General features: G+C 74.5%; 147 protein-coding genes, 3 pseudogenes and 5 riboswitches (1 of these 155 running past the window's edge). Of the genes and pseudogenes, 81 read left to right on the forward strand and 69 right to left on the reverse strand.

Annotation, left to right across the window (positions count from 1 at the left end):
- Positions 1 to 609 precede the first annotated feature (609 nt).
- Entirely contained in the window at positions 610 to 2079 is a 1470-nt protein-coding gene (locus ACFC0B_RS06490) for a sensor histidine kinase (RefSeq protein ID WP_376083080.1), read from the reverse strand.
- Positions 2072 to 2749, reverse strand: a complete 678-nt coding sequence (locus ACFC0B_RS06495) for a response regulator transcription factor (protein WP_376083082.1) — start codon at positions 2747 to 2749, stop codon at positions 2072 to 2074. Before ACFC0B_RS06495 ends, ACFC0B_RS06490 begins: the two co-directional genes overlap by 8 nt.
- A gap of 340 nt (positions 2750 to 3089) precedes the next feature.
- On the opposite strand from ACFC0B_RS06495, the gene ACFC0B_RS06500 reads away from it, so the two are divergent.
- The 4 genes from ACFC0B_RS06500 (at position 3090) to ACFC0B_RS06515 (ending at position 6073) form a co-directional block, all read left to right on the forward strand.
- Entirely contained in the window at positions 3090 to 3932 is an 843-nt protein-coding gene (locus tag ACFC0B_RS06500; RefSeq protein WP_376083596.1) for an undecaprenyl-diphosphate phosphatase, read from the forward strand.
- 184 nt (positions 3933 to 4116) lie between these two features.
- The gene (locus ACFC0B_RS06505) at positions 4117 to 4764 is read left to right on the forward strand and encodes a DedA family protein (RefSeq protein WP_376083085.1); all 648 of its coding nucleotides are present in this window, start codon (positions 4117 to 4119) and stop codon (positions 4762 to 4764) included.
- Positions 4761 to 5378, forward strand: coding sequence for a phosphatase PAP2 family protein (locus ACFC0B_RS06510; RefSeq protein ID WP_376083088.1), 618 nt, complete (start codon positions 4761 to 4763; stop codon positions 5376 to 5378). Before ACFC0B_RS06505 ends, ACFC0B_RS06510 begins: the two co-directional genes overlap by 4 nt.
- On the forward strand, positions 5363 to 6073 hold the full coding sequence (locus ACFC0B_RS06515; protein ID WP_376083091.1) for a phosphatase PAP2 family protein: 711 nt from the start codon (positions 5363 to 5365) through the stop codon (positions 6071 to 6073). The genes ACFC0B_RS06510 and ACFC0B_RS06515 overlap by 16 nt, the downstream gene beginning before the upstream one ends.
- A gap of 5 nt (positions 6074 to 6078) precedes the next feature.
- Here ACFC0B_RS06515 and ACFC0B_RS06520 read toward each other — a convergent pair whose 3' ends face one another.
- The gene (locus tag ACFC0B_RS06520; protein ID WP_376083094.1) at positions 6079 to 6447 is read right to left on the reverse strand and encodes an NUDIX domain-containing protein; all 369 of its coding nucleotides are present in this window, start codon (positions 6445 to 6447) and stop codon (positions 6079 to 6081) included.
- Between the two features lie 331 nt (positions 6448 to 6778).
- A riboswitch (cobalamin riboswitch) is annotated at positions 6779 to 7015 on the forward strand.
- Between the two features lie 148 nt (positions 7016 to 7163).
- On the opposite strand from ACFC0B_RS06520, the gene metE reads away from it, so the two are divergent.
- Together metE and folP are read left to right on the forward strand one after the other, a co-directional pair.
- Positions 7164 to 9479, forward strand: coding sequence for a 5-methyltetrahydropteroyltriglutamate--homocysteine S-methyltransferase (gene metE / locus ACFC0B_RS06525; RefSeq protein ID WP_376083096.1), 2316 nt, complete (start codon positions 7164 to 7166; stop codon positions 9477 to 9479).
- A 123-nt stretch (positions 9480 to 9602) separates the two neighbouring features.
- The gene (folP, locus tag ACFC0B_RS06530) at positions 9603 to 10478 is read left to right on the forward strand and encodes a dihydropteroate synthase (RefSeq protein ID WP_376083098.1); all 876 of its coding nucleotides are present in this window, start codon (positions 9603 to 9605) and stop codon (positions 10476 to 10478) included.
- Here the strand turns inward: folP and cobF are convergent.
- Positions 10451 to 11212 (reverse strand): precorrin-6A synthase (deacetylating), encoded by a 762-nt coding sequence (cobF, locus tag ACFC0B_RS06535; protein WP_376083101.1) that lies wholly within the window; start codon positions 11210 to 11212, stop codon positions 10451 to 10453. The two genes, folP and cobF, sit on opposite strands and share 28 nt — an antisense overlap.
- 276 nt (positions 11213 to 11488) lie before the next feature.
- Here cobF and ACFC0B_RS06540 point away from each other — a divergent pair, with 276 nt between their 5' ends.
- The 4 genes from ACFC0B_RS06540 to ACFC0B_RS06555 all read left to right on the forward strand — a co-directional run bounded on the left by ACFC0B_RS06540 (position 11489) and on the right by ACFC0B_RS06555 (position 14399).
- Positions 11489 to 12283, forward strand: a complete 795-nt coding sequence (locus tag ACFC0B_RS06540; RefSeq protein WP_376083104.1) for an adenosylcobinamide amidohydrolase — start codon at positions 11489 to 11491, stop codon at positions 12281 to 12283.
- A gap of 5 nt (positions 12284 to 12288) precedes the next feature.
- Positions 12289 to 12450 (forward strand): hypothetical protein, encoded by a 162-nt coding sequence (locus ACFC0B_RS06545; protein WP_376083107.1) that lies wholly within the window; start codon positions 12289 to 12291, stop codon positions 12448 to 12450.
- 163 nt (positions 12451 to 12613) lie between these two features.
- Positions 12614 to 12743: riboswitch (cobalamin riboswitch) on the forward strand.
- Positions 12744 to 12843: 100 nt separating this feature from the next.
- On the forward strand, positions 12844 to 13905 hold the full coding sequence (locus tag ACFC0B_RS06550; protein ID WP_376083110.1) for a prenyltransferase/squalene oxidase repeat-containing protein: 1062 nt from the start codon (positions 12844 to 12846) through the stop codon (positions 13903 to 13905).
- 29 nt (positions 13906 to 13934) lie between these two features.
- Complete coding sequence (locus ACFC0B_RS06555; RefSeq protein WP_376083113.1) at positions 13935 to 14399, forward strand: flagellar hook-length control protein FliK; 465 nt, start codon at positions 13935 to 13937, stop codon at positions 14397 to 14399.
- Positions 14400 to 14511: 112 nt separating this feature from the next.
- Here ACFC0B_RS06555 and ACFC0B_RS06560 read toward each other — a convergent pair whose 3' ends face one another.
- Positions 14512 to 15939, reverse strand: a complete 1428-nt coding sequence (locus tag ACFC0B_RS06560; protein ID WP_376083116.1) for a hypothetical protein — start codon at positions 15937 to 15939, stop codon at positions 14512 to 14514.
- Positions 15940 to 16067: 128 nt separating this feature from the next.
- Positions 16068 to 16145, reverse strand: a riboswitch (cobalamin riboswitch).
- Positions 16146 to 16226: 81 nt separating this feature from the next.
- Positions 16227 to 16366: riboswitch (cobalamin riboswitch) on the forward strand.
- Between the two features lie 102 nt (positions 16367 to 16468).
- On the opposite strand from ACFC0B_RS06560, the gene ACFC0B_RS06565 reads away from it, so the two are divergent.
- Genes ACFC0B_RS06565 through ACFC0B_RS06590 form a run of 6 tightly spaced genes read left to right on the forward strand, consistent with a single transcriptional unit; the run spans position 16469 to position 24391 of the window.
- On the forward strand, positions 16469 to 19348 hold the full coding sequence (locus ACFC0B_RS06565; protein WP_376083119.1) for a prenyltransferase/squalene oxidase repeat-containing protein: 2880 nt from the start codon (positions 16469 to 16471) through the stop codon (positions 19346 to 19348).
- Positions 19345 to 20481: a hypothetical protein gene (locus ACFC0B_RS06570; RefSeq protein WP_376083122.1), complete on the forward strand. Its 1137-nt coding sequence runs from the start codon at positions 19345 to 19347 to the stop codon at positions 20479 to 20481. The genes ACFC0B_RS06565 and ACFC0B_RS06570 overlap by 4 nt, the downstream gene beginning before the upstream one ends.
- 10 nt (positions 20482 to 20491) lie before the next feature.
- The gene (locus ACFC0B_RS06575; protein WP_376083125.1) at positions 20492 to 21721 is read left to right on the forward strand and encodes a CbiQ family ECF transporter T component; all 1230 of its coding nucleotides are present in this window, start codon (positions 20492 to 20494) and stop codon (positions 21719 to 21721) included.
- Complete coding sequence (locus ACFC0B_RS06580) at positions 21718 to 23361, forward strand: ABC transporter ATP-binding protein (RefSeq protein WP_376083128.1); 1644 nt, start codon at positions 21718 to 21720, stop codon at positions 23359 to 23361. The genes ACFC0B_RS06575 and ACFC0B_RS06580 overlap by 4 nt, the downstream gene beginning before the upstream one ends.
- Positions 23358 to 24179: an ECF transporter S component gene (locus tag ACFC0B_RS06585; protein WP_376083130.1), complete on the forward strand. Its 822-nt coding sequence runs from the start codon at positions 23358 to 23360 to the stop codon at positions 24177 to 24179. The genes ACFC0B_RS06580 and ACFC0B_RS06585 overlap by 4 nt, the downstream gene beginning before the upstream one ends.
- 17 nt (positions 24180 to 24196) lie before the next feature.
- Positions 24197 to 24391 carry a hypothetical protein gene (locus tag ACFC0B_RS06590; RefSeq protein WP_376083132.1) on the forward strand — a complete coding sequence of 65 codons (195 nt, stop codon included), beginning with the start codon at positions 24197 to 24199 and terminating at the stop codon, positions 24389 to 24391.
- Between the two features lie 103 nt (positions 24392 to 24494).
- Here ACFC0B_RS06590 and ACFC0B_RS06595 read toward each other — a convergent pair whose 3' ends face one another.
- A complete protein-coding gene (locus ACFC0B_RS06595) occupies positions 24495 to 26684 on the reverse strand; it encodes a beta-propeller fold lactonase family protein (protein WP_376083135.1) in 2190 nt (729 codons plus the stop codon).
- 245 nt (positions 26685 to 26929) lie between these two features.
- Positions 26930 to 27307, reverse strand: a complete 378-nt coding sequence (locus tag ACFC0B_RS06600; RefSeq protein ID WP_376083598.1) for an alpha/beta fold hydrolase — start codon at positions 27305 to 27307, stop codon at positions 26930 to 26932.
- Here ACFC0B_RS06600 and ACFC0B_RS06605 point away from each other — a divergent pair.
- Entirely contained in the window at positions 27279 to 27776 is a 498-nt protein-coding gene (locus ACFC0B_RS06605; protein ID WP_376083138.1) for a glycosyl hydrolase family 18 protein, read from the forward strand. The two genes, ACFC0B_RS06600 and ACFC0B_RS06605, sit on opposite strands and share 29 nt — an antisense overlap.
- 87 nt (positions 27777 to 27863) lie before the next feature.
- On the opposite strand, the pseudogene ACFC0B_RS06610 reads toward ACFC0B_RS06605, so the two are convergent.
- Together ACFC0B_RS06610 and ACFC0B_RS06615 are read right to left on the reverse strand one after the other, a co-directional pair.
- Positions 27864 to 28055: pseudogene (locus tag ACFC0B_RS06610) on the reverse strand (transposase domain-containing protein); the annotation flags it as partial.
- 55 nt (positions 28056 to 28110) lie between these two features.
- Positions 28111 to 29229 carry an RICIN domain-containing protein gene (locus tag ACFC0B_RS06615; RefSeq protein ID WP_376083140.1) on the reverse strand — a complete coding sequence of 373 codons (1119 nt, stop codon included), beginning with the start codon at positions 29227 to 29229 and terminating at the stop codon, positions 28111 to 28113.
- A 44-nt stretch (positions 29230 to 29273) separates the two neighbouring features.
- Here ACFC0B_RS06615 and ACFC0B_RS06620 point away from each other — a divergent pair, with 44 nt between their 5' ends.
- Entirely contained in the window at positions 29274 to 29447 is a 174-nt protein-coding gene (locus ACFC0B_RS06620) for a hypothetical protein (protein WP_376083143.1), read from the forward strand.
- Between the two features lie 131 nt (positions 29448 to 29578).
- Here the strand turns inward: ACFC0B_RS06620 and ACFC0B_RS06625 are convergent, their stop codons facing one another.
- On the reverse strand, positions 29579 to 29737 hold the full coding sequence (locus tag ACFC0B_RS06625) for a hypothetical protein (RefSeq protein ID WP_376083146.1): 159 nt from the start codon (positions 29735 to 29737) through the stop codon (positions 29579 to 29581).
- Between the two features lie 396 nt (positions 29738 to 30133).
- Between ACFC0B_RS06625 and gap the strand changes: the two genes are divergently transcribed.
- The 11 genes from gap to ACFC0B_RS06680 all read left to right on the forward strand — a co-directional run bounded on the left by gap (position 30134) and on the right by ACFC0B_RS06680 (position 42843).
- On the forward strand, positions 30134 to 31144 hold the full coding sequence (gene gap, locus ACFC0B_RS06630) for a type I glyceraldehyde-3-phosphate dehydrogenase (RefSeq protein ID WP_376083149.1): 1011 nt from the start codon (positions 30134 to 30136) through the stop codon (positions 31142 to 31144).
- Positions 31145 to 31437: 293 nt separating this feature from the next.
- Positions 31438 to 32637 (forward strand): pentalenolactone synthase, encoded by a 1200-nt coding sequence (gene penM / locus ACFC0B_RS06635; protein ID WP_376083152.1) that lies wholly within the window; start codon positions 31438 to 31440, stop codon positions 32635 to 32637.
- Positions 32638 to 32765: 128 nt separating this feature from the next.
- A complete protein-coding gene (ptlH, locus tag ACFC0B_RS06640; RefSeq protein WP_376083154.1) occupies positions 32766 to 33617 on the forward strand; it encodes a 1-deoxypentalenic acid 11-beta-hydroxylase in 852 nt (283 codons plus the stop codon).
- Positions 33618 to 33676: 59 nt separating this feature from the next.
- Positions 33677 to 35131: an MFS transporter gene (locus tag ACFC0B_RS06645; protein WP_376083156.1), complete on the forward strand. Its 1455-nt coding sequence runs from the start codon at positions 33677 to 33679 to the stop codon at positions 35129 to 35131.
- 131 nt (positions 35132 to 35262) lie between these two features.
- On the forward strand, positions 35263 to 36090 hold the full coding sequence (ptlF, locus tag ACFC0B_RS06650; RefSeq protein ID WP_376083158.1) for a 1-deoxy-11-beta-hydroxypentalenate dehydrogenase: 828 nt from the start codon (positions 35263 to 35265) through the stop codon (positions 36088 to 36090).
- 41 nt (positions 36091 to 36131) lie between these two features.
- The gene (ptlE, locus tag ACFC0B_RS06655) at positions 36132 to 37937 is read left to right on the forward strand and encodes a neopentalenolactone/pentalenolactone D synthase (protein WP_376083162.1); all 1806 of its coding nucleotides are present in this window, start codon (positions 36132 to 36134) and stop codon (positions 37935 to 37937) included.
- 34 nt (positions 37938 to 37971) lie between these two features.
- Positions 37972 to 38871, forward strand: a complete 900-nt coding sequence (gene ptlD, locus ACFC0B_RS06660) for a neopentalenolactone/pentalenolactone F synthase (protein WP_376083165.1) — start codon at positions 37972 to 37974, stop codon at positions 38869 to 38871.
- A complete protein-coding gene (locus ACFC0B_RS06665; RefSeq protein ID WP_376083168.1) occupies positions 38868 to 39881 on the forward strand; it encodes a polyprenyl synthetase family protein in 1014 nt (337 codons plus the stop codon). The genes ptlD and ACFC0B_RS06665 overlap by 4 nt, the downstream gene beginning before the upstream one ends.
- 121 nt (positions 39882 to 40002) lie before the next feature.
- Positions 40003 to 41016 carry a pentalenene synthase gene (ptlA, locus tag ACFC0B_RS06670; protein WP_376083171.1) on the forward strand — a complete coding sequence of 338 codons (1014 nt, stop codon included), beginning with the start codon at positions 40003 to 40005 and terminating at the stop codon, positions 41014 to 41016.
- Positions 41017 to 41149: 133 nt separating this feature from the next.
- Positions 41150 to 42544: a pentalenene oxygenase gene (gene ptlI / locus ACFC0B_RS06675; protein ID WP_376083174.1), complete on the forward strand. Its 1395-nt coding sequence runs from the start codon at positions 41150 to 41152 to the stop codon at positions 42542 to 42544.
- Complete coding sequence (locus ACFC0B_RS06680) at positions 42541 to 42843, forward strand: hypothetical protein (protein ID WP_376083177.1); 303 nt, start codon at positions 42541 to 42543, stop codon at positions 42841 to 42843. Before ptlI ends, ACFC0B_RS06680 begins: the two co-directional genes overlap by 4 nt.
- Here the strand turns inward: ACFC0B_RS06680 and ACFC0B_RS06685 are convergent.
- The 12 genes from ACFC0B_RS06685 to ACFC0B_RS06740 all read right to left on the reverse strand — a co-directional run bounded on the left by ACFC0B_RS06685 (position 42840) and on the right by ACFC0B_RS06740 (position 58052).
- Positions 42840 to 44234, reverse strand: coding sequence for a class II 3-deoxy-7-phosphoheptulonate synthase (locus ACFC0B_RS06685; protein ID WP_376083179.1), 1395 nt, complete (start codon positions 44232 to 44234; stop codon positions 42840 to 42842). The genes ACFC0B_RS06680 and ACFC0B_RS06685 overlap by 4 nt on opposite strands.
- Positions 44231 to 46510 carry an anthranilate synthase component I gene (locus ACFC0B_RS06690; protein ID WP_376083182.1) on the reverse strand — a complete coding sequence of 760 codons (2280 nt, stop codon included), beginning with the start codon at positions 46508 to 46510 and terminating at the stop codon, positions 44231 to 44233. Before ACFC0B_RS06690 ends, ACFC0B_RS06685 begins: the two co-directional genes overlap by 4 nt.
- A 153-nt stretch (positions 46511 to 46663) precedes the next feature.
- Positions 46664 to 48682, reverse strand: coding sequence for an FAD/NAD(P)-binding protein (locus ACFC0B_RS06695; protein ID WP_376083185.1), 2019 nt, complete (start codon positions 48680 to 48682; stop codon positions 46664 to 46666).
- Positions 48683 to 48742: 60 nt separating this feature from the next.
- On the reverse strand, positions 48743 to 49915 hold the full coding sequence (locus tag ACFC0B_RS06700) for an acyl-CoA dehydrogenase family protein (RefSeq protein ID WP_376083188.1): 1173 nt from the start codon (positions 49913 to 49915) through the stop codon (positions 48743 to 48745).
- Positions 49908 to 50465 (reverse strand): PaaI family thioesterase, encoded by a 558-nt coding sequence (locus ACFC0B_RS06705; protein ID WP_376083190.1) that lies wholly within the window; start codon positions 50463 to 50465, stop codon positions 49908 to 49910. Before ACFC0B_RS06705 ends, ACFC0B_RS06700 begins: the two co-directional genes overlap by 8 nt.
- 70 nt (positions 50466 to 50535) lie before the next feature.
- Positions 50536 to 51648, reverse strand: coding sequence for a ferritin-like domain-containing protein (locus ACFC0B_RS06710; protein ID WP_376083191.1), 1113 nt, complete (start codon positions 51646 to 51648; stop codon positions 50536 to 50538).
- Entirely contained in the window at positions 51645 to 53168 is a 1524-nt protein-coding gene (locus tag ACFC0B_RS06715; protein ID WP_376083194.1) for a class I adenylate-forming enzyme family protein, read from the reverse strand. Before ACFC0B_RS06715 ends, ACFC0B_RS06710 begins: the two co-directional genes overlap by 4 nt.
- Before the next feature lies 1 nt (position 53169).
- Positions 53170 to 53403: a phosphopantetheine-binding protein gene (locus ACFC0B_RS06720; protein WP_376083197.1), complete on the reverse strand. Its 234-nt coding sequence runs from the start codon at positions 53401 to 53403 to the stop codon at positions 53170 to 53172.
- Positions 53400 to 54416: a transglutaminase domain-containing protein gene (locus ACFC0B_RS06725; RefSeq protein WP_376083200.1), complete on the reverse strand. Its 1017-nt coding sequence runs from the start codon at positions 54414 to 54416 to the stop codon at positions 53400 to 53402. The genes ACFC0B_RS06720 and ACFC0B_RS06725 overlap by 4 nt, the downstream gene beginning before the upstream one ends.
- The gene (locus ACFC0B_RS06730; protein WP_376083202.1) at positions 54413 to 54700 is read right to left on the reverse strand and encodes an acyl carrier protein; all 288 of its coding nucleotides are present in this window, start codon (positions 54698 to 54700) and stop codon (positions 54413 to 54415) included. Before ACFC0B_RS06730 ends, ACFC0B_RS06725 begins: the two co-directional genes overlap by 4 nt.
- Positions 54697 to 56442: an AMP-binding protein gene (locus ACFC0B_RS06735; RefSeq protein ID WP_376083204.1), complete on the reverse strand. Its 1746-nt coding sequence runs from the start codon at positions 56440 to 56442 to the stop codon at positions 54697 to 54699. The genes ACFC0B_RS06730 and ACFC0B_RS06735 overlap by 4 nt, the downstream gene beginning before the upstream one ends.
- Positions 56443 to 56447: 5 nt before the next feature.
- A complete protein-coding gene (locus ACFC0B_RS06740) occupies positions 56448 to 58052 on the reverse strand; it encodes a class I adenylate-forming enzyme family protein (protein ID WP_376083207.1) in 1605 nt (534 codons plus the stop codon).
- Between the two features lie 244 nt (positions 58053 to 58296).
- On the opposite strand from ACFC0B_RS06740, the gene ACFC0B_RS06745 reads away from it, so the two are divergent.
- The gene (locus ACFC0B_RS06745) at positions 58297 to 58848 is read left to right on the forward strand and encodes an RNA polymerase sigma factor (protein ID WP_376083209.1); all 552 of its coding nucleotides are present in this window, start codon (positions 58297 to 58299) and stop codon (positions 58846 to 58848) included.
- A gap of 70 nt (positions 58849 to 58918) precedes the next feature.
- Here ACFC0B_RS06745 and ACFC0B_RS06750 read toward each other — a convergent pair whose 3' ends face one another.
- The gene (locus tag ACFC0B_RS06750) at positions 58919 to 59821 is read right to left on the reverse strand and encodes an alpha/beta fold hydrolase (RefSeq protein WP_376083212.1); all 903 of its coding nucleotides are present in this window, start codon (positions 59819 to 59821) and stop codon (positions 58919 to 58921) included.
- 206 nt (positions 59822 to 60027) lie between these two features.
- Here ACFC0B_RS06750 and ACFC0B_RS06755 point away from each other — a divergent pair, with 206 nt between their 5' ends.
- Positions 60028 to 62277 carry an MMPL family transporter gene (locus ACFC0B_RS06755; RefSeq protein ID WP_376083215.1) on the forward strand — a complete coding sequence of 750 codons (2250 nt, stop codon included), beginning with the start codon at positions 60028 to 60030 and terminating at the stop codon, positions 62275 to 62277.
- Between the two features lie 107 nt (positions 62278 to 62384).
- On the opposite strand, the gene ACFC0B_RS06760 is transcribed toward ACFC0B_RS06755, so the two are convergent.
- A complete protein-coding gene (locus ACFC0B_RS06760) occupies positions 62385 to 63101 on the reverse strand; it encodes a 4'-phosphopantetheinyl transferase superfamily protein (protein ID WP_376083218.1) in 717 nt (238 codons plus the stop codon).
- A gap of 344 nt (positions 63102 to 63445) precedes the next feature.
- Between ACFC0B_RS06760 and ACFC0B_RS06765 the strand changes: the two genes are divergently transcribed.
- Complete coding sequence (locus ACFC0B_RS06765; RefSeq protein ID WP_376083221.1) at positions 63446 to 63958, forward strand: RNA polymerase sigma factor; 513 nt, start codon at positions 63446 to 63448, stop codon at positions 63956 to 63958.
- A gap of 303 nt (positions 63959 to 64261) precedes the next feature.
- On the opposite strand, the gene ACFC0B_RS06770 is transcribed toward ACFC0B_RS06765, so the two are convergent.
- Positions 64262 to 64780 (reverse strand): hypothetical protein, encoded by a 519-nt coding sequence (locus ACFC0B_RS06770; protein ID WP_376083222.1) that lies wholly within the window; start codon positions 64778 to 64780, stop codon positions 64262 to 64264.
- A gap of 351 nt (positions 64781 to 65131) precedes the next feature.
- Here ACFC0B_RS06770 and ACFC0B_RS06775 point away from each other — a divergent pair, with 351 nt between their 5' ends.
- Complete coding sequence (locus ACFC0B_RS06775) at positions 65132 to 66508, forward strand: ABC1 kinase family protein (RefSeq protein ID WP_376083225.1); 1377 nt, start codon at positions 65132 to 65134, stop codon at positions 66506 to 66508.
- A gap of 222 nt (positions 66509 to 66730) precedes the next feature.
- On the opposite strand, the gene ACFC0B_RS06780 is transcribed toward ACFC0B_RS06775, so the two are convergent.
- Positions 66731 to 67900, reverse strand: coding sequence for a cytochrome P450 (locus ACFC0B_RS06780; protein ID WP_376083227.1), 1170 nt, complete (start codon positions 67898 to 67900; stop codon positions 66731 to 66733).
- An 852-nt stretch (positions 67901 to 68752) separates the two neighbouring features.
- Between ACFC0B_RS06780 and ACFC0B_RS06785 the strand changes: the two genes are divergently transcribed.
- From ACFC0B_RS06785 to ACFC0B_RS06800, 4 genes are read left to right on the forward strand one after another with little or no spacing between them, the layout of a single operon-like run.
- A complete protein-coding gene (locus tag ACFC0B_RS06785; protein ID WP_376083228.1) occupies positions 68753 to 91597 on the forward strand; it encodes an SDR family NAD(P)-dependent oxidoreductase in 22845 nt (7614 codons plus the stop codon).
- 2 nt (positions 91598 to 91599) lie between these two features.
- Positions 91600 to 109011 carry an SDR family NAD(P)-dependent oxidoreductase gene (locus ACFC0B_RS06790; RefSeq protein WP_376083230.1) on the forward strand — a complete coding sequence of 5804 codons (17412 nt, stop codon included), beginning with the start codon at positions 91600 to 91602 and terminating at the stop codon, positions 109009 to 109011.
- Positions 109008 to 111260, forward strand: coding sequence for a cytochrome P450 (locus tag ACFC0B_RS06795; protein WP_376083233.1), 2253 nt, complete (start codon positions 109008 to 109010; stop codon positions 111258 to 111260). The genes ACFC0B_RS06790 and ACFC0B_RS06795 overlap by 4 nt, the downstream gene beginning before the upstream one ends.
- Complete coding sequence (locus ACFC0B_RS06800; RefSeq protein ID WP_376083235.1) at positions 111260 to 112423, forward strand: macrolide family glycosyltransferase; 1164 nt, start codon at positions 111260 to 111262, stop codon at positions 112421 to 112423. Before ACFC0B_RS06795 ends, ACFC0B_RS06800 begins: the two co-directional genes overlap by 1 nt.
- 170 nt (positions 112424 to 112593) lie before the next feature.
- Here ACFC0B_RS06800 and ACFC0B_RS06805 read toward each other — a convergent pair whose 3' ends face one another.
- The 5 genes from ACFC0B_RS06805 to ACFC0B_RS06825 all read right to left on the reverse strand — a co-directional run bounded on the left by ACFC0B_RS06805 (position 112594) and on the right by ACFC0B_RS06825 (position 117500).
- Entirely contained in the window at positions 112594 to 113349 is a 756-nt protein-coding gene (locus ACFC0B_RS06805; protein ID WP_376083238.1) for a ferredoxin, read from the reverse strand.
- The gene (locus ACFC0B_RS06810; RefSeq protein ID WP_376083240.1) at positions 113346 to 114158 is read right to left on the reverse strand and encodes an ABC transporter ATP-binding protein; all 813 of its coding nucleotides are present in this window, start codon (positions 114156 to 114158) and stop codon (positions 113346 to 113348) included. The genes ACFC0B_RS06805 and ACFC0B_RS06810 overlap by 4 nt, the downstream gene beginning before the upstream one ends.
- 2 nt (positions 114159 to 114160) lie before the next feature.
- Complete coding sequence (locus ACFC0B_RS06815; RefSeq protein WP_376083243.1) at positions 114161 to 115240, reverse strand: FecCD family ABC transporter permease; 1080 nt, start codon at positions 115238 to 115240, stop codon at positions 114161 to 114163.
- Positions 115237 to 116250, reverse strand: coding sequence for an ABC transporter substrate-binding protein (locus ACFC0B_RS06820; RefSeq protein WP_376083244.1), 1014 nt, complete (start codon positions 116248 to 116250; stop codon positions 115237 to 115239). Before ACFC0B_RS06820 ends, ACFC0B_RS06815 begins: the two co-directional genes overlap by 4 nt.
- Positions 116251 to 116302: 52 nt before the next feature.
- Positions 116303 to 116508: riboswitch (cobalamin riboswitch) on the reverse strand.
- 200 nt (positions 116509 to 116708) lie between these two features.
- Complete coding sequence (locus ACFC0B_RS06825; protein ID WP_376083247.1) at positions 116709 to 117500, reverse strand: trypsin-like peptidase domain-containing protein; 792 nt, start codon at positions 117498 to 117500, stop codon at positions 116709 to 116711.
- A gap of 494 nt (positions 117501 to 117994) precedes the next feature.
- Here ACFC0B_RS06825 and ACFC0B_RS06830 point away from each other — a divergent pair, with 494 nt between their 5' ends.
- The 9 genes from ACFC0B_RS06830 (at position 117995) to ACFC0B_RS06870 (ending at position 128479) form a co-directional block, all read left to right on the forward strand.
- The gene (locus tag ACFC0B_RS06830; protein WP_376083250.1) at positions 117995 to 118795 is read left to right on the forward strand and encodes a ferritin-like domain-containing protein; all 801 of its coding nucleotides are present in this window, start codon (positions 117995 to 117997) and stop codon (positions 118793 to 118795) included.
- Positions 118792 to 119598: a ferritin-like domain-containing protein gene (locus ACFC0B_RS06835; RefSeq protein WP_376083252.1), complete on the forward strand. Its 807-nt coding sequence runs from the start codon at positions 118792 to 118794 to the stop codon at positions 119596 to 119598. Before ACFC0B_RS06830 ends, ACFC0B_RS06835 begins: the two co-directional genes overlap by 4 nt.
- A gap of 301 nt (positions 119599 to 119899) precedes the next feature.
- On the forward strand, positions 119900 to 120484 hold the full coding sequence (gene sigK / locus ACFC0B_RS06840) for an ECF RNA polymerase sigma factor SigK (protein ID WP_376083255.1): 585 nt from the start codon (positions 119900 to 119902) through the stop codon (positions 120482 to 120484).
- Positions 120481 to 121224, forward strand: coding sequence for an anti-sigma factor domain-containing protein (locus ACFC0B_RS06845; protein WP_376083257.1), 744 nt, complete (start codon positions 120481 to 120483; stop codon positions 121222 to 121224). The genes sigK and ACFC0B_RS06845 overlap by 4 nt, the downstream gene beginning before the upstream one ends.
- Before the next feature lie 300 nt (positions 121225 to 121524).
- The gene (locus ACFC0B_RS06850; protein ID WP_376083259.1) at positions 121525 to 122679 is read left to right on the forward strand and encodes an anion permease; all 1155 of its coding nucleotides are present in this window, start codon (positions 121525 to 121527) and stop codon (positions 122677 to 122679) included.
- Positions 122676 to 122921: a hypothetical protein gene (locus ACFC0B_RS06855; RefSeq protein ID WP_376083261.1), complete on the forward strand. Its 246-nt coding sequence runs from the start codon at positions 122676 to 122678 to the stop codon at positions 122919 to 122921. Before ACFC0B_RS06850 ends, ACFC0B_RS06855 begins: the two co-directional genes overlap by 4 nt.
- A 364-nt stretch (positions 122922 to 123285) precedes the next feature.
- Positions 123286 to 125289 carry an alkyl/aryl-sulfatase gene (locus ACFC0B_RS06860; protein ID WP_376083263.1) on the forward strand — a complete coding sequence of 668 codons (2004 nt, stop codon included), beginning with the start codon at positions 123286 to 123288 and terminating at the stop codon, positions 125287 to 125289.
- Between the two features lie 383 nt (positions 125290 to 125672).
- Positions 125673 to 126590, forward strand: coding sequence for a hypothetical protein (locus ACFC0B_RS06865; RefSeq protein WP_376083265.1), 918 nt, complete (start codon positions 125673 to 125675; stop codon positions 126588 to 126590).
- 386 nt (positions 126591 to 126976) lie between these two features.
- The gene (locus tag ACFC0B_RS06870) at positions 126977 to 128479 is read left to right on the forward strand and encodes an FAD-binding oxidoreductase (protein WP_376083268.1); all 1503 of its coding nucleotides are present in this window, start codon (positions 126977 to 126979) and stop codon (positions 128477 to 128479) included.
- A gap of 156 nt (positions 128480 to 128635) precedes the next feature.
- On the opposite strand, the gene ACFC0B_RS06875 is transcribed toward ACFC0B_RS06870, so the two are convergent.
- The 3 genes from ACFC0B_RS06875 to ACFC0B_RS06885 form a co-directional block, all read right to left on the reverse strand.
- The gene (locus ACFC0B_RS06875) at positions 128636 to 129496 is read right to left on the reverse strand and encodes a PIG-L family deacetylase (RefSeq protein WP_376083271.1); all 861 of its coding nucleotides are present in this window, start codon (positions 129494 to 129496) and stop codon (positions 128636 to 128638) included.
- A gap of 208 nt (positions 129497 to 129704) precedes the next feature.
- On the reverse strand, positions 129705 to 130085 hold the full coding sequence (locus ACFC0B_RS06880; RefSeq protein WP_376083274.1) for a DUF4259 domain-containing protein: 381 nt from the start codon (positions 130083 to 130085) through the stop codon (positions 129705 to 129707).
- Positions 130086 to 130219: 134 nt separating this feature from the next.
- Entirely contained in the window at positions 130220 to 130615 is a 396-nt protein-coding gene (locus ACFC0B_RS06885) for a VOC family protein (RefSeq protein WP_376083276.1), read from the reverse strand.
- 487 nt (positions 130616 to 131102) lie between these two features.
- On the opposite strand from ACFC0B_RS06885, the gene ACFC0B_RS06890 reads away from it, so the two are divergent.
- A complete protein-coding gene (locus tag ACFC0B_RS06890; protein ID WP_376083279.1) occupies positions 131103 to 132494 on the forward strand; it encodes an alpha/beta fold hydrolase in 1392 nt (463 codons plus the stop codon).
- A gap of 355 nt (positions 132495 to 132849) precedes the next feature.
- Here the strand turns inward: ACFC0B_RS06890 and ACFC0B_RS06895 are convergent, their stop codons facing one another.
- Entirely contained in the window at positions 132850 to 134238 is a 1389-nt protein-coding gene (locus tag ACFC0B_RS06895; protein WP_376083281.1) for an NAD(P)-binding domain-containing protein, read from the reverse strand.
- A gap of 224 nt (positions 134239 to 134462) precedes the next feature.
- On the opposite strand from ACFC0B_RS06895, the gene ACFC0B_RS06900 reads away from it, so the two are divergent.
- The 3 genes from ACFC0B_RS06900 to ACFC0B_RS06910 all read left to right on the forward strand — a co-directional run bounded on the left by ACFC0B_RS06900 (position 134463) and on the right by ACFC0B_RS06910 (position 137075).
- Entirely contained in the window at positions 134463 to 134825 is a 363-nt protein-coding gene (locus tag ACFC0B_RS06900) for a metalloregulator ArsR/SmtB family transcription factor (RefSeq protein WP_376083283.1), read from the forward strand.
- A gap of 26 nt (positions 134826 to 134851) precedes the next feature.
- Entirely contained in the window at positions 134852 to 135091 is a 240-nt protein-coding gene (locus tag ACFC0B_RS06905; RefSeq protein WP_376083286.1) for a hypothetical protein, read from the forward strand.
- Between the two features lie 178 nt (positions 135092 to 135269).
- Positions 135270 to 137075 (forward strand): alpha/beta fold hydrolase, encoded by a 1806-nt coding sequence (locus tag ACFC0B_RS06910; RefSeq protein WP_376083289.1) that lies wholly within the window; start codon positions 135270 to 135272, stop codon positions 137073 to 137075.
- Between the two features lie 379 nt (positions 137076 to 137454).
- On the opposite strand, the gene ACFC0B_RS06915 is transcribed toward ACFC0B_RS06910, so the two are convergent.
- From ACFC0B_RS06915 to ACFC0B_RS06930, 4 genes are all read right to left on the reverse strand, one after another.
- Positions 137455 to 138540 carry an ArsO family NAD(P)H-dependent flavin-containing monooxygenase gene (locus tag ACFC0B_RS06915; protein ID WP_376083292.1) on the reverse strand — a complete coding sequence of 362 codons (1086 nt, stop codon included), beginning with the start codon at positions 138538 to 138540 and terminating at the stop codon, positions 137455 to 137457.
- Between the two features lie 109 nt (positions 138541 to 138649).
- On the reverse strand, positions 138650 to 139759 hold the full coding sequence (gene arsB / locus ACFC0B_RS06920; protein WP_376083295.1) for an ACR3 family arsenite efflux transporter: 1110 nt from the start codon (positions 139757 to 139759) through the stop codon (positions 138650 to 138652).
- A complete protein-coding gene (locus tag ACFC0B_RS06925) occupies positions 139756 to 140088 on the reverse strand; it encodes an ArsR/SmtB family transcription factor (RefSeq protein ID WP_376083297.1) in 333 nt (110 codons plus the stop codon). Before ACFC0B_RS06925 ends, arsB begins: the two co-directional genes overlap by 4 nt.
- A gap of 84 nt (positions 140089 to 140172) precedes the next feature.
- The gene (locus tag ACFC0B_RS06930) at positions 140173 to 140829 is read right to left on the reverse strand and encodes a class I SAM-dependent methyltransferase (RefSeq protein ID WP_376083300.1); all 657 of its coding nucleotides are present in this window, start codon (positions 140827 to 140829) and stop codon (positions 140173 to 140175) included.
- A 292-nt stretch (positions 140830 to 141121) separates the two neighbouring features.
- Here ACFC0B_RS06930 and ACFC0B_RS06935 point away from each other — a divergent pair, with 292 nt between their 5' ends.
- The 3 genes from ACFC0B_RS06935 (at position 141122) to ACFC0B_RS06945 (ending at position 143124) form a co-directional block, all read left to right on the forward strand.
- Positions 141122 to 141544, forward strand: a complete 423-nt coding sequence (locus ACFC0B_RS06935; protein WP_376083302.1) for an arsenate reductase ArsC — start codon at positions 141122 to 141124, stop codon at positions 141542 to 141544.
- Positions 141545 to 141571: 27 nt separating this feature from the next.
- On the forward strand, positions 141572 to 141913 hold the full coding sequence (locus ACFC0B_RS06940) for a hypothetical protein (protein ID WP_376083305.1): 342 nt from the start codon (positions 141572 to 141574) through the stop codon (positions 141911 to 141913).
- Between the two features lie 257 nt (positions 141914 to 142170).
- Positions 142171 to 143124 (forward strand): hypothetical protein, encoded by a 954-nt coding sequence (locus tag ACFC0B_RS06945; protein ID WP_376083306.1) that lies wholly within the window; start codon positions 142171 to 142173, stop codon positions 143122 to 143124.
- 219 nt (positions 143125 to 143343) lie between these two features.
- Here ACFC0B_RS06945 and ACFC0B_RS06950 read toward each other — a convergent pair whose 3' ends face one another.
- From ACFC0B_RS06950 to ACFC0B_RS06970, 5 genes are all read right to left on the reverse strand, one after another.
- The gene (locus tag ACFC0B_RS06950; RefSeq protein WP_376083308.1) at positions 143344 to 144723 is read right to left on the reverse strand and encodes a hypothetical protein; all 1380 of its coding nucleotides are present in this window, start codon (positions 144721 to 144723) and stop codon (positions 143344 to 143346) included.
- An 80-nt stretch (positions 144724 to 144803) separates the two neighbouring features.
- A complete protein-coding gene (locus ACFC0B_RS06955) occupies positions 144804 to 148316 on the reverse strand; it encodes a hypothetical protein (protein WP_376083311.1) in 3513 nt (1170 codons plus the stop codon).
- A gap of 32 nt (positions 148317 to 148348) precedes the next feature.
- Entirely contained in the window at positions 148349 to 150628 is a 2280-nt protein-coding gene (locus ACFC0B_RS06960) for a hypothetical protein (RefSeq protein ID WP_376083313.1), read from the reverse strand.
- 7 nt (positions 150629 to 150635) lie between these two features.
- On the reverse strand, positions 150636 to 153824 hold the full coding sequence (locus tag ACFC0B_RS06965) for a DUF6603 domain-containing protein (protein WP_376083315.1): 3189 nt from the start codon (positions 153822 to 153824) through the stop codon (positions 150636 to 150638).
- 606 nt (positions 153825 to 154430) lie between these two features.
- Positions 154431 to 154658: a hypothetical protein gene (locus tag ACFC0B_RS06970; protein WP_376083318.1), complete on the reverse strand. Its 228-nt coding sequence runs from the start codon at positions 154656 to 154658 to the stop codon at positions 154431 to 154433.
- A 465-nt stretch (positions 154659 to 155123) separates the two neighbouring features.
- On the opposite strand from ACFC0B_RS06970, the gene ACFC0B_RS06975 reads away from it, so the two are divergent.
- The 4 genes from ACFC0B_RS06975 to ACFC0B_RS06990 all read left to right on the forward strand — a co-directional run bounded on the left by ACFC0B_RS06975 (position 155124) and on the right by ACFC0B_RS06990 (position 161421).
- A complete protein-coding gene (locus tag ACFC0B_RS06975) occupies positions 155124 to 155327 on the forward strand; it encodes a cold-shock protein (RefSeq protein ID WP_344640564.1) in 204 nt (67 codons plus the stop codon).
- Positions 155328 to 155699: 372 nt separating this feature from the next.
- Positions 155700 to 157217, forward strand: coding sequence for a DEAD/DEAH box helicase (locus ACFC0B_RS06980; RefSeq protein WP_376083321.1), 1518 nt, complete (start codon positions 155700 to 155702; stop codon positions 157215 to 157217).
- Between the two features lie 305 nt (positions 157218 to 157522).
- Positions 157523 to 158596 (forward strand): peptidase, encoded by a 1074-nt coding sequence (locus ACFC0B_RS06985; protein WP_376083324.1) that lies wholly within the window; start codon positions 157523 to 157525, stop codon positions 158594 to 158596.
- Between the two features lie 476 nt (positions 158597 to 159072).
- Positions 159073 to 161421, forward strand: coding sequence for an FdhF/YdeP family oxidoreductase (locus ACFC0B_RS06990; RefSeq protein WP_376083327.1), 2349 nt, complete (start codon positions 159073 to 159075; stop codon positions 161419 to 161421).
- A gap of 7 nt (positions 161422 to 161428) precedes the next feature.
- Here the strand turns inward: ACFC0B_RS06990 and ACFC0B_RS06995 are convergent, their stop codons facing one another.
- The 4 genes from ACFC0B_RS06995 to ACFC0B_RS07010 form a co-directional block, all read right to left on the reverse strand.
- Entirely contained in the window at positions 161429 to 163192 is a 1764-nt protein-coding gene (locus tag ACFC0B_RS06995) for an FUSC family protein (protein WP_376083330.1), read from the reverse strand.
- Between the two features lie 103 nt (positions 163193 to 163295).
- Positions 163296 to 163466 (reverse strand): hypothetical protein, encoded by a 171-nt coding sequence (locus ACFC0B_RS07000; protein WP_376083332.1) that lies wholly within the window; start codon positions 163464 to 163466, stop codon positions 163296 to 163298.
- 504 nt (positions 163467 to 163970) lie between these two features.
- Positions 163971 to 164651 carry an ABC transporter ATP-binding protein gene (locus ACFC0B_RS07005; protein WP_376083335.1) on the reverse strand — a complete coding sequence of 227 codons (681 nt, stop codon included), beginning with the start codon at positions 164649 to 164651 and terminating at the stop codon, positions 163971 to 163973.
- The gene (locus ACFC0B_RS07010) at positions 164648 to 165748 is read right to left on the reverse strand and encodes an ABC transporter permease (protein WP_376083338.1); all 1101 of its coding nucleotides are present in this window, start codon (positions 165746 to 165748) and stop codon (positions 164648 to 164650) included. Before ACFC0B_RS07010 ends, ACFC0B_RS07005 begins: the two co-directional genes overlap by 4 nt.
- 161 nt (positions 165749 to 165909) lie before the next feature.
- Between ACFC0B_RS07010 and ACFC0B_RS07015 the strand changes: the two genes are divergently transcribed.
- A complete protein-coding gene (locus tag ACFC0B_RS07015) occupies positions 165910 to 166500 on the forward strand; it encodes a TetR/AcrR family transcriptional regulator (RefSeq protein ID WP_376083340.1) in 591 nt (196 codons plus the stop codon).
- A 255-nt stretch (positions 166501 to 166755) separates the two neighbouring features.
- Here the strand turns inward: ACFC0B_RS07015 and ACFC0B_RS07020 are convergent.
- Positions 166756 to 167109, reverse strand: a pseudogene (locus ACFC0B_RS07020) (acyl carrier protein); the annotation flags it as partial.
- A gap of 396 nt (positions 167110 to 167505) precedes the next feature.
- Here ACFC0B_RS07020 and ACFC0B_RS07025 point away from each other — a divergent pair.
- On the forward strand, positions 167506 to 168876 hold the full coding sequence (locus ACFC0B_RS07025; RefSeq protein ID WP_376083343.1) for an MATE family efflux transporter: 1371 nt from the start codon (positions 167506 to 167508) through the stop codon (positions 168874 to 168876).
- Positions 168877 to 168946: 70 nt separating this feature from the next.
- Here ACFC0B_RS07025 and ACFC0B_RS07030 read toward each other — a convergent pair whose 3' ends face one another.
- Both ACFC0B_RS07030 and ACFC0B_RS07035 read right to left on the reverse strand, forming a co-directional pair.
- Positions 168947 to 169342: a condensation domain-containing protein gene (locus ACFC0B_RS07030; RefSeq protein WP_376083346.1), complete on the reverse strand. Its 396-nt coding sequence runs from the start codon at positions 169340 to 169342 to the stop codon at positions 168947 to 168949.
- A gap of 136 nt (positions 169343 to 169478) precedes the next feature.
- Positions 169479 to 169757 carry a hypothetical protein gene (locus ACFC0B_RS07035; RefSeq protein ID WP_376083348.1) on the reverse strand — a complete coding sequence of 93 codons (279 nt, stop codon included), beginning with the start codon at positions 169755 to 169757 and terminating at the stop codon, positions 169479 to 169481.
- 332 nt (positions 169758 to 170089) lie between these two features.
- Here ACFC0B_RS07035 and ACFC0B_RS07040 point away from each other — a divergent pair, with 332 nt between their 5' ends.
- Entirely contained in the window at positions 170090 to 170629 is a 540-nt protein-coding gene (locus tag ACFC0B_RS07040; RefSeq protein WP_376083350.1) for a hypothetical protein, read from the forward strand.
- A 91-nt stretch (positions 170630 to 170720) separates the two neighbouring features.
- Here ACFC0B_RS07040 and ACFC0B_RS07045 read toward each other — a convergent pair whose 3' ends face one another.
- Both ACFC0B_RS07045 and tsaD read right to left on the reverse strand, forming a co-directional pair.
- Positions 170721 to 171773, reverse strand: coding sequence for a LuxR C-terminal-related transcriptional regulator (locus ACFC0B_RS07045; protein ID WP_376083352.1), 1053 nt, complete (start codon positions 171771 to 171773; stop codon positions 170721 to 170723).
- Between the two features lie 323 nt (positions 171774 to 172096).
- Positions 172097 to 173164, reverse strand: a complete 1068-nt coding sequence (tsaD, locus tag ACFC0B_RS07050; RefSeq protein ID WP_376083355.1) for a tRNA (adenosine(37)-N6)-threonylcarbamoyltransferase complex transferase subunit TsaD — start codon at positions 173162 to 173164, stop codon at positions 172097 to 172099.
- A 187-nt stretch (positions 173165 to 173351) separates the two neighbouring features.
- On the opposite strand from tsaD, the gene ACFC0B_RS07055 reads away from it, so the two are divergent.
- Positions 173352 to 173564 carry a hypothetical protein gene (locus ACFC0B_RS07055; RefSeq protein ID WP_376083358.1) on the forward strand — a complete coding sequence of 71 codons (213 nt, stop codon included), beginning with the start codon at positions 173352 to 173354 and terminating at the stop codon, positions 173562 to 173564.
- A 125-nt stretch (positions 173565 to 173689) separates the two neighbouring features.
- Here the strand turns inward: ACFC0B_RS07055 and ACFC0B_RS07060 are convergent, their stop codons facing one another.
- From ACFC0B_RS07060 to ACFC0B_RS07080, 5 genes are read right to left on the reverse strand one after another with little or no spacing between them, the layout of a single operon-like run.
- Positions 173690 to 175114, reverse strand: coding sequence for an MATE family efflux transporter (locus ACFC0B_RS07060; protein WP_376083361.1), 1425 nt, complete (start codon positions 175112 to 175114; stop codon positions 173690 to 173692).
- Between the two features lie 24 nt (positions 175115 to 175138).
- Entirely contained in the window at positions 175139 to 176170 is a 1032-nt protein-coding gene (locus ACFC0B_RS07065; protein WP_376083363.1) for a cysteine synthase family protein, read from the reverse strand.
- Between the two features lie 32 nt (positions 176171 to 176202).
- Positions 176203 to 177570, reverse strand: a complete 1368-nt coding sequence (locus ACFC0B_RS07070; RefSeq protein WP_376083364.1) for a Y4yA family PLP-dependent enzyme — start codon at positions 177568 to 177570, stop codon at positions 176203 to 176205.
- Positions 177561 to 178550 (reverse strand): ornithine cyclodeaminase family protein, encoded by a 990-nt coding sequence (locus ACFC0B_RS07075; protein ID WP_376083366.1) that lies wholly within the window; start codon positions 178548 to 178550, stop codon positions 177561 to 177563. The genes ACFC0B_RS07070 and ACFC0B_RS07075 overlap by 10 nt, the downstream gene beginning before the upstream one ends.
- Positions 178551 to 178595: 45 nt before the next feature.
- Entirely contained in the window at positions 178596 to 179585 is a 990-nt protein-coding gene (locus tag ACFC0B_RS07080) for a TauD/TfdA family dioxygenase (protein WP_376083368.1), read from the reverse strand.
- A 376-nt stretch (positions 179586 to 179961) separates the two neighbouring features.
- On the opposite strand from ACFC0B_RS07080, the gene ACFC0B_RS07085 reads away from it, so the two are divergent.
- From ACFC0B_RS07085 to ACFC0B_RS07100, 4 genes are read left to right on the forward strand one after another with little or no spacing between them, the layout of a single operon-like run.
- Entirely contained in the window at positions 179962 to 181521 is a 1560-nt protein-coding gene (locus tag ACFC0B_RS07085) for an ABC transporter substrate-binding protein (protein ID WP_376083370.1), read from the forward strand.
- Between the two features lie 14 nt (positions 181522 to 181535).
- Positions 181536 to 182516, forward strand: coding sequence for an ABC transporter permease (locus ACFC0B_RS07090; RefSeq protein ID WP_376083371.1), 981 nt, complete (start codon positions 181536 to 181538; stop codon positions 182514 to 182516).
- Entirely contained in the window at positions 182513 to 183361 is an 849-nt protein-coding gene (locus tag ACFC0B_RS07095) for an ABC transporter permease subunit (RefSeq protein WP_376083373.1), read from the forward strand. Before ACFC0B_RS07090 ends, ACFC0B_RS07095 begins: the two co-directional genes overlap by 4 nt.
- Positions 183358 to 184821: an ABC transporter ATP-binding protein gene (locus tag ACFC0B_RS07100; RefSeq protein ID WP_376083375.1), complete on the forward strand. Its 1464-nt coding sequence runs from the start codon at positions 183358 to 183360 to the stop codon at positions 184819 to 184821. Before ACFC0B_RS07095 ends, ACFC0B_RS07100 begins: the two co-directional genes overlap by 4 nt.
- Before the next feature lie 29 nt (positions 184822 to 184850).
- Here ACFC0B_RS07100 and ACFC0B_RS07105 read toward each other — a convergent pair whose 3' ends face one another.
- The 5 genes from ACFC0B_RS07105 to ACFC0B_RS07125 form a co-directional block, all read right to left on the reverse strand.
- Complete coding sequence (locus tag ACFC0B_RS07105; protein WP_376083376.1) at positions 184851 to 185426, reverse strand: MarR family winged helix-turn-helix transcriptional regulator; 576 nt, start codon at positions 185424 to 185426, stop codon at positions 184851 to 184853.
- 112 nt (positions 185427 to 185538) lie between these two features.
- Positions 185539 to 186480: a M48 family metalloprotease gene (locus tag ACFC0B_RS07110; protein ID WP_376083377.1), complete on the reverse strand. Its 942-nt coding sequence runs from the start codon at positions 186478 to 186480 to the stop codon at positions 185539 to 185541.
- Positions 186477 to 186905, reverse strand: a complete 429-nt coding sequence (locus ACFC0B_RS07115; RefSeq protein ID WP_376083379.1) for a BlaI/MecI/CopY family transcriptional regulator — start codon at positions 186903 to 186905, stop codon at positions 186477 to 186479. Before ACFC0B_RS07115 ends, ACFC0B_RS07110 begins: the two co-directional genes overlap by 4 nt.
- Positions 186906 to 187152: 247 nt before the next feature.
- A complete protein-coding gene (locus ACFC0B_RS07120; RefSeq protein ID WP_376083381.1) occupies positions 187153 to 187485 on the reverse strand; it encodes a hypothetical protein in 333 nt (110 codons plus the stop codon).
- Positions 187486 to 187808: 323 nt separating this feature from the next.
- Positions 187809 to 188693, reverse strand: a complete 885-nt coding sequence (locus tag ACFC0B_RS07125) for an NAD(P)H-binding protein (protein ID WP_376083382.1) — start codon at positions 188691 to 188693, stop codon at positions 187809 to 187811.
- A gap of 48 nt (positions 188694 to 188741) precedes the next feature.
- Here ACFC0B_RS07125 and ACFC0B_RS07130 point away from each other — a divergent pair, with 48 nt between their 5' ends.
- The 3 genes from ACFC0B_RS07130 (at position 188742) to ACFC0B_RS07140 (ending at position 200062) form a co-directional block, all read left to right on the forward strand.
- The gene (locus tag ACFC0B_RS07130; RefSeq protein ID WP_376083384.1) at positions 188742 to 189113 is read left to right on the forward strand and encodes a MerR family transcriptional regulator; all 372 of its coding nucleotides are present in this window, start codon (positions 188742 to 188744) and stop codon (positions 189111 to 189113) included.
- Positions 189114 to 189377: 264 nt separating this feature from the next.
- A complete protein-coding gene (locus ACFC0B_RS07135; protein WP_376083385.1) occupies positions 189378 to 194501 on the forward strand; it encodes an amino acid adenylation domain-containing protein in 5124 nt (1707 codons plus the stop codon).
- The gene (locus ACFC0B_RS07140) at positions 194498 to 200062 is read left to right on the forward strand and encodes an amino acid adenylation domain-containing protein (protein WP_376083387.1); all 5565 of its coding nucleotides are present in this window, start codon (positions 194498 to 194500) and stop codon (positions 200060 to 200062) included. Before ACFC0B_RS07135 ends, ACFC0B_RS07140 begins: the two co-directional genes overlap by 4 nt.
- A gap of 59 nt (positions 200063 to 200121) precedes the next feature.
- On the opposite strand, the gene ACFC0B_RS07145 is transcribed toward ACFC0B_RS07140, so the two are convergent.
- The gene (locus ACFC0B_RS07145) at positions 200122 to 200979 is read right to left on the reverse strand and encodes a thermonuclease family protein (RefSeq protein ID WP_376083389.1); all 858 of its coding nucleotides are present in this window, start codon (positions 200977 to 200979) and stop codon (positions 200122 to 200124) included.
- Between the two features lie 528 nt (positions 200980 to 201507).
- Here ACFC0B_RS07145 and ACFC0B_RS07150 point away from each other — a divergent pair.
- Entirely contained in the window at positions 201508 to 201882 is a 375-nt protein-coding gene (locus ACFC0B_RS07150) for a thioredoxin family protein (protein ID WP_376083391.1), read from the forward strand.
- Here ACFC0B_RS07150 and ACFC0B_RS07155 read toward each other — a convergent pair.
- The 5 genes and pseudogenes from ACFC0B_RS07155 to ACFC0B_RS07175 all read right to left on the reverse strand — a co-directional run.
- Positions 201875 to 202093, reverse strand: a pseudogene (locus ACFC0B_RS07155) (helix-turn-helix domain-containing protein); the annotation flags it as partial. The gene ACFC0B_RS07150 and the pseudogene ACFC0B_RS07155 overlap by 8 nt on opposite strands.
- 30 nt (positions 202094 to 202123) lie before the next feature.
- Positions 202124 to 204292, reverse strand: a complete 2169-nt coding sequence (locus ACFC0B_RS07160) for an Hsp70 family protein (protein ID WP_376083393.1) — start codon at positions 204290 to 204292, stop codon at positions 202124 to 202126.
- Complete coding sequence (locus tag ACFC0B_RS07165; RefSeq protein ID WP_376083394.1) at positions 204289 to 205209, reverse strand: hypothetical protein; 921 nt, start codon at positions 205207 to 205209, stop codon at positions 204289 to 204291. The genes ACFC0B_RS07160 and ACFC0B_RS07165 overlap by 4 nt, the downstream gene beginning before the upstream one ends.
- Positions 205199 to 209191, reverse strand: coding sequence for an Hsp70 family protein (locus ACFC0B_RS07170; protein WP_376083396.1), 3993 nt, complete (start codon positions 209189 to 209191; stop codon positions 205199 to 205201). The genes ACFC0B_RS07165 and ACFC0B_RS07170 overlap by 11 nt, the downstream gene beginning before the upstream one ends.
- 7 nt (positions 209192 to 209198) lie before the next feature.
- Complete coding sequence (locus ACFC0B_RS07175; protein WP_376083398.1) at positions 209199 to 211235, reverse strand: dynamin family protein; 2037 nt, start codon at positions 211233 to 211235, stop codon at positions 209199 to 209201.
- A 430-nt stretch (positions 211236 to 211665) separates the two neighbouring features.
- On the opposite strand from ACFC0B_RS07175, the gene ACFC0B_RS07180 reads away from it, so the two are divergent.
- From ACFC0B_RS07180 to ACFC0B_RS07235, 12 genes are all read left to right on the forward strand, one after another.
- Positions 211666 to 215181, forward strand: a complete 3516-nt coding sequence (locus ACFC0B_RS07180; RefSeq protein WP_376083400.1) for a CHAT domain-containing protein — start codon at positions 211666 to 211668, stop codon at positions 215179 to 215181.
- Entirely contained in the window at positions 215178 to 216002 is an 825-nt protein-coding gene (locus tag ACFC0B_RS07185) for a hypothetical protein (RefSeq protein WP_376083402.1), read from the forward strand. Before ACFC0B_RS07180 ends, ACFC0B_RS07185 begins: the two co-directional genes overlap by 4 nt.
- Entirely contained in the window at positions 216002 to 216802 is an 801-nt protein-coding gene (locus tag ACFC0B_RS07190) for an RES family NAD+ phosphorylase (protein WP_376083404.1), read from the forward strand. The genes ACFC0B_RS07185 and ACFC0B_RS07190 overlap by 1 nt, the downstream gene beginning before the upstream one ends.
- The gene (locus ACFC0B_RS07195; protein WP_376083406.1) at positions 216799 to 217584 is read left to right on the forward strand and encodes a hypothetical protein; all 786 of its coding nucleotides are present in this window, start codon (positions 216799 to 216801) and stop codon (positions 217582 to 217584) included. Before ACFC0B_RS07190 ends, ACFC0B_RS07195 begins: the two co-directional genes overlap by 4 nt.
- A gap of 76 nt (positions 217585 to 217660) precedes the next feature.
- A complete protein-coding gene (locus tag ACFC0B_RS07200) occupies positions 217661 to 218761 on the forward strand; it encodes a hypothetical protein (RefSeq protein WP_376083407.1) in 1101 nt (366 codons plus the stop codon).
- A complete protein-coding gene (locus tag ACFC0B_RS07205; protein ID WP_376083409.1) occupies positions 218758 to 219462 on the forward strand; it encodes a 4Fe-4S single cluster domain-containing protein in 705 nt (234 codons plus the stop codon). The genes ACFC0B_RS07200 and ACFC0B_RS07205 overlap by 4 nt, the downstream gene beginning before the upstream one ends.
- A gap of 152 nt (positions 219463 to 219614) precedes the next feature.
- Positions 219615 to 221216 (forward strand): hypothetical protein, encoded by a 1602-nt coding sequence (locus ACFC0B_RS07210; RefSeq protein ID WP_376083411.1) that lies wholly within the window; start codon positions 219615 to 219617, stop codon positions 221214 to 221216.
- Positions 221213 to 223333: an AAA family ATPase gene (locus tag ACFC0B_RS07215; protein WP_376083413.1), complete on the forward strand. Its 2121-nt coding sequence runs from the start codon at positions 221213 to 221215 to the stop codon at positions 223331 to 223333. The genes ACFC0B_RS07210 and ACFC0B_RS07215 overlap by 4 nt, the downstream gene beginning before the upstream one ends.
- Positions 223333 to 225363 (forward strand): Hsp70 family protein, encoded by a 2031-nt coding sequence (locus tag ACFC0B_RS07220; protein ID WP_376083414.1) that lies wholly within the window; start codon positions 223333 to 223335, stop codon positions 225361 to 225363. The genes ACFC0B_RS07215 and ACFC0B_RS07220 overlap by 1 nt, the downstream gene beginning before the upstream one ends.
- The gene (locus ACFC0B_RS07225; protein WP_376083415.1) at positions 225364 to 226545 is read left to right on the forward strand and encodes a hypothetical protein; all 1182 of its coding nucleotides are present in this window, start codon (positions 225364 to 225366) and stop codon (positions 226543 to 226545) included.
- Position 226546: 1 nt separating this feature from the next.
- A complete protein-coding gene (locus tag ACFC0B_RS07230; protein WP_376083417.1) occupies positions 226547 to 229057 on the forward strand; it encodes a GTPase-associated protein 1-related protein in 2511 nt (836 codons plus the stop codon).
- Positions 229054 to 230686: the 5' portion of a hypothetical protein gene (locus ACFC0B_RS07235; protein ID WP_376083419.1), read on the forward strand. The gene runs 26 nt beyond the window's last position; 1633 of the gene's 1659 nt are visible here — the first part of the coding sequence; its start codon is at positions 229054 to 229056; its stop codon lies beyond the right edge, outside the window. Before ACFC0B_RS07230 ends, ACFC0B_RS07235 begins: the two co-directional genes overlap by 4 nt.

The following is a 230686-nucleotide window of genomic DNA, read 5'->3' on the forward strand; positions in this document are numbered from 1 at the left end:
CTTCATATGACTTTGACGGTCGACCTAATGGTCAAGCTTGCGGATGCTGATCTTGTCGAAATGCCTTGGATTCGAAGTAGTTTATATGGAGTTCCAGGTCTAGTACGGCTGTCGTCCCAGCCCGGTCTCCATGGCGCGCGGCTACCGGCCCGCCCCGACGCCGGAAGGGACGGGTCAGGGCCGGGCTCGGAGTGGGCCAGCCCAGCTCACGCGGGCACCACAGATCGGTTGTTCCACCCCGACCCCGCGCCTCCGCCTCACCGTGAGCCACGTGGAGCGGCACGGCCCCTCCACCCCCGGAGCCTGGGCCGTCCTCCTGATCACTCCCTTCGCCCTGCTCGCGGTGGCGGCGGCAGTGGTCGACCGCAGGGACGTCTGACCCGGCCGGGTTGAACGTCGAGTGTCACGACCGCACCGCGTGGGCCGACGCGTCGCGCAGCGCCGAAACGCCGCGGTAGAGCGTGACCCTGCCCCGGCCCGCCTCTTCTCGAACGCGGTGGCCCTGGCCCAAGGCGAACCGTTCGCCGAGCGTGCGGAGCAGCGCGCCCCCGGCCCGTTGCTTCCCGCGGGCTGACGTGTCGGGTGGGGCAGGGGTCGGCCCCGCCCGGGTCAGCGGCCGGTGCTGGAGCGGGGTGCTTCGCGGGTGGGCAGGCGGACGCGGAAGGTGCAACCGGCGGGTGCGTCCTCGATGGTGAGGGTGCCGCCGTGGAGGGCGGCGATGTCGCGGGCGATGGACAGGCCGAGGCCGGTGCCCCCGTCGTCGCGGCTGCGGGCGTCGTCGAGACGGGTGAACCGTTCGAAGACCTTCTCGCGGTCTCCGGCGTCGATCGCGGGCCCGTCGTTGGTGACGTCGATGACCGCCTGCCCGGCGGCGACGTCGAAGGCGAGGCGGACGGCGACAGTACTGCGGGCGTGGCGCTGGGCGTTGTCCAGGAGGTTGGTGAGCAGGCGGCCCAGCCACATCGGGTTGCCGGTGGCGGTGCAGCCGGCGGCGAGGTCGAGGTCCACGGGGTGCGGTCGGGAGTCGCGGCCCTCGGCGGTGGTGCGGACGAGCTCGGCGAGGTCGATGTCCTCCATCGGCCCGCTGTGGCCGGTGGCATCGAGGCGGGCGAGCAGCAGCAGGTCGGCGGCGAGGGACTGGAGCCGGCCGGTGTCCTGGAGCGCTCCGGCGACCATCTCGGCGCGGATGGCGGGGTCGGGGTGGGTGTGGGCGACTTCGAGCTGGGTGCGCAGGACGGCGAGCGGGCTGCGCAGTTCGTGGGAGGCGTCGGCGATGAACCGGCGCTGGCGGACGCCGGCGGATTCGAGCCGGTCGAGCATGGCGTTCATGGTGTGGGCGAGGCGGGCGATCTCGTCGTCGCTGCCGGGGTCGGGCACGCGGCGGCCGAGGTCGCGGTCGCCGATGGCGGCGACTTCGGAGCGGATCACCTCGACGGGTCGCAGGGCGCGGCCGGTGGCCTTCCAGGTGACGACGCCGACGGTGGCGACGAGGAGGCCGCTGAGGACGGCGAGGGCTGCGGTGGTCACGTCCTCGGCGGTGTCGGCGGTGTGCAGGGAGGCACCGACGCGGATGGTGACCGGGCCGTTCGGGGTGTCGGTGGTGAGGGTGGTGACGCGTTGGTGGTGCTCGTCGCCGAGCGCGTCGAGGTTGAAGGTGCCGTGTCCGTCGGAGGTGCCCGCGGGGGTGAGCGCGGGCCGGCCGGCGAGGTTCTGGCTGGCCGCCACGACGGTGCCGTGGGCATCGGTGACCTGGACGAAGTCGCTGCCGTGGTCGAGGGGGACCGGGTTCGGCAGCCGGCCGTCGGCCGCGAGACGGCTCACCACCTGGGCCTGCTCGCGGCCGCTGGCCTCGACGCTGCGCACCAGGTTGGCCCGAAGGAGCAACAGCACGGCCGCGGACGCCACCAGCAGGACCGCGGCGACGCTGACGCAGGCCGCCAGCGTCGTGCGGGTGCGGACCGATCGGGGTGCCAGCCGGGTGATCAGCGCCGCCACCCGGGGTCTGGCCGCGAACCGCCGGGCCACGGCCGTGGCCCGGCGGCGGGCGGATCGGATCGGTCCGGCGTGCTGGTCAGCCACCGTCCGCCGCCAGCCGGTAGCCGGAACCGCGGACGGTTTGTACCGCGGTGCGCCCGAACGGGGCGTCGATCTTGCGCCGCAGCGAGCTGATGTGGACCTCGACGGTGTTGGGGTCGCTGTCCGGGCCGCTGTCCCAGACCTCCTCAAGGATGTCGCGCTTGGAGACGGCCTCGCCGGCGCGGCGGGCGAGGTGGTCCAGGAGCGCGAACTCCCGCGGGGTGAGCGCGATCGGCGTGCCGGCCCGGGTGCATGTCCGGGCGGCGGAGTCGACCACCAGGTCGCCGAGGGCGGTGCGCTGCGGGGCGCGGGAGCCGATCCGGCGGGCGAGCGCCTTGAGGCGGGCCACGAGGACGACGAAGGAGAACGGCTTGGAGAGGTAGTCGTCGGCGCCGGTGTCGAGCGCCTCGGCCTCGTCCCATTCGCCGTCCTTGGCGGTGAGCATCAGGATGCCCGTGTCGCTGCCGGCGGCGCGCAGGCGGGAGCAGACCCGGTAGCCGTTGAGTCCGGGCAGCATGATGTCGAGGATGATCACGTCGTATGAGTGGTCGGTGGCGCGGGCAAGGCCGGACAGGCCGTCGTGGACGATGTCGACGCTGAATCCCTCGACCTCCAGTCCGTGCTTGATCGCCAGGGCGAGCCGCTGTTCGTCCTCCACCACCAGTACGCGCATACCCCCAGCGTCGCAGGTCGCCGACTCGGACAGCTGAAGACGTCTTCAGGTTCTCGGCAACCCTTCAGCGCCCACTCGCCACCGGTCGCCACCCGTCTCGGCCTCGGTCTTCAGGAAACGTTCAGCCCGCCTCGGCCATGCTGGCCGCGCCGCCCGCTCGCGCGGGAGCACGAACACCGACAGCCGCCGGGCCGACAGCCCACCCGCCCCGGGCCGCCACCCGGGTCCGCGGCGGCGCGACACCCGCGGCCGGCAGGCGGCGCCCAGGCCCTTCCCCCGAGCGGAGGCAGGAAGACACGATGCGAAGCGACCGACGAGCCGGCAGGGCGGGTGTGCGGTGATCTCCTGGTTCCACGCGGCCGTACTCGGTCTGATCCAGGGGCTCACCGAGTTCCTGCCGGTCTCCTCCAGCGCCCACCTGCGGGTCTTCTCCGCCCTGTTCGGCTGGGAGGATCCGGGTGCCGCGTTCACCGCGGTCACCCAGCTCGGCACCGAGTCGGCGGTGCTGATCTACTTCCGCAAGGACATCGCCGCGATCGTCTCCACCTGGGTGCGCTCACTGTTCAAGCCCGCGCTGCGCAGCGACCCGAACGCCCGGCTGGGCTGGTTCGTGATCGTCGGCACCCTCCCGATCGCGATCCTCGGCAAGCTCTTCCAGGACACCATCGAGACCCAGCTGCGCGACCTGCGGATCATCGGCACCACCCTGATCGTCTTCGGCCTGATCCTCGCCGCCGCCGACCGCACCCGCGCGGTCCGGGACGCCCGCCGGATCAACGACCTGACCTTCCCGCATGCGCTGATCCACGGTGCGGCCCAGTCCCTGGCCCTGATCCCGGGTGTCTCCCGCTCCGGCGGCACGATCAGCGCCGGCCTCTTCCTCGGCTACAGCCGTGAGGCCGCCGCCCGCTACTCGTTCCTGCTGGCGATCCCGGCGGTTCTCGCCTCGGGCGCGCTCGAGCTGTTCAAGATCGGAGAAGGTCCGGCCCCGGCCTGGGGTCCGACCGTCCTCGCCACGTCGATCGCCTTCGCGGTGGGCTACGCGGCGATCGCCTGGTTCCTGAAGTACATCTCGCACCACAGCTTCATGCCGTTCGTGATCTACCGCATCCTGCTCGGCATCCTGATCATCGGCCTGGTCGCCGGCGGGATCCTCGCCCCCACGGCCGGCGCGGTCCATTAGCGCTCGCACAGGACCGCCTACCAGGTTCCTGATGACTCCCTCGGGTCTTCAGGAACCCTTCAGCGTCGCTCGGCCATGCTGGACCCGACTGTTCGGACACGACGCCGGCCACCGCCAGTACAGGCCGTCCCGGCCGACGGACGAGCCGTCGCCGGCCGACAACCCCCCGGAAAGGCGCCAACCGATGCTCTCCTCCTCGGCCCTGCTCGCCGTCAACCCGTTGGACGCCGGCTCGCTGCTGGCGGCGTTCGGCGCGCTGGGCATCGCCGTGATCATGTTCGCGGAGACCGGCCTGCTCGTCGGGTTCTTCCTTCCCGGCGACTCGCTGCTGTTCACCGCCGGTCTGCTGTGCACCACCGGCGCGCACAGCGGCCCCCACCTGAACCTCGGCGAGGTCCTCGCAGCCGCCGCGGTCGGCGCCCTGGCCGGCGCCCAGGTCGGCTACCTGATCGGACGCCGAGGCGGACGCGCGCTGCTCGCCCGTTCCCGCAGCAAGCACCTGCACGAGGGCGCGGTACGGGCGGAGGAGATCCTCACCCGTTACGGCCACGGCAAGGCCGTCGTCCTCGCCCGCTTCGTGCCCGTCGTGCGCACCGTCCTCAACCCGCTGGCCGGCGCGCTCGGCGTGAACGCCCGGACCTTCACCCTCTGGCAGGTCGTCGGCGGGCTGGTGTGGACGGCCGGCCTGGTCATGGCCGGGTACGCGCTGGGCTCCTCGATCCCGAACGTCGACCGCTACCTGCTGCCGATCGTCGCCGTCGTGGTCGCGGTCTCGCTGGCACCGCTGGTGCTGGAGGTACTGCGCTCCCGCCGTCAGGCCAAGGCCCGATGACCAGCCCCGCGCGCATGTTCGCCCTCGACGGCCGCGGCCTCGACGGCGGGCTCTATCAGCGTATCGACCAGTGGGCCCAGCACCTGCCGACGTCGGTGCAGCACGGCGTCGCAGCGTTCTCCGCCTACGGGCTGGGCCTGGTCGCCGTGCTGATGCTCCTCGCCTGGTGGCGTGCGCGGCGGGCCGACAGTGTGACACTGGCCCGGGCACTGGCCGCACCAGTGGTCGTGATCGCCGCCTTCGTCGCCGACACCCTGCTCAAGTCCGTGCTGCGCGAGCCCCGCCCCTGTCAGGCCCTGGACGTGGGGCGGACCCTCGAAGCCTGCCCCGCTGCCGGCGACTGGTCGCTGCCCAGCAACCACACGGTCATCGTCTTCGCCGCCGCGGCCGTCCTGTGGCGGGTCGACCGCCGCCTCGGCGCGCTCGGGCTGCTGCTCGCCGTTGCGATGGGCGTCTCCCGGGTACTGGTCGGCGTCCACTACCCTCACGACGTGGCCCTCGGCGCGGCGGTCGGCCTCGCTGCCGGCCACGGACTCGGCATGCTCGCCGGCCGCGCCGCGCCCCTGGTCGAGCGGGCCCGCGAAGGAAGGCTGCGGCGATGGCTGACCGCATGACCCCACGGCGGTCGTCGCCCTGGATCGCTGTCTGCGTGGTGGCGTTCGCGATCATCGCCATGGTGCTGGGGTCCAACGACTGGGCCCCGCTCGGCTTCGAGCGGACGGCTGTCGACTGGGCCGCCGCGCACCGGCCGTCCGCCGCCGTCACCACCGCCATGGCCGTCACCGCGCTCGGCACGGACGTCTTCCCCTACCTTGTCGCCCTCGCCGCAGGCGCCGTCCTGGTCCGGGCGGGCCGACCGCACCGCTCCGGGCGGGCCGCCGCCGGTCTCCTGCTCGCCCCCGTGCTGTGGCTGGTCGCCGGCCAACTCCTGCGCCAAGGCCTGATGCACGGTTTCGGCCGCCCCCGCCCGCCCGCCGCCGACTGGGCGTTCACCCCCGACGGGTTCGCGTTCCCCTCCGGCCACGCCTTCACCGCCGCCACCTGCGCCGGACTGCTCGCCGTCGCCGTCGCCCGCACCCACCGCCGTGCCCGCCGCAGGGCCACGGCACTCGCGCTGGCCTTCGCCGTCGTCATCGGCGCCACCCGCGTCTACCTCGGCGTCCACTGGCCCCTGGACGTCCTCGCCGGCTGGCTCCTCGCCACCGCCTGGCTGCTCCTCGGCGCCACTCTCCTGCCGACACCTGCCCGCCCGGTGCCCGAGCCCGGCGCAGGCCCGCAGTCCGACGGCCGAGCGACAGGATTGATGTAGGCAGGTCAGGTGCGCTTGGGTGGGGCGGGCCTGTCCTTGCGGGGGTTTCTCGCCGGTCGCGCCGATCCGGGTGACCTACCCGCCTGGGCGCTTGTGCCCACGGCCCTGCTGTCCACCGAACCCGCCGATGCGGGGCGGGAACGCGAGCTGTGCCTCGCCAACGCCGGGACCGGCCCCGACCTGCGCGGGCAGGGAACCGGTACGGGCTGATGTCGTACTCGGTCTCGCCGAGCTTGCGCACGACCTTCCGCGAACCCGGTCTCCTCCCGGGCCTCCCGCAGCGCGGCGGCCTCCGGGGTCTCGCCCGGCCGGATGCTGCCGGCCGGGACCTGGATGCCGACCTCCTCGCAGCTGTAGTCGGTGTGCCGGAACACCAGCAGCCGCCCGCTACCTCGGCCCCCAGCTCTCTGCGCACCAGCGCCTCGAACTCGTGTCGGTGCGCTGCCGGCCGGACGAGGTAGGACATCGTCTGAGTGACCAGCCCTGCGTCCCGGCTCCGCTTGAATTCGATCACCGCCGGGGCGTTGTTCGGATCGGCCACCCGTGCCCCATTCGTTCGGTAGTGCGGAGAGGCCGAGCGAGAAGAGGAGTGTGCTGTTCCTCTCCTCTGCTCATTCCTTCGGCCGGGCTGGAACGAAGCTCCGATGTTGTCTCAACATATGGACGATCGGGTGATTCTCCGGCCGGATACCGAGCAGATGGCCTTAGGCTGGCCGTGCAGCTGGTTCGCCCTGCCCGCCAGGCAGGCGCGTCGTAAGAGGGAACCCGGTGAAGCCTTTTGACTGGCCAGTCCGGGACTGCCCCGCAGCGGTGAGCGGGAACGACCGCCGTCATACGCACTGGGCCCGGGAGGGTCTGGGAAGCGACGGCCAGTAGGTGACCGCCCTTCACGGGCGGACGTGCCCGCGAGTCCGAAGACCTGCCCGTTGCCCGCGTGCGACCGATCGCGCGCGGATCCCGGTGACCTCGTGGGCGGGTCGGCGTGCACACCTGGCGGAGCCATGACGGCCGTCCGTCCGGTTCGTCACCCCTTCGCGCCCTCGTCCCGTCACCGGGCACTTGAGGAGCAAGACTCGCGAAGGAGAGTCCCTTGACCACGAAGTCCGCAGCCGCGGCGACCCTCGCCACCGCGTACGGCTACCCCCGGCAGGGCCGGAACCGGGAGCTGAAGAAGGCCGTCGAGGGGTACTGGAAGGGCACGGTCACCGCCGACGCACTGCTGGCCGCAGCCGCCGACCTGCGCCGCGGGAACTGGCAGCAGCTGATCGAGGCGGGCGTCCAGGAGGTGCCCACGGGCGACTTCTCGCTCTACGACCACGTGCTGGACACCACCGTCGCCGTCGGCGCGATCCCGGCCCGCCACCGGGCGGCCGTCGAGGCCGACCCGCTGGACGGGTACTTCGCGATGGCGCGCGGGACCCAGGATGTCGCACCGCTGGAGATGACCAAGTGGTTCGACACCAACTACCACTACCTCGTGCCCGAGTTGGGGCCGGACACGGTCTTCGTCGCGAACCCGGCGAAGGCGGTCGGCGAGCTGCGCGAGGCGCTCGCGCTCGGCCATGACGCACGGCCGGTGCTGGTCGGCCCGGTCACCTACCTGCTGCTGGCCAAGCCCGCCCCCGGCGTGGCCGCCGACTTCCAGCCGATCACGCTGCTCGACCGGCTGCTGCCGGTCTACGCGCAGCTGCTCGCCGACCTGCGGGCGGCCGGGGCGGACTGGGTGCAGCTGGACGAGCCGGCTCTGGTCCAGGACCGCACGCCGGCCGAGCTGAACGCCGCCGCCCGCGCCTACCGGGACCTGGGCGCGCTCGCCGACCGGCCGAAGCTGCTGGTGGCGAGCTACTTCGACCGCCTGGGCGAGGCCCTGCCGGTGCTCGCCAAGGCCCCGGTCGAGGGCCTGGCGCTGGACTTCACCGGACCGGCCGCCGCGAACCTGGAGGACCTCGCCGGCGTCGGCGGGCTGCCGGGCAAGCGCCTGGTCGCCGGGGTCGTCGACGGCCGGAACATCTGGATCAACGACCTGGAGAGGTCGCTGGCCACCCTGGCGACCCTGCTCGGTCTCGCCGACCGGGTGGACGTGGCGCCGTCCTGCTCGCTGCTTCACGTGCCGGTCGATGCCGCCCTGGAGCGGGAGGTCGAGCCGCAGATCGCCCGCTGGCTGGCCTTCGCCCGGCAGAAGGCCGAGGAGGTCGCGCTGCTCGCCCGCGGCCTGCGCGAGGGTACTGGCGCGATCACCGCCGAACTCGCCGCCAACCGCGCCGACCTGGCCTCCCGGGCCACGTCGCCGATCACCCGCGACCCGGCCGTCCGGGCCCGCGCAGCCGCCGTCACCGCCGCCGACGCCCGGCGGGCCCAGGCCTACCCCGAGCGGGCCGTGGCTCAGCGGGCCCGCCTCGGGTTGCCGCTGCTGCCCACCACCACGATCGGCTCCTTCCCGCAGACCACTGAACTCCGGGTTGCTCGTGCCGACCTGACGGCCGGGCGGATCGGCGCCGCCGTCTACCGGGAGCGGATGGAAGCCGAGGTGCGCGAGGTGATCGCGTACCAGGAGAAGGCGGGCCTGGACGTCCTCGTGCACGGCGAGCCCGAGCGCAACGACATGGTCCAGTACTTCGCCGAGCAGCTGACCGGGTACCTGGCCACCCGGCACGGCTGGGTGCAGTCCTACGGCACCCGCTACGTGCGGCCTCCGGTCCTCGCGGGCGACATCTCCCGCCCGTACCCGATGACCGTCGGCTGGTTCTCCTACGCCCAGGGGCTGACGGACCGCCCGGTCAAGGGCATGCTCACCGGGCCGGTCACCATGCTCGCCTGGTCCTTCGTCCGCGACGACCAGCCGCTCGCCGACACCGCCCGCCAGGTCGCCCTGGCCCTGCGCGACGAGGTCGTCGACCTGGAGGCCGCCGGCGCGGCCGTCGTCCAGGTCGACGAGCCCGCCCTGCGCGAGACCCTGCCGCTGCGCGCCGCCGACCGCCCGGCCTACCTGGCGTGGGCCACCGAGGCGTTCCGGCTCGCCACCTCCGGCGTCCGTGCCGACACCCAGATCCACACCCACATGTGCTACGCCGAGTTCGGCGCCATCATGACCGCGATCGACGAGCTCGACGCGGACGTCATCTCGCTGGAGGCCGCCCGCTCGCACATGGAGGTCGCCGGCGAACTCGCCGCCGCCGGCTACCCGCGTGAGGTCGGACCAGGGGTGTGGGACATCCACTCGCCCCGCGTGCCGAGCACGGAGGAAGCCGTGAGGCTGCTGCGCGCCGGCCTGGCCGCGATTCCCGCCGAGCGGCTCTGGGTCAACCCCGACTGCGGTCTGAAGACCCGCGGTTGGGCGGAGACCCGCGCCTCCCTGGAGAGCCTGGTCACCGCCGCCCGCCGCCTGCGGGAGGAAGTCGCCGGCTGACAGACCGGCGTGAGCGCGAGAGGGCGGGCGCGGTACGAGTACCGTGCCCGCCCCAGGGGCCTCCCATCTCCTCATGGACGATCGCGGGGAGGCGCCCTTCCGCCGCGAGGAAGGGGATCCGGTATGAGCAGGAGACCAGTAGCGCGCCGTGTCCGTGGCCGCGGGCAGGTCCTCGACGTCACGCCCGACTCGTTCTCGGACGGCGGCAGTTGGCTGGACCCCGGCCGTGCGGTGGAACACGGGCTGGCGATGGCAGCCCGGGATGCGGACATCGTGGACGTGGGAGGGGAGTCGACGCGTCCTGGCGCTCGCAGGGTGCCGGTCGACGAGGAACTCGCCCGTGTCCTGCCCGTGGTGCGTGGCCTCGCTCGGGAAGGTGTCCTGGTGAGCATCGACACGATGCGGGCCGAGGAGGCGGAGTCGGCGGTGGACGCCGGGGCGGGGATCGTGAACGACGTCAGAGGAGGCCTGGCCGACGAGCGGATGGCGAAGGCCGTCGGCCGGTCCGGGATGCCCTTCGTCGTCATGCACTGGCGGGGGCAGTCCTACGTGATGGACGACCTGGCCGACTACGGGGATGTCGTGGCGGAGGCGGCCGCGGAGGTTGCACGTCAGATGGACGCCGTGGTGTCGGCCGGAGCCGATCCGGCCCAGGTGATCGTCGATCCCGGTCTCGGCTTCGCGAAGGGCCGCGAGGACGACGGGGAACTGTTCGCCGCGCTGGACTCCTGGCATGCGCTGGGACGACCGCTCCTGGTGGGACCGTCCCGCAAGCGGTTCCTCGGCGAACTACTGGCCGACCGGGCCACCGGCGAGCCGCGTCCGGCCCGGGAGCGGGACGACGCCACCGCGGCGGCGGCCGTCCTGGCCGCTGCCCAGGGAGCCTGGGCGGTGCGTGTCCACGAGGTGCGGGCCACCGCGGACGCCGTCCGCGTCGAGGCGGCCCCGCGTGCTCGCCGGGCGCCGGCCGGTCAGTCCTCGGTGCGGCGGAGCAGGTAGGTGTCCATGATCCAGCCCTTGCGCTCGCGGGCTTCGCGGCGCTGCCGGGTGATCTCCGGCGCCGTCTCATCGAGTGGCCCGGAGAGCAGGATCTCGTCCGGGGCGCCGAGGTAGGCGCCGTAGTGGATGTGCACGCCCTCGGGGTCGATCCCGGCGAAGGCGGCCCGGCCGTCGAGCATCACCACGGTGTCCTCGCTGCCCGGGCCGAAGCCGTCCTCGGCCAGGCGGCGGGCCGGGGTGATCCGCAGCGGGCGGCCCACCCGGGTGAGGGTGGTGCGGTGCTGTGCGGCGAGTACCGAGACGCTGCTGATCCCGGGCACCACCTCGTAGCGGAACGCGCCCGGGTCGGCGGTCAGGACCTCGTCGAGGACGGCGGTCACGCTGTCGTACAGGCTGGGGTCGCCCCAGACCAGGAGCGCGCCCGTGCCGTCCGGGCCGAGTTCCTCGGCGACGAGCCGGCCGACCAGCTCGGCCCGACGACGGCGCCAGTCCTCGACGGCCTCGGTGTACGCCGGGGTGCTCCGGTCGCGCTCGGCGTCCGGCACCTCGACCACCCGGTGACCGGGGCGGGCGTGCTCCTCGATCATCCGCCGCCGCAGGCGCATGAGGTCCTGGCGCTGCTCGTTCTTGTCGAGGAGGAGAAAGACGTCCGTGCGGGCGATGGCCTTGACCGCCTGCAGGGTGAGGTGGTCCGGGTCGCCCGCACCGATGCCGATGACGATGATCTGCCGCATGACTGCGATTCTGCCGGATCCCGGACCCGGCGGCCGTCGCTGCGGGCCGCGACCGGACACCTCCCCGTAGGCCTCGCCACCTGCGGATTCCTCGTGGGGAGCGGGTGGGTTCCGGTGGGTTCGGCGAACCGGAGGCAGTGATACGTTCGCGGATGCGGGCGGGGAGAGGAGCGGCTGCGGATGCTGCGCATCGCTGGAATCCCCGGCCGCCCCGGCCGGCGGCCACCGAGAGCCCGGGAGCCGGGGGAGGGCTGGACGGATCCCGATGGCCGAGAGGTGAGTACCACGGACAGCTTCGTGCCGGAGCAGCGGCCACCCGTCGTCCTGCGGCGTGCCCGGACGGAGGACGGCTCGTGCCGCCACCAGCTGGTGTGGAAGGCCGGCCCGGGGTGGCGGATGGTCAGCAGTGCCGTCCTGGGCGGCGGGCTCGGCGAGCGCGGCTGGGTGCTGAACGCCCAGGTCAGGCCGGGCTACTCCCGGATGGACCCCGATCGGCACCTGGCGGAGCTCGCGGCGGCCGAGGGCCTGAACGGGCCGGGCGTCGGCCTGATGACCGCCGCCGAGGTCGACGACTGCACCTGGAGCGAGGACGGTGGCGCCGTCGCCCTCGTCACGACCGGCATCGGAGTCCCGACGTGGGCCGCCGACCCCGGTGCCTCGGTGCCCGTCCCGTTCGCGCCGGCCCCGTCCAGGCCAGCCCCGTTCGTGCCCGGAACGATCAACATCCTCGCGGTGGTGCCGGCCCCGGTGACCGACGGCGGGCTGGTCAATCTGCTCGCGACGGCCACCGAGGCCAAGGTGCAGGCCCTTCTGGAGGCCGGGTACGACTGTTCCGGGACGCCGTCCGACGCGGTGTGCGTGGCGGTCCGCACACCGGGTACGCCCGCGGCGGCCGACCCGTTCGGTGGCCCGCGCTCCGTGTGGGGGTCCCGGCTGGCCCGTGCCGTGCACCGAGCCGTGCTCGACGGGGCGGAACGGGACCGAGTGCGGAGGGACCGTGGAGCTTCCGTACCCCACCAGGGGCCGAGCCCCGAGTGCTGCCGCGAGAACGTCCTGCACGCCGGCCGGTGAGCGGGGTGGGTGACGAGCCGTCCGCCGGAGCCGCAGGACGACCGGCCGGGGTACGCCGCTCAGGAGCCGTCGAAACCGTCTCCCACGCCACGTTCGCCACCGCCGACCAGCAGGAGGGCATGGCCGCCTTCGCCGAGAAGCGCCCCGCGCGGTTCGAGCACCGCTGACGCGGGCGGTGGCGCGGCAGCCCGGTTCCGGGGTACCGCGCCCCGCCGTCCGTGATCCGCCGCAGACACCTGCACGGTCCCCGCGGCCGGTCGCCGACGACCCGGCCGGCAGCCCGACGATGTGACGCACGGGACCTTGACCCGCCCTTCCGCGCGTCGCCATGATGGGCCGTCAAGTTCTGACTCCGCCGTCGGGGGAAGCCGGTCCGAATCCGGCGCTGACCCGCAACGGTAGGCCGTCGACCCGGTGTCGGCGGCGAGCCCGAGTACCCGTCGGCGGAGGTGTGTCGTTCCCTCCTCCCGTCGTGGTCTGCGGGCCGGAGCTCCGAGGGCTGCCCGGGTCCGTACCGGCGCCCCTCCGGGCCCCTGCGTCCAGGCCCGGAAAGGACCCTCGTGACCGCCCTCCGCCGCACCCTCGGCCTCCTCGCGATACCGACCCTCGCCTTCGCCGGCGCCCTCCCGGCGGCCGCCGCACCGGTCGGCGTGGACTCGCCCACGATCCGTCCGGACGCCGCCGCGGCCGGCTGGCTGGCCCGCCAGCTCGTCGACGGCGACCACTTCGAGTCCGTCTTCGACGGCACCGCCTACCCCGACCAGGGCCTGACCATCGACGCGGTACTGGCCTTCGCCGCCGCCCGCAGCTCGGACACCGCCGCCGCCAAGGCGACCGCCTGGCTCGCCCAGCCCGCCATCCTCACCGGCTACCTCGGCGACGGCACCACCGAGGCCTACGCGGGGGCCACCGCCAAGCTGCTGCTCGCCGCCGAGGTCCGCGGCGCGGACCCGGCCTCCTTCGGCGGCGTCGACCTGCCCGCCCGGCTGCGCTCGCTCCAGGCCCCGAGCGGCCGCTTCTCCGACCGCTCCCAGTGGGGCGACTACAGCAACGCCTTCGGCCAGTCGCTCGCCCTGATCGCCCTGCACCGGACCCCCGGCGGCGCCCCGGCCGCCGCCGTCGACTTCCTGGCCGACAGCCAGTGCGCGGACGGCGGCTTCCCGGTCTCCTTCGGCCAGACCACCTGCACCGCCGACACGGACGCCACCGCCCTCGCCGTCCAGGCCCTCGCCGCCACCGGCCGCGCGGCCAAGGCGGCCGCCGGACTCGGCTGGCTGACCGCCCAGCAGAACGCCGACGGCGGCTTCGCGGCCGCCGGGGCCACTACGTCCAACGCCAACTCCACCGGTCTCGCGACCCAGGCGCTGCTCTCCAACGCCCGCTTCGGCGCGGGACTCAAGGGCTGGAGCCGGCTGGTCAAGTTCCAGCAGCGCTGCGACGCCGACCCGGCCGTGCGCGGCGCGATCGCCTACGACGCCTCCGGCTTCAACCCCGGCAACGCCGCCCGGGCGACCGGCCAGGCCGTCCTCGGCCTGGCCGGCACCCCGCTGGCCACCCTCTCCGCCGCCGGAGCGCGCCCGGACGCGCCCACCCTGGCCTGCCCCGCGCCCGCCACCCCCTGACCACCCGCGACCGCACGAGGAGAGTCCTGATGACCGAGCACCTGACCCGCCGCACCCTTGGCTCGCTCGCCGCCGTCGCGGCGCTGACCGCGAGCCTCCTCGGTGCCGGCGCCGTGCACGCCCCCGAGGCCCGGGCCGCCGCCTGCACCGGCACCACCGGCGTCACCGTCGTGGTCGACTTCACCGCGGTCGGCGGCGGCATCCAGACCGGCTGCGCCCTCGGCGACCCGGCCAGCGGCCTCGCCGCGCTCACCGGCGCCGGCTTCTCGTACACCTTCCACCCGCGCTACCCCGGCTTCGTCTGCACCGTCAATGCCCTGCCGACGACCTGCACCAACCCCACCGGCAGCGCGTACTGGTCGTACTGGCACGCCCAGCACGGCGGACCCTGGTCATACAGCAGCCTCGGCGCCGGCAGCTACAACCCGGCCCCCGGCGATGTCGAGGGCTGGGCCTTCGGCGCCGGCGGCCAGCCGGGCATCACGGCGCCCTGAGCGGCCTGAGCGCCCTGACGACGACGCACCGGTGCCCCGGTCCTCCGCGACGGAGACCGGGGCACCGGCGGTTCCGGGGGCGTTCAGGCCGTCCGGCGCGGCCGCTGCCGGATCAGCTGCCGTAGCGCAGCGAGACGGTGTCGCCCAGGTGGACGGTGGTGGCCCGGGTGGCGGCGGTGGCGGTGGCGCCGTCCAGGCTCACCTTCCAGGTGGCGGAGCCGCTGTTGGCGGTGCCGTTGAGTGCGGTGATCGTCCCGCCGCCGGTGGCGGGGGTGACGGAGGTGACGCAGCCGCCCGGGGTGGCGGTGCCGGCCGCGTCGAGGACGTCGCCGAGCGTCGCGGTGGTGCCGGTCGGGTTGACGGTGACGGCGCAGACCTTGAGCGCGCCGGTGCCGTCGTCGACGACCAGGGCGAGCCTGGCGGCGGTGCCGGAGGTGAACGCGGTGGTGGCCGACCAGGTCGGCTCCCCGGCCGTGGTCGGGGCGGGCGGGGCGGCGGTGAAGCCGGCACCGGCGACGGCGCGCAGGCCGTCGACGGAGGCGTAGGGGGAGGAGGCGGTGTCGCTCGGCTGGTACTTGAAGCCGCCGCCGGGCTTGAACTGCTGGGCGATCAGGAAGTCGACCGGGGTCTTGCCGGTGCCGCTGGTGAAGTCGGCGCCCTGGGGGTTGATGCCGCAGGCGTTGAGACCGGAGACGGCCCAGCCGTTGGAGTCGGTGTTGACGCCCCACAGGGCGTTGAACGCCCCGGAGGCCAGCAGCTTGCCCTTGAGGAAGTTCTTGGCGGCGACGACCGCCGGGTCGGTGTTGGGGACGCCGCCGACGCACAGGGAAGCCATCGCGGCCCCGGTCATGTCGATGTCGCTGCCCGTGCCGAGCTCGGTGGGGTCACCGGCGGCCTTGGTGTAGTTCCAGCCGCCGTCCGTGTGCTGGTTGGCCCGCACAGCCGTGACGGAGGCGTCCAGCAGGGCCTGCGGAACGCGCTTGGCGCCGCTCTGGGTCTTGGCGCCGCCGAGGGCGAGGAGGCCGAACACGGTGCCGTTGAAGTTGGCGGACGGACCCCAGTAGCCGGGTTCGGCGGTCTGCCAGGAGGAGACCGCGTCGGCGATCAGGTTGCGGCCGGGGCCGACGCGCGCGGGATCGACGCCGGCGGCGTAGGCGTTCAGGATGCCCCGCTGGTAGTCGGTGACGACCGGCGAGGCGCCCGGCCAGCCGGCGGCGGCGAGCTGGTTGCGGTAGACGAGGCGGGCGTTCTTGGTGACGTCACCGCCGGGCGTCACGTCGGCCGCCGCGGTGCCGGCCGCGGCCAGCGCGCTGAAGGCCCACTCGTTGGACAGCCCGCCGCCGGTGACGTAGCTGCCGTCGGCGGCCTGGAGGGACTTCAGGTAGGTGACGCCGGTGCTCTTGGAAGTGGCGATCTGGGCCGGGGTGGCGGTGGCGTGGGCGGGGACGGCCGACAGCAGCAGCGCCCCGGCCGCCAGTGACACGGTCACGGCGGAGGCGAGGCGGGAGGAGGTGGTGCGGGGCGTCGTGAGGAAGGTCACGGAACGGCTCCTTGGGGTGGCGGGCGCCGACCCGGCCCCGGCCCCGGCGCTCCCGGGGGAGCGCGACGGCCGGAGCGGCCGCCGCCCGGATCGCGTGGGCAGGCTTTCGCCGTGGTACTCGGCCGGGCGGGCATTCGGGCTAGGGGTGCCGCAGGACACCACCCCACACCGTTGCGCGTCAGCCCCGGAATCGCACCGGGTTCCCCCGCTCGGCCACCGCGGACGCTACCGCACCGCGGGGCGGTCCACGAGGTGGGGAAGGCGACATGACGCACCGTTGACTCCGACTCGCCGGCGTGGTCAGATGAACCGGTTTTTCATCCTCGGTATCAGGGGAAGCCGGTCCGATTCCGGCGCTGACCCGCAACCGTAGATCCGCCCCAGCGGCGGATGAGCCGGAATGCCTGCACCGAGGCCTTGTCACAGAAGTGCTTGCGTCGTCGTGGACTACGACGCGGTCGGGGCGGTTCCTCCTGGGGGAGCCGTCGGCTGCGCCGTGCGGACCCGATGACCGATCGGGGAGTCGCCAGTGAGAGCCAGGAACAGCCGTTCGAGCCGCGGATTCCGAGGGCTCACGTCCCTTCTCGCCACCGGTGCCGTCGCGGTTGCCGCGGGCGGCACCGTCCTGCTCGCCCACCCCGGCCGGGCCGCCGCCGACCCGATCGAGGAGTGCACGGCCGCCACCGGCGCGATCGTCGCCGTCGACTTCGGCCACTGGGGCGGCGGAGTCGTCCGCGGCTGCGACGCCCGGCCCACGACCGGGATGAACCTGCTGCACAACGCGGGCTTCAGCACCGCCGGCACCGAGCACGACGGACCGGCCTTCATCTGCAGGCTCGGCAACGGGAGCTTCAACGGCGGCACCCAGTACCCGACCGCCGCCGAGGAGCCCTGCACCAACACCCCGCAGGCGACGGCCTACTGGTCCTACTGGATCGCCGAACCCGGTCAGGACACCTGGTCCTACAGCCGGTTCGGCGCCGCCACCCAGAAGCCCAGGCCCGGCGAGGTCGAGGCCTGGGTGTACGGCGGCACCGACATCGGCGGCACCAGCGGGAAGCCCGCCTTCACCCCGGACTCCGTCCGCGCCAAGAACGGCGGACCGTCGCCCACCGCGACCCCGACCGCCTCCCCGAGCCCGACCGCCCCGACGTCCTCCGAGGGCGACCCGAAGGCCGCGGCGTCCTGGCTGGCCGGCCGACTGGTCGGCGGCGAGTACATGGGGAACTGGGCCTTCGAAGGCCCCGACTTCCCCCGGACCTCCCTCACCGCGATCGCCCTGGCGGCCGCCGGCACCCAGGACCCGGCCCTGCGCAAGGTCGTCGGCTACCTCGCGGCGCACACCGACGCGTTCCTGTACCCGGACGGACCCGCCGGGAAGCCCGACGCCAGGGCCGCCGCGCTGCTGGCGCTGGTCGCCGAGAGCACCGACGGCAACCCCCGGGACTTCGGCGGCCGCGACCTGATCGCCGCCCTCACCGACCACCTGTGCACCGGGCAGGGCGAGAACGGGAAGTGCACGGCCGCCGGGGACTTCCACGGCGCCGCCTCGCCCTGGGTCCAGGCCTGGGCCGTGATCGCCCTGCGGCGCGCCGGTGTCACGCCGCCGCCCCAGGCGCTCGCCCGCTTCACCGCCCTCCAGTGCGCCGACGGCGGGACCGCCGGTTCGATGATCGCGGCCGGGGGCTCCTGCGAGTCCGACCCGGTGGCCACCGGCCTCACCGTCCTCGCGCTCCGCGGAACGGCCGGGGGCGAAGCCGTCGCGAAGAAGGCCTCGGACTGGCTCACGGCGAGCCAGCAGGCCGACGGCTCCTACGCCCCGTACGTCGGTGCCGCCGGGGACACGGTGAGCACCGCCGCCGCGGCCCAGGTCCTGCGGGCCACCGGCCAGGGGTCCAAGGAGGCGGCTGCCAAGGCGTGGGTGAGCGCGCGGCAGAACACGGACGGCGGCTTCGGCCCCGACGAGTCGACCACCGACGGCGACGCCGCCGCCACCGAGCAGGCGATCCTGGCCCTGACCGGAACCGACCCGACCGCGGTCCGCCACGATCCGAACGGCGCCACCACCCCGCCGACCACGCCCGCGGGCCGGACCCCCGACCTCGCCAAGGGCGGTGCCTACCTCACCGCCCCCGCGAACCTGGTCGGCGGCCACTACTACGAGGGCTTCCCGGACTTCGCGGACTTCGGCCTCACCATCGACGGAGCCTTCGCGCTCGCCGCCACGGGCACGGACGACGCGGCCCTGCGCCGGATCGTGGACTTCCTCGACCAGCAGGGCAAGGACGGCGGCGAGCGCACCGTCAACGACTGGACCGCGATCGGCACCGAGTTCGCCGGAGGCGGCTCCATCGCCAAGGAGGCGCTGCTCGCCGAGGCCGTCGGCCGCGACCCGCGCGCCTTCGGCGGACACGACCTGATCGCCGCCCTCGCCGCAGCCGTCTGCGCCAAGGCCGACGCGGCCACCGGCTGCGCCGGCCCCGGCAACTACACCTACGCCACCTCGGTGTTCTCCCAGGCACTCGGCGTCATGGCGCAACTGCGCGCCGGTGACACCGTGCACGCGGACTCCGCGGTCGCCTACCTGAAGAGCCTCCAGCACGCCGACGGCTCCTGGCCGAGCCTGATCCCCGTCACCGGCGACTCCGACGTGGACAGCACCGCGATGGCGGCCATGGCGCTCGCGCTCGTCCCCGGCACCGAGGCCGCTCAGGCGGTCGACAAGGGAATCTCCTGGCTGGCGGGTCGGCAACTGCCGGACGGGGGCTTCCCCGGCGCGGCCGGCAACTCCACCAACTCGGCCGCGCTCGCCGTCCAGGGCATGGGTCTGCGCCAGTCCGCGTACGCCCCCCGGATCGCGAAGGCGCTCGACTTCCTCGCCGGACAGCAGAACGGCGACGGCGGCTTCAACGTCGCCTCCGAGGGCCAGCGGGGCTCGGACCTGCGGGCCTCCGCCCAGGCGGTGGGAGGCGCCACCGGGACCTCCTTCGGCACCCTGCGCCGGGACCTCGGAGGCTCTCCGACCCCCACCCCGACCCCCACCGTCACCCCCACGCCGACCGGTTCTCCGACCCCCACGGCGACCTCGACCCCGACCGCGAGCGGCAGCCCTTCGGCTTCCCCGACAGCCACTGCCTCCCCGGCGCCGACCGGAACGCCCGCGGCCGCCACCGCACCCGGGGACGTGCCCACCGGTGCTCCGGTCCCGGGTGACGGAGGCGGCGCAGGACGCGGCGGCGGCGCGCCGATCGATGCCACGCGGGCCGGGACCGACACCGGAAGCCTGGCACGCACCGGAGCCGAGACGCTGGGCCTGGCGACCGCCGCGGCCCTGCTGGCCGCCGTCGGAGCGGGCGCGGTCCTGATCGCCCGCCGCCGCGCGGGATCGACCCCGGGGCGTCACCGGTGATCCGGCGGCTCGGCCGGCTGCTCGGAGCCGCCGGCGTGACGCTCGCCCTCGCGTCCGGCGGGCTCGGCACGGCCGCGACCCAGGCGACGGCGGCGCCGCTGCCCATCGAGCAGTGCACCACCAGCTCGGGTGTGGTGCTGGCCGTGGACCTCGGCAAGTGGGGAGGTCCGCTGCTGCGCTCCTGCGGCACGACCCCCACCACCGGATACGCATTGCTCAACCAGGGCGGCTGGAAGACCACCGGCACCGGGCACGACGGTCCGGCGTTCATCTGCCGGATCGGCTACAGCGGGTTCCAGGGCGGCAAGCAGTTCCCCGCCCCGGACCAGGAGAAGTGCGTGCTGACGCCCCCGGCCACGGCCTACTGGTCGTACTGGCACGCGGACCCGGGCCAGAACGAGTGGTCGTACAGCCAACTGGGCGCGATGAGCTACCAGCCGAAACCGGGCAGCGTCGACCTGTGGATCTTCGGCGGCACGAACATCGAGGGCACGGAGGGGCGGCCCACCATCTCGCCGGACACCGTGCGCGCCCACAACACGGTGCCCGGCGCTGGAACGGCCACCACCCCCGCCCAGCCCTCGCCACCGACCGACCCCGGAAACGGCAGCACCGGCGGCTCCACCGGCGGTGCGGCGGCCGGTGGCGGCAACTCGTCCGGAGGTAACGTATCCACCGGCGGCACCGGCTCCACCGGCGGCTCGACATCCTCCGGCGGCGGCAGTGCAAGCGGTGGAGGCACGGCGCCGAAGCGGCCGACCGAGGCCCCGAGCGCCACCTCCGGCGCGGCTCCTCCCCGGCCGACGACCCCGCCGGCCGAGGTGCCGACAGCGGTGGTGCCGGTACCGGAGCCCTCGGCCCCGAGCGGCGAGAGCACCGAGCCGCCCGCTCCGGCGCCGTCGGAGACGCCTGCGGCCGTCGAGACCGCTCCCACGCAGGAGTCCCCGACCGGGACACCGGACCCGTCGGCGTCCGTGAACGCCGCAGGTCCGCTGGTGGTGGACGCGGCCCCGGCGGCCGAGGCTCCGCACGACGCCGGGTCGATGGTCCCCGCCGTCGTCGGCGGTGCCCTCCTGGTGCTCCTGGGGCTGGTCACCTTCGGCGTCGCGCGCCGACGCCGCCGGGCCGAGTGACCGGGTGACCATGCCCGGCACACCCGACACCGACCTCCCCCGGCCCGCTTCCGGGCGCACCGGGGGAGGCCGGCGCAGCCCGCGCGACCTCCACCCCCTGGCCTGGTGGACCTGGGCCCTGGCCCTGGCGACCGCCGCGAGCCGCACCACCAACCCGCTGCTGCTCCTGCTCGTCCTCGCCGTCCTCGGCTACGTCGTCACCGCCCGCCGCACCGAGGCCCCATGGGCCCGGGGCTTCAAGTACTACCTGGTGCTGGCGCTCACGGTGGTGGCGATCCGGGTGGTGTTCCGCTGCGTCTTCGCCACCGGCATCACGCCGCACGACCACCTGCTCTTCTCGCTGCCCCACATTCCGACCCCCGCCTGGTACGCGGGCATCCGGATCGGCGGCCCGGTCTCGCTGGAGGCCACCCTCTCGGCGGCCTTCGACGGACTGCGCCTCGCCTGTCTGATCTGCTGCATCGGCGCCGCCAATACCCTGGCCAACCCCAAGCGCGCCCTGCGCGTCCTGCCCGGCGCGCTCTACGAGCTCGGCGTCGCCGTGACGGTCTCGCTCAGCGTCGCCCCGCAGCTGGTCCAGAGCGTCCAACGGGTCGCGCGGGCACGGCGGTTGCGGGCGGGCCGGGCCAAGGGCGTCCGTGCCCTGCGCGGCATCGTCGTCCCGGTCCTGGAGGACGCCCTGGAGCGCTCACTGCATCTGGCCGCCGCGATGGACTCGCGCGGCTACGGACGCTCGGGTACCGCCACCCGCCGCTCCCGCCGGACCACCGGTGCCCTGATGCTGCTCGGCATGTGCGGCCTGTGCGCCGGGGTGTACGGGTTGCTGGACGGAACCGCCCCCGCCGCGCTCGGACTGCCCGCCTTCCTCATCGGTGCCGGGCTGTGCGTGGCCGGGCTGCTGCTCGGAGGGCGCCGGGTACGGCGCACCACCTACCGCCCGGACCGCTGGCGGGCGGCCGAGTTCGGGGTCGCCGGCTGCGGGGTGGCCGCCGCCGTCCTGCTGTTCGCCACGGTCGGGTACGACGCCACCGACCTCAACCCCTCTCTCTACCCGATGAGTTGGCCGACGCTGCCGCCGGTCCCGGTGTTCGCCCTGCTACTGGCCGGCGCCGCCGGCGTCATCGCACCGCCGCCCGGCCGCCCGCCGGTGCCCGGCGCCGTGCCCCGTCCGCGGGGCGGGACGGCCGCGCCCACGCGTACCCACAGTGCCGACCGCCCCTCCACCGAGGTGACCAAGTGATCCGATTCGACCAGGTCGACGTGGTGTACGACGGCGAGACCACTCCGGTCCTGCACGACGTCGACCTGCACATCCCGGAGGGTGAACTCTGCCTGGTGGTCGGCCGCACCGGCGTCGGCAAGTCCACCCTGCTCGGCGCCGTCAACGGCCTGGTCCCGCACTTCACCGGCGGCACCCTGCGCGGCCGGGTGACCGTCGACGGCCGGGACACCGCGCACCATCCGCCGCGCGAACTGGCCGACGTGGTCGGCGTGGTGGGCCAGGACCCGCTGGCCGGCTTCGTCACCGACACGGTGGAGGAGGAGCTCGCCTACGTCATGGAGCAGCTGGCCGTCCCGCCGGAGGTGATGCGCAAGCGCGTGGAGGAGACCCTCGACCTGCTCGGCCTGGCCGACCTGCGCCACCGCGCGCTCCACGAGCTCTCCGGCGGCCAGCAGCAGCGCGTCGCGATCGGCTCCGTGCTGACGGCGCACCCCCGGGTCCTGGTCCTGGACGAGCCGACCTCCGCCCTGGACCCGACCGCCGCCGAGGAGGTGCTCGCCGCCGTCACCCGGCTGGTCCACGACCTCGGCGTCACCGTCCTGCTCGCCGAACACCGCCTGGAGCGCGTCGTCCAGTACGCCGACCGGGTCGCCTACCTGCCCGGTGACGGCACCGTCGTGCACGGCCCGCCCGCCGAGGTCTTCCGGGGCACGACGGTTGCGCCGCCCGTCGTCGGCCTCGGACGCCTGGCCGGCTGGGAGCCGCTGCCGCTCTCCGTCCGCGACGCCCGCCGCGCCGCCGCGCCGCTGCGCGAGCGGCTCGCCGAGGTGCGCGTCCCCCCGCCGCGCCCGGCGGCCACGGCGGGGGAGACCGTGCTGGAGGCCCGCAAGGTGGTCGTCCGCCACGGTCCGGTGACCGCCGTCCGGGAGGCCGGACTGGAGCTGCGGGCCGGCGAGGTCACCGCCCTGATGGGGCGCAACGGCTCCGGCAAGTCGTCCCTCCTCTGGGCCCTCCAGGGCTCCGGGCCCCGGCAGGGCGGCAGCGTGCGGGTCACGGGAACCGACGGAGAACAGCCCAAGGACCCCAAACGGGGTTCCGCGGCGGAGGCCCGCCGACTGGTGGGACTCGTACCGCAAACCCCCACCGACCTGCTGTACCTGGAGACCGTCGCCGAGGAACTCGGGCAGGGCGACCGCGAGTCCGGCCGTGCCGCCGGGGCGACCGCACGGCAGATCCTCGACCGTCTCGCCCCTGGGATCCCCGACGACAGCCATCCCCGCGACCTCTCCGAAGGCCAGAAACTCGCCCTCGTCCTGGCGATCCAGCTGGCCGCGGCACCCCGGGTGGTCCTGCTGGACGAACCCACCCGAGGGCTCGACCACCACGCCAAGGAGGCGCTCGTCGGCATTGTCGACGCCCTGGCCGCCGAGGGACGCACGGTCATGGTCTCCACCCACGACGTCGAGTTCGTCGCCTCCGCCGCCGACCGCGTGGTGGTGATGGCCGAGGGCGAGATCGTCGCCGACGGCCCCACCGCCGACGTCATCGTCGCCTCACCCACCTTCGCCCCGCAGACCGCCAAGGTCCTGGCACCACTGCCCTACCTGACGGTCGCCCAGGTGGCGCAGGCCCTGGAGCCCGCGGAGGCCGCCCGATGACCGCCGTCCGGATCCCCGGCCGGGCCCGCGTCGTCGTCGCCCTCGCCGCCTTCGTCGGCCTGGTCGCCTTCACCTGGCCGTTCGTCGTCGCCCCCGGGAAGTTCGGCTCCAACTACGCCCCACCGCTGATCTTCGGCGCCCTGCTGGTCCTGGTCCTCGCCGTCGTGATCGCCGAGATCGCCTCCGGCGGCATCGACGCCAAGGCCCTCGCCATGCTCGGCGTCCTCTCCGCCGTCAACGCCGCACTCCGGCCGCTCGGCGCCGGCACCGCCGGGGTCGAGACGGTCTTCTTCGTCCTCGTCCTCGCCGGACGCGTCTTCGGCCCCGGCTTCGGCTTCACCCTCGGCTGCACCTCCCTGTTCGCCTCGGCCCTCCTCACCGGGGGCGTCGGGCCGTGGATGCCCTACCAGATGTTCGGCTGCGCCTTCGTCGGCCTGCTCGCCGGGCTGCTCCCGCGAACCGGGCGGCGCTGGGAGGTTCCGATGCTGGCCGCCTACGGGGCCTTCTCCGGCTACCTCTTCGGCTTCCTGCTGAACCTCTCCTTCTGGCCCTTCTCCACCGACCCGAACAGCTCCATCGCCTACCTGCCCGGCCTCCCCTTCACCGAGCAGTGGCACCGCTACCTGCTCTTCGACCTCGCCACCTCCCTCGGCTGGGACACCGGCCGCGCCGTCACCACCTTCACCGCCGTCCTCGTCGTCGGCCCCGCCGTCCTCACCGTCTTCCGCCGCGCCGCCCGCCGCGCCAACTTCGAACCCACCGTGCGCTTCGAGAAGCCGGAGGCCACCGGCCGGCCGGCCGCGGAACCAGTCCGATAGTCGGAAGGGTCATCACCATGCCGAAGGCCGGGAAGCCCCGGACGGCGACCGTGGACGGGGTGCAGGTCGTCGTCCTGTCCCCGGAGCAGTACGACGGGCTGGAGGCCAACCGGCGCCGGGTCGGAGGCCTGCAGACCCTGGTCGCCCGGATGAAACAGGAGGGCCTGTCTCCCTGGTGTGGCGATTCACTGGCCAGCGCCTCTGAATGCTGACTGGATTCGGAAAAGGGATCTGACCCCGCGCACACCGCAGGGGCCGCAGGCGAATGCCTGCGGCCCCCTCGCCGTGTAGCTGGCGGCATGTGCTGACGGGGTGTCAGCAGCTGCTGGTGGTGTCGCCCGGGTCGACGGTGCAGGTGTCGGTGCCGAGGCCGCCGTTGGCGGTGTCGCCGCCGGTGCCGTCCTGGACGTCGATGGAGTCGTTGCCGAGCCCGCCGCTCATGATGTCGGTGCCCTCGGTGTCGAGGAGGACGTCGTTGCCGTTCTGGCCGTCGAGGTCGTCGTTGCCGGGGCCGCCGTAGATGTGGTCGTTGCCGTTGTCGAACAGGTAGAGGAGCGAGCCGAGCAGGGTCTCGCCGTAGTTGGTGTCGTCGCCGGCCTCGCCGTAGAGGTAGTCGGCGCCGTTGCCGCCGCCCATCGCGTCGTCGCCGTCGCCGCCGTAGAGGGTGTCGTCGCCGTTGCCGCCGTCCACGGTGTCGTCGCCGGCCCCGGCGTAGATGACGTCGTTGCCGTTGCCGCCGTTGATGGTGTCGTTGCCGCCCAGGCCGCAGATCACGTCGGCGCCGTTGGTGCCGTTGAGGGTGTCGTTGCCGGCCGTGCCGGTGATGGTGCAGCCGTGGCCGTTGCCCACGGTGGTGGACTGGGCGGCGGTGTTGTTGGCGGGGGTGGTGTCACCGGTGGCCGAGGTGGTGGTGCCGGTGGCGGTCACCGTGCCGGTGGCCTGCGGCTCCACGGTGACGGTGACCGTGGCGGAGGCGGCGTCGGCCAGGGTGCCGAGCGCGCAGGACACCGTCGGGGCGGACACGGTGCAGGACCCCTGCGAGGTGGTGGCGGAGACGATCGCCGCCGAGGCGCCGGACAGGGTCAGCGTCGAGGTGGCGCCGGTCGCGGTGTCGGCGCCGTTGTTGGTGACGGTCTGGGTGTAGGTGTAGGTGTCGCCGAGGGCGGCCGGGTCCACCGAGTCCGTGACCGCGGTGGCCAGGTCCGCGTTCGGGGGCGGGAGGAAGGTGTACTGGTCGGCGGCGCTGGTGGCGCTGGCGCCTGCGGTCTTGCCCACCGTGACGTCCACCGTCGCGGCGGCGTGGGCCGGGGCGGTGGCGGTGATCCGGGTGTCGCTGTTCACCGTGAACGAGGCGGCCGGGACCGCACCGAAGGACACGGAGGAGACGCCGGTGAAGCCGGTTCCGGTGATCGTCACCACGGTGCCGCCGGCGTCGGGACCCGAGGCCGGGCTCAGGGCGCCGACCACGGGCAGGGCCACGTCCACCACCGTGACGCCGCGCGGTGCGGAGTAGCCGGTCAGGGTCGCCGTGACGGTGTTGGTCGCCGTGTCGACCACCGAGACGGTGTTGCCGTTGAGGTTGGTGACGTAGGCCGTCGCACCGGACGAGTCGATCGCGGCGCTCGCGGGGCCCGCGCCGGTGGAAACCGTGGCGGCCACCGTGTTGGTCGCCGTCGCGATGACGCTGGCCGTGCCCGAGCCGAAGTTCGGGACGTAGGCGGTGGCGCCGTTCGGGGTGATGGCCACGGCGTTGGGGACGTTGCCCACCGTGATGGTCGCGGTGACCGTGTTCGTGCTGGTGGAGATCACCGAGACGGACGCCGCGAGGCCGTTGCCGACGTAGACGGTCGAGCCGTTCGGGGTGATCGCCAGGCCGACCGGGCTGCTGCCGACCGGGACGGTCGTGGTGATGGTGTTCGTGGCGGTGTCGATCACATCGACCAGGTTGGCGGTGCGGTTGGCGGCGTAGAGGGTGGCGCCGTTCGGGGTGACCGCCAGGTCGCGCGGTGAGGAGCCGACCGTGATGGTGCCGGTCACGGTGTGGCTGGCCGTGTCGATCACGGAGATGGTCCCGGAGGCGGCGTTCGACACGTAGGCGGTGGCGCCGCTCGGGGTGAACGCGGTCGCGGCCGGATTGGCGCCGACCGTGATGGTGTGCGTCACCGTGACGGTCGCGGTGTCGATCACCGAGACCGTCCCGGAGTTGAAGTTGGTGACGTACACCTCGGTGCCCTGAGGGTTGGCGGCCACTTCGAAGGGGCCGCTGCCCACCGCGGCCGTGGCCACGCTCGCGTGGGTGACCGTGTCGTAGACGCTGACGGTGTTGTTGCCGCCGTTGGCGACATACACCTGCGCGTGGGTCACGGGTGTCACGGCCTGGGCCGGGGCTGCGGCCCCGACGACGGTCAGGGCGCCGACCAGTGTGCCGGCGGCCAGTGCCGCGATGCCGCGGCGCAACCGGCGGCCGGCTGTCCGTGAAGTGGCGGATGCGGTGCTCAAGAGCATGGGACGTTTCCCCTCCTGGTAGCACGAACCGTTCCGGCGGCCCGCCGGAACGCAGCGCACAACACACCGGTCCACGCGGGACTGGGGATCAACGCCCAATCACTGCAGAACAGTTCGCCTTCCCCGCGCAGGGGAAGGTCGTGCGTGCGGCCGTCCCCCGTAGTCTCCGGGCACGTGGGCGATCCCGTGCCGGGAACCGGTGGACATGGCGCGTTCACGACCGGCGCACCCGGCGCACACCGTACCTACTCCAGAACTCCACCCACGCGCCCTACCGGCCGCCGCTTTCCGCCCGCCGCCTCCCGGTGTGGTCCGTGATCGCCGAGAATCACCCCGCGACGCGCCCCGGACCCTCCCCTTACCGTCCGCGGTGCTGCGGAGGGCCCGTGCGGGCGTGGTCGTGCACCACGAACTCGCGCGGTGCCGGCAGGCGCAAAAATCGCCCCCTGACGCGGGAGGTGGCCGGCGACGGCTGCGGCCTGGTGTTCGACGGTGACCCGGCCGTCGGGCGGGGGAGCAGAGCGGCCGAAACCCGGGAGGTCGAGGGCCGGGCAGTGCACCGACGGCCGGAGGCGATCGATCAGTGCGGCCCAGTTGTGGGTCCAGCCGCCCAGTCCGTGCAGGAACGCGGCGGTCTCGGCGTACCTCTACACCGACCCGGCCGACCCCTCCGGCACCGGGAGCAGCTACAGCGCGGACCGGGTGGTGCGGCACTACCTGGCCGGCGGCCTGCCGGCCCGCAAGGCGGTGCTCGGGGTGCCGTCCTGGGGCTACGGCTGGACGGGAGTGCCCGCCGGGGCGAGGAACGGCCTCTACCAGCCCGCCACCGGCATGTCCCCGCGCGGCGGCGGCCAGCTGCCCTACAAGGCCATCAAGGACCTGCCGGGCGCCGTGTACACCGACCGCGAGTACGGTGCGGCCTGGAAGTACGACGGCACCGAGTTCTGGACGTACGACAACCCGGCCACCGCCGCCCAGAAGGCCCGCTACACCCGGCGGAACGGTCTCGGCGGCGTGATGGTCTGGTCCCTGGACGGGGACGACGCCCAGGGCTCGCTGATCGCCGCGCTGGACCGCGGTCTGCGGCGCTGACCTGCGGCTATGACCCGGCGGCGGGCGGGGTGACCCGGCCGCCGCCAGGTGAGGCGGCCGAATGTGCAGGCTCCCCACCACCCGCGCGGGCAGCAGCCGGTGGCGCTGCTCGACCCGCCCGCACTCCGCGACCACCTCGTCGATCAACTCCGGTGGGAAAGTCCGCGTCAGCACCCCCAACGCAATCAGCCAGGCACCGGGTCGCCCGGTGATGCCGGACACCCCGGCATCACCGGGCGACCGTGGCCGGTGGTCGGCACGAAGTCGGCCGCCGGCCACGGCCGCATTGGCGCTCCTGCGGTCGGCGCTCGGTCCGCCGTGGCGAGGTCCTGCTTCAGCTCTTCTCGTCCTCGGCCCAGGTGATGTCCATCTGGTCGATGAAGTAGCGGCCGTCGAAGCAGAGGAAGACCTTGTAGGTGGTGTCGTTGTCCGCGATCCAGGTCTTGTTCCACTGCACGACGGTGCCGGCGCCGTCGCGCTTGGGGAAGTAGAGGCCCTCGCGGCGCTGTGGCTGGTTGTAGAAGCCGTGCCCGTTGGCCAGCCGGTACGGCGTCCGGACGAGGGAGCCGCTGTAGTCGTCGAAGAGTGCGGCGGGGAAGTTGGTGCGGGCGACGAGCTTCGGCGGGACGTAGTGGACGTCGACCTCGGCGGAGTCCAGGTAGCGGGCGGGTTCCCCCGGCAGCCGGTGGAAGGCCCTGCGCACGGCGCCCGCCGTGTCGTAGCTGTCGGTGAAGGTCACGAGGCCGCCCGCCTGGCCCTCCTTGTACCAGTCGCCCTGGGAATGCTGGTCGAAGTCGAAGGTCTCGATGCGGGTGCCCGGGGTGAGGAGCTCGCCGGGGACCTCCCGGAAGGTGGTCTCGTCGAAGATCTGCTCGATGGTCCGCACGTCCTTCTCGAAGCGGCGGGCCGGCACCCGGACCCGGCCCGTTCCCACCGGGAGGTCGGTGGCCTTCGGCGCCGGAGCGGGTTCCGGCTTCGGCGGTGCGACGGGCGCGGGCGCCCAGGCGGTGCAGGACCGGTCCTCCGCGCCGGCGCCCTTCTCCAGGATCAGCGGTCCGCCCGGCCGCTCGGCGCCCGGGTCGGCCAGGCCGAGGAGGCAGTTGGAGGAGTCGTGGAGGGCCATCAGCCGGCCGGTGTCGCGCTGGACGAAGGCCCGCCAGGCCTGCCGCCAGTACGAGGAATCGCTGCCGGTGTCGGGGAACTTGGGCCGCAGGGTGACCGCTGCGCCCCGGCTCGACACCTCGGCGGTCAGGTAGAGGCCGGTGGCGGCGTGCCGGATCCGGTGGTTGATCACCCGGAACCGCTCCGCCACCCACCGCTCGCCGTCGCCGCCGGTCTCGGGCCCGAGCACCACGGGGGTACCCTCCGGGCTCCCCGGCGCGACACTCGCCACCAGGCCGGGAATGAGGTGCAGACGGAGCACGAACGTCTCGGCGGGCCAGTCGACCAGCATGATGAACACCTTCTCTGCAGGGGAACATGACATGGCGTCATCTCATGATCACCCACTCCGGCGCGGTCGCGCCAGACGCACCGGAAGCGCCGACGCCCGAGACCCACGACCCGTTCTTCGCCCCCGCCAACGCCATCACCCCGGTGTTCACCATCGACCTCTCCTCCCCGAAGAGCGCCGAGTCCTACCTCGACATCCCCCTCCGGCCCGTCGACTGACCCCGTTCCCGGAGTATCCCGGTGGGGGGTCTGCCCGAACACGAACGGGCCGGCCGCGTCGGGCAGCGGCCCGGGGCGCGGAACAGATCCGCGACCCGGGCCGGCGCGCTTGACCGCAGGGCTCCAGCAGGTCAGACGAAGGAGTTCTCGGTCGGCCGGTCGGCGTCGACGGCGGCTTCCAGGAGCTCCTCCAGGTCGGCGGGTTCGGAGGACCGCTGGTCGATCCACCAGCCTGCGCGGGTGACGGTGCGGGCCCGGTCCTCGACCTGTTCCCAGTCGGCCTCCGACATTCGGCCCTCCTACGCCCGCCGCGGCATCCCCGGCGCCGCCGACCTCGCTCGCCGCGCCGCGCGCATCCACACGACCTGAGCCGCAGCCCACGTACCGGAGCACCGTGCCAGGGCCACGCCGCTAGAGCGGCATTCGCCGCAAGAAGACAGCCGGCCCGTCCGGGTCACTCCGGACGGGCCGGCCGTGTTGTCGTCGGCGTCGTCGAGGTCTCTGGTCTGACGCACCGTCACCATCGGCCCGTCCGCGGGGACTCGATGTCCAACTGGGGCCGGGCCCGCTGTGCGAGTCGGCGTAATCGGGGATATCCTTTGCGTGAGGGGTAGTTCACCGCTTGCGATGCGTGTCGCCCCGGCGCAGCCAGTGCTGCGAGGCTCCCAACAATCAGGACGGGAATCATGACAATCACTGTGGGGATCAACGGCTTCGGCCGCATCGGCCGTAGCTACCTGCGCGCCCTGCTCGCGTCCGGCGCGGACGTCCGGGTTGCCGCGGTCAACGACCTGACCAACGCGCAGGCGCTGGCGGGTCTGCTGAAGTACGACAGCGTGTACGGGCCGCTGGCGCAGCAGGTCGTGGCGGAGGGCTCCTCGATCAGGATCGGGGACACCGTGGTCGAGGTCCTCAGCGAGCGCGACCCGGCGCAACTGCCCTGGGAGCGACTCGGAGTCGACGTCGTCATCGAGTCGACGGGCGTGTTCAACGACGCCGCCAAGGCCCGGGCGCACATCGACGCCGGGGCCAGGAAGGTGGTCGTCTCGGCCGCGGCGAAGAACGCGGACCTCACCCTGGTCATGGGGATCAACGACCACCTGTACGACGCCGAGCAGCACGTGATCGTCTCCAACGCCTCGTGCACGACGAACTGTCTGGCCCCCATGGCCCGGGTGCTCGACGACGGGCTCGGCATCGAGCACGGCACCATGACCACGATCCACGCCTACACCCAGGACCAGAACCTCCAGGACGGCCCGCACCCCGACCCCCGGCGTGCCCGCGCGGCCAACCTCAGCACCATCCCGACCACCACCAACGCCGCCAGCGCGATCGGCCTGGTGCTCCCGAGCCTGCAGGGCAAGCTCGACGGGTACTCGGTGCGGGTTCCCGTCCCCGTCGGCTCGCTGACCGACCTGACCGTCCGGGTGGCCCGCGAGACGACGGCGGAGGAGGTCAACTCGCTGTTCCGCAAGGCGGCGGACGGCGAGCTCGCGCGGATCCTGCGCTACACCGCGGACCCGGTCGTCTCGGCGGACATCGTCCGGGACCCGGCGTCCTGCATCTTCGACTCCCTGCTCACCCAGGTCATCGACGGGCGCCACGTGCACGTCTTCGGCTGGTACGACAACGAGTGGGGCTTCTCCAACCGCCTCATCGACACGACCCTGCTGGTCGGGGGCGCGACCGCCTGACGGACTCCGCCGAGACCGGTCGGTCGGCCGCCGCGGCCGCCGCGGCCGACCGACCGGCCGTCCACGGCTCCGGCCTTCCCGCGCGCTCGACGACGTTCCGCGGCTCGCGTTCCACGGAAACTCCCCGCCGCTTCGGCTTCGGCGCCGAATCGCCACCGGGGGCGGATATCGGGCCGGTTCCGGTCGCGCTGAAAACTCCTGTCACACCCATCCGTACTGACCCGAACAAACCTGCCGTCTCACCCGTCAGGCCGGACTTGACGGCCCATCACAATCCACGTGAACATGACTACATGGCGACACTTCCGCGATTGCCTTTCGATAACCCCGACATACTCGGCATCGCCCCCCGAATGCGTGCGCTGCAACAGGAAGGGCCGATCACCAAGGTGCGGACCGCTGGTGAAGAGGCCTGGCTGGTCACCCACTACGAAGAAGTGAAGGCGCTGCTCTCCGACCGCAGACTGGGCCTCAGCGATCCCAAGCCGGAGCAGACGGCCAAGAGCACGGCCAGGAGCACCATGATGGCGCTGATGGCCGGGGACGACTATGACACCGAGGCCGCCCTGCACCCGCAGATGCGCGACCTGCTCGTCCCCCGGTTCTCCACCCGCCGGATGCGTCTGATGAAGGCCCGGATCGAGCGCCACGTGGACGAACTGCTCGACCAGTTGGCCGCCAGCGCCCCGCCGGTCGACCTGCACCGCGTGCTGTCGTTCCCGTTGCCGACCATGGTCGTCTGCGATCTGCTCGGCGTTCCCCTGGCCGACCGGGAACGGTTCGGGCTCTGGGCGAGAGGCACATTCGACCAGAGTGATGACGGCCAACACTCCGCGAACACATTTCAGCAGGTTATCGATTACATGACGGAACTGGTGATCCGCAAGCGAACCGAACCGGGCGACGACATCCTGTCCGAGCTCATCGCCGAGAACGACGGCACACTGACCGACGAGTACATCGCCCACCTGGGCTGCGCCGTGCTGCTGTTCGGTTACGAGACCACCATTGTCCGCATCGACCTGGGCACCTTGCTGCTGCTGCGCAATCCGGAGCAGCGCGCCAAGCTCGCCGGGAATCCCGAACTCGCGCCGGCCGCGGTTGAGGAGATCCTGCGCCTGGCCGTCGGCGGCAAGGGATCCAACGCGCTGATACCCCGCTACGCGCACAGCGACATCACCGTCGGCGACACCCTGATCCGGACCGGGGACGCGGTGCTGCTGGCCATCGGCGCGGCCAACTACGACGACCGGGCGTTCCCCGACAGCGACCTGTTCGACCTGGCCCGGGTCAAACCCAAGTCGCACATGGCGTTCGGACACGGCACCCGGCACTGCATCGGCCGCGTACTGGCCCGGATCGAGCTGACCGCGGTGTTCGAGCGGCTGTTCCGCAGACTGCCCGAGCTGCGGCTCGCGGTTCCCGAGGAGTCGCTGCACTGGCAGGAGCACCGGATCACCGGCGGGTTCGACGAGATCCCCGTCACCTTCTGAGCGGTACCGCCCGTGAGTGGCGCCGCACGATTCCGGGTCGCACCGCACGCGCGACGACATCGGCCGGCCGTTCCGCGGTGACCTGACGCTCCCTCCCGCACGCCCAGACGTCACGAGGACAAGGAACCATGACGGAAACTTTCAGCGACTACGTCGACTGCACGCCCCTGCTCGGCGACCGCGCGGCCCTCGACCGGTTCTACGACGAGCACGGCTACGTCTACCTGCGCGGCGCGCTGGACCGCGACCTCGTGCGGACCGCCGCCGAGCAGATGCTCGAAGGCCTGATCGCCCTCGGCCACGCCGCCCCCGGCACCACGCTCGACACCCTCGCCATAGCGTCCTACGAGGCGGTCGACGAGGTGGCGATGCACGACTACGTCAAGTACGACGAGCTGTGGAACCACCCCTCGACCCTCAAGGTCTGGGAGCAGGTCTTCGGCGAGCCCGTGTTCGTCTTCAAGTCGACGACGATCCGCTACTACCCCTCCGCCGCCGGCGCCGCGGAGCCGAGCTTTCTGACGCCGCTGCACCAGGACGGCTTCTACATCGGCCCGAACAAGGACTTCCGCACCGCCTGGATCCCGCTGCTCCCGACCACCCGCGAGATCGGCGGCGTCGCCCTCGCCGACGGCAGCCACACGCAGGGCCCGCGCGAGCACGTCGTCACCGAGCGGTTCCGCCGCTTCGGCCACCCGGTGCGCGGCATCCCGGCGGAGCGGTTCGGCCCGGACGAGCAGCTGCTGATCTCGCCGATGGAGCCGGGCGACGTGCTCCTCTTCCACGCCTTCACCTGCCACAAGTCCATCCCGAACGTCTCGGTGGCCCCGGCCGGCATGCGGATGTCGATGGACACCCGCATCCAGCCGGCCTCCTCGCACCGCGGGTTCAACGCCCTGACCCCCTGGCCGGAGTCCGCGAAGGACGCCTCCAAGGGAATCCTGTCGAAGATCACCGGAACACCGACCACCGTCGAGTGACGCGGGTACCCCGGTACCCGTCTCCACCGTCCCCCAACGAACGCCTGGGTAGGCAGCACATGACGAAACGCGAGGGTCTCCCCTCCCTGACGGAGCCCAACGCGACCGCGGAGCCCTCGGCCGGCGGCAAACCGGCCGCCGCGGGGCTCAGCGGCATTGCCCTCGTGGTGGTCCTCACCGGATACGCCCTGTCCATCGTGGACGCCTCCATCGTCAATGTGGCGCTGACCCCGATCAGTGACGACCTCCACGGCGGCCCGGCCGCGCTGGAGCTGGTGGTGTCCGGCTACGGCCTCACCTACGCCCTCGGCCTGGTGCTGGGCGGACGCCTGGGCGACGCCTTCGGCAGGAGGCGCCTGTACGCCTACGGGCTCGCGGCGTTCACCCTCACCTCGGCGCTGTGCGGACTCGCCCCGACCATCGAGTTCCTGGTCGGGGCCCGGCTGCTGCAGGGCGCCGCCGCCGCCATGCTCGTACCCCAGGTGCTGGCGACGATCCAGGCGTCCACCGAGGGCGCGGCCCGCGCCCGGGCGATCGGCATGTACGGCGTGACCGCGGCGCTCGGCATGGTCGTCGGGCAGATCCTGGGCGGGCTGCTGGTCTCGCTGGACGTCGGCGGGATCGGCTGGCGATCGGTCTTCGCGATCAACGTGCCGATCGGCGTGGCCGCGCTGCTGGCCGTCCGGCGGGTCCCCGCGACCAGGGCCGACACCAAGCCGGGCTTCGACCCGGCGGGCACCGTGCTGTTCGGCCTCACCATGGTCTGCGTCCTGGCCGTGGTCGTGGCGGGCCCCGACCTGGGCTGGCCGCTGTGGCTGTGGTCGCTGCTCGTGGTCGCTGCGGCGGGCGCGCTGGCGCTGGTGCGGACCGAATCCGGGCTGGAGGCGCGCGGCGGCTCACCGCTGCTGTCCCCGTCGGTGCTGTCCCGTCCGGGGACGCGCCGGGGGCTGGCGGCCGTGGTGCCGTTCTCGGCCGGCTTCGGCGCCTTCCTGTTCGTCTACGCGCTGCTCGCCCAGGGGCACTTCGGCTTCGACGGGCTCGCCTCCGGCGCGGTGCTGACGCCGTTCGCCGTGGGGTTCTTCGCGGTGGCGATGTTCACCCCGAAGATCGCGGCGGCCCTGGGCGGCCGGATCGTCACCCTGGGTGCCGGCGTCCAGGGCCTGGGCCTGGTGGAGCTGGCCCTGGTGATCCGACTGGGCTGGCCGCACCCTTCCCTGCCGCTGGTGCTCCTCGGTATCGCCCTGTTCGGCGTGGGCGCGGCGCTGATCGGCCCGACGCTGTTCCGGATGGTCCTCGCGGACGTACCCCCCGCCCAGGCCGGCATGGGCAGCGGCGTGCTGGTGACCAGCCAGCAGATGGCGACCGCACTGGGCGCGACCATCGGCGGAACCCTGTACGTCTCGCTGGCCGACTGGCTGTCGACGTCCGCGGCGGCCGTGCTCGTCCTCGCCGTGCTGACCTGCCTCTCGGTGATCGTCCTCGTGATCAGCCTGAAGCTCCCCGACCCCCGCTGACCCCCACTCCCTGATCCGGCCGTTCCCTGTCACGGCCGCTCCCCGGTACGGCGCGACCCGATCCACACCTTCTCGTTGGCAACGGCGCGCCGTACTTCGGCGTACCCGCGCGTAGAAGCGGAGACAGCCGAGTGAAGTTCCAGGCAAGGACAGCAGTGGTGACCGGCGCGGCCAGCGGCATCGGCCTCGCCCTCAGCGCCCTCCTCGCGCGGGCCGGCGCCGCCGTCGTCATGGCGGACGTCGAAGGCGACGCCCTGCACCGCCGGGCCGCCGAACTCACCGCACAGGGCGCCGAGGTCACCGCGGTGACCGCCGACCTGACCGACCCGGACGCCGTCGCCCGCCTCGCGGCCACGGCGTTCGACCGGCACGGCGACATCGACGTGGTGTGCAACAACGCCGGGGCCCTCGGCCCGGTGGGACAGCCCCTGTGGGAGGTGCCGCTGGAGCGGATGCGGCGGGTCTTCGAGGTGAACCACTGGGCGCACGTCCTGGTCGCCCGCGCCTTCGTCCCCCGGCTGCTGGAGCGCGGCCGACCCGCCCATCTGGTCCACACCGCCTCGATGTCCGCGTTCGTCGTCGGCGCGGGCAGCGCCGGCTACGCCGCCTCCAAGCATGCCGACCTCGCCGTCGCCCGCAGTCTGCGCGCCGATCTGCGCGGCACCGCGGTCCGGGTGTCGGTGCTGTGCCCCGGCCGGGTGGACACCCCCATGGTGCACGGCCTGACGGCCCCGCGCGGCGCGGGCGGCGACACCTCGGTGAGCGCCGAGCACGTCGCCGGAATCGTCTGGGAGGCCCTCGGCTCCGACCGCTTCTACCTCTTCAGCAACGCCGACACCGCCGTACGGCTGCGCGACCAGTTCGACGACGTCTGGCGTCATCTTTCCCTTCCGCCCCCGTCCCCTGAGGAGGAGTTATGGCCCGCGCCGAAAGCGACGACCGCGGCGTCGAAGCACTGACCGTTGAAGCACCGACCGATGAAGCGCTGACCGATGGATCCGTGGCCGATGGAGCACCGACCGCTGAGACCCTGACCATCGACCTGGAAGCGGTACGGGAGAAGTACCGGCAGGAGCGCGACAAGCGCGGCGTCGGCCGCACCTACCAGTTCGCGCGCGGCGACTTCAGCCGCTACGCGCGGGACCCGTACACCGAGCGGCGGGAGCGCGAGCCGCTCACCGACGAGGTGGACGTCGCCGTCGTCGGCGCCGGCATCGGCGGCCTGCTGACCGGCGCCCGGCTGCGCGAGGAGACCGGCCTGGAACGCATCCGCCTGATCGACGAGGCCGGCGACGTCGGCGGCACCTGGTACTGGAACCGCTTCCCCGGCGTCCGGTGCGACGTCGAGAGCTACATCTACATGCCGCTGCTCGAAGAGATCGGCACGACACCCACCGAGAAGTACGCCACTGGGCCCGAGATCCACGCCCACCTCCAGAAGATCGCCCACCGGTACGACCTCTACCGCGACGCCCTCTTCCAGACCTCCGTCACCGAGCTGCGCTGGGACGAGGCCACCGGGAGGTGGCTGGTGAGCACCGACCGCGGGGACCTGTTCCGGGCCCGGTACGTGGCCATGTCGATCGGTCTGATGCACCGCCCCAAGCTCCCCGGGCTGCCCGGCCTGGAGACCTTCGCCGGGCACGCCTTCCACGCCAGCCGCTGGGACTTCGACTACACCGGCGGCGACGCCACCGGCGGCCTGACCGGGCTGAAGGGCAGGACGGTCGGCGTCATCGGCACCGGCTCGACCACCATCCAGCTCGCCCCGCACCTCGCCGAGTGGGCCGAGCGGCTCGTCCTCTTCCAGCGCACCCCGGCCACGGTCGACGTCCGCGGAAACCGGCCCACCCCGCCCGACTGGGCGGACGGCCTCGAACCCGGCTGGCAGCAGCGCCGGATGGAGAACTTCCACGCGCTGACCTCCGGCATCCCGCAGGACGAGGACCTGGTCCAGGACCGCTGGACCCAGACCACGGCCAAGCTCGCCGCCGCGATCCTGCCCACGGGCGACACCGGGGGTGACCCGAAGGAGCGGGCCCTCGCGGCCGAACGGGCGGACTTCCTCAAGATGGAGGAGCTGCGCGCCCGCATCGACAGCGTCGTCACCGACCCCGCCACCGCGGCCGCCCTCAAGCCGTACTACCGGGTGTACTGCAAGCGTCCCTGCTTCCACGACGGCTACCTCCAGACCTTCAACCGGCCCAACGTGACCCTGGTCGACACCCAGGGGCAGGGCGTGGAGCGGCTCACCCCGGCCGGGGTGGTCGCGAACGGCCGGGAGTACCCGCTCGACTGCCTGGTCTTCGCCACCGGCTACGAGCACGAGTTCGCCGTCCCGTACACCGAGCGCGCCGGCTACGACATCGTCGGGCGCGACGGCCTGCGGCTCTCGGAGAAGTGGGCGGACGGCGCGCACACGCTGCACGGGCTCCAGGTGAACGGCTTCCCCAACTGCTTCATCCTGTCCAAGGTCCAGGCCGGTCGGCACGTCAACATCGCCTACATGCTGGGGGAGCAGACCCGGCACCTCGCCCACATCGTCAAGTGCGTCGAGGAGCGCGGCCACCGGGTCGTGGAGGCCTCCGAGGCCGGTGAGAAGGAATGGGTCGCCGAGATCCTCCGGCTCGCCACCAACGGCATCGACTTCCTGGAGAACTGCACGCCCGGGCTCTACAACAACGAGGGCGACCCGGCCGGCATGCCGCTGCTCAACTCCAGCTACGGCGGCGGTTCGGTGGAGTTCGTGAACATCCTCCGGCGCTGGCGCGCGGCGGGCGACCTGGCCGGCCTCGACCTGCGCTGACCCACCACCCCCTCTGTGAAAGGCGGCAACGCCCATGCACGTCACACCGATACCAGGCGCCGCGCTCGGCGCCGTCGTGGACGGCGCCCAGGTCACCGGAGATCTGGACGAACGCCAGTCCGAGCAGCTCTGGGCGGCGCTCGACGCGCATCTCGTCCTCGTCCTGCGCGGCCACGAGACCCCCTCCCACGAGGAGTTCCTGGCCTTCGGCCGCCGCTTCGGGCACATCCCGAAGACCGGTCTGACCAGCGGCGCCCACCCCGACCACAACGAGATCCTGATCGTCTCCAACCTGGTGGAGAACGGCCGCAGGATCGGCGTCGGCGACGCCGAGTGGATGGACTGGCACACCGACTACTCGTTCCGCCCCCGGGTCTCCCAGGTCGGCTTCCTGGAGGCCATGGAGGTGCCGGCCTCCGGCGGCGGGCAGACCCTCTTCACCGACATGTACGCCCTGTACGAGTCGCTGTCACCCGAGGAGCGCCGGCGCCTGCACCCCCACCGGGTCCGCCACGCGCTGCGCACCGGGTACGAGGAGACCATCGAGGAGGAGCTCCAGCGCGAGGTGTCCCTCGGCGAGGGCACCGAACGGATCCAGCCCGAGGACGGCACCTCCACCATCCACCCGCTGATCGCCCGCAACCCGCGCACCGGCCGCCAGTCGGTCTACGTCAGCAGCCTGAACACCAAGCGGATCGTGGACCTCGCCCCCGACGACAGCCGCAAGCTGCTCGACGAACTGCTGTCGCACGCCGGCCGACCCGGGTACACCTACGCCCACACCTGGCAGCCCGGGGACATCGTCATGTGGGACCAGCTCGGCACCGTCCACGCCAAGCGGGCCTTCGACCCGGCGGAACGGCGCAGGATGCGCCAGGTCGTCAGCATCTTCGACGACCCGACCGCCCCCTGGCGCGCAGAGCTCACCCCATGAGCGCCGCGCCCGCCTTCCTCGGCCAGAGCCGGGTCACGATCACCCCGGCGCTGCGCGCGGCCGTCGACCGGCTCGACCACCGTTCACGCCACCAGGCGGCCTACCACTTCGGCTGGATCACCGCCGACGGCGAACCCGCCGGCGCCGACGCCGGCAAGGCCGTACGGCCGGCGCTCGCGCTGCTGTCGGCCGAGGCGGTCGGTGTGCCGCGGGAGACCGCCCTGCCCGGCGCCGTCGCGGTGGAGCTGGTGCACAACTTCTCCCTGGTGCACGACGACCTGATCGACGGCGACGAGGAGCGCCGCCACCGGCGCACGGTGTGGTCGCTGTGGGGCTCCTCCAGCGCTGTCCTGACCGGTGACGCGATGCTGGCGCTCGCCCTGGAGGTGCTGCTGGACTCCGGGCTGCCGACGGCGGCGCCGGCCGCCCGGCTGCTGGCGCGCACCATCCGGCACCTGATCCGCGGCCAGGTCCAGGACCTGGCCTTCGAACAGCGCCCGCACGTCACGGTCGAGGAGTGTATCGACATGGCGGCCGGCAAGACCGGCGCGCTGCTGTCGGCGAGCGCCGCGATCGGCGCCGTCCTCGCCGGGGCACCGGAGCCGACGGTGGAGGCGCTGGCGCTCTTCGGCGACCAGCTCGGCGTCGCCTTCCAGCTCGTCGACGACGTGCTCGGCATCTGGGGCGACCCGGCCGTCACCGGCAAGTCGGTCCACTCCGATCTGCGCTCCCGCAAGAAGTCCCTGCCGGTGAGTCACGTGCTGAACCAGGACGGCCCGCTCAGCGCCGAGCTGGCCGCCTGGCTCACCGCCCCCGGCGAACCCGACGAGGAGGAACTGCGGCGGGTGGCCGGCCTGATCGAGGGCGGCGGCGGCCGGGACTGGGCGCTGGCCGAGTCCGCCCGGCGGATGGCACTGGCCGAGGACGCGCTGCGCGGTGTCGAGCTGGACGCCGGCGCGCGGGCCGAACTCCTCGCGCTCGGCCGGTTCGTCGTCGACCGCAAGGCCTGAGCCGACCCCCTCACCCACCCGCATGCCCCCTGACGACCTCCGCCCCTCGGATCAGCGCAGCGCCCCCTCCAGGGCACCGCCATGCCCGCTGCCCGTCGCAACCCACTCCAAGGATTCCCCCATGCCCCAGGACGTCGACTTCCACATACCCCTGCCGGGCCGGCAGAGCCCGGACCACGCCCGGGCCGACGCCGAGCAGCTCGCCTGGCCCCGCGCACTCGGACTGATCAAGTCCGACGAGGCGGCGGCGCGCCATCTGCGCGGCGGCTATGCCGACCTGGCCTCCCGCTTCTATCCGCACGCCACCGGCGCCGACCTGGACCTGGGCGTCGATCTGATGTCGTGGTTCTTCCTCTTCGACGACCTCTTCGACGGCCCGCGCGGCGAGAACCCGCAGGAGGCCAAGCAGCTCACCGACGCCGTCGCGGCGGCGCTGGACGGCCCACTGCCCACCACCGCGCCCCCCATCGCCCACGGCTTCGCCGACCTCTGGCGGCGCACCCGCGAGGGCATGACACCCGCCTGGTGCGCGCGCAGCGCCCGGCACTGGCGCAACTACTTCACCGGCTACGTGGACGAGGCGGAGAGCCGCTTCTGGGACGCGCCGTACGACTCCGCGGCCCAGTACCTGGCCGTGCGCCGGCAGACCATCGGGGTGCAGCCCACGGTCGACCTCGCCGAGCGCGCGGGCCGCTTCGAGGTGCCGCAGCGGGTCTTCGACAGCGCCGTGCTCTCGGCGATGCTCCAGATCGCCGTCGACGTCAACCTGCTGCTCAACGACATCGCCTCGCTGGAGAAGGAGGAGGCCCGCGGCGAGCAGAACAACATGGTCATGATCCTGCGCCGGGAGCACGGCTGGTCCACGGACCGCAGCGTCGTCCACATCCAGGGCGAGGTGCGCGCCCGCCTGGAGCAGTACCTCCTGCTGGAGCACTGCCTGCCGCGGGTCTGCGACATCTACCGGCTCGACGAGGCCGAGCGCGCGGTCCTGGAGCGGTACCGCAACGACGCCGTGCGCACCGTGATCCGCGGCTCCTACGACTGGCACCGCTCCTCGGGCCGCTACGACGCCGAGTTCGCGCTCGCCGCCGGCGCCCAGGGCTACCCGGAGGAGCTCGGCAGCACCGCCCACTAGCAGCACGCACCACGCACCGGCATCACGCACCGCACACGAGTACCACGCACCCGCGCCCGGCCGTCGCGGCGGCACAGCTGTCAACGGACCGGAACCGCTGTCGGACCAGTAGAGACGGGACGTCGAGAATCGAATGACCGAGCAGACCACCTTCTCCGCGGGAGCGGCGCCGGGGGCGCTCCCCGTCGTCGGACACGCCCTCCAGATCATGCGTCACCCCGTGCACTTCATGGCCTCACTGTCCGCCCACGGCGACCTGGTCGAGATCAGGATCGGCCCGACCAAGGCCTACGTCCCGACCCACCCCGACCTGCTGCGGCACGTCCTGACCAACGACCGGGTCTTCGACAAGGGCGGCGTCTTCTACGACCGCGCCCGGGACATCGCCGGCAACGGCCTGGTCACCTGCCCGTTCGCCGACCACCGCCGCCAGCGCCGGCTGATGCAGTCGGCCTTCACCCGCGGCCAGCTCAAGCGGTACTCCGAGGCCATGCACGCCGAGATCGAGGACACCACCTCGCGCTGGCAGGACGGCATGGTCGTCGACGCCTTCCAGGAGATGTACGGCATGGCCCTGCGCACCGTCGGGCGCACCCTGTACTCCACACCCGTCAGCCCCGCGCTGGCGGCGAGGGTGGAGCGCTCCTTCGACGTCGTGCTCAACGGCCTGTTCCGGCAGATGTTCCTGCCGGCCGCGATCCGCCGGCTGCCGCTGCCCTCCCAACGCCGCTACCGGAGCAACCTGGAGTTCCTGCACCGGACCACCCAGCAGCTCATCGACGAGTACCGCAGCTCCGACACCGAGCACGACGACCTGCTCGCCGCCCTGCTCGCCTCCCGCGACGACGACGGCGGCCGGCTCGCCGACAAGGAGATCCACGACCAGGTCATCACCGTCATGGCGGCCGGCACCGAGACCGTCGCCGGCACCCTCACCTGGGTCTTCTACCTGCTCTCCCAGCACCCGGAGATCGAGGCCGCGCTCTACGAGGAGATCGACACCGTCCTCGACGGCCGCGCCCCGCAGTGGGACGACCTGCCGAGCCTCTCGCTGGTCGACCGGATCATCTCCGAGACGCTGCGACTGCACCCGCCGGCCTGGCTGTTCACCCGCCTCACCGCCGCCCCGACCGAACTCGCGGGCCGCCGGCTGCCCGCCGGCTCCACCGTCGTCTTCAGCCCCGCCGCCGTCTCCCAGTACGAGGAGGCCTTCGACGACCCGAGGAGGTTCGACCCCGACCGCTGGCTCCCGGACCGCATCGCACCGGCCGCCCGCCACGCCTACGTGCCGTTCGGCACCGGCGCCCGCAAGTGCATCGGCGACCTCTACGCGCGCACCGAGGCCGCCCTGGGGCTCGCCACCGTCCTCGGCCGCTGGCGGGTCACCTGCGAGCCCGGCATGGACATCCGGCCGGTCCCGCTGGCCACCGTCTACCACCCGCGCCGACTGCACCTGCGGCTGGACGCCCGCACCCCGCGCCAGCCGGCCGCCGCCGTCCCCGCACCGGTCGGGGGTGACACGACATGAGCGCGGGGAACGTCGTCCCGGCCCGGCCGCGCGGGTTCTGCTCGGGCGTACACCGTGCCATCGGCATCGTCGAACGGGCGCCGGACCTGCACGGGGCGCCGGTGCCCGTGCGCAAGGAGATCGTGCGCAACCACTGTTCGGCGGCGAACCGGCCGACCTCGCCGCCGACCGGCCGGACCTGGTCGCCGTCACCGCGGCCGTTCCCCGTTCGTCCGGGCCGCGCGTCCGAGGTCCAGGAGCTGCGCGGCGCGGCCGGTGGGGCCGGGCATACCGCACCAAGACCTTCACCGGTCTTCTAGGGCGTGCGCCGGGCGCGGACGGTGGAGAAGCGCTCGGCGAGGAGGAAGGCGAGGTCGAGGGACTGGTCGCGGTTGAGGCGCGGGTCGCAGGCGGTCTCGTAGCGGTCGGGCAGGTCGTGGGCCGCGACCTCGTCCGCACCGCCGAGGCACTCGGTGACCCGCTCACCCGTCAGCTCCAGGTGGATGCCGCCGGGGACGGTGCCGAGGGTGCGGTGGACCTCGAAGAAGCCCTCCACCTCGTCGAGGACGTCCGCCAGGCGGCGGGTCTTGTGGCCGCTCGGCGCCTCGAAGGTGTTGCCGTGCATCGGGTCGCAGACCCAGAGCGGGAGGGCTCCCGCCTCGGTGACCCGCCGTACGAGGTCGGGGAGCACCTCGCGGACGCGGTCCGCGCCCATCCGGGTGATCAGGGTCAGCCGGCCGGGCTCGCGCGCCGGATCCAGCCGGTCGACCAGGGCCAGCGCCTCCTCGGCGGTGACGGTCGGGCCCAGTTTGACGCCGATCGGGTTGCGCATCCGGGCGGCGAACTCCACGTGCGCGCCGTCGAGTCGGCGGGTGCGCTCGCCGATCCAGAGCATGTGCGCGGAGGTGGCGTAGCGGGCGCCGGGCCGGCGGCCGGGGCGGGCGTCGGGGCGGACCAGCGCGCCCTCGTAGTCCAGCAGCAGGGCCTCGTGGCTGGTGAAGAAGTCCACCGTGCGCAGGCGTTCGGAGTCCGCTCCGCAGGCCGCGAGGAAGCGCAGGGCCCGGTCGATCTCGTCGGCGAGCCGGGAGTAGCGCTCGCCGGCCGGCGAGAGGTCGACGAAGTCCCGGTTCCACGACTGGACTTCGGTGAGGCTCGCGCCGCCGCCGAGGGCGTGCGAGCGAATCACGTTGAGGGTGGCCGCCGAGGCGTGGTACACCCGCTTGAGGCGCTCCGGATCGGGGATCCGGGCCTCCGGGGTGAACGCGGTACCGTTCACCGCGTCCCCCCGGTAGACCGGCAGGCTGACGCCGTCGCGCGCCTCGGTCGGGCGGGACCGCGGCTTGGCGTACTGGCCGGCCATCCGGCCGACCTTGACCACCGGGACGGCCGCCGCGTAGGTGAGCACGGTGGCCATCTGGAGCAGCACCCGGAGCTTGTCGTGGATCCGCTGCTCCGTGACGCCGTCGAGGGTCTCGGCGCAGTCGCCGCCCTGGAGCAGGAACGCCTCTCCCCGTGCGGCGGCGGCGAGTCGCGCGCGCAGCCGGTCGCACTCCTCGGGGGTCACCAGGGGCGGGTAGCAGGCGAGTTCGTCGGTGACCGCGTGCAGGGCGGCCCGGTCGGGCCAGGTCGGCTGCTGGTCGGCGGGGAGCCCGCGCCAGGAGTCCTCCGGCGTGGTGGGGGCGGGGGCGGAGGTGAGGTCGATGGTGGTCATGAGGTCCGGTTCGCGGTGGCGAGTCTGCCGCCGCACTCCTTTCGGTCGGTCGCGGTCAGCGGGCGGCGGGCGAGGGCGGCGACGGCGTTGTCGACGATCAGTCGGCCGGCCCGCCCTCCGGCGGTCATGATCGACTCGGGGTGGAACTGCACGGCGGCCAGCGGCCTGGTGCGGTGCTCCAGTGCCATCACCACGCCGTCCCCGGTCGTCGCCGTCACCCTCAACTCATCGGGGAGCGAGGTGGGTTCGGCGTGCAGCGAGTGATAGCGGCCGACCTCGAAGCCGTCCGGGAGCCCGGCCAGCAGTCGGGAGTCCGGCGAGGTGACGCGCACCCGCGAGCTCTTCCCGTGCACCGGGCTGTCCAGCACGCCGAGCCGGCCGCCGAAGTGCTCGGCGAGGCCCTGGAGTCCGAGGCAGACGCCGAAGACCGGCAGGTCGAGCCGGTCGGCCTCCGCCAGGGTCGCGGCGAGGTCGAAGTCCTCCGGGCGCCCCGGCCCGGGTGAGAGCACCAGGAGGTCCGGCGCCTCCCGCTCCAGCATCGGCAGGTGCCGGCCGCTCCGGTAGGTGACCACCTCGGCGCCGGTCTGCCGCAGGTAGTCGGCGAGGCAGTGGACGAAGGAGTCCCGGTGGTCGACCAGCAGGATCCGCCGGCCCAGGCCGGGGCGGCCGCTCCTGTCGCTCCGGTCGCCCTCCGCCGCGACCGGGGCGGACCGGGCCGGCCTCGGCTCCAGCGCGCGCAGCAGTGCGGCGGCCTTCAGCTCCGTCTCGGCCTCCTCCGCCTCGGGCGTGGAGTCCCAGAGCAGGGTGGCCCCGGCGCGGACGGTGGCGACGCCGTCGCGGATCTGGACGGTGCGCAGCGTCAGGACGGTGTCCAGCCCGCCGTCGAGGCCGATCCGCCCGACGGCCCCGCCGTACCAGCGGCGCGCGGAGCGTTCGGTGCGCTCGATGAAGCGCAGGGCCGGGAGCTTGGGCGCGCCGGTGACGGTGACGGCCCACAGGTGGGTCAGGAAGGCGTCCAGGGCGTCGCGGTCGGGGCGGAGTTCGCCCTCGACGTGGTCGACGGTGTGGATCAGCGCCGAGTACAGCTCGATCCGGCGGCGGGCCGTCACCCGGACGGTTCCGGGGACGCAGACCCGGGCCTTGTCGTTGCGGTCGACGTCGGTGCACATGGTCAGCTCGGACTCCTCCTTGGGCGAGCCGAGCAGTTCCCGGATCCGGGCGGCGTCCTCCAGGGCGTCCCGCCCGCGAGCGATGGTGCCGCTGATCGGCGCGGTCTCGACCAGCCGTCGTCCGGCGGTGCCGGACGCGCGGGGGGCCTCGGCCGAGCGGACCCGGACGAACATCTCCGGCGAGGCGCCGACCAGGTACTCCCCGTCGCCGAGGTTCGCCAGCAGGCTGTGCGGGGCCGGGTTCTGCTCGTACAGGCGGCGGAACAGGACGGACGGGGGCTGTGCGCAGCCGCGCCGGAACACCTGTCCGGGGACCACCTCGAAGAGGTCGCCGGAGCGGAACAGCGGCATCGCCCGCCGCACCACGTCCGCGTACTCGCCCGGCGCGTGGTCGCGCGCCTCGGCCGGGACGCCGGGGACGAAGGGCTGCGCGGCGGTCTCCCGCGGCAGCCCGGCGGTGCTCCAGCCGGCGTGCGCGAACTCGTAGCGGTACCGCCGGACGGTGTCCCGCTCCAGGTCCAACTCGACGATCTCGTCGGGGAGGTGGAGCACGAGGTCGCGGTCGGCCGGGTCGCGGTCCCGGTGCCGCTCGATCGGTTCGAGCTGGAAGACCAGGTCGTACCCGAAGGCGCCGTACAGGCCGAGCAGCCGGTCCTCGGGCAGGGCGAGCGCGGCGACCAGCGCGCGGACGGCGGTGAAGACGCCGGCGTGCCGGGTGCGGTCCTCCTCGGCGAAGTGGTCGGGCTGCGGGACCACCCGGCCGCGGAGCTCGCCGGCCCACTCGACGACGTCGCGCAGGGCGCCGTCCAGCGCGGCGCGCAGGGGGCTCAGCAGGACCTGGCCGCGGGTGTTGAGGGCCCGCAGCGCGACCCGGTCGCCGGTCAGGGTGAGTTCCAGCGGCGGGTCGGTGTAGCCGACGGCGCGGGTCGGGCCGTGGAAGCGCAGTTGGCCGCGGCGGCTGTCGAGGGCGCTCTCCAGGGCCGCGCGGGCGGCGCGGGCGCCGGTGGTCTCCTCGGTGGTGCGGGTGACGGTCACCCCGCTGGGGGTTGCCCAGCCCTGCGGGGCGGGCCGAACCGGTGGCGGGGCCACCGTCTCCAGCAACGGCATCGGAACTCCAGGGGCTTGATGGGACGTCGTCGACCACCGCCACGGCGGTGCACGGGGCGGGTCGGAATGCAGGGGTGGGGGAGGAGGGGGTGGGGGAGGAGGCAGGGGTGAGGACGGAGGTGCGGAGCGGGGCCGGACCGGCCGCCGGGCGGCTCAGGCCGGGGCGGCGGCGGGGACGGCGGCGTCCGGTCCGGCCGCGCGGACGCGGTCGCGGTCCGGGTCCGGGCCGGGGTCGGCGCCGAGGCCGAGGACGGCCAGCGCGATGGCGTCCGCGTCCCCGAGGGTCACCGAGTTCACGCAGGGCCGGGCCCCGGCCGCGGTGACCCAGTGCACCGACTCGGTCGGCACCCCGAAGGCGAAGCGGCGCGGGTGGGCCGCTCCCCGCGCGTCCACCAGCCGGTACGAATCCCGGGTCACCTCCAGACCGCCGGTCCGGTGCCCGGCGCCGTCGGGGTCCGGGACGGTGTAGGCCCGGCACTGCCCGAACGCGAGCAGGTCGGCGAGCAACGGGTCCGCGGTGCGGCGCAGGTCGGGTTCGGGCAGCCGGGCCTCGATCAGCGCGGTCACCCGCACCCGCGAGCCGGGTATCTCCGACTCGGCCACGAAGGTGCCGGACCCCGGGTCGGCGCGGACGCCGGTGCCCGGGCCGAGCAGTTCGAGCACGCCAGCCTCCAGCAGCGCGACCATCTCCTCGATCCGGCCGGCCGGCGGGCCGATCGACAGGAAGGCGTTGAGCGGCGTGTACCACCGGTCCAGGTCGTCCCGGTGCGAGCGGCCGGTGAGGCCGCCGTGGTCGATCAGCAGCCGGAGTTCGTTGCGCAGGTCGCGCAGGGCGTCCAGGGCCGCCTTGACCGGGCCGTCGACATTGCCCTCCTCGGCCAGGAGGAAGTCCTCGCGCAGGTGGTCGAGCAGCCAGTGGTGGAACTCCGCCGGGCTCTCGAAGGACCGGTCGCCGTAGGGGTGTTCGACCCGCGACCAGTCCCAGCGGAGGCCGGCGGGCAGGTGGAAGGCGGACAGCAGCGCGGCCTCGGCGGGCGAGCCCCAGGGCAGGCTCAGCCAGCGGGAGCGGAAGGCCTCGGCCGCGCGGTCGGCGCCGCGCCGGGCCAGCACCGCCGTGTAGTAGACCGTCTCGACCTCCTTGGCGATCAGCGGCCAGAGGTCGGTCCGGAAGTCCAGGCGGCCGTTCCCGGCCCGGGCGAGCAACTCCTCGAAGGTCGCGCCGGTCAGCAGCAGGGGCAGGTGGCGGCCGTGCGGGCCCTTCTGGTTGCGTCCGCGCGCGGTGTGCGGCACCCCGCGCCGGGAGCCGGCGTACAGCCGGGGCTCGCGGCCGGACGGCCGGTAGCGGAGCCGGCCGTCCTCCCGCTCGAACACGCCGCCCCGACCGCTGGTGAGCAGCGTCAGGTGGTCGAAGAAGTTGAGGCCGAGACCGCGCAGCAGCACCGGCTCGCCGGGGGCGAGGACGGACAGGTCGAGGTCGGCGGGGTTGCCGGGCGGAAGGTACCGCAGGCCGTGCGCGGCGGCGAAGTCCGCCAGTTCGCGCTCGCCGGCGGTGGGCAGGGCGGGCAGGTGGCCCTGGGCGAGGACGACGGCGTCCAGGCCGGACAGCCGGGTGCCGTCGGCGAGTTCGACGGCCTGCCGCCCGTCGGCCTCCTCGGCCAGCCGGACCGCGGACAGCGGGTGGACGTGGACGGCGACGGTGGCGGGCGCGGTCCGCAGCACCCGGCGGTGGACCCAGCCGAGGTAGTGGCCGTAGAGCGCCCTGGTCGGGTAGGAGTCGGGGCCGAGGTCGCGGACCTCGGCCAGCACCTGGTCCCCGTAGGCCTCGCGGGCCCCGGCGGGCTCGTGCCGCCCGGGGTCGTCGGCGCGCTCGTCCGGCCCGGGGCCGCCGGCCGCGAGGTCGCGCGCCCACTCGTACAGGCTCGGTCCGGGGGCGTTCACCCCCGCCATGTCGACGCTCTCGTCCGTGAACAGGGTCACCTGCCCGGCGACCGTGTTCATCAGCAGGTGCCGGGACTGGTCGGTCCGCCAGACCGCGCCCGCCCCGACCGGGTGCGGGTCGACCAGGTGGACGGCGACCGACCGCTGCCCGGCGTCGGCACAGATCCGCTCCAGCACCGACAGCCCGCGGGGGCCGGCCCCGACGATGCACACCTTCAGTTCGTTGTCACTCATGCAAGCACGCGTCTCTCAGTCTCGGTGGGTGCGGAACGCGGAGCGGGTCGGGGCCGGGTGTCAGAGCCCCAGCGAGCGACCGATGATCTCTTTCATGATCTCGTTGGTGCCGCCGTAGATCGGGTGCACCCGGGTGTCCACGTACGCCCGCGCGACCGGGTACTCGCGCATGAAGCCGTAGCCGCCGTGGAGTTGGACGCAGCGGTCGAGCACCCGGCGCTGCAGGTCGGTGGCCCACCACTTGGCCTTGGCCGCCCGGACCTCGTCCAGTTCGCCGTCGTTGTGCAGCGCGATGCAGCGGTCGACGTAGGTGCGGGCGATGTCGAGTTCGGTCGCGATCTCGGCGAGGGCGAACCGGTTGTGCTGGAAGGTGCCGATCCGCTGTCCGAAGGCCGTCCGCTCCCGGCAGTGCCGCAGCGTGTGGGCGTACGCGGTCTCGGCGCCGGCCACCGCGTAGGCGGCGATGCCGAGGCGCTCCCGGGGGAGGTTGTCGGCGAGGTGCAGGAAGGCGCGGCCGGCGCGGCCGAGCAGGTTGGCGGCGGGCACCTGGACGTCGTCGAAGAACAGCCCGGCGGTGTCCTGGGCCCGCATGCCGATCTTGTCGAACTTGCCGCTCCGGGTGAAGCCCGGCATCCCTTGCTCGACCACCAGCAGGCTCAGGCCCCGTGAGCCGCCGCTCGCCTCGGTGCGGGCGACGACCACGACGAGGTCGGCGTGGATGCCGTTGGTGATGAAGGTCTTGGCGCCGTTGAGGACGTAGTGGTCGCCGTCCCGGCGGGCGGTGGTGCGGATCGCCTGGAGGTCGCTGCCGGCCTCGGGCTCGGTCATCGCGATCGCGGTGACCAGCTCGCCGGAGCAGAAGCCGGGCAGCCAGCGCCGCTTCTGCTCCTCGGTGCCGAGGCCGAGCAGGTACGGGGCGACGACGTCGTTGTGCAGGGCGAAGCCGAGCCCGTAGGCGCCGACCCGGACGATCTCCTCGCTGAGCGCGGCGTGGAAGCGGAAGTCGGTGACGCCCGCGCCGCCGTACTCCTCGGGGACGTCCAGCCCCAGCAGTCCCTGCCGGCCGGCGGCCCGCCAGACCTCGCGGTCGACGAGCCCGGCCTCCTCCCAGGCCGCGTGGTGGGGCACGACCTCCCGTTCCAGGAAGGTGCGGACCATGGCCCGGAAGTCGTCCAGCTCGGACGCGGCCGCACCGGCCCGTGCGTCCGGTGCCGCGGTTGCCGTGTCACCCATCGTGTTCTCCTGTCCGGCTGATGATCTGCTCGACGGTGGCCACCGCGGCCACCCGGCCGCCCTGGTTGAACCGGATCTCCACCAGGGCGTGCCGGGTGGAGCACCTGGTCACCTCGGCCTCGATGTCGGCCGGCCCGGGGACCAGCGGCGCCCGGTACTCGACGGACAGCTGGGCGGTCAGGAAGGCCAGGCCGTCCGGCAGGGCCGAGAGCATCGCGAGCCCGGCGAAGTGGTCGGACAGGCAGGCGATCCAGCCGCCGAAGACCACGCCCGGGGTGAGCGTGAGCTCCTGCGGGAAGACGGTCTGCGAGGTGATCCGGCCGGGCGACCAGCCGGTGGCCGGGGGCAGGGCGAGCAGCCGCGCGCACGGCGGGTCCTCGGCGCTGCCGTGGATGAGTCCGACGAGCAGCCGCCGGCCCCGGGTGTCGTCGTCCGGTGCGGCGATCCCCCGGTGGCGGGAGTAGGCCGGCGCCGTCTGCGGTCCCGTGCCGGCCGGGGTCGGCGGTGCGGTCGCTACGGTGGGTGGTGTCGGTGTCGGTGTCGGTCGCATGCGCGGCTCCCGGGGGGAAGGAGGCCCGGCGCCCCGGGGGCGTGGGCGCCGGGCCTCGTCTGGGGGTGGGTCAGTTCGCCGTCCGGTCGCGGCCCAGCTCGATGACCTGCTCGATGTCCGTCCGGCGGTCCGCCAGCTCGCGCACGGCCATCGCGTCCACCGCGGCCTGGTCGTCGAGCGCGCGCAGCGCCGCCTCGTCGACCTCGCTGAAGCCGAGGACGCCCATCTGCTGGAGCGCCGCCTGCACCCGCGGACCGAACAGGCCGATCTCCTTGATGCCGGGGACGATCCGCATGAACACCAGGCGGCGGAACTCCCGCTTGGCGGGCGAGCGGCGGGACGCCTTGACGGCCTCCTCGCCGTAGCCGAGCCGGGCCCAGATGTCGTCCTCGACGTAGCGCTCGCGCAGCGCCCAGCAGCCCTCGATGATGAAGTCCTCGCGCTCGCGCAGCTCGGCCTCGGTCAGCTGGGGGTAGTACTGGCGCAGCAGCAGGCGGCCGAAGGCGACGTGCCGGGCCTCGTCGCGGGCCACGTACGCCGAGAAGGCGCGGGCCAGCGGGTCCTTGAGGCGTTCGCGGTGGACGCCGAAGGTGGCCAGGCCCATGTTCTCGACGAGGATGTGCGCGGCCAGCACGCCGAAGTCCCAGCGGGGTTCGCTCATGGCGTGCTCGAACATCGCGTTCAGGGAGGGCGAGAGGCCGTAGCGCAGTCCGATCTTGGTGCTGATGAACCGGTTGAAGCCCTCGACGTGCCGGGCCTCGTCCATCAGCTGGGTCGCCGCGTACATCTTGGAGTCGAGGTCGTCGACCGCCTGGCAGATCTTGCCGACGCCGATCAGCGCGAACTGCTCGGAGTGCAGGAACTGCGAGTAGAGCCAGCCGCCGGTGTGGCGCCGCACGACGCGCCGCTCGGCGTCGGGCAGGCGGTCCCACAGCTCGGAGCCGGCGATCGAGATGAAGTCGTCCGGGAGGCCCAGCGGGTCGTCCGGGTCGGTCTCGTGGTCCCAGTCGAGCCGGTCGTCCATGTCCCACTGGCGCTGCTTGCCCTGGACGTAGAGCCGGACCATCCGCTCGTTGCGCTTGTCGTAGTCGAACTGGAAGACCGCGGTGCCGTTGACCGGGATGGCCTTGCTGCCGGCGAGTTCGGTCAGGACGTTCGGGTCCGCGTAGTCGAGGTCGGTCATCGCGGCTGCTCCACTTCTGCGTCGGGACGTGCCCCGGAGGTTTCCGAGGCCAGGTCGCGCAGCCGGGCGCGGAGCGCCTTCCCGGCGGGGTTGCGCGGAACCAGGTCGATCGGGAGGAAGCGGCTCGGCCGCTTGTAGGCGGCCAGGCCGGCCACGCACAGGTCGAACAGCTCGGCCTCGTCGTAGGCATCGGGCCCGGTCGGCTGGACGAAGGCGACCGGGGTCTGGCCCCAGATCGGGTCCGGGACGGGGACCACCACGACGTCGGCGACGTTCGGCGACCGGCGCAGCACGTGCTCGATCTCGGCCGGGTAGACGTTCTGGCCGCCGCGCAGGATCAGGTCGTTGCGGCGGTCGACGAGCCACACCAGGCCGTCGGGGCCGGTGTAGCCGAGGTCCTTGGTCCGCAGCCAGCCGTCCCGGACGGTGTCCGCGGTCGCCTCCGGGTTCTTCCAGTAGCCCTGCATCAGGCCGTCGCCGCGGAGCTCCAGCTCGCCGACCGCGCCGGGGGCGACCGGCGCGCCGTGCTCGTCGACGAACCGGGCCGCCGTGCCGAGCATCGGCCGGCCGAGGCAGACCGCGCCGGGGACGGCCGGCTCGCCGGGGGCGGTCCCCGGACCGGAGGAGATCGCCGGTCCGCCGCCCTCGGTGATGCCGTAGACGTTGCCCAGGTCGACGCCGAGCCGCTCGATCGCCTCGGCGGCGAGGTCGGCGGGCATCGGGGCGGCACCGTGCAGCAGCAGCCGCAGCCGGGAGAGGTCGGCGTCGGCCAGGCCGCGCGCGTCGAGCACCAGCCGGACCATGGAGGGCACCAGGAAGGCGTGCTCGATCCCCCAGCGTTCCAGGGCGGCCAGGCAGCCCTGGGGGGTGAAGCGGTCCAGCACGCACACCGTGGCGCCGGCCGCGAGGTAGTCCAGCGCGATCACCATCGAGCCGTGGAACAGCGGGCCCGCGTTGAGGAAGGCGGTTCCGGGCTCGGGCGCGACGTCGGCCAGCCAGGACAGCGCGTTGAGCTTGAAGGACCGCTGGTCGACGACGACGCCCTTGGCCTTCCCGGTGGTCGCCGAGGTGTGCAGGATCGCTACCGGGTCGCCGAGTTCGCCGGACGTCGACGGCTCGGCGGCGGCGGGCGGGAGGTCGGCGATGCCGGTGATGTCCAGGGCCGGCAGGTCGGGGCGGCGCTCCCGCAGCCGGTCCGCGTGGACGGGCTCGGCGACCAGCAGCGCGGGCTCGACGCTGTCCAGGATGTCGTCGATCTCGCGGTCGGTCAGCGCCGGGTTGACCGGCACGGCCACCACGCGGGCGACCGCGCAGGCCAGGTAGGTCTCCAGGACCTCCACCCGGTTGCCGCTGACCACCGCGATCCGGTCGCCCGGGCCGACGAGTTCGGCCAGCCGGGCGGCCAGGGCGTGGACGTCGCGGTGGAGCCGGCGCCAGGTGACGTCGCGGTTGCGGTCCCGCAGGGCGTAGGCGTCGGGCCGGCGCTCCAGGCCGCGCCGGACGAGGTGTTCGAGCCACATCTCAACCGACCCTTCGCGACGCCGCGATGAGCTCGTCGACGGCGCTGATCGAGGTCAGGTTGGCGAGTTCCTCGTCGTCCAGCGCGCGGCCGAGGAAGTCCTCGCAGCCGAGCGCCAGCTTGATCAGCTCGCCGGAGTTGACGCCGGCGGTGGCGAAGTCGTCGTCGTCGGCGAGCCGGTTCAGGAACGTGGCGCTGTCGAGGCTGGCTCCGACCAGCCGGCGGGCGGTGTTCACGACGTCCTCCTCGGGCGGGCGCCGACGCCCGCCATCGCCCAGTACGGGGCGGGGGCGTCGGCGAAGTAGACGAGCGGTGCGGCGGTTTCGGTCCGGCACGGCAGCAGCCGGTTGAACCGGCCGCCGAAGCAGGCCTCGGCGAACTCCGGGGACCGCGCGACGCCGCGGGTGCGGTCGCCGAGCAGCGAGACGAAGGCGAAGACCGGGTCGAGGCTGCGGTAGGCGCCGTCCTCGTACACCTCGCACCAGGCGTGGTCGCTGCCGAACAGGCCGAGCAGGTACCCGCGCCGGGCGCGGGCCCGGTAGCCGAGGGAGGTCAGCCGGTCGGCGAGCAGCCGGGAGGCCACCACGCAGTCGGCCATGCCCAGCTCCCAGGCGCGGCGGTGGTCGGACCGCAGGGCCTCGGGCACGGTCTGGTAGAGCACGTCGCGGGCGGCGAGGGTGCCGACCACCTCGTCCCAGACCGCGCGGATCGCCGGGTCGCCGATCCGGTGGTCCTCGCCGGTGAGCCGGACGGCCACCTGGTAGCCGCCCTCGGCGAGTTCGCCGTCGGGCAGCTCGGCGCCGTCGAGCAGCTCGACGCCGGGCCCCCGGTCGTCGGGCAGCCGGACCCGCACGGTCGGCAGCGCGCCGCTCCCGTCGTCCGGGGCGCCGGCGGCGGTGCGGGCCGGGTGGACGCCGACCTCCCAGGCGCGCGGCCCGAACCAGGTCGGCCGGGCGGTGGAGGCGAAGCGCATCAGGAACCGCAGGCCGAGCTCGGGCACCGTCTCGCCGGTGCCGCAGAACATGCCCACGTTCATCAGGTCGTCGTAGTCGAAGCGCGGCGCGCCCCGGTCGTCGAGGAGGTGCGGCAGGCCCGCCTCGGCGAGCAGGCCGATCTGCTCCTCGCCGGCCCGCAGGGCGCGGGCGGCGGTGGCGGTGTCGGTGTCGTAGCTGGCGACGTCGGCCGGGGCGGTGTGGAACCGCCCGACGGCCCGGACCAGCGCGTCCGGCGCGGCGAGGCCGGTCGTCACGCGTCCACCCGCTGGGCGACCAGCTGGGCGACGAAGCCGGCGAGTTCGGCGACGGTCGCGGTCTCGAACAGGAAGTCGTCGGGGATGACGACCTCGCACTCGTCCTCGATCTGGGTGATCGCGCGCAGTGCCTTCACCGACTCGATGCCGGGGACGGCGGACAGCGGCTGCGCCGGGTCGATCTGCTCCACGGGCACTCCCGAGTGGGTGGCGAGGGCGGTGCGGACCACGTCCAGGACGCGCTGCGTGTCGGTGGTGCTCCGGTCGCTGCTGACTGTGCTCACTGTGCTGTTCCTTCCGGGGTGTTCACGGCGGTGTTCGCGGCGCTGTTCGCGACGGCGGCGCGGTGGTGGGGCAGGTCGGCGGCGGCCACGGACCGCTTGACCTTGCCGGAGCTGGTGAAGGGGATGCTGGACGGCGCGACCGGGCGGACCTCGACGGCGCCGAGCCCGAGCCGGGAGGCCAGCCGGGTGCGGATCTCCCGGCCGACGGCCTCGGCCGCGTCCGGGTCGAGGCCGGTCTCCCAGAGCACGACCATCCGCTCGTCGCCGTCGGCGTCCCAGGCGAACGCGGCGCACTGGCGGCGGTCCACGCCCGGCGTGGTGCGGACGACGTCCTCGACGTCCTCGGCGTAGTAGTTCTGGCCGTGGACGACGGCCATCGCCTTGAGCCGGCCGACGACGTGGAGTTCGCCGCCGAGCAGGAAGCCGAGGTCGCCGGTGCGGAGCATGCCGTCCGCGGCGAACGGCTGCCGCTCCGGGGGCAGGCCCAGGTAGCCGGGGGTGACCGGGGGGCCGCCGATCAGCACCTCGCCGACGGTGCCCGCCGGGAGGGGCGAGCCGTCGTCGGGGTCGGCGATCCGGAGCGCGACGCCGTCGACGGGCGGCCCGCAGGAGACGACGGTCCGGCCGTGCGGGGCGTCCTCGGAGACCGCCGCGACGACGTCGCCGGGCCCGAGCTTCGCCCGGTCGACGGTGACGGCCCGGTAGGGGGTGAGCGGGGCGCGGGTGGTGACGATCAGGGTCGCCTCGGCCAGGCCGTACTGCGGCTGCACCACCTGCTCGCGCAGCCCGTAGCGGCGGAAGGCCTCCTGGAACGCCCGCAGGCTGCGCAGCTGCACCGGTTCGGCGCCGTTGCCGGCGAACCGCCAGCGGGAGAGGTCCAGGCCGTCCGGCACGTCCTGGGCGGCCGCGGCGGCGGTGAGGTGGTCGTAGAAGAAGTTCGGCGCGGGCAGCGTCGTGGCGCCGGCGGCGGCGAACTCGGACAGCCAGCGCAGCGGGCGGCGCACGAAGTCGCCGGGCTGCCACAGGTGCACCGCGCTGCCCCGGCGCAGGGCGTTCAGCAGGCTGAACAGGCCCATGTCGTGGAAGAGCGGCAGCCAGAGGCCGAGGTGGTCGTCGGAGCGCCAGCGGGTGCCGGCGGCGATGGCGTCCAGGCCGGCGGCCACGTTGGCGTGGCCGAGCACGACGCCCTTGGGGGCCGAGGTGCTGCCGGAGGTGTACTGGATGACCGCCGGGGTGTCGCCGTCGCCGGTCGGGGGCAGCTCGCGCCGTTCGTCCGGCACCTCGGCGATGTCGAGGAAGCGCACGCCCGGCACCGCGGCCCGGACCCGCTCCAGGATCCGCGCGCCGACCGAGCCGTCCACCAGCACGGCGTCCAGCTCGCCGTCCTCGGCGATCCGCCGGACGTGCCGGGCGTAGGCGTCGACCCCCCCGAAGGCCACCGGCAGGGCCAGCGGCACGGCGGCGGCGTCCAGCCGGAACAGGGCCAGCAGTCCGCGCACCCACGGCTCGCCGTTGGCCATCAGCAGGCCGGCCCGGCGGACCGGCAGCTCGGCGAGGATCTGCCCGGCGGTGCGCTCGGCGCGGTCCACCAGCTGCGGGCCGGTGACGGGCTCGCCGCCGCGGGAGGGGGTGGTCAGGACGGTGCCGTCGTGGACGGCGCCGGCCACCAGGTGCCAGAGGTGGGCGGTCGCGGCCGGGCCGTCCGCTCCGGCCGCCGTGGGGGTGACGGTTCCCGTGGTCACCGGGATCACCGGGTCCCGGCGAGCGGGGCGGGCACGGCGGCCCGGTCGAGCCGGCTGCCCAGGCGCTGGCGCAGCACCGCCCGGCGGACCTTGTACGAGCCGGTGACCGGCATGGCCTCCCACTCCCAGAAGAAGACGGTGATGTCGGGCAGCCCGACCTCGGCGGCCTCCTTGAGGAAGCGCTCCCGGTCGGGGGCGGAGCCGGGACGCGGGCAGGCGACCGCGAACACGCCGCCGTCCTCGCCGCGGATCAGGACCAGCTCGACCAGCTCGGGCAGGCTCTCCAGGAGGTGGTCCTCCTTCTCCAGCAGGCTGTCCACGCCGTCGACGTGCTCGACGATGCGGTCCAGCAGCTCCAGCGAGCCGTCCGGCAGCAGGCGTCCGATGTCGCCCATCGGCCACCACGCGTCCTGGGCGGGCATCTCGCCGCCGCCGACGTAGCCGCGCATCCGGCCGGTGGAGCGGGTCTCGATCCGGCCCGGGGTACCCTCCGGCACGGCCTCGCCGGCCTCGTCGACGATCCGGACCTCCATGCCGCCGCCGGAGTGGCCGACGTTGCGCGGCGAGTAGTCGGCGGCCTCCTCGCGGGTGACGATGCGCAGGCAGATGGGGCCGGACTCGGTCTGGCCGTACGCCTGGAGGTAGTGCGCGCCGGGCTGGTCGGATCCGGCCAGCAGGGTCCGGACGGTGCGCGGGTGCATCGCGTCGAAGGTGCTGATGAAGCGCTCGACGCGGGCGAACGGGCGCTCCGGGTCGGTGGCCAGCTGCTCCCACTGGATGAAGATGTTCGGGTGGGTCTCGATCGAGGTCGGGCGCTGGTCGAGCAGCAGGCGCTTGACGTTCTCGGGCGACGGGTCGGCGATGGACAGCGCGGGCATCGCGGTCTCCAGCGAGGCCAGCGTGCCGGCGCAGGTGCGGGCGTGCACGAAGGAGAGGTGCTTGGCGTTCAGGTCGTTCTGGTTGTACTGGTCCCGGAAGATGATGATCATCGGGGCGACCATGCCGAACAGCGAGCGGGTCGAGTGCGCGGCCAGCTTCGGCGCGCCGGTGGTGCCCGAGGAGTGCGTGATGACGAACCAGTCGTCCTCGTCACGCGGCGCGGCGGTGTGCGCGGCGCGGTCCTGCACCGGCCGGACCCAGTCGGCGTCGGTCGGCTCCAGCGCCAGCACGGCCCGGGACAGCAGCTGCACGGCCGTGCGCTGCTCGGCCAGCCGGGCCAGGCCGTACGCGTCGACCAGCACGTACGGGTTCTCCAACCGGGCGAAGCACTCCAGCAGTTCGCCGGTCTCCATGCCGGAGGACAGCAGCGCCGGGAGCGCTCCGATCCGCCCGAGCGCGCACATCACGGCCTCCACCTCGATGTGGTTGCGCTGCACCACGGCGACGGTGTCGCCGCGGCGGATGCCGGCGGCCCAGAAGCGGTCCGCGTAGTCCCCGATGGCGGTGGCGAACTCGGCGAAGGTGTTGACCGGGCCGTCGTAGGTGCGCCACGGCAGGTCCGAACGGAACGGGGTGTCGGGGTGCTTGTCCGCTGCCACCTCGGGCAGCACGCCCAGGGGCGCGGTGGGCTGCGGGACGGTGCCCAGCTGGAGTGCGGAGACGTCAGGCATGCGTGTGTTCCCTCTGCTCGGCGCGGCTGATCGCACGCCGGAGGCCGGCGTGTGCAACGTACGGGGAGATGTCGCGGCCCGTGCTCCGCACCGCTCCTGGCGGCCGGTCAGGCACTGAAGCACTCGACACCGGATAAGAGCGGGCCCGCGCCGGGCGCACTCCCTCGGACTCCGAGAAAATTCCCGACCGGGTTCGACGGACCGGGGAGGGAGTGTCCCGGCCGTCGGGCGCCTCTGTCCGTACATGAGTGGAACTCGGATCGACCGCCCGGCCGACCCGCCGGCGGCCCCCACGCCGTGGCAGGTGGCCGCCCCCCTGGTGCGCGCCGCCCAGGCGGGGGACGCCCTGGCCCTGAACGACCTGATGGAGCTGCTGCTCCCGTACGTCGGGCGGCTCTGCCGGCCGATCGCCCTGGCCGACTCGGCGGACGCCGTCCAGGAAGCCATGATCGTCGTCTTCCGGAACCTCGACGGGCTCAAGGATCCGAGCGCCCTCTACGGCTGGGTCCGCACCATCACCGTGCGCGAGGCCGTCCGGGTCTCCCGGCGGGCCGCGCTGGAGACCCCGATCGCGGAGGTCGGCGACCGGCCGACCACCACCGACGTCGAACTCGCCAGCGACGTCAACGACGTCCTCGGGCGGCTGTCGCCCGAGCACCGGGCGATCCTGGTGCTCCGCGAACTGGAGGGCCTGGACGAGGAGGCCGCCGGCGAGGCGCTCGGGCTGGCCCGGGGGACCGTCAAGTCCCGTCTGCACCGGGCCCGAAGGAGCTTCCGGACGGCCTGGCTGGCGTGATCCGGGGCGGCCGGCCGGTCCACGGCCGCCCCGGATCACGCACCCGGCTCCGCCCGGGTGCCGCCGGGCCCTACCGTCCCTCGAACAGCCGCACCGCCGCCTCGGCCACCAGCTCCGGCCGCTCCTCGTGCACGTAGTGCCCGCACTCCGGCACGCCCTCGACCCGCAGCGCCGAGGCATTGCGCTCCCCGCCGCCCAGCACGCTCGGCGGCAGGACGAAGTCCCGCTCCCCGGTGATCAGATGGGTCGGGGTGTCGAGCCGCAACCGGTGGTACCGGCCGAGCGCCAGCCGGGAGACGTCGCGCAGCGCGAACGCGCGGTGCAGCGCCTCGCCCGCCCGCGCCGCGCCCGGCTCCGAGCTCGCCGCCAGGAACTCCTCCAACGCGCCGTCCTCCCACGCCCCCTGCGCCACCACGCCCCGGCGCAGCAGGTAGCGGGTGAAGCCCGGCCGGTTGCGCAGCACCCAGCGGCCGAGCAGCGGCATCTCCAGGATCGCGGTGTACCAGAACCGCCAGCTCTGCGGCGCCAGCCGGCGGTGCAGCGGCCAGGGGTGGACGATGTTCAGCGCCAGGAACGCCCGGAACCGCTCGGGCGCCTTCAGGCACAGCATGAAGCCGGTCCAGGCACCCCACTCGTGCCCGATCAGCCGCACCGACGGCAGGTCCAGCGCGTCCATCAGCGCCAGGACGTCCGCCACCCGGCTGTCGGTGTCGTAGCCGCCGTCCTCCGGGGCGTCCGACCAGCCGAAGCCGCGCAGGTCCGGGCAGATCAGCCGGTACCGGTCGGACAGCAGCGGGATCACCTTCCGCCAGGCGTACCAGTGCTGCGGGAACCCGTGCAGCAGCAGGACGGGCTCGCCCTGCCCGGCCTCGGCCACGTGCAGCCGCACGCTCCCGATGTCGACGTACCGGTGGCGGACCCCGGCCAGCGGCGGGAACGGCCGCGGCTCCCCGGTCGTGGTGGTGACGGTCATGAGTGGGCTCCCTGGCTGCTCTGCCCGGGGGCGGGGCCCCCGGCGGTCGACGGTCTGCCCTGTCAGGAGGGCCGCACCCCGCTCCGGGTTCCCGGGGAACCGTCATCGGAGGCAAGAAATCTGCCACGGAACCCGGAGCGGTCCGCCGCCCTCCTGACTCCCGTGACGGCTCATCGGAGCCGGTTCCGACGACTGGGGAGAGCAACGTGCGAAGCAGACGAGGACTCGCGGAGGCAGCGGGCCGCTGGAGCGCCACCCACCGCTGGACGGCCGTACTGGTCTGGCTGGCCTTCGTGGTGGTGGCGACCCTGCTGGGCAGCATGGCCGAGACGAAGAGCCCGTCCGCCGCCCAGCTGGCCAACGGCGAGGCGCGGCAGGCGGAGGAGATCCTGGACCGGGCCGGGCTCACGCTGCCCGCCCACGAGGTGGTGCTCGTCCAGGACCCGGACGGCACGGTCGACTCGGAGCGGTTCCGGGCCGCCGTCGAGGACACCGTCAAGGCGCTGAACGGCACCGGCCGCACCGCCAACGTGGTCTCCCCGCTGGACCCGGCCGGCCCGGCCGCCGTCTCCGCGGACCGCCACTCGGCCCTGGTCCAGTTCGACCTGGCCAAGGGCGGGCCGAAGGCCAAGGACGAGGTCGAGCCCGTCCTGGACGCCGTCGCCGGCGTCGCCAAGGCCCACCAGGGCATCCGCGTCGAGCAGTTCGGCGACGCCTCGTTCCAGCACGCCTACGACGCCAAGCTGCACACCGACTACTCCAACGCCGAGACGCTCTCCTTCCCGGTGACGCTCGGCATCCTGTTCATCGCCTTCGGCGCGGCCGTCGCCGCCGTGGTGCCCGTCCTGCTCGCCGCGACCGTGGTGACCGCCGCCGGCGGCCTGGTGGTGCTGGCCAGCCAGCTCGTGCCGATCGACCAGAACGGCAGCTCGGTGATGTCGCTGATCGGCATCGCCGTCGGCGTCGACTACTCCCTCTTCTACCTCAAGCGGGTGCGCGAGGAGCGGGCCCGCGGCCGCGGCACCGAGGCGGCCGTGATCGCCGCCGCCGCCACCTCGGGCCGCTCGGTCCTGGTCTCCGGCCTGACCGTCATCGTCGCGCTGGCCGGCCTCTACCTCTCCGGCAACGGCATCTTCCTCGGCATGGCCACCGCCACCATCACCGTGGTCGCGGTCGCCGTCGTCGGCTCGCTCACCGTGCTGCCCGCGCTGCTCTCCCTGCTCGGCCACCGCATCGACAAGGGCCGGATCCCGCTGCGCCGCCGCTCCGCCGGGTCGGCCGCGCCGGCCGCGGGCCGGGTCCGCACCCCCCTGGTCGACCGGGTGCTGCGCCGCCCCGCGCTGTGGCTGTCGGTCTGCACCGCCGTCCTCGGCGCGCTGCTCGTCCCGGCCCTCGGCCTCAACACCTCCGACTCCGGCGTCGGCGACCTGCCCGCCGACAGCCTGCCGGCGCTGCAGACCTACCAGCGCATCCAGCAGGCCTTCCCCGGCGCCGGCTCCCCGGCCAAGGTCGTGATCAAGGCCGACGGCCTCAGCGGTACGGAGGGCCGGGCGGCGCTGGAGCGCCTGCGCGCGGCCGCCGACTCCACCCCCGGACTGCGCGGGCCGGTCACCTTCCACGCCGGCGCGGACGGCACGGTCGGCGTCGCGACCGTCGCCCTCGACGGCAACGGCACCGACCGGGCCTCGGCCGCTGCCCTCGCCACGCTGCGCGACACCGTCGTCCCGACGGCGTTCGGCGCGCTGCGGGGCGCCGAGATCGCGGTCGGCGGCACCACCGCCGTCTCCGAGGACGGCAGGACGCACCTGTCCGACAGCACGCCGTGGGTCGCCGGCTTCGTCCTGCTCTTCACCTTCGGCGTGATGCTGTTCTCGTTCCGCTCGATCGTCCTCGCGGGCCTGACCCTGGTGCTCAACCTGCTCTCGGTGGGGGCGGCGTTCGGCCTGATCGTGCTGGTCTTCCAGAACGGCTGGGGCGAGGGCCTGCTCGGGTTCACCGCGACCGGCGGCATCGCCTCCTGGGTGCCGCTGTTCCTGTTCGTCTTCCTGTTCGGGCTCTCGATGGACTACCACGTCTTCGTGGTGAGCCGGATCCGCGAGAACCGGGACCGCGGGCTGTCCACGGTCGAGGCCGTCGCGGACGGTGTGCGCGGCACGGCCGGCGCGGTCACCGGCGCCGCGGTCGTCATGGTGGCGGTGGCCGCCGTGTTCGGCGCGCTCCCGCAGCTGTCGATGAAGGAGTCGGGCGTCGGCATGTCGGTGGCGGTGCTGCTGGACGCGACCCTCGTCCGGATCGTCCTGCTGCCCGCCGCGCTGGTCCTGCTCGGCGACCGCAGCTGGTTCCTGCCGCGGGCGCTGAGCTGGATCCCGGTCGGGGGCGGGCACGGCGACACGGCCCCCGAGTCCTCGGAGCGCCCGGCGGCCCCGGGCCGGACCGCCGAGGAGGCGCTCGTCTGACGGCGGCGCGGCCGGTCCCGCGGCGGTTCCCGGCTCCCGGGGGCGTCGCACCGCGGGGCCGGGCCGCACCGGGCCGGTGGGTCGGCCCACCGGCCCGGGCCACCGGATCAGTCCACCGGCAGCGCCCAGGAGAGCACCCCGGCGGCCAGCCGACGGACGGTCACCCGGACCCGTACGTCGGGGCGGGCCTCCGGTGCGGCCAGCCAGGCCGAACCGCCTGCGCACCGGCCCCCGTCCGGCCGCGCACGCGGCCCCGGCTCCGGGGTGAAGACGACGGCGCGCAGACCCGGCAGCTCGTCCGGCGCGACCAGCGGACCGAGCGCCTTGAACGCCGCCTCCTTCGCGGAGAACAGCGCCACCAACTGCTCGGCTGCGTCCGGGGCGCCGGTGTCGAGCAGCCCGCCGCCGGCCCGCTCCGCAGGGCCGAGCACCAGGTGGGCGGCGGCGAGCGGCGGCCCTCCGCCGAGCTCGACGTCCACCCCGAGCGTCCGGTACCGGTCGGCCGGGCCGGCCAGCGCCACCGCGACACCCCCGGAATGGCTGATCGAGACCCGCGCGGCGGCCGGTGGCCGGGGCCGCCGCCCCTCGAACAGCACCGGCCCGTCGTCCAGCCCCGCCCCGGCCAGCGCCCGGTGCGCGGCCGCCCGCCCGGCCAGGAACTCCGCGCGGCGCCGGGCCGGCAAGGTCGCGGCCAACCGCCGCTCCTCCTCGTACCCGCCCGGGCCGTCCAGGTCGGCGATCCGGACCGCGGCCAGCCGGAGTCCGTCCGCCCCCGAAGAATTCTGCCCGATTTCGGCAATTAGCCTGCCGACCACATCCTCCACGGCCTGTTCCCCCCGTGTCCGAAGCGTGTTCTCCGCCCTCTCGGCGGATACGGCCCCGATTGCGGCGCCCACAGATGGGAGCACGAACCGGACCGTTCCACTCCATCGGCACTAAATTGTCCGCAGGGCTGCACGGGCCGCACCGCGCGACCCGTGAAATCCTCCTCGCGGAGTACTCACAAGAACCCCACGTTCGGATATTCTCTCGACAGCGTCCGCAATACGGACGCTCCGCCTCCGCCGCCGGCGTTGGCATCCACCTGGCCATCGCGCAGTAGGGCGGACTGCGAACGAGTACGAGCCGAGGCCGGCTCGGAAGAAGAGACACGGGGGTTCTCTCAGTGATGTTCACGCCTGCCGCAAGACAGGACGACCTTGCCGATCTGGTCCACCGCGCGCAATTGGGGGACGCGCTCGCCATGGACCGGATCCTCGCGCTGCTCGAACCGTACGTCGGTCGGGTGTGCGCGCCGATAGCCCTTCAGGACGCGACGGACGCCGCGCAGGAGGCGATGATCGCGATCTTCCGGAGGATTCACCAGCTCAAGACGCCCGAGGCGCTGTACGGCTGGGCCAAGGCGATCGCCGTCCGGGAGGCCGTCCGGGTCGCCACGAGGGAGCGCAGGACGTCGCCGACCGAGCTGGTCGACGAGCCCGACCTGGCCGACGGGGAGCTCGCCGCGGACATCCGCGACATCCTCGACCGGCTCTCCCCCGAACACCGCGCGGTTCTCACCATGCGCCACATCGACGGGTTCGACGAGCAGGCGGTCGCCAACATCCTGAACGTCCCGGTGGGAACGGTGCGGTCACGCCTGTTCCGGGCCCGGGCGATTTTCCGGAATTCCTGGCACTGAATTCCGCCATTCACGTACGGGATTTCTGGCCGGTCGATTCTTTCGGGATCGCCGGCATCCCGGACACTCGGAGCGTGACGATCCCCGCCGCACGCCCGCACCCGAACCATTCGGCCCCCGGGATTCCCCGGGCTGAATATCGCCATTCGAATCCGGGACCCCGCCCGGAAGATCCGGGACACCCCTGACAGGTGTCCCGGATCTCGTGGCCCCGAATCCGCTCGGGCACCCGGCGGGCGCCGCGACCCCACACGCCCGGCCGCAGCCGGACCGCCGGAATTCCGAGCGGCTTCGAAGCCGAACTCAGCTGCCTCCCGCGCCGGCGGCCTTGGCGGCCACCCGCGCCTCCAGCTTGCCCAGCAGATGGCGGCCCTTCAGCGCCGAGGAGCGGCGCATCGCCGAGCGCACCGGGCGGACCCCGGGCAACCGCAGGCCGCCGAACAGCGCGAACCGCACGCCGTCCTCCTCGGCGACGGCGGCCATCCCGCCCACCACCGCCTTGCTCTGCATGAGGCACCAGCCCGGCCGGAGCACCACCTCGAAGCGCTCCCGGTGGCCGATCACGCTGGTGGCCACCCCGGAGCGGCGATCACTTCCCGGCACCGGCGGCCCCAGGCTGAACTCCCGGAGCCCGGCGATGAACCCCGGCAGCTCGCCCTCCAGGTCGCTCGCCACCGACCAGACCTCGTCGAAGGAGGCCGAGAACGTCCCCTCGGCGAACATCGCGTGGCCTCCCGCCGCGGCCAGCACCCGCAGCCGCCGGACCGCGTCCAGCTCGACGGACGGCCAGTCCTGACCCGTCCACCCTTCACCAACCACCATGATCCCTCCCATGCCGAACCACCGGACCACCTCGTACACAGGGTGCGACGGCGTGCGGTTCCCGGCCGCCTCGTGAACACCTCCGGTCAGGCCGTCGAGCCCGCCCGGAGATGCGGGGGTAGACACCTCCACCGTGTAGAGGGGCTCCACCGCCCGCACACTCCCTCGCGATCCGATTCTCTCCCCCCTCGGCTCCCCCCTCTCCTCCCTCCGCCTTCCTCCCACCACCGCCCGCCTCCGCTTCGCCCGCCCGCGACCCGGAGGGAACGTCCCGCTCCCGAACTGACTCCTAACGGGTGTCTCGTTGACACCTGAACGATCCCCGGCCACCGATGCAGAGAGGACCCGATCATGGAGCGGAACGAGGAGCGCCCGCCGACCGACCCGGCCGACGTACGGCCGTCCCCGCCGGTCGGCCTCCCCTGGCGCCCGACCGCGCGATCCGCCCGGCTGGCCTCCCTCCCCCTCGGCTACGCCGGGCGGTCCGCCGCCCGGATCGGCCGCCGCCTGCTCGGCCAGTCGGCCGAGGCCGCCGCCGCCGAGTTCCAGCGCCGCACGGCGGAACAGCTGTTCTCCGTCCTCGGGGAGCTGAAGGGAGGCGCGATGAAGATCGGGCAACTGTTGTCGGTCTTCGAGGCGGCCCTGCCGCCCGTCCTCGTCGCCCCCTACCGGACCGCCCTCACCCGCCTCCAGGAGTCGGCGCCGGCCCTCGGCTTCGACGCCGTCCGGATCCACCTGGCCGAGGAACTCGGCCCCGGCTGGGAGGAATCGTTCGAGGCCTTCGGGCGGACCCCGGTGGCCGCCGCCTCCATCGGCCAGGTCCACCGCGCCCGCTGGAAGGACGGCCGGGAGGTGGCGGTCAAGATCCAGTACCCGAACGCCCGGGAGGCCCTGCTCGGCGACTACGACCGGATCTCCACCCTGATGAGGGCTCTCACCCTGCTCTATCCGGGACTCGAAATCGGCCCGATGGTCGCCGAGTTGAAGGACCGGGTGGCGGAGGAGCTGGACTACCGCCTGGAGGCGCGGGCACAGCGCGCCTTCGCCGAGGCCTACCGCGGCGATCCCGACATCCACGTCCCCGGCGTGGTGGCCGACACCTCCCGCGTGCTGGTCACCGAGTGGCTGCCCGGCCGTCCGCTCGCCGAACTCGTCACCGACGGCACCCCCGCCGAGCGCGACGCCGTCGGGCTGCGGTTCGCCCGCTTCCTGCTCTCCGGTCCCGCGCGGGCCGGGCTCCTGCACGCCGACCCGCACCCCGGCAATTTCCGCCTGCTCCCCGACGGCCGCCTCGGCGTCCTGGACTTCGGCGCCGTCAAGCGCCTTCCCGACGGCCTGCCGCGCACCCTCGGCACGCTCCAGCGGCTGGCCGACGAGGGCGACTTCGAGGGCGCCGAGGCCGTCCTGCGGGAGGCCGGCTTCCTCCGCACCGCCGCCCCGGTCGGCGCCGAGGCCGTCTCCGCCTTCCTCGGCCCGCTGGCCGCGCCCACCGCGGGGGAGGAGTTCCACTTCACCCGCGCCTGGCTCCAGGAGGAACTGGCCCGCGCCGCCTCCCCCGGCACCCGCAAGCTGATCGCCCGGCTCAACCTCCCGCCGTCCTACGTCCTGATCAACCGCGCCGTCACCGCCGGCAGCGCCGTGCTCTGCCAGCTCGACTGCACCGTCCCGTTCCGCGCCGAGGCCCTCCGGTGGCTGCCCGGCTTCGCCCCCGACCGCTCGGCCGCCTGATCCCCGCCGGCGGCCCGCGAAAGCCGGACGGCCCGGGCCCCGTACGGGGCCCGCGCCGTCGGCCGTCGGCGGGTTCCGGCCTCAGCGGCGGTACGGACGTCCGCCCGGGGCTGCCGCCGGTCGTACCGCAGGCCGACGGTGGTGGAAGGGCCGCCGGCCGCGTGGTGGCGCGACCGGTCGATCCCGTCCGGTTCCCGCGCCCGCGGTACGGGAGACCGCGGATCACCAGGTGACCGGCAGCGCCTGCAGGCCGCGGAAGACCAGTTCCGGTACGTAGGTGAGCTCGGACTCGTCAACGGCGAGGCGCAGTCCCGGATACCGCTTCACCACGGACCCGATCGCCACCCGCATCTCCCGGCGGGCCAATGCCGCGCCGAGGCAGAAGTGCGGTCCGTGCCCGAAGGCGAGGTGCGCGGCCGGTCCTTCGCGCGTGATGTCGAAGCGGCCGGGATCCGGGTACACACCGGGGTCGCGGTTGGCCGCGACGATGACCGGCAACACCGGTTCGCCCGCCCCCAGTTCGACGCCCTCCAGGTCGACGGGCTCGGTCGTGACCCGGACCTCGGCCGAGGTGAAGAGCCTGCTGTAGCGCAGCAGTTCGTCGACCGCCGGTCCGATCAGGTCGGGTGACGACCGCAGCAGCGCGAGTTGGTCGGGGTGGCGCAGCAGGGTCAGCAGCGAGTTGCCCAGCTGGTTGACGGTCGTCTCGTGGCCGGCGATCAGCAGGCCTTCGAGGTTGGCCAGCAGTTCGGGCTCGGTGAGGTGGTCGCCCTCGTCGTTGGCGGCGACCATCGCCGAGATCAACCCGCTGTCCGGCCGCGCCCGCTTCTGCCGCACCAGATCGGCGAGCCATTCCTGCATCTCGCCCTGTGCGGCCAGCAGTTCGTCCGGGGTGATGTTCGTGACGAACAGCCGCCTGGTCCACCTGCGGATGGCCTCCGCCTCGGAGTAGGGCACGCCGAGCAGTTCGCAGATGACCATCAACGGCAGTGGAGCGCAGAGACCTGCCACGAGATCCGCGGTCGGATCGAGGGAGTCGAGCAGGGAGTCCGCAATGGACTGCACGCGCGGTTCGAGCTGATCGACCATGCGTGGGCTGAACGCCTGCGACATCAGCTTGCGCAGGCGGGCGTGGCGCTCCCCGTCGAGGCTGGAGACGAGTAACGGGTCGCCGGCGACGGAGAGTTTCAGCGGGCTGCCCGGACGTGTGGCCGCCTCCCGGCTGAACCGGCTGTCGCTCAGAACCTGGCGCACCGCCTGGTAGGAAAGGGCGAGCCAGACGTCTGCCGGACCCATCGTCGCGAGGACGACCGGAGCCTGCGCGAGCAGGGCCTCGGCTTCGGGCTCGTTGTCGAGGTGGTGCGGTGTGGCGAGGGGGAACGTGGCTCGCATCGCTGCCTCCTGACTGGATGTCACCAGATCATGGTGCCGGGTTCCGGGGCGAACGGCCGGGCCCGATGCACCGATCGGTGAACAGCTGGGTTGTGTGCCGCCGGGGGGCGGTGGCGCTTCGCGATTCTCTCGAAGTCGAAGGGGGGCAAACGGTTCAGCCGGAGCTGTCGGCGACGCCGGTTGGCCGGTTCGCCCGATCCGGGGAGTGATCGCGGTGCGGAGGTTTTCCCGGGTGGCCGGATGGCGGTCGGGGACGTTCTTCTGCGCGCGTGCGAAGGGGATTCTAGGGCGCTGTCACCGGCGGCGTCGACGGTGCCCGTGTACCCGGCCCGATCGCGGCGGTGCGGGGGGCGGACGAACTTCCGTGACCGCACCGGCAGGTTCGCCGGCGGACACGGCGACGGGCCGTCCGTAGGAAACGCCGCGTTTCCCGGGGCACGGGACGGATCTCGCCACGGTGCCTTTGTCATGCAGTCATATGACAGTGTGATGTGCTTCGTTTGAGACAGCCTTCGCCCGGCCTATGGCGACGGCGTGATGTTGCTGCCATGCTCGTCTGCGCGGCGGAACGATCATCGCCTCGTCCCCTACGCTCAGCGCCTCGGCCCCTACGCTCAGCCCACCAGTGCATCTCCTCGAAGAGCGCCGCCAACGCTGTCGCCTTCGAGGACCGCTCCACTGATCCAGGCGCCCGAAGCGCGGTCGAAGTCCGGGTTCGGATACCACCGGGTCGCCGAGCTGCCCGCGCGCGCTCGACGATCCGGCCGCTCGCGAGGCCGGAGCCGCACCACCGGGACTGCTACGGAAACACCCCGCCTTCCTTCGTTCCCCGGCTCACGAGGTGTCGATGTGATGCGCTTCCCCATGGATTCGGACGCTGGTCGTGTCGCCGTCATCGGACTGGCGGGCAGGCTGCCGAAGGCCCCGGACCCGGAGGCGTTCTGGCGGCTGCTGTGCGACGGGGCCGACGCGATCACCGCGCCGCCCGTGGGCCGACAGGGTGTACGGCACGGCGGCTACCTGGACCGGGTGGACGGCTTCGACGCGGCGTTCTTCGGCGTGTCCCCCCGTGAGGCCACCGGCATGGACCCGCAGCAGCGGCTCATGCTGGAACTCGCCTGGGAGGCCCTGGAGGACGCCCGAATCGTGCCGAGCACGCTGACGGGCGGCCCGACGGGGGTGTTCGTCGGCTCGATGTGGGAGGACTACACGTCCCTGGCCTACCCCCGTCACATCACGCCGCACACGCTGACCGGCACCAACCGGGGCGTGATCGCCAACCGCGTCTCGCACTTCCTCGGTGTGCGCGGACCGAGCATGACGGTCGACACGGCGCAGTCGTCGGCGCTGGTCGCGGTGCATCTGGCGGTCGAGAGCCTGCGCCGCGGCGAGTCGGCGCTCGCCCTGGCCGGCGGGGTGAACCTCAACCTGACCGCCGCGCGCGAGGAGGGAGCGGCGGAGTTCGGCGGCCTGTCCCCGGACGACCGCTGCTTCACCTTCGACGCCCGGGCCAACGGCTTCGTCCGCGGCGAGGGCGGCGCCTTCCTCGTCCTGAAACCGCTGGACCGGGCGCTGGCCGACGGGGACCGCGTCTACGGTGTCATCCGGGGCAGCGCGGTCAACCACGACGGCGCCACCCGGAGCCTGACCGTGCCCAGCGCGCAGGCCCAGGAACAGGTCATCCGCGACGCACTGGCCCGCGCCGGCGTGCGTCCCGCGGACGTGCAGTACGTGGAGCTGCACGGCACCGGCACCGCCGTCGGCGACCCCGTCGAGGCCGCCGCCCTCGCGGCGGCCTACCGCGACCCGGCCGGGTCCGGCGACGCCGGCAGCGCCCTGCGGGTCGGATCAGCCAAGACGAACGTCGGCCACCTGGAAGGCGCCGCGGGCATCGTCGGTCTGCTCAAGGCCGTCCTCAGCGTGCACCACCGCGCACTGCCGCCGAGCCTGAACCACGAAACCCCCAACCCCGGCATCCCCCTCGACGCACTGGCGCTGCGGGTCCAGACCGCTCTGACCCCCTGGCCGCGGCCGGACGCGCCCCTGCTCGCCGGCGTGTCGTCGTTCGGCATGGGCGGCACCAACGCGCACGTGATCGTCGAGCAGGCGCCCGATGCGGCCGCGCCGCCGGCCCGGCGGCCCGCCCCCGGGGACCGGCCGGCGCCGTGGATCGTCACGGCGCGGACCAAGCAGGCGCTACGGGCGCAGATCGAGCGCCTGCGCGAACACGTGCGCAGCCACCCGGACCTGACCGGCGCCGAGGTCGCGTACGCGCTGGCCACCACCAGAACCCGCTTCGCGCACCGCGCGGTCCTGCTCGACTCCGCCGAGGTCGCCGCCGACCGGGCCGGCACCCCGGGCCGTACCGTCTTCGTGTTCCCCGGCCAGGGCGCGCAGTGGGTCGGCATGGGCCGGGAGCTGTACGCCGCGTACCCCGTCTTCCGGGCCGCCATGGACGAGTGCGGCCAGGCCCTGGCCCCGTACACCGACTGGTCGCCGGCCGATGTCCTGGACGGTGCCCCGCTCGACCGCGTGGACATCGTGCAGCCCGCCCTGTTCGCGGTGATGGTGTCGCTGGCGGCGCTGTGGCGCTCCTTCGGTGTCGAGCCCGACGCGGTGGTCGGGCACTCGCAGGGCGAGATCGCCGCGGCGTACGTCGCGGGCGCGCTGTCGCTGTCCGACGCGGCCCGGATCGTGGCCCTGCGCAGCCGCGCGCTGGTGGAGCTGACCGGCCGGGGCGGCATGGTGTCCGTGGCCCTGTCCGCCGAGCGGGCCGAGCACTACGTGTCGCGCTGGGGCGGCGCGCTGACGGTCGCCGTGGTCAACGCCACCGGCTCGGTCGTGGTGTCCGGCGACACGCGGGCCCTGTCCGAACTGGTCGAGTCCTGCGCGGCGGACGGTGTCCGCGCGCGCGTCGTCCCGGTGGACTACGCCTCCCACTCCGCGCACGTCGAGGCGATCCGCGAGCGGCTGCACACCGAACTGGACGGTGTGCGGCCGCGGCAGGGCACCGTCCCGTACTACTCGGCGGTCACCGGCGGCCTCCTCGACGACACCACGGGGCTCGACGCCGGCTACTGGTACCGCAACCTGCGCGAGCCGGTCCGCTTCGACCTGGCCACCGCCGCACTGCTGGCGGACGGGCACGACGTCGTGGTCGAGGTCAGCCCGCACCCGGTGCTGCTGCCCGCCCTCGAACAGAGCCTGGAACAGGCCCGCGAGCGGACCGGCGTGTCCGGCGTCGCCACCGGCACGCTGGGCCGTGACCGGGGCGGGCCGGACGTCTTCCTGACCGCGCTGTCCCGGCTGTTCGTGGCCGGCGTGGCGGTCGACTGGTCCCCGGCCGTCGCCGGGGCCGCGCCGGTCGACCTGCCCACGTACGCCTTCCAACGCCGTTCGTACTGGCTGCCCGAAGCGACGGCCGGGCCGAGTGGACGGACCCCGGCGGGCCCGGGGACGCACGCAGCGGAGACCCCCGCGCCCGACCGGCCGGACGGCGGCCCGCAGACCTGCGACACCGGGGCGGGCGGCACGGACACGGGCGACCCCGAGTCGGGCAGCACGGTCGACGCGGCCGCCGTGGTCACCGCGCAGATCGCGCTCGTGCTGGGCCACGAGAACCCCGCGGACATCGATCCCGCGCTCACCTTCAAGGACCTCGGCTTCGACTCGGTCACCGGGCTCGAACTGCGCAACCGCCTGGCCGGCGCCCTGGATCGGCGACTCCCCTCCGGTCTCGTCTTCGACCACCCGACGCCCGCGGAGCTGATCGACTGGCTGCGCACCGGCCCCGGCGACCGGCCGGCCCCCGCCGCCCCGGCCGCCCACGACGCGACGGCCGCCCACGACGACCCGGTCGTCATCGTGGGGATGGGCTGCCGCTTCCCCGGCGGGGTGGCCTCGCCGGACGACCTGTGGCGGCTCGTCGCGCAGGGCGTGGACGCGATCGGCGACTTCCCGGACGACCGCGGCTGGGACCTGGGCGGCCTGTACGACCCGGAACTGCGCGGCGCGGGCACCACGTACACCACCCGGGGCGGGTTCCTGGAGGCGGTGGCCGGCTTCGACGCCCCGTTCTTCGGCATCTCGCCCCGCGAGGCGCTCGCCATGGACCCGCAGCAGCGGCTCGTGCTGGAGACGGCCTGGGAGACCTTCGAGCACGCCGGGATCGACCCGGCCTCGCTGCGCGGCAGCCACACCGGCGTGTTCACCGGCGTCTGGTCGTCCGGCTACGCGACCGGGCCGGGCCTGCCGGAGGACCTGGAGGGCTACCTGTTCACCGGCGTCGCGACCAGCGTCACGTCCGGCCGGGTCGCCTACCACCTCGGGCTGCGCGGTCCGGCGCTGTCCGTGGACACCGCCTGCTCGTCGTCCCTGGTCGCCGTCCACCTGGCCGCCCAGGCCCTGCGCGCGGGGGAGTGCTCGCTGGCGCTCGCCGGCGGTGTCACGATCATGGCGACACCGCTGGGCTTCACCGAGTTCTCCCGCCAGCACGGCCTCGCGGCGGACGGCCGCAGCAAGCCCTTCGCCGCCGCGGCCGACGGCACCAGCTGGGCCGAGGGCGCCGGCCTGGTGCTGCTGGAACGGCTGTCGGAGGCCCGCCGCAACGGCCACCGGGTGCTGGCGGTCGTCGCGGGAAGCGCGGTCAACCAGGACGGCGCGTCCAACGGCCTGACCGCGCCCAACGGCCCCTCCCAGGAGCGGGTGGTCCGGCAGGCGCTGGCGAACGCCGGGGTGGAGGCGTCCGAGGTGGACGCGGTGGAGGCGCACGGCACCGGCACCACGCTCGGCGACCCCATCGAGGCCCACGCCCTGCTGGCCGCCTACGGCCAGGAGCGCGACGAGCCGCTGTGGCTGGGGTCGGTGAAGTCCAACATCGGCCACACCCAGGCCGCCGCCGGCGTCGCGGGCCTGATCAAGATGGTCATGGCGATGCGGCACGGCGAACTGCCGCGAACCCTGCACGTGGACGCCCCCTCCCCGCACGTCGACTGGGCCTCCGGCGCCGTCCGGCTGCTCACCGAGGCCCGGCCGTGGCCGGAGCACGACCACCCGCGCCGCGCCGGCATCTCGGCCTTCGGCATCAGCGGCACCAACGCCCACCTGATCATCGAGCAGTCCTCCGACCCGGACCCCGGCCACCTTCCCGAACCCGCCGACCGGGCCGCTCCCACCGCCTGGCTGCTGTCCGCGAAGACCGACGCCGCGCTGCGCGCCCAGGCCGAGCGGCTGCACGCGTACGCGACCGCCCACCCCGACGTCCCGGCCGCCGCGATCAGCCGCGCACTGGCCGCCCGCACCCGGTTCGAGCACCGGGCCGCGGTGGTCGGCGCCGACCGGGACGACCTGCTGTCCGGCCTGGCCGCGCTTCCGCCGGGACTGCCGGGACTGCCGGGACTGCCGGCCCGTACCGGCGGGACCGTGTTCGTCTTCCCCGGACAGGGTGCGCAGTGGGCGGGCATGGGCCGTGACCTGTACGAGCAGTCCGAGGTCTTCCGCGCCGGCATCGACGCCTGCGCCGCCGCCCTGGCCCCGTACACCGACTGGTCGCTGGTCGACGAACTGCGCCACGGCTCGCTGGACCGCGTCGACGTGGTGCAGCCGGCCCTGTTCGCCGTCATGGTGGCGCTGGCCGACCTGTGGCGGTCCTACGGCGTGCGGCCGGACGCCGTGGTCGGCCACTCCCAGGCGGAGATCGCCGCCGCGTACGTCGCCGGCGCGCTGTCGCTGCGGGACGCCGCCAAGGTCGTGGCGTTGCGGTCCAGGGCACTGGCCGCCATCGCCGACCGGGGCGGCATGGTGTCCCTCGCGCTGTCCGTCGGACGGGCTGCCGGCTACCTGGCCCGCTGGGGCGAGCGGCTGACCACCGCCGTGGTGAACGGACCCGCGGCGGTCGTGGTCTCCGGCGGCCCCGACGTGCTGGACGAACTGCTGGCCGCCTGCGAGGCCGACGGCATCCGCGCCCGCCGCCTGCCCGTCAACTACGCCGCCCACTCCGCGCAGGTCGAGGCGATCCGCGAGCACCTGCTCACCGAACTGGCCGACATCACGCCCCACGCGGCGGCGGTCCCGTTCTACTCCACGGTCACCGGCGAGCCGGTCGACACCTCCGCCCTCGACGCCGGCTACTGGTACCGCAACCTGCGCGAACCCGTACGGTTCGACCTGGCCACCGCCCGGCTCACCGCCGACGGCCACGACCTGTTCCTGGAGGTCAGCCCGCACCCGGTGCTGGTGCCCGCGCTGGATGCCGCCGCCACCGGAACGCTGCGCCGCGGTCACGGCGGCCTCACCGAGTTCCTCGCCGCGGCGGGACGCCTCCACGCCGCCGGAGCCGACGTCGACTGGACTCCGGTCCTGCCCCGCACCGCACCCGGGGCGGACCTGCCCACGTACGCCTTCCAGCGCGAGCCCTACTGGGTGACCGCGACCCCGCCGGTGCCCCGTGACGACTGGCGGTACGAGGTGGCCTGGGCGCCGACGAGCGGCACCGCGGCCCCGGTGGACCCGGCCCGCTGGCTCGTCCTGGCCACGACCGGGCACCCGTGGGCCGAGGCCCTGCGCGAACGGGGCTTCGCGGTGGCCGACACCTGGGACGCGGCCAGTACCTGGGACGCGGCCGGCACCGGGGACGCCAGGCCCGGGCCGGACGGTGTGCTGTCGCTGCTGGCGCTGGACGAGGAGCCGCACCCCGACCACCCGGTGCTCCCGGCGGGCCTGGTCCGCACCCTGGAACTGGTCCGCACCCTGGACCCGGTGCGCGGCCCGGACCCGGTGGGGACGGCGGCCGTCCCGCTGTGGTGCGCGACCAGCGGCGCCGTGAGCACCTCGGGCACCGACCCGGTCACCGGCCCGGCCCAGGCCCTGGCGTGGGGCACCGGCGCGTCCGCGGCGCTGGAGTTCCCGGACGGCTGGGGCGGCCTGGTCGACCTTCCCGCCGTGCCCGACGAGGAGAGCGTGACCGCGCTGCTCGTCGTGCTCGCCGGCACGGGCGAGGACCAGGTGGCGATCCGCGGCACCCGGCGCTTCGCCAAGCGGCTGCGCCGCAAGGCCCCCTCGGGCCCGGCCGCGCGGACCTGGCGGCCGCGGGGCACGGTGCTGATCACCGGCGGCACCGGCGCGCTCGGCGGACACGTGGCCCGCCGCCTCGCGCGGCAGGGCGCGGAGCACATCGTGCTGGCCGCCCGCCGCGGACCCGACGCACCCGGCGCGGCCGGCCTGCGCGACGAACTGGAGGCAGCCGGGGCGCGGGTGACGGTGGCGGCGTGCGACGTGGCCGACCGGGACGCCCTGCGGGACCTCGTCGAGCGCGTCGGCGACATCCGCGCGGTCTTCCACACCGCCGGCGTGATCAGGGCGACCAGGCTGGCCGACACGACACCGGCGGAGTTCGCCGAGGTCGTCGCGGCCAAGGTCGCCGGGGCGGCGAACCTGGCGGAACTCCTGCCGGACCTCGACGCCTTCGTCCTGTTCTCCTCCACCGCGGGCGTGTGGGGCGACGGCCACGGCGCGGCCTACGCCGCCGGCAACGCCTTCCTCGACGCCCTGGCCGCCCAGCACCGCGCCCGGGGCCGCGCCACGACCTCCGTCGCGTGGGGCATCTGGGCCGAGGGCGGCATGGCGGCCCTGGAGCCGGTGCAGCGCCAGCGCACCCTGCTCGGCCTCGGCGAACTGGACCCGGGCCGGGCAATCGACGCGCTGCAGGACGTCCTCGACCACGACGAGGCCCTCGCGGTGGTCACCGAGGCCGACTGGGCGCAGTTCGCCCGCGCCTACACCCACGCGCGGCCGAGCCGCCTGCTGCGGGAGCTGCCCGAGGCCCACCGCCGGCCGCAGGCCCCCCGACCCGCGCCCCCCGCCGGCGGCACCGACCTGCTGGAGCTGATCACCACCCACGTCGCCGGGGTGCTGGGACACGCCACCCCCGAGCGGCTCGACCCCCGGCAGGCGTTCAAGGACCTGGGCTTCGACTCCCTGACCGCGGTGGAACTGCGCAACCGCCTGACCGCCGCGCTCGGGGTGAACCTGCCCGCCACCCTCGTCTTCGACCACCCCACCCCGGCCCGGCTGGCCGCCCACCTGTCCGGCGGGTCCGGCGAGCAGGACGCGCCGCAGGCCCCGGCCACGGCCACGGCCGGGACGGACGAGCCGATCGCGGTCATCGGCATGGGCTGCCGCTACCCCGGAGGCGTCGCCACCCCCGAGGACCTGTGGCGGCTGGTCGCGGACGGCGTGGACGCGGTCGGCGACTTCCCGGCCGACCGGGGATGGGACCTCGACCGCCTGTACGACCCGACGGGAAGCCGCCCCCGCACGTCGAGCACCTCCCGGGGCGGCTTCCTCGACGCCGCCGGCGACTTCGACGCGGCGTTCTTCGGGATCTCGCCCCGCGAGGCGCTCGCCATGGACCCGCAGCAGCGCATCCTGCTGGAGACCGCGTGGGAGGCCGTCGAGTACGCCGGTATCGACCCGACCACGCTGGAGGGCACACCCACCGGCGTGTTCACCGGCATCTGGTCCACCGGCTACGCCACCGGGCCGGTCCCCGACGACCTGGAGGGCTACCAGGTCACCGGTACCGCGTCGAGCGTGGGGTCCGGCCGACTGGCGTACCAGCTGGGCCTGCTCGGCCCGGCCCTGTCCCTGGACACCGGCTGCTCGTCGTCCCTGGTGGCCCTGCACCTGGCCGCCCAGGCGTTGCGCTCGGGGGAGTGCTCCTTCGCCCTGGCCGGCGGCGTCACCGTCAACGCGGCACCCACGCTGTTCACCGAGATGTCCCGGCAGGGGGCGAGCGCGCCCGACGGCCGCAGCAAGCCCTTCGCCGCCGCGGCCGACGGGGCGGGCTGGGCCGAGGGCGCCGGCCTGCTGCTGCTGGAACGCCTCTCCGACGCCCGCCGCAACGGCCACGAGGTGCTGGCGGTCGTCCGAGGCTCCGCCACCAACCAGGACGGCGCCTCCAACGGCCTGACCGCGCCGAACGGCCCCTCCCAGGAGCGGGTGATCCGTCAGGCGCTCGCCAATGCCGGGTTGGAGCCGTCCGAGGTGGACGCGGTGGAGGCCCACGGCACCGGCACCACCCTCGGCGATCCCATCGAGGCGCAGGCGCTCCTGGCGACCTACGGCCGGGACCGGGTGGAGCCGTTGTGGCTGGGGTCGGTGAAGTCGAACATCGGCCACACCCAGGCGGCGGCCGGTGCGGCCGGCCTGATCAAGATGGTCATGGCGATGCGGCACGGCGAACTGCCGCGAACCCTCCACGTGGACGCGCCCACCCCGCACGTCGACTGGGCCTCCGGCGCGGTCCGCCTGCTCACCGAACCGGTCGCCTGGCCCGGGACCGGGCGGCCGCGGCGGGCCGCCGTCTCCGCCTTCGGCATCAGCGGCACCAACGCCCACGTCATTGTCGAGCAGAGCATCCTCGAACAGCCCGCCGGGGCCGACTCCGCCGCACCCCCTCCCCGGGGCCGCGCGGACGACCGGGTCCTCTGGCCGCTGTCGGCCAGGTCCGAGGCAGCGTTGCGGGATCAGGCGCGCCGGCTGGGCGCCTTCACCGCCGTGCATCCCGAGGTGGGCCCGGCGGCGGTCGGGGGTGCTCTGGCCGCCCGCACCGTGTTCGAGCACCGGGCCGTGGTGGTGGGCACCGCCGCGGCGCTGGACGCCTTGGCGGAGGGCGGCACGGCGCCGGGTCTGGTCACCGGGACCGCCCGTCCGCTGGGTCGGTCGGTGTTCGTGTTTCCGGGGCAGGGTGCGCAGTGGGTCGGGATGGGTGGGGAGTTGTATGCCTCGGAGCCGGTGTTCCGGGAGGCGGTCGATGCGTGTGAAGCGGCGTTGGCGCCGTACACGGACTGGTCGTTGGTGGAGGTGCTGACCGGCGGTGGTTCGCTGGAGCGGGTGGATGTGGTGCAGCCCGCGCTGTTCGGGGTGATGGTGGCGCTGGCGGCGTTGTGGCGTGCCCATGGTGTGGAACCCGATGCGGTCGTCGGGCATTCGCAGGGGGAGATCGCGGCGGCGTACGTGGCCGGCGCGTTGTCCCTGGACGACGCCGCCAAGGTGGTCGCCCTGCGCAGCAGGGCCCTGGTCGCCCTGGCCGGACACGGCGGCATGGTCTCGGTCGCGCTGTCCGCGGACGACGCCGCCGGCTACCTGAGCCCCTGGGGCGAGAGGATCACCGTCGCGGTGGTCAACTCCGCCTCGACCGTCGTCGTGTCCGGCGAACCCGGGGCCCTGGACGAACTGCTGGCAGCCTGCGCCGGGGACGGCCTCCGCGCCCGCGCCATCCCCGTCGACTACGCGGCGCACTCGGCGCAGGTCGAGGCGATCCGCGAGCAACTGCTGACCGACCTCGCGGACATCCGGCCCCGGCCTGCGGCGATTCCCTTCTGCTCCACGGTCACCGGCGACCCGGTCGACACCTCCGCCCTCGACGCCGGCTACTGGTACCGCAACCTGCGCGAACCCGTACGGTTCGACCTGGCCACCGCCCGGCTCACCGCCGACGGCCACGAGGTGTTCGTGGAAGTCAGCCCGCACCCGGTGCTGGTGCAGGATCTGGACGGCGTGGCGACCGGCACCCTGCGCCGCGACCACGGCGCCATCGGGGAGTTCCACACCGCCCTGGCCCGCCTCCACGTCCAGGGCGTCGCCGTGACCTGGCCGCACGACCGCCCGCACGGCGTCAGGCTGCCGCGCTACGCCTTCCAGCGCAGCACCTACTGGCTCACCCCCGCGGCCGGCGACCACGGCACCGGGCACCCGCTGGCGGGCACCACGGTCGAACTGCCCGACGGGAGCACCGTGCACAGCGGGCGCGTCTCCACCCGCACCCACCCCTGGCTGGCCGACCACGCCGTCGACGGCACGGTCCTGCTGCCGGGCACCGCCTTCCTCGAACTCGCCACCCTGGCCGGCGGGACCCTCGACGACCTCGTCCTGCACCTGCCCCTCGCGCTCTCCGACACACCCACGGACATCCGGGTCTCGGTCGGTGCCCCGGACGACGCCGGCCGCAGCCCGGTCACCGTGCACGCCAAGGGCGGCGACGGCTGGGTCCGCCACGCGTCCGGAACCCTCGGCGGCCAGGTGACGGCCGGACGCCTCGACCGGCCCGCGAGGAACGCCGAACCCGTGGACCCCGAAGGGTTCTACGCCTACCTCGCCGGACTCGGATACCAGTACGGACCCGCGTTCCGGGGCGTGCGGGAGTTGTGGCAGGGCGAGGACGAACTGTACGCCGAGGTGTCCGTCCCCGACGGCGCCGGCTTCGGCATCCACCCCGCGCTCCTGGACGCCGCACTCCAGCCGCTGATCCTGCTCAGCCCCGACACCCGGGTCCGGCTGCCGTTCTCCTTCTCCGGCGTCGCCGTGCACACCACCGGTGTGTCGTCCGCCCGGGTCCACCTGGTCCGCACGGGCCCCGGCACCTACCGCGCGACACTGACCGACCTGTCCGGCAACCCGGTCGCGGACATCACCGCGCTGACCGTCCGTCCGGCCGCCGAGGCCCGGACCGCGGTGCTGCACACCCGGTGGGTTCCCCTCACCGCGAGCGCACCGGCCGAGGTGGTGCCGAGCCCGGTCCTCACCGCGGGAGCCGACGCTGACGCCGTGCACGCCCTCGTCCAGCGGGCCCGCGCGCTCGTCCAGGACTTCCTGGCCGAGCAGCCGGAGCGGACGGCCGCACGCCTGGCCGTCCTGACCCGCGGCGTGGCCGGCGCGGCCGTCCGCGGCCTGGTCCGCAGCGCCGCCGCCGAGCACCCCGGCCGGTTCGTCCTGGTCGACCTGGGCGACGCGTCCGAGGAGGACGCGGTCCGGGCCGCCATGACGGCCGGCGACGAACCCGAACTGGCCCTGCGCGGGGAAGGCGTCCTCGTACCGCGGCAGGCCAGGTACGCGCCGGAACTGACCGCCCCCGACGGCGCGTACCGGCTGAGCGAGTCCGGCACCGGGCAACTGGACGACCTGGCCCTGCTGCCCTGGCAGGAGGCCGCGCTGGAACCCGGACAGGTACGGGTCGCCGTACGCGCGGCCGGCCTGAACTTCCGCGACGTGCTCATCACCCTCGGCATGTACCCGGACCGGCCCCCGCTGGGCGGCGAAGGGGCCGGCACCGTCCTTGAGGTCGGCCCCGGCGTCACGGCCTGGCGGCCCGGCGACCGCGTCATGGGAATGATGCCCGGCGCCTTCGGGCCGCGCGCGGTCGCCGACCACCGGCTCCTGACGGCGATCCCCGACGGCTGGAGCTTCACCGAGGCGGCGGCGGTGCCGATCGCGTTCACCACCGCCTGGTACGGGCTGTTCGACCTCGGCGAACTGCGCCCCGGGGACCGGGTCCTGGTCCACTCCGGCGCGGGCGGTGTGGGCACGGCCGCCGTCCGGTTGGCCCTGAACAGCGGCGCGGAGGTCTTCGCCACCGCGAGCCCCGCCAAGTGGGACACCCTGCGGGGCCTCGGACTGGCGGACGACCACATCGGTTCGTCCCGCGACACCCGGTTCGCCGACCGGTTCCCGGCCATGGACGTCGTCCTCAACTCGCTGGCGGGAGAACTCACCGACGCCTCCCTGCGGCTGCTCGCCGACGGCGGACGGTTCGTCGAGCTGGGCAAGACGGACGTCCGCTCGCCCGAGGGCCTGATCTACCGGGCCTTCGACCTCAACGACGTCGACCCCGCGCGGCAGGGCGACATCCTCTCCGGGGTCGTGGCGATGGTCGCCGGCGGAACGCTGGAGCCGCTGCCGGTCACCGCCGCGGACCTCCGCCAGGCCGTCGCCGCCTTCCGGCTGATGAGCCGGGCCCGCCACACCGGCAAGATCGTCCTCACCGTGCCCCGGCCGATCGACCCCGACGGCACCGTGCTGATCACCGGCGGCACCGGCACCCTCGGCCGGGCCGTCGCCCGGCACCTGGTGTCCCGCCACGGGGTACGGCACCTGCTGCTCGTCAGCCGCGGCGGCGGCGAGGTGCCGGACCCGGAGCCGCAAGAGGACGTCGACGTGCGGGTCGTGGCCTGTGACGTCGCGGACCGGGACGCGCTGGCGGCCGTCCTGGACGCGATCCCGGCCGGGCATCCGCTCACCGCCGTCGTCCACGCGGCCGGCGTGCTCGACGACACCGTGGTGGAACGGCTGACCGCGGAGCAGCTCGACCGGGTGCTGCGTCCCAAGGTCGACGGGGCCTGGCACCTGCACGAGCTGACCCGCGAGCACGACCTCGCCGCCTTCGTGCTGTTCTCCGCGGCCGCGGGCGTCCTCGGCAACGCCGGCCAGGCCGGCTACGCGGCCGCGAACGCCTACCTCGACGCGTTCGCCGCACACCGGCAGACCCTCGGACTGCCCGCCGTGTCGATGGCCTGGGGCCACTGGGAGCAGGAGAGCGGCATGACCGCCCACCTCACCGCGGCCGACCGCCGGCGCCTCGCCCGCAAGGGCATCCGCCCCATGAGCACCGAACGCGCCCTGGCCATGTTCGACACCGCGCTGACCGCCGGGCGTCCCGCGCTGACCACCGCCGACCTCGCGATGCCGCAGAACCTGCCGGTGCCCAAGGCCCCCGCGTCGGACCTGCTGTCCCTGGTCGCCGCCCACACCGCCACCGTCCTCGGCCACTCCGACGCCGCCGCGATCACCCCCGGACTCGCCTTCCGCGACCTCGGCTTCGATTCGCTGACCTCCGTCGAACTGCGCAACCGCCTCGCCGGCGCCACCGGCCTGCGGCTGCCTGCGACCCTCGTCTTCGACCACCCCACCCCCGCCGACCTCGCCGACCACCTCACCGCCGAACTCTCCGGTGCGAGTGCTGGTGTGGCGTCGGTGGTGCCGTTGGTGCCGGTGGGGCTTCCGGTGGCGGGTGATCCGGTGGTGATCGTGGGGATGGGGTGCCGGTTGCCGGGTGGGGTGGGGTCGCCGGAGGAGTTGTGGGGTGTGGTGGCGGGTGGGGTGGATGCGATCGGGGTGTTTCCGGGTGACCGGGGGTGGGACGTGGAGGGGTTGTTCCATCCGGATGCGGATCATCCCGGGACGTCGTACACGCGGGCGGGTGGTTTCCTCGACGACGCCGCCGGGTTCGATGCGGATTTCTTCGGGATTTCGCCGCGTGAGGCGTTGGCGATGGATCCGCAGCAGCGGGTGCTGCTGGAGACGGCGTGGGAGACGTTCGAGGACGCGGGGATCGATCCGACGTCGTTGCGGGGCAGCCGGACGGGCGTGTTCACCGGCATCTGGTCGTCCGGCTACGTCGGCAGCCCCGACCAGGCGCCGCCCGACACCGAGGGCTACCTCGCCACCGGCATCGCGCCGAGCATCACCTCCGGCCGGGTCTCCTACCTGCTGGGCCTCCAGGGCCAGGCCGTGTCCGTCGACTCCGCCTGCTCCTCGTCACTGATGGCGATCCACCTCGCCGCGCAGGCACTTCGCTCGGGGGAGTGCACACTCGCCCTGGCCGGCGGGGTGACCGTGAGCGTGACCCCCCTGCAGTTCACGGAGTTCTCCCGCCAGCGGGCCCTGGCCCCGGACGGCCGGTGCAAGCCCTTCTCGTCGACGGCCGACGGTACGGCGTGGGGTGAGGGTGCGGGGCTGGTGCTGCTGGAGCGGTTGTCGGACGCCCGTCGCAACGGCCACCGGGTGCTGGCGGTGGTGCGGGGTTCGGCGGTCAATCAGGACGGGGCGTCCAATGGGCTGACCGCCCCCAACGGCCGCTCCCAGGAACGCGTCATCCGCCAGGCGCTGGCGAACGCCGGGTTGGAGCCGTCCGAGGTGGACGCGGTGGAGGCGCACGGCACCGGCACCACGCTCGGTGATCCCATCGAGGCGCAGGCGCTGCTGGCGACGTACGGCCGGGACCGGGTGGAGCCGTTGTGGCTGGGGTCGGTGAAGTCGAACATCGGCCACACCCAGGCGGCGGCGGGTGTGGCCGGTGTGATCAAGATGGTCATGGCGATGCGGCACGCCGAACTGCCGCCGACGCTGCACGTCCAGGAGCCCACGCCGCATGTCGAGTGGGACACCGGTGACATCCGGCTGCTGACCGAGGCCCGGCCGTGGCCGGAGACGGGGCGTCCCCGCCGCGCGGGCATCTCGGCCTTCGGGGCCAGCGGCACCAACGCCCACGTCGTCATCGAACACTTCCCGGAGGAAACCCCCGAACGGTCCGCCGCGGACGACTCCGCGGAGCCCACCGTGTGGCTGCTGTCCGGCACGACGGACGACGCCCTCCGCGCCCAGGCCCGACGGCTCGCGGACCACCTCACCGCCCACCCCGGACTCCGGCCGGCCGCGATCGGCCGGGCCCTCGCCACCACCCGCACCATGCTCGCCCACCGGGCGGCCCTGGCGGGCAGCGCCCGGACCGACCTCGTGGCGGAACTCGCCGCCCTCGCCGACGGAGACCCCCGCGTCATCACGGGTGTGGCCGGTTCGCTGGGTCGGTCGGTGTTCGTGTTTCCGGGGCAGGGTGCGCAGTGGGTCGGGATGGGTGGGGAGTTGTACGCCTCGGAGCCGGTGTTCCGGGAGGCGGTCGATGCGTGTGAAGCGGCGTTGGCGCCGTACACCGGCTGGTCGTTGGTGGAGGTGCTGACGGGCGGTGGTTCGTTGGAGCGGGTGGATGTGGTGCAGCCCGCGCTGTTCGGGGTGATGGTGGCGCTGGCGGCGTTGTGGCGTGCCCATGGTGTGGAACCCGATGCGGTCGTGGGGCATTCGCAGGGGGAGATCGCGGCGGCGTACGTGGCCGGCGCGTTGTCGTTGGACGACGCCGCCAAGGTGGTGGCGTTACGGAGCAGGGCCCTGGTCGCTCTGGCGGACCGGGGTGGGATGGTGTCGGTCGGCCTCGGGCACGAGCGGGCCGTCGAGTTCGCGGCCCGCTGGGACGGCCGGCTGACGGTGGCGGTGGTCAACGCCCCTGGTTCGGTCGTGGTGTCGGGTGATCTGGACGCGCTGGACGGACTGCTGGCGTCCTGCGAGGCCGACGGCGTCCGCGCCCGCCGCCTGCCCGTCGACTACGCCGCCCACTCCGTCCAGGTCGAGGCGATCCGCGAGCAGCTGCTCACCGACCTGGCCGGCATCACACCGCACCCGGCGGTGATCCCGTTCTACTCCACGGTGACCGGCGAGGAGATCGACACCTCCGCCCTCGACGCCGATTACTGGTACCGCAACCTCCGGGAACCCGTCCGCTTCGACCTCGCCGTCGAGGCCCTCACGCAGGACCGGCACGGCGTGTTCGTGGAGGTCAGCCCGCACCCCGTCCTGGTGCCGGTGATGGACGGCGTCGCGACCGGCACGCTGCGCCGCGGCAGCGGCCGGCAGGAGTTCCACCTCGCCCTGGCGCGCCTGCACACGCAAGGCGTGGCCGTCGACTGGACGCCGCTCTTCCCCGGCGAGCCCCACCACGTCCCGCTGCCGACGTACGCCTTCCAGCACCGGCCGTACTGGCTGAACCCCACCGCCGGGAAGGGCGACGTGTCGGCGGCGGGACTCGAATCGGCCGGGCACCCGCTGCTCGGCGCCGTCGTCGAACTGGCCGGGGAGCAGAGCGTCCTGCTCACAGGACGGCTCTCGACGGCCACCCGGCCGTGGCTGGCCGACCACGTCGTCCTGGGCTCCGTGCTGCTGCCCGGCACCGTGTTCGTCGAACTCGCCGTGCACGCCGGACGGCAGGCCGGCTGCGACGTCCTGGACGAACTGGTCCTGGAAGCCCCCATGATCCTGCCGGACGACGGTTCCGTGCCGGTGCAGGTCGTCGTCGGCGCACCGGACGGGACGGGCCGACGCCCCGTCACCGTGCACTCCCGGACGGGCGGCAGCTGGCTGCGGCACGCCACCGGCACGCTGTCGACCGGCGACCGCCCCCACCCGTACGACACCGGCGAGCCCTGGCAGCCGGCCGGTGAGCCCGTCGACCTGACCGACTTCTACGACACCCTCGCCGCCCAGGGCTACGAGTACGGGCCGGTGTTCGCGGGCGTGCGCGAGATCCGGCGGCAGGGCGACGAGCTCTACGCCGAGGTGGCGCTGCCCGCCGACACCCGCGACCGCTTCGGTCTCCACCCCGCGCTGCTCGACGCCGCACTCCAGCCGCTGACCCTGCTGGCGGCCGGACGCCTGCCGTTCTCCTTCGCCGGGGTGTCGATGCGGAAGGCCGGCTCCACGGCCCGGGTCCGCCTCACACCCACCGGCCCCGACACCTTCCGGGTCGCGCTCGCCGACGAATCCGGGCCGCTGGCGGTGATCGACGCGCTGACCGTGCGCCACCGGCCGCCGGGCATGGCAGCCGCCGGGACCAACCAGCTCTTCCGCCTCGACTGGGTGCCCGTCGAGAGCACCGGCGAACCCCCGGCCGTCCACCACGTCACGCCCCCGGCGGGAGACCCCGTGGCGGCCGCGCACACCGTCGCCGCCGAGACGTTGGGTGTGCTCCAGGACTTCCTGCGCGACGGGGACGGCCGGCTGGCCGTCGTGACCCGCGGGGCGGTCGGGCCGGACCCCGTCGACCTGCCGTCCAGCGTCGTCTGGGGCCTGGTCCGCGCGGCCCAGGAGGAACACCCCGACCGGTTCGTGCTCGTCGACACCGACGACCGCGTCCTCGTCGCGGGGGACGAACCGCAGCTCGTCGTCCGCGACGGCGCCGCCCGCGCCGCCCGCCTGGTACGGGCCGAAGCGGCCCCGGCACCCGGCCCGCTCGACCCGAACGGCACCGTGCTGATCACCGGAGGCACCGGAACACTGGGCCGCCTCGTCGCCCGGCACCTGCGCGACCGGCACGGCATCCGACACCTGCTCCTGCTCGGCAGGACCGCGGCGGAGGTGGACTTCGACGCCGAGGTGGTGGCCTGCGACGTCGCCGACCGGGACGCGCTGGCGGCCGTACTGGACGCGGTCCCGGCCGCGCACCCGCTGACCGCGGTCGTGCACGCGGCCGGCGTCCTCGACGACGGCGTCGTCGAATCCCTCACACCCGACCGGATCGACCAGGTGCTGCGGCCCAAGGCCGACGCCGCCTGGCACCTGCACGAGCTGACGAAGGACCTCGGCCTGAGCGCCTTCGTGCTGTTCTCGTCCGCCGCCGGTGTGCTGGGCGGCCCGGGCCAGGCGAACTACGCCGCAGCGAACGCCTTCCTGGACGCCCTCGCCGTGCACCGGCGTGCCCAGGGCCTGCCGGGCGTGTCGCTGGCCTGGGGGCAGTGGGCCGAGACCAGCGGGCTGACCGAACACCTCACCGACACCGACCGCAGGCGCCTCGCCCGCGCCGGCGTGCTGCCGATGCCCACGGACGAGGCGCTGGCACTGTTCGACCTGGCCCTGGGCGCCGCCGATCCCGTACTGGTCCCCGCACACCTCGACCTGTCGGCGGCGTCCACCCGCCCCCTGCTCAGCCGCCTCACCCGTACCAGGCCCGCCCGGCGTACGGACCGGCCGGGCCTGGGCAGGGAACTGGCGGCCCTGACCGAGACGGAGCAGCACAGCCGCGTCCTGGAACTGGTCACCGGCCAGACGGCCGCGGTCCTCGGCCACACCGACACCGCGGTCGTCGGCGCCGAGCGGGCCTTCAAGGACCTGGGCTTCGATTCGCTCACCGCGGTGGAACTGCGCAACCGCCTGTCCGCGCTCGCCGGGGTACGGCTGCCCGCGACGATGGTCTTCGACTACCCGACCCCCGATGCGCTGGCCGGCCACCTGCGGGACCTCCTGCTCGGCGCCCGGCGCCAGGCCCCTGCCGCGCCCGTGCCGGTGGGGGTTGCGGTGGCGGGTGATCCGGTGGTGGTGGTCGGGTTGGGGGCCCGGTACCCGGGTGGGGTGGGGTCGGCGCAGGAGTTGTGGGCTGTGGTCTCGGGCGGGGTGGACGCGGTGGGGGAGTTCCCGTCGGACCGCGGGTGGGACGTGGGCCGTCTCTACGACCCGGCGGGTGGTCCGGGGAGGTCGTACACCCGGTGGGGCGGCTTCCTCGACTCCGCCACCGGCTTCGACGCCGCCTTCTTCGGGATTTCGCCGCGTGAGGCACTGGCGATGGATCCGCAGCAGCGGGTGCTGTTGGAGACGGTGTGGGAGACGTTCGAGGACGCGGGGATCGATCCGACGTCGTTGCGGGGCAGCCGGACGGGAGTCTTCACCGGTATCTGGTCCTCGGGCTACGGCGCCGGGGCACAGCCGCCCGACCTGGAGGGCTACCTCTCGACGGGCACGGCGACGAGTGTGACCTCCGGGCGGGTGTCGTATCTGCTGGGGCTGGAGGGTCCGGCGGTGTCGGTGGACACGGCGTGTTCGTCGTCGCTGGTGGCGATCCATCTGGCGGCGCAGGCGCTGCGCTCGGGGGAGTGCTCGCTGGCGCTGGCCGGTGGTGTGACGGTGATGGCGACGCCGGCGGGGTTCGTGGAGTTCTCGCGGCAGCGGGGGCTTGCGGCCGACGGGCGGGTGAAGGCGTTTGCCGAGGCGGCCGACGGTACGGCGTGGGGTGAGGGTGCGGGGCTGGTGCTGCTGGAGCGCCTGTCCGACGCCCGTCGCAACGGTCATCGGGTGCTGGCGGTGGTGCGGGGTTCGGCGGTGAACCAGGACGGGGCGTCGAACGGGTTGACCGCGCCGAACGGCCCCTCCCAGGAGCGGGTGATCCGGCAGGCGCTGGCGAATGCGGGGTTGGAGCCGTCCGAGGTGGACGCGGTGGAGGCGCACGGTACGGGGACGACGCTCGGCGATCCCATCGAGGCGCAGGCGCTGTTGGCGACGTACGGCCGGGACCGGGTGGAGCCGTTGTGGCTGGGGTCGGTGAAGTCGAACATCGGGCACACGCAGGCCGCCGCCGGTGTGGCGGGTGTGATCAAGATGGTGATGGCGATGCGGCACGGTGAACTGCCGCGGACCCTCCACGTGGACGCGCCGACCTCCCACGTCGACTGGGAGTCCGGGAGCGTCCGGCTGCTCACCGAGGCCCGGCCCTGGCCCGACAACGGCCACCTGCGTCGCGCGGGCATCTCGGCGTTCGGCATCAGCGGCACGAACGCGCACGTGATCCTGGAGGCACCGGCCCCGACCGAGGAGACGTCGCCCGCGCCCGTCGTGCCGGTGCCGTGGCTGCTGTCGGCGAAGTCGGACGCGGCCCTGCGCGACCAGGCTCGCAGGCTGCGCCGCTTCCTCGCCGAACACCCCGAGGTCGCACCCGCCGAGGTCGCCGCGGACCTGGCCGCGCGGGCTCGTCTTCCGCACCGTGCGGTGCTGACGGACCCGGCCGGCCTGGACGCGCTGATCGGCGGAGAGCCCGGAAGCGTCACGGGCACCGCCTCCCCGGGCAGGTCGGCGTTCGTGTTCTCCGGTCAGGGTGGTCAGTGGGCGGGGATGGGGCGGGGCTTGTACCGGGGGTTTCCGGTGTTCGCGCGGGTGTTGGACGAGGTGTGCGGGTTGTTGGGGTTGCCGGTGGAGGTGCTGTTCGAGGACGCGGAGGGGGTGCTGGGGGAGACGGGGTTCACGCAGGGTGCGGTGTTCGCGTTGGAGGTGGCGTTGTTCCGGTTGGTGGAGTGGTTGGGGGTGCGGCCGGATTTCGTGGTGGGGCATTCGGTGGGTGAGGTGGCGGCGGCCCATGTGGCGGGGGTTCTGAGCCTGGAGGACGCGTGTGTGCTGGTGGGTGCGCGGGGCCGGTTGATGCAGGCGTTGCCCGGTGGTGGGGCGATGGTCTCGCTCCAGGCGTCGCCGCAGGAGGTGGCGGGGTCGCTGGTGCCGGGTGTTGAGGTGGCGGCGGTCAACGGCGCGGACGCGGTGGTGGTGTCGGGGGACGAGGCCGCGGTGGTGGCGGTGGGTGAGGTGTGGCGCGGTCGGGGGCGTTGGGTGCGGCGGTTGGAGGTGAGTCACGCGTTCCATTCGGCGCGGATGGATCCGGTGTTGGAGGAGTTGGGCCGGGTGGCGGCGGGGTTGTCGTTCGGTGTGCCGGTGATTCCGGTGGTGTCCACGGTGGCGGGGCGTCCGGTGGAGGAGATGGGGGAGGCGGGGTACTGGGTGCGGCAGGTGCGGGAGCCGGTCCGGTTCGCGGACGCGCTGGAGTGGCTGACGGGCCAGGGCGTGACGGGGCTGCTGGAGGTGGGTCCGCACCCGTTGCTGGTGGGCAACGGGCTGATGCGCCGTGGTGGTGACTCCCCGGAGCGGCTGTTCGCGGGACTCGGGCGGCTCTGGGCCGACGGCGCCGTCGACTGGACGCCACCCACGACCGCAACGGCGGTGCGCGTGCCGTCGTACGCCTTCCAGCACCAGCACTACTGGCTCCACCCCACCACCCCGGCACCGACCGGTGACGGGGGGATCGACCACCCGCTGCTGCGGGACGCCATGGAACTCCCCGACGACAACGGCGTGGTGCTGACGGGACAACTCGCCACCGCCGCGCAGCCGTGGCTCACCGAACACGTCGTCTCGGGCTCGCCCCTGCTGCCCGCCGCGGCGTTCGTGGACCTGGCGCTCCGGGCCGGCGAACACGTCGGCTGCCCGGCGGTCGAGGACCTGACGCTGGAGACACCGCTGGTGGTCGCGGACGGCGTGCAGGTGTCCGCGACCGTCGGCCCCGACCGGGCGGGCCGGCGCAGCGTCTCGATCCACTCGCGCACGGACGGCGCGTGGGTCCGGCACGCCACCGGGACCCTGGGCGCCGTACCCGTCGCACCACGGGAGCCCTGGGCACGGCAGTGGCCGCCGCACGCCGAAGCCGTCGACCTCGACACCTTCTACGACGACCTGGCCGACGCCGGATTCGCCTACGGCACGGCCTTCCAGGGGCTGCGAGCGGCCTGGCGCGACGGCGACACCCTCTACGCGGAGGTGGCCGTATCCCCCGGCGACACCCGGTTCGCCCTGCACCCCGCCCTGCTCGATGCCGCGATCCAGATCGTGACCGTCGCCGACGACCGGGCGAAGATGCCGTTCTCCTTCGCCGGGATCTCCCGGTGGCGCGGCGCCGAGGACGCCAGGGTGCGGCTGACCCTGACCGGCCGGGACACCTGCGCGATCGGCCTCGCCGACCGGTCGGGCGCGCCGGTCGCCGAGATCGCCTCGTTGACCCTGCGCCGGCCGGCCGGGGCCACCACGCAGGACGTGCCGTACCAGGTGGTGTGGCCGGTCCTGGACACGGCGACCACCGCGCCGGACATCCCGGTCCACCACGCCACGTCGCCCGTCGAGACCCTGAGGGTGATCCAGGACTTCCTCACCACGGACACCCCGCGCATGGTGGTCGCCACGCGCAACGCCGTGCCGGTTCGGCCGGGCGAGGACGTCGACCCGCAGGCCGCCGCCGTCTGGGGCCTGGTCCGGTCGGCCGCCACCGAGCACCCCGGCCGGTTCGTGCTGGTCGACGGTGACGACGGCGACGAGGTCCGGCTGGCCGGCGACGAACCCCAACTCGCGATCCGCGTCGGCGCCGTTCACGTCCCCCGCCTCGAACGGGCGCGGACCGAACCGCTGCCCTCGCCGCTCGGCCCCGAGGGCACGGTGCTCGTCACCGGCGGCACCGGCACGCTGGGCGGCACGATCGCCCGCCACCTCGCCGAACGGCACGGCGTGCGGCACCTGCTGCTGGTCAGCCGGAGCGGCCCGGACGCCCCCGGCGCGGCCGCGCTGAGCGCCGACCTGGCCGCGCTGGGCGCGACCGCCGACCTCGTGGCGTGCGACGTGTCCGACCGCGAGGCGGTGGCGCGGCTGCTCGCCGAACACCCGGTCACCTCGGTGGTCCACGCCGCGGGCACGCTGGCCGACACCGTCGTGGAATCCCTCACCCCGCAGCAGTTCGCGCGCGTGTGGGAGCCGAAGGCCCTCGCGGCGCGGCACCTCCACGAACTGACCTCGGACCTGGAGGCGTTCGTGCTGTTCTCGTCGGCGGCCGGTGTGCTGGGCGGTGCGGGCCAGGCGAACTACGCGGCGGCGAACGCGTACCTCGACGGCCTCGCCGCACACCGGCACGCCCAGGGACAGCCGGCCGTGTCGCTCGCCTGGGGCTACTGGGCGGAGGACAGCGGCATGACCGGAGGCCTGACCGCCACCGACCGGCACCGCCTGGCCAGGGCCGGCGTACGGCCGCTGCCGACGACGGACGCGCTGGCCCTGTTCGACGCCGCGCTGACCGCGGGCACCCCCACCCTCGCCCCCGTCAGGTTCGACCTGCCGGCGCTGCGTCGCGCCGGCGACCCGCCCGCCCTGCTGCGGGAGCTGGTACGGCCCCGGCGCAGGCAGGCCGTCGACCGCGTGTGGACGCAGGCCGACGTACTGCACCTCGTCGTGGGCCAGGTCGCCCTCGTCCTGGGGCACTCGTCACGGGAGGCGGTCAACCCCGACCGGGCGTTCACCGACATCGGGTTCGACTCGCTCACCGCCGTGGAGCTGCGCAACCAGCTCGACGCGGACACCGGCCTGCGCCTGCCCGCCACGCTCGTCTTCGACCATCCGACACCGGCCCGCCTCGCCGCCTTCGTGCACACGCGGCTGCACGGCACCGGACCGGACCCCCTGCTCGCCGACCTCGACCGGCTCAAGTCCACCCTGGACGCGGCAGCCGCCGACGCCGACTACGAGACCGTCGCGGCCCGCCTCGAAGCACTTCTCGCGGCCTGGACCGCCAAGCGCACCGGCTCCGCGGCCGGTGTCGACGAGGCCAGCGACGACGAACTGTTCAGCCTTTTGGACGATGCGCACCGCAGGACCGAGGTCATCCGCTCGGGCGAGTCCCGCAACGCTGAGGAGTAGCGATGTCCGACGAAGAGAAGCTCCGCACTTACCTCAAGCGCGCCACGGCCGACCTAGGAGTGCTCGGTAAGCGCCTCGCCGATCTGGAGGAGGCCGCGCGCGAGCCGATTGCGATCATCGGCATGGGCTGCCGCTACCCGGGCGGAGTGGAGTCCCCGGACGGCCTGTGGCGGCTCGTCTCGGACGGTGCCGACGCGATCACCGCATTCCCGCCGGACCGCGGATGGGACGTCGTCCACGACCCCGACCCGGACCGGCCGGGCACGACCTACAGCCGATCGGGCGGCTTCCTCGCCGACGGCGCCGGCTTCGACGCCGGGTTCTTCGGGATCTCGCCGCGCGAGGCACTGGCGATGGACCCGCAGCAGCGGGTGCTGCTGGAAACCGCCTGGGAGACCTTCGAGTGCGCCGGCATCGACCCGACCACACTCGGCGGCAGCCGCACAGCCGTGTTCACCGGCGTGTGGTCCTCCGGCTACGGCAACCAGCCGCCGCCGGACCTCGAAGGCTTTCTCGCCACCGGAACAGCCACCAGCGCCACGTCCGGGCGGGTGTCGTACCAGCTGGGGCTGGAGGGTCCGGCGGTGTCGGTGGACACGGCGTGCTCGTCCTCGCTGGTGGCGATCCATCTGGCGGCGCAGGCCCTGCGGGCGGGGGAGTGCTCGCTGGCGCTGGCCGGTGGTGTGACGGTGATGGCGACGCCGGCGGGGTTCGTGGAGTTCTCCCGGCAGCGGGGGCTTGCCGCCGACGGCCGGGTGAAGGCGTTCGCCGAGGCGGCCGACGGCACCAGCTGGGCCGAGGGCGCCGGCCTGGTGCTGCTGGAACGCCTGTCCGACGCCCGCCGCAACGGCCACCGGGTGCTGGCGGTCGTCCGGGGCTCGGCGGTGAACCAGGACGGCGCGTCGAACGGGCTTGCGGCGCCGAACGGTCCGTCCCAGGAACGCGTCATCCGGCAGGCGTTGGCGAACGCCGGACTGTCGACGGCGGACGTGGACGCGGCGGAGGCCCACGGCACCGGGACCACCCTCGGCGATCCCATCGAGGCGCAGGCGCTGTTGGCGACCTACGGCCAGGGGCGGGACGAGCCGTTGTGGCTGGGGTCGGTGAAGTCCAACATCGGGCACACGCAGGCCGCCGCCGGCGTGGCGGGTGTGATCAAGATGGTCATGGCGATGCGGCACGGGCAACTGCCGCGGACCCTCCACGTGGACGCGCCGACCTCGCACGTCGACTGGTCGGCGGGCCGTGTCTCCCTGCTCACCGAGGCGCGGCCGTGGCCGGAGACGGGGCGTCCCCGCCGTGCCGGCGTGTCGGCGTTCGGCATCAGCGGCACCAACGCGCATGTGGTGATCGAGGCGGCTGCGGACGAGCCGGTCGGGGTTCCGGCAAGGTCCGCGGGCGGGGTGGTGCCGTGGGTGTTGTCGGGGAAGTCGGATGTGGCGTTGCGGGAGCAGGCGCGTCGGCTGGCGGCGTTCCTGGCCGGGCATCCGGGGGTCGGCGCGGTTGCGGTGGGTCGGGCGTTGGCGGGGCGGTCGCGTTTCGAGCACCGCGCGGTGCTGAGCGGTGCGGAGGCGTTGGAGGCCCTGGCGGAGGGCCGGTCGGCGCCGGGTCTGGTCACCGGGACCGTCCGTCCGCTGGGTCGGTCGGTGTTCGTGTTTCCGGGGCAGGGTGCGCAGTGGGTCGGTATGGGCGGGGAGTTGTACGCCTCGGAGCCGGTGTTCCGGGAGGCGGTCGATGCGTGTGACGCCGCGTTGGCGCCGTACACCGGCTGGTCGTTGGTGGAGGTGCTGGTCGGCGGTGGGTCGCTGGAGCGGGTGGATGTGGTGCAGCCCGCGCTGTTCGGGGTGATGGTGGCGCTGGCGGCGTTGTGGCGTGCCCATGGTGTGGAACCCGATGCGGTCGTCGGGCATTCGCAGGGCGAGATCGCGGCGGCGTACGTGGCCGGCGCGTTGTCCCTGGACGACGCCGCCAAGGTGGTGGCGTTACGGAGCAGGGCCCTGGTCGCTCTGGCGGACCGGGGTGGGATGGTGTCGGTCGGCCTCGGGCACGAGCGGGCCGCCGAGTTCGTGGCCCGCTGGGACGGCCGGCTGACCGTGGCGGTGGTCAACTCGGCGGACAGCGTGGTGGTGTCGGGTGACCTGGACGCGCTGGGCGACCTGCTGGCGGCCTGCGAGGCCGACGGCATCCGTGCCCGCCGCCTGCCCGTCGACTACGCCGCCCACTCCGTCCAGGTCGAGGCGATCCGCGAGCAGCTGCTCACCGACCTGGCCGGCATCGCACCGCGCCCGGCGACGATCCCGTTCTACTCCACGGTCACCGCGGAACCGGTCGACACCTCCGCCCTCGACGCCGGCTACTGGTACCGCAACCTCCGCGAACCCGTGCTGTTCGACCGGACCACCCGTGCGCTGCTCGACCACGGCCACACCGTCTTCGTCGAGGTCAGCCCGCACCCGGTCCTGGTCTCCGCCGTCGAGGAGACCGGTCACCACCACGGCTCCGACCTCCTCGCCACCGGCACGCTCCGGCGCGACCAGGACGACTTCCCCACCTCGCTCGGCCGCCTGCACGTCCACGGTGTCCCGGTCGACTGGCGGTTCCCGGACGACACCGAGCCCGTCAGCCTGCCGACGTACGCCTTCCAGCGCCGGCCGTACTGGCTGCGGCCCGTCCCGACGGCGTCGGGCGACCACCCCCTGCTCAGCACGTTCGTGGAACTGCCCGACGGCGCGGTGCTCAGCGGACGGATCTCGCTCGCCACCCACCCGTGGCTGGCCGACCACGCCGTGCGGGGCTCCGTCCTCCTGCCCGGCACCGCGTTCGCGGAAATGGCGGCCTACGCGGCCGGCCGGCTCGGCCGCGCGGTCGAGGAGCTGGTGCTCGAAACGCCGCTCGTCCTCGACGACACCCCGGTGCACCTCCAGGTCGTCGTGGGCCCCGAGGAGGACGGCCGCAACCCGCTCACGGTGTACTCGCGTGACGGCGACGCGTGGGTGCGGCACGCCACCGGGACCCTGGGCGGGGAGCCGGTGCTGAGCGCCTGGGACTGGCCGCCGGCCGGTGAGCCCCTCGACGTCGACGGGCTCTACGACGCGCTGTCCGTGCTCGGCTACGAGTACGGGCCGGCGTTCCAGGGCGTCACGTCGGCCCGGCGGGTCGGCGACACCGTCTACGCCGAGGTGGAGCTTCCCGCCGAGGAACCGTTCGCCCTGCACCCCGCGCTGCTCGACGCCGCACTGCACCCCATGGCGTTCCTCACCGACCGCACCGGCCTGCCGTTCGCGTTCACCGGAGTGGCGATCCGGCCCGCGGGCGGCCGGACGCTGCGCGTGCGCCTGTCCGCCACCGGGCCGGACACGTACACCGTGGCCGTGGCCGATCCGGACGGCACCCCGGTCGCGGTCATCACGTCGCTGACCGTCCGGGACGCCACCGCCGTCCCGGACAGCCTGTACGCACTCGACTGGGTCCCCGTCGAATCGGCACCGACGGGCGGCGACCCCGCCGACCTGGTCGTCCACGAGGTGCCCGGGCCGGAGCCCGAGGCGGACACCGTCGAGGCGGCGTACGAGAGCGCGCGGAGCGTACTCGCCGTGATCCGGGACCACTTGGCGGGCGAGCGGACGCGGCTGGCGGTCGTCACCCGCAACGCCGTCGCCGCCGCACCCGGTGACGTGGTCGGCCTCCACCACTCGATGGTCTGGGGCCTGGTCCGCGGCGCGCGGGCCGAGCACCCCGACCGGTTCGTCCTGGTCGACGCCGACCACACCTGGGACCCCGCGCTGATCGCCGGCACGGACGAGCCGGAACTGGCGGTCCGCCGAGGGGCGCTGCGCGTCCCCCGCCTGGTTCGCGTCGGCGCGGGCCTCACCCCGCCGGACGGGACCTGGCGGCTGGAGGACACGGGCACCGGCAGCATCGACGACCTGGCGCTGGTGCCCCGCCCGGAGCTCATGGAGCCGTTGGGGCCCGGGCGGGTCCGGATCGCCGTGCGGGCGGCCGGACTCAACTTCCGGGACGTGCTGATCGCCCTCGGCGTCTACCCCGGCGAGGCCCTGATGGGCGGCGAAGGCGCGGGCGTCGTCCTCGAAACCGGTCCGGACACCCGGTTCCGGCCCGGCGACCGCGTCATGGGCCTGGTCCCCGGCGCCTTCGGCCCGGTCACCGTCGCCGACCAGCGGCTGCTGGTCCGGATGCCCGACGACTGGTCGTTCGCCAGGGCCGCGTCCGTGCCCGTGGCGTTCCTGACCGCCTGGTACGGCCTGCGCGACCTGGGCGGGCTGAAGGCCGGTGACCGGGTCCTGATCCACGCCGGCACCGGCGGCGTCGGCATGGCGGCGATCCAACTGGCCCGGCGGCTCGGGGCGGAGGTGTTCGCCACCGCCGGCCCGGCCAAATGGCCCACCCTGCGCGCCCTGGGACTGGACGAGGACCACATCGCCTCGTCGCGCACCCTGGAGTTCGAGCAGAAGTTCCCGCCCATGGACGTGGTGCTGGACTCGCTGTCCGGCGAGTTCGTCGACGCCTCCCTGCGGCTGCTCGCGCCCGGCGGCCGGTTCGTCGAGATGGGCAAGACCGACATCCGCGACGCGGCCGACCACCCCGGCATCGTCTACCGGGCGTTCGACATCGCCGACGCGGGGCCGGAACGGCTCGGCGAGATCCTGGACGCCGTCGTACGGGCCTTCACGGACGGCGGGTTCGCACCGCTGCCGTTGGACGTACGCGAGGTCCGGGACGCCGTCGAGGTGTTCCGGTTCATGAGTCGGGCCGCTCACATCGGGAAGATCGTCCTGACTGTTCCGGTGGGTCTCGATGTGGCCGGTACGGTGCTGATCACCGGTGGTACGGGGACGCTGGGGGGTCGTGTGGCCCGGCATCTGGTGGCCGAGCGGGGTGTGCGGCATCTGGTGCTGGTCAGCCGCGGTGGTGGCGGGGCGGCGTTGCGCGAGGAGCTGGCGGGGCTGGGCGCGGAGGTGACCGTGGCCGCGTGCGACGTGGCGGACCGGGACGCGCTGGCGGCCGTCCTGGATTCGATCCCGGCCGCGCACCCGCTGACGGCGGTCGTGCACGCGGCCGGTGTGCTCGACGACGCCGTGGTGGAGTCCCTGACCCCCGAACGCCTCGCCGCGGTCTGGGAGCCCAAGGCGCGGGCGGCCTGGCACCTGCACGAACTCACCCGGGGACGGGACCTGACGGCGTTCGTCCTCTTCTCCTCGGCGGCCGGAACGCTCGGCAGCCCCGGACAGGCCAACTACGCCGCGGCCAACACCTTCCTCGACGCCCTCGCCGTGCACCGGCGCGCCCTCGGACTGCCGGCGACCTCGCTGGCCTGGGGCTACTGGGCCGAGCCGAGCGGCATGACCGGGCACCTGACCGGTGCCGACCAGGACCGGCTGACGCGAGCCGGGGTCGTGCCGCTGGCCACCGACCACGCCCTGTCGCTGTTCGACGCGGCCCTGGCCACGGACCGGGCCGCGCTGGTGCCGGTACGCCTCGACCTGTCCGTGATGGCGGGCGCCCCGACTGCCCCGGCGGCCCTCAAGGGCCTCGTCTCCCGCAAGGCGGCCCGGCGCCCGGCGCGGCACGGCGCGATCGCCGACCGCCTGCGGTCACTGCCGGAGGCCGAACGGCTGCGAGCAGCACTCGACCTGGTCACCGCCCACACCGCCGCCGTGCTCGGTCACCGCGAACCGGGGGCCGTAGGGGACCGGCAGCCGTTCAAGGACCTCGGCTTCGATTCCCTGACCTCCGTCGAACTGCGCAACCGGCTCAACACCGCCACCGGCCTGCGCCTGCCCGCCACCGTCACCTTCGACCACCCCACCCCGCGGCAACTCGCCGAGCACCTGCTGAGCGGGATCCTCGGCGGGGGTGTGGCGTCGGTGGTGCCGTTGGTGCCGGTGGGGCTTCCGGTGGCGGGTGATCCGGTGGTGATCGTGGGGATGGGGTGCCGGTTGCCGGGTGGGGTGGGGTCGCCGGAGGAGTTGTGGGGTGTGGTGGCGGGTGGGGTGGATGCGATCGGGGGGTTTCCGGGGGATCGCGGGTGGGATGTGGAGGGGTTGTTCCATCCGGATGCGGATCATCCCGGGACGTCGTACACGCGGTCGGGTGGTTTCCTCGACGACGCCGCCGGGTTCGATGCGGACTTCTTCGGGATCTCGCCGCGTGAGGCGTTGGCGATGGATCCGCAGCAGCGGGTGCTGCTGGAGACGGCGTGGGAGACGTTCGAGGACGCGGGGATCGATCCGACGTCGTTGCGGGGCAGCCGGACGGGCGTCTTCACCGGTATCTGGTCCTCCGGCTACGGCGGCCAGGCACCCGCCGACGCCGAGGGCTATCTCGGTACGGGCGCCGCGACGAGCGTGACCTCCGGCCGGATCGCCTACCTGCTGGGGCTGGAGGGCGCGGCGGTCTCGCTGGACACCGCCTGCTCGTCCTCGCTGGTGGCGATCCACCTGGCGGCACAGGCGCTCCGCTCGGGGGAGTGCTCGCTGGCGCTGGCCGGCGGGGTGACCGTGATGGCGACCCCGCTGGGGTTCACGGAGTTCTCGCGCCAGCGCGGCCTGGCTCCCGACGGCAGGGCGAAGGCGTTTGCCGAGGCGGCGGATGGTACGGCGTGGGGTGAGGGTGCGGGGCTGGTGCTGCTGGAGCGCCTGTCCGACGCCCGTCGCAATGGTCACAGGGTGCTGGCGGTGGTGCGGGGTTCGGCGGTGAACCAGGACGGCACCTCCAACGGCCTCGGGGCGCCGAACGGCCCGTCGCAGGAGCGGGTGATCCGGCAGGCGCTGGCGAACGCCGGACTGTCGACGGCGGACGTGGACGCGGTGGAGGCGCACGGTACGGGGACGACGCTCGGCGATCCCATCGAGGCGCAGGCGCTGTTGGCGACGTACGGCCGGGACCGGGTGGAGCCGTTGTGGCTGGGGTCGGTGAAGTCGAACATCGGGCACACCCAGGCGGCGGCCGGTGTGGCCGGTGTGATCAAGATGGTCATGGCGATGCGGCACGGGCAGTTGCCGCCGACGCTGCACGTCGACGCGCCGACCTCGCACGTCGACTGGGAGTCCGGAAACATCCGGCTGCTCACCGAGGCCCGGCCCTGGCCCGGCAACGGCCACCTGCGTCGCGCGGGCATCTCGGCGTTCGGCATCAGCGGTACGAACGCGCACGTGGTGATCGAGGCGGCCGACGAGGAGCCGGTCCGGGTCCCGGAGGGGTCCGCGGGCGGAGTCGTGCCGTGGGTGCTGTCGGGGAAGTCGGAGACGGCGTTGCGGGAGCAGGCGCGCAGGCTGGGCGCCTTCACCGCGGTGCGTCCCGAGGTGGGTGCGGCGGCGGTCGGGGGTGCCCTGGCGGCGCGCACGGTGTTCGAGCACCGGGCCGTGGTGCTGGGTGGTGCCGAGGCCCTGGACGCCCTGGCGGAGGGCCGGTCGGCGCCGGGTCTGGTGACCGGGACCGCCCGTCCGGCAGGTCGGCCGGTGTTCGTGTTCCCGGGGCAGGGGGCGCAGTGGGTCGGGATGGGAGGGGAGTTGTACCGCTCGGAGCCGGTGTTCCGGGAGGCGGTCGACGCGTGTGAAGCGGCGTTGGCGCCGTACACCGATTGGTCGTTGGTGGAGGTGCTGACGGGCGGTGGCTCGTTGGAGCGGGTGGATGTGGTGCAGCCCGCGCTGTTCGCGGTGATGGTGGCGCTGGCCGCGCTGTGGCGTGCCCACGGCGTGGAACCCGGTGCCGTCGTCGGGCACTCCCAGGGCGAGATCGCCGCCGCCTGTGTGACCGGCGCGTTGTCGTTGGACGACGCGGCCAAGGTGGTCGCGCTGCGCAGCAGGGCCCTGGTCGCCCTGGCGGACCGGGGCGGGATGGTGTCGGTCGGGCTCGGGCACGAGCGGGCCGTCGAGTTCGCGGCCCGCTGGGACGACCGGATCACCGTCGCGGTGGTCAACGCCCCCGGTTCGGTCGTCGTGTCGGGTGATCTGGACGCGCTGGACGAGCTGCTGGCGGCCTGCGAGGCCGACGGCATCCGCGCCCGCCGACTGCCTGTCAACTACGCCGCGCACTCCGCGCAGGTCGAGGCGATCCGCGAGCAACTGCTCACCGACCTCGCCGGGATCGAGCCGAGGAGCGCGGACGTCCCCTTCTGGTCCACCGTCACCGCGGAGCCCCTCGACACCTCCGCCCTCGACGCCGACTACTGGTACCGCAACCTCCGCGAACCCGTGCTGTTCGACCGGACCACCCGGTTGCTGCTCGCCTCGGGTGGCGACCCCGTCTTCGTCGAGATCAGCCCGCACCCGGTGCTCACGCCGGCGCTGGAGGAGCACGAGGCGGGTGTGGTGACCGGGACACTGCGCCGCGACCACGGCACCCCGGCCGAGTTCCTGGCCGCCGCGGCGCGGCTGTTCGTCGCGGGTGTGCCGGTGCGGTGGCCGTTCCCCGAAGGGCAGCCGGTGGCGCTGCCCACCTACCCCTTCCAGCGGACGCGGTTCTGGCTCGCCGCAGGCGCGGGAGACGTGTCCGCCGCCGGGCTCGAATCGGTGGACCACCCGCTGCTCGGCGCCGCTGTCGAGGTGGGCGAGCAGCGGGTCCTGACGGGTCGGCTCTCCCTGGCCACCCACCCCTGGCTCGCGGACCACTCCGTCCTGGGGACGGTGCTGCTGCCCGCGGCGGCCTTCGTGGAACTGGTGGTGCACGCGGCCGGGGCGGCAGTGGAGGAACTGGTCCTGGAGGCGCCGCTGGTGCTGCCCGCGGACGGTGCGGTGGACGTGCAGGTCGTCGTGGGCGAGCCGGACGGGACCGGCCGCCGCACGGTCGACGTCCGGTCCCGTACGGACGGTTGGGTGCGGCACGCCACCGGCACGGTGAGCGGGGAACCCGTGGTCGGGCAGGAGCTGACGCAGTGGCCGCCGGCCGGCGCGGAACCGGTCACCGGGCTCTACGACACGCTCGCCGCGGCGGGCTACGAGTACGGGCCGGCCTTCCAGGCCGTGCAGGCGGTGTGGCGCCGCGGCGATGAGGTGTTCGCCGAGGTCACCGTGCCGGACGCGGCCCGGTTCTCCGTCCATCCGGCCCTGCTGGACGCCGCCCTGCAACCGCTGGCGCTGCTGTCCGGCACGGAAGGCGACGTGCGGCTGCCGTTCTCGCTGGGCGGGATCGCGGTCCACCGCACCGGCGTGACCTCCGCGCGCGTGCGGCTGACGGTGGTGCGCCCCGGCACGTACGCCGTCCACCTGGCGGACCGGTCCGGCGAGCCCGTGGCGACCGTCGAGGCGCTGACCACCCGTCCGATGGCCGAGCGCGGCCCGCTGTACGCCCTCGACTGGATTCCGCTGACCCCCGGCGAAGGCGCGCTCGGCGACGCCGTCGTCTCGCCCGGCTCGGTCGCCGAGGCGCTGACGGCCGTCCAGGACTTCCTGGCCGGGCCCGGCGAACGGCTCGTGGTGCGCACCCGGGGCGCGGTCGCCGTCGTTCCCGGTGACGGGGTGAGCGACCCGGAAGCCTCGGCCGTCTGGGGCCTGGTCCGGTCCGCGCAGTCCGAGCACCCCGGCCGCTTCGTGCTCGTGGACGCCGACGAACTGCCCGACGGCCTGTCGGTCGGCGACGAGGACCAGGTGGCGGTGCGCCGGGGGGCCGTCTACGTGCCCCGGCTCGTGCGCTCCGCACCGGAGGCGTTCGACGGACGGCTGACGCAGACGGGCACGGGCAGCCTGGACGACCTCGCTTTCCTGCCGTACGAGCAGGCCCCGCCCGGGCCCCGGGAGGTGCGCGTCGCCGTGCGGGCGGCCGGCCTGAACCTCCGGGACGTGCTGATCGCCCTCGGCGTCTACCCGGACCCGGCGCTGCTCGGCAGCGAGGGCGCGGGCGTCGTCACCGAGGTCGGCGCCGAGGTCACCGGGCTGCGGCCGGGCGACCGGGTCGCCGGGCTGCTGCCCGGTGCGTTCGGCCGGGTGGCCGTCGCCGATCACAGGGCACTGGTGCGCATCCCCGACGCGTGGACGTTCACCCAGGCCGCCACCGTGCCGGTCGCGTTCCTGACCGCCTGGTACGGCCTGCGCGACCTGGGCGGGCTGAAGGCCGGCGACCGGGTGCTGATCCACGCCGGGGCCGGCGGCGTCGGCATGGCGGCGGTCCAGCTGGCGCGGCTCTGGGGCGCGGACGTCCACGCGACCGCCTCCCCGGGCAAGTGGGACGCGCTGCGCGCCCTGGGGCTGGACGAGGACCACATCGCCTCGTCCCGGACCCTGGAGTTCGCCGACCGGTTCGGACCCTTCGACGTGGTGCTGAACTCGCTGTCCGGTGAGTTCCTGGACGCCTCCCTGCGGCTGCTCGCGCCCGGCGGGCGGTTCGTGGAGATGGGCAAGGCCGACGTCCGGCCCGGCGTGCTGGCCTTCGACCTGGCCGACGCGGGACCGGAGCGGCTGGGGGAGATCCTGGCCGAGGCCGTCCGGCTGCTCGGCGCGGGCGAGCTGCGTCTGCCACCGGTCACCACCTGGGACGTCCGCCGCGCCCGGGACGCCTTCCGGTTCATGAGTCGGGCCGCTCACATCGGGAAGATCGTCCTGACTGTTCCGGTGGGTCTCGATGTGGCCGGTACGGTGCTGATCACCGGTGGTACGGGGACGCTGGGGGGCCATGTGGCCCGGCATCTGGTGGCCGAGCGGGGTGTGCGGCATCTGGTGCTGGTCAGCCGCGGTGGTGGCGGGGCGGCGTTGCGCGAGGAGCTGGCGGGGCTGGGCGCGGAGGTGACCGTGGCCGCCTGCGATGTGGCGGACCGGGACGCGCTGGCGGCCGTCCTGGACGCGATCCCGGCCGCGCACCCGCTCACCGCCGTCGTGCACGCGGCCGGTGTGCTCGACGACGCCGTGGTGGAGTCCCTGACCCCCGAACGCCTCGCCGCGGTCTGGGAGCCCAAGGCCCGGGCGGCCTGGCACCTGCACGAACTCACCCGGGGACGGGACCTGACGGCGTTCGTCCTCTTCTCCTCGGCGGCCGGAACGCTCGGCAGCCCCGGACAGGCCAACTACGCCGCGGCCAACGCCTACCTCGACGGCCTGGCCGCGTACCGGCGCGCCCAGGGCCTGCCGGGGGTGTCGCTGGCCTGGGGCCGGTGGGCCGAGGCCAGCGGGCTGACCGGGCGGATGTCCGAGGCCGATGGCGAACGCCTCGCCCGCGCGGGGCTGCTGCCGATGGCGACCGACTACGGACTCGGGCTGTTCGACGGGGGCCTGGACACCGCGGAACCGGCGGTGGTCGCGGCCCGACTCAAGGTGTCGGCACTGGGCGACCGGCCGGTGCTGCGCGCGCTGGCACACGCCCGCAAACCGGTGCGGACCACCGGACTGGCGGGCGAGCTGGGATCGCTCCCCGAGGCCCGGCAACGCGAGATCCTGCTCGACCTGGTCCGCACCCACGCCTCGGCCGTGCTGGGCCGCAGCGACGAGATCGCCGGCGACCGGGCCTTCAAGGACCTGGGCTTCGACTCGCTGACCGGCGTGGAACTGCGCAACCGGCTGTCCACGGCGGTCGGGACCCGGCTGCCGGCGACGATGATCTTCGACCACCCGACCCCGGTCCGGCTGGCCGAATACCTGCGTGAGGTGGTCCTCGGCAGGGAGCGCCGGACGGTCGTGCCCGTGCCGGTGGGGGTTGCGGTGTCGGGTGATCCGGTGGTGGTGGTGGGGCTTGGGGCCCGGTATCCGGGTGGGGTGGGGTCGGCGGAGGAGTTGTGGGCTCTGGTGGCGGGTGGGGGTGATGCGGTCGGGGAGTTCCCGTCGGACCGCGGGTGGGATGTGGGCCGTCTCTATGATCCGGCCGGTGGACCGGGGACGTCGTACACGCGGTGGGGCGGCTTTCTGGGGGACGCGGGTGGTTTCGATGCCGCGTTCTTCGGGATCTCGCCGCGTGAGGCCTTGGCGATGGATCCGCAGCAGCGGGTGCTGCTGGAGACGGTGTGGGAGACGTTCGAGGACGCGGGGATCGATCCGACGTCGTTGCGGGGCAGCCGGACGGGCGTGTTCACCGGCATCTGGGCATCCGGCTACGCGGGTGGCGTGGACCAGATCTCGCGCGATGCGGACGGCTATGTGGCCACCGGTACGGCGACGAGTGTGACCTCCGGGCGGGTGTCGTACCTGCTGGGGCTGGAGGGTCCGGCGGTGTCGGTGGACACGGCGTGCTCGTCGTCGCTGGTGGCGATCCATCTGGCGGCGCAGGCGCTGCGCTCGGGGGAGTGCTCGCTGGCGCTGGCCGGCGGGGTGACGGTGATGGCGACACCCGCCGCCTTCATCGACTTCTCCCGCCAGCGGGGGCTTGCGGCCGACGGGCGGGTGAAGGCGTTTGCCGAGGCCGCGGACGGTACGGCCTGGGGTGAGGGTGCGGGGCTGGTGCTGCTGGAGCGCCTCTCCGACGCCCGTCGCAACGGTCACCGGGTGCTGGCGGTGGTACGGGGTTCGGCGGTGAACCAGGACGGGGCGTCGAACGGGTTGACCGCGCCGAACGGTCCGTCGCAGGAGCGGGTGATCCGTCAGGCGCTGGCGAACGCCGGGTTGGAGCCGTCCGAGGTGGACGCGGTGGAGGCGCACGGCACCGGGACCACCCTCGGCGATCCCATCGAGGCGCAGGCGCTCCTGGCGACCTACGGCCGGGACCGGGTGGAGCCGTTGTGGCTGGGGTCGGTGAAGTCGAACATCGGGCACACGCAGGCCGCCGCCGGTGTGGCGGGTGTGATCAAGATGGTGATGGCGATGCGGCACGGTGAACTGCCGCCGACGCTGCATGTCGACGCGCCGACCTCGCACGTCGACTGGTCGGCGGGCCAGGTCTCCCTGCTCGCCGAGGCCCGGCCGTGGCCGGAGACGGGGCGTCCTCGCCGTGCCGGCGTGTCGGCGTTCGGCATCAGCGGCACGAACGCGCACGTGATCCTGGAGGCACCGGCCCCGGACCCGGCCGAGGAGACATCGTCCGAGTCCCTTGCCGCTTCCACGCCCGCGCCCCCCGCCGTCGTGCCGGTGCCGTGGCTGCTGTCGGCGAAGTCCGAGCAGGCGCTCCGGGCCCAGGCCCGCAGGCTGCAGGCGTACGCGGCCAAGGCCCCCGACGCGGACGGAATCGGCGCCGCGCTCGCCGCGCGGACCCGGTTCGCCCACCGGGCCGTGGTGACCGGACCGGAGGCACTGGCGGCCCTGGTGCGCGGGGAGGCGCATCCCGGGCTGGTGACCGGCGAGGCCCGCGACTCGGGCAGGTCGGCGTTCGTGTTCTCCGGTCAGGGTGGTCAGTGGGCGGGGATGGGGCGGGGCTTGTACCGCGAGTTCCCGGTGTTCGCGCGGGTGTTGGACGAGGTGTGCGGGTTGTTGGGGTTGCCGGTGGAGGTGCTGTTCGAGGACGCGGAGGGGGTGCTGGGGGAGACGGGGTTCACGCAGGGTGGCGTGTTCGCGTTGGAGGTGGCGTTGTTCCGGTTGGTGGAGTGGTTGGGGGTGCGGCCGGATTTCGTGGTGGGGCATTCGGTGGGTGAGGTGGCGGCGGCCCATGTGGCGGGGGTTCTGAGCCTGGAGGACGCGTGTGTGCTGGTGGGCGCGCGGGGCCGGCTGATGCAGGCGTTGCCCGGTGGTGGGGCGATGGTCTCGCTCCAGGCATCGGTGGAGGAGGTGGCGGGGTCGCTGGTGCCGGGTGTTGAGGTGGCGGCGGTCAACGCGCGGGACGCGGTGGTGGTGTCGGGGGACGAGGCCGCGGTGGTGGCGGTGGGTGAGGTGTGGCGCGGTCGGGGGCGTCGGGTGAAGCAGCTGGAGGTGAGCCACGCGTTCCATTCGGCGCGGATGGATCCGGTGTTGGAGGAGTTGGGCCGGGTGGCGGCGGGGCTGTCGTTCGGTGTGCCGGTGATTCCGGTGGTGTCCACGGTGGCGGGGCGTCCGGTGGAGGACATGGGGGAGTCCGGGTACTGGGTGCGGCAGGTGCGGGAGCCGGTGCGGTTCGCGGACGCGCTGGAGTGGCTGACGGGCCAGGGCGTGACAGGGTTCGTGGAGGTGGGTCCGCACCCGTTGCTGGTGGGGAACGGGCTGATGCGGCGCGGTAAGGATTCTCCGGAGCGGTTGTTCGCGGCGTTGGGGCGGCTGTGGGCGGACGGCGCCGTGCGCTGGATGCCACCCGCGACGGCAACGGCGGAGACGTCGGGCGGGCGCGTGCCGTCGTACGCCTTCCAGCACCAGCACTACTGGCTCCAGCCCACCACCCCGTCGGAGGGCCCCGACACGCCCGACCACCCGCTGCTGCGGTCGCTGGTGAAGCTCCCCGACGGGCAGGGCGTGGTGCTGACCGGGAAGCTCTCCGCGTCCGTCCACCCGTGGCTGGCCGAGCACACCGTGCTCGGTGCGACGCTGCTGCCCGCCATGGCGTTCGTGGACATGGCCGTCCACGCCGGCGAGCACACGGCCAGCCCCGTCCTGTCCGAACTGGTCCTGGAGGCGCCGCTCGTGCTGTCCGAGCGCGACGGTGTGCACGTGCAGGTCACCGTCGGCGCGCCCGACGACACCGGACGCCGGCCCGTCACCGTCCACTCCCGCACCTCCGCCGAGCCCGACGAGTGGACCCGCCACGCGACCGGCGTGCTCAGTCCGACGGCGGACCGGGCGGACCGGGCAGCAGAGGCCGACCGGACGGCCGTGCCCGGGGCGGACGACAGTGAGGCCGCGCCGATCGACATCGGCTCGCTCTACGACCGGCTCGCCGAAGCCGGCTACGACTACGGGCCGACCTTCCAGGGGCTCACCGGCCTCCGGTGGCACGGCGAGGACCTGCACGCCGAGGTGAGCTTCCCGGCGGACCCCGCGCAGCTCACCGGTTACCGCGTCCACCCCGCGCTCCTGGACGCCGCCGTACAGCCGCTGACCCTGCTCGCCGGCCTCGCGGCCGAGGACGACGGCGCCGGCGGCAGCCCGGCACGGCTGCCCTTCTCGTTCTCCGGTGTGTCGGTCACCGGGTCGGCCGCGACGGTCCGCGTGGTGCTGCACCCGACCGGGCCGGACACCTGCGCGGTGCGGATCACCGACACCGCCGGGATGCCGGTCGTGAGCATCGACGAGATCGTCCTGCGGCCCGTCGAAGCGGCCGGTCTCGGAGCCGGGCGCCGGCCGAACACCCTGTTCGCCGTTGACTGGACCCCGATGGCGGCACCGGACGGCCCGGACACCGAGACGGTCCTCCACGAGGTCGTCGGCGAGGTCGTCGGCGAGGGCGAACCGGTCGCGGCCGTTCACGCGGTGACCCGGGAACTGCTCGGCAGGGTCCGGGAGTTCCTGGCCACCGACACGCCGGCCCGGCTCGTGGTCCTCACCGGCGACGACCTGGCCTCGGCCGCCGCCCGCGGCTTCCTGCGCAGCGCGCACAGCGAGAACCCCGGGCGGATCCTGACCGTCCGGCACGACGGCACGGCCGCCTCACGACGGGCGATCCCCGCCGCGGTGCGCGCCGCCGTGAGCGACGGTGAGCCCGAGATCCGGTTGCGCGACGGAACCGCCCTCGTGCCGAGGCTGGTGAGGGCCGCCCCGACCGCCCCGACCGGCCCGACCGCCCTGGCCGGGCCCCTGGACGGCACCGTGCTGATCACCGGCGGCACCGGGACCCTCGGCGTCCTGGTCGCCCGGCACCTGGTCGCGCGGCACGGCGCCCGGCACGTGGTGCTCGCCGGCCGCCGCGGCGTCGAGCCGCCCGGGCTCCGGCAGGAGCTGGGCGCCGTCCTCACCGTGGTCGCCTGCGACGCCGGTGACCGAGGGGCGCTGAGGGACCTCGTCGCCTCGATCCCCGACCTGCGGGTCGTCGTGCACGCCGCCGGGGTCGTCGACGACGCCGTGGTGGGATCGATGACACCGGAGCAGATCGACACGGTGCTGCGCTCGAAGGCCGATGCCGCGTGGCACCTGCACGAGGCCACCGCGCACCTGGACCTGCGGGCGTTCGTGCTGTTCTCCTCGGCGTCCGGGGTGTTCGGCGCTCCCGGGCAGGCCAACTACGCCGCCGCGAACGCGTTCCTCGACGCGCTCGCCGAGCACCGGCACGCGCGCGGTCTGCCGGTCACCTCCCTGGCCTGGGGCCAGTGGGCCGAGTCCAGCGGCATCACCGGGAACCTGACTGCGGCCGGCCACCGCCGGCTGGCGAGGACCGGGATGCTGCCGCTGGCCACCGAGCAGGCCCTCGCCCTGTTCGACACCGCCCTGTTCGACACCGCCCTGGCCGGCGAACGTCCGGCGCTGGTGCCGGTCCGCCTCGACCTCGCGGCGATCGACACCCCGCCCGCGCTGCTGCGCGGACTCGCCCGGCCGCGGCGCGCGCCCGCCCCGGCGGCCGGCCCCGGCGACCTGCGGGCCGGGCTCGAAGCGCTGCCCGAGCCCGAGCAGCGCGCCCTGCTGTTCGACCTGGTCGTCACGCACAGCGCGAGCATCCTCGGGATGGCCCCCGGCGGGATCGACGACCCGCGTCAGCTGTTCCGCGACCACGGCGTCGACTCGCTGACCGCCATCGAGCTGCGCAACCGGCTCAACGCGGCCACCGGGCTCCGGCTCCCGGCGACCCTCGTCTTCGACTTCCCGACGCCCGAACAGCTCGTCAACCACCTCTACGGGCAGCTGTGCTCGCCGGAGAACCGGGTCGCCGGGCCGATGGAGCGCCTGCTGCGAAAGGCCGTCGACGTCGGCCGCGCGCAGGACGGCCTCGACCTGCTGGCCACGGCGTCCCGGCTGAGCCCGGCCACCGACGCGCCCAAGGCCGAGGCGGTCGCCCTCGCGGCCGGCTTCCTCCAGCCGTCGCTGGTCTGCCTGCCGTCCGCGCTGGCGTCCGGCGGCATCGAGGAGTACGGGCGGTTCGCCGCGGCGCTGGAGGCCGCCCGCGACGTCACGGCGGTCACCCTGCCGGGCTTCGCCGGCGACCCGCTGCCCGCGGACGCCGACGTCCTGGTCCAGGCACTCGCCGAGGCCGCGTCGGCCGTCGCCGCGCCGGTGCTGGTCGGCCGTTCGGTGGGCGCGTGGCTGGCGCTGGCGACCGCCGGGGAACTGGAACGGCGGGGGGCCCGGCCCAGCGCCGTGGTGCTCATCGACGGCTACCCCGAGGACCTGCCGGGTGTGCTCACCGGCATGCTCGACGCCGGCCACCAGGTCCAGCCGGTCGACGACGACCGGCTGGTGGCCATGGGCCGCTACCTCGATCTGGCCGGCGCCCCGGAGCCCGTCACCGCGCCGGTGCTGCTGGTGGGCACCGGGAAGCGCTCGTGGCCCCGGCTGTCGACCACCGCCCAGGAGGTGCTCACCGTCCCGGGCGACCACTTCACCGTACTGGAGGAGCACTCCGCGGCCACGGCGCTGGCCATCAGCACATGGCTCCTCGACTTCAGCGGATACGGGGCCGGGTTGTCCGCACTCAGGGGAAAGGACTCTGCATGATCTGGGACAACGTCTACATCGGCGGAACGGGGCGGTATCTGCCGCCCCGCACGCCCGCGACGCAGGCCGTGCCGGACACCGACACCATGCGGCGGCTGCTCGCGCTGTCGGACTTCGTGTCGTTCACCCGCTCCGACGACGTCACCGAGCACGCGATGGCCGTGCACGCGGCGATCGGAGCCCTGCGCGAGTCCGGCCTCAGCGGCGCCGACATCTCCATGGCCGCCTACGCCCAGATGGACCACCAGGACCACATGGCGTCCTCCTGCCACCTGCAGCGCGTCCTCGGCCTCGGCCACGCCCTCGTCTACGAGGTCGAGGCGACCAGCAACGGCGGCTCGGCCGCGCTGCAGTCCGCCGCCGCGCACCTGGTGGCCGACCCGGCCGCGACCGCGACCCTGGTCACGGCCACCGCCCGGTTCCTCCCGCCGCGGTGGGAACGCTGGCAGCCCACCATCGGGATCTTCCTGGCCGACGGCGCGGTCGCGGCCGTGCTCAACCGCGAGGGCGGCCGGGCGCGGCTGGTCGCGACCGCCAACAGCTCCGCGACCCAGATGGAGGTCCTCGCCACCCCGACGATCCCGGACCCCGAGGGCCACCGCAACCGTACGCCGATCGAGGTCACCGGCCTGGCCCCGTACCTGACGCTGATGAGCGGGGCACTGGTCACCGCGGTCGAGCAGGCCGCCAAGGAGGCCGGCGTCGGCGTCGCCGACATCACCAGGTTCGTCGTCACCGGTCTGGGCCTGGCCCAACTGGAGGTCGTCGTACTGGAGCCGCTCGGCATCGACCTGGGCCGCACCACCTGGCCGATGCTGCGCGAGCTCGGCCACGTCGGGCCGTGCGACCAACTGCTCGGCATCGACCACCTGCTGCACGACGAGACCCTCAAGCCCGGCGACACCATCATGTCGATCGGCCTCGGCATGGGCTCGCGGTTCACCGCGTCCCTGCTGGAGGTCACCGAGCAGCCCGAGCCCCGTACGGCCACCACCTTCACCGCGCCGGTGCGCGTGCAGGCCCCGCCGGCCGACGCGTACGTCATCGACCCCTCGGGCGGCGACATCTTCGGCGAGGCCGCCGCCCTGCGCGAGCGCGGACCGGCCACGCCCGTCGAACTGCCCGGTGGCGTGTCGGCCTGGGCCGTCACCGGGCACGACCTGACGAAGAAGCTGCTGCTCGACCCGAAGGTCTCCAAGGACGCGAACAAGCACTGGCCCATGTGGCGCGACGGCGACATCCCGCCGGACTGGCCGCTGATCATGTGGGTCGCGATGCAGAACATGTTCACCGCCTACGGGGACGACCACACCCGGCTGCGCAGCCTGGTGGCCAAGGCGTTCACCCCGCGCCGCATCGAGGCGACACGGCCGCGCGTCGAGGAGATCACGGCCGGCCTGATCGCCGACCTGGCCGCGGTGCCGCCGGGGCAGCCGGTCGACCTGCGCGCACGGTTCGCGTTCCCGCTGCCGATCCAGGTCATCACCGGACTGTTCGGGGTGACCCCGCAGACGGGCGAGGACCTGCGGCGGCTGGTGGACGCGGTGTTCAGCCTCGACGCGGACCCGGCGGGCGTGCAGGCCGCCTCCGGCGAGCTGTACATGCTGCTCAAGGAACTCGTGGCCGCCAAGCGGCGCGACCCCGGCGACGACATGACCAGCGACCTGATCGCCGCGCGGGAGGCGGACGGCACCCGGCTGTCCGAGCGGGAACTGCTGGACACCCTGCTGCTGACCATCTCCGCCGGCTTCGAGACGACGGTCAACCTGCTCGACCACGCCGTCCACGCGCTGGCCACGCACCCGGATCAGCTCGCCCTGGTCCGGTCCGGGACCAGCACGTGGGAGGACGTGGTGGACGAGACCCTGCGCTGGCAGGCGCCGGTGCCGAACCTGCCGCTGCGGTACGCCGTGGAGGACATCTCCGCGGACGGCGTGCAGATCCGCAAGGGCGAGGCGATCCTGCTGTCCTACGGCGCGGCCGGCCGCGACCCGGCGCAGCACGGGGCCGACGCGGAGGACTTCTCCGTCACCCGGCCGTCGCGGGCCGACCACCTCACCTTCGGGCACGGCGTGCACTACTGCCTCGGCACCCCCCTGGCGAAGCTGGAGGCGACGACGGCGCTGTCCGCGCTGTTCTCCCGGTTCCCCCGGCTGCGGCTGGCCGTCCCGTCGTCCGAACTCGAGCCGCTGGGTTCCTTCTTCACCAACGGGCACAAGACTCTTCCGGTCATCCTGGAGGAGAGCTGATGGCCCATTTCGCCTTCGTGAGCGCGCCCGCGTCCGGGCACGTGAACCCGACCCTGCCGCTGGTCGAGGAGCTGGTCCGGCGCGGCCACCGGGTCAGCTACGCCACGGGACCGGCCACCATGGACGCCGCCTCCGCCGCCGGGGCGTCGCCGGTGACCCTGCCCTCGCACCTGCCGCCCGACATGGCGGCGCGGGGCGGGTTCACGGCGGAACAGCTCGCCGTGACGATGGAGTACTACCTCGACGACGCGCGTGCCTCCTTCCCCGTCCTGGCCGAGCACTTCGCGGCCGACCCGCCGGACGCGGTGTGCTACGACTCGGTGACCTTCACCGGGAGGATGCTGGCGAACCTGCTCGGGGTGCCGGAGGTCTCCCTGGTGCCGACCTTCGCGGAGAACGAGTCCTTCTCGGCGGCGCAGGTGTACCTGCCGGCCGACTTCGACCACACCGACCCCCGGCTGGTGGCCGCGATCCAGGACATGGGGAAGTTCGCACAGGGCCACACCTTCCTCGACGACCCGAACCTGATGTTCGGCCACGTGGCCCCGACGAGCCTGGTGTTCATCCCCCGCGAGTTCCAGTTGTCGGGGGACACCTTCGACGAGCGCTTCCACTTCGTCGGGCCGTCGCTGAGCAGCCGGCAGACCGCCGGCGAGTGGAGACCCCGGTCGCAGGCCCCGGTGCTGCTGATCTCACTGGGAACCGTCTTCAACGACCGGCCCGAGTTCTACCGGACCTGCGTCGAGGCGTTCGGCGGCGGCGACTGGCAGGTCGTCATGGCGGTGGGCGGGCTGGACCGGCAGTCGCTGGGCCCGATCCCGGCGAACGTCGAGGTGCACGCGCACGTGCCGCAGGTGGCGGTGCTGCGGCATGCCGAGGTGTTCCTGAGCCACGCCGGGATGAACTCGGTGATGGAGTCCCTCTACCACGGGGTGCCCTTCGTGGCGGTGCCGCAGATCCCGGAACAGCGGGCGATCGCCCGGCGGGCGGAGGAGCTCCGGGTCGGCAGGACGCTCGCCGAGCCGACCGTGCAGGGCCTGCGCGACGCCGTCCAGGCCGTCCGGTCCTGCCGCCCCCGGGCGGCGGCCCTGAGCCGGATCGTGCGCGGGGCGGGCGGCGCGTCCAGGGGGGCGGACGTCCTGGAGAACCTGCTGACACGGTAGCGGCCGGACTCCACCGGGCCGTCCGCACCCGGTGGAGCCCGGTGGGGCCCGCAGATTCGCTTCCACGCCGCTGCGGCGTCCTCCTCGTCCGAGTGCGCGATCACCAGCACCCCGTCAGGGTCTCCGTCGGGCGGCGCCCCGGGCCCGACTCGCCGCCGGCGGACACCCGGTCACGGCCGGTCGTGGGGTTCCACGTCGCCCGCGTGCCCGTTCTTGCGGCGGGCGAGCCGGTTGGACTCCACCGGTCGTCCGCCGGCGAGGTGCTCGGTGACGATGCGGTCTGCGACCGCCGGGTCGACCTTCCCGTACCAGACGTCGTCCGGCTGCACGCTGACGACGGGGGCCTGGTTGCAGGGGAACTGGCACCCGGTCTGGGTGACGAGCACGTCGTCGTCGCCGAGGCCCTGCTCGGCCAGCATCCGTACCAGGGCGCGCAGTCCCTCCTCCGCGCCCTTGGCCGCGCAACGCGGGCCGCGGCACACCAGGACCTGGTGCCGGTGGCCGGGGACGTCCTCCCAGGCCGCGGATGTGAGGCCGGGTTCCCCGCCGGTGACGGCCTTCGTCGCCGCGGCCACGGCGGCTACCGCGTCCGGCGAGTCGGCCAGGCGGGTCGCGACGAGGAGTTCGGGGCGGTGGCCCGCGCGCTCGCGCCACCAGTACGCGGCGATCCGCCGCAGCCAGGAATGGGCCGGGCCGGAAGCCGCGAGGCGGACGCCGATCACGACCACGGTCTCGGCGCCCGCGTCGGCCAGCCTGGTCAGCTCGGCCGACAGCGAGGGGTCGGCCTGCTGCAGGAACGCGATCGAGGCCCGGTGCGAGGCCGCCGTCCGGAGGAGTTCGTCGCGGCGGACGGCTTCCGCGATCGACATGCCGACCAGGAGCACGGCGCTGCGGCGGGCGTGGGCTTCCAGGACCGGGGAGGTCATGGCGTCGTCCTTTCCTGGAGCAGTCCGTTCCACCGGATGTGCGGTCGGTCGTGCCGGGGGTGCCGTTCCACGGTGGCGTCGACGCCGTAGACGTGCGCGATCATGGGCGAGGTGAGCACCTCGGAGCCGGGCCCGTGGGCGACCAGTCGGCCGTCGAGCAGGACGGCGACCTCGTCGCAGTAGGCGGCGGCGAGTTCGAGGTCGTGCAGCGCCGCCACCGTGGTGATGCCCAGCCCGCGGACGGTGCCGAGGAAGCCGAGCTGGTGGCGCAGGTCGAGGTGGTTGGTGGGCTCGTCGAGCAGGAGCAGGCCCGGCTCCTGCACCAGCGCCCGCGCGAGCTGGACCCGTTGCCGCTCGCCGCCCGACAGTGTCGGCCAGGACCGGTCGAGCAGGTGGCCGACGTCGGCCGCGGCCACGGCGTCGGCGAACACGGACCGCTCGTGGGCGTCGGCGGCGGAGTTCGCCGGCACCGGCCAGCGGCTGCGGTGCGGAGTGCGTCCGAGCTCGATGACCTGGCGGACCGGCAGCGACAGCCGGGTGTCCGCCTGCTGCTCCATGAAGGCCACCTGTCGCGCCCGCCGGCGGGCCGTGAGCGCGTGGAGATCCTCCCCTCCCAGGAGGACCCGCCCGGCGCTCGGCCGGGTCAGCCCGGCGATCGCGCGCAGCAAGGTGGTCTTCCCGGCGCCGTTGGGCCCGAGCAGGCCCGTGATCCGGCCGGGGCTGAACGCGATCGAGACGTCATCGAGCAGCGTGGCTCCGCCGATGCGCACCCGGAGCCCCTCGGCGCGCAGCTCGACGGGGGGCGTCACCGTCACTGCTCCCTCCCGTCGGCCCGGCCCTGGCGCCACAGCAGCCAGGCGAAGAAGGGTGCTCCGAGCCCGGCCGTGACGACGCCGACGGGGATCTCCCGGTCGGGGAGGACCGAGCGCGCCACGATGTCGCTGCCCACCAGGAGGGACGCGCCCACCAGTGCCGACACGGGCAGCAGGAGGGCGTGGCGCGGGCCGCAGACGAGCCGGACCACGTGCGGCACGACCAGGCCGAGGAACCCGATGACGCCGGTGTTGGCGACCAGGCACGCGGTCACCAGCGCGGCGGTGGCGACGAGGACCCAGCGGGTGCGCTCGACGTGGACGCCGAGGGAGCGGGCGGCGGTCTCGCCGAAGGCGAAGGCGTCCAGGTCGCGGGCCGAGGAGGCCAGGACCGTGATGCCGGCCAGCGCGACCGCGGTCAGGAAGACGGCGGTGGGCCACCGCAGGCCGGCGACCGAGCCCAGCGTCCACTCCATGACACCGCGCGCCGCGTTGCGGTCCCCGAGGACCAGCACGGCGAACGAGGTGTAGGCCCCGCACAGCTGTCCCACGGCGATGCCGGCGAGTACGGTCCGGGTGGTCGGCAGCGTCCGGGTGCGCGCGCCGGCCAGGGCCAGGACGACGACGGCCGCGAGCAGGGCACCGGCGAAGGCCGCCGTCGCCACCGCACCGGTGCCCACGGCGCCGGACACGCCGACACCGAGGACGATCACGGTGACCGCGCCGGCGGCGGCTCCGTCCGAGATCCCGAGCAGGAAGGGATCGGCCAGGTCGTTGCCGGTCAGTGTCTGCAGCACCGCACCGCAGACCGCGAGGCCGGCGCCGGTGGCAGCCGCTCCCAGAACCCGGGGCAGCCGCAACTGCCAGACGATCTGGTCGTCCAGCAGCGTCACGTGCGGGTCGCCCAGCCCGAGACGGCGCACCACGACCTCGATCACCGTCCGGACCGGCTCGTGCTGCGAGCCCACGGCCAGGCCGAGGAGCGCGGTGGCCAGGAGCAGGGCCGCGGCGACGGCCAGGACCGCCGCCCTGCGGCCCGGACCAGCGGGCCGCAGGGCGGGACGGGGTGCGGTGGTCATGACCGCGTGCGCAGTTCGCCCAGTCCCGCCGACACCCGGGCGGCACCGTCGGCGAGCAGCACGCCGGGGGTCGACTCGGAGAACGGCACCACCACGAAGGCCTTGCGCTGCACGGCGGTGAGCTTGCTCAGCACCGGGTCGCCCTGCAAGTAGTCGATCTTGGACTGGGCCGTGTCCCAGTCGGCGTCCGCGAGCACGATGGCGTCCGGGTCCGCGGCGACGACCTTCTCCCAGCTGACGCTCTGCCAGGCTCCGGGCAGGTCCCCGAAGACGTTGCGGGCACCCACGGCGTCGAGTACGAGCTGCGGTCCGCCGTGGCCGGAACCGACGTAGGGCGCCTTGGTGTCCGAGTCGAACCACAGGACCTTCAGTCCCTTGCCCGCGGCCGTCGCCGTGAACCGGGCCAGCTGCTGCTCCTGCTCCCGCTGGATCGCGGCGGCCCGCTCCGTGACGCCGAAGACCCTGGCGACGTCGTTCAGTTCGCCCCACATCGCCTGCCAGGTCGTCGGCGGCACCTGGCTCTTGTCCGAGCAGCCGAACGGGGAGAGGTACGACGGGACGCCCTGGCCGCGCAGTTCCTCCCGGGTGCCCGCGACCTTGTCGGTGAACGCGCTGGAGTAGGAGGCGTACAGGAAGTCGGGACGGGCCGCGAGCAGCTTCTCCTTCGTCGGGTAGTCCTTGGAGAGCACCGGAACGGAGTCGTAGGCCGCCTTCCACTTCTCCGGGACGGAGTTGTCGAGGAAGGCGGTACCGGCCATGCGGGACTGCAGGCCGAGGGCCAGGGCCACCTCGGTGGCACCCTGGTTGAGCGTCACCAGCCGCTCGGGCGGCGCGCCGACCGTCACGGTGGTCCCGCAGTTGTCCACGCTGACCGGCTCGGCGCTTCCGGTCGTCCCGCCGGACGCGACGGGCGCGGGGGCGCCCGCACAAGCGCCGAGCAGGCCGGTGAACAGGACGGCCGCGACCGCCCGGCCGACGCGTGTCGGACCTCCGGGACGTGCGGAACGCATGGATCGGTACGGATGCGGAATACCGCTGGGCACGTGTTCTCCAAAACCCTCGTGGAACATGTCGCGCCGTGGCCGGTCTCCTGGCTTCCGCATCGACACACCGCAGCCGACCTTCCCGGGCGGATCTTCAGGCCCGCCCAGTGGCCCTGACCGCTGGCGAAGCCGGTCAGCGAGGGCCGCGGTACTCCGCGGCAACAGTGGCGAGGGCCGCACCGGACTCAGACCGGTTTCCCGAACACCACGGCGATTGCAAGGTATCAGGCGTGGTCGGGTCGGTGCTGGCCGGCACCTGGGATGATCGTCGGGATCGTTCGGGCTCCTCCGGACGCCTTGGCGGCCCTGGCGTGCGTGGCGTGCTGCCCGCTGCCCGCTGCCCGCGCTTGTCGCCGCGGCGCCGGCCGATCGCGACAGCTGCGGTGCTCGCGGGACACGGGCCGGCCGGTGGACTCCGGCGTGGTTCAGGTCGTCGCGAGGTGGAAGCCGGCCCCGACTCCGCCGACGGCGTTCATTTCGTCGATGATGCTCAGGATCGGCGAACTGTGCTGGGCGCCGAACGCGTTGCCGACCAGGGTCTGGCCGTCCACGACGGGGGAGCCGGAGTCGCCGGAGTTGGTGAAGACGAGGTGGGTGAACCAGATTCCGTTGGTGCCCAGCTTGATGCCGCAGGTGAGGCCGGTCCGGTGGCCCTGCTTGCACATCCGGGTCCCGTTGGCGGGCGGCGCCCCGATCGACGTGATGGTCACCGAGCCCACGGTGGCGGTGGGGGCGACCCGGCTCTCGTCCAGCTTGATCACCGCGTAGTCCAGGCCCTTGGGTCCGGTGCTGAGCAGGTTGTTGGGCGTACTGACGTACGTCACCGTGCCGATCGCCCCCGTCTCCAGGTCGGGGCGGCTGGCGTTGACGTCGGCCGGGGCGAGGGCCGTCCCCGCCGGCGAGGTGTCCCGGTAGATCTGCTCGCCGACCAGCTTGGTGCCCTGCGCGTCGATGAGGCAGTGGGCGTTGGTCAGGCCCACCAGGTTGCCCGCCGCGTCGCGGCCGACGGCGGTGAGGGTACAGAGGTACCAGCTCGTGGGGGCCTCGGGCGTCGGGTTCAGCCGGAAGATGATCCCCGTGCCGCCCCCGACGGGCGTGAGCGACCGCGTGCCCGCGGCGGGGGCCTGAGCGGGGGCGGCGCCTGCGGACGGAGCCGCGGTGAGGGACACGGCCGTGAGGAGGACGGCCAGGCCGAGGGCGCGCAACGGACGTATCATGTGATCGCTTCCTTTGCGGGGAGGGGGAGTTGACCGGATCGCGGTTACGGCTCCAGTCAACTGCCGCGGCGATGAGAACTGCTTGAGTTTCTATCACCCGGGTGCCGGGAAGCACCGGCGAAAACAGGTCGGTCCCCGAGGAGCGGTGGTCGGAGGGTGATGGGGAGATCACGGGGCAGGTGGCGCCACTGACGGCCTGCACGGATCCGAGACGGGATGGCGTTGAGGGATTCCGGCGGGTGCCGGTCCGGGGGGAATCCCTCCGGACCGGCCCCGGGAGTCTCCTCCCCTGCTGCGGGTGCCGTTCGGGGAGGCGTGCCGGCGTGGGCGGGGCGGGGAACCGGGGCCTGCCGTCAACCGTGTCGCGGTGAACTCACCCTCGCGGGCGAATCGCCGTCCGTTCGGGCCCGGTGACCAAGCCGGGGCGGGGAGGGTGCCGAAGGCCGGGAGGAAGCGGTCCGGCGTTCGGCCGGGCCGAGGAGCCGAGACGGGACATGATGGCCAGCGAGCACATCGACACCCGGCTGCTGGAAGAACTCACCGAGCAGTCAGAGGACTTGAACAGCGACGCGCTGCGGGTCACCCGCGCCGCGCTGACCGACTTCGGGCAGGGCGCCGCGCCGGCGCGCCGCTGGTGGCAGCGCGGCACCGCGCCCGCCGGCCTGGCGGGAGCGGTCGGCCTGGCCGGTCGGACCCGGGCGGTGGCCTCCCCGTCGGCGACGGCGTCCGGGGACGACATCCGGGCGCTGCAGACCGCCGCGTCGATCGAGAACCTGGCGGTGGCCGTCTACCGGACCGCCGCCGGACTGCCGTTCATCAAGGACGGCAACAGGACGGTCGCCGCGTTCATCGCCAGGACCACCGAGCAGCACCAGGCCCACGCCAAGGCCTTCAACGCCGCCGCGACCGCCGCCGGCGGCACGGCGCAGCACGACCCCGACCCGAAGTACAAGGCCGTCGTCGACCAGGCACTGCCCACCGTCAAGACTTCGGCGGACGTGGTGGCGCTCGCCATCACGCTGGAGGACGTCGCCGCCCAGACCTACACCAGGAACGTCGGCCAGGTGGGCAACGCGGACCTGCGCAGGCTGTTCGCCTCCGTCGCCCCGGTCGAGGCCCAGCACCGCGCCGTCCTGCTGGCCGTACAGGCGCTGCTGGCGGGCAACGCCGCCGACCTGGTCGCCATCCCGGTCGACCCGGCGAAGCTGCCCGCCGCGGCCGGCGGCGTGGGCTTCCCCGACGCCTTCCACCGGACCGACAACGCCTCCCCGATCGCCGAAGGGGCCGTACAGTGACCACCGACCGCAGCTGGGAGCCCGCCATCGGCGAGGCCGAACTCACCCGTCTGACTCGCGAGATGGACGAGGCCCACCGAACCACCCTTCCGGTCATGCGGGCCACCGCCCGCGACCTGGTCCCGGAGATCCGCGCCACCGGGCCGGCCGACGCCGGGCGGCGCCGCTTCCTGCTCGGCGCGGGCGGGGCCGCCGCCGGTCTCGTCCTCACCGCGTGCTCCAGCAGCAGGAGCCGCACCAACCCCGCCCCCGGAAGTCCCGCCGCCACCGCGCCGGGCCCGGCCCCGGCGGCCGGGCAGTACACCGGAGACCTGCGGGTGGTGGCGCTGGCCACCGCGCTGGAGAACCAGGCGGTCGGCGCCTACCGGGCCGCGCTCGACGCTGCGCAGGCCGGCAGGCTCGGTTCCGTTCCCCCGGCGGTCGCGACATTCGTGACCACCGCGATGGCCCAGCACGCCGACCACGCCAAGGCCTGGAACGCCGTCCTCACCGGCGCAGGCGTGCCCGCGATCACCGACGTGCCGCTGTCCAACCAGCCGGACACCCTGGCCGCGCTCGGCAGGGCCGCCTCCGTCGGCGACGTCGCCGAGCTCGCGCTCCGGTTGGAGGAGCAGGCCGCCCAGACGTACCTCTTCGCGACCTACAGCGTCACCGGCGCCGCCGGCATCGCCACCGCGGCCAGTATCGCTCCGGTCGAGGCCATGCACGCCGCGATCCTCACCTACGTGCTCGGTCGGTACCCCGTCCCCGACGACTTCCTGCCCGTCGACAAGGCCGCCGGCCCCGCTCTGCTCATGGTCTGACCCCCTGGACAGGCGCGCGCCCGGCGGTACGGAAACCGACACCCCCCGGGTCCCGCCGGGCGCGCGCCCCACACCGATCAGGAGACCGCGCCGTGCCTTCCCCCCGGACCGCGACGGCCGGTGCCGGTCCCCGGACCGGGCTCGACGTGCGGTCCGTACGGCCGGCTGTGGTGAATCCCGATCGGCCGGTCCGTGCCCGCTACCCGAACCAGGAGGTTCTCATGCGTTGCTGCCGTCCGTACGGCAGGCTCGGACGGCCGCGGCCGTCCGGATCCGGCACCGGCCGGGGAAGGCGGCGCGGGTGAACGGCGTCGTGCGGCTGCCCGCTCCCCGGTTCCGCGGTCCGGACCTGCAGGAGCTGGTGGCCAGGACGGCGCTCGGCGACCAGGACGCGTTCGCCCGGCTGTACGACGCGGTGGCCGGCCCGGTGCTGGGACTCGTGCTGCGGGTGCTGCGGGATCCGGCGCAGTCGGAGGAGGTCACCCAGGAGGTGATGTTCGAGCTGTGGCGCACCGCGGCCCGGTACGAGCCGCAGCGCGGTGAGGTGATGGCCTGGGTGCTGACCATGGCCCATCGGCGCGCGGTGGACCGGGTCCGGGCCGCGCAGGCCGCCGCCGACCGGGACCACATGGCGGCCGCCCGGTCGCACGTCCCCGCGTTCGACGAGGTCGCCGAGCAGGTCGAGGGCCGGCTGGAGCGCGAGCAGGTCCGCCGGTGCCTGCGGTCGCTGACGGAACTCCAGCGCGAATCCGTGACCCTGGCGTACTACCGGGGGTACACCTACCCCGAGGTCGCCGAGCTGCTGGGAACCCCGCTCGGCACCGTCAAGACCCGGATGCGGGACGGCCTGATCCGCCTGCGCGACTGCCTGGGAGCGGGATCATGAACGCGGCACCCGATCTGCACACCCTCACCGGCGCGTACGCGGCGCACGCGCTGCCGGAAGGGGAGCGCGCCGCGTTCGAAGGCCACCTCGTCCAGTGCCCGGCCTGCGCACAGGAGGTCGCCGAGTTCCGGGCGGCCCTGGCCCGGCTGGGAGCCGCGGAGACGGTGGAGCCGTCGCCCGAGCTCAGGGCACGGGTGCTGCGGGGCATCGGCCACGTCCGGCAGCTCCCGCCGACGACCACGCCCGTCGTGCCACCGCGGCGTTCGTCGCGCCCGGGACGGCAGTGGCCCAAAGTGGCGCTGGCAGCGTGCCTGGCCCTGGCCGCAGGGTCCGGAGCGCTCGCGGTGCAGCAGCACGAACGGGCGAACCGGGCCCTGGCCCAGGCGAGCCGGCTGCGCGACCAGCAGGCGGCCGTCGCGAGCCTGCTGTCCGCTCCGGACGCGCGCACCGCCACTTCGGCCGCCGGCCCGGCCGCCGCCACCGTGGTGTGGTCGCCCGGCCGCGGGCAGGCGGCGTTCCTCGTCACCGGCATGCCCGCCCTGCCCCAGGGACGCGCCTACGAGCTGTGGTTCGACGACGCCGGCACGATGCGGCCGGCCGGTCTGCTGCCCGCGGGCAACGGGCAGTTGCTGCTCACCGGGAGCATCGCCGGCGCCGTCGGGGTCGGCGTGACCGAGGAACCGTCCGGAGGCTCGGACCGCCCCACCGGGCAGCCCCTCATGCTGCTGCCGCTCACCTGACTTCCCCGGCGGGCCGGGCCCGCCGACGAATCCGGCGGCAGTACGCAGATCGTGCGCCGGGCGGTGGCCGGGCGGTGCGGCGTGAAGCGCCCGGATCCGGCGGAGCGCGGCCCCGGCGGCGTCGTCCACGGGCGGACCGCTCGACCGGTCCGGGAAGTGGGCGCGCACGCCTCCCGCGCTCTGCTCGGGGCCGTGACGTGTGCGCGGTGTTGGGCCGATCGGATGGCGGGCCTTCGTCGTTCGGTGTGCCGGGGCGTCGCGGGACCGGGAAGGCCTCGGCGTGCGGGCTAGGTTCGGTGCGTGACCGGCAACGACGCGGTCCTGGTGCTGATGGTCGTCACGGCGCTGGGCTTCGACTTCACCAACGGCTTCCACGACACCGGCAACGCGATGGCGACCTCGATCGTCACCGGGGCCCTGCCGCCGCGCGTCGCGGTCGCCGTTTCGGCGGTGCTGAACCTGGTCGGCGCCTTCCTGTCGACCGCCGTGGCGGCGACCATCGCCAACGGCCTGGTCTCCAGCGGCGAGGTGACGCTGACCGTGGTCTGCGCCGGTCTGACGGGGAGCATCCTGTGGAACCTGGCCACCTGGTACCTCGGGATCCCCTCCAGCTCCTCGCACGCGCTGATCGGCGGGATGATCGGGGCGACCGTGGCCGCGGCGGGTTCCTCGGCCGTCAAGTGGCAGGGCCTGGTCTCCAAGGTGATCGTGCCGGCGGCGCTGTCGCCGTTCATCGCCGGCATGGTGGCCGTGGTCGGCACCCTGCTGGTCGCCCGCATCACCCAGGACGTGTCCGAACGCCCGCGCGAGCGCGGGTTCCGGCTGGGCCAGATCGGCTCGGCCTCCATGGTGTCGCTCGCCCACGGCACCAACGACGCGCAGAAGACGATGGGCGTCATCACCCTCGCCCTGATCGCCAACGGCAACCTCCAGCCCGGGGCGAAGGCCCCGGACTGGGTGATCGTCTCCTGCGCGCTGGCCATCGCCCTGGGCACGTACGCCGGCGGCTGGCGGGTGATCCGTGCCCTGGGCAAGGGGCTGGTGGAGATCGCGCCGCCGCAGGGCATGGCCGCGGAGTCGGCCTCGGCCGCCGTGATCCTCTGTTCCACCGACTTCGGCTACTCGCTCTCCACCACGCACGTGGCCACCGGATCGATCCTGGGCTCGGGGGTCGGGTGGAAGGGCGCCGAGGTGCGCTGGCAGCTCGCCCGCCGGATGGTGACGGCCTGGCTGCTCACCCTGCCGGCCGCCGCGCTGGTCGGTGCGGCGGCGTACCGGGTCGCGAACGGGATCGGCGGGACGGCCGGCGTGGTGGTGATCTTCGTGGTGCTCGTACTCGCGTCGGGAGCCTTCTTCGCCGCCTCCCGCTATGCGGCGGTGACCGCGGACAACGTCAATGCCGCGTGGACGGGTTCGGTGGTCCCGGAGCCTGTCAGGGACGAGGTGGCCCCGTGAACTCCTGGATCAACCTGGACGCGGTGTGGAGGATCGTCGTGGTGGGCCTGCTCACCGGCGCCGGCCTGCCGGCGCTGTTCGCCGTAGGCCTGCGGCTGCTCAACCCGCCCGGCCCCGCCGGCGGCTCGGCGGGCGGGCGGGCCACCGCCGGACCGGCCGCCCGCACCCTGGCCGGACTGCTCTTCGCGGTGGTGCTCGCGTCGATCGGGTGGGGCATCTCCGTCATCGTCGGCCACAGCTGACCGTCCGCCGTCCCGTGAGGCCGGGGCGTCCTGGCCGTATCTCCCGCGACCTGCCCGGATCCCGCTCCTGCCGGAGCCGCTGCGTGGATGACGGGAGGGTGTTCCCGTCGGTGAGATGCGGGCGGACGGTGCGCCGGCCGAGGCCCGGTCGGCCGATTTCGTCGGCCGGTTGTCCGGAACAGGACTTCAGGAGCCGCCACCCCGTCCGTACCGTGTGTACCCGGACCGCTACGTAACGTGTTCACGGGTCGAGGGTGAGGCCGGTTCGTCCGTCGTGCTGCGACGTCGAACCGCCTGCCCCTCACCCCTCACCCCCGTGCCGTACCGGCCGCCCCGTCCAGTCGACGAAAGGTGTGGAAAGCCCGTGGCTCTTCCCGACCGCGCCCAGACCCAGCCCGCCACTTCCCTGACGAGGGACTTGAACGCCGCCGTCGTGGTGCCCGACCCGGACGCCGACGCCGAGGCCGCGTTCGCCTCCCGGGGCCTGGTCGCCGCGCTGCCCGCCGACTTCACCGTCGAGAAGGAGGGCGGTGGCCCGGTGCCCGCCTGGTCGCTGGCACCGTTCCAGTTCCTGACCGGCCAGGCCCCGGACACCGTCAACCCGAGCCTGTGGCGCAACGCCCTGCTGAACATGAACGCGGGCCTGTTCGAGGTCGTCGAGAACGCCGTCTACCAGGTCCGGGGCCTGGACCTGTCCAACATCACCTTCCTGGAGGACCCCAGCGGAACCTCCCGGGAGATCGTCGTCGTCGACCCCCTCATCAGCGAGGAGACCGCCGCCGCCGCGCTCGCCCTCTACCGCGAGCACCGGGGCGACGACCGGGTGATCCGCGCGGTGATCTTCACCCACTCCCACCTCGACCACTACGGCGGCGTGCTGGGCCTGTGGGACGACCGGACCCCGCCTGCCGGCGTCGAGATCATCGCCCCCGACGGCTTCCTGGAGCACGCCGTCAGTGAGAACGTCTACGCGGGCAACGCCATGCAGCGCCGCGCCCAGTTCATGTACGGCTCCCTGCTGGAGCGCTCCGCGCAGGGCCAGGTGGACGCCGGCCTCGGCAAGGCCAACTCCCTGGGCACCTCGGGACTGCTCGCCCCGACCTTCACGGTCACCTCCGACCTCGCCGCCCCTGGCACCGTCCACACCTTCGGACCGGTGAACATCGAGTTCCAGCTCACCCCCGGCACCGAGGCCCCGGCCGAACTCAACTTCTACCTCCCCGACATCCGCTCCCTGTGCATGGCCGAGAACGCCACTCCCACCCTCCACAACCTCTACAGCCTGCGCGGCGCCCAGGTCCGCGACGCCAAGGCGTGGTCGGAGTTCCTGATCCAGTCCGCGGACTGGTACGCCGACCGCTCCGACTCCCTGTTCGCCTCCCACTTCTGGCCCCGCTGGAACAGCGAGGAGCAGCCGCAGACGGTCCGCTCGTTCCTCACCTCGCAGGCCGACCTGTACCGCTACCTGCACGACCAGTCGCTGCGGTTGGCCAACCACGGCCGGACCATGACGGAGATCGGCGAGGAGCTCGACGGCGCCGTACCGGACTCGCTGGCCGGGCAGTGGTTCAACCGGGGCTACTACGGCACCGTCAACCACGACTCCAAGGCCGTCTACCAGCGCTACCTCGGCTGGTACGACGGCAACGCCGCGCACCTGCACACCCTGCCGCCCGAGGAGGCCGGAGCCCGGTACGTCGACGCCTTCGGCGGCGCGGACAAGGTCGTGGACATCGCCCGGGCGACCTTCGACAACGCCAAGACCGCCCAGGACTACCGGTTCGCCGCCGAACTCCTCACCCACGTGGTCTTCGCCGACCCCACGAACACCGGCGCCCGCGGCCTCCAGGCCGACATCCTCGAACAGCTCGGCTACCAGGCCGAGAGCGGCCCCTGGCGCAACTTCTACCTCGCGGCCGCCAACGAGCTGCGCGTTCGCCCGGCGGACAGCCCCGTCACGCTGCCCTCCCCGCAGATCATCACCCCGCCGGTCCTCGCCGCGATGCCGCTGGACATGCTCTTCGACTACCTCGGCATCCGCCTCAACGGACCGAACGCCGCCGGCCGGCCCCTGACCATCGGCCTCACCGTCACCGACGGCATCCCGGACGACCCCACCACCTACACCCTGCGTGTGCGCAACGGCGTCCTCGTCCAGTACCCCGGCACCCTCGAACCCGCCACCGCCGACGCCGTCTACGACATCACCCGCGAGGGACTCAACCGGCTCGCCATCGCCGCCGCCACCCCCGACCAGCTCCTCGCCGACGGCTCCCTCACCGTCACCAGCGGCACCATCGACCCCCTCAACACGCTCAACACCCTCCTCGACACCTTCCAGTACTGGTTCGGCCTCACCACCCCCTGACCCCGCCCACCGGTCCTGTCCCTCCCCGCACCCGGGGAGGGACAGGACCCGCGTACACGGCGGTGCGTGCCCCGCACCGCCCCCTTCGCCTTCGCCTTCGCCGGCGGAAGGAGAACGGCGGCGACACTCGCGCGTCGTCCGCCGAGCGCCATTGACACCAGTCGGGTCCGACCGTGTCCGCCGCGCAAGCGGGCATCCGCCCATCGGTCGCGTGGTCCCGGCGAACGGGTAGGGGTTTCGCGCGGGACGCTCGTGGCCGACCGACGGGGGTCGTGTCGGAGCCGGGCGGTGACGGCGCGTCGGGCTAGGCTCCCGGGGTCGTCAGTGTCGAGGAACCGGAGGTCGAGACGGCTCGGCTCAGCCGTGAGCTCGTCATCGGATCGATGACGTTCTGGCTACGTCCGGCCTTCGGGCTGCGCGTCGCCAAGCGGTTCCAGACGATCGTGGGGTTCGACCGCGCCATGGCGCTGGCCTCCGCCGCGCTGACCGCGGCGATCCCGCTGGCGCTCCTCTGCGGCACCCTGCTGGCGGGCCTCGGGGACACCAACGTCGCCGATCGCGTCGTCGAGCGGTACGGACTCACCGGGGGCGGCGCGGAGGCGGTCCAGGAGGTCCTGTCGCCGTCGGCCGACACGGACGTGGGCGGGGACGTCTTCAGTGCTCTGTTCCTGCTGATCTCGACGCTGGGCTTCGCCCGGGCCGCGCAACGGCTGTTCGAGCAGACCTGGGAGCTCAGACCGCTCAGCGTCCGCAACACGCCGAACGGGCTGCGGTGGATCCTCGGCCTGGCGGCCTACGCGGTGGGAAGCGGTTGGGTGCACGCGGCCGTCGGCCGCCGATGGCACGACTGGGCGGCGGACCTCCTGGTGGCACCGCTGACCGGGGCCTTCCTGGTGTGGAGCGGGCGGGTGCTGTCCGCGAAGCGGATCGCCCCGCGTGACCTGGTGCCGTTCGGTGCCACCGCCGCTGTGGTGACGGCGCTCTACTCGGTCGGTGCGGCCGTCTACCTGCCGCGTCTGTTCAGTTCCTACGCCGGCCGGTACGGTGCGGTGGGCGCGGTCTTCGCGATGCTCTCGGGATTGTTCGGGGCGATGGTCGCCGTCGTCGGATCCGCGGCACTCGGACGCGAGGTCCACGACGAGCTGGGCCGCATCCGCCGTGGTGAGCGCCCGCCCGACGACGAAGTCCGCCGGGAGTGGCACGACCTGGTCGAGCAGGTCAGATCGCATTGGCGGACCGTGCAGGAGCAGGGTCCCCGTCGGCGTCGGCCGACCAAGTCGCACCCGCCGAAAGAGCACTGAGCGCGGCTTTCGCCGACGCCGACCGGCTTCTGTCGGGTGGGAGCCCGGCAACGGCACCACCGGCCGACTCCGCCGGAGTCCCGCCCGGGCCGTACGTCGTCCTCGACGACCGCACCCAGCCGCCGAATCCCCGGTGCCCGCCGAGTGCACCCCGGCGGCCGACGCGGGTCGGTGTTCGCGGTGCCGGCGGACCCGGCCGGTCCACCGACGCCCGCCGCGCCCCGTCCACCCCCGGCTCGCCGCTCCGCCGGAAGGCGCAGCCCCGCAGGCCCGGGGGCCGCGACCGCGTGACGATCGGCGGGACAGCACAACCTGCACGCCGACCGCCGCGTGCCGTGCGTCGTCCGCACACGGCATCCGGCCGCCGGGAGAAGGGCGCAGCACCCATGACCATCGACCGCCGACGCTTCCTCACCACCCTCGGCGCCGCCGCCACGGCGACGGCCGTCGCCGGCACCCCCGCCCGCGCACTCACCGCCTTCCCGGCCCGCCATCGCGGCTGGGCGGCGGCGCCCCCCGACTGGCAGGCGCTGCGCGATCGCCTGGGCAGCCGGCTGGTGCTCCCGCCCGACCCCGGCTACGGGACCGCCCGCCTCGGGTACAACGAGCTGAACGACGGCCAGTTCCCCGCCGCCGTGGCCCAGTGCGTGTCGGCCGACGACGTGCGGGCCTGCCTGGACGTGGCGCGCGGGCACGGGCTCCCGATCGCGGCCCGCAGCGGCGGCCACGGCTACCTGGGCTACAGCATCCCCGACCGGGGCCTGGTGATCGACCTGCGGGGGATGGCCGACGTCGTGGTGCACCCCGACGGCACCGCCGAGGTCGGCGCCGGTGCCCGCCTGATCGAGGTGTACGCGGCGCTCGCCCAGGCCGGCCGGCTGCTCCCGGCCGGCAGCTGCCCCACCGTCGGGGTCGCCGGGCTGACCCTCGGCGGCGGCATCGGCGTGTTGGCCCGCAAGTACGGGCTCACCTGCGACCGGCTCGTCGCCGCCGAGGTGGTGACCGCCGACTCGTCCCTGCTCACCGCCTCGCCCGTCGAGGAGCCCGACCTGTACTGGGCGCTGCGCGGCGGGGGCGGCGGCAACTTCGGCGTGGTCACGCGGTTCAGCTTCGACACCGCCCCCGCGCCCGATCTGACCGTCTTCGTGCTCCGCTTCCCGGCCGGCTCGGTGACCGAGGTGCTCGGGGCCTGGCAGGAGTGGGTGGACGGGGCGCCGGACGAGCTGTGGGCCAGCTGCCAGATATCGGGTGGCACCCCGCCCAGCTGCCGGGTCGTCGGCTGCTACGTGGGCGGCCCGGGCGGCGCTGCCCCCTTGATCGACCAACTGGTGGAGGCCGCCGGTACCGCCCCGACCTCGCGCACCGTCTCCCCGAGGGACTACCTCGGCGCCATGAAGTTCATGGCGGGCTGCTCGAACGACACCATCGCCCAGTGCCACCCCGTCTCGGAGGGCGGCAGGCTCCCTCGGGCCGGCTTCGTCGCGGTCTCCCGGATGCTGGGCCCGGTGCCACTGGACCCGGCGAGGGTCACCGAACTGATGGCCGGCCGCACCGGGGTCGACCTGCTGCTCGACTCGCTGGGCGGCGCGATCGGCGAGCTCGCCCCCAGCGCCACCGCCTTCCCGCACCGCGAGTCGCTCGCCAGCGCCCAGGTCTACGCCGGCGCCACCCCGGCGACCGAGGACCGGGCCCGCGCCACCGTGGACGCGATCCGCGACGGGCTCGCCGACCTCGGCGCGCTCGGCGCCTACGTCAACTACATCGACGCCACACTGCCCCGCTGGGGCCGCGCCTACTACGGCCGGAACCTGCCCCGGCTCCAGGCGGTGGCCGGCCGCTACGACCCCGACGGCGTCTTCGCCTTCCCCCAGTCGGTGGCGGCAGCCTAGAGGGGGAGGAGTACCTCGTCCTCGGCGAGGAGGACGTGCGCCTGCACGGCTACGACGACAGCGTCCCCACCGAGACCCGCGCTCCCGACCGGCTCGCCCGGAAGGCCGGGTGCTCACCCGCCCGGCCCGCGGGGCGGGCCGGGCGGGCGGGGCTGCTCAGCGCAGGCCGGCGAAGAGATCGTTCTCGGGAAGCTCCGCGCCGGTGGTGTCGTGGACCCGGACGAAGGTCTCCACACCCATCAGCTCGGTGAACTTCTCCTTGCCCATCTTCAGGAAGAAGATGTTCTCGCCCTGGCTGGCGTGCGCGGCCAGGGCGTCGAACTTCTGGCCGCCGAACCCGGTGGTGTCCACCCAGGTGGTGATCTCCTCGTCGGGGAGGCCGATCTCGGGCATCTCCGACGCCTCGGCGCCCGACGCCTCGGCGCCCGCCTCCTCGGCGCCCGGCTCCTCCCAGTCCGCGCCGAGCTCGCGCATGACCTCCCCGAACCGCGCCATCATCGAGCGAGGGGCTGTCGTCCAGTACAGCTTCGGCGCCGTGCCGGCCAGCTCCAGCGCCCTCGACGTGATGCGGTTGGCCTGGATGTGGTCGGGGTGGCCGTAGAAGCCGTTCTCGTCGTAGGTCACGACGACGTCGGGCCGGTACTGCCGTATCAGGTCGGCGAGGCGGGCGGCCGCCTCGTCCACCGGTGTCGTCCAGAACGAGCCGGGGGCGTCGTTGGTGGCCCAGCCCATCATCCCGGAGTCCCCGTAGTCGAGCATTTCGAGGTGGCCGACATCGAGGACCTCGCAGCTGGCCTGCAGCTCCTGACGGCGCATCGCGGCGACGGCCGCCGGATCGTGTCCGGCCTCGCCGGGCTTGACTCCTCCCGGGCCGTCTCCGCAGGCGCCGTCGGTACAGGTGACGAGCACCGTCCGGATGCCCTCGGCCGCGTAGCGGGCGAGCACACCACCCGTACCGGTGGCCTCGTCGTCGGGGTGGGCGTGCACGGCCATCAGGGTCAGGGGCCGGTCGGTCATGGGGCTCATCCTTCGGTCTGCCGGGTGTTCGGCCTCAGTCTGCGGCACGGGGCCGACAGAACGCGGTCCGCCGTGTTTCTGATCGACTGTTGGGAACGAGGGAGCCGCCGTCCCCTATTCCGGGGAGCCGGGCCGAGGCCGGCGGAAGGTGTCGCCGCCGGCCCGGTCTCCCTGCTGTCCGGGGCGGTCCGCTACCGCCCGGGCTCGCTCAATCGGCCGCCGCGTCCCGGGCGGAGGCCTCGGCCAGCTGGTCGAACGTGCGGTTCAGCACCGACCGGCGTTCCTCCTTGAACCCCGGGACGGGCTCCAGGCCGTCGATGGTCCGCTCCCAGACGGCCATGAACGCCGCCTTCCACTGCGTGATCACGTGGGCCTCCGGCAGGTGGTGGGCGCTGTGGCCGGACTGGACGAGGGTGTACAGCAGCTCCAGGTTGCACGGCACGGCGACGCCCCAGTACTCGTCGGGTTCGAGCTCGACGGGATCGCCCGCCATCGCCTGGGCGACCTCGGTGACGAGCCGGTCGATGACGATCGACAGGTGGTCGAGAGCCGTGTCGCTCTCGAAGTTCCCGCTGCCCCACGTGCCCACAAGGTCTCCTTCGAACGGTGTCGCCGTCTGTCCCGGTCATCGAAGCAGACGGCAGTGACACCGCCGGGCCGGCGGTCCGGCCGCCGCAACGGCGGCAGGGCCTCCCGGCGGGTCGGGGGAGTCGCGCGAAAGCGCTACGGGCGGTTGTGGTGGACGATCTGGACGAGGTTGCCGCAGGTGTCGTCGAACACGGCCGTGGTGACCGGACCCATGACGGCCGGCTCCTGCGTGAAGACGACACCCCGCTCGCGGAGCCGGGCGGCCTCCTCATGGACGTCCTCGACCTCGAAGGAGGTGGCCGGGATGCCGTCCTTGACCAGCGCCTCCTTGTACGGGGGGACCGCGGGGTGGCCGGAGGGCTCCAGCAGCAGCTCGGCGCCCTCGGGGTTCTCGGGCGAGACCACGGTCAGCCACCGGGCGCCGCCGCCGAGCGGGATGTCGTTCTTCTTCACGAAGCCCAGCACCTCGGTGTAGAAGCGCTCGGCCTTGGCCTGGTCGTCGACGAACACGTGGGCGACGTAGATCTTCATGCTCCGGTCTCCGGTTCCTGCTACCTGCGGCTTGAGCCAGCGCGAGACGATCTGCTCACCTCGGGGTCGAGAGCGGTGAGCCGCCCGACGAGTTCCTGCGTGGTGGGCTCCGTTGCCTGGGGTGATCCACACTAGCCCCGTCCGGGCTGCGACGGCGGGGGAGACGTGGTCCGGCCGTCCTGTTCCTCGGGCACGGGCCGGGTCGCCTCCTGCGCGCCCGGATCGCCGGGCCCGCATGAGGCGGTGCTGGTTCAGGACGACGTGGTCCCGAGGCGGCTGCCGGTCGTCAGCAGCTGGTACCAGGCGAAGCCCGCGTCCAGTCGCCCGTCCAGCGAGGACGGTTCCGTCCGCCGTGCGGGCCGTCCGGGTTCCGTCGGGTGGTCCCCGGCCGAGTCCCGTCCCGTACGTGCGCCGTCGACGGGTCCCGGGGCGCACGCTGCTTCCGTGGCCGCGCCGGTACGGGCGCGGCGCGATCGGGAGGACGAACATGACACGCACGCGCACACGCGGCCGCGCCGCCGCTCTGGCCGGTGCCGCTGCGGTGATCGCCGCCACCACCCTCGCCGCCCCGACCGCAGCGGCCGAAGCAGCCGGGGCCGGCGGTGGGATCACCGGGCAGGCGCCCTGCCCGGACGCGCCCGAGTTCCTCTGCGGGACCCTCACCGTCCCTCTCGACCACAGCGGCGCCACCCCCGGCACCCTCGACCTCCGGGTCGCCGTCACCGGCAACACCGCGGCGCCCAGGGGCGACCTGCTGTTCCTCACCGGCGGCCCCGGCCAGCCCGGCGTCCCGGCAATGAAACGGACGGCAAGCAGCCTGGAACCCGTCCTCAAGGACTACCGCCTCGTCATGTTCGACCAGCGCGGCACCGGCGAAGGCGCCCTCCAGTGCCCCGACCTCCAGGAGGACATGGGCTCCTCCGACCTCGCCGTCCCCCGCCGGCCGTCGATCGCCGACTGCGCCACCGCCCTCGGCCCCGACGCCCGCCACTACAGCACCGCCGACACCGTCGCCGACATCGACCTACTCCGCCGCGCCCTCGGCGCTCGCCGCCTCACCCTGGACGGCGTCTCCTACGGCACCTTCACCGCCCAACGCTACGCCCTCGCCCACCCCACCCGCGTGGCCCGGCTGGTCCTCGACTCGGTGACGCCCCGACAGGGCATGGACCCCCTCGACCTGGCCGCGCTGCCCGCCACCGCCCGGATCCTGCGCACCGCCTGCCGGGCCACCGGCTGCACCACCGACCCGGCCGAAGACCTCGCCGCCACCGTCCGCCGCTACGGCAACGGGGCGCAGATCCTCAGCGCGCTCACCGGCTACGAGTTCGTGGACCCCGACTACGGTCCGGTCCCGGAGATCCTCCATGAGGCCGCCGCCGGGCGGCCCGCGAAGCTCCAGGAGTTCTTCGACCTCGTCCACCGGGAGGTCGACACCGCCACGGCCGAGGAACTCAGCCAGGGCCTGCACTCCGCCACCGTGTGCGCCGACTCGCACTTCCCCTGGGGCACCACCGACACCCCCGTCGAAGGCCGACCGGCGGCCCTGGAGCGAACCCGCAAGCGGCTGACGGCCGAACAGACCTGGCCCTACGACCCGGCGACCGCGACCGGACTCGGCAGCCTCCTGGTCTGCCTCGACTGGCCGCGCCAACCGGTCCCGCCGACGCCGCCGGACCACCTCAGGCTGCCCGACGTGCCGGTCCTGCTGCTCGGCGGCGACCGGGACCTCGCCACACCGTGCGAACTGATGGACGAGTACGAGGAGTTCGCGCACCACCCGCAGATCGTGATCGTCCCCGGGGCCGCCCACTCGGTGCAGAACCGGGCCGAGAACCCGGCCGGGCGGCAGGCGGTCCACGACTTCCTGCTGACGTAGCGCGAGCCGGCGGCGGGCCGTTCCCGTCCGGGGAACGCGACGGCCCGCCACCTCGCCGACGGGCTCGGGGCCGACCGTCCCGAGGGCCCCGTGCCCGCCGCGGCCGCCGCCACCCCCGTCCGGACGCCATGACACCCGCGACCGCCGCCCGCACCCGCGTGACACTGCTGATCGCGGGCCGCCGGAACCGGACACCGCCCGAGGCGCCGTGACGACCAGCCGCCGTGACGACCAGTCGCCGTGCCGACGGCCGGCGGGGACATCGGCCGGCGTGTAGCGGAGGCCCCGGCCGGTGATCCGGGCGACGCACAGGGCGGGCAGGGCAGAGCTCACGCACGGTGCTCGCCGGGGGTGGTCAGCACCCGCCGCCGCTGGTGGAGCACGAGGCTCCGGGCGCGGTGGTGCCCAGGGTGATCAGCTGCGGCTCGGCCGGGGTCGTCGAGCAGCAGCCGGCGCCGCCCTGGGCGGCGTCCGGCTCGTCGAAGAGGCCGGCTCCGCCGCACACCCCGGTCTCGGGGAGGGTGAGTTCGACCCGGGCGGCGGCCTCGTGGTCCCCGGCGAGGGCGGCGGCGACGGAGCGGACCTGCTCGTAGCCGGTCATCGCGAGGAAGGTCGGGGCGCGGCCGTAGCTCTTCATGCCGACCAGGTAGGCGTCCTTCTCGGGGTGCGAGAGCTCGTGCGCGCCGTGCGGGTAGACGGTGCCGCAGGAGTGCTGGTTGGGGTCGATCAGCGGGGCGAGGGCGATGGGGGCCTGGAGGCGGTCGTCGAGGCCGAGGCGGACCTCGGAGAGGAAGGAGAGGTCGGGGCGCAGGCCGGTGAGGACGACGACCCGGTCGACGGGCTCGCTGCGGCGTCCGTCCTCGGCGACCAGCAGCAGCTGCTCGCCGGCCGTCTCGACGGCGGCGGTGCGGAATCCGGTGAGGGCGGAGGCGTGCCCGTCGTCGACGGCCTTCTTGGCCCGCAGGCCGAGCGCGCCCCGGGCGGGCAGCTGGTCGGCCTCGCCGCCGCCGTAGGTGGAGCCGGTGATACCGCGCCGCAGCACCCACACGGCATGCGTGCCGGCCTCCTCCTGGGCCAGGTCGGCGAGGTGGGCGAGGGCGGTGAACGCGGAGGCGCCGGTGCCGACCACGGCGGTGCGCTTGCCCGCGAAGCGCTCCCGCACGGCGGGGTCGCGCAGGTCGGGGATGCGGTAGGAGATGGGGCCGCCGGCCGCGCGCTCGCCGAGGGCGGGCAGGCCGTTCGCGCCGAGCGGGTTCGGGGTGGCCCAGGTGCCCGAGGCGTCGACGACGGCGCGGGCGATGACGCGCTCCTCCCGGCCGTCCGCCGACTCGACGTGGACGGTGAAGGGCTGCTCCTCGCGGCCGGAGTCGACGATGCGGTCGCGTCCGGCGCGGGCCACCCCGGTCACCGTCGCTCCGTAGCGGACGCGCTCGCCGAGCACGTCGGCGAGCGGCTGGAGGTACCGCTCCACCCAGTCGCGGCCGGACGGGTAGGCGGCGCCGTCGGGGCGGAGCCACCCGGTCGGCGCGAGCAGCTTCTCGGCGGCCGGGTCGACGACCTCGGCCCACGGCGAGAACAGGCGCACGTGTGCCCAGCCGCGCACCGCCGTGGCGGCCGACGGGCCCGCCTCCAGGACCAGTGGCTCGATGCCGCGCTCCAGCAGATGGGCGGCGGCGGCCAGGCCGATCGGGCCGGCACCGATCACGACGACGGGGAGGGGCTGTCCGGCGGCCGAGGCGTTCACGAGGATCTCCTTTGCTTCGACGTTTGTCGATGACCTGTTCGCGTCGCCAGCATGGCACTTGCTTTGATGAGCGTCAACATAGGTATTCATCGAAATAGATCGGAGGGTTGTCCAGGTGCGGCAGTGCGGTCGGTCGCCCCGGCCGCATCGGGACGCGTCGCGGCCCTGCCGGGGCCTGGGCGGGCCGGCTTCCCCATTGATTCAACGCATGTCAATATTGACGCATGTCGAACGTGCAGACGCTTCCCCTCGCGGAGCCGGTTCAGGACGCGCCCTGCTGCCCGCCGATCACCTCGGCCGGCCTGTCGGAGGCCGACGCCGCCCGGATGGCCGTGATGTTCAAGGCGCTCGCCGATCCGGTGCGGCTGCGGCTGTTCTCCCGGGTCGCGGCGCACGAGGGCGGCGAGGCGTGCGTGTGCGACATCCAGGACGTCGGCGTCTCGCAGTCCACCGTCTCGCACCACCTCAAGAAGCTGCGCGAGGCCGGACTGCTGAGCAGCGAGCGGCGAGGCACCTGGGTCTACTACCGGGTCGAGCCCGGGGTCCTGGCCGCCATGGCCGGCATGCTCGCCGCCGCGGCGGGCTGACGCCTCCGCTCTCCGGGCGAGGAAGCGTGCGGGGCGCGGGTGGGGGACTGGCCGTGGTGCCGATGGCGCCCGGCCGCGGCGACCAGGTGCTGGAGGTCTGCCGGGCCGGGACCGACGGGGGAGACGCCGCGTTCGAGACCGTCGCCCCGTCGTGGACGGCGTTCGACGCGGCGAGGCTGCCCGAGCACCGCTTCGTCGCCGTCGAGGACGACGGGCGGGTTCTGGGCCGGGTGGCCGCGAGCCGGGTCTCCGACCGCCCAGAATGATGCGAGCGGAGCGGTGGGGCGCCGTGTTCCCGTAGTGCATAGCGCAGGTGACACCGGCGCGAGGAGATATCGCAGCAACATCACTGGTTCTGGTGAATATTGACGCTACGTCAGCTCTTCACCTTCTGATCTGATCATGATGTCGATCGGCATCCGTTCACAGAGAAGGTGGTTCCGAATGACCAGTGACACGACTCCGTCGGTCACCGAAGCGACGCTCACCGACATCGCCACCAACGGCATCTGGGGCCCGGGCCACAGCGTCAGCCAGGCTGTCGTTGACGTATCCCAGGCATTGCTCGCCTCTCTTCAGGGCCAGGAGGGCGTCGAACTCCCGCCGGAGCTCTCGGAGCTGGTGGCCGAGGTGCAGCGGATCGCCACCGTCGCACTGCCCCGCATCACCGCGAACGACGGTGTCCGGCTGTCGGCGTTCAGCATCAAGCTGAAGGACGGCGCCCCGCACCCCGTGGTGATCGTGCCCGCCGGGTGGAACCCGTACGGCTGGCTGCCTTTCCTCCACGCCTACCTCAAGCTGGCGCAGCGCGGCTACCACGTGCTGGCCTACTCCCCGCGCGGTATCGGCATCAAGGGCTGGCTGTCGACCTCCGAGGGCTTCGTCGACGTGGCCGGGCCCAACGACTGGGCCGACGGCTCGTCGGTGATCGACTACGTGCAGGAGGCCCTCGACCCCAGCCGGATCGGCTTCCTCGGCGAGTCCTACGGTTCCGGGATCAGCCAGTTGGTCGCCGCGAACGACCCGGCCGGTCGCGTCTCCGCCGTGGTCGCGCTGAGCACCTGGGGGAACCTCGCCACCAGCCTGTACAACAACGGCACTCGGCACCTGGCGGCCGTGCAGGCGCTGATCGACTTCACCGGCGGCCCGCTGGAGGAGAAGTTCGACGAGGAAACCCAGCGGCTCCTCAAGAACTTCCTCAACGGCCGGGACCTCGACGAGGTGGTCGAGTGGGGCACCGAGCGCTCCCCGGAGGCCCACGTCGACCGGACCAACGCGCAGGGCATCCCGACGTTCCTCTCGAACACCTGGCACGAGACGCTGTTCCCGGTCAACCCGGTGCTCGACCTCTTCGAGCGGCTCACCGTCCCGAAGCGGCTGAACCTGTGGATCGGCGATCACGGCGCCCCCGAGGGCCCCGGTCTGGCCGGGCTGGTGACCGGCCTGCCGTTCCCCGGGCTGGCGGTGCCGACGCGGGAGGCCTACGAGTGGCTGGACCACTTCCTGCTCGGTGCGGACAACGACGTGCCGAACTGGACGCCCGTGAACAGCCAGAGCATGTTCACCTACCAGACCGTCGCCATCCCCGGCGGCACCAAGCTGATCACCGTCCCCGCGCGCCGCGAGACGTACGCGTCCTGGGACGAGGTCACCACCGGCAGCGAGGCCTGGTACCTCACCGGCGCCGACGGCACCGGTGACGGCAAGCTCACCGACAAGCCGACCGTCGGGTGGTCGCGGGAGTTCGAGGCCGGCGCCCTGACCTCCTCGGTCGCGGGCGAGCTGCTCAAGACCGGGCAGCAGGAGTGGTTCGGCAACCCCAGGTCGTACGAGCCGGCGAATTTCGAGCGCGGCCAGCTGCTGGTCTGGTCGACCGAGCCGCTGACCGGATCCGGCGAGGTGGCCCGCCGGATCCGGGGCGCCGCCACCGTGCGGCTCACCGTGCGCAGCAGCACCGACGCCGCCACCGTGATCGCCTACCTGTACGACGTCGCCCCGGACGGCACCGCCCGGATCATCACCCACGAGCCGTTGACGGTCACCGGCCTGACCCCGAACGTCAACACCACCGCCGGCTGGACCCTCCAGGCCGCCTCCTACGACCTGCCGACCGGCCACCGGCTCGCCCTGGTGGTCAACAGCCGTGACCCGCTGTACTCCTACGCGGGCTCCGACCTTCCCGCCCTCACCACCACCACGGTCAGCTCCGTGAGCGGGAGCGAGGCCCGGTTGGAGCTGCCGCTGGGCTGATGCCCCCAGGGCTCCACTGCCCGTACAGCAGCCCGCCGATCGGTGTGCGGCGGGCTGCTGTACGGGTGTCGCCGGGGCCGGGCGGGAACGGCAACGGCCACCTCGTGATCACCGGGTTGTACAAACTCCTGAAGATCACGCGGTGGCCGCGGGCCGCAGCATTGACGCCGTCCGTTGGCCGGCGGTGTTCGACCAGGCCGTGGTCCGGATCGCGGGCCCGTTCAAGCAGGTGCGACCGCGTGCCACGGTCCGCTCCTTCGTGCTCACCCTTCTCTCGGGCCTCGTGCGGAAGAACTGCTGCCTTCCTGCCCTTTGCCCTGCTGCCCGCGTCGCCCTGAGGGGCACGCACGCACTGGACCGCTGCCGTGACCGGCGCCGCCTATGCGGGGAGACGGTCCGGCGTCGGGGTCGCGCCCAGGGCCTCGCCGATCTGCGCCACAGCTGCGCGGGCGGTGCGGCCGACACCGATGAGGGTGGCGGAGGCGGGGCCGGTCCAGTCGCCGTAGCCGAGCAGGTGCACGCGCGGATCGGCGGCGGCTCGGGTGCCGTCGGTGGCGATACGGCCGCGCTCGCCCGTGCGCAGGCCGAGCGGGGCCAGGTGGTGGAGGGCGGCGCGGAATCCGGTGCACCAGATGACGGCGTCCGCGGGCCACACGGTGGCGTCGGCGAGGAGCGGCCCCTGCGGGGTGAGGGCGGTGAACATCCGGTGGTCGGGGAGCAGCGCGGCGGCGCGGGCCCGGCGGACGGGTTCGACGGCGACGATGTCGCCGAGGTCGGAGATGCGCGGGCCGCCGTTCCGGACGCGGCCGGTGGCGATCTCGAACAGGGCGCTGCCGTCGATCTCCTCGGGCAGCAGGCGGGCGGGGCGGCGGGTCACCCAGCGCACGGCATCGGCGTGCGGGGTGAGGTCGGCGGCGATCTGGGCGCCGGAGTTGCCGCCGCCGACCACGACGACCCGCTGCCCGGTGAAGTCCTCGGCGCGGCGGTAGTCGCGGGCGTGCAGCTGCCGGCCGGTGAACGTCTTCCGGCCGGGGACGGCGGGGACGAACGGGCGTGACCAGGAGCCGGTGGCGCTGATGAGCGCCCGGGTGTGCCAGGTGCCGTCGTCGGTGCGGGCCAGCAGGCCGCCGTCGCCGGTGTCCTCCACGGCGCGGACATGGACGGGGCGGTGGACGGGCAGCTCGTAGCGCTTCTCGTACGCGGTGAGGTAGTCGACGACGTGTGCCGCGTCCGGGTGGTCGTGCCCGCTCTGGTGGGGCATCGGGCGGCCGGGCAGTGAGGCGTAGGCGGCGGGGGAGAACAGCCGCAGGCTCTCCCAGTAGTGCCGCCAGGCGCCGCCCGGCGCCTGGGCGGAGTCGAGGATCGCGAAGTCGAGCCCGGCGCGCCGCAGGTAGTAGCCGGCGGCCAGTCCGGCCTGACCGCCGCCGATCACGAGGACCTGGACGCTGCGGTCGGGGCCGGTCACCGGCCCGCCCCGGCGATCGGCGGGCGGCCGTTGCGGTGTGCTGCGGGTACGCCCGCGCCGTGCTGCCGGCCGGCACCGGCAGCGGGCGCGGGTGTGCGGTGGAGGCAGGTCACCGGGAGGGCTCCACCGCCGGGGTGATCCGGGTGGTGAACTGCCGCCGCCAGGCCAGGGAGACGTACACGAGGCCGATGAGGACGGGGACCTCGATGAGGGGGCCGACGACTCCGGACAGGGCCTGGCCGGAGGTGACGCCGAAGGTGGCGATGGCGACGGCGATGGCGAGTTCGAAGTTGTTGCCGGCGGCCGTGAAGGCGAGGGTGACGGTGCGGTCGTAGGCGAGGCCGATGGCCTTGCCGAGGGCGAAGGTGCCGAACCACATGATCGCGAAGTAGACCAGCAGCGGCAGGGCGATGCGGGCGACGTCGCCAGGCCGGTCGGTGATGGTTCTTCCCTGGAGGGCGAAGAGGATCACGATCGTGAAGAGAAGTCCGTACAGCGCCCAGGGGCCGATCCTCGGCAGGAACGTCCGCTCGTAGGTCTCGCGGCCGAGCTTCTTCTCACCCAGACGTCGGGTGAGGAACCCGGCCAGCAGCGGGATGCCGAGGAAGATCAGCACGTTGACGACGATCTTGCCGACGGAGAAGTGCAGGTCGTCCTGGGCCAGGCCCAGCCAGCCGGGCAGGAGGTCGAGGTAGAACCAGCCGAGCAGGCCGAACGCGACGACCTGGAAGACGGAGTTGAGCGCGACCAGGACGGCGGCGGCCTCGCGGTCGCCGCAGGCGAGGTCGTTCCAGATGATGACCATGGCGATGCAGCGGGCGAGGCCGACGATGATCAGGCCGGTGCGGTACTCGGGCAGGTCGGGCAGGAAGATCCAGGCCAGCGCGAACATCACCGCCGGACCGACCAGCCAGTTGATCACCAGCGAGGAGGCCATCAGCTTCCGGTCGCCGGTGACGGTGTGCAGGCGGTCGTAGCGGACCTTCGCGAGCACCGGGTACATCATGACCAGCAGGCCGACGGCGATCGGCAGGGAGACGCCCCCGATCTCGACCTTCGCGAGGACGTCGTTCAGGCCGGGGATCAGGCGGCCGAGACCGATGCCCAGGCCCATGGCGATCAGGATCCACACCGCGAGGAAGCGGTCCAGGAAGGAGAGCTTGCCGACCAGCCCGGCCTCGGGGGAGTCCGGAGGCGCGGTGGTCCTGGTCGGGGTCACGGGCAGGCCCTCTTCGTGTCGGCGCACGCGGTGGCGCGGGCGGTGGAGGCGAGGTCGCCGAGGAGGCCCACGACGCTGTCCAGGGCATCGGGGCGGAGCTTGTAGTAGGTGAAGCGGCCGCAGGGCTCGGTGTCGACCAGTCCGGCCTCGCGGAGGATCTTGAGGTGGTTGGACAGGTTGGTCTGCCGGGCGCCGGTCTCCTCGACCAGGTGGCTGGTGCACAGGGCCTCGCGGGCGAGCAGCGTGAGGATCCGCATCCTCAGCGGATCGGCCACGGCCTTCAGCACGTCCACCGCGCTCTTGGTATCACTCTCCGCTGACATCACCATGTGGTGATACGTTAGTCGATGTCGGCGGCAGTTCCAACCCCGTCGCGGCGCCCGCCGGCCGAGCGGCCCGCGGGTGCCGGAGTGTCAGTCCCGGAGGGCGGGTCGGCCCTGGGCGCGGCTCAGGATCCAGACGCCGTAGGCGTCGTTCGCGGGGTGCAGCTGGTAGGTGCCCGCCCGCAGGTCGACGCGCAGTCCGGCGGCGGCCAGGTCCGCCTCGAACTCCGCCGCGGCGTAGGTCCGGGCGTGCGGCGGTGGGTCCTGCAGGTGGAAGCCGACCAGGATCCGGCCGTTCTCGCCGAGCACGTCGCGCATTGCGCCCAGTGCCCTGCGCTCCGTGCCCTCGGCCAGGTAGACGATCACGTTGCCCACGCAGACCACCAGGTCGAACGGACCGTCGTCGGGGCCGAGATCGAGGATGTCGCGTTCCTCGATCGGCAGCCCGGGGTAGGTTTCGCGGGCCTGGCGCACCAGGTTCTCGTCGGGCTCGATCGCGACCACGTCGTGCCCCCGCCGCAGGAGTGCCGCGGTGACCCGGCCCATGCCGGCGCCGGCGTCGAGCACCCGGGCGCCGCGCGGGAGGAGCGTGTCGGCGAGTCGGGCCTCGCCGTCGACGTCCTCGCCGGCGGAGATGAGCTCGGCGAACCGCTTGCCGAAGCTCCCGCTCTGCCCCGCCTCCTCCCAGCGGGTTCGCCGCGTCGTCGTCGGTAGGGGCTTTCCGAGTGGCAGCGTGATCCTGTCCATGCCTCGAATCCTATGGCGATGGCGCCGATGCAGGTCACGGCCGCGGAAGCGCCGCTCGCAGGCCCCGGTGCGTCGCCCCGCCGCCCTGCTGGTCGTGCCGCCCGATTGCATCACTGTCGACTGACATCACTGTGCAGTGATACGTTTGTCGAGGTCGGCGGCTGCTCGAAACCGACCACCGGGTCCACCGGCGCGAAGGGTCTGCGGGCACCGCAACGGCCGCAAGACCGTGCCGCAGGCGCGGACCGTCCCCGTCGCGTCGTGCGGCACCCCGTCTCCGAGGAAGAGTGAGATGACCACCTCCCCCGCAGCCTCCGTGCTGTTCGTCTGCGTCCACAACGCCGGCCGCTCCCAGATGGCCGCCGGCTTCCTCGGCCACCTCGCGGGCGACCGCGTCGAGGTCCGCTCCGCCGGCTCCGTGCCGGGTGACCGGGTCAACCCGGCCGCCGTCGCCGCCATGGCCGAACTGGGCATCGACATCTCGGACCGGACGCCGAAGGTCCTCACCACCGAGGCCGTCCAGGCATCCGACTACGTGATCACCATGGGCTGCGGCGACGCCTGCCCGTACTTCCCCGGCAAGAAGTACCTCGACTGGAAGCTGGAGGACCCGGCCGGCCAGGGGGTGGAAGCGGTGCGCCCGATCCGCGACGAGATCAAGACCCTCGTCGAGAACCTGATCGCCGAGATCGACGCCGAGCAGCCGGAGGGCTGACGACTGGTCGAACCGGGCCACCCCCGCGTGGGCGAGTCGTACGGCGCGCGCCAGCTCGGCGGCGGGCAGGTTCTTGAGCAGGTGGCCCACCGCTCCGGCCCGCAGCGCCTGGGTGACGTACGCGTCGTCGTCGAACGTCGTCAGCATCATGACGCCTCGCGCCCGGAGTCGGTGCACCGGGCGGTCGAGCGGATCTCGGTGACCGGGAACATCAACCGCCCGCTGATCAGCATCCAGGGCACGCTCGACGCGCTGACCCCGCCGGCGACCTTCGGTGACGTGTACGACCGGATGGTCACCGCCGCCGGGAAGGCGCCCCTGCACCGCTACGTCCACGTCCCCGGCGGTACCCACCCGACGGCCTGGTGAGGATCGACAAGGAGTGCAAGCCGATGCTGCCGTCCTTCGTCGCGGCGTTCGACGAGCTGGAGGACTGGGCGCGGCCGACCACCCGCTCGTAGCCCCGCCCTCGGCAGCCGACGGCCCGGCCCCGTCCGCCCCCGCGGCGGGAGCGGACGGGGTGAACGGGGCCGTCCGGTGCGGCCCGTCGGCGTGCCCGGCCGCCGGGCGCGGGACAGGGTGGTTTCCGAGCGGTGCGCCGGAGAGGCCGTACGAAAGGAACCGGTATGACACGGGTGCGCGAGGCCGGGGACCTGGTGCGGCGGATGTGGGCGGTGAACCGGCCGCTGGCCGTCACCTGTGCCGTGATGGTCGCGGTGCTGGCCGCCGCCCTGGTGGGCCTGGTCGTGGGCCGGCAGTCGATCACCGGGCAGCCGGCCTGGGCGAAACCGGCCCGGTTCGCGCTGTCGATCTGCCTCTACTCCCTCACCCTGATGTGGCTGCTGACCTTCGTGCGCGGCCACGAACGCCTCGTGCGGGCGGTCTCCCTGGTGACCGCCGTGGCGCTGAGCGTGGAGATGGCCCTGATCGCCGGCGCGGCCGCGGCCGGGACCACCAGCCACTTCAACTTCACCACCGCGACCGCGACGGGGGTGTGGCTGACGATGGCCGTGTTCATCGTGGCCACGTGGGTGATGACCCTGGTGACCGTCGGCCTGCTGCTGGTCCAGCGGGTGGAACCGCCCGCGTTCGCGTGGGGGCTGCGCCTGGGCGCGGGTGTCTGCGCTCTGGGCATGGCCGTCGCGTTCCTGATGACCCTGCCCACCGCCTCGCAGCGCGAGGCCGCTGCCCGGGGCCGTGGCATGCCCATCATCGGCGCGCACACCGTCGGGCTCGCCGACGGCGGCCCGGGACTGCCGGTCACGGACTGGAGCACGCTCGGCGGCGATCTGCGGATTCCGCACTTCGTCGGCCTGCACGCCCTCCAGGTACTGCCGCTGATCGGCCTTCTCCTCGCCCGCCGGCCGCGCCGGGTGGCTCCCAGACACCGGGCCGCGCTGATGTGGATCGCCGCGCTGACCTATCTGGGCCTGGTGCTCGTCCTGACCTGGCAGGCGCGCCGCGCCCAGCCGGTCACCGCTCCCGACGTGCCGACCGGCGCTGCGCTGCTCGCCCTGGCCGTCGCGGCCGGCGCGGCCGCGCTCCTGGTCCTGCGGCACGCCCGCGCCACGAGCGGCTGACCCGGCTCCCCGACCGGCACGGCCGCACCCGCGCCCGCACCCGCACCGGCTCGGCCGGCGGATCGCCGGTGCGGCCGTCGAGCTCACGTGATGCCATCTGCTGACGGGTCGACGGTCTCGGTGTCCGCCTTCGCGACCGTGACGCGCGTTCAGGCGTCGGGCCGACGCATGGCCGCGACACGGTGCCGGACAGCTCCGTCACAGGTGGCTGTTCGACGTTCAGCCGCCGGTGGGGACCTGAACGACTTTCCAGCTGTCCGAGTTCACCCGGTTTCCCGGGACCCAGACGGATGTCTCGCGCCGGTTGTCCGTGATCAGGCTGCTCGCGTAGAGCCAGCCGGAATAGTGGAAGTTCTGCAGGCCGATGCTGTCGTTGTTGCAGATCACGTTCTCACCGCCGACGGTGAGGGCGGCGTCATCGACATGGACGTCGGCGTAGAAGCCGCAGATCCCCTTGGCACTGAATCCGTCCGGAAAGAGCACGTCGCTGGTGCGGTTCACGGTGGTCAGACAGATGTTGTCCCCCTGCTTGGCCGTGAAGTCCCCGGTCACCTGAAGCCCGCCGTTGAGGGTGGCGGCGTCATCGACGGCGAGGCCGCCGGTGGTGCTGAGGTCGCTGCCGAAAGCGCCGCTGCCGGAAGCGGTGAGGTTGCCGGCGATGTCGACGGGGCCGGTGACGGTGAGGCCGTTGTTGTCGGTGAGGATGTGGGTGTGGCTGTTGATCTGCAGCTCCACGCCCGACGGGCCTCGCAGTTCGCGAATCCGGACGATCGCGTCGCTGCCGACGGCGTCGATGTCCCCGTTCGCCGTCAGCAGCCCGTCGACCGTCACGGTGCCGAGTGCCAGGTCGGGCTTGTCGACCGTCACGCTGGTGTGCAGGTAGTGGGTCACCGTGTGGCCGTCGGTGGTGAGGCCGGCGCGCAGGTGGAAGGTGGCGTCGCGGTGGAGGGGGGCCGGGGTGGTCCAGGTGCGGACGTTGGTGACGTCGTAGGACGTGTTCTCGTGGAGCATGGTGTAGGTGGCGCCGTGGGAGGCGGTCCAGGTCAGGGTGACCGTGTCGCCGTTGGCCAGGGTGGTCCGGCCGTCGTCGAGGAACGTGGGGAGCAGGTCGCTGAACCGGAAGCCGGGCAGGCACTTGCCGAGGTCGAACTCGGCGGTGCCCTTCACGGTGTCGCCGTCCTCGTCCCGGGTCCGCTCCAGGACGTCGAGGGTGGTGACGCCGAGTTCGCCGTTGACGGCGATGCCGGTGAGCTCGAGGAGCAGGCCCTTGTCGGTGACGTCGACGTAGCCGCTGTCGCTGGTGGGGGTCGCGGTGAAGGTGCCGTCGTTGCCGTTGGTGAAGGTCCAGTCGGCGGCGGGGCTCACGGTGGTGTCGATCCGGTCGAGGTGTTCGGTGAGGGCACCGGCGCCCGCGCCGCCGACGAGCGTGAACTTGATGGAGGTGACGCGGACCGGGTCGGCGCCCGGGTTGGCGGCGGTGATGGAGATCTTGGCGGGGGTGGGCGTGGTGTCGGCCGGGGTGATCTCCAGGGGTGAGGGGGTGGTGGTGACGAGGTAGATCAGGGACGTGCCGGCCGGGGCCGCGGCGCGGATGAACACTGGTCATGCTCCTTGGGGGTTCGGGGTGTCGGGCCGGTGGCGGCCCGCACCGTGCGGGCCGCCACCGGGTCGCGCTGCTGCTACCGGTTGTCGGTGACCGCGCCGCGCAGGCGCAGGCGGCCGGTGCGGGCGCTGAGGGGAGTGGCCGGGACGTGGCCCGGGGTGCCGGCCGGTGCCAGGGGGATGTCCTGCCAGCCGGTGGTGGTGGGTTCGGCCCAGCTCCAGTCGCCGTGGCGGACGGAGGGACGGGGCAGCACCCAGCCGGTGGCGGGCCGGCCGTCGGCGCCGGTGACGGCCCGGGGGCCGGTCAGGAGCGGGCCGAGGCGGAAGGAGACCTCCATCCGGGCCAGCGCGGGGGTGACGAACTCGGCGGGGACGTCGAAGACGGAGACCGGCAGGATGTCGCTGACCGCGTGGACGGTGGCCCGCGGGTCGGCGAGCAGGGTCAGGTACTGCGGGGTGCCGGCCGTGGTGAGCGGGAACCCGGTGCCGATGGCGGCCAGGTACGACGGGGCGGAGTCCGGCAGGTGGACGGTGCGCAGCGTGGTGTAGTCGTCGCCGCTCGCGTAGCCGATCAGGCCGTCTGCGAGGTTCTCCAGGGCACCGAGCCGAACACTCCACCCGAAGTCCAGCGAGGCCGGCCGGGGCGCCGTGCTGCTCGGGTCCAGCACGTACTGCCACTGCTCCCAGCTCGGGTCCATGGCCACCGGCCCGTCGAGTTCGAGGGCGAGGCGGGTGCGCAGCAGGGCGAGCGGCCGCCCCGCGAGCACCGTCATGGTGGTGTCGTCCCAGCCGCCGAGCGGGTTGACGGTGCAGAGGGTCTCGTCGATGGCGGTCAGGGCGGCGGCGAGGGCCTCGGGCCCGGCCTCCCGCAGGCCGGTCAGGAAGCCGGCCAGGTGCGGGAGCCCGGGGGAGAGGCTCTCCAGGGTGGGGTAGGCCGAGCCCGGTGCCGGGTCCCAGACGACCTCCTGCCGGTCTCCGTCGGTGCGGACGGTCCGGCACTGGCCGAGCGCGCCGCCGGCGGGGTCGAAGGCGGCCAGGGCGGCGTCGAGGTGGTTGGGCAGCAGCCAGCCGCAGACGGGGTTGACGCCCGCGTGCAGGTCGAGCACCTGGCTGTCGTCGGTGGCGGAGACGGCGTCGAAGCGCAGCCGGGCACCCTGGAGCAGGCGGGGGCGCAGCTCGGCCCACCGGTACGGGAACTCCGGCAGGATCGTCGCGCCCTCGTCGGGTCGGACGCTGTCGGCCAGCACCAGCGGCTTCTTGTCGTTGTCGGTGGAGCTGCCGCTGCCCTGCGGATTGATCGGATCGGTGACCTGGCCGAACTGGTCGACGACCGCGATGCGGTCGAAGTAGAACTGGCCGGCCCGAAGGTGCGGGAACCGGGAGGCGGGCCAGGTGCCGCCGCGGGAGGGCAGCCCGCCGGGGACGGGCGTGGTCTGGCACTGGGGGCCGATGAGGGCGGCGAGGCCCTTGGTGTCGTCGGGGTGGGCGCTCAGGTCCGGGTCGCGCAGGGTGATGCGCGAGGTGAGTCCGTCGAGGGACTGGCTGAGCAGGTCCCAGCCGGCGACCTGGTCGGCCAGCTGCTGGAGTTCGTCCTGGGGCGCGTCGGGGTGGGTTGCGCGGTACTGCCCGATCCGGGCGGCGAGGTTGAAGGTGGCGTGCGGGGTGAGGTAGATCCGCCCGGTGTAGGAACGGTGGACCGGCGGGTCGGCCGGTCCGGTCCGCTTCCAGTGGTAGCGGGTGCCGTCGAACTCCCAGCAGTCGCTGCCCTCGGCGTCGTGCGGGATGGGGTAGTAGAACAGTTCGTAGAGCAGGTAGAGCGGCTTCCACGGCTGCCGCCAGCTGCTGGTGCCCAGGGCGGGGAGGGTGCCGGTGACCCTTCCGGCCGGGTCGGCGACGGCGTCGTCCAGGGTACGGGCGGCCTGGGCCTGGTCGAGCAGCCAGAACTCGCCGAGCAGGGTGCCGACGGTGGCGGCCTCGGACAGCCGGGTCAGCGGCGGTCCGGGCGCGGTGGCCGGGGCGGGGGTGATGCCGCTGCCCAGGTCGATGCCGGTGAGCAGCTGGTGCGGCATGCGGCAGGGGAGCGCGGCGCCGAGGTCGGCAGGGGCCGGTGTCCCGATCCCGTTCAGCAGGACCACCGGGTCCTGGGCGTGGTGGAACTCGCCGAGGGGGGAGCGCTTGAGCGTGCAGGTCGCGGGATCGGCGCCGTGCGCGGTCAGATAGGCCCGGGCGGCGGCGGCCAGGTCCTCGTCGGTGGCGCCCCAGGGGATCGGGTGCGCATGCCCCGAGCCGGGGTCGCGGCGGGCGGCGATGTCGGCGGCCAGTGCCGTGACCCGGGCGGCGAGGCTGCCGTCCACGGTGGGCTTCAGGGCCGCGGGGAGCGCGTCGGCGTAGGCGTCGGGGACCTGGTCCGCGTTGTTGAGCCACCAGGCGCCGTACAACTTCCACTGGGCGTCGGCCAGGTCGCGGACCGCCGCGTCGTGGTCGGCCTGGTCGGCGTTGAGCCGGGCGCGGAGTTCGGCAAGGGCGCTGCCGGTGCCGTCGACGCCACCCCCGGTCCCGCTCTCGACCAGGTCCCAGACGTCACCACCCTGCGTGGCGCCGAACCAGGCGCGGTGGATGGACTGGTCCACGGCTTCGGTGCCCGAGTCGTCCAGCGCGTCGAGCAGGCCGTGGGCCAGTGCCTCCAACCGGGCGGCGTCGCCGGCGTCGGTGCCCTTGGCGACCAGCAGGGCGGTGAGCGCGTCGATGGAGCTGTTGCCGACGGCCACGTCCACGTCCACGCCCTGCGGCCGGTCCGAGGCGGGGACGCCGCCCGTCCTGTCCCACCTCAGGCCCAGCACCTGGCCGGTGTAGAGGGACCGGTCGCTGGGCGGGGTGTCGGTGTCGGGGTCGGCGGCCAGCTGCCAGCCGAGCCGGGCCAGGCTGGTCGCCTGGTCCAGGGGGTCGGCACCGGGGGCGGAGTACCAGCCGGCCACCAGGTAGCTGAGGGTGTCCTGGTCCGCGACGCCCGCGAGGTCGTCGTGCAGGGAGAGCACGTCCTCGTTGAACGGCTGGAAGGTGGAGAAGGTGAGCAGGCCGGGACCTGCGGCGGTGACGTACGGGTCCGTCCCGCCGCTCTCGCCCGGCCAGTCGCCCGCGGCCAGGCGCCGGCCGATGTGGACGCTGCTGGTGGTGCCCGGCCTCAGGTAGGGGGTGGTGCCGGTCCCGGCGCCGTCCGGCGGGATCCAGTCGCTCTCGACCACCCAGCCGGTGGCGGCGCGGTCGGCGGCCGGGCCGCTGTAGCGGACGACCAGCCAGCGGTTGGGCACCAGCGGGAAGGCGGTCCCGCCGGTCCCGGGGTCGTGCTCGCCGCTGCGCAGGGCCTGGGGCAGCTGCCACTGCAGGTAGACGCCGCCCGCCGTGGCGTCGGTGTCCCAGTGCGCGGCCTGGTTGTTGTCGAAGGGCCCGCCCTCGGGCGGGAGGTTCTGCGCCAGCAGGTTGAAGTTGGCCTGCCAGCGCAGGAACGGGACGCTGGAGCGGACCTCGTCGTTGACCGCCAGGGCGTCGACCTGGACCGGGACGATCAGCGGCCCGGTGTCGCTGTTCGGCATGGTGCTCGCTTTCGTCGGGATCGCCGGCTTCGTCAGGTTCGCCGGAAGGTCATCTGCTGGGCCGCCTTGACCATCTGGACCGCCCAGCCGGCCGAGCTCAGCCCGCCGTCCTGGGCGTGGCCGCCGAGGGCGGTGGTGATCGCCTCGCCGATCCCGGTGACGTCCAGCACCCGCGAGCGCGGGCGCAGGTAGGTGCCGCTGACGTCGGTCAGCCGGACTCCCGGAAGGGTGGCGCCGATGTCGTCCTTGAGGTCGCGCAGGTGCAGGACGTCGCCGTCCTGGATGCCGAAGTGCAGCCCCTGCGGCGGCTCCGCCACCACGAGCCGGTCCACGATGCCGTCGGCCAGCACCAGCAGCACGTCCTCGCCCAGGACGTCGGCGCGCAGCACCGTCAGTTCGTCCTCCCCGCCGTACAGGTGCATCCGCAGCGCCGGCCAGCCGGGCACCAGGGAGGAGCGGACCAGGAAGCCCGAGATGCGGTCGGGCAGGTCGGTGAAGACCTCGTGCAGCAGGGTGGTGAGGTCGCTGTCCAGGCTCCCGGCGACGCCGATGCTCAACGCCCCGTCGACCAGGGCCTGCTGCCAGGCGCGGTCGACGTAGCAGAAGCGCAGGCTCTCGTTGGGCAGCAGCTCCTGACGCGGCACCAGCTGCTCCAGCGGCACCGGGTGGAGCAGGGCCAGGCGGTCCAGCCAGTCCAGCACCGGGACCGCCGCGTCGGCGGTGGCCGCGCGCAGGGCTTCGCGGGCCTCGGGCTGCACCAACTGGGCGCGCAGCCACGGCGCGGCGGCCTGCGGTGGCGGGGTCGGCCGCGCTTCGGCCGGCCGGCGGTCGGCGGCGGCCCGGTCCAACGGGCGTGCCAGTGCGGTGGTGAGGGTGCCGGACAGCCCGCCCAGGACGCTCGCCTCGAAGGCCTGCCGGGCCGGGCGGGCGCCGATCGCCGCGCTCGCGCTCAGCCGGCCGGTCGCGGCGCCGGTTCCGACGAGGCTGCCCCGGCCGGCCCGGCCGCGCGCGGCGAGCAGCCGGCCCGCACCGGCTCGGGCCGCGGTGCGCCAGGCCATCAGCGTGGACGGGAACCGGGGGTCGGCCAGCGCCAGGGAACGGCCGAGGTTCCAGGCCGCGGCGTAGCTGACGTCGAAGAGGCCGTGCTCCTCCAGGTAGATCAGCCGCGCGTCCGCGTTCGCGCTGTGCTCCACGGTCGGCGGGAGCGCCTGGGCGGGCAGCGGGGTGAGCGGGCCCCGGTACCAGGCGTAGCTCTGCTCGCCGGAGTCGAGCTGGTGGGCCAGCGGCGTGTAGCCCTGGGCCAGCCGGTCGCCGGCCTCGCCGGTGGCGCCGTTCGGCGGCAGTCGCAGGCCCAGCGCGGCGGCGCCGTCGGGGTCGTCGCGGCCGGGCGCGGCCAGGTTCTCGACGAGCGTGCCGAAGTGCGCCCCGGAGTCCGGCAGGGACCGGAACCTCCAGGCCCGCAGTGAGACCAGGCGCAGCGGCGCGCTCGCCACCGTGCTGCCGTCGAGGTACGCGGCGAAGCCTTCCAACGAGACCAGGTGGGCCACGTACTGGCCGCCGGCGGGGTCGGGGAAGCGGTTGCCGACGACGACGGCGTGCAGCCCCTCGTAGGAGGCGTCGTCGCGCAGCGTGTGCCACCAGCGGGGCGGGGCGGAGCGCAGGACGCCGCGCAGCGAGCGGGCCCGGGTGCGGTCGCCGCGCGAGCGCACCCCGCTGGGCTCGTCCTCGCCGCGCCGCAGGTGGACCAGCCGGCCCAGCTCCGCGGACCGCGGCGCGACATCGGCGAACCGCTGGGCGGGCACGTCGATCGTCCGGCACGCGGCGGCCAGGTCCTGTGGCGTGACGTCGGTCAGCGCGGGGGCGACGGCCTCGTCGGCCGGGGTCGCCAGCAGGTCGGCGACGGACATCGCCGTCGTGTGTCCCAGGGCGGATGGGTCGTCCGGCAGCTCGCCCTCGGCGAAGAGCAGCACCGCCAGCCACGGTACGGCCCCCCGCCCCGGGGCGGGTGCCGCACCGGTGAGGGTGCGCTCCCAGGGCAGCGGCGGGGTGTCCAGGGTGATGTGCGGCAGCAGCTGGTCGAAGGTTCCGGTGGCGCCGTCGACGGGGTACACCCCGTGCACCGCGCCGACGGGCAGCGCGAACCGCGCGGCCTGCACCTCAAGGGTGCGCACCGGCGTGTCGAAGTAGTCGCCGGTGTCCAGACCCTCGATGGTGTGGCCGACGGCGACCTGGTAGGTGCCGGCCTCCAGGGCCGGGACCAGGCAGTCGTGGAACTCCAGACCGCTTGCGGTGTCAGGATCGTGACGGATCATCGGCCACTCACTTTCCGGTCGGGACGAGGAGCGGTTCGGCGGCCAGGTCGGTGCGGGCCAGGTCGGCGTAGCCGGTCAGCGGGTCGGTGGCGTCGAGCACGTACCCGAGCGAGCCCAGCTGCGCGCGCAGCGCCTCGCGCCTCGCGGCGGTCAACGAAGCGGCGATGCCGGTCCCGGACGCGGTGATGGCCGCCACGGCCGACGTGCCGCTCTCCGGCACCGGGCCGACCGGCGCCGCACCCGGGTCGAGCGGGAGCGCGCCCGGGGGCACCAGCGGGTCCAGGTCCAGGACACCCGGCGCGACCAGCAGCTGCCCGGCGAAGGCCGGGGCCGGGACGGTGACCGACAGGCCCGTCAGCCGGCCGCTCAGCAGGCCGGTGCCGTTCAGGGAGGTCTCGCCCGGGCCCCACAGTGACTCCGGGACGTTGGAGCGCACCGGTTCGACGGTCCAGCCGGAGTGGTCGATCTCCGTGCCGTCCCGGGTGATGGTGACCGTGTGGGCGGACGTCAGGCCGCCCTGCCGCATCGGGCGGATGTGCAGCGGGTCCTCGTCCGGCGTCACGGCGGTACCGCCGAAGAGCACCCGGCTGGCGGGCACCGCCGAGGAGGTGACGAAGCTGAACCCGTGGGTGGAGGTGTACCAGGGCCCGGTCTCCGGTCCGTCGTCACCCGTCCGGGCGATGGAGGCGGGGTCGGCCGGCTGCCAGGACAGTCCGTTCACCGGATGGGCCTGCACGCTCTGCTTCCTGGGCGGCAGCTGCTGCTGGAAATCGGTCCAGGGGACGGCCGGCAGCCCGTCCGGACGGCTCTTGCCGAAACCGATCCGGAAGCTGATGAACCACAGGTGGACGGTGGCGCTACCGCCGATCGGCGGCCCCCACAGTTCCACGTCCACCCCGAGCTCCAGGCTGATCGTGATGTGGACGAACCAGATCTTGAGGGAGAACCGCACCCCGATGCTGACGCCCATGGCGAGGTCGAAGAAGAACGGCGACCACTGGACCAGCGCGTCCAGGTGCGCGGTGAACCAGGCGCGCAGCACGCCGGTGTCGAAGACCAGCGCCAGCGCGCCGCCCACCATCACCGCATGCGGGGTGACGGCCGCGTAGGCCTCGGCCGTCAGCGTGAGCGTGTTGCTGATCGACCACCTGATCCCGAGCCGGGGCACGGCGGGGTAGTGGCCAGGCTTGGCGAACGCCGGGTGGTAGCCGCCGACGGTCACCACGAAGTCCCCGGCGTACGGGCTCGGGTCCACCCAGACGCAGAGCGCGAGGCCGCCGGTGGGCTTGCAGTCCTTGTCGAGGATGTACGAGTTGTTGGTCAGTTGGGCCGTCAGCGAGAGCAGCCCCTCGCTCTGCTTGTACAGCGCCTCGGCCGCGATCTCGATCCGCGCGAGCTTCGGGTCCTTCCCCTCCTCCTTCTCCTTCGCCGTCAGCGTGGGGAAGTCGAACTCCCCCAGCCCCAGCAGGGCGATCACCAGGGACTCGCCGAACTCGACCAGCGCCATGGAACGGAAGTCGATGAACTCGAAGGACGTCCAGTGCAGGCCCGCCGCCACCCAGATCTCGCCGTCCTTGGGCGCGACCCAGGGCTTGGTTCCACCGGTGAGCCTGTCCAGCACCTTCATCGGGGTCGAGTCGTCGCCCCCGGTCAGGTTCAGCAGGGGGAAGCCGTCCACCTCGGTCAGTGCCGGGACGCGGACCTCGCTGTGGTAGCCGAAGCCCAGGGAGATGTCCTTGACCCGGAAGGGCGGCGGGCCGAAGCCCGATTCCGGTTTGCTGCCCGTGCCGAGCTGGCCGAAGAGGAAGAGCGAGAGCGTGCCGTCCGCCTTGCGGGCGTAGGAGCCGGCGATCCCGACGCTGATCACGGGCGCCGTCAGCATGCCGTCGCCGTCGAACCGCACCGGCCAGTCCGGGCTCGGGTTCGAGCGCAGCGCGCCGGACAGTGCGAGGGGGTCCGTCTTCGTGCCGATGCCCAGGCCGCCGAGCACCACGGTCGTGCCGGCGGGGCCGGCCGGTGGCACGCTGACCCCGAAGCCGCCGGCCTCGAACGTCAGCGCGTTGACGGTGACGCTGAAGTCGGCGGAGACCTGGATCGCGCCCTTGGCGTAGCCGAGGTTGATCCTCGCCAGCCGGAACCGGCCGCTGGACTCCGCCTTCGCCGGCTTGTCGGCCGCGCCGCTCGGCCCCGCGCCCTGCTGCGGGACGTCCCAGGCCTGCGAGGCCCCGCCCAGCCGGACCGTCACGGCGTCCCGGGGCTTGCCGCCCAGGTCGTAGGCCAGGGACGCCGTCACTCCGCTGTCCAGCGGGCCGTCCGGAACGGTCGGCGCGTTCCCCGCGGGGAAGTCGCTCCTGACCCCCGCGAGGACCGCGTTGAGGTCCTTCACGTCGGACGTGTCGAGCTGGTCGGGGCTGAACAGCAGGGCCACGTGCTGCATCACCAGGTCGTCGGCCGGTGGCACCAGCGCCGAGAGGACCGGCACCGAGGACAGCTCCAGCCCGAGGGCGACCTGGACCACGCCGACGTAGCGCCGGACTCCGCTGCCCCGGTCCTGGACCAGCAGTGCCCAGGCCACGGTGGCGGGCGGGCTCCCGTCGGTCAGGGCGACGCCCCCGGACAGCACCAGGGTCTTCCGGTCCGGGTCGTAGCGGGCCCAGACGTCGGTGAGGCTGATGTCCAGGTCTCCGGCCAGCGCGCAGCCGAAGGACTGCGTGACGCCGTGCAGGTCGCCGCTGCCGTCGCCGTCCACGACCAGTGGGCCGTCGGTGTCGATCGGCAGTCGGTAGGCGGTGTCGTCGAGCGTGCAGCCCAGGACCGCGCCGACGTCGCCGCCGCGCAGGGCGAACCGGGGCCGGGCGAAGCCGAAGGCGGGCAGGTGGCTGAAGTCCTCGGCCGCCGAGACCGTCCTGAAGGTCCACCCGGTGAGGGTGAACGTGATGTCGAAGTCCGCGAGTTGCTTGCCGTCGGCGTCGGCCGTGAAGGTCACCGAGACCGGCAGGCCGGTCGGGTCCGACAGCGAGGAGGTGCCCGTGACCGTGAGGTTCTCGGCGCTGGTGGTCGCCTTGTCGACCGTCAGCGCGTCGCCGAGGTGGCGCGAGATCAGCCCGGCGGCGCCGAGCTCCGCGCCGGTGATCGTGAAGGTGCCGCCCGAGCTCTCCGTCAGCCGCTGCCGCAGGTCGTCGATGCTCAGTGTCATCAGCCGATCGGCCTCCCGTCCTGATCGTGTGCCGTCCGGTTCCGGCTCCCCTGTCGCCCGATCCGTCCTCCGGAACGGGCCGCGGCGGTCCGCGCCGACGGCCCGGCGACGGGCGCGATGGCCCTGTGCGCGAGCAGCGTCGGAACACCTGTCCCGGCGCGCACAGGTTCAGCACGGGACTGACACAGCGTATCCGTAGCGTGCGCGGCCGGTTACTGTGCGCAGCAAGGTTGGCCGATATGCATCGCCTACGGCCGAGTCCCGCAGGTGTCCGGGGATACCGGTCCGCGCCTTCGGGCCGGGTGGCGTCACGGCTGTGGCGAGCCGGTGCGTGATGGCGGCGGGGACGTGTCGGCCTGGGGCGGGGCCTTGTTCAGGTGGTGGCGGTGCGGTCGGGGGCGAGCCCGGCGATGGCGGGCGGGTGCCTCGTCGGCGGGCCCGACGGGTCGGGCCTCCTCGCTCGGCCCGGGAGCGCGATCGACGACCCGGCGGCCGGGCGTGAACGCCCTCCGCTCCGACGGCCGGCCGCAGCCCGCGGGTGGCGGTGGCCGGCGTCCTCGCGGTACGGCGAGGACACCGGTGGCTGTGGCGGTTGACCGGTAGGGCTCAGAGTTTGAACATCGCGGTGTACGGGTGGGTGATGCGTTCCTGCCGTGATCCGAAGTCGACGAGCACCGCGGTGTCGCCGTCACCTTCGACGTCGACGACTCGACCGAGGCCGTACGCGTCATGGGTGACCCGGTCACCGACGGTGAAGTGCTTGGGCGGCGCCTTCACGCGGGGTTTGAAGGGGCTGGTGGGCAGTGGGCGGCGACCTGCTGCAAAATTCGTCATTCCGGCCAGTATGCGCCTGGAAGTGCGGGCGTGGGACTTTCCGGCGCGCAGGAGTCCGGGCCTGGCCGGAATACCGCACACATCGCCCGGTTCGTCCTCGCGGCCGTCGGCGGTGGGCGGGCGCGCCGTGCCCGCGATTCCCGGGGAGTCCTCGGCCCGGACGGCGGGGCGGCCGGGTGCTCAAGGGGCGTGCGCTCCAGGCGTGTTGGCGGTCCTCTCGGCTCGGATCAGCCGCTCGACGGGGCGGCGGGCGCGGAACCGGGAGCGAGGCGTCCCGCCGCAGCCGGTGGCGGCCTGCTACAGTCGGTTCAGTTGCAGTAGTGGTTCCCATGAACTTTGTGTGCGCCTGCTGATGTGTTGCAGGCGCATTTTTTGTTCCCCGGCTCTTCCCCGGTGGGCGCTCCATGCGGTGACTCGAAGCCCGCGCTGTGCGTGTTTCGGACAGTCCCTTGAAGGAGATTTTTGATGGCTAATGGCACTGTGAAGTGGTTCAACTCGGAGAAGGGCTTCGGCTTCATCGAGCAGGAGGGTGGCGGCCCCGACGTCTTCGCCCACTTCTCGAACATCAACGCCAACGGCTTCCGTGAGCTGCTTGAGGGCCAGAAGGTCGAGTTCGACGTCACGCAGGGCCAGAAGGGCCCGCAGGCCGAGAACATTCGCCCGCTGTAGTTCTTCCGCCACGGCACCCGCCCGGCAACGAGGGGCCCGCACCGCGCACATGCCCGGTGCGGGCCCCTCGGCCGTCGCGCCACGGCGCATCCCCCGACCGTTGAGGCTCCTGGCCCCGCCGTCGGCGGCCATTTCCCACGCGAGACGCACAGCGCCGCGTCCCCGATCGGCGCCCCGCCGTGCCAGCTCGCGGTCCGAGGTTCTCCGCTCCCGCCCTCCGCGGTGAGCACCGACCGCAGGTGACGTGCCGCACGGTTCCACCGGCTACGCCCCGCTCGTCACACTTCCGGCCCGTTTCCTTGCGGCCTCCGTCCGGCGCCCCGCGCCTCGGGGCCTTCCTCGTGACGTGCCGCCCCGAGGAAGGTCCTCCGCATGGCCCGCTCCAGCCGCTCCTCGTTCCACGACGCCGACTCCCGCTCCGGTGGCGGCCGCTCCCGCGGCGACCGGCCCGCCGGTGGCCGACGCCCCTCCGGCCGGAGCGCCCCCCGGGGGTCCTCCGCGCAGAGGGAGTTCGCGATGCCGGTGAGCACCACCCCGGCTCTGCCGGCCGTCGCGTCCTTCGACGAACTGGACATGCCGAAGGCGCTGCTGTCGGTGCTGACCCGGCAGGGTGTCACCGCGCCGTTCCCGATCCAGGCCGCGACGCTGCCGAACTCGCTGGCCGGCCGCGACCTCCTCGGACGGGGCCGGACCGGCTCCGGCAAGACCATCGCGTTCGGCCTCGCCGTGCTGGCGCGCACCGCCGGGCAGCGGGCCGAGCCGCGTCACCCGCTGGCCGTGGTGCTGGTTCCCACCCGCGAGCTCGCGCAGCAGGTCACCGAGGCGCTCACCCCCTACGCCCGCGCCGTGCACCTGCGGATGGTCTCCGTGGTGGGCGGCACGTCGATCAGCCGCCAGGCGTGGATGCTGAACCGCGGGGCGGAGATCGTGGTGGCCACGCCGGGCCGGCTCAAGGACCTGGTCCAGCGCGGCGACTGCCGGCTGGACCGGGTCGGCATCACGGTGCTCGACGAGGCCGACCAGATGGCCGACATGGGTTTCCTTCCCCAGGTGACCGAGCTCCTCGACCAGGTCGCCGAAGGCGGCCAGACCATGCTGTTCTCCGCCACCCTGGACCGCAACGTCGACCGCCTGGTGCGGCGCTTCCTCAAGGATCCGGTCACGCACTCGGTGGACCCGTCCGCAGGCGCGGTCAGCACCATGGAGCACCACGTGCTGCACGTGCAGAACTCCGACAAGAACGCCACGATCGCCCACATCGCGTCCCGCGACGGCAGGGTGATCATGTTCATCGACACCAAGCACGGCGCGGACCGTCTGGTGGACGACCTGCTCGCGAACGGGGTGAAGGCCGCGGCCCTGCACGGCGGCAAGTCCCAGCCGCAGCGCACCCGCACGCTGGAGCAGTTCCGCACCGGTGAGGTGACCGCGCTGATCGCGACCAACGTCGCCGCCCGCGGCATCCACGTCGACGGGCTCGACCTCGTCGTCAACGTGGACCCGCCGGGCGATCACAAGGACTACCTCCACCGGGGCGGCCGTACCGCCCGGGCCGGTGAGTCCGGCACCGTCGTCACACTGGTGCTGCCCAGCCAGCGCCGCGGGACGGCCCACATGATGACCGCGGCCGCCATCACCCCCGTCGTCACCAGGGTCAGCGCCGGCGGCGAGGACCTGGTCCGGATCACCGGTGCCCGGGTGCCCACCGGCATTCCCACCGTGATCCCCAACCCCGTCGTCGAGCGGCCGCGCCGCGGTCCGTCCGCGAGCCGGGGCCGCCGCGGACGTCCCGCCCGCACCGCCGACAACACCCGGGCCGCCTCCGGCCGCGACGGCCAGGGCTCCTCCGGCCGAGGCCGGGCGCCCAGGCGCGCCGCAACCGTCGCGTAGCACCGGCGTCGCCTGCGGAGGAGACCCTTCGGGGCGGCCTCATCCGGACCCGGAGGAGTCTTGACCCCCTTGCGGCCGCGTGGACATGATGGATCGTCATAGAGCGATTCCGTCGACGGGGGAGTCCGGTCCGAAACCGGTGCCGGTCCGCCGCGGTGGGGCCGTCGGCCCCCGGTCGGCGGCGGGGCCGGGGCTCGTCGACGGAGTGTGTCGCCCCTCCTCCCGGCGTGGTCGCGGGACCGGGGTCCCCGGGGCCGTGCCTCGCCCGGCGGACCTTCCGTGCCCGGGCCCGGAAAGGCACCCTCATGCCCCTGCGCCACCGGCTCGTCCGCCTGCTCGCGCTACCGGCGCTGGCCGCCGCCGTCCTGCCCCTCGCGACCGCCCCCGCGACCGCCGCCCCCGCGGCGGGCGGCGGTTCGGCGGCGCCGGTCGCGACCGTCACATCGCGGGAGGCCTCGGCCGGCTGGCTGGCCCGGCAACTGGTGGACGGCGACCACTTCGAGAAGGTCGTCGACGGCACCGTCCGCCCGGACCAGGACCTCACCGTCGACGCCGTCCTCGCCTTCGCCGCCGCGGCCACCGCGGACGACGCCGGTGCCCGGGCCACCGCCTGGCTGGCTCGCCCCGACATCCTCGCCGACTACCTCGGCGACGGCACCACCGAGGCCTACGCGGGCCCCACGGCGAAGCTGCTGCTGCTCGCCCAGGTCCGCGGGCTGGACCCGGCGAGCTTCGGCGGCGTCGACCTCGTCGCCCGGCTCCTCTCCCTGCTGGCCCCCAACGGCCGCTTCGTCGACCGCTCCCGGGCCGGCGACCGCAGCGACATCGCCGGCCAGTCGTTCGCCCTGATCGCCCTGTCGCGCACCGCGGCGGGCGCCCCGGCGAAAGCCCGCAGCTTCCTGAGCGCCGGCCAGTGCCCGACCGGCGGCTACCCCACCGCCTTCGGCCCGGCCACCTGCACCGGCGACCCCGACGCCACCGCGCTCGGCATCCAGGGCTACAACGCCGGCAACCCCGCCGGCTCCTCCGGGCGCGCCATGGGCTGGCTGGTCAACCAGCAGCGCCCGGACGGCGGTTTCGTGTCCCCCGGCGCCACCGAGCCGAACGCCGCGACCACCGGCCGGGCCTCCCACACCCTCTTCACCGTCGGCTCCAGCGGCGGCTACCGCGCCCTCAACTGGCTGGAGCCGCGCCAGCTGCGCTGCGGCGCCGCTCCCGAGCAGCGCGGCGCCGTCCCGTACGACTCGACCGGCTTCGACCGGGCCACCGCCCTGCGGGCCACCGTCCAGGCCACCCTGGCGTTCTCGCCCAGTCTGAAGGGATTCGCCAGGCTGAGCGCGGCCGGCGCGAAGCCGGAGTCGCCCGTCCTGTCGTGCTGAGGCCTGTCCGACCACCCGTCCCACCGCGCACCGGGTGAGCGTCCGGCGCGCCGGGGCCCACGAGGAGGAGGAAGGCGTGGGGTGGCCCGAGTGCAACCCCGCGCCTCCCGGGACCGGTGCCCGCTGCCGGGCCCGAGTGGCGGGCCCGCCTCCCGGCGGAACGCCGACGGGACGACCGCCACAGGGCCGAGCCCGGCCGGCCAGGTGTCCGTGACCCCGGACGGCACCGCGATCGAGCGGTTCGACGAGCGGCGCGGCAAGCTGTACGCCACCCGGACAGCTATGCTCCGTCACCGCACGTCGGCCGCCCAGGGCCGGCGCGCCAGGGTGGGGGGCGGGACATGTGGTCCGTCCGGGTGTCGCAGCAGGCACGATGCCCTCGCACCTGGCTTCCTGGAGTGAGGCGCAGGCCGGCGGATCCGGTGAAACGGGCCGCCGGTCGTGGCGTCGTCGCTCGAGTGCGGAAGGTGAGTGCCGTGGACACTGCTGACAATGCGGGGAAGGGGCCGGACGGCGGCGGCCCGGCGGCGGAGCGGGAACCGGGCGTCGGCGCGGAGCCGTCGCGGCCGCCGCGGTTCGCGCCGTACCGCCATCCGGCCGCCGGCTGGGGCGCGGCCAGGAGCGTGACGGAGCTCCTGCTCAAGGAACGGGCACTGGTGGACGGGCCGCGGGCGATCCTGCGGATGAACCACGAGAACGGCGGCTTCGACTGCCCCGGGTGCGCCTGGCCGGACGACTACAAGGGCCTGCACCTGGACATCTGCGAGAACGGCATCAAGCACGTCACCTGGGAGATGACCCGCAAGCGGGTGGGCCGGGAGTTCTTCGCCGCGCACACCGTCACCGAGCTCTCCGGGTGGAGCGACTTCGCGCTGGAGGACCAGGGCCGGCTCACCGAGCCGATGGTGTACGACCCGGCCTCCGACCGGTACCTGCCGATCGCCTGGCAGCAGGCGTTCGACCTGTTCGGCGAGGCGGTGCGCGCCCTGGACGATCCGGACCGGGCGGCGTTCTACACCTCCGGCCGGCTCGGCAACGAGGCGACGTTCCTGTACCAGCTGATGGCCCGCGAGCTGGGCACCAACAACCTGCCCGACTGCTCCAACATGTGCCACGAGGCGTCCGGGCGGGCCCTGCAGGCCGCGCTGGGCACCGGAAAGGGCACGGCCGACCTGAAGGACTGGGAAGCGGCCGACGCCCTGTTCATCATGGGCGTCAACGCGGCCTCCAACGCGCCCCGGATGCTCACCGCGCTGGCCGACGCCCACCGGCGCGGCGCGCAGATCGTGCACGTCAACCCGCTGGTGGAGGCGGCCGCGACCCGCACCATCGTGCCGCACGAGTTCACCGACATGGCGCTGAACAAGTCCACCAGGACCAGCACGCTCAACCTCCAGGTCCGGATCGGCGGCGACATGGCGCTGCTGCGCGGCATCGCCAAGGCCGTCCTGGAGCAGGCCGCGTCCGACCCCAAGGCCCTGGACGAGGAGTTCATCGAGCGGCACACCGACGGTTTCGACGCCTACCGCGAGCTGTGCGCGAGGACGCCGTGGGAGGAGCTGGAGCGGCAGAGCGGCCTGAGCCGTGAGCAGATCCTGCGCGCCGCCCGGGTCTACCGGGAGGCGGACCGGTCGATCTTCTCCTGGTGCCTGGGCGTCACCCAGCACGAGCACGGCGTCGACGCGATCCGCGAGATCGTCAACGTGCTGCTGCTGCGCGGCAACCTGGGCCGCGAGGGTGCCGGCCCGTCCCCGGTGCGCGGGCACTCCAACGTGCAGGGCAACCGCACCTGCGGCATCGACCACCGCCCGACGCGGGAGTTCCTGGACCGCCTCTCGGAGGTCTGCGGGATCGACGCGCCGCCCGCACACGGCAAGGACACGGTGGCGACCATCGAGGCGATGGCCCGCGGCGAGGTGACGGTGTTCGTCGGCATGGGCGGCAACTTCGCGCTCGCCGCGCCCGACACCGCCTACACGTACGAGGCGCTGCGCCGCTGCGAGCTGACGGTGCACGTCTCCACCAAGCTGAACCGAAGCCACCTGGTGCACGGGCGCCGGGCGCTGATCCTGCCGTGCCTCGGCCGCACCGAGCAGGACCACCAGCGCGGCGGCCTGCAGGCCACCTCGGTCGAGGACTCGATGAGCATGGTCCACCTGTCGGTCGGGATGAGGAAGAAGCCCGCCTCCCCGCACCTGCTGTCCGAGCCGGCCATCATTGCCGGCCTGGCCCGGGCCGCGCTGCCCGCCAGCAGCACCCCGTGGGAGTGGTACGTCGAGGACTACGACCGCATCCGCGACACCATGGCGAAGGTGCTCGACGGCTTCGAGGACTTCAACCGGCGGGTCCGCCTGCCGCTGGGCTTCAGGATCAAGCAGCCCGCCCGCGAGCTGGTCTTCCTCACCCCGTCCGGCAAGGCCGGGTTCTCCGCCGCCCCGCTGCCCGACGTGATCCCCGCCCCCGGCACCCTGGTGCTCGGCACGATGCGCTCGCACGACCAGTGGAACACCACCGTCTACTCCGACAACGACCGCTACCGGGGCGTCAAGAACCTGCGCACCCTCGTCTTCCTGAACCCCGACGACATGCGCGAACGCCGCCTGGCCGAGTTCGACCCGGTCGACATCACCGCCACCGCCCGCGACGGCTCCACCCGCTCCCTGCACGGCTACCTCGCCGTCCCCTACGACCTGCCCCGCGGCTGCGCGGCCGGCTACATGCCGGAGATGAACGTGCTCTGCGCCATCGGCGACCACTCCACCCAGAGCGACCAGCCGATCATGAAGCACCTCAAGGTCACGGTGACCCCGGCCCGCGTCGGCTGAGCCGCCGTCAGCCGCGGAGCAGACGCCCCAGCAGCAGGTAGGCGCGCTGCTCCGCGGCGGCCAGCACGGCCGGGTCCAGGTCCGCCTCCCACAGCTCGCCCGCCGCGGCGTCGGCGGCCTCGTGCAGTTCCACGACCGCGGCCGCCAGCCGCGCCGGGCCCACCGGACCGGCGGCCGGCTCCGGTGCCCGCTCGGCCTCCTCGGCGGCGGCGGTGCAGGCGGCCAGGGCCCGCTCGACCCGCACCGCGGCCCGGTCGTGCACCACCAGCAGCGCGCACAGCAGGCCGACGCCGATCCCCAGCAGGCTGCCCAGGGCCCGGTCACGCAACAGCCCCGCCGTCGCGGCCGGCGCGACCAGGTCGCTCATCAGCAGGGCCAGCGGCGTCACGAACACCACGCCCAGGCCGTAGTTGCGCACCACCAGGTACTCCAGCGCGAACTCCAGCACCACGATCACCAGCACGAGCCCGGTCGGCCCGGGCCCGGCGGTCAGCACGGCGAGGGCGAGCAGCAGGCCGGCCATGGTGCCCAGGGTCCGCTGCACCGCGCGGTGCACGGTGGTGCGGACGCTGACCGAGTGCAGCACCGCCGCCGCCGAGACCGCCGCCCAGTAGCCGTGGCCGAGCCCGAGCGCCAGCGCCAGGAAGCCGGCCGCCCCGGTGCCGAGCGCCATCCGCGCGGCCGGGACCAGGTGCACGGCCGACCGCTGCCAGGCCGTCCCGCTGCGCTCCCGCAGCTCGGCGACCCGCCGGCCGGCGGCGTCGACGGCGGACTCCCGGCCGCGCACCGCCGAGTGCGGAGCGGGCGGCCGCCCCCGGCCCGGGTCGTCCGCGAGCGGGCCCAGCAGCACGGGCGAGCGGTAGCGGCCCCCGGCCAGCAGCCCGGCCTGGCCGCGCAGTCGCCCGGCCAGGCCGGTGGCGTCCCCGGGCGGCCGCAGCGCCGAGCGGACCAGGACCGACCAGCACACGTCGGTCAGCCGCAGGCACACCCCGCCGCGGACCCCGCCGAGCGGTCCGGGCGGCGGTTCGGCGCCGAGCGAGGAGTAGGCCAGCAGCACTGCGGCGCCCGCCCGGTGCCGGACCCGGCCGTGGGCCGCGCCGCCGGGCTCCGGGCTCTCCACCAGATCGGCCACCGCGTGCAGCGCGGCCGCCGTCACCAGGCGCTGCGGCCGGTCCGGGTGCCAGAGCCGACCCGACAGCGACCACGCCCAGGCCGATACCGCGCCCACCGCCGCGGCCGCGGTCCGCGGCCCGACGTCCGCCGCCGTGGCGGCGCCGTTCGCCGCCGCGGCGAAGGCGAACAGCAGCAGCACCGCGCCCAGCCCGCCCAGCTTGGCGCGGTCGCAGCAGAACTTCGCCACCCCGGCCACCAGCGCGGTGGCCGCGATCACCACCAGGGCCCCGGTCCCGCCCTCCGCCGGCCGGGCGGCCACCGCGAGCGCCGAACCGCAGGCCACCGCGCCGGTCATCGCCAGCGCCACCACGGCCAGCACCCTCGCCCGCCGCCGGTAGGGGAGATTGCGCCCGAACGTCGTGGTGAACGCGCCGAGCATCGCGTACACCGCGAGCTCCGGCTGCCCGGCCGCGACCAGCGGCAGCGCCGGCAGCGCCATCGCCAGTGCCGCGCGGACCGCGAACCACAGCGCCCCGTCCACCCGGCCCAGCGCCAGCGCCCCCCGCGGGGACAGCGCCTGTCCCGCGCCCCGCGCCCACCGCCGAGCCCGCTCGGCGGGCAGGTGGCGGGTACGGGACACGGGACGGGAAGGGGGCATACCCCGCTGTATACCAGTCCGGCCCGGCCATCCCGGCCGTCCCGGCCACGCCCACCTGCGGGGACTGCGCGACGGGCCGGTCCGCGGGGGCGGGCGCCCCGGTCTACCGGTCGCCCTCGTCGGCCTCCTCGCCGTCGGCCGCCAGACCGACCTCCTCGCGGTCCTCCTCGGTGCGCTCCTCCAGCTCGGCCTCGTCGGGGCGCCGCGGCAGGCCGCGGCCGTGGCCGGTGTCGGGATCGCCCTCGACGTCCTTGTTCGACTTGTGGTGTGCCATGGAATCCTCCTCGGTCCTACGGCCGGTCGGCGGGGTCGGTGCTCCTGTCCTCCCATCACCGCGTCCGGTCGGGCACCCCGCAAGTCGGCGGGCGCGGCGCGCGGACCACGGGCGCGGGCGGCGACCGGCCGGGAGCCAGGGCCCCGCCGGAGCGCGCCGCCCGGCCCTCCGCACCGGCCGCGTCCGCACCGGCGTGGGCCGCGTCGGCCGGCTTGCGTCGTTCGGGTGAGCGCGGGAGGCGCCGCAGCGCACCGGGCGCGGTCTCCTGGCCGCCCCCGCCCGAGGGCGAGGGGCCCGGGAGCAGGGCCGGGCGGCGCGAGCGGGCCGGAGCGGCAGGGCGACCGGGAGCCCCCGGAAGGGGCGTGACGAGCGGGCGCGCACCGCGGAGGTGCTGCGCCGGCGGCCGCCGCCGGCGCGGCCGCCTGTCCGTCCGTGATCGGGTGTTCACCCCGCGCCGGACCGGTGTCCGTTCCGGCGGGGTGCGTTCACCCGGCCGCGGCCCGGTCAGGGGGTGGCCGGCGCCTCCGCCCGGAGGGCGGCGAGGTCGAGGACGCGGTCGGCGGCCGCTTCCGCGACCGGGTCGTGGGTGGCGACGACGGTGACGCAGCCCTGGCGGCGGGTGGTGTCGGCGAGGAGCGCGGCCAGTGCGGCGGCCTGGGTGCGGTCGACGGCGGCGGTGGGTTCGTCGACGAGCAGCAGGGCGGGTTCCAGCAGCAGGGCGCGGGCGATGGCGATGCGCTGGCGCTCGCCGCCGGAGAGGGTGTCCGCGCGGTGGTGCACACGGTGTTCGAGGCCGACGTCGGTCAGGAGTTGCCGGGCGCGCCCGCGCACGGTGCGGGCGGGCCATCCGGCGATCGAGGCGGCGGAGAGGAGCTGTTCGAGGGCGGTGAGGCCGGTGAGCAGGTTGCCGCTCTGGAAGACGTAGCCGATCTGTTCGCGGCGCAGCCGGGCCCGGGCGGAGGGGGCGAGGGCGGTGAGGTCGGCACCGTCGAGGAGGACCCGGCCGGAGTCGGGCCGCAGGAGGGTGCCGGCGACGGCGAGGAGGGTGGACTTGCCGGAACCGGAGGGGCCGGTGAGGGCGGTGAGACGGCCGGCGGGGAACTCGGCGTCCAGCGCGCGCAGCGGGGTGGTCCGGGAGTCGCCGCGGCCGAGGGTGACGGTGATGTCGTGGAGGGTGAGGCTCATCGTCCGGCTCCGAGCATGGTCATGGGGTCGACGGTGGCGACGCGGCGCAGGGTGACGGCGGCGCCGGCCAGGGCGGTGAGGACGACGGTCGCCATGGTCGTGGCGAGGGTGGTGCCGGGCAGGCTGAAGGGCACCTTGGCGCCGACGAGCAGGCCGACCGCGCCGGCCAGGGCGGCACCGAGGAGGGCGCCGGCGGTGACGACGACGGCGGCCTGGCCGAGGGTGTGGGCGAGCAGGCGCCGGCGGGAGGCGCCCATGGCGCGCAGCAGGGCGAGCTCGGGCCGGCGCTGGACGGTCCAGACGGCGAAGAAGGCGCCGACGACGAGTGGGGCGATGACGTAGAGGAAGGCCTGGATGGAGGTCATGGTGACGCGTTCGCCGGTGTAGCCGGGGGCGGCGGGGTACGCCTCCTCGACGGTCAGGGTGCGGGTGTGCAGGGCCTGGTCGGCGGTGGTGAGGTCGGCGTCGGGTCCGGCCTGGAGGGCGATGGCGGTGTACTGGGCGGGGAGCTGTGAGGTGGCGGTGGTGCCGGGGGCGGTGAAGCGGATGCGCTGCCAGGTGACGATGGGCAGGTAGGCGGCGGCGACGTGTCCGTAGGAGGAGCGGGCGGTCGTGGCGGTGACGGTGAGGGTGATGCCGAGCCGGTCGACGGTGAGGGTGTCGCCGGGGCGGACGCCCTGGTCGGCGAGCTGCCGGGAGATGACGACGGTGTCGGGCCGGTCGAGGCTGCCGGGGACGGGGTCGAGGAAGGAGCCGGGCTCGATGCCGAAGGCGGCGAAGTCGACCTCGGTGCCGCTACCGGTGGTGCCGCGGGTGATGGTGGTGCCGAGCGGGGTTGCCCGGACGCCGGGCCGGTCACGCCAGCCGTCGAGCGCGGTGTCGTCGACGAGGCTGCGGGCGAACTGGTCGGTGCCGACGCCGGGGGCGAAGGCGAGGTGGGTGGCGGGGAGGCGGCGCAGCGCGGAGACGGTGTCGTCGCCGAGGCCGGTGGTGAAGCCGGAGACCACGCCGACGAGGGCGGCGACCAGGACGACGACGCTGCCCATCAGGAGGAAGCGGCCCCGGGCCGCTTTGAGTTCGAGCAGGGCGAGAAGCACGAGGGGTGCCCTTTCCACTTCTTGGGGACTTGGTGTCCCCAAGATAGAAGATGGCGACACTGCGTCCCCAAGTGGGGTGGCCGGCTCGTCCGGCCAGGGTCCGATCAGGGCCGATCGGGGCCGATCGGGGCATCGGCGGCGGGCTCCGTAGACTGGCCTGCGTGCCCAGGATCAGTGCCGCCACCGTTGCCGACCACCGCGCGCAGCAACGAGCGGCGCTGGTGGTCGCCGCGCGCGAGCTTCTGGAGGAGGGGGACGCCGGCGCCGTGACCTTCGGCGCGGTCGCCGCGCGGCTCGGCCTGGCCCGCAACAGCGTCTACAAGTACTTCGCCGACCGTGCCGAGCTGCTGGAGGCGGTGGTTCGCGAGGTGACCCCGCGCTGGACCGAGCGCATCCACGCCGAGATGGCCGCCGCCGGACCGGATCCCGCCGGACAGGTCGCCGCGTACGTCCGGGCGCAGCTGGCGCTGGTGCGCGACGGCGAGCACCGTATCGCCCGCGCCCTGGCCCGCGACCGCGACGCGGCGGCGCTGCGGCGTGGGGCGGCCGAGGCGCACGCCGAGATCCTGAGGCCGCTGGTCGAGGCGCTGGCCGCCCTCGGCGACACGGACCCCACACGCACGGCCCGGCTGTTGCAGGGGCTGGTGAACGCCGCGACCGAACTGATCGAGTCGGGTGACGCGTACGGAGCGGTGGAGCGGCGCACCGTCAGCCTCGCGGCCGGGGCCGCGGCGGCGCTCGGCGGCGGCTGACGGTCCGGAGGGTCTCGGGCGGCGCCCGGCCGGCGGCGGTCCCCGGCGGTCACGGCGGCGTCGTGAGGATCTGACGCGGGACCCGAATGCCGGGCGGTCGCCGCGGTCGGACACGGGCCGATGCCTCGTCAGATCCGGTCGGGCGGCCCCGCTGCGGCCGCGGTTCCGCCCGTGCCTGGGCCTGCGTCCGGGAGCCGCCCCGCGCCCGGCCGCTCTCCGGGAGAGCCGCACCCGGCGGCCCGGTTCGGCGCCGAGCGCGGCGGTCAGCCGGGCGCCGAGCAGCGAGGTGCCGCCCACGGAGAAGAACGGATCGGTGTCGGCGAAGTCGCCGTGCTGGAGCACGGTCGCCCAGGCGTCGCGGACGGCGGAGTGCAGGGTCTCGGGGCGCTCGGGGCGGATCGGACGGAGCCCATCGTGTGCGTGCTCCTGTTCGCAAGGGCTGGGCCTGGTGGTCGCGGTGGTATTTCCCGGGGCCGAGAAGGGGGGAGATAGAAAATCTGACGTGTGACATTGTATAGAAGGAGGTGGGGGATGGGCAGTGTCATGCCTGCCGTCAATCGGCTGACGAGACAACAAGAAGCTGTCTGGATAGCTCAGTTGCTCGACCATGGGGGGCGATTCCTCTCACATGCCGATGGCCTTCCGGCTGTGCGGAGAGGTGGATCCGGAGGCGCTGGACAGTGCGTTGCGGCACCTTGCTCTCGCCCGCTCCGTGCCGCGCGCGCGGGTGGTCGAGGAACCCTTGGAGGGTGCGGCCGGGCCGGCGTCCGTCGGGGAAGGGCCCTGGCAGGTCACCGCGCCGCCGCCGGACCGGGTGTGGACGAGATCGCCTGCCTGATCGACTCCGGCCTGCCGACCGACCAGATGCCGGCGGGCCTCCGGTCGCCGGCCGCGCTCGACCGGGCCTGCGCCGCACTCTGAACCCGCTCCGCCGTTCCACCCGATCCGCCTCTCCCGTTTCGCCCTTCCACGTCCCGTCCGCACACTCGCCACAGGAGCCACCCCGTGACTGACACGGCAACCGACACCGGCCCCGCACCCGGGTTCGTCGGTCATCTGGTCAAGATCGCCAATACCGCGGCACCCCTCTACGTCTCGATGATCGTCTCCTCCGCGGCCGCTCTCGTCGACACCGCCGTGCTGGGCCGCCACGACACGGCCACGCTGGCCGCGTTCGGCGTCACCATGGCCGTCTACGGCCCGGCCACCGCGGCCATCGCGGGCAGCATGCGCGGGGTGATGCCCTTCGTGACCACCCACGCGGACCGGCCGGCCGAGCTGAAGCGGGTGGTGCGCAACGGCTTCTGGCTGGGCATGGCGACCGGTGTGCTTGGCGCCGTCGTGGTGGCGCTGGTGCCGCTGATCGGGCGGGTCGGCGGGGTGCCCCGGACGACACTGGACCAGCTCGGCGCACTCCCGTGGCTGCTGGCGCTCAGCGCCCTCTTCACCGCGATCGACTGCGCGGCCTCCGCGACGCTGATCGGGCTCGACCAGGCCAAGGTGGTGATGCGGGCGGGCCTGGCGGGCACCGCGGCCGCGCTGGTGCTCTCCCCGCTGCTGGTGATCGGGGTCGGCCCGGTCCCCTCCTTCGGCCTGGCCGGAGCCGGTGTGGCGATGGCCGCCTCCACCGGCATCAACGCGGGTGTCGCCCAGTGGGCGCTGCGCCGGATGCCGAAGCTGCGGCAGCCCGCCGGCGGGCCGGTGCGGGTGCGCGAGGTGGTCGAGCTGGCCAAGGTCGGGCTCCCGCTGGCCGCCACCGTGCTGATCAAGTTCGCGGTGCTGGGCGTGCTCGCCTTCGTCGCGGCGCGGGTCAGCACCCAGGCGGCGGCGGCCCATTCGGTGGCGCTCTCGCTGGTCAACCTGATGTTCACGGCAGCCGTCGCGGTGGGCCAGGCGACCATCCCGCTGGTCGCGGAACGGCACCAGGCCGCCGACCTCGCGGGCCTGCGGCTGCGGGTCCGGGCCGGTCTGGTGGTCTCCGCGCTGGCCGTGGCGGTGCTCGGCGGTCTGCTCGTCGCGGTGCAGGGCCCGGTGCTCGGGATCTTCAGCTCCGACCCGGTGATCCACACCCGGGTGGCCGACCTGCTGCCGCTGATCCTGCTCGCGGTGCTCGCGGACGCGCTGCAGGCGCTCCTGGGCTTCGGGATGATCGGTGTGAAGCGGACCTTCCCGAGCATGGTCTGCTTCGCGCTCTGCTACGGCGTGCTCGCCCTCGCGGCCGGTCCGGCCGGAGCGCTGGGCGGCCTCACCGCGCTCTGGGCCACCCTGGCGGTGGCCAACCTGGTCCTGGTCGCGGCGCAGGGCTGGTGCTTCCTGCGGCAGAGCTCGCTGGCCGTCGGGGCCGTGCGGGTGGCGCGGCCGGTGGAGGTGGACTGACCGCCGCGCACGGCCGCCGGGCACGGCAGCGGGGCCCGTCCGGTACCGCACCGGACGGGCCCCGCTGTCGTCACGCCCCGATCCGCCGCCGCGGCTCGCGGACGGCCGTCCGCAGCAGCTCCACCAGCTCCACGGCCGGCCCGCGGGCCGTCTCCGGCTGGAAGAGGCCGGCCCGGTACTCCAGTTCACCGGCCGGCCCGAGCGGTTCCGGCCCGGGGCCGCGGTGTTCGGTGAGCGAGAAGGTCAGGTCGAACGTGGCGGTGCCGGTGCCCCGTCCCGAGGCCGAGACGGCCAGACCCGGTACGGAGGGGGGCAGCGGCTCCGGCTCCACCTGGAAGGCCAGCAGCACCTGGAACGCCGGCCGGCGGTCCGTGGTCCGGGGCGGATTGACCAGGCCGACCAGCCGTTCGAACGGGGTGTCCTGGTACTCCAGCGCCGCCAGGTCGTCCTCGTCGGTCCCGGTCACATCTCCCCGGGCCCTCACGGCATATGACATGTGACACAGTACTCTTCCGGCTCCGGTGCGGAACCCCCTCCCGGCGACGGCCCGGCGCGCGGTGGCGGTCCGGCGCGGACTGCCGCGCCGGACCCCGGCGTTCGCGCTACTTCGGCGCCTTGCGGCAGGAGTCCGCCGCGACGACGGCGGGGACGTAGTCGCCCCTCAGGAGGTGGTAGCAGTCCTTGAAGGCTTCCTCGCCGCCGTCGGCGCCGGTCTTGCAGGCATCCTCCACGAGCTCGGTGGCGGAGTTGGGTGCCTTCTCCAGGACGTGGCGGGTACACCCCTGCACGGTGGCGCTCGCGGTCGGTGCGGCGGCGACGAGACCGCCCACGGCGAGGGAGAGGGTGCCGCCGGCGGCAGCGATGCGTCGTGCCAGGCTCATGGTGATCAAATCTTTCCGGGAGTAGGTGACCTGACGGGCCGGAGGGAGCGGGAACCGCTCACGGGCACCGACCCGCGCCATGTCTACCGAAGCGCGTGCCGCGCCCGTCCGGATGCCACGCCGGGACCCGGTGAGGATCACTCGAAGTCGTGGGTCGGACCGCGACGGCGTTGACGGCGGCGAACGAGCCCCCGTATCGGCTCCGCGGAGCCCCGGAGGCATCCCACCAGACTTCTGGGATGGTCGCCGCCATGCCGCGCGGCCACTGTGGGACGCACCGGCCCGGGGTTCTCCCGGGCCCGGTGTCCAGCTACTCGGGGAGGGACCAACTCATGGGCTTCACTCAGTACTTCGGTTCTCTGGCACGCGCCTCGGCGGTGGCGGCCCTGCTGGCGGGGGCGGTTGTCGCACCGTCGGTCTCCGCGGTCGCGGCGCCCGCGTCCGCCGACGGGCGGACCTCCGTCGCCGGGGTCCAGCGCAAGGCGGTCATCAGCGGGCCGTTCACGATCCGTGACGACGAGGGGTGGTCGGCGGGCACGTACTGCCGCGGTGACATCGAGGCCGTGAACTCCACGGAGAACTCGACGGGCGCCTACGAATGGTGGCGCACGTACTGCGGCGGCGAGATCCGGGTCGAGCTGCACGCCTACGCGACCGTGATCGACGCCGCGGGCACCCTGGAGTTCGGCCTCGACGCCCTGTTCTTCGAGGGCACCAACGACCGGACCACCGACCTGGACGACGAGGTCGTCGGCCTGCGCTTCCACGTCCCGGCCGGCCAGTCGGTGCCCTACACCGTGTACCTGAAGAACCGGGAGAACGGCGGCAAGGACTGGGCCACCCTCAACCTGACCTTCACGAACACCGTCTGATCCCGGCTCCGGTGCGGGCGCCCGCCCTTCGGGACGCCCGCACCGGTGACCCGCCCGGCCCGCGCGACGGGCGCCGGCGGCCCCGGGCGGGTCACCGGAGGCCGTCGGTGAGGGAGAGCCCCGGGAGGTAGTGCCGGAAGAAGACCTGGCCCGCGAGCTCCTTGCGGGAGCGCACCCCGGTCTTGTCGAAGACCGCCTTGAGGTGGTCCTGCACGGTGTAGGGGGACAGCGCGAGGTGGCCGGCGATCTCGGCGGTGGAGCTGCCCCGCAGCACGTGGGCGAGGATGTCGCACTCGCGCGGGGTCAGGCCGTAGGCGTGGATCAAGGAGGAGATCCGGTCCGACGGCATGGCCGGGCCGATGTTCAGGGCCACCCGGGTGCCGTCGGCGGTGTCGAGCCGCCAGCCCTCGATGGCGGCCAGGCCGCCACCGCGGGTCGGCACGCAGACCCGGCTGCCCCCGGTCCCGCTCCGCAGGGTGGCGGCGGCCACGCCGTAGGCCGAGGCCGGCAGGCCCGTCCCGTGCGCGCGGGCCTCGGTGAGCTCGCCGTACCGGGCCTCGGCGCCCGGACTCTGGGACACGACCGAGTACTCGTCCGACAGGAGTGTCAGCGCGGTCGGCCCGGTGGTGGCCGGGCCGACGGCGGGCGGGCCCGCCGGGGCCGCGAGCGAGCGCCGCAGCGCGCGTCCCAGGGGCATGGACAGGGCGCCGCCGAGCGCCAGTTCGGCCGGGGAGAACGGCGGCCGGTCCGCCGTGCGGACCAGGACCAGCGCGCCCCACACCCGGCCCGCGTCCCGCAGCAGGACCCGCATCTCGTCCGCCAGCCCCAGTGGGCGGTAGATGTCCCGGTAGCGCACGCTGCGGTCGAGGCGCCCGTCCAGTTCGGACATCAGACTGCCCACGGGCGTGCTCATCCGTGACAGGTGCGGCATCTGGTTGGCGTCGCCCACCCGGTACTCGATGTCCAGCATCCGGGGCATCCACTCGGCGCCGACGCCGTGCCGGAAGCTGCCGCCGATGTTGAGCAGGGTGGCCGGATCCAGCAGCACGCCGGCCCACAGGTCGAACGGCAGGGCCCGGGCCAGCGCGGGGACGGCGTCCTCGAACACCGCCACCGAGTCGGCGGCCCGGCGGGCGGCGTGCACCGCCCGTCGCAGGGCCGGCGGCAGGCTCCGGTGCGATACCGCTGGGGAGGTGCCGGGAGGCCGGGGCCGTGCGCGTCCCGAGGGCGTGAACCCGCCCTGGCGATCCATGCGATCCCCTCTCGTCCCCTCTCCGCCGTGGCCGCCGATGGTGCACCCCGTCGCTGGACGCCGGATAAACGGCCAGCTGGCGCACCGGCGACCCGCCGCCGGAGCTTCGCGCCCTCCGGCGAGCGGCCGTCCGTGCACGCGGCCGCCGCCACCGGGGCCGACACCCGGCGCGCCCGGCTCGGGCGAGGCCGCCCTCACCCCCCCCCGCGCCGCGGTCAGGCGGCGCGGGCCGCGGCGCGCGGGGAGAGCGCCGCGTACTCCAGCGGGGCGGAGGGGTCGATCGAGAGGTCCATCGGGGAGGGGGCGGCGCCGGAGCGCACGAGCAGGTCGCCGATGGCGGCGACCATGGCGCCGTTGTCGGTGCACAGCCGCAGCGCGGGGACCCGCAGGGTGATGCCGGCGGCGGCGCAGCGCTGCTCGGTGAGGGCGCGGATGCGGGAGTTCGCGGCGACTCCGCCGACCACGACGAGGGTGTCGATGCCGTGGTCGGTGCAGGCGCGGACGGCCTTGCGGGTGAGGGTGTCGGCGATCGCCTCCTGGAGGGAGGCGGCGGCGTCGGGGACGTGCGGTTCGGCGCCGGCGGCGCGCTGGGCCTCGACCCAGCGGGCGGCGGCGGTCTTGAGGCCGGAGAAGGAGAAGGCGTACGGGGGGTCGTTGGGCCCGCTGAGCGGGCGGGGGAGTCGGACGGCCTTCGGGTCGCCGTCGCGGGCGGCGCGGTCGATGGCGGGTCCGCCGGGGTAGGGCAGGCGCAGGATGCGGGCGACCTTGTCGAAGCACTCGCCGGCCGCGTCGTCGAGGGTGTCGCCGAGGTGGACGATCGGGTCGCGGGCGAGGTCGCGGACCAGGAGCAGTGAGGTGTGCCCGCCGGAGACGATGAGGACGACGCACGGGTTCGGCAGCGGTCCGCCGTCGAGCGTCGCGGCGGCCACGTGCCCCGCCAGGTGGTGCACCCCGTAGAGCGGGACGCCGAGCGAGAAGGCGTAGGACTTCGCCGCCGCCACGCCGACCTGCAGTGCGCCGGAGAGCCCGGGGCCCGCGGTCACCGCGACGGCACCGACGTCGGCGAGGGTGAGCCCGGCGCGGTCGAGTGCCTCGCGCACCACCGGTGCCATCGCGTGCACATGGGCCCGGGCGGCGATCTCCGGCACCACGCCGCCGTAGCGGGCGTGCTCGTCCATCGAGGACGCGACGGCCTGTCCGAGCAGGACGCCGTCGCGGACCAGGCCCGCGCCGGTCTCGTCGCAGGACGACTCGATGCCCAGTACCACCGGCGATCCCGCCATCGGCCACAGCTCCTTCTTGCCTATATATTGCAACTGCATCATAGGGGCAACAAGGAGGGCCGTGCCGGTGTGATCCGCGTGCGGAGCACGGCGGCGGCCGCGCACGCGGCCGGTTGGGGCGCTCCGCCGACCGGGTAAGGGACGAACGGCGCGGATCGCGCCGCCCCCGGCAGCCAAGGTGGTTCCGATGCCCGAATCCGGCCCCGAACCGATCGCGACGTTCTGCGGCGACTGCGACTGCGGTTGCCCCCGGCTGTTCGTCGACCCCGCCGAAACCGGTGACCGGCGGGTGCGCATCACCGACGACTTCGGGCAACGGATCCAGATGAGCGTGGAGCAGTTCCGCGACCTCGTCGCCCAGGCGAAGTCCGGGCTGCTGGACGGAGCCCTCACCGCCTGAGCGAGCTGTCCGGCGCCTCGTGGGTGAGGCGCCCCGACGGCTTCCGCCGTTCCCCGACCGACCGGGAGCGCGACGTGCTGCCCCCGATCGGCCGCGGACGGCCGGGCCGCACACGCCGTCGCCGCCTACGCGACCGGACTGGTCCGCCCCGGCTCCGCCGGCGCCGGAGTGGCGGAGGCCCTGGCGGCAAGGGCGACGGTGTAGCGGCGCAGCAGCAGGACCGCCGTGGTGGCGAGTCCGACGAGCAGGCCGAGCCAGAGGCCGCGGGTCTCCCCGCCGAGGGGGAAGGCGAGGAGCCAGGCGGCGGGCAGGCCGACGAGCCAGTAGCCGACGAGGGTGATGCGGAAGCCGCTCCCGGTGTCGTCGAGGCCGCGGAGCAGGCCGACGCCGATGTTCTGGGCGCAGTCGAAGAACTGCAGCACGGCGACGACGGCCAGGAGTCCGGTGGCGATCCGCAGGCCCTGCTGGTCGGCGGCCGCGCCGGGGTCGAAGTAGGGCCGCAGGACGAGCTCGGGCACGGTGAGGTAGGCGATGCCGACGAGCGAGGTGACGGCGGCTCCGCAGGCGAGTGCGGTGTTCTTGATCCGCCGGGCGGCGGCGTGGTCGCCGAGGGCGAGTTCGCGGCTGACGTTGATCGAGGCGGCGTGGGAGAGGCCGACGGCGACCTGGAAGACGATGTAGATCAGCTGGTTGACGGCGGTGTGGGCGGCGAGAGCGGCGGCGCCGAAGCTGCCCGCGAGCAGGGCGGTGACGGAGAAGAAGCCGGCCTCGGAGCCGTAGGTGGCGGCGATCGGGGTGCCGAGGCCGAGCAGCCGGCGCACGGTGGGGGCGTCGGCGCGCCAGAAGTCCGGCCTCAGCAGCGGTGCGAGCTGCGGGTCGCGGCGGGCGGAGGCGTAGAGGGCGAGGAAGGAGAGTAGGTGGACGCTGCTGGTGGCGACGCCGATGCCGGTGAGGCCGAGCTCGGGCAGGCCCCAAGTGCCGTGGATGAACATCCAGTTGAGTCCGGCGTTGACGGCGACGGAGGCGATGGTGATCCGCAGCAGGGCCTGCGGGCGGCGCATGCCGACGGTGAACTGGCGGATCGCCTGGAACCAGAGGCAGGGCACCAGACCGGGGGCGAGGGCGGCGAGCATGCCCTGGGCGCGGTGGGCGACGTCCGCGTCCTGTCCGAGCCAGGTGGCGGCCTGGCCTATGAGCACCATCAGGACGGCACCCGCGAGGCCGGCCAGGGTGGCGACGGCCATCGCCGCCCGGACCAGGCCGCGCACCTCGCCGCCGTCGTCGGCCGCGTCCTCGTGCCGTTCGGCGCGGGCGGCGGCGGCCGCGACCTGGTTGCCGACGGAGGTGACGAGGCCGACGCCCATGGTGCGCAGCTGGTTGAAGACGACCAGGGCGAGGCCGCCGGCCGCCAGGGCCTCGGTGCCGAGCACGCCCATCATGATGGTGTCGGTGGTGGTGAGGGCGACCTGGGCGAGCTGGGTGAGGGCGAGCGGGACGGCGAGGGCGGCGAGGGCGCGGCTGTCGCGGGCGAGGGTGGCTGGCTGCTGCATCGTGGGTGTCACGTTTCTCGGAAGTCAGGGCCTGCGGAGTTTGGTGAGCGCTTCGTCGATGTCGGCCTCCACGGCCTCGTCGAGCAGTGCGCGGGCGTTCATCCAGTCGTCGTTGAAGACGGTGTCCAGGTACTTCTCGCCACCGTCGTTGATGAAGGCGACCATAACGGCATCCGGAGCCAGGGCCGGCAGCCGGTTCAGGGCCTCGTGGACGACGCCTCCGGCGGAGCCGCCGATGAGCAGTCCGGTACGCCGGGCGACGACGCGGGCGGTGGCGAAGGCCTCGACGTCGCCGACCTTCACCCCCTCGTCGATCAGGTCGTAGTCCACCAGCAGGCCGATGGTGGCGCCCTCGGGCGTGCCGGTGCCGGACTGGTAGTAGTCGTGGGCGGGCGGCCCGAAGGCGATCGAGCCCTTCGGCTCGACGCCCACGACGGCGACGCCGGGGACGGCGTGCTTGAGCTCGCGGGCGGTGCCGCACAGGCCGCCGCCGGTACCGACCGCGCCGATCAGCACGTCGACCCGGTTGTCCAGGGCTTCGGCGATCTCGCGGCCGACGGCGTAGTAGCCGACCGCGTTGCTGGGGTTGTTGTGCTGCTCGGTGAAGAAGGTGTTGTCCTTGCCGCGGGCCATCTCCTCGGCGAGCTCCTCGCGGGCCGCGGTGTGGAGTTCCTCGCCGTCGGTGTCGGCGTCGACGTACACCAGCTCGGTGCCCAGGGCCCGCATGCCGCGCAGCTTGTCGGCGGCGGCGTGGTTGTCGACGACGGCGGTGAAGCGGTAGCCGCGTTCGGCGGCGATGACGGCCAGACCGAGGCCGGTGTTGCCGGAGGTGGACTCGATGATGTGGCCGCCCTCGCGCAGCTCGCCGCGTTCCTCGGCGTCGAGGACCATCTGGCGGGCCATGCGGATCTTGGCGCTGCCGGTGGGGTTGAACATCTCCAGTTTCAGGAGCAGCCGGGCGCCGTTGTCGGTGCGGGCGAGTTCGAACAGCGGGGTGCAGCCGATGAGGTCGGACATCCGGCTGACCACCGGGGGGCGGTTCAGGGCGTCGGTCATGGTGGGGCTCCGTGGGGACGGCGGGGCGGGGGTCAGCGGTCGAGGTGCCAGCGCGGGCGGCCGCCGTGGTGGTCGATGACGACCTTCGGCGGCAGCGGGAGCTCGTGGAAGGGCGACTCGTTGGAGTCCATCTGGTAGCCCGCCGTGTTGGGGTAGACGAGCAGGTCGCCGACGCGGGGCCGGGCGGGGAAGGCGATCTTGCGCCAGGTCAGCAGATCGGAGTCCAGGCAGCTGGCCCCGCCCACGCACGCCCGGTACGGCTGCCCGGCGGGCCCGGTGCGGTCGGTGCGGTCGGCGGGCCCGGTGCGGTCGCCGCGGTCGCGGAGCAGGACCGGGTCGGGCAGGTACTCGCTGTTGAACCACTGTTCGGACAGGCTGAGGCTGGTGCCGTCGACGGTGACGATGCCGTACCCGGCGCGGTCCTTGACGCCCTGGACGGGGAACACCGAGGACCCGGCGCGGTCCAGCAGGGCGCGGCCGGGCTCCAGCAGGAGCGTCACACCGGCCTGCCGCAGCCGCTCGGCGAGGCTCGGACCGGTACCGCCGGGGCGGGCGGCGAGGATCGCGCGCAGGGCGTCCGCGCCGGCGACGGGGGAGTGGTACGGGTAGAAGTCGTCCGCGGCGAAGGCCTTCTCACCGTGGTAGTGCCCGGGGCCCTGCTCGGTGAGGAAGGCGTCCCAGGCGTCGGCGGCGACGTAGTCGACGGGGAAGCCGCCGCCGATGCTGATCCGGTCCGCGGGCAGGCCCAGCGCCCGGGCCCGGAGGCAGAGTTCGACGAGCTCTCCGGCGAGGTCGGCGCGCGGCTGGACCGCGTAGCCGGAGAGGTGGAAGCTGAAGCCCTCCATCCGTACGGCGTCCCCGGCCCCGGCGCAGCGCCGCAGGGCCTCCTGCAACTGCGCGTCGTCCAGGCCGAACCGGCTGCGCGGCTGGGCTGGCGGGTGCCGGCGCAACAGGACGCGGACGGGACGGCCGGCGTCGAGGACGAGCAGGCGCTCCAGTTCGTCGGGGGCGTCGACGGCGATCAGCGCGCCCTGCCGGGCGGCGACGCGCAGCAGTTGCTCGTTCTTGGCGGGGCCGGTGACGACGAGGTCATCGCCGCGCACGCCGTGGCCGAGGGCGTCGCGCAGTTCGCCGAGGGAGGCGACGTCGGCTCCGGCGCCGGCCGCCGCGCAGCGCTCCATGAACACGGAGGCCTTGTTGGCCTTCTTCGCGTAGTGGACGCGGCCTTCGACCCCGGCGCCGGCCAGCGCGGCGCGGAACGCGGCGAGGTTGGCGTCGAAGCGTTCGGGCAGGAGGTAGTGGAAGGGGCCGCGGAGGCCGTGGGCGAGTTCGTGGAGCAGTCCGCCGGCGTGGATCCGGTCGGCGAGCGGGTCGGGACGGGCGGGCAGGGTCAGCGCCACAGGGCCACCTCGGTGCCGAGGCCCTGCTCGCCGGCGAGCTGGGCGAAGCGGTGGCCGAGGGCGATGTCGGTGACGACGAGTCCGCTGTTGTAGGCGAAGATCCGCTGCTCGGGGGCGGTGCGGGCGCTGGAGGCGCCGGAGATGACGACGGGAAGTTCCAGGTCGACGGCCGGGAGGTTGCCGTCGGCGTCGGCCATGTCGGTGCCGGTGACGCGCATCTGGGCCTCGCTGGTGGCGATCACCCGGTCCGCCCGGTGGAGGGTGGAGGGGGCGAGGCCGTGGCCGACCAGGATCGAGACCGCGCCGGGCTTGAGCCAGTCGGCCTCGACGGCGGCGGGGGTGTGCCCGCCGGCGGTCGCGACGATCACGTCGGCGTCGCGGGCGGCGGCCTTGAGGTCGGTGACCAGCTCGATCTCGCGGTCGGGGAAGTGCCGGGCGAGTTCGGCGCCGACGGCGGCGATGCCGTCGGGGTGGGTGCCGGACAGCAGCAGGCGCTCCAGCTTCGGCAGGGCGGTGAGCAGGAACGGCAGGGCCAGGCGGCCCTGGGTGCCGGTGCCGATCACCAGCGCGGTCGACGCGTCGGGGGCGGCGCACTCGCGGGCCAGCAGGGCGGAGACGGCGGGGGTGCGCAGGGAGCCGATCCGGGAGCAGTCCATCATGGCGACGGGCAGGCCGGTGACGTCGTCGTAGATGGTCAGCGTCGTGTAGTAGTGCTGGTTCTCGCGGCTCTCGTGCAGACCGTGCTTGTAGGAGGTCTTGACGGCGACGACCTCGCGGACGCCGTCGCGGCCGAGCATGGCGTAGGAGACGGAGTGGCCGTCGGCGGGCTTGACGGTGAGTTTGCGCGGGTTGTCGGACTGGCCGGCGGCCAGGGTGCGGTAGGCCTGTTCGACGGTGTCGAGGACGTCGGCGAGGGTGATGTCCAGGCCCGCGAGGTCGCTGGTGGACAGTACGCGCAGGGTGGTGTCGTCCCGGTCCATGGGGTGTGCCCTTTCGAGGTGGTGAGGCGGCGTCGGGGCGGAGGGTCAGACGGTCCAGGCGGTGAGGGCGGCCTGTCCGTAGCCGTGTTCGCCGTGCTCGGCGAGCGGGCGGGTGGGACGGCCCTCGACCCGGGCGGAGGCGCGCTTGAGCCAGCGGTCCGTGCCGTCGTAGCGGGCCCGGAACGGGACGCGGCCGTGGACGACGAGGTCGTTGTCGACGACCAGGATGTCGCCGGGCTCCAGGCTGACCGCGACGGAGACGCGGGCCAGCTCCTCGCCGAGGCGTCCGTACGCCTCGCGCCAGGCCCGGTCGGCGTCGTCCAGCGGCGTGTAGGCGGGGTCGTAGCGCATGGTCAGGCCCTCGGGCGTCTCGAACAGGGTCGGGACCGGTGCGGGCCGTCCGGCGAACCTCCGGGCCTGTTCGTAGGCGTCGTCGGGCAGGATCGGCGCGACCGGCCGCTTGAGCTGTGCGACATCGGCGTCGGACAGGTCGGTCAGCCGCACGCTGGCCGCGGTGGTGGCGACGGCGTCGTGGTTGCGCATGCAGCACAGCAGCAGCAGGTGCGCGCGGCCGGGGTGGAAGGCGTCCTCGGTGTGCGGGGTGAGCAGGACGGAGCTGGAGGCCCCGGTCTGCTCGCTCTCGTGGCCCGGCGAGGGAACGATGTTGTGCACGAACCGGCCGTCCTGCTGGCCGTCCCACGCGATCGGGGTGCCCATGGCCGCCGAGACGAGCAGCAGGACCGCGTCCCAGAGCGCGCCGGCCCGGCCGACGGCCGACCAGTGGGCGGGCGTGGGGCCGAGGCCGGTGTCGTCGACCTCCAGCCCGCGCAGCACGAAGAGGCCGTCGGGGGTGTCGACCGGGCGCAGGTGGCGGCGCAGTGGTCCGCTGAGCCGGGCGCACACCGCGGGCAGGTCGGCCAGCAGGGCGGGGCTGGTCGGGTCGCCGTGGCGGGCGAGCAGTTCCGCGGCGGCGGCGGTGAGTTCCGCGACGGCGTCGGCGTCGAGATGGCGTACCGGGGCAGGGCGGGTGGGCACGATCGACTCTCCGGTGGCGGGAGGGGAAAGGGCGCGGGCACGTGGCATCACCGCGCCGGTGCGGGACGGCGGCGGGAGCTGCGCGTGGGGTGTGGATCCGGGGCGGCTCGAACGGCCGGACGACAGGGAACGTAACAACGTCTCCGAGGTAAGGCAAGCCTTAGCGAGCTGGATGTCTACATTCACGTAGTCCCGATGTCGGGTGGCGGCGCACGCTCGGCGCAGTGTCAGATCCCCTGGTCAGAACGCCTTTTGGCGACAGGGGGCGCGCGCTCGCGCGTCGAGTGCGCCCCGTTGGTCGGCTTGCCAGGTGTCTCAAAATTAGGGTAGGTAAACCTAAGTAAGTTCGAGCGTGAACCCGAGACGAGGACCGAACGTGCACGTCACCAGACGACAGTTGCTGTGGGCCGGAGCCGGAGCCGGAGCGATCGGTGTGCTCGCCGCCTGCGGCGGTGGCGAGCGCAGCGGCAAGGACACCGGCCCCACCGGCGCGACCGGGCAGCAGCCCCGCTCCGGAGGGACGTTGAAGGTCGGCGCGCTCGGCAAGGCCTCGGCGGTCACCCGTGACCCGCACGGGACCCAGGCCAACGAGAGCGACTACCTCATCATCAGCCTGATCCACGACACGCTCGCGATACCCGGGGACAGGACCAACACCGCCCCGCGCCTGGCCGCCTCCTGGAAGCCGTCGGACGACCTGAAGACCTGGCGCTTCACCCTGGCCGACGGCGCCACCTTCCACGACGGCACCCCGGTCACCGCCGACGACGTCGTCTGGTCGCTGAAGCGGCTGCGCAACACCCCGGCGGGCAGGAGCCGGCTGCCCGGCATCCAGCCCGAGGGCATCACGGCCGAGGACCCGAGGACCGTCGTCCTGGTCTCCGACTACGCCAACGCCGACCTGCCGCTGCTGACCCGCCTGACCACCTTCGTCCTCAAGAAGGACACCGCCGACGACGCGGTCGCCGGCGCCCCGGGCACCGGGCCCTTCAAACTCGACTGGTACCGCGACGGCAACGCCCGCCTGGTGCGCAACGACCACTGGTACGGCGGCAAGGTCCTCCTCGACGCCATCGAGGTCCGGCTGTTCGAGAGCCCCCAGGCCATGGCGAACGCCCTGCTCGCCGGGCAGATCGACGTCGCCTCCAACGTCGGCGCCATCGCCGCCCGCACCGCCGAGGCCCGCAAGGACGTCCAGATCGTCCGCCGGCCCAACGACATGGCGATGCCCGTCGTCATGCGCACCGCCGACGGCCCGTTCGCCGACGCGCGGGTGCGCGAGGCCCTCAAGCTCGCCGTCGACCGCGACGCCATGGTCAAGCAGGTCCTCTCCGGCTACGGCAGCGTCGCCAACGACGTCCTCGGCACCGGCGACCCGGCCTTCGCCAAGAACCTCCCGCAGCGCACCCGCGACCTCGCCAAGGCCAAGCAGCTGCTCGCCGACGCCGGCTTCGATGCCTCCCGGACCTACGACCTGGTCACCACCGAGGACATCCCCGGACTCGCCGAGTCCGCGACCCTCTTCGCCACCCAGGTCCGCGAGGCCGGCGTGAGGATCAACGTCGTGAAGCAGGACTCCAAGGCGTTCTGGGACGCCACCTGGCTCAAGGGCACGCTGTACACGACCTACTGGGGCACCAACGACTCGGTCGTCTTCTTCGCCTCCAAGACGATGCTCTCGGACGCCGGGCAGAACGAGTCCGGCTGGAACGAGCCGGCCTTCGACGAGGCCTACCGCAAGGCGATGGGCACCACCGACACCGCCGAGCGGGACAAGCTGCTCCAGCAGCTCCAGGAGATCGAGTACGCGAAGTCCGGCTACCTGCTGTGGGGCATGGCCGACGGCATCGACCTGGCCGGCGCGGCCGTGCGCGACCTGCCCAAGCTCCCCGGCTACGGCCGCGTGCAGCTCGAAAAGACCTGGCTGGCGCGTTGACCACCCTCCACCCGGTGGGCGCGCGAGCGCCCCGGAGCCTCCCGGCCCGCATCCTCCCCGGTGCGGGCCGGGTCGCCCGGCAGGCCGCGCGGCGGCTGGTCCTGCTCGTCGTCCTGCTCGCCGCCGTGTTCGCGGCCGTCGAGCTCCTCCCGGGCGACGCCGCCGGCGCGAGCACCGACCGGGGCGTCACCGCCGCGGACCTCGCCGCCCGCCGCGCCGCCATGGGCCTCGACCGCCCGGTCGCCGAACGCTTCCTGGACTGGATGACCGGCCTGCCCACCGGCGACCTCGGCACCACCGCGCGCGGCCAGCACGTCACCGACGTCCTGGCCGGTCCCTTCCCCAACACCCTCCTGCTCGGCACCCTCGCCCTCGCCCTCAGCGCCGCCGGAGCCCTTGCCGTCGGCGGCTGGGCCGCACTGCGCCCGGGCGGGCGCGTCGACCGCGCCGTCGACGCCCTGTCCACCGCCGCGTTCGCCCTCCCGGAGTTCGTCGTCTCCGTCGCCCTGCTCCTGCTGCTGTCCCAGTGGACCGGCTGGCTGCCCGCCGTCACCCTCACCGGCCCGGACGGCAGGCCCGAGTCGTGGACCATGATCGTCCTGCCGCTGCTCTCCCTGGCGGTCCCCCAGATCGGCTGGAACACCCGCATCGTGCGCGGCGCGCTCGCCGACCAGGCCGCCCTGCCGCACGTCCAGGCCGCCGTCCTCGACGGCCTGCCCCGCCGACGCGTCCTCAGCCACCACATGCTGCCCGGCGCCCTGCCCGCCGTCGCCGTCGGCATCGCCACCTCCGCCGGCATGCTCCTCGGGGGCACGGTCGTCGTCGAGACCCTGTTCAACTATCCCGGCGTCGGCGCCATCCTGGCCGGCGCCATCACCGACCGCGACACCCCGCTCGTCGCCGGAGTCGTGGCCGCGGCCGGCGCCGCCATCTCCCTGCTCCTGCTGCTCGCCGACCTCGTCCGCACCACCACCCTCGGAGAGGAGCGACGATGACCGCCGCCGCCCCGACAGCGGGCCCCGCGCCCGTCGCCCGACGGAAACGACGGGTGCTCCTGCGCGCGGTTCCCGCCCTCGCCCTCGTCGTCCTCGCCCTCCTCGGGCCGCTGCTCGCCCCGCATCCGATCGACGCCCCGGTCACCTTCCCCTACGCCGGGGCGGGCGGCGACGCGCCGCTCGGCGGCGACCAGCTCGGCCGGGACGTCCTCAGCCGCCTGCTGACCGGCGGCGCACCCCTGATCGCCACCGCGCTGGCCATCGCCCTCCTCGTCACCGCGGCGGCGACCGCCATCGGCATCCTCGCCGTCCTGCGCCCGGCCCTCGGCCGGTGGATCGAACGCGCCGCGGACCTGACGATCCTGCTTCCCGCCGTCCTCGCCATCCTGCTGATCGCCCTGGCCTGGCCGGACGGCGGACGCCTCGCCGTCGCCGCCGCGGCCACCCTGCTCGGCATCCCCTACGCGGTCCGGATCGTCGCCGCCGCCGCGGCTCCCCTCGCCACCGCCGGCTTCGTCGAAGCCGCGGCCGCGGGCGGCGAGAACCTCTGGCACCTCACCGTCCACGAGGTCCTCCCCAACCTGCGCTCCACCGTCCTCGCCCTGTTCGGCCTGCGCTTCGTCGAGGGCGTCTACATCGTCTCCGTCGCCGCCTTCCTCCAGCTCGGCCCCCAACCCCCGAAAGCCGACTGGGCGCTGATGATCCGCGAGAACGCCGCCGGCATCACCCTCAACCCCTGGGCCGTCGGAGCGCCCTGCCTCGCCATCGGCCTGCTCGCCATCAGCGTCAACCTCGCCGCCGAAGCCCTCGCCCCCGCCCGGCCCACCCCGGAGACCCCGCTGTGAGCACCACCGAGCCCGCCGCCCGGGCCGCCGCCCTGTCCGTCGCCCTCGGGGACACCCCGCTGCTCACCGGGGCCACGCTCACCCTCACCCCGGGCCGCGTCACCGCCGTCACCGGGCCCTCCGGCGCCGGCAAGACCACCCTGCTGCGCGCCCTCGCCGGCGCCCTCCCGCCGGGCGCGCGCGTCACCGCCGGAAGCCTCACCGTCCTCGGACAGGACATCCTCGCCCTCCCGCCCGAGGAACTGCGCCGGCTGCGCCGCCACAAGCTCGCCTTCGTCGGCCAGGACCCCGGATCGGGACTCAACCCCCGCATGCGGGTCGAGCGGCTGATCAGCGAGACCTCCCCGCAGCGCCGCCGGACCCCGGTGCCGGACCTGCTGCGCGCCGTCCGCCTGCCGGTCGGCGAGGGCCTCGAACGCCGGCGGACGGCGGACCTCTCCGGCGGGCAGCAGCGGCGCGTCGCCCTCGCCCGCGCCCTCGCCCGCCGCCCCGCGATCCTCCTCCTCGACGAACCCACCGCCGGCCTGGACGCCGCCCTGCGCGACGACATCGCCGCCCTGCTGCGCGACATCGCCGAGCGCGAGGCCATCGCCATCGCGCTCACCAGCCACGACCCCGACTTCGTCGCCCGCTGCGCCGACGACGTCCTCGCCCTGCGGCCCGATGATCCGGTCGCGGCCCCGGGGACGACCGTCGCACCCCCGGTGCCCGTACCGGCCTCCTCCGCCGCCGGTACGGTGCCCGTCGTCGAGGTGCGGGGACTCGGCGCCCGGGTCGGCGCCGGCCGGATCCGCCACCAGGTCTTCGGCGGACTCGACCTCGCCCTGCAACCCGGCACGCTGACCGGGATCACCGGCCCGTCGGGGTGCGGCAAGACCACGCTGCTGCGCACCCTCGCGGGCCTCCACCGCCCCGAGGCCGGCCGGATCACCCTCGGCGGCGAACCCCTGGCCTCCTCCTACCGGCGGCGTACCCGCGAGCAGCGCCGCCGCATCCAGCTCGTCCCGCAGAACCCGCTCGGCGCCCTGAACCCCGCCCACACGGTCGGCGCCACCCTCGCACGCCCGCTGAAGCTCCATCGCGCGGAACCCGCCGACCGGTGCGGGGCCCGTGTCGCCGAACTGCTCACCGAGGTCGGCCTCACCCCCGGCCACGCCGACCGCTACCCCCACGAGCTCTCCGGCGGGCAGCGCCAGCGCGTCTCCGTCGCCCGCGCCCTGGCCGCCGAGCCCGACGTCCTGCTCTGCGACGAGGTGACCTCCGCGCTCGACGCCGACACCGCCGAGGACATCATGGGACTCCTCCGTGGCCTGCGGACCGACCGGGGCCTCGCCGTTGTCCTCGTCAGCCACGACCTGCCGCTGCTCGCGGCCCACGCGGACGTCGTCCTCACCCTCGACGGCGCCGACCGGACGCCGCTCACGAAGCACCACGCGGTCCCGAGCCCGGTGCCCGACTGAGCGCTGCACGCGGGGGCGGGGCGGGGGAGTCAGGCCGGCCGTTCGACGTCCGGCCGCTCGGCCGGGCCGGCGCCCTCCCGAACTCTCGCCCAGGTGCGCCGGGATCCGCGGGTCAGTGTCCAGCCGCCCTCCTCGCGGGGCGGCGGTCCCTGCCCGGCTCCGCGGGCGGTGGCCGCGCACACGCGCCGGAGCAGGGAGTTGAGCTCGACGCGCTGGCCCTTCGTCAAGGACGCCAGCACCTCGTCCTGCGTCGCGGACGCGTCGGTGTGGAGCACCTCCAGGGCGGACTCGCCCGCGGGCGTGATCGCCAGTACCTCCTGCCGACCGCCGACGTGGACGACCGTCGACCGCAGCAGACGTGCCGACAGGAGGTCGTCGAGCGCCTGGTCCACCTCGGCCGCGGGCGCCATGACCCGGGTGGTGAGGTCCTGCCGGCCGTGCGGGCCCAGCCGCGCCAGCGCCGACAGCAGCGCGTGGTGGACCGGGGTCAGCCCCCGGTGTTCCAGCCGCTCCGCCAGCAGGCGGTCGACGGCCCGCCCGGCCTGCGACAGGAGGTAGACGGACTGCTCGAACGGACTCGACGATCCCTGCCGTCCGTCGTACAAACCCTGTCCCCATCATCGGAAGAGCGCGACGCCCGCGGCGTCGGAGAAGCAAGCCTGGGCCCACCCTACCCACGCCCGCGATCATCGGTCTACATTGATGTCGTCAGATCGCTCAGGGGCCGACGATCCTCCGGGCCGCGTGCTCCACGTACTCGTGCAGGCCGTAGGCGAGACCGAGCGCCAGCAGGGACGACACCACCACCGCGGCGACGAGGCCGGCCGCGGCCGCACGCGGCCCCCGCCCCTCGGGCCCGACGGGCTCCGGCTCCAGCAGGGCCTGAACCCGCCGGGGGACCGGCCCCGTGCTGACGGACAGGAACCGGCCGCCGCGCACCCCCGTCCCGGCCGGGCCGGCCAGCGCGGCGCGGGCGATGGCGGTCGCGGCGATCCTCCGGTCCCCCACCGCCGCCGCCGCGGTCTCGTCCGCCCACCGCTCCAGGTGGAACTCCAGAGCGGGCCCCAACCGCGCGAGCGCCGGGTGCGCGGCGGCGGCCAGGTCGACGACGGCCGAGAACACATGGTGCCGCCCGCGGAGATGAGCCCGCTCATGGGCGAACAGCGCCGTGCGCTCCGCCGGACCGAGGGCCCCGAGCATGCCCTCCGACACGACGACCCGAGCGGCGCGCCCACGGTGGCGCGGCAGGGCGAAGGCCTCCGCCTCCTCTCCCGGGACGACGAGCACGTCGCCCTCGGCCGCCCCCTCGCCGGTCAGGTCCCACGCACGGGACAGCAGCGCGCGCTGTCGGCGCGCGGCCAGCGCCAGCCGGACCGCCTGCACGGCGAGCAGGGCCCCGGCGGCACAGGACACCGGAACCACCGCCGGCCAGGCCGCGGTCACCTGGGTGAACCGCAGGCGCTCCAGTCCCGCCAGGAACGGCACGTGGAAGAGCCCTGCCAGCGCCGCGATCGTGCCGCCCGCCAGCAGCACGGCGGCTCCCGCGAGAGCCAGCGAGGCCGCGCGGGGCGGGAGCAGCCCGGCCAGCCGGCGGGCCGCGGGCGCCGCTCCCCACGGAAGGGCGACGGCGAGGGCGACGACCACCAGGAACAGCGTCACGCCTCGCGCTCCGGGACGGCCTCGCCCGCGGCGCCCGCGGCCGGAGCCGGTTCGGCCTCCGCCTCGATCAGCAGGCGCCGCAGGACGTCCCCGTCGCCCGTGGACAGCGAGGACACGAACCGCTTCAGGACGAGGTCCCGCTGCGGCTCCTTCTCCAGTTCCCGGCGCATCCGCGAGGCCGCCAGGCCGGCGGCGTCCGAGACCGGCGCGTACGCGAAGGAGCGCCCCGGACGGGTGCGGTCCAGGGTCCCCTTCTCGTGCAGGCGGGCGAGGATCGTCGCCACGGTGGTCCGGGCGAGGTCCTGGTGCAGCGCGCCCTTGACCTGCCGGGCGGTCATCGGCTCACCGGCCGCCCACAGCACCGCCATCACGTCCGCGACCAACTCGCCGTGCGGACGCCTGGCCTCCTGGTCGTCCCTCGCCATCTCTCTCCCTGTCCCGATGCGTTCGCCCGGCACACCCCGACGCCGGCACCGGCCGGAGGCGGGGGCCGCCCGCGCGGGTGCGGCGGGGCGGTGCACCGCCCGCCCGTCCTCGGGTGTGCCTCGGGCAACCTTACGGGGAGTGCGGATCGCCGCCGAGCCGCGGTCCGTCCTCGCCGGGTGGTGCACGCTCCGGCACCGGGAGGACGGCGCGGTGGGCACCGGCGGCGCCGTCCGCGTGCGCGGCGGTTCAGCGGATGCACATCACCGTGGAGGTCGCGGTCCACCACCCCATGGACTGCCGCAGGTCGGAGCCGTAGCGGTAGCACTGGCTGCGCTGCCAGCCGGCGATCTGGGCGAACGAGAGGGCCACGTTGGTGGCGCTCGTGATGGCCGAGTCCATCGAGCCGCCGGTCCCGCTGCCGGTGAAGGTCGCCGACTCGGTCGCGGCGGCCGACCGGCTCGGGCTGCTCGCGGCACCGGCCGACGCGGCCTGGGCGGAGCCCACCCCGCCGAGGAGACAGGCCGAGACGGCGAGGGCCGCGGCGGTGACGCGCAGACGGAGGGCGGTCGGACGGTTCATGGGAACTCCTCGGTGCTGGTGCGAGCGGTGTGCCGGTTCGGCGCCCCCAGACTCGTCGCGCGGGCCGCGCCGGGCCAAGGCCCTTCGACCCCGGTCGAATTCGGACGGACTGACCCTGATCGTCGTGGGCTGTCAACTGCGGAGGTGCGGCGGCGCGTTGCTCCGCGGCCGGTGCGGAGCAACGCGGGTCGCACCCGCGGCGCCGGGCTCCGGAGGAAGGCCCGCGAGCAGGCGGCCGGTTCCCGGCCGGGTCATGCGGGCAGTCCGAACCGGGGCCCGGTAGCGGTCCCCGTGCGAGCAGGGCCACGGCCGCGGCTCTCCCGTCAGCCGAACTCGGCCGCGTGGTCGACCGCCCACCTGGCGAAGGTGCGGGCCGGCCGGCCGGTGAGGCGCTCGACATGATCGGTGATGCGGTGCGACTCCGGTCGGTCCACCGAAGCGGCCAACAGCGCCTCCACCAGTCGCTCGGGACGACCGTCCGCGAGCATGCGCGACCGAGCGAGATCAGCGGGAAGCGGCCGAAAGCTCAGACGGCGCCCGAGTGCGGCACCGAGTCGCGCGACCTGGTCGGCGCGACCGAGCACCTCGGGTCCGGTCAACACGTACGGGCCGGGGTTCGGTCGGGCACGGTCCGGCGCGAGCAGTACGGCTGCCGCCGCGGCGGCGACATCGCGTTCGTCGACGACGGCCGTGCGCGCGACGTCCGGGCCCGCGATCACGTTGCCCGCCCGCAACTGGGCCGCCCATCCACGAGCGTTGGAGGACAGCGTGTCGCTGCGCAGCACCGCGGGTCGAAGTCCGGCATCGAGCAGGAGGGCTTCCATGTCGGCGTGCACCTGGACGATGGGATCGCTCTGGCGGGTGGCTTGGTCGTCCACGGCCGTCGAGGACACGTAGGCGACCCGGGGCGCCGCTGCGGCGAGTTCCGCGACCACGTCGTGGGCCGGGGCCGTATCGAGCAGTGGCCAGATGAGGAGGACGGCGTCGACGCCCGGAAGCGCGGCTCGGAGGACCGCGGGGTCCGTGAGGTCGCCGACCACGGTCCCGGTTCCGGAGCAGGGGCCGGTCGGGTGGCGGACGAGGCGCCGCACGAGCGCGCCGTGTGTCCGGAGGAGGTCGACGACCTCGCGGCCGAGGTTGCCGGCCGCGCCGGTGACCAGGATCGACGGCCTGTGATGGGTGCCCGTGGGCCGGTTGGTGTCAGGCATGATCGAGACGCTAGGGGTTCAGGTCGACATGAAGGCAAGGCGTGTGTGATGCGGACGATCGGACAAGCAGCCGCAGAGCTCGGCATCGAAGCCCACGTCCTGCGGCACTGGGAGGACGTGGGCGCACTCACCGTGCGCCGCGACGGCAACGGCTACCGCATCTACGACGACAGCGCGCTGGAGCAGGCGCGCACGGTGCTGAAGCTGCGGCGCGTCGGCCTCTCGTTGCCGGAGGTCATCGCCGCGACGGCACCGAGGAAGCCGGCGGCGCAGGCGGTGGTGAGGGCGAAGATCGCCGCACTCGAACGCGAGGTCGCCCGCACACAACAGGCCATCACCTTCCTGCAGCACACTGTTGAGTGTCGGCACCGGTATCTCGACGACTGTCCGGACTGCGCGCATTTCGTCCACGAGGCCTGAGCGGCAGGCCGCCTACCGCACCGGGCCGCCGTACTCAAGGTCCGCTTCCTGACGATCACAACCCTGGACCCGCCGGAGACGGCAAAGTACGGTGGGCGCGCCGCTGGAAGCCCCGTCCTGAACGACCTTGAGCCGACCTTCCCGGGTTGCCCGACCGCACGCTGCAGCGACGGCGACCGACCAGCGCCCACCATCCGTTCTGCACCGGAACGCCTGACACGCCCGATGTGCGTGTCATGGCGGGTTCACGAGGGGGGATCGACCATGACGTCGGCGAGCACGTTCGGGATCGGCCGGGTCCACCGGGCCTTCGAGGAGAGGGCGGGACGGGCTCCGGACGACATCGCCGTGGTGGCGGGGTCGGTCCGGACGACCTACGCGGACCTCGACCGCCGGGCCGCCGCCGTGGCCCGCGAGCTGCGCCGCCGGGGGGCCGGGCGGGGCTCGCTGGTGGGCGTCTGCCTGGACCGCGACGAGTGGCTGATCCCCGCGCTGCTGGGGGTCTGGAAGGCCGGTGCGGCCTACGTGCCGCTGGACCCGGCCTACCCGGCGAACCGCCTGGAGTTCATCGCCGCGGACGCCGGGATCTCCCACCTGGTCTCCTCGGCGGCCGTCCTGCGGCGCCGGGGCGACGTCCTCCGGGCCGCTGGCGCCGACCCGATGCTCGTCGAGACGGTGGGCCAGGACGGCGAGGACCTCGCCGGCCCCGACCTCGCCGGCGAGCCGACGGACGCCGCGTACGTGATGTACACCTCGGGCTCGACCGGCCGGCCCAAGGGCGTGGTGGTCGAGCACCGCAACGTGGCGGCCCTGCTGCGGTGGGAGGCGGGCGTGTACTCGGCCGGCGAACTCCGCGGGATGCTGGCCGCGACCTCGGTCTGTTTCGACCCGTCGGTGACCCAGCTGTTCCTCCCGCTGCTCTGCGGCGGGACGGTGATCCTGGCCGAGAACCTGCTCGCGCTGCCCGCCCTTCCCGCGCGGGACCGGGTCACGATGGTCTACGGGACGCCGTCCGCGCTGGCCGCGCTGGTGCGCGAGCCGCTGCCGCCGGGCGTGCGCACCGTCCGCGCGGGCGGCGAACCGCTCACCCGCGCCCTGGCGGACCGGATCTACGCCAACACCGGCGTACGACGGGTCGTCCAGAGCTACGGCCCGACCGAGTGCACCGTCAGCTGCGTGACGCACGAGGTCCCCAGAGCCGGGCGGGCGGAGCCGCCGATCGGATCGCCCTACGCGGAGAGCGGGCTCTCGATCCGGGACAGCGCCGGAAACCCGCTGGGCGACGGCGAGACCGGGGAGCTCTGGGTGTCCGGTCCGCTGGTCGGCCGGGGCTATCTGGCCAGGCCGGAGCTGACCGCCGAACGCTTCGTCACGGACGCCGCCGGAGTCCGGCACTACCGGACCGGCGACCTGGTGCGGCGGGTGGACGGGCTCCACCGCTTCGCCGGACGGATCGACGACCAGGTGAAGGTCCGCGGCTTCCGGATCGAGCTGGGCGAGGTCGAGGCGGTGCTCGCGGGGCATCCGGCCGTCCGGCACGCCGTGGTGCTCGCGCCGGCCGACGAGGACGGCACCCGGCGCCTGCTGGCCTACGCGGAGTCGGCCGACCGGGCGCTCACCGAGGCGCGGCTGCGCGCCTGGCTGCGGGACAGGCTGCCGGACCACCTGGTCCCCTCCCGGATCGCCGTCCTCGAACGCCTGCCCGTCGGACCGACCGGCAAGGCCGATCGCACCGCGCTGGCCGCGGTGGAGTTCGGCCGCGCGGCCGACACCGCGTACGCCGCCCCGCGCACCGACACCGAGCGGCGGATCGCGGAGATCGTCGCCGGTGTCCTCGGTCTGGCGGAGGTCGGCGTCCACGACGACTTCGGCGCGCTCGGCGGGCACTCGCTGGCGGCCGCTCGCGTCTGCGCCCTCCTGGGCCGCGCGTTCGGGACGGCCGTCTCCCTGGCGGGCTTCCTCGCCGCGCCGACCGTCGCCGGACTCGCCGCGCTGCTGCACGCCGGGTCGGCCGACCGCCCGGGCACCGCGCCGGAGCCCGCGCTGGTCCGTCATACCGGGCGGGACAGCTACCCGCTGACGTCCGCGCAGCAGGGGATGTGGCTGCTGCGGCAGCTCGGTGGCGGCGAGCGGGCCACCACCATCGCCTTCCGGCTGCGGCTGCGCGGACTGCCGGGCACGGCGCGGCTGCGGGCCGCGCTGGACGCGGTGGTCGAGCGGCACGAGGTGTTGCGCAGCGTCGTGCTGGCCGGCGCCGCGGTGGACGCCTCCGGCCGGGCGGTCGACGGCGAACCGGTGGCGTCGGTCCGCCCGCCGGCCCCGGTGCCGTTCGAGGAGCACGATCTCGGGGGCGCGTCCGGGGCGGAGCGGGCGAGCCGGGCGGCCGAGCTGAGACGCGCGGCCGCGAGCCACGCGTTCGACCTCGCCACCGAGACACCGCTGCTGCGGGCCACGCTGCTCCGGCTCGGCGAGGACGACGCCGAACTGGTCGTCGTGACCGACCACGTGGCGTTCGACGGCTGGTCGATCGGCGTCCTGATGGCGGAGCTGGCCGACGGCCTGGGCGGCGGGGCGGACCACCGGGCCGGCGGCGGCCCGGGCGGCACGCCGCCGCCCGTCCAGGTCGGCGACATCGCGCTGCACGAGCGCGCGCTGGCCGCCGGGCCCGACCGGGTGGCGGAGTCGCGGGCCTTCTGGGCCCGGGAGCTGGCGGACGCCGTCCCGCCGCACGACCTCTTCCCCGCCGTGCCCGCCGGTCCCGGTCGAACGGTCGGCGAACGGCTGGTCCGCCCCCTCGACGCCGGGACGGCGGCCCTGCTGCGCGAGCTCGCGGCCGACTGCGGATCCACGCCGTTCCCGGTGTTCCTGACCGCGCTCGGCGTGCTGGTCGCCGCCTTCACCGGCCGGTCCGACGTCCTCCTGGGCGCGGCCGTGGCGCACCGGGCGGACCCCGAGCTGGAGGCGGTCGTCGGGCCGCTGGTCGGCATCAGGCCGATCAGGCTGAGGCTGGGGGAGGGGGAGTCGTTCCGCAGCGCCGTCGCCCGCGCCTCCGCCACGACCGCCCGGGTGCTGGACCATCCGGGGTTCACCGTGCAGGAGGCCTTCGAGGCGGCGGGCATCGAACACCCCCGGGGAACGCTGGGCACCCCGGTCGTGCTCTCGCTCCAGCCGGCCGGCCTCCCGGTCGCGGTGGAGCGCGACGGCGTCCGTCTGGAACTGCTCGGCGAGGCGACCGGCGGGGGGACGCAGGCAGCGCTGACCGTGTTCGTCAACGAGACGGTGCGGGGGCCCGAGCTCCAGATCGCGTACGACGCGGACCGGTTCGGCCCGGCCGACGCCGAGGCGTTCGCCGACCGGCTGCTCCGGGTCCTGCGGGCCGCGGCGGCCGATCCGGACCTTCCGCTGTCGGCCGTCGAGGTGGTGAGCGACGCGGAGCGGGCCGCGCTGCTCGCCGCCGGCACCGGAGCCCCGCTGCCGGCCGGCGGTCCGCGGACCGTGGTGGCGGCCGTCCTCGACCAGGCCGAGCGGCGGCCGGCCTCGGTGGCCACCTCCGACGCGGCCGGCGAACTCAGCTACGCGGACCTGGCCGAACGGTCCCGGCGCGTGGCCGCAGCCCTGCTCGCGACGAGAGCGTCCGGGCCCGCGGCAGGTCCTGCGCCGGCCTTCACCGTCGGCGTCTGCCTTCCCCGTGACCGGTACCTGCCCGCGGCCCTGCTCGGCGTCCTGCGCGCCGGCGCGGCCTACGTCCCCCTGGAACCGGACCAGCCCGTCGAACGGCTGCGCGGCCGACTCGCCGACTCCGGGGCGACCGTGCTCGTCGCCGCCGGGGAGACCCTCGCGCTCGCCGGTGAGCTGGGCGAAGCGGTCGGCGTCGGCGTCCTCGACCTGGGCAGCCCGGCCGACCCCGGACCCGCGCGGCTGCCCGACGTGGTGCCCGAGGGCCTGGCCTACGTGCTGTACACCTCCGGTTCGACCGGCCTGCCCAAGGGCGTGGAGGTCACCCACGCGAACCTGGCGGCCTTCGTGGCCGCGATGCGGATCACGCCGGGCATCCGGCCCGACGACGTGATGCTGGGTCTCACGTCCCCGGCCTTCGACGTGTTCGGGTTCGAACTCTGGGTCGGCCTGACCTGCGGGCTGCGGCTGGCGATGCTGGACCGCGAGGCCGCGGTGGACGGGTACGCCGTCGCGCGGTTCATCGACCGGGCCGGGGTGACGCTGCTGACCGCCACGCCGACCACGCTCCGGATGCTGGTCGCCGCCCAGTGGTCCGGACCGGGGGTGCGCGTCGTCAGCATCGGCGAGCCGATGGACTCCGGGCTGGCTGGCGAACTCCTGGCGCGGACCGGCGAGTTGTGGAACGCCTACGGGCCCACCGAGAGCACGGTCTACTCGACCATGGCGCGGGTGGAGGCTCCCGTCGGCGAGGCGGTGCCGATCGGCCGGCCGCTGGCCGGGGAGACGGCCTACGTGCTGGACGCCCTGGGCCGGCTGGTGCCGCCGGGAGTGACCGGAGAGCTGTGGATCGGCGGTGCGGGCGTCGCCCGGGGCTACCGGAACCGGCCCGACGCGACCGCGGCGGCGTTCACCGCGGATCCGTTCGCACCGGGCGGACGGCGCTACCGCACCGGTGATCTGGCCCGCTGGCGGCCGTCGGGGTCCTCCGGGCCGGGCACCCTCGACTTCCGGGGCCGCCGCGACCAGCAGGTGAAGTTGCGCGGCCACCGGGTCGAACTCGGCGAGATCGAGACCGCCCTGCGCGCGGAGCCGGCGGTCGCGGACGCGGCCGTCGTGGTCCTCGGCGACGGAGCGGACGCCCACCTGGTCGGCTACCTCGCGGTGGGCGCCCCGGCGGCGGCCGCGTTCGGCACTCCCGCGGTGGAGGAGCGCCTGCAGACCCGCGTCCCGGACCACATGGTGCCCCGGCGGTGGGTCGTGCTCGACGCCCTGCCCCGGACGGCCTCGGGCAAGGTCGACCGGGGCGCCCTCCCGGCGCCCGGCCGCGAATCCGGACGGGACCGGATCGCCCCGCGGACCGATGCCGAGCTGTTGGTGGCCGAGGTGTGGGAGATCGTGCTCGGCGTCGCCGAGGTCGGCGCCCACGACGACTTCTTCGCGCTCGGCGGGCATTCGCTGGCGGCCACCCGGGTCGCGGGCCGGCTGGTGGCGGCGCTGGACTTCGCGGTGCCGGTGCGCCTGCTGTTCGAGCACCCGGTCCTGGCCGACTTCGCCGCCGGGCTGGAGGCCCTGCTGCTGGCCGACCTCGCCGAAGCGGCCGAAGTCGAAACGGCCGAAGTCGAAGCGGCGGAAGCCGGATCGGCCGACCGGGCGGACGAGGCCGCACTCGCCACCACCGCCGCCGTCACCACCGCCGGCGGTGCCGCATGACCGAGGTGTCCGCCGAGCGGCGTGATCCCCGGCTCGCCGACGCGCTGCGGGCCCGGCTGGCCTCGGCCCGCCGCACCGCGGCCGGCAGCACCCCGGCGATACCCGCCCGACCCGACGGGGACGGCCCGGCCCCGCTGTCGGCCGCACAGGCGCGGCTCCGGTTCCTCACCCAGCTGGACCCGGAGAGCACCGCCTACCACATCCCGGTCGCGCTGCACCTGCGCGGCCCGCTGGACCCCGCGGCGCTGCTGGGGGCGGTGCGGGATCTCGCCGAGCGGCACCAGGTCCTCCGGAGCCTGATCGTCGAGACCGACGGCGAGCCGGTCTCCGTGGCGGGCCCGGCGGACGCGGTGCCGCTGGCCGAGGCCGACCTGACCGGGCCGGGGGAGCGGGAGTCGCTGGAGCGCCGCCTGCTGGCGGACCTGCGCAGGCCGTTCGACCTGGCCGTGGAACCGCCCCTGCGGGCGACGCTGCTCCGGCTCGGCACCGAGGAGCACGTGCTGGCCCTGACCGTCCACCACATCGCCTTCGACGCCTGGTCGAGGACCGTGGCGGTGGCGGAACTGGCGGCCCTCTACGCGGCACGGCTCGGGCTGGCCGAGCCTCCCGCACCGCCGCCGGTCCAGTACGCGGACTACGCGCACTGGCTCGCCCGGCGGCCGGAGGACGAGGCCCGCGCGGAGGCCGACCTGGCCTGGTGGGCCGGTGCGCTGTCCGGTATGGAGCCGGTCCTGGACCTGCCCACCGACCGGCCCCGCCCGCCGGTCGCGGACCGGACGGGCGCGGAACTGCCGGTGGTCCTGCCGGCCGCCCTGACCGCCAAGGTGCGCGGGCGGGCCGCCGAGCTCGGCTGCACGCCGTTCATGGTGCTGCTCGCCGTGTGGCAGGAGCTGCTGGCCCGGCTGTCGGGCGTCGACGACGTGCCGGTCGGCGTGCCCGAGGCGGGACGGCGGCACCCCGACACCGAGCGCACGATCGGCTTCTTCATCAACACCCTGACCCTGCGGACCGACCTGTCGGGCGGGCCGAGCGGCCGGGAGCTGCTGGCCCGGGTGCGCGGCGTGGCGCTGGAGGCCTTCGCCCGCACCGAGGTCCCGTTCGAGCGGATCGTGGACCGGCTGCGCCCGGCTCGGGACCTCTCCACCACGCCGATCTTCCAGGTCCTCCTCAACGTGATCGACACCCCGGCGGCGCCGCCGCGCTTCCCGGGCCTGGCGGCGAAGGTCTTCGCACCGCCGGCGACAACGGCCAAGTTCGACCTGAACCTGGCGTTCACGGCCACCTCCGCGAGCGGCACCGGCGACACCTACGAGGGGTCGCTGATCTACCGCACCGACCTCTTCGAGCAGCACACCGCGCGGCGGATCACCGAGTGGTACGCCGTCCTGCTCGACGGCGTGCTGTCCGATCTCGACCGCCCCGTGCGCGAGGTGGCGCTGGAACCGGTGGACGGACCGCTGCTGTCCGGGCCGCGCCGGCGCTTCGACCTCACCCGGCCGCTGCACGCCCCGGTCGAGCGCTGGGCGGCCGAACGGCCCGGCGCGACGGCGGTCGTGGGCCCCGACGGCGCACTCACCTACGGACAGCTGGACCGGCGGGCGAACCGGCTCGCGCACCGGCTGCTCGCGGCCGGAGTCGGACCGCGGGACCCGGTCGCCGTCCTGGCCGACCGCCGGACCCCGCTCGTGGTCGCCCTGCTCGCCGTCCTCAAGGCCGGCGCGGTCTACCTGCCGCTCGACCCGGCGTATCCGGACGACCGGCTTGCCGACATCCTGTCGACGGCGGGCGCGCGGGTCGTCCTCGCGGAGCGCGAGTTCGCGCAGCGCCTCCCGGGGCGCGGTGCGGACCCCGCGGGCACCTTCGCGGAGCCGCTGATCCTCGACGACCCGTCCCCCGCGGGCTCGCCGCCGGAACGGCCCGGCGGAGCACCGGGCGTGGCCGTCGATCCGGCCGCGCCGGCCTACCTGATCTTCACCTCGGGCTCGACCGGCCGCCCCAAGGGCGTCACGGTCGAGCACCGGCAGATCGTGCACTATCTGCACGCGGTGGCGGAGCGACTGGCCGGCAGCGGTGTCGCGGGGGGCTCGTTCGCCCTGGTGTCGACCCACGCGGCGGACCTCGGCATGACCAACCTGTTCGGGGCGCTGACCACCGGCGGCACGGTGCACCTGGTGGACCGCGAGGTGGCGACCGACCCGGAGGCGTACGGGGCGTACCTGGCGGCGCACCCGGTCGACGCGGTCAAGATGGTGCCGAGCCACCTGGAACTGCTCGCCGCCCACGGGGACCTCGGCCGGGTGCTGCCCCGCAGGCTGCTCGTCCTCGCCGGAGAGGCGTGCTCCTGGGACCTGGTGGCCAGAATCCGGACCGCGCGGCCCGAACTGGCCGTGCAGGTCCACTACGGGCCCACCGAGACCACGGTGTCCGTGCTCGGCTGCGCCGTGGAGGAGACCTCGCCGGACCGGCGGTCGGGGACGGTTCCGATCGGCCGGCCCCTGGCCGACGTCGACTGCTGGGTGGTCGACGCCGACGGCCGGCCGCTGCCCGCCGGGGTCCCCGGCGAGCTGTGGATCGGCGGGCCGAGCGTGGCGCGCGGGTACGTCGGCCGCCCCGACCTGACCGACGAGCGCTTCGTCCCCGATCCGGTGACCGGCACCGCGCGGTGCTACCGCTCCGGGGACCGGGTCCGGCTGACCGCGGCCGGCCTGTTCGAGTTCCTCGGCCGGATCGACGACCAGGTCAAGATCCGCGGCTTCCGGGTGGAGCTCGGCGAGGTGGCCGCCGCGCTGCGCGACCTGCCCGAGCTGGGCGAGGCGGTGGTGCTGCCGGTCGGCGAGGCCCACGCCGGACGGCTCGCCGCCTGGGTGACCCCGGCGGTGCCCGGGGCCCCCGTGGACGTCGCCCGGGTGCGCACGGCCCTGCGCGGGCGACTGCCCGACTACATGGTGCCCTCGGCGGTCGTCGTGCTCCCCGCGCTGCCGCTCACCCCCAACGGCAAGGTGGACCGGTCGGCCCTGCCCGCCCCCGAGCCGGCCGCGAGCACCGGGCACACCGCCCCGAGCACGCCGACCGAGCTGCGCGTCGCCCGGGCCTGGGCCCAGGTCCTCGAACCGGGCGCGGCCGACGGCATCGGCATCGACGACGACTTCTTCGCCCTGGGTGGCGACTCCTTCCGGGCGGTGCGCGCGGTCCGGGCGATCGACCCGGCGCTCCGGGTGATCGACCTGTTCACCCGGCCGACGGTGCGCGAGCTGGCCGCGTTCCTCGACGCGGTCGAGGCGGGCGGGTCCGACGGCGAGCGCCGCCTGCTGCACCGGCTGGCGGGCCCCCCGCCCGGCCGTCTCCCGACCGTCACCGTGGTCTGCGTCCCCTACGGCGGCGGTTCGGCGGCCGCCTACGGCCCGCTCGCCACGGAACTCGCAGCGGCGCTGCCCGGCGCGGCCGTGCTGGCCGTGGAGCTGCCGGGACACGATCCGGCCCGGCCCGACGAGCCGCTGCTCCCGCTGACCGCGCTGATCGACCGGGTCGTCGCCGAGCTGGCCGAGGCCGCCGCAGCGGTCCCGGGCGGCCGGTGCGGCCCGGTGGCGGTGTACGGCCACTGCGTCGGCTCGGCCGCGGCCACCGAACTGGCGCTGCGCCTGGAGGCCGAGGGCGTCGAGGTGACGGGCCTGCTGGTCGGCGGGAGCTTTCCCGGCGCGCGGCTGCCGGGGCGTCTGTCGACCTGGCTGCGCGACAGGTTCCCGGCCACCCGCTGGACCTCGGACCGGGCCTACCGGGACTTCCTGCGCACCCTCGGCGGCCTGGACGACGACGGCGACGGGGACGGGGAGGCGTCCGAGGGGGCGCAGCGGACCATGCTGCGCGCTCTGCGGCACGACGTGGACCAGGCACAGGGCTGGTTCACCGGTGAACTGACCAGGCCGGACGCCCGCAGGCTGCGGGCCCCGGTGCTCTGCGTGATCGGTGAACGCGACCGGTCCACGGAGCTCTACGAGGAGCGGTTCGCGGAGTGGGGAGCCTTCGCCGACCGGGTGGAGCTGGCCACCATCCCCCGAGCGGGCCACTACTTCCTCAAGCACCAGGCCGGCCGGCTCGCCGCGCTGGTCGGCGAGCGGCTCGGTGCCTGGGCCGGCGGCCGGCTGCCGGAGCCGGTCGCCGAGGTCACGGTCGTCGGCCGGCGGGCGCGGCGCGACCTCAGGGACTTCTACCTCGTCGCCGCCGGCCAGACGGTCTCCCTGATCGGCAGTGCGCTGACCTCCTTCGCCCTCGGCGTCTGGGCCTACCAGCGCAGCGGGCGGGTCCTCGACTACGCGCTGATCAGCATGCTCGCCATGCTCCCGGCGATCGTCGCGGGGCCGCTGGGCGGCGCGGTGGCGGACCGGATCGACCGCCGCCGGGTGATGCTCACCTGTGACGCCGTCTCCGCGACCGCCACGGTGTCCCTGGTGGCCGCGCTGTGGAGCGGCAGCCTGGCGCTCTGGCAGGTCGGCCTGATCGTGGGCGTCATGTCGCTGGTGACCGCCTTCCGGCGGCCGGCCTACCTGGCGGCCGTCGCCCAGCTCGTCCCCAAGCCGTACCTGGTGCAGGCCAACGGGCTGGCCAACCTCGGCGCCGGCCTGGGGACGCTGATCGCCCCGCTGGCCGGCGGCGCGCTGATCGGGCTGGTCGGCCTGCCCTGGGTGGTGGCCGTGGACGTCGCGTCGTTCCTCGTCGGCCTGGCCGCGCTGCTGTGGGTGCGCTTCCCCGACCGGCTCTTCCGCCGGCGGGAGGAGTCCTTCGCCCGGACCGTCGTCGGCGGCTGGCGGTTCCTGGTCCGGCGGCGTCCGCTGCTGGTCATGATCGGGTTCTTCATGGTGGAGAACTACCTGGGCACGCTCGCGGTGACGCTGACGGTCCCGAGCGTGCTCTCCTTCAGCGGCACCACCGCGGTGGGCGTGGTCACCGCGGTCGGCGGCGCGGGCGCCGTGGCGGGCAGCCTGGTCGTGGCGCTCTGGGGCGGCACGGCGCGGCGGGCGACCGGCATGGTGGGGTTCGTGAGCGGCGTCGGCCTGGGGGTCGTCCTGGTCGGCCTGCGTCCGTCGGTGGCGCTGGCGGCCGTGGGCGCACTCGTCTGGTGGGCGTCGATGAGCATCCTCAACGCCCACTGGCTGGCGATCATCCAGCTCAAGGTCGGCCCGGACCTCCAGGGCCGGGTGCTCGCCACCAACCAGATGCTCGCCGTCGCCATGACCCCGCTGGCCTTCTTCACCGCGCAGCCCCTCGCCGCGTCCTTCTCGGGCCTGCTGGACCGGGGAGGGGCGCTGGCGGGCACCGTGGGCCGGGTGGTCGGCACCGGGCCCGGACGCGGCACCGGCCTGCTCCTCGTCACCTGCGGGGTGCTGCTGATCGTCTGGGGCGTCCTGGGCCTGCGCCACCGCCCCCTGCGGTACATGGAGGACGAGCTGCCGGACGCCGTCGCCGGTGCGGAGACCGACGAGGACCTGGACACCGTGCAGGCCGCGGCCGACCGGGCCCTGCCCGGCCGGGCGCCGGTGACCGGATCGGCGGTGGCGGGGACCTGATCCGGACGGCCGGCGCGGTCGGACGCGGGCCCGGCGACGGCCGTCCGCTCGCCGTCCGCTCAGTTCTCGGCGAAGACGGTGTCCTCGGGTTGTGCGAGCATCCGCACGGCCGAGCCGTCGATGATCTGGACCAGGGGCGCGAGGGTCAGCTGCTTCGTCCTCGTCGACAGGACCTCGACGTTGTCCTCCTTCCCCGCCAGGTAGGCGGGGAAGCAGGCCAGCGACTGCTCGACCAGGTTGAAGTGGTCGACCAGCCGCCGGAACAGCTTCGGGAGGATGACCACCTCGGTGAGGGAGGACAGGCCGGTGACGGAGGCGCCGGCCGGTGCCGTGGTGGCGTCGAGCGGCCACAGCCCCAGGCCGGCCTCGCGGGCCTGGCGGGTGACAGTGGCCAGCTCGTCCCGGAGCTCGCGGGGGAGCTTGCCGTAGAAGGCGGGGTAGACCAGGCCGGTCCTGAGCAGGTGGTGGTTGGCGGTGGTCTGCAGCAGCGGCACGTCGACCTGGATCTGGGCGCCGTCGGCGCCGGGCGGGGTGCCGGTGCCGAGCAGGGCGACGCAGCGCTTGAACGGGTCCCCGCCCTGGGTGAGGATCCACCCGGGGGCCTGCGGCGGGTCGGCGGAGACGACCTTCTGTCCGACGCGCCGGACGTTGCCGAACCCGAGGAAGTCCAGGAGCCCCTGCGCGGCCTTGTCGCCGAACTCGGTGGGTTGGCGGATCCGTGGCCCGGTCCGGTCGTAGTGGGTCTCCAGGGCGTCGACGCCGTCGAGCCTGGCCCTGGCGACGCCGTTCTTGACCTCGACCGGGGCGTCCTTGAGCTTGTCGAAGGCGAGCGGGTCGGTGGGGGCGAAGTGGATGGTGTCGCCGTCCGGTTCGGTACCGATGATCCGGTACTCGCCGAGGACCAGCAGCATGGTCATGGCAGCCCCTTGATGTGGGAGGGCGGCGCCATGGGTCCGATCGGCGTCCGCCGGTTCGCACCCGGTGGGAAGTCACCGTGAGTCGTCGTCACTTCTCCGTGGGAGAAGGCGCGGCCACTCTATGGTCGTGCTCGATCACCTTCAATCACTGGCGCGCAGCCGTGCCGCCCGCGTGTCGGAGCCGGAGCCGGAGCCGGTGCCTGTGCCGGGCCGGGGTCGCTCGCCCACGAAGGGGAGGTCCTGGCCCAGGACCCGGCCTTCGCGGGACCGCTGGGCGAGGCGGTCCGGGCCGTGGACCGGAACGTGCACGTGGTGGCCTCGGGCCAGGACAGCCACGTCCAGGTCGACTCGCCCGTCGCAGCGTCGGGCCGGGGCGTGGCGGTCGGCTGACTCGCGAGAGCGGTGAGTGGCTCGTCAGCGACGCGGGCGGCAGCCGAGACGCGTCTCCGGGTGTGACCGACAGCCCGCCGACCAGGGAGAATGGGGGCGGCGAGCCAACCGGGTCGCGAGGACGAAGGAGTAGGCCGCATGGCAGCAGTCGGGGTGCACCATCCCCAGGAGGACGCGGAGTTCGACTTCGTACTCGCGCACGTCGGCGGCGCGGTACTCGCGTACTTCTGGGGCGTGTGGGCCGCCGCCTGCAAGGACCTGGAACCGGTGGTCAAGGACGTGGCCCGCGCGTACGCGGGCCGCGTCGCCGTCGTCCGCACCGACATCGTGCGCTGCCCGGAGGCCACCAAGCGGTACGAGGTGCTGGGTGCGCCCACCTTCGTGCTCCTCCGGGACGGCGAAGCGGTGGCCACCACGACGGAGGCGACCGACGGGGCGGGCGTCCGGGCCTTCCTGGACGCCCATCTCCCACCTGTCGGAGATCGCCCAGACCGTCCAGGCCCCGAGCGATGAAGCGCCGGCGCCAGGTGCGGACCGTGTCCGGCGCGATGCCCGGTCGCCGGGACACCTCCATGATCGAGTGGCCCTCGGCGCACTCCAGGACGATCCGCGACCGCAACGCCGGCGCCTGCGAGGTCGAGCGACGACGCACCCAGGACCGCAGCACCTCCCGCTGCCCATCGGTGACCGACAACGGCGGAATCTTCGGACCAGGACGACTCATTCCCGACTGACGACGAATCTCCGACTCAGGTCACTGGGCGCGCTCGATCAGCAGGGCGGCCTCGCGGGCCGCCGCCCGCAACTGCTCGCCGACGGCCCCGGCGAGCGCCCGGGAGATCTGCGGTCCCTCGGTCAGGACGAACTCTTCGGCGAAGCCGGAGATCGCCTTCGCCTCCACGTCGTCCTGCTCCGCCTGCTCCTTGATCTTTCGCAGCAGCGTCGACTCCCGGCCGAGCCTGCGCACCGGGCCGGCGAGGTCGGCACCTTCGGCCCACTTCATCAGCGCGTCCCGGCCGATCCGGAAGCCGATGATCAGCGCCGCCGCCCCGACGGCCGCGCCGATGACCCAGCCGATCGGGTTGGACACCGCCACCGCCGCACCGGTCGCCGCCGCGGCGCCCTCGGCCGCGGTGGTCACCGCGATGATGACCGAAGCCGCCGCCCCGGCCGTCGCCGCGCTCATCATCGTGGTGACCGTGCCGGAGATGCTGTTCAAGGTGTCCAGCGCCGCCCCGACCTGGAGGCCGTCGAGGTTCCCGACGCTCACCCGGCCCTGGTGCGGCGAGATCCGCAGCGCCTCGGTCGGGATCCCGCGGCGGCGCGCGAGTGCGGCCGCCTGCTGGTCGATCACCCCGGTGAGCTGCCGGTACCAGGCATGGGTGACCTCGCGGAGCTTCTGCTGGCCGATCGGGCTGCCGAGGTAGTCCGTCCTGCGCGTGCCGACCTCGGTGCCGATGTCCGTGAGCAGCCGCAGCTCGTTGCGGCGCCAGCGCAGCACGGCCGGGCAGACCTGCTCGTCGACGATGCCCTCGAAGGCGACCCGGCCGACTTCCGCACCGAGCGCGTCCAGGTTCTCGGCGATCAGCGCGGGGACGGTCTCCCGGGCGAAGGCGTCGACGTCGGCCAGGAACGCCGCGGTGCGGTACCGGGTCCGGCCCGCGATGGCCAGGCCCTTGGCGATCGAGAACTCGGGCTGACTGCCCAGCAGGACCTGGCTGCCCTCGGGCTCCCCGGCGTCGAACACCGCCCGGACGATCTGCTGGGCGAAGGGCATCCGGGAGGCGCCGCCGGTCAGCAGCACCACGTCCGGCAGCTCGTCCAGGCGGTCCAGCACGCGCTCCCGGACGGCTTCCATCTCCTGGCGGAAGGCGTCCCGCCAGCTGCTCCCCTTCAGCGCGGCCAGTTCGGCGTCGAGCACCTCGTCCATGATCGCGGGTGACAGACGGATGGTGAGGTCGATGATCTCGCCCTCGCCGGCCTCCACCTCGGCGGCCATCATCGCCCGGGGCCGCGGGTTCAGCGCGAGGTCGTCCTCGGACAGGCCGAAGAAGATCTCCTTCGACCTGCGGCAGGCGAACTCCACCTGAGTGCGTCGCGGGTCGCCCTCGGAGAGGGCCGCCTCCAACTGTGCGCGGTCGGGGTGGCGGGCCACGGTCCGGCGCAGGATCTGCTGTTCGATCAGGGCGGCGCCGAGCGGGGAGTTCCAGTCGGCGACCGGATGCTCCCGCAGACCCGAGACCAGCGTGTAGTCGGTGGTCAGCGATCCCATGTCGACGACCAGGACGCCCGAGGAGCCGGCTGCGGACCGCATGGCCCTGCGCCCCTGCTCGGGAAGGTCCTGGGACTCCCGCGCGTACAGCAGCGCGGCCCGCGACTCCGGGATCAGCTCGACCGTGTGCCGCGGGCAGTGTTCGGTGATGATGCCGTGCAGCAGCTTCCCGTACTCGGCGCAGACCTCCGGGCTCCAACCGGACGGTACGCCGAACACCCAGTGCGAGGGTGTCTCGGGCAGGACCTGCGGCACCTTCCCCGGGCCGTCCCCGTGGTCGGCGCCGGTCAGGCCCCGGACGATCTCGCCGACGAACAGGGCGGTGGCCCGCCGGGCCCGCGGACCCAGGCCCTGCTCCTTGAAGGCCAGGTAGAGCTCCTCCAGTTCGTCGCCCTCCACCGCCCCGCCCGAGGGCGAGTGACGGCTCAGACGCTCCCGCAACAGGCCGAAACAGGCTCCGCCGAGCACGACGGCGTCGGGCCGGCCGGCCGGCCCGACGCAGCGTGCCACCGCCGTCGGGTGCACCCGGTCGGAGGTGCCGGGCAGGTCCGCGAGGTGCGGCTCCGCGCCGGTGACGGTCCGGGCGATCGCCACGGCCGTCTCGCCGTGGCCCAGGTCGAACCCGACACTCTGAAAGGTCTCTTCGCTCACGGGGTGTCCCCTTCCTCCCGCACCGGTTCGCCGGCCCGGCCCGGCGCCGCCGTCCGCTCGTTCTCCGCCGCCGGGACCGGGTCCAGGGGCAGCCGGACCGCCCAGCCCTTGAGCAGCACCTGCTCCCGGTCGGCGCCGCGCCGCACCAGCGCCGGGACGCGGGTGACGAACCGGCAGGCCGCGTCCCTGGTCCGCATCTCCAGCCGGAAGGCGTCGGCCTGCTGTTCCGGGGGGACGTCGGGCTCGTAGTCGACGAGTTCGACGCCGTCCGCCCGCAGCACGCCGCGCAGGCGTTCGATGTCGTCCCGGATCCGGTCCGGACGTTCGCGGTCCACCGTGACCAGGCTCCGGACCACGTCCGGCAGCACCCGGTGCTCGTACCACGGGGGAGCGGCGGGTGCGGCGCGCACCGGTCGGCGGTCGAAGGCCTGCTCGACGTGGCCGAGGGCCGTCGCCACGGCCTCCAGCACCTGGCCGATGGCGGCGGACGCCGGCAGCGGGGCGGACACGGGCAGTGGCTTGGCCCCGGCCGCGCGATCGGCGGCCCGTCCGGGGAGGAGCCTCCGCCTTCCGGTGTCGGCCCTCCTGCCCTCCCGGACGGTCGCGGGCACCGGGGCGGACGCGGTGCCCGTACGGATCGCGTCGTTCACGGCCACGTGCAGCGCGTCGAGGATGTGGGTGAGCTGGTGCCGGGTGTACTCGTCCCACTCGGCTTCGTCCCACGCGGCCCTGAGGTGGTCGAACGCGTCGCCGACGGCCGCGCCGACCTGGGAACCCGTGTTCAGGCCGGGGCGCGGTTCGATCCGGGAGCACGCGGCGCGGAACAGGTCGGTGAGCGTGCCGGGGCGGATGGGCGGGCCCTCGCCGGGGGCGGTCCGGTCGGACCGGGTGGACGGTGGTGGCTGATCAGGTGTCATGGGAACCGGCTTCCTGCTCCGCAGCGGGAGCCTTGACGTGGCCGACGGAGGGGGACGGAGGACCCGGCGGATCGTGATCGGTCAGCGCCCACTGCGCCACTCCGGTGTCGCCGGCGACGAACAGGAGGTGGCCGTCCGGCGAGAACGCCACCGAGGCGGCGGCGCCCTCGTACCGGGCGGCGGCCAGGACCTCGCCGGTCCGCACCGCCCCGATCCGGACCTCGCCGTCCGGCGTCGCGGCGGCGAACAGCTCTCCGTTCGCCGAGACCTGCACGGCGCGCACCTGGTGCTCCGGTACCCGGTCGACGGGGACCGGCCGGCGGTCCGGGTGGCAGAAGGCGAGCACGCCCTCGCCGGGCACCCCGCCGCCGGCCAGGACCGCCGAGCGGCCGGGGGCGAAGGCCACCGCCCGGACCCGGGACTGCGGGCACGGCAGGTCGGACCGCGCGCCGGTGGCGGTGTCCACCAGGACCAGCGTGCCGGACACGTCGTCGCCGCCGCCGACCGCGGCCCACCGCCCGGCCGGGTCGGCGGCGAGTGCGGCGGGCCGGCCGCCCCGCAGCTCGGCGAGCGGCCGGATCGCGCCGGTCCGGGTGTCGAAGGTCATCAGCATGCCGTCGCCGCGGAGCAGGGCGACCCGGGGGTCCCCGGGCAGCGGGGCGAGGGCGAGCACCGCGGCGGGCTGCTCGGTCCGGGGCCGGCGAAGCACGCTCGGGCCGTGCGGCGCGAGCGGCGCGAGCGGGTCGAGCACCTGGACGGTGTGCGCCCCTTCGGCCGGGCCGGAGACGGCCAGGACCAGCCGCCGGTCCGACACCGGCCAGGCCAGGGCGGTGACCCGGCCGTCGATCGTGGACCGGTGGAGTTCGGCACAGGTGTCGGCCTCGAACAGGGCGAGCACCGAGTGGTCCGGGGAGTCCCGGAACACGACGGCGATCCGGCGACCGTCCGCGCCGACCGCCAGCGCCGTGGCCCGGCCGGAGATGTGCTGTCGCAGCACGGGCCCGGCGAGCAGGTCGGCCGGCGCGGCAGAACGCAGGGCGGTGGCGAGCCAGGTGCCCGAGTAGATCCGGCCGCCGGGCCACACGTGCTGCTGCAACAGGCGGCCGTCCGTACGGGCCGTCAGGTCGAACAGGCTGTCGTCGGCGAGCCGTACCCGGGTGAGCACCGCGCCGGCCGGGTAGGTCTGCGCGGGTTCGACCAGCCAGCGCACCAGGGTGGCGTGGCCGCCGGGAAGGGTCCAGGCCAGCGGGACGCGCTGCGGCGACGGTTCGTCGTCGGCGGCCCGCCGGGCACCGGCGCCGGCCGCCCAGGCGGCGGCGCCCGTCACCACGGCGAGCACCGGGTCGGCGGCCCGCCGGATCGGCCCGGCGACGCCCAGATTCTTCTCCAAGTAGGGCAGGACGACCGGGAGTTGGCTGCTTCCTCCGGCGAGCAGGACGCCGTCGATCTGCTCCGGCTCCAGGCCGGCCTCCGCCATCAGGGCGTGGCAGCGGTCGACGGTGCCGGCCATCAGGGCGGAGGTGAGCTCGGTGAGCCGCTCGTGGTCGAGGCCCTGCGGCGGCAGGCCGAGGACGATCTCCACGGACGGCCTCCGATGGGCGGCCAGCCGCTGCTTGAGTTCCGCGGCCGCGGCCAGGGTGCGGCGGGCGACGGTGTCCCGGTACCGGGCGCGGTCGGGCACGGCGTTCAGCCAGGACTCGACGGGCGGCCACAGCTCGGCGGCGATCGCGGCGTCCACGTCCCGGCCGCCCTCGGGCAGTCCGGACGTGCCGAGGACCTCGCAGCCGTCGGCGTCGATCCGGACCAGGGCCGCGTCGAAGGTGCCGCCGCCGAGGTCGTAGACGAGCACCGTGCTGCCGGGCGGCCACGGATCGCCTGCGGTCGGCGCGAAGGCCGCGGCGAGCGGCTCGGGGAGCAGCTCGACGTCGGTGAAGCCGGCCCGCGCGCCGGCGCGCAGCATCGCCTCGCGCCGACTGCCGACGGTGCCGACGGGCACCGTGACGAGGAGTCGGACCGGCGCGGGGCCGAACTCGGCGGCGCGGTCGCGGAAGGAGGCCAGCACGGCGACGGCCAGATCCTCGGCCGTGCGTCCGCCGGTCGGGCCGTGCAGCACCGGGATGCTGCTGCCGATCTCAGGCTTGAACTCGGTGCGGTAGGCGGGCGGGTGCTCGGCCCGGCGGACCTCGGCCGCCGTGCCGACGTGCAGGTCGCCGTCGTCGTAGACGGCGGTGGGCCACCAGTCGCGGCCGGTTCCGGGCTCCTTCAGCAGCCTCGGCGGGCCGTCCGCCAGGAGCAGCGCGGACGAGGTGGTGGTGCCGAGGTCCACGACCAGCAGGGGACCGGAGCCGTCGGCGGGCTCCGTCGGCGCACCGGCTCCGTCGGCGGCGTCCTCGTCGGGCCCGGCGTCCCCGTCCAGGACGGCGTCCCCGTCCAGGACGGACCGGGCGCGGCCGGCCCGCTCGTACAGCTCCTGGTAGCGGCGGCGCAGGACGGCGGCCGGCGCGCGGCCGCCCGGCACGGCCCCGGTGAGGGGGTCGGACCAGTGGGTGAGCCGGGCGAGCGCCGTCCGCTGCACCTGCTCGGGGCCGGCGTCGGCGGGCAGGCCCAGGCGGGCCGCGGCGGAGGTGCCGTGCTCGCCGGCGGCCCGGCGCACTTCCTCCGCGACGCCCGCGGGGAGCGGCAGGGCGCCCGCGTAGTGCCGGCGCAGCAGGTCGAACTCGGCGAACCCGGGCTCGGTGTGCCGCAGGTTCAGGATCGACTCGACGGCCCGGGTGGTCAGGTCGCGGTCCCGGTCGGAGGCGTCGGCGAGCAGCAGGTCGGGGGCGGCACGGACGTCGTCGATCATCCGGGCCGTCTTGATCAGACCGCTGCGGGCCGCGAACCGTTCGGCCAGCTCGGTCCGCAGCCGGGTCAGCCCGCTGTGCTCCTCCAGTTCGCGGCGGAGCGCGGCCGGGCGGTCCGCTCCCTCCAGGATCAGCCGGCAGGCGAGCGAGATCCCGTAGCGGCTGAGCCGGGCGGCCAGTTCGCGGCGGCGGTCCGGATCGATCGGCAGGTCGTCCGCGGCGAGGAATCCGGCGAGGTGCCGCAGCCGGCGGTCGAGCAGGGCCGGGCCGGCGCCGGCGAGTGCGGACAGGTCGTGCAGGTCCTCCTCGGTGAGGCCGGCCGCGGCCGCCGCCACCTTGCCGCACACCGGGAGGACAGCGTGGAACATCCGGCCGCTCTCGGCCGCGCGCATGATCCGCCGGGCGTGTCGTTCCGCGACCTCCCGCGGGTCGCGGACCGGCTCGCCGATCTCGCCGGGCCAGAGCCGCTCGACCTTGGTCAGCACCGCCATCGAGGTCGCCGGGTTCGGGGTGAACCCGGCGCCGTCGGGGTCGTGGAGCCGCCGCAGCAGCTCCGCATCGGCGCCGGTGACATCGCCGTTGAGCACCAGGACCACGGCGTCGGCGGTCCGCAGCCGGTCCGCCGAGGCGGCCGCGACCGACGCCCGGGTGGCTCCGACGGCGCGCATCGCCTCCTCGGTGTCCTCGGTGTGCGGGGAGTCGAACCCGGGTGTGTCGACCAGTTCGAACTGCCGCAGGCAGGCATAGGGGCCGCGGCCCTCGACGCGGTCGACCCGGGCGGGCGCCTGCCCGTCCTCCGCTCGGGCGGTCCACGCGGCGAGCTGCTCCGCGGTGTCGACGGACCGGCTCGTGCCGTCGGCCCGGTGGACGGTCCAGGACGGGGTGTCGGCATAGCGCAGGACGCTCACCGCGAAGGTCACGGGATGCCGGCCGGTGGCCGCGACCGGTGCCCCGACCAGCGCGTTCACGAGCGTGGACTTGCCGGAGCTGACCCGGCCGGCCAGCGCGACCCGCAGCGGTGCCGCCAGCTTGGCGAGCTGGTGCTCCAGCAGGACCCGGGCGTCCCGGGCGGCCGGGCCGGAGGGCATCCGCTCCAGGGCCGCGCGCAGCGCTCGCCGGGCCTGCCCGCGGACGGTCACCGCCCGGTCACCGCCCGGTCGGCGCGCCGTCGTCGGACGACGGGCCGGCGAGCCGGGCACGGAGACCCGCGCCGAGGTCGGCCACCTCGCGGGCGAGACCGTCCAAGGTGTCCCGGAGAGCGGTGAGCTCGGCGGCCGACGCGGTGGCGTCCTGTTCGGCGGCGCCGGCCGCGGCGGCCACCGTGGCGGCGGTGGCCCGGCACTCGGCCTGCCGCTGCTTGATCCGGCTGCGCAGTTCGGCCTCGGCGTCGACCGCGCAGGCCGCGACCAGCTCGTGGATCGCGGTCTCCAGGTAGGCCCGCTGCTGGGCCTCCCACGGGTCGAGCAGCTGGTCGAGGGCGGCGATGCGCTCGGTGCGGGCCAGGGCGCGGATCTCCCGGACGCGCCAGGTGAAGGCGAGCACCGCGCCGACCACACCGCCGACCACGCTGCCGGTGACCGCACCGACCGACCGTTCGCGGGTAGCGCCGGGGCCGGAGACCGCCTTGATGACGCCGTTGACCACGGTGACGGTCCGGTTGCCGCCGGCCAGGGCGAGGGAGAGCGCCTGGTCCCAGGCGACGGCGCCGACCTGGGCGCCCTTCTCGGCGCCCAGCCGGGCCCCCCGCACGGAGGCGTCGAACGCCAGAACGAGGCCGTCCAGCGTGGTCGGGGCGCCGCCGGTGATCACCGAGGGGTCGGGCAGCGGAGGCACCGGCAGGCCCGCGAGGGCGGGGCCGCTCACCCGGAGTCCGGCGCGTTCGGCGATCCGGTGGCAGGCCGCGGCGGACTGCTCGGCCGCGGACCGCCCCAGCGCGCCGGTCAGCAGGGCGAGGCGGGCGGCCAGCTCGTCGACGACCAGCTGGGGCTCGGCGAGCCAGGCCTCGTCGGTGCGGTAGCCGGAGCGCACCGCCCGCCACAGTTCGGCGAGTTCGGACCCGGCGCGGGTCCGCAGCCCGGCCGTGACGGCGTCCAGGGCGGTGCGCAGCTGCTCGGGCCACTCGGCGGCGCCCTCGGCGAGCAGTTCGGCCTCGGCCGCGCGGGCGGCGGCGGCCGCCGCGAGTTCCGCGCGGGCGGCGGCGTCGTGAGCGGCGAGCGCGGCGAGGGCGTCGTCCACGGGGGCGCGCAGGCTCTGGACGGCCAGGTCGAGTTCGACCAGGGCCGCGCCGGCGCCGGTCCGAAGCCCGGTGCGTGCGATGTCGGCCCAGAGCCGGTCCTCGAAGGGGCCGAACCCGGTCGGTGCGTCCGCGTCCTCGTCGCCGGCCAGCTGCAGGAGGCGGCGCCTGCTCGACACCGGCAGGATCGCGCTGTGCGGGCCGACCCCGGGAAGTGCCGCCAGCCTGGTCTGCAGTTCGGCGAGCGAGGCGTCCGGGTCGTCCTCGTCCTCGATCTTGGTGACGGCGAACAGCAGCCGCTCGGGGCAGTTCCGGGCATCGACGGCGCGCGCGACCCGTTCGACGAAGGCCAACTCGGAGGGCAGCGGGGCCCGTCCGGCGTCGGTGACGTAGAGCGCAAGGTCGGCCTGCGGGAGCACACCGAGGGCGACGGCGGTGTGGCCGCGGTGCACGCCGCCGATGCCGGGGGTGTCGACCAGCACGACGCCGCCGCGAAGCTTCGGGTTGGGCGTGCGAACGGAGACCCGGGAGACCCGGTCGGCGTCGATGGCGGCGGTCCCGTCCTGCACCTCGGCCTCGCTGAGGTGGGCGCGCAGCTCGGACCGGTCGATCCGGCGTTCCTCGGCAGGCCGGCCGGTACGCGCGGAGAGCGACACGGTGACGGTCTCCTCCTCGCCCCACTCGGCCGAGGTGAGCGCCCGGGTCGCCACGAAGGAGTCGACCGGGAAGAGGCCGGGCACCTCCTCCAACAGGGCGTTGAGCAGCGAGGACTTGCCGCTGTTGAACTCACCGAGCACCACCGCGGTGGTGCTGGACCTCCGCAGCAGGCCCTCGACCCGGTCGAGCCGTTCGAGGACGGCCCGGTCACCGCCCCGCACGCTCTGTTCGACCAGTCTGGACACCAGGTCCAGGACCCGGGCCTCGAAGTCGTCGCCGTCCGTACTGAACATCCGTCCGCCCCCAGCTCGATCCGCACCACCGGCCCCGCCCTGAGGCGGGGCGGACCCTTCCCCCTCGCGGTGACCGGCGGGTCAGGACCGGTTCACCGCGGCAGACAGTAGCCGGGCGGATGTCAGCCGGTACAGCGGAACTCGGAAGGGTCGACCGAACCGAGATGTATCGCACGGAGACCAACCGGCCGTCCGCCGAACCACGGTGGCCGACCCGACACGGCCGCGCGGGCGGCGCTCGGAGGCGCCGAACGGCCGGTCCGGGGGCGGCTGCGGGCGGAACGCGGTTGATTCCCGGTTGAGATCGGGTCGCGGGTCCCGAAGGGGGTTCGCCCGGTTGCGCGCGGGGTCATGATGTGGACGCCACGAGCTGCACGGATGACGGAGCCGCAAGATGACACTTGGTCAGAACGATCTTCCAGAGCTTCAGTTGACGGACGGGGGTGGCCTGTCCGGGGTGCGGGCCTGGGCCCTGGACGCGACGGGCCGGGCCGAGGCGCTGCTGCTCCCCGACCCGGCGGGGCCGCCCCGGCCGCGGATCGACGACCCGGTGGCCCACGACCGGGTGATCGGCGAACTCACGGAGCTGGAGGGGCTGCTGGGGGAGGACGAGCCGATCAGGGCGGTCCTGGCCGCCCGGCTCGGCGGACTGCTCGCCGTCCGCCACCTGCGGCGCGGCGAGGAACCCGCGGACAGCCCCCGCGCCCAGCGGCTGCTGCGCGAGGCGCGGGCCTGCGAGGTGCCGCTCACGGGGTGGGAGGCCCAGCGGGCCGCGCTGTACCTCGCGACACTGCTGGTCCCCCGGCCCGACGGCGGCGCGGAGGGCTTCGCGGCCGCGGTCGCCTGGCAGGCGGCGAACCCGGCCGTGCTCGACCCCGGCGGGCCGGAGCTCGCCGAGCTGCGGGAGCTGCTGGGCGACCTGCGGGACGCCCCGCTGCCGCCGGACGTGCGACTGCACGTGGACACCATGGCCACCGCGCTCGGCCTGGCCCAGGGCGGCGCCGCCGACTTCCTCGCCGGCATCGGACCGCTGGTCGACAATCTTCCGGCGGACTTCCCCGGTCTCCCGCAGATACGCGTGATGATGGGCCTGATCGACTCCTACCCGGCCCCGTCCGGACCACCCGACGCCCCCGGACCCGCCGCACCACCGCTCGACCCGGAGGCCGAACGCGAGGAGGTCGACCGGATGACGGCCATGGCGCTGGCCATGGTCGACATGGAGATACCGGGCTCGCTCGCTCCCGGGCAGCTCGCCGAGATCGCCCGACGGGTCAGGGCCGGCCGGGCCCACAGCACCGACGGTCCCGCCGACGCGGCGTACGACGCGCTGACCTACGCGGTGGCCACGCTGGGCCTCGCGGTGCCCGGGCGGGACCACGACCTGCTCGCCGACGCGCTCGGCGTCATGCGGCAGGCCACCGACGGCCTGCCGCCCGGGGACCAGTGGCGCGGGCTGCTCAGCGCCGTCGATCCCACACTCCTGTCCATGTCCCGCTTCCTCGGCGGGAACCTGGAGGACGAGGAGGAGGCGGACCGGCACTTCACCGAGGCGCTGGATGAGCTGGGCGACACCTCCCACCCCTTCGCGCTCCAGGTGCGGATCATCGCCATCGGTCAGCGCAGCGCGGGATTCCAGCGCGCCGAGGACCGGGCCGGCGTGCTGTCCTGCATCGAGGACCTCCGCGTGCTGCGCGAGGGCCTGTCCGACGGCGACCAGGCCCTCGTGCCCGCGCTGATGATGCTCGGTCTGGTCCACCAGGACCTCTGGCAGCTGACGCACGACCTGACGGTGCTGCGGACCGGCCTGCGCCACCTGCGGGAGGCCCTCGACCTCATGGAGGGGTCGACGGGCTACGGCGGACTGCTGGAACCGCTGAGCCTCAGCCTCACCGCGGTCCGCGCCGTCCTGGACGGCGACCCGGAGGCGCTCCGGGCCCAGCTGGACGCACAGCCCTCCGAGCAGCCGCCCAACCTGCTCGTCGGCGCCGGCCGGAAGCTGCCGGCCCAGGCGATGGCCAGCCACCTGCAGGCCTGGCTCACCCGCTCCCGCGCCGATCAGGACCGTGCCGTCGAGGAGCTGGAGGCGGCCCGGCGCGACGCGGCGGACGGCGGTACGTGGCAGCACGCCACGCTGCTCTGGGCCCTCGCCGACACCTACCGCGAGCGGGACGACGTCGACGCGGGCGACCGGGCGGCCGCGGCGCGGGCGATGGTCGAGTCCTTCGAGGTCCTGACCACCGACGTGCTGCTGGAGGTCGGCGCCGAACACCGGCTGCTGAGGGCCCGGGAGGGAGCCTCGCGCGCCGTGGACGCGGCGCGCTGGGCAGGGGCCCAGGGGCTGGCCGAACACGCGGTGACCATGCTGGAGCTGGGCCGGTCGCTGGTGCTGCAGACGGCCGCGGCCTCGGCCGAGGTGCCGGAACTGCTGGCGGCCCGCGGCCACTCGGAGCTGGCGGACGCCTGGCGGCAGGCGGCGTCCGCCCGGGACCGCGCCGCGGACCAGCCGATCCCGAGCCTGCTGCGGCGGCGGGCCCTGGACGTGCTCCGGGGCGGGCCGGGCCTCTTCGAACCGCCCACCCTGGCGGAGCTGAACGCGGGCCTTCGGCCGGGCGAGACCGACGCCCTGGTGTATCTCGTGCCGGGTGCGGAGGGGATGCCCGGCATGGCGATCGTCCTGGGTCCGGACCTGGAGCCCGGGGTGCTCGGCCTGCCGCTGCTCGCCGAGGCCGGGCGCGCGCCGCTGGAGGCCTTCCTCGACCTGTCGGCCGAGCGCTCACGGCTGCGCCGGGCGGCGCCCGGGACGGCCGGGGCCGCGGCCGCCGAGGCGATCGAGGAGCCCTGGGAGGAAGCCCTCGCGGAGCTGTGCGACTGGGCCTGGCCGGCCGTCGTCGGCCCGGTCCTCCTCGGCATCGCCGAGCGCCTGGAGGCCAACCCGGACCGGCACCGGGGCAGGCCCGGCCCGCCCCGGATCCTGCTGGTGCCCTGCGGGAACCTCGGCGCCGTGCCGTGGCACGCCGCCCGGCTGCCGGAGGGGAGCCGGCACCGCTACGCGTGCGAGACCACGGTGCTGTCGTACGCGGCCTCGGGCCGGGAGTTCCTGCGGGCGGCGGCCCGCGAACGGCTGGCGCCGGGGGCCCGCCCCGTGCTGGTGGCCGACCCGCAGATGGACCTGACCCGGGCCGAGCTGGAGGTCCTCGCGCTTCGCGACGGCTACTACCCGGGCGCCGAACTCTACGGCGAGTACTACCAGGTGGACGGCGAGCGGGTCGGTCCCGGGACGCCGGAGGAGATGCTCGCGCTGCTCCCGGGCGCGGGCGCGCGGCCGCCGCTCTCGCTGCTGCACATCGCCTCGCACGGCGAGGCGGGCGTCCGTCCGACGGTGTCCGCGCTCAGCCTGGCCCACCCCGGTCCGGCGCGGCCGTCCGGGCACGCGGGCCCGCCGGCCGGCGCCGCCGACCCGGGGATGCTCACCGTCACCCGTCTGCTGGACCGTCCGGCCGAGGCCGGCGTCGACCGGGCCGGGCCGCTGGTGGTCCTGAGCGCCTGCGAGACGGACCTCTCCAACCGCGACCACGACGAGGCGCTGACCCTGGCCACGGCGTTCCTGGCGAGCGGCGCGAAGGACGTCGTCGGCTCGCGCTGGACGACGAGGGACGGCGCGTCCGCGCTGATGATGGCGGTCTTCCACCACCACGTGGCGGTGACCGGGCTCAGCCCGGCCGACGCGCTGCGCGCGGCCCAGCTCTGGATGCTGGACCCGCACCGCGAGGCGCCCGAGGGCCTCGGCGGGGAGTTGCGGCGCGAGGCCTCGCAGCCCGGTCTCGACCGGCTGCCGCTCTGGGCGGCCTTCGTCCACCAGGGCCACCCCGGGGCCGCGGCCGCGGCCCCGGCCGCGACGGCCGGGCCTGCGGGCGCGGTGGAACGACAGGAGGGGACGGCATGAGTCCGGAGGCGCTGATGGCGCTGGTACGGCAGCACTGGGCCGGGGTGTGGGCGGCGCTGACCGACGAGAAGCGCACGGAACTGGCGGCCCGGGTGGCTGCGCTCGCCGAGGCGCGGGGCGACGGGGAGGCCACGCGGAAGGCGTTCCACGGCGTCAAGCTGACGCTGATGTCGCTGCCGCTGGACCACCCGGTGCGCAAGGAGCTGAACGGCCTGCGAGCGGTCGCCGCCGACCCGCGGCCGACGGCCGAGCTGGCCGCGGAGCTGCTGGCCTGGCTGGCGGAGACCGACGCCGCGTCCGCGTTCGCCGCCTCCGTGCCCGGCCCCGGCGGTGCGGAAGGCCGCGCCGACGGCGGCGCCGACGACCGCGCCGACGACCGACACGGCGCCGATCCTCCGGGAGCCGCGCCGGACACCGCCGGGATCATCGCCGCCGTGCAGCGCCGACTGCTGGCCGCCCCCTCGCTCGGCCGCGCCGACCTCGACGCGCGCGGCCTCGACGCGGCCACCCTGGACGGCTCGGGCCTGATCATCCGGCTGGTCGACCGGGCGGGCGAACACCGCTACCCCGCCTTCCAGTTCGCCGACGCGACGACCGGTTCCGGTGGCGGCTCCGGTACCGGCACCGCCGCCGACCGCGGCCTGCTGCCGGTCGTCGCGCGGATCAACCGGCTGCTGCTGGCCGAGGAGGACCCCTGGGGAGCCGCCGACTGGTGGCTCGCCGGCAACAGCTGGCTGGGCGGCACCCCGGCCGCACTGCTCGGACTGGTCTCGGACGAGCTGCTGACCGCGGCCGCCCTGTCCGTGGTGGAGGGGGACTGATGCCCGCGTACCCGCCTCCCCAGGACTCCGACGGCTTCCGGATGCGCCCGCACCTGCGGAGCCTGCCGGCCGGCACCGAGCTCTGGCGCTGCCACCGGACCGGGCGCGCCGGCGCCGGCTTCAACCCCGTGCCGGCCGACTCCCACTTCGGCGGCAGCCGCTTCGACGGCACCCTGGCCGACCCCTACTCCTTCCTCTACGCCGCGCCCGAGCCGGCCACCGCGCTGGCCGAGGTCCTGCTGCGCGCGATGCCCTTCGACGCCGGCACCGGCATGCGGCTGGTCCCCTACCGGGCGGTCGCCCAGCGCTCGCTGACGGTGCTGCACACCGCCGTCGACCTCTGCCTCGTCGAGCTGGTCACCGAGGAGGACCTCGCCGCGGTCTGCCAGGACTCCTGGCTGCTGGAGACCGAGGGCCCGGGGTACGCCCAGACCCGGCGCTGGGCCGCCGAGCTGCGCTCCCGGGTGCCGCAGGCGCAGGGGCTGGTGTGGCAGTCCCGGCGGCACCGGCCCCGGGAGGCCCTGGTGCTGTTCGGCGACCGCTGCGGCGAGGGGGTGCTCAAGAGCGACCCCGGGACCGTCCGCGCGTTGGACACACCGGACGGCGTGGCGGAGGTGAACCGGCTGTTCGCCCCGCTGCGGGCGGCGGTCGTACCGCCCGGACCGCGCACCGGGGACTCCGTCGACAGCGCCGGCGCCCGCTTCGGCGGAGCCCTCGACGGCGCGGGCCCCGACGGCGCCGGCCCCGGCGAGGCGTTCCGGACCGGCCCCGCGGCGTCCGGGGCGGTGGGCACGCCATGACGACCGCCACCGGCCGGACGGCCCGCGGAGCCGGTCCCGGGAGCGGCTGGGACGAACAGCAGCCGGTCATCGTGCTGCTGGACACCTCCGCCTCGATGAACCGCCCCGCGGACGCCCCGCCGATCGCCGACCTCAACCGGGCGCTCGCCCGCGGCCTCGACTCCATCCGGTCCCGGGAACGGCTCCGCTCCAGGGTGGGGGTCTGCCTGGTCGCGTTCGACTCGCGGGTGCGGGTCTTCGACGCCTCCGCGGGAGCCTTCCGCGCGCCGGAGGAGGCCGACGGCGAGGCGCTGTTCAGCCCGCTGGAGGAGCTGCGGCCGCCCGCTCTGACGGCGCAGGGCTTCACCTGCATGGTGCCGGCCCTGCGGTTCGCCCTGGACCTCGCCCGCCGCCGCTACCGGGAGCTCGCCGCCCGCCGGGTCCCGGTGCTGCGGCCGCTGATCTGGCTGATCACCGACGGCGCGCCGAGCGACGGGGCCGGCGCCCGGCTGGACGCGGCGGAGATCGCGGCCACCGCCGAACAGCTGCGGCAGGCCGAGCGGGCCGGTGAGTGCCTCCTCTTCGTGATCGGGGTCGAGGGGGCCGACCAGGAGGTACTGGAGGCCCTCGCGCCGCGGGCGACCCACCTGCTGGCGGGGCTGGACTTCGGCCGGATCCTCGACGTCGTGTTCCTGAGCTCGGAACGGGCGGGCGACCGCACGGCCGAGGAGGTCTCCGCCGAGGTCGAGGACTACGCGGCGAACACCGACATCCTCGACGGCCTGGAAGAGGAGCACCGGTGAGCGCCCCCGCCCGGCGGGCGGCGGCCCCCGGCGACCACCCGGCGGTGCTCCCCGCCCTGCCGCCCGGCGGTGCCCGATGGCCCTGAGGGTGGCGGCCGAGGACGGCCGGCAGTGGTGGCTGGCCGAGGAGGTCGGCCGGGGAGGCGAAGGGGTGGTCCACGCCGTGGCGGACGTCCCGGCGCTGGTGGCCAAGCTGGTGCCGCGGCCTCCCGACCCGGCCGCCTACCGGGACCGGATCGCGCGGCTGGCGCGCCGCCGGCACGAGCCCCGCACCGTCCGGCTGCTCGGCGGGGCCGGCGGCGGGGTGGCCTGGCCGAGGGTCCCGGTCACCACGGTGCGCGGCGGCGTGCACGGGTACCTGATGAGCGATCTGCGCGGCCGGTACCGGCCGCTGGAGGACCTGCTCTCGTCGGACGGCCGCCGCAACCGCCTGCCGGGCGCCACCTGGGCGACCGCGCTGCGGGCGGCGGCCGGGCTGGCGGCGCTGCTGGCCGCCCTGCACGCGGAGGAGTACCTGGTCGGCGACCTGAAGCCGGACAACCTCTGGGTGGACGGGCACGGCGCGGTCGGGATGGCGGACGTCGACTCCTGGCAGTTCGCCGACGGCGGCCGGGTGTTCCGCTGCCGGGTGCGCACGGCCGGGTACACGGCGCCGGAGGCGGTGGCGGTCCCGGGAGCCGTCCCGTCCCGGGCGGGCGACGACTTCGTCCTGGCGGTCGTCGTGCACCGGCTGCTGATGGCGGGCCTGCACCCGTTCGCCGGGCACCCCGGGGACGGCAGCCGGTACGTCTCGCTGGACGACAACCTGCTGCACGGGCGCTGCCGGCTGACGGACCACCGGTCCGTCGCGCTGCCCGGTCCGCTGCCACCGGCCGACCTGCTGCCCGGCCGGGTCGCCGCACTCCTGCGCGCCGCCCTCGGGCCGGCCGGGCGGAGCACGCCCGGCGACCGGCCGGAGGCGGCGGCGTGGGCGGCGGCCCTGCGCGCGGAGCTGGCGGACGGCCGCCTGCGCGACTGCGCCGAGAACGGCCGCCACGTGTACACGGCGGAGCGGCCGTGGTGCCCGTGGTGCGACCTGGCGCGGCGGGGCGGCGAGGAGTACCCGGCCGCGCCCGCCGGGATGGCGCCCGGTCGGCGGGCGCCCCGGGCGGCGGACACCGCGTGGAGGACAAGGTGAACGGAACGGATTCGCGGCTCTCGGTGGCCCGCACGCTCGACCGGTGCTCCGTCCTGGGGCCCGGCCACCGGGCGGTGCTCTGGGTGCAGGGCTGCCCGCTGCGCTGCCGGGGCTGTGTGGCGGCGGAGACGCTGCCGTTCACCGACGGGCCGGGCCGCCCGGTCGCCGAACTCGTCGACTGGCTGGCCGGGTTGACCGGGATCGAAGGGGTCACCGTCTCCGGCGGCGAGCCGTTCGCCCAGGCCGGGGCGCTGGTCGCGCTGCTCGACGGCCTGCGGAGGGCGCGGCCCGAGCTGTCCGCGATGGCGTACTCCGGCTTCCGCCTGGAGACCCTGCGGCGCGGCACTCCGGCGCAGCGGGGACTGCTGGACCGGCTCGACCTGCTCGTCGACGGTCCGTACGTGGCCCCGCTCCACGCCGACCTGCGCTGGCGGGGGTCGTCCAACCAGCGCCTGCACTGGCTGTCGCGGCGCTACGCGGACCTGCCGGCGGAGCCCGACACCGGGGCGGGGATCGAGTTCTCCGTCGGGCTGGACGGTTCGCTCTCCTGGGCCGGTGTGCCGGCGGTGCCGGGCTTCCGGGAGGAGATCGAGCGGCGGGTGGAGGCCCGGGGCTTCGCCCTGCGCACCGCCCCGCCGCCGCCCGCCCCGCGCGGCGGGGGGCCGCTGCACGTGCCGGACCCGGACGTGCCGGGCCCGTAGGCGCCGGACGCGCCTACTCCGGAACAGCACAGCCCGGAACAGCACAGCCCGGAACAGCACAGGCCGGAACAGCACAGGCCGGACCCGCGCATACCGGGTCCACGCACCGAGGCCCCGCACGACGGGGGCCTGCACACCGAAGGAGGGGGACGGTGAGCGGATCACCGAAGTACAGCAGCGTCTCGGTCGGCGCCTCGCGGCTCGCCGCCGAGGCCGAGCAGCGGCGGCGGCAGGCCGAGCAGCGGCGCCGGCTGGAGCAGGACCGGGCCCGCGAGCGGGCGCGCCTCGCGGCGGCCAGGACCCGGGCGCGCGCCGAGGCGGAGCGCCGCGCCGCCGCCCGGGCGAAGGCCCGCGCCGAGGCGGAGCGCCGCGAGCGGGAGCACCGGGCGAAGGCCCTGGCCGAGGCCGACCGCCGGGCCGCCGAGCGGAGGGACCGGGAGGAGGCCGAACGGGCCGGGCGGGTCGCGGCGGCGCTGACCGCCCAGGGTGCGGCGGCGGCCCGCGGCCTGGACGAGGTGGAGGTCCTGATCGACGCGGCGCGTACGGCCGCCGACCCCTCCGCCGTGCGCGAGCTGGCCGACCGGCTGGCGGATCTGCGGTCCCGCGCCGTGCACCGTCCGGACGCCGGGCTCGCGGCGGAGGTCGAGGAGCTGCGCGGCCGGGCCGTCGCCCTGCGGTCGGCCGGCCGCGACCACGACCGGCCCGCCGACGCCGGCCACGAGTACCGGATCGCCGCACTGGAACGGCAGTTCGCCCTCCTGGCCGCGACCGGGGCCGAGGTCGACGCGGCCGGCCGGCGCCGGTGCGCCGAGCTGCTGGGCGATCTGCGGCAGGCGACGGCAGAGCACCGGACGCTCAGGGCGGAAGCACTCCTGGGCACGGTCGAGCACGAACTGGCCCGCCACGCGGCCGCCGTGCAGACCGCCCGCGCCGCCGCGCTCGCCGAAGCCGCCCGGCAGCAGGCCGACGAACGGCACCGCAGGGCTCGGGAACAGGCCGACGAACGGCAGCGCAGGGCCCACGAACAGGCTGCCGAACGGCAGCGCCGGGCACAGGAGGAGGCCGCCGAACGGCTCCGCTCGGAGGCCGAGCGGCAGGCCGCGGAGCTCGCCGCCGAACTGGCGGAGGCCGCCGACCGGCTCGCCGTCGTCGCGGGGACCGCGCGCGACGCCGCCCGTGACGCCGCCGCCTTCGGGGAGACCGATCTGCAGGGCCGCCTCCTCACCGCCGTGCACCGGGCGACCGACGCGGTCGAGGCCTCCCGGGGCCGGGCGGCGCTGACCGCCGTCGAGGAGCTGGAGCGGCTGCTGCCCGAGGCGGAGGCCCGGCTCGACGAGCTGCTGCTGGCGTTCGAACGGCGTACCGAGCTGGCCGAGGTGCTGAAGGAGGCGATGGCCGGCGAGGGTCTGGCGTTCACCGGCGGAGGCGACCTGGGACAGGAGTTCGTGCTGGTCTTCGAGCGGCCGAACGGTGCCCGCTACGAGACGAGCGTCGGCACGGCGAACGACGGCACACCGGTCCTGAGCTACACGGTGGAGGGCGAGTCGGACGTCGTCGTGGTGCCCGAGCGCCGCGAGGTGGCCTGCGACCGGACGGAAGCGCTGCTGGACCGGGTGCACGAGGCGATGGGGGAGAGCGGCTACCACCCGGGCGAGCTGGACTGGGACGGCAAGCCGCCGCGCGGCGGCGCCGCCCGGGCGGGCGGCAGCGCTGCGACCGGCACCCCCGGGAGCACGGCGCGGGGCACCGCGTGAGCGCCGCGGGCGCCCCGGGCGAGGCCGGAGCGGGCCTGGCCGGCGGCCGGAGCGTCGCCCGGGAGGAGGCGCCGCTCTGGGTGGCCGCGCTGCGCTGGGAGCTGTGGCGCGGCCGCCAGGTGATCCTCACCGGGCAGGTCCGGGACCGCTGGTGGTGGCGGGGCCGCCCGGTCCCGTTCCGCACCGTGCTGGCCCACGCGCTGCACGGGTGCGGCGCCGGCACGGTGGCCTGGTGGGACCCGGTGGGCGGCCTCGCCTTCCCGCTCGACGGCGATCAGGACCGTTTCACCGCACTGGACCGGCGGCCGCCCGCGAGGGCCGCCGCCTCCGCACGGCCGGGCACAGGGGACTCGGCCGCGCACCCCGGCCCGGGCGCCTTCGGGCACCCGGGCCGGGGACCCTCACCGGAGCCGGGGAGCACCGAGGATCCCGCGCAGGCCCCGGCCCGGGACCCCGCGACCAGGCGCGGCGAGCTGCGCCGGGCGGCCTCCGGAGACCTGTTCACCGCCCGGCCGGCCCGCCGGACGGCCTCGGTGGACGACGCGCTGGCGGAGGCCCACCGGCTGGCGGCCTCCCCGCAGGCGGCCGTCGCCTTCGTCTTCGAGGACATCGACCTCGCCCTGCCGCTGAACGAGGCCTCCTCCGTCCAGGGCTACCTGCACCTGCGCGCCGCCATGTCGGACGCCGTCGCCCCGCTGCCGCACACCGGCACCGGCCCGGCCGGGGCGGCCGCCGCGGCGCGGCCGCCCGCCCGCAACGCGGTGCTCGCCGTCGTCGGCGACCTCGCCCGCCTGCCCGCCTGGCTGTACCGGGAGGACCCGCGCACGGTGGTGCTGCACATCGGCCCGCCCGACCAGGCGGAGCGCCGCCGCTGGTTCGCCATGATCGGCGGCGAGTTCAACGGCGGCGCGGAGGCCGGCCCGGCCGGGTTCGAGGCGCTGGTCGGCGCCACCGACGGCATGGCCGGCTGGGAGCTGGACGCGCTGGCCCGGACCTCGCACATCCGCCGCGCCCCGGTGGGGGAGCCGGGCCGGCTGCTGGAGCGCCACCGCATCAACGTCAACGTCGACCCCTGGAGCCAGATCGACCGCCGGACCGTCGCCGAGGCGGCCGGGGAACTCGGCACCCGGGTGATCGGGCAGCGGGCCGCCGTCGACGCGGTGGTGGGCGCGCTCCAGACCGCCTTCGTCGGAGTGGGTTTCGGCGGATCCGGGGCGGCCCGACCCCGCGGCTCGTTCTTCTTCGTCGGCCCGACCGGCGTCGGCAAGACCGAACTCGCGAAGTCCGTCGCCCAGTTGATCTTCGGCGATCCGAGCGCCTACGCGCGCTTCGACATGAGCGAGTACCAGCAGGAGCACGCGGCCGAGCGCCTGGCCGGGGCGCCGCCCGGCTTCATCGGCTACGACCAGGGCGGCGAACTCACCCGGCGGGTGCGGGAACGGCCGTTCAGCGTGCTGCTCTTCGACGAGATCGAGAAGGCCCACCCGGCGGTCCTGGACAAGTTCCTGCAGATCCTGGAGGACGGCCGGCTCACCGACGGGCAGGGCCGGACGGCGTACTTCTCCCAGAGCCTGATCATCTTCACCTCCAACACCGGCGCCGCCGGGCTGCCCGGGCTGCTGGCCGAGCACGGCGGCGACCTGCCGTACGAGGTGCTGCGCCGCCACTTCACCGGAGCCGTGGAGGAGAAGTTCCGGGCGATCGGCCGCCCCGAGATCTACGGCCGGCTGAAGCCCGGGGTGGTGGTCTTCGACATGCTGCGCACCGAGCACGTGGTCGGCATCGCGGACCGGCTGCTCGACCAGCTCGCCGGGTCGCTGCGCGAACGCCACGGGATCGGCCTGGTCCACGACGCGGAGAGCATCCATCCCTGGATCACGCGCCGGATGGCCGACCCCGAGCGGCAGGCCTACGGCGGGCGGCAGATCCGCAACGAGTTCGACCCCGTCCTGGCCGCCGTGGTGCGGTACGTCATCGGACACGCGCCGCCGAGGGGGAGCACGATCCGCCTGACGATCGACGGCGACGGCGCGGTGTGCGTGACCCCCGTCGCGGTCAAGGGCGGCGCCGGGGACCAGGACCGGCACGGGGACGACGGGGACGGGGGGACATCCTGATGCACGGCATCGACCTGGGGGACAGCTACGCCCGCATCGCCTGGCCGGGTCCCGACGGCACGCCGGTGGTGACCGGCGCGACCGACGTCCCGGCCACCGTCGACGCCACCGGCCCGGACGGCCCCCGGCCCGCCCGGGGAGCGGGTGCCCGGTCGGCCCGCGCCGGGCTCTTCACGGGCGCCGCCGAGCGGCCCGCCGCAGACCCGCTCGCGGACCCGCCGTCCCCCGCCGGACCGCGGGGCGGCGCGCTCCGGCCCGAGGCACTCACCGGCCTCGTCCTGACCGCCCTCGCCCGGCGCAGCCGGGAGTGCGGCGGCGGCACCCCGCAGGAGGTGGCGCTCGCGCTGCCCGCCACCGGGGGCAGCGAACCGGCCCTGCGCCGGGCGGCCGAGCACGCCGCCGGACTGCGGGTCGGCCGGGTGCTGCCGGAGTCGGTGGCGGCGGCACTGCACTACGGCGCGGTCCGCGACGGTGTCCGCCTCTCCGTCCTGGTGTACGACCAGGGCGCCACCGGCTCCGACCTGAGCCTGCTCGCCGTCGACGGCGACCGGACCGTCCGCGTCCTGGAGACGGTCTCGCAACCGCTCGGCGGCGACCACTGGGACGAGGCCGTCGCCCGGGAGCTGCTGCGCCGCCTCGGCTCTCCCGACGGCCCGGTCGGGCCGCTGCTCCCGGTCGCCGAACGGCTCCGGCTCGCCCTCGACGAGGCCCCGGAGGCGTGGCGGCGGGTGCGCTGGGAGGGCGCGGAGCACGAGGTCTCGCTCGACCGGGAGACCCTCCGCGGGCTGGTCGAGCCGCTGCGCGAGCTGGGCGCGGGGGCGGTCGGCGCACTGCTGGAGGCCGTCCAGGACCGCGGCGGGGACGTTCCGGGCACCCTGCTGCTGGCGGGCGGCCTGAGCGAGACGCCGGGGACGGCCGAGTGGCTGGAGGAGCGGTTCGGACTCACCGTGCGCTCGCGGACCCCCGGGGCCGCGGTGGCGGGCGGACTCGCGCTCACCGGGGACTTCGGACTGCTCAGGGTGCTCACCGGCCCCGCCGCGGCCCGGCCCCGGCCGGCGGTCGACGACCCCGATCCGCGCGGGCGGGACAGCTCCTACGGCGGATCCGGCGGGTCCGGCGGGTACGGCGGCCGGCCGGCGCCGAACGCGTCCCGTACGAGAACGGATCCCGGCCCGGGGAGCACCGCCCCCGGAGAGGCACGACCGGGGGAGGACAGCGCGGGGCAGGAGGCATCGTGGGGCGACCGGCCCGGGCCGTCCGAGCGGCCACCCGACGGCGGGACCGCCTTCCCGAAGCACGGACCCGAAACGCCTCGGACGCCCGGCCCACCCGAACCGCCCGACCCGCCCGCCGCTCCCGCTCCCCCCGCCGCCGCACCTGCCGACGCCGACCCGGCCCTCCACCCCGTCCCCGTCCAGCAGCTGCGCGCCACCCGCCGGGACGACCACCTCCTGCTCGTCTGGGCCTGGCCCCCCGACAGCCGCGAGGCCCGGGTGCGCTGGTCGCTGGACGCCCCCGATCCCGGCGGCCTGCCCCGGACCGGGGACGTCCGCTGCGGCCGCCGGTCCTACCAGCACGACGGCGGCCTCGATCTGCGGGTCGGCCGCGGCGCCCTCGCCGTCACCGTGGCCGCGCTCACCCCCCACCCCGCCGAACCGCTCGCCGAACCCTCGGCGCTGATCCTGCCCGCCCGGCCGCCGCTGGTCCGCTACGAGGCCGTGGTCCGGCGCGGCCTGCGCGGCCTGCGCGGCCGGACGGCCCGGCTGACCTTCGTCGCGGACACCCCCTGCGAACTGCCGGCCCTCCAGGTGGTGCACGGCCTCGGCCGGATCTGCCCCGCCGGCGCCGCGGACGGGACGGTGCTGCGCGAACTGCCCGCCCGCCGGCTGGAGGCGCGGATCCCGTTCACCGTCGACCTCCCCTTCCCCGCCACCCGGGGCCCCTCCTGGCTGATCTGCCTGCCGCTCGGCGCGGACGACGCCGCCGCCGAGCTGCGCCCGGCCTCCCTGCACCGACTGAAGGTGAGCTGAATGGCCGCCGACCTCGTCTGCCCCTACTGCTACGAGACCTTCACCGCCCGCGACATCGGGTTCCGGTGCAGCGGCCGGATCAGCCCGGCCGGCCGGCGGTGCCCGTTGGCGCGCGATCCGGTGCTCGCCGAGCGGACCGGCCGGCGCGGCGAGGTCGGCCCGGCCTTCCGGGCCGACGGGCGGAAGCCCGCCGCCGCCTGCCCGGACTGCGAGGGCGACACGACGTACCGGATCTGCCCGGTCTGCCACAGCACCCTGCCGGTCCAGTTCGGCATGGTCGGGCACCGGCTGATCGCCATGGTCGGCGCGAAGGCCTCCGGCAAGACGGTCTACATGACCGTGCTGCTGCACGAGCTGATGAACCGGGTCGGCGCCGGGCTCGGTACCGCCCTGATGGCCTCGGACGACCTGACGATCCGCCGGTTCGGCGGCGACTACGAGGAGCAGCTCTACCGGCACGGCCGGCTGTTCCACGGGACGCGGACCGCCGCCGCCAACGACGGACGGGTGGAGCCGCTGGTGTTCCGGTTCAGCCGCAGCCGCGGCCGGCTGAACCGCTCCCGGCCGCGGCACAGCGTGCTCTCCTTCTTCGACACGGCGGGCGAGGACTTCAACTCGCGGGAGAACGTCGAGCTGAACACCCGCTACCTGGCCAACGCCGACGGCGTGATCCTGATCCTCGACCCGCTGCAGATGCCGGGTGCCCGCCCGCTGGCCCGGCCGGGCACCGTGCTGCCGGGGTCGGAGGGGGTCGACGAGCCGGTCAACGTGCTCAGCCGGGTGACGAACATGCTGATGGCCCGGCAGCAGGGCTCCTCCGGCCTGATCCGCACCCCGCTGGCGGTGGTCTTCGCCAAGCTCGACGCCTTCTGGGACACCCTCGACCCCGGCAGCCCGCTGCGCGCCCACCCGCCGGCCGGGGACCGCTTCGACACGGCCGACAGCCTGGACGTCCACGAGGAGGTCCGCCGCCTGCTGAAGGAGTGGGAGGGCGTGCGGATCGACCAGGACCTCGCGACCCACTACCGGCGGTACCGCTACTTCGGGGTCTCCGCGCTGGGCGCCGGACCGACCCCGGACGCCCTGGTGGCGCCCACCGGCATCCAGCCGTACCGGGTCACCGACCCGCTGCTGTGGCTGCTCAGCGAGTTCGGGGCCGTGCCCCGCCGGGGGCGGGGGTGACATGCCGTTCCAGCAGCTCTACTACACCTCGTGCGAGCGGGGCCTGAGCGGCTTCGCCGGCTACCAGTTCAACGCCGTCAGCGCGGACGTCTCCGCCGGGACCATGCGCGAGGTGGAGGCGCTCACCGCCTACGAGCCGCCGCCCTCGCTGCTGTACGCCCACACCCCGGAGGAGCTGGCCCGCTGCCCGGTCAACCTGCTCTTCGTCCCCGGGGCGACGGCACTGGCGGCCCGGGTCCGGTACGTCGGGCGGGACTCCTCCCAGCGCTACGGCAACTACTTCGCCCACGCCCTGGCCAGCCCCGACTTCGCCCGGGACGGCGGCGGCCTGCTCGGCATCGAACTCTGGGAATCGCCGGTCTGGTCGTCCCGCCCGACCGACCGCACCCGGCTCCCGGCGCTGGAGACCCGGCCGGCCGCCGGCCCCCTCACCCCGCGGTCGGTCGACCGCTTCGTGGCCTCCCACCCGCACGCCGCGCTGCTGCCGGTCCTGCTGGAGGCCGCCCGGTCCGCCGTGGCCGAGGACCGGTCGGTCCTGGTGGTGGACACCGGAACCGACCGGATCGCGCACTGGTTCGCCGCGGTCTGCTTCCTGCTGCCGCCCCCGCTCGCCCGGCGGCTCTCCTTCGCCACCTACCTGCACCGGCCCGGGCGCGGCCGGCTGCACCTGATCGGGAGCCTCCCCGAGAACCGGATCGACCTGGGGCCCGACGACCAGGACGCCTACTACCTGCTCGACTTCGTCCGCGGCCGGGCCCCGGAGCTGCCCGTGCACCCGCTGTCCGGGCTGCTCGCCCGGGTCGGCCCGGCCTCCGCCCGGGCCCTCTGGTCCTGGGCCGCCGACTGCCTGAGCGGACGTGAGCGCACCGCGGGGGACTGGCACGGCCCGGCGGCGGCCGCGGCGGCCGCCGGCGGAACACCCCTCACCCGAGAGGACCTCACCGCCCTGACCGCCTGGCTGACCGGCCCCGACGCGCCGCCGCCCCCCGCACTCACCGCCGCGGTCCGCGACGTCCACCGCCGCCACCGCCTGGACCGGGAGCAGCTGAGCTCGCTCGGCCGGGCCGCCGCCCGCGGCGACGACCCGGAGCTCGCCGAGGAACTGCTGGACGAGGTCCACGAGGCCGACATGCTCCGGCACGAGGAGGGCGACGAGCGGGCCCTGCCGCCGGTCCGGCTCACCGACCCGGTACGGCGCGGGAGGATCACCGGGCGCTGGCTCGCCCGGTTCCGGCGGGCGGACGCCGCCGGGGCGCTGCGCCTGCTCGGCTGGGCGGCCGCCGCCGCGCTGCGGCCGCCGTCCGACGAGCTCGTCCGGCGCAGCGCCGAGATCACCGGGGACCTGTTGGGGGCCACCGTCACCGGGAGTCCGTTCGGCGGGCTGGAGGAGCTGATGACCGCCGCCGCCCGGCAGTGGCCGGAGTTCCGGCAGGGTCTGGTGGAGACTCTCGCCGGGCTGGAGGAGTCGCGCCGGGCGCAGCTGCCCGACCTCCTCCTCGACCTGCCGCCCGGCCTGCTGGGGGAGGAGGACCTGGCCGGCCGCGACCGGCTCCTGGAGCACTACCTGGTGGCCCGGGCCGACCGCCGCCCGGACCTCGCCGCCGCGACCCTGCTGCGCGTCCTCGCGCTGCGCGGCCCGGAGGCCCCGCTCGACCTCCCCCTGCTGCGCCGCCTCTGGGCGCCGCACCGGCACTGGACGCACGCCGCGGCGCTCGCGCTCGTCCCGCAGCTGCCGCCCGGGCTGCGCTGGGAGGACGGCGCCCGGCAGTGGCTGGGCCGGACCCTGGTCCAGGGGATCGCCGACGACGCCGCCCTCGACGACTGCCTGCGCCTGTTCGAGCTGTTCGCCGCCCCGCCCCGGGACGCCTGGCCGGATCCCGACACCGCCGCCTGCGTCGCCCGGACCCTGTGGCTGCGCGACCGGCTGGACCGGGCGGCGAGCGCGGAACAGCTCCTCGACCTGCTCGACGATCCGCCGCCGGCCCGCTGGCAGCCCGCCCGGGCGGTGCTGCGCCGCCGGCTCCCCGAGCGGCTGGCCGACCGCCCGGTGGCCAGGCCCGAGCTGCTGGCCGCCCGCCTGCCCCGGCTGGAGGACCGGAGCGCGCAGGCCTACCTGCGGCGGATCCGGGCCGAGGCCGCCCGGGTCGGCCGGTCGAACCCGCCCTCGGACCCCCTGCTCGGGCACCTCGCGGCGGTGGCCGCCTACCTGGCGCACCACCACCCGTCCGGCGCCCAGCTGGACGTGGTCGTCGCCACCCTGCGGCACGCCCGGGACCACTGGCCGGCGGCCGACGCGGCCCGGCTCGCCCGGGTCCTGCGCCGGTACGCCCCGGCCGAGGCCGACCGGCTGGAGCGGCGGCTCGCCCAGCGCCGGACGAACGCCCCGCAGCGGATCGGCCGCCGGCTGACCGCCCTGTTCACGGCCGGCCGGCGGCCGGAACGGAGCGGCGGCCGGCCCGCCCCGGCTCCGCCCGCCGACCCCGAACCGCGCCGGACCGGGGCGGCGGAGTGAACGCGCTGGAGGAACTCCTGACGGTCTTCGCCGAGCTGCTCGTCCCCCTCGTCCGCGTCCTCGCCCGCCTCGCGGTCTCCCTGCTGCTCGCCCCGCTGGTCGCGGCCACCCGCGCCCTGCGACTGCTGGAGCAGCAGCTCCGCTCCTGCGGCCGCGTGCTGGTGGACGTGCTGCGCCGGAGCGATCCCCAGTACCAGACCCTTCCCCTCCTCCGACCCCAGGACGAGCGGCAACCCGCCCACCGCGCCTACGCCTTCGGCCCGGCGCGGCGTGACCTGCGGCTGGTCGCCGCCCACGGCCTGCGCACCCACCGCCGCCGGACGGCCGACGCCCTGCGGGCCGTCACCGACGGGCTGCGGATCGACCGGGACCTCGTGCTCGCGCTGGCCGGCTGCACCGGTGTCGCGGCCGCCGTCCTGCTCACCGTGCCGCTGCTGGCCGGCGCGCTGCTGGTCCACGCCCTGGTCGTCCTGCTCCTCGGGGCGGGCGCCCGGCTCGCCGCGCTCGTCCTCGCCGGCCTCGACCGCGCGGCCCTCACCGTGCGGCACCTGCGCCAGGGGGTGCTCTGCCCGCACTGCTTCGAGCGGGTGCGCCGGCCCGAGTACGAGTGCTCCCGCCCCACCTGCCGGCGGCGCCACAGCGACCTGCGGCCCGGCCGGTACGGCGTCCTGCACCGCCGCTGCCAGTGCGACGAGCGGCTGCCCACCACCCTGCTCGCCGGCCGCTACCGGCTGCCCGGCTACTGCGGCCACGCGCACTGCGGCCGGCTGCTGAGCACCGAGACCGGCCGGCTCGCCGAACACGCGCTGCCGCTCATCGGCGGCCGAGCCGCCGGCAAGACCCAGCTGATGGCCGCGATGCTCGCCGTCCTCCAGCGGCCCGACCCCGACGGCCGGGCGCACGCCCGGTTCGCCGACGAGGAGACGGCGGAGCGCTACCGGCTGCAGCGCGAGGTCCTGGAGATCCGCGGCCACCCCCGGAGCACCCCGCGGGCACCGCACCGGGCCCACTCCGTCCTCCTCGACCGCGACCGCCCCCCGCGCCTGCTGCACCTCTTCGACACCGCCGGCGAACACTTCGTCAACCGCGAGGACACCGACGCCCTCCGGTACGCGCGGGCCGCCCGCACCTTCCTGTTCGTCCTCGACCCGCTGGCCGTCCCGGCGTTCTGGGACCTCCTCGACCCAGGGCAGCAGGCCCGGCTGGACCGCACGCTCGCCTCCAGCGTCCAGCCGCAGCCCGTCTTCGACCAGGCGGTCCAGGCGGTCGTCGCGATGGGGGTCCCGCTGCACCGCTCGCGGCTGGCCGTCGCCGTCAGCAAGACCGACCTGCTGGACGAGGCGCGGCTGCTCGGCACCGGGGGCGGGCGCGACAGCGACCGCGCCGCGCGGTGGCTCGAACGGGAACTCGGACTGGGGAACCTGGTCCAGGCGATGCGCAACGAGTTCGGCGAGGTGCGGTTCTTCTTCACCGCCGCCGTGCTCACCGCGGACGGGTCGGTCCACCCCAGCATCGCACCGCTGCTCGACTGGTGCCTCGCCGACGGCCGCCGGGCGCGCGCCCGGGCCCGGGCCGCCGCGGCCGCCGTCCGCCCGCTCGGCGCCCCTTCCGCCGCGGATCCGGACGAAC

It is taken from the genome of Kitasatospora sp. NPDC056184, from assembly GCF_042268405.1.
In the GTDB taxonomy this organism is placed as follows: domain Bacteria; phylum Actinomycetota; class Actinomycetes; order Streptomycetales; family Streptomycetaceae; genus Kitasatospora.

Coding starts and splice junctions, on each gene's coding strand:
- ACFC0B_RS06495 (WP_376083082.1), bottom strand. CDS start 2,749: ATGCGCGTACTGGTGGTGGAGGACGAACAGCGGCTCGCCCTGGCGATC.
- ACFC0B_RS06505 (WP_376083085.1), top strand. CDS start 4,117: ATGCTCTCCTCCTCGGCCCTGCTCGCCGTCAACCCGTTGGACGCCGGC.
- ACFC0B_RS06510 (WP_376083088.1), top strand. CDS start 4,761: ATGACCAGCCCCGCGCGCATGTTCGCCCTCGACGGCCGCGGCCTCGAC.
- ACFC0B_RS06515 (WP_376083091.1), top strand. CDS start 5,363: ATGGCTGACCGCATGACCCCACGGCGGTCGTCGCCCTGGATCGCTGTC.
- folP (WP_376083098.1), top strand. CDS start 9,603: ATGAGCAGGAGACCAGTAGCGCGCCGTGTCCGTGGCCGCGGGCAGGTC.
- cobF (WP_376083101.1), bottom strand. CDS start 11,212: ATGCGGCAGATCATCGTCATCGGCATCGGTGCGGGCGACCCGGACCAC.
- ACFC0B_RS06555 (WP_376083113.1), top strand. CDS start 13,935: ATGACCGAGCACCTGACCCGCCGCACCCTTGGCTCGCTCGCCGCCGTC.
- ACFC0B_RS06575 (WP_376083125.1), top strand. CDS start 20,492: ATGCCCGGCACACCCGACACCGACCTCCCCCGGCCCGCTTCCGGGCGC.
- ACFC0B_RS06585 (WP_376083130.1), top strand. CDS start 23,358: ATGACCGCCGTCCGGATCCCCGGCCGGGCCCGCGTCGTCGTCGCCCTC.
- ACFC0B_RS06590 (WP_376083132.1), top strand. CDS start 24,197: ATGCCGAAGGCCGGGAAGCCCCGGACGGCGACCGTGGACGGGGTGCAG.
- ACFC0B_RS06595 (WP_376083135.1), bottom strand. CDS start 26,684: ATGCTCTTGAGCACCGCATCCGCCACTTCACGGACAGCCGGCCGCCGG.
- ACFC0B_RS06615 (WP_376083140.1), bottom strand. CDS start 29,229: ATGCTGGTCGACTGGCCCGCCGAGACGTTCGTGCTCCGTCTGCACCTC.
- ACFC0B_RS06620 (WP_376083143.1), top strand. CDS start 29,274: ATGATCACCCACTCCGGCGCGGTCGCGCCAGACGCACCGGAAGCGCCG.
- ACFC0B_RS06625 (WP_376083146.1), bottom strand. CDS start 29,737: ATGTCGGAGGCCGACTGGGAACAGGTCGAGGACCGGGCCCGCACCGTC.
- gap (WP_376083149.1), top strand. CDS start 30,134: ATGACAATCACTGTGGGGATCAACGGCTTCGGCCGCATCGGCCGTAGC.
- penM (WP_376083152.1), top strand. CDS start 31,438: ATGGCGACACTTCCGCGATTGCCTTTCGATAACCCCGACATACTCGGC.
- ptlH (WP_376083154.1), top strand. CDS start 32,766: ATGACGGAAACTTTCAGCGACTACGTCGACTGCACGCCCCTGCTCGGC.
- ACFC0B_RS06645 (WP_376083156.1), top strand. CDS start 33,677: ATGACGAAACGCGAGGGTCTCCCCTCCCTGACGGAGCCCAACGCGACC.
- ptlD (WP_376083165.1), top strand. CDS start 37,972: ATGCACGTCACACCGATACCAGGCGCCGCGCTCGGCGCCGTCGTGGAC.
- ACFC0B_RS06665 (WP_376083168.1), top strand. CDS start 38,868: ATGAGCGCCGCGCCCGCCTTCCTCGGCCAGAGCCGGGTCACGATCACC.
- ptlA (WP_376083171.1), top strand. CDS start 40,003: ATGCCCCAGGACGTCGACTTCCACATACCCCTGCCGGGCCGGCAGAGC.
- ptlI (WP_376083174.1), top strand. CDS start 41,150: ATGACCGAGCAGACCACCTTCTCCGCGGGAGCGGCGCCGGGGGCGCTC.
- ACFC0B_RS06680 (WP_376083177.1), top strand. CDS start 42,541: ATGAGCGCGGGGAACGTCGTCCCGGCCCGGCCGCGCGGGTTCTGCTCG.
- ACFC0B_RS06685 (WP_376083179.1), bottom strand. CDS start 44,234: ATGACCACCATCGACCTCACCTCCGCCCCCGCCCCCACCACGCCGGAG.
- ACFC0B_RS06690 (WP_376083182.1), bottom strand. CDS start 46,510: ATGCCGTTGCTGGAGACGGTGGCCCCGCCACCGGTTCGGCCCGCCCCG.
- ACFC0B_RS06695 (WP_376083185.1), bottom strand. CDS start 48,682: ATGAGTGACAACGAACTGAAGGTGTGCATCGTCGGGGCCGGCCCCCGC.
- ACFC0B_RS06700 (WP_376083188.1), bottom strand. CDS start 49,915: ATGGGTGACACGGCAACCGCGGCACCGGACGCACGGGCCGGTGCGGCC.
- ACFC0B_RS06705 (WP_376083190.1), bottom strand. CDS start 50,465: ATGCGACCGACACCGACACCGACACCACCCACCGTAGCGACCGCACCG.
- ACFC0B_RS06710 (WP_376083191.1), bottom strand. CDS start 51,648: ATGACCGACCTCGACTACGCGGACCCGAACGTCCTGACCGAACTCGCC.
- ACFC0B_RS06715 (WP_376083194.1), bottom strand. CDS start 53,168: ATGTGGCTCGAACACCTCGTCCGGCGCGGCCTGGAGCGCCGGCCCGAC.
- ACFC0B_RS06740 (WP_376083207.1), bottom strand. CDS start 58,052: ATGCCTGACGTCTCCGCACTCCAGCTGGGCACCGTCCCGCAGCCCACC.
- ACFC0B_RS06745 (WP_376083209.1), top strand. CDS start 58,297: ATGAGTGGAACTCGGATCGACCGCCCGGCCGACCCGCCGGCGGCCCCC.
- ACFC0B_RS06750 (WP_376083212.1), bottom strand. CDS start 59,821: ATGACCGTCACCACCACGACCGGGGAGCCGCGGCCGTTCCCGCCGCTG.
- ACFC0B_RS06765 (WP_376083221.1), top strand. CDS start 63,446: ATGTTCACGCCTGCCGCAAGACAGGACGACCTTGCCGATCTGGTCCAC.
- ACFC0B_RS06770 (WP_376083222.1), bottom strand. CDS start 64,780: ATGGTGGTTGGTGAAGGGTGGACGGGTCAGGACTGGCCGTCCGTCGAG.
- ACFC0B_RS06775 (WP_376083225.1), top strand. CDS start 65,132: ATGGAGCGGAACGAGGAGCGCCCGCCGACCGACCCGGCCGACGTACGG.
- ACFC0B_RS06780 (WP_376083227.1), bottom strand. CDS start 67,900: ATGCGAGCCACGTTCCCCCTCGCCACACCGCACCACCTCGACAACGAG.
- ACFC0B_RS06785 (WP_376083228.1), top strand. CDS start 68,753: ATGCGCTTCCCCATGGATTCGGACGCTGGTCGTGTCGCCGTCATCGGA.
- ACFC0B_RS06790 (WP_376083230.1), top strand. CDS start 91,600: ATGTCCGACGAAGAGAAGCTCCGCACTTACCTCAAGCGCGCCACGGCC.
- ACFC0B_RS06795 (WP_376083233.1), top strand. CDS start 109,008: ATGATCTGGGACAACGTCTACATCGGCGGAACGGGGCGGTATCTGCCG.
- ACFC0B_RS06800 (WP_376083235.1), top strand. CDS start 111,260: ATGGCCCATTTCGCCTTCGTGAGCGCGCCCGCGTCCGGGCACGTGAAC.
- ACFC0B_RS06805 (WP_376083238.1), bottom strand. CDS start 113,349: ATGACCTCCCCGGTCCTGGAAGCCCACGCCCGCCGCAGCGCCGTGCTC.
- ACFC0B_RS06815 (WP_376083243.1), bottom strand. CDS start 115,240: ATGACCACCGCACCCCGTCCCGCCCTGCGGCCCGCTGGTCCGGGCCGC.
- ACFC0B_RS06820 (WP_376083244.1), bottom strand. CDS start 116,250: ATGCGTTCCGCACGTCCCGGAGGTCCGACACGCGTCGGCCGGGCGGTC.
- ACFC0B_RS06825 (WP_376083247.1), bottom strand. CDS start 117,500: ATGATACGTCCGTTGCGCGCCCTCGGCCTGGCCGTCCTCCTCACGGCC.
- ACFC0B_RS06830 (WP_376083250.1), top strand. CDS start 117,995: ATGATGGCCAGCGAGCACATCGACACCCGGCTGCTGGAAGAACTCACC.
- ACFC0B_RS06845 (WP_376083257.1), top strand. CDS start 120,481: ATGAACGCGGCACCCGATCTGCACACCCTCACCGGCGCGTACGCGGCG.
- ACFC0B_RS06865 (WP_376083265.1), top strand. CDS start 125,673: ATGACGTTCTGGCTACGTCCGGCCTTCGGGCTGCGCGTCGCCAAGCGG.
- ACFC0B_RS06870 (WP_376083268.1), top strand. CDS start 126,977: ATGACCATCGACCGCCGACGCTTCCTCACCACCCTCGGCGCCGCCGCC.
- ACFC0B_RS06875 (WP_376083271.1), bottom strand. CDS start 129,496: ATGACCGACCGGCCCCTGACCCTGATGGCCGTGCACGCCCACCCCGAC.
- ACFC0B_RS06885 (WP_376083276.1), bottom strand. CDS start 130,615: ATGAAGATCTACGTCGCCCACGTGTTCGTCGACGACCAGGCCAAGGCC.
- ACFC0B_RS06890 (WP_376083279.1), top strand. CDS start 131,103: ATGACACGCACGCGCACACGCGGCCGCGCCGCCGCTCTGGCCGGTGCC.
- ACFC0B_RS06900 (WP_376083283.1), top strand. CDS start 134,463: ATGTCGAACGTGCAGACGCTTCCCCTCGCGGAGCCGGTTCAGGACGCG.
- ACFC0B_RS06910 (WP_376083289.1), top strand. CDS start 135,270: ATGACCAGTGACACGACTCCGTCGGTCACCGAAGCGACGCTCACCGAC.
- ACFC0B_RS06925 (WP_376083297.1), bottom strand. CDS start 140,088: ATGGTGATGTCAGCGGAGAGTGATACCAAGAGCGCGGTGGACGTGCTG.
- ACFC0B_RS06930 (WP_376083300.1), bottom strand. CDS start 140,829: ATGGACAGGATCACGCTGCCACTCGGAAAGCCCCTACCGACGACGACG.
- ACFC0B_RS06935 (WP_376083302.1), top strand. CDS start 141,122: ATGACCACCTCCCCCGCAGCCTCCGTGCTGTTCGTCTGCGTCCACAAC.
- ACFC0B_RS06945 (WP_376083306.1), top strand. CDS start 142,171: ATGACACGGGTGCGCGAGGCCGGGGACCTGGTGCGGCGGATGTGGGCG.
- ACFC0B_RS06955 (WP_376083311.1), bottom strand. CDS start 148,316: ATGCCGAACAGCGACACCGGGCCGCTGATCGTCCCGGTCCAGGTCGAC.
- ACFC0B_RS06960 (WP_376083313.1), bottom strand. CDS start 150,628: ATGATCCGTCACGATCCTGACACCGCAAGCGGTCTGGAGTTCCACGAC.
- ACFC0B_RS06965 (WP_376083315.1), bottom strand. CDS start 153,824: ATGACACTGAGCATCGACGACCTGCGGCAGCGGCTGACGGAGAGCTCG.
- ACFC0B_RS06970 (WP_376083318.1), bottom strand. CDS start 154,658: ATGACGAATTTTGCAGCAGGTCGCCGCCCACTGCCCACCAGCCCCTTC.
- ACFC0B_RS06975 (WP_344640564.1), top strand. CDS start 155,124: ATGGCTAATGGCACTGTGAAGTGGTTCAACTCGGAGAAGGGCTTCGGC.
- ACFC0B_RS06980 (WP_376083321.1), top strand. CDS start 155,700: ATGGCCCGCTCCAGCCGCTCCTCGTTCCACGACGCCGACTCCCGCTCC.
- ACFC0B_RS06985 (WP_376083324.1), top strand. CDS start 157,523: ATGCCCCTGCGCCACCGGCTCGTCCGCCTGCTCGCGCTACCGGCGCTG.
- ACFC0B_RS06995 (WP_376083330.1), bottom strand. CDS start 163,192: ATGCCCCCTTCCCGTCCCGTGTCCCGTACCCGCCACCTGCCCGCCGAG.
- ACFC0B_RS07000 (WP_376083332.1), bottom strand. CDS start 163,466: ATGGCACACCACAAGTCGAACAAGGACGTCGAGGGCGATCCCGACACC.
- ACFC0B_RS07005 (WP_376083335.1), bottom strand. CDS start 164,651: ATGAGCCTCACCCTCCACGACATCACCGTCACCCTCGGCCGCGGCGAC.
- ACFC0B_RS07035 (WP_376083348.1), bottom strand. CDS start 169,757: ATGAGCCTGGCACGACGCATCGCTGCCGCCGGCGGCACCCTCTCCCTC.
- ACFC0B_RS07040 (WP_376083350.1), top strand. CDS start 170,090: ATGGGCTTCACTCAGTACTTCGGTTCTCTGGCACGCGCCTCGGCGGTG.
- tsaD (WP_376083355.1), bottom strand. CDS start 173,164: ATGGCGGGATCGCCGGTGGTACTGGGCATCGAGTCGTCCTGCGACGAG.
- ACFC0B_RS07055 (WP_376083358.1), top strand. CDS start 173,352: ATGCCCGAATCCGGCCCCGAACCGATCGCGACGTTCTGCGGCGACTGC.
- ACFC0B_RS07060 (WP_376083361.1), bottom strand. CDS start 175,114: ATGCAGCAGCCAGCCACCCTCGCCCGCGACAGCCGCGCCCTCGCCGCC.
- ACFC0B_RS07065 (WP_376083363.1), bottom strand. CDS start 176,170: ATGACCGACGCCCTGAACCGCCCCCCGGTGGTCAGCCGGATGTCCGAC.
- ACFC0B_RS07075 (WP_376083366.1), bottom strand. CDS start 178,550: ATGGACCGGGACGACACCACCCTGCGCGTACTGTCCACCAGCGACCTC.
- ACFC0B_RS07095 (WP_376083373.1), top strand. CDS start 182,513: ATGACCGCCGCCGCCCCGACAGCGGGCCCCGCGCCCGTCGCCCGACGG.
- ACFC0B_RS07115 (WP_376083379.1), bottom strand. CDS start 186,905: ATGGCGAGGGACGACCAGGAGGCCAGGCGTCCGCACGGCGAGTTGGTC.
- ACFC0B_RS07120 (WP_376083381.1), bottom strand. CDS start 187,485: ATGAACCGTCCGACCGCCCTCCGTCTGCGCGTCACCGCCGCGGCCCTC.
- ACFC0B_RS07125 (WP_376083382.1), bottom strand. CDS start 188,693: ATGCCTGACACCAACCGGCCCACGGGCACCCATCACAGGCCGTCGATC.
- ACFC0B_RS07130 (WP_376083384.1), top strand. CDS start 188,742: ATGCGGACGATCGGACAAGCAGCCGCAGAGCTCGGCATCGAAGCCCAC.
- ACFC0B_RS07135 (WP_376083385.1), top strand. CDS start 189,378: ATGACGTCGGCGAGCACGTTCGGGATCGGCCGGGTCCACCGGGCCTTC.
- ACFC0B_RS07140 (WP_376083387.1), top strand. CDS start 194,498: ATGACCGAGGTGTCCGCCGAGCGGCGTGATCCCCGGCTCGCCGACGCG.
- ACFC0B_RS07145 (WP_376083389.1), bottom strand. CDS start 200,979: ATGACCATGCTGCTGGTCCTCGGCGAGTACCGGATCATCGGTACCGAA.
- ACFC0B_RS07150 (WP_376083391.1), top strand. CDS start 201,508: ATGGCAGCAGTCGGGGTGCACCATCCCCAGGAGGACGCGGAGTTCGAC.
- ACFC0B_RS07165 (WP_376083394.1), bottom strand. CDS start 205,209: ATGACACCTGATCAGCCACCACCGTCCACCCGGTCCGACCGGACCGCC.
- ACFC0B_RS07175 (WP_376083398.1), bottom strand. CDS start 211,235: ATGTTCAGTACGGACGGCGACGACTTCGAGGCCCGGGTCCTGGACCTG.
- ACFC0B_RS07185 (WP_376083402.1), top strand. CDS start 215,178: ATGAGTCCGGAGGCGCTGATGGCGCTGGTACGGCAGCACTGGGCCGGG.
- ACFC0B_RS07190 (WP_376083404.1), top strand. CDS start 216,002: ATGCCCGCGTACCCGCCTCCCCAGGACTCCGACGGCTTCCGGATGCGC.
- ACFC0B_RS07195 (WP_376083406.1), top strand. CDS start 216,799: ATGACGACCGCCACCGGCCGGACGGCCCGCGGAGCCGGTCCCGGGAGC.
- ACFC0B_RS07200 (WP_376083407.1), top strand. CDS start 217,661: ATGGCCCTGAGGGTGGCGGCCGAGGACGGCCGGCAGTGGTGGCTGGCC.
- ACFC0B_RS07220 (WP_376083414.1), top strand. CDS start 223,333: ATGCACGGCATCGACCTGGGGGACAGCTACGCCCGCATCGCCTGGCCG.
- ACFC0B_RS07225 (WP_376083415.1), top strand. CDS start 225,364: ATGGCCGCCGACCTCGTCTGCCCCTACTGCTACGAGACCTTCACCGCC.
- ACFC0B_RS07230 (WP_376083417.1), top strand. CDS start 226,547: ATGCCGTTCCAGCAGCTCTACTACACCTCGTGCGAGCGGGGCCTGAGC.